The organism is Asanoa sp. NPDC049573 (assembly GCF_040676615.1).
GTDB lineage: Bacteria > Actinomycetota > Actinomycetes > Mycobacteriales > Micromonosporaceae > Asanoa.
Window position 1 is genome coordinate 115,344 of sequence record NZ_JBFAPI010000007.1, and the last position, 226,048, is coordinate 341,391.

Annotated in this window: 216 protein-coding genes and 3 pseudogenes (2 of these 219 only partly in view); 121 read left to right on the top strand and 98 right to left on the bottom strand. The window is 70.2% G+C overall.

The window, feature by feature from the left end:
* Together AB0J74_RS18035 and AB0J74_RS18040 are read right to left on the bottom strand one after the other, a co-directional pair.
* Nucleotides 1-126, bottom strand: the 5' end (the start) of a protein-coding gene (locus tag AB0J74_RS18035; protein WP_363449139.1) for a (2Fe-2S)-binding protein. The gene continues 375 nt to the left of window position 1, outside the view; 126 of the gene's 501 nt are visible here — the first part of the coding sequence; its start codon is at nt 124-126; the stop codon falls past the left edge of the window.
* 16 nt (nt 127-142) lie between these two features.
* Nucleotides 143-934, bottom strand: coding sequence for an FAD binding domain-containing protein (locus tag AB0J74_RS18040; RefSeq protein WP_363449141.1), 792 nt, complete (start codon nt 932-934; stop codon nt 143-145).
* 49 nt (nt 935-983) lie between these two features.
* Here AB0J74_RS18040 and AB0J74_RS18045 point away from each other — a divergent pair, with 49 nt between their 5' ends.
* The 7 genes from AB0J74_RS18045 (at nt 984) to AB0J74_RS18075 (ending at nt 5,799) form a co-directional block, all read left to right on the top strand.
* The gene (locus AB0J74_RS18045; protein WP_363449143.1) at nt 984-1,664 is read left to right on the top strand and encodes a GntR family transcriptional regulator; all 681 of its coding nucleotides are present in this window, start codon (nt 984-986) and stop codon (nt 1,662-1,664) included.
* A gap of 32 nt (nt 1,665-1,696) precedes the next feature.
* Entirely contained in the window at nt 1,697-1,972 is a 276-nt protein-coding gene (locus AB0J74_RS18050; protein ID WP_363449145.1) for a metalloregulator ArsR/SmtB family transcription factor, read from the top strand.
* A gap of 5 nt (nt 1,973-1,977) precedes the next feature.
* Entirely contained in the window at nt 1,978-2,367 is a 390-nt protein-coding gene (locus tag AB0J74_RS18055) for a VOC family protein (protein WP_363449147.1), read from the top strand.
* A 56-nt stretch (nt 2,368-2,423) separates the two neighbouring features.
* Complete coding sequence (locus tag AB0J74_RS18060; protein WP_363449149.1) at nt 2,424-4,004, top strand: Na+/H+ antiporter; 1,581 nt, start codon at nt 2,424-2,426, stop codon at nt 4,002-4,004.
* A 71-nt stretch (nt 4,005-4,075) separates the two neighbouring features.
* On the top strand, nt 4,076-4,468 hold the full coding sequence (locus AB0J74_RS18065) for a DUF427 domain-containing protein (RefSeq protein ID WP_363449151.1): 393 nt from the start codon (nt 4,076-4,078) through the stop codon (nt 4,466-4,468).
* A 75-nt stretch (nt 4,469-4,543) separates the two neighbouring features.
* Nucleotides 4,544-4,981 (top strand): hypothetical protein, encoded by a 438-nt coding sequence (locus tag AB0J74_RS18070; protein ID WP_363449153.1) that lies wholly within the window; start codon nt 4,544-4,546, stop codon nt 4,979-4,981.
* A 47-nt stretch (nt 4,982-5,028) separates the two neighbouring features.
* Nucleotides 5,029-5,799: a cytidylate kinase family protein gene (locus AB0J74_RS18075; RefSeq protein ID WP_363449155.1), complete on the top strand. Its 771-nt coding sequence runs from the start codon at nt 5,029-5,031 to the stop codon at nt 5,797-5,799.
* Here the strand turns inward: AB0J74_RS18075 and AB0J74_RS18080 are convergent.
* Nucleotides 5,747-6,601 (bottom strand): DUF1996 domain-containing protein, encoded by an 855-nt coding sequence (locus AB0J74_RS18080; protein ID WP_363449157.1) that lies wholly within the window; start codon nt 6,599-6,601, stop codon nt 5,747-5,749. The two genes, AB0J74_RS18075 and AB0J74_RS18080, sit on opposite strands and share 53 nt — an antisense overlap.
* A 313-nt stretch (nt 6,602-6,914) precedes the next feature.
* Here AB0J74_RS18080 and AB0J74_RS18085 point away from each other — a divergent pair, with 313 nt between their 5' ends.
* Entirely contained in the window at nt 6,915-9,146 is a 2,232-nt protein-coding gene (locus AB0J74_RS18085) for a discoidin domain-containing protein (RefSeq protein ID WP_363449159.1), read from the top strand.
* Nucleotides 9,147-9,155: 9 nt separating this feature from the next.
* Nucleotides 9,156-9,746, top strand: a complete 591-nt coding sequence (locus tag AB0J74_RS18090) for a hypothetical protein (protein WP_363449161.1) — start codon at nt 9,156-9,158, stop codon at nt 9,744-9,746.
* 294 nt (nt 9,747-10,040) lie between these two features.
* On the opposite strand, the gene AB0J74_RS18095 is transcribed toward AB0J74_RS18090, so the two are convergent.
* The gene (locus AB0J74_RS18095; RefSeq protein ID WP_363449163.1) at nt 10,041-10,826 is read right to left on the bottom strand and encodes a class I SAM-dependent methyltransferase; all 786 of its coding nucleotides are present in this window, start codon (nt 10,824-10,826) and stop codon (nt 10,041-10,043) included.
* A gap of 47 nt (nt 10,827-10,873) precedes the next feature.
* Between AB0J74_RS18095 and AB0J74_RS18100 the strand changes: the two genes are divergently transcribed.
* Nucleotides 10,874-11,482, top strand: coding sequence for a helix-turn-helix transcriptional regulator (locus AB0J74_RS18100; protein ID WP_363449165.1), 609 nt, complete (start codon nt 10,874-10,876; stop codon nt 11,480-11,482).
* A gap of 7 nt (nt 11,483-11,489) precedes the next feature.
* Here AB0J74_RS18100 and katG read toward each other — a convergent pair whose 3' ends face one another.
* Genes katG through AB0J74_RS18125 form a run of 5 tightly spaced genes read right to left on the bottom strand, consistent with a single transcriptional unit; the run spans nt 11,490 to nt 17,398 of the window.
* Nucleotides 11,490-13,727, bottom strand: coding sequence for a catalase/peroxidase HPI (gene katG / locus AB0J74_RS18105; protein ID WP_363449167.1), 2,238 nt, complete (start codon nt 13,725-13,727; stop codon nt 11,490-11,492).
* 23 nt (nt 13,728-13,750) lie between these two features.
* Entirely contained in the window at nt 13,751-14,179 is a 429-nt protein-coding gene (locus AB0J74_RS18110) for a Fur family transcriptional regulator (protein ID WP_363449169.1), read from the bottom strand.
* A gap of 54 nt (nt 14,180-14,233) precedes the next feature.
* The gene (locus tag AB0J74_RS18115) at nt 14,234-15,034 is read right to left on the bottom strand and encodes a hypothetical protein (RefSeq protein ID WP_363449171.1); all 801 of its coding nucleotides are present in this window, start codon (nt 15,032-15,034) and stop codon (nt 14,234-14,236) included.
* Nucleotides 15,031-16,689: a hypothetical protein gene (locus tag AB0J74_RS18120; protein ID WP_363449173.1), complete on the bottom strand. Its 1,659-nt coding sequence runs from the start codon at nt 16,687-16,689 to the stop codon at nt 15,031-15,033. Before AB0J74_RS18120 ends, AB0J74_RS18115 begins: the two co-directional genes overlap by 4 nt.
* A 10-nt stretch (nt 16,690-16,699) precedes the next feature.
* Nucleotides 16,700-17,398, bottom strand: coding sequence for a DUF899 family protein (locus AB0J74_RS18125; protein WP_363449175.1), 699 nt, complete (start codon nt 17,396-17,398; stop codon nt 16,700-16,702).
* Between the two features lie 80 nt (nt 17,399-17,478).
* On the opposite strand from AB0J74_RS18125, the gene AB0J74_RS18130 reads away from it, so the two are divergent.
* Together AB0J74_RS18130 and AB0J74_RS18135 are read left to right on the top strand one after the other, a co-directional pair.
* Entirely contained in the window at nt 17,479-18,378 is a 900-nt protein-coding gene (locus tag AB0J74_RS18130; protein ID WP_363449177.1) for an RNA polymerase subunit sigma-70, read from the top strand.
* Nucleotides 18,379-18,422: 44 nt separating this feature from the next.
* Nucleotides 18,423-19,664 carry a prolyl oligopeptidase family serine peptidase gene (locus AB0J74_RS18135; RefSeq protein WP_363449179.1) on the top strand — a complete coding sequence of 414 codons (1,242 nt, stop codon included), beginning with the start codon at nt 18,423-18,425 and terminating at the stop codon, nt 19,662-19,664.
* A gap of 42 nt (nt 19,665-19,706) precedes the next feature.
* On the opposite strand, the gene AB0J74_RS18140 is transcribed toward AB0J74_RS18135, so the two are convergent.
* Both AB0J74_RS18140 and AB0J74_RS18145 read right to left on the bottom strand, forming a co-directional pair.
* On the bottom strand, nt 19,707-21,152 hold the full coding sequence (locus AB0J74_RS18140) for an alkaline phosphatase PhoX (RefSeq protein ID WP_363449181.1): 1,446 nt from the start codon (nt 21,150-21,152) through the stop codon (nt 19,707-19,709).
* An 87-nt stretch (nt 21,153-21,239) separates the two neighbouring features.
* The gene (locus tag AB0J74_RS18145) at nt 21,240-22,442 is read right to left on the bottom strand and encodes a glycosyltransferase (protein WP_363449183.1); all 1,203 of its coding nucleotides are present in this window, start codon (nt 22,440-22,442) and stop codon (nt 21,240-21,242) included.
* 138 nt (nt 22,443-22,580) lie between these two features.
* Between AB0J74_RS18145 and AB0J74_RS18150 the strand changes: the two genes are divergently transcribed.
* Nucleotides 22,581-24,464 carry an ABC transporter ATP-binding protein gene (locus tag AB0J74_RS18150; RefSeq protein ID WP_363449185.1) on the top strand — a complete coding sequence of 628 codons (1,884 nt, stop codon included), beginning with the start codon at nt 22,581-22,583 and terminating at the stop codon, nt 24,462-24,464.
* 21 nt (nt 24,465-24,485) lie between these two features.
* On the opposite strand, the gene AB0J74_RS18155 is transcribed toward AB0J74_RS18150, so the two are convergent.
* Both AB0J74_RS18155 and AB0J74_RS18160 read right to left on the bottom strand, forming a co-directional pair.
* Complete coding sequence (locus tag AB0J74_RS18155) at nt 24,486-25,739, bottom strand: hypothetical protein (protein WP_363449187.1); 1,254 nt, start codon at nt 25,737-25,739, stop codon at nt 24,486-24,488.
* Nucleotides 25,736-26,215 carry a SigE family RNA polymerase sigma factor gene (locus tag AB0J74_RS18160; protein WP_363449189.1) on the bottom strand — a complete coding sequence of 160 codons (480 nt, stop codon included), beginning with the start codon at nt 26,213-26,215 and terminating at the stop codon, nt 25,736-25,738. The genes AB0J74_RS18155 and AB0J74_RS18160 overlap by 4 nt, the downstream gene beginning before the upstream one ends.
* A 134-nt stretch (nt 26,216-26,349) precedes the next feature.
* Between AB0J74_RS18160 and AB0J74_RS18165 the strand changes: the two genes are divergently transcribed.
* Nucleotides 26,350-27,567: an alcohol dehydrogenase catalytic domain-containing protein gene (locus tag AB0J74_RS18165; protein WP_363449191.1), complete on the top strand. Its 1,218-nt coding sequence runs from the start codon at nt 26,350-26,352 to the stop codon at nt 27,565-27,567.
* A gap of 4 nt (nt 27,568-27,571) precedes the next feature.
* On the opposite strand, the gene AB0J74_RS18170 is transcribed toward AB0J74_RS18165, so the two are convergent.
* Nucleotides 27,572-30,634, bottom strand: a complete 3,063-nt coding sequence (locus tag AB0J74_RS18170; RefSeq protein WP_363449193.1) for a BTAD domain-containing putative transcriptional regulator — start codon at nt 30,632-30,634, stop codon at nt 27,572-27,574.
* 100 nt (nt 30,635-30,734) lie between these two features.
* Between AB0J74_RS18170 and AB0J74_RS18175 the strand changes: the two genes are divergently transcribed.
* The 4 genes from AB0J74_RS18175 to AB0J74_RS18190 all read left to right on the top strand — a co-directional run bounded on the left by AB0J74_RS18175 (nt 30,735) and on the right by AB0J74_RS18190 (nt 35,973).
* On the top strand, nt 30,735-31,967 hold the full coding sequence (locus AB0J74_RS18175; RefSeq protein WP_363449195.1) for a histidine kinase: 1,233 nt from the start codon (nt 30,735-30,737) through the stop codon (nt 31,965-31,967).
* Nucleotides 31,964-32,638: a response regulator transcription factor gene (locus tag AB0J74_RS18180; protein ID WP_363449197.1), complete on the top strand. Its 675-nt coding sequence runs from the start codon at nt 31,964-31,966 to the stop codon at nt 32,636-32,638. The genes AB0J74_RS18175 and AB0J74_RS18180 overlap by 4 nt, the downstream gene beginning before the upstream one ends.
* 599 nt (nt 32,639-33,237) lie before the next feature.
* Nucleotides 33,238-35,613, top strand: coding sequence for a transglycosylase domain-containing protein (locus AB0J74_RS18185; RefSeq protein ID WP_363449199.1), 2,376 nt, complete (start codon nt 33,238-33,240; stop codon nt 35,611-35,613).
* Nucleotides 35,614-35,850: 237 nt separating this feature from the next.
* On the top strand, nt 35,851-35,973 hold the full coding sequence (locus AB0J74_RS18190; protein WP_363449201.1) for a hypothetical protein: 123 nt from the start codon (nt 35,851-35,853) through the stop codon (nt 35,971-35,973).
* Here AB0J74_RS18190 and AB0J74_RS18195 read toward each other — a convergent pair.
* The 3 genes from AB0J74_RS18195 to AB0J74_RS18205 all read right to left on the bottom strand — a co-directional run bounded on the left by AB0J74_RS18195 (nt 35,949) and on the right by AB0J74_RS18205 (nt 37,543).
* Nucleotides 35,949-36,266 carry a transcriptional regulator gene (locus tag AB0J74_RS18195; RefSeq protein WP_363449203.1) on the bottom strand — a complete coding sequence of 106 codons (318 nt, stop codon included), beginning with the start codon at nt 36,264-36,266 and terminating at the stop codon, nt 35,949-35,951. The two genes, AB0J74_RS18190 and AB0J74_RS18195, sit on opposite strands and share 25 nt — an antisense overlap.
* On the bottom strand, nt 36,266-36,703 hold the full coding sequence (locus tag AB0J74_RS18200) for a hypothetical protein (protein ID WP_363449205.1): 438 nt from the start codon (nt 36,701-36,703) through the stop codon (nt 36,266-36,268). Before AB0J74_RS18200 ends, AB0J74_RS18195 begins: the two co-directional genes overlap by 1 nt.
* Before the next feature lie 258 nt (nt 36,704-36,961).
* Nucleotides 36,962-37,543 carry a hypothetical protein gene (locus AB0J74_RS18205; protein WP_363449207.1) on the bottom strand — a complete coding sequence of 194 codons (582 nt, stop codon included), beginning with the start codon at nt 37,541-37,543 and terminating at the stop codon, nt 36,962-36,964.
* 32 nt (nt 37,544-37,575) lie between these two features.
* Between AB0J74_RS18205 and AB0J74_RS18210 the strand changes: the two genes are divergently transcribed.
* A complete protein-coding gene (locus tag AB0J74_RS18210; RefSeq protein WP_363449209.1) occupies nt 37,576-38,034 on the top strand; it encodes a hypothetical protein in 459 nt (152 codons plus the stop codon).
* Here AB0J74_RS18210 and AB0J74_RS18215 read toward each other — a convergent pair.
* The 5 genes from AB0J74_RS18215 to AB0J74_RS18235 all read right to left on the bottom strand — a co-directional run bounded on the left by AB0J74_RS18215 (nt 37,952) and on the right by AB0J74_RS18235 (nt 41,887).
* Nucleotides 37,952-38,212 (bottom strand): hypothetical protein, encoded by a 261-nt coding sequence (locus AB0J74_RS18215; protein WP_363449211.1) that lies wholly within the window; start codon nt 38,210-38,212, stop codon nt 37,952-37,954. The genes AB0J74_RS18210 and AB0J74_RS18215 overlap by 83 nt on opposite strands.
* A gap of 186 nt (nt 38,213-38,398) precedes the next feature.
* The gene (locus tag AB0J74_RS18220) at nt 38,399-38,977 is read right to left on the bottom strand and encodes a hypothetical protein (protein ID WP_363449213.1); all 579 of its coding nucleotides are present in this window, start codon (nt 38,975-38,977) and stop codon (nt 38,399-38,401) included.
* 113 nt (nt 38,978-39,090) lie between these two features.
* Entirely contained in the window at nt 39,091-40,008 is a 918-nt protein-coding gene (locus AB0J74_RS18225; RefSeq protein ID WP_363449215.1) for a M15 family metallopeptidase, read from the bottom strand.
* A 252-nt stretch (nt 40,009-40,260) separates the two neighbouring features.
* Nucleotides 40,261-40,749: a GNAT family N-acetyltransferase gene (locus AB0J74_RS18230; RefSeq protein WP_363449217.1), complete on the bottom strand. Its 489-nt coding sequence runs from the start codon at nt 40,747-40,749 to the stop codon at nt 40,261-40,263.
* A gap of 88 nt (nt 40,750-40,837) precedes the next feature.
* On the bottom strand, nt 40,838-41,887 hold the full coding sequence (locus tag AB0J74_RS18235; protein ID WP_363449219.1) for a hypothetical protein: 1,050 nt from the start codon (nt 41,885-41,887) through the stop codon (nt 40,838-40,840).
* Between the two features lie 46 nt (nt 41,888-41,933).
* Between AB0J74_RS18235 and AB0J74_RS18240 the strand changes: the two genes are divergently transcribed.
* From AB0J74_RS18240 to AB0J74_RS18250, 3 genes are all read left to right on the top strand, one after another.
* Nucleotides 41,934-42,563, top strand: a complete 630-nt coding sequence (locus tag AB0J74_RS18240; RefSeq protein WP_363449221.1) for a hypothetical protein — start codon at nt 41,934-41,936, stop codon at nt 42,561-42,563.
* A 379-nt stretch (nt 42,564-42,942) separates the two neighbouring features.
* Nucleotides 42,943-45,909: a BTAD domain-containing putative transcriptional regulator gene (locus AB0J74_RS18245; RefSeq protein ID WP_363449223.1), complete on the top strand. Its 2,967-nt coding sequence runs from the start codon at nt 42,943-42,945 to the stop codon at nt 45,907-45,909.
* A gap of 75 nt (nt 45,910-45,984) precedes the next feature.
* Entirely contained in the window at nt 45,985-47,061 is a 1,077-nt protein-coding gene (locus tag AB0J74_RS18250; RefSeq protein ID WP_363449225.1) for a glycoside hydrolase family 19 protein, read from the top strand.
* A gap of 30 nt (nt 47,062-47,091) precedes the next feature.
* Here AB0J74_RS18250 and AB0J74_RS18255 read toward each other — a convergent pair whose 3' ends face one another.
* Nucleotides 47,092-47,937 (bottom strand): MBL fold metallo-hydrolase, encoded by an 846-nt coding sequence (locus AB0J74_RS18255; RefSeq protein WP_363449227.1) that lies wholly within the window; start codon nt 47,935-47,937, stop codon nt 47,092-47,094.
* A gap of 225 nt (nt 47,938-48,162) precedes the next feature.
* Here AB0J74_RS18255 and AB0J74_RS18260 point away from each other — a divergent pair, with 225 nt between their 5' ends.
* From AB0J74_RS18260 to AB0J74_RS18290, 7 genes are all read left to right on the top strand, one after another.
* Complete coding sequence (locus AB0J74_RS18260) at nt 48,163-49,155, top strand: LacI family DNA-binding transcriptional regulator (protein ID WP_363449230.1); 993 nt, start codon at nt 48,163-48,165, stop codon at nt 49,153-49,155.
* Nucleotides 49,156-49,264: 109 nt separating this feature from the next.
* Nucleotides 49,265-50,221 (top strand): alpha/beta hydrolase, encoded by a 957-nt coding sequence (locus tag AB0J74_RS18265; protein WP_363449232.1) that lies wholly within the window; start codon nt 49,265-49,267, stop codon nt 50,219-50,221.
* 75 nt (nt 50,222-50,296) lie between these two features.
* Complete coding sequence (locus AB0J74_RS18270; RefSeq protein ID WP_363449234.1) at nt 50,297-51,652, top strand: ABC transporter substrate-binding protein; 1,356 nt, start codon at nt 50,297-50,299, stop codon at nt 51,650-51,652.
* On the top strand, nt 51,652-52,563 hold the full coding sequence (locus AB0J74_RS18275; RefSeq protein ID WP_363449236.1) for a sugar ABC transporter permease: 912 nt from the start codon (nt 51,652-51,654) through the stop codon (nt 52,561-52,563). Before AB0J74_RS18270 ends, AB0J74_RS18275 begins: the two co-directional genes overlap by 1 nt.
* On the top strand, nt 52,560-53,384 hold the full coding sequence (locus tag AB0J74_RS18280; protein WP_363449238.1) for a carbohydrate ABC transporter permease: 825 nt from the start codon (nt 52,560-52,562) through the stop codon (nt 53,382-53,384). The genes AB0J74_RS18275 and AB0J74_RS18280 overlap by 4 nt, the downstream gene beginning before the upstream one ends.
* 44 nt (nt 53,385-53,428) lie before the next feature.
* Nucleotides 53,429-54,277: an SGNH/GDSL hydrolase family protein gene (locus AB0J74_RS18285; protein WP_363449240.1), complete on the top strand. Its 849-nt coding sequence runs from the start codon at nt 53,429-53,431 to the stop codon at nt 54,275-54,277.
* Nucleotides 54,278-54,374: 97 nt separating this feature from the next.
* Nucleotides 54,375-55,649: an MFS transporter gene (locus AB0J74_RS18290; protein WP_363449242.1), complete on the top strand. Its 1,275-nt coding sequence runs from the start codon at nt 54,375-54,377 to the stop codon at nt 55,647-55,649.
* On the opposite strand, the gene AB0J74_RS18295 is transcribed toward AB0J74_RS18290, so the two are convergent.
* The gene (locus tag AB0J74_RS18295; RefSeq protein ID WP_363449244.1) at nt 55,577-56,308 is read right to left on the bottom strand and encodes a TetR/AcrR family transcriptional regulator; all 732 of its coding nucleotides are present in this window, start codon (nt 56,306-56,308) and stop codon (nt 55,577-55,579) included. The genes AB0J74_RS18290 and AB0J74_RS18295 overlap by 73 nt on opposite strands.
* A gap of 80 nt (nt 56,309-56,388) precedes the next feature.
* On the opposite strand from AB0J74_RS18295, the gene AB0J74_RS18300 reads away from it, so the two are divergent.
* The 5 genes from AB0J74_RS18300 to AB0J74_RS18320 are packed head-to-tail and all read left to right on the top strand — an operon-like array spanning nt 56,389 to nt 60,424.
* Nucleotides 56,389-57,348 (top strand): ATP-binding cassette domain-containing protein, encoded by a 960-nt coding sequence (locus AB0J74_RS18300; protein ID WP_363449246.1) that lies wholly within the window; start codon nt 56,389-56,391, stop codon nt 57,346-57,348.
* Complete coding sequence (locus AB0J74_RS18305; protein WP_363449248.1) at nt 57,342-58,196, top strand: ABC transporter permease; 855 nt, start codon at nt 57,342-57,344, stop codon at nt 58,194-58,196. The genes AB0J74_RS18300 and AB0J74_RS18305 overlap by 7 nt, the downstream gene beginning before the upstream one ends.
* A 23-nt stretch (nt 58,197-58,219) precedes the next feature.
* On the top strand, nt 58,220-58,510 hold the full coding sequence (locus AB0J74_RS18310) for a helix-turn-helix domain-containing protein (RefSeq protein WP_363449250.1): 291 nt from the start codon (nt 58,220-58,222) through the stop codon (nt 58,508-58,510).
* A 32-nt stretch (nt 58,511-58,542) separates the two neighbouring features.
* The gene (locus AB0J74_RS18315) at nt 58,543-59,772 is read left to right on the top strand and encodes a sensor domain-containing protein (protein ID WP_363449252.1); all 1,230 of its coding nucleotides are present in this window, start codon (nt 58,543-58,545) and stop codon (nt 59,770-59,772) included.
* A gap of 7 nt (nt 59,773-59,779) precedes the next feature.
* On the top strand, nt 59,780-60,424 hold the full coding sequence (locus AB0J74_RS18320) for a response regulator transcription factor (protein ID WP_363449254.1): 645 nt from the start codon (nt 59,780-59,782) through the stop codon (nt 60,422-60,424).
* Nucleotides 60,425-60,430: 6 nt separating this feature from the next.
* Here the strand turns inward: AB0J74_RS18320 and AB0J74_RS18325 are convergent, their stop codons facing one another.
* Nucleotides 60,431-60,958: a hypothetical protein gene (locus AB0J74_RS18325; RefSeq protein ID WP_363449256.1), complete on the bottom strand. Its 528-nt coding sequence runs from the start codon at nt 60,956-60,958 to the stop codon at nt 60,431-60,433.
* 55 nt (nt 60,959-61,013) lie between these two features.
* Nucleotides 61,014-61,220 (bottom strand): hypothetical protein, encoded by a 207-nt coding sequence (locus AB0J74_RS18330; protein WP_363449258.1) that lies wholly within the window; start codon nt 61,218-61,220, stop codon nt 61,014-61,016.
* A gap of 142 nt (nt 61,221-61,362) precedes the next feature.
* Here AB0J74_RS18330 and AB0J74_RS18335 point away from each other — a divergent pair, with 142 nt between their 5' ends.
* The 3 genes from AB0J74_RS18335 to AB0J74_RS18345 all read left to right on the top strand — a co-directional run bounded on the left by AB0J74_RS18335 (nt 61,363) and on the right by AB0J74_RS18345 (nt 63,906).
* Nucleotides 61,363-62,229 carry a LysR family transcriptional regulator gene (locus tag AB0J74_RS18335; RefSeq protein WP_363449260.1) on the top strand — a complete coding sequence of 289 codons (867 nt, stop codon included), beginning with the start codon at nt 61,363-61,365 and terminating at the stop codon, nt 62,227-62,229.
* Nucleotides 62,230-62,363: 134 nt separating this feature from the next.
* Complete coding sequence (locus AB0J74_RS18340; protein WP_363449262.1) at nt 62,364-62,834, top strand: SRPBCC domain-containing protein; 471 nt, start codon at nt 62,364-62,366, stop codon at nt 62,832-62,834.
* A 58-nt stretch (nt 62,835-62,892) separates the two neighbouring features.
* On the top strand, nt 62,893-63,906 hold the full coding sequence (locus AB0J74_RS18345) for a LacI family DNA-binding transcriptional regulator (protein ID WP_363449264.1): 1,014 nt from the start codon (nt 62,893-62,895) through the stop codon (nt 63,904-63,906).
* 58 nt (nt 63,907-63,964) lie between these two features.
* Here AB0J74_RS18345 and AB0J74_RS18350 read toward each other — a convergent pair whose 3' ends face one another.
* Nucleotides 63,965-65,803 (bottom strand): RICIN domain-containing protein, encoded by a 1,839-nt coding sequence (locus AB0J74_RS18350; RefSeq protein WP_363449266.1) that lies wholly within the window; start codon nt 65,801-65,803, stop codon nt 63,965-63,967.
* A 323-nt stretch (nt 65,804-66,126) separates the two neighbouring features.
* Here AB0J74_RS18350 and AB0J74_RS18355 point away from each other — a divergent pair, with 323 nt between their 5' ends.
* Genes AB0J74_RS18355 through AB0J74_RS18370 form a run of 4 tightly spaced genes read left to right on the top strand, consistent with a single transcriptional unit; the run spans nt 66,127 to nt 70,859 of the window.
* The gene (locus tag AB0J74_RS18355) at nt 66,127-67,305 is read left to right on the top strand and encodes an extracellular solute-binding protein (protein ID WP_363449634.1); all 1,179 of its coding nucleotides are present in this window, start codon (nt 66,127-66,129) and stop codon (nt 67,303-67,305) included.
* An 11-nt stretch (nt 67,306-67,316) separates the two neighbouring features.
* A complete protein-coding gene (locus tag AB0J74_RS18360; RefSeq protein ID WP_363449268.1) occupies nt 67,317-68,300 on the top strand; it encodes a sugar ABC transporter permease in 984 nt (327 codons plus the stop codon).
* A complete protein-coding gene (locus tag AB0J74_RS18365; RefSeq protein ID WP_363449270.1) occupies nt 68,297-69,121 on the top strand; it encodes a carbohydrate ABC transporter permease in 825 nt (274 codons plus the stop codon). The genes AB0J74_RS18360 and AB0J74_RS18365 overlap by 4 nt, the downstream gene beginning before the upstream one ends.
* A gap of 34 nt (nt 69,122-69,155) precedes the next feature.
* A complete protein-coding gene (locus AB0J74_RS18370; RefSeq protein WP_363449272.1) occupies nt 69,156-70,859 on the top strand; it encodes a glycogen debranching protein in 1,704 nt (567 codons plus the stop codon).
* 55 nt (nt 70,860-70,914) lie between these two features.
* On the opposite strand, the gene AB0J74_RS18375 is transcribed toward AB0J74_RS18370, so the two are convergent.
* From AB0J74_RS18375 to AB0J74_RS18405, 7 genes are all read right to left on the bottom strand, one after another.
* A complete protein-coding gene (locus AB0J74_RS18375; protein ID WP_363449274.1) occupies nt 70,915-72,249 on the bottom strand; it encodes an endo-1,4-beta-xylanase in 1,335 nt (444 codons plus the stop codon).
* Nucleotides 72,250-72,542: 293 nt separating this feature from the next.
* On the bottom strand, nt 72,543-74,300 hold the full coding sequence (locus AB0J74_RS18380) for an RICIN domain-containing protein (RefSeq protein ID WP_363449276.1): 1,758 nt from the start codon (nt 74,298-74,300) through the stop codon (nt 72,543-72,545).
* A gap of 62 nt (nt 74,301-74,362) precedes the next feature.
* Nucleotides 74,363-74,926: a hypothetical protein gene (locus AB0J74_RS18385; RefSeq protein ID WP_363449278.1), complete on the bottom strand. Its 564-nt coding sequence runs from the start codon at nt 74,924-74,926 to the stop codon at nt 74,363-74,365.
* A 46-nt stretch (nt 74,927-74,972) separates the two neighbouring features.
* On the bottom strand, nt 74,973-76,142 hold the full coding sequence (locus AB0J74_RS18390; RefSeq protein ID WP_363449280.1) for a mandelate racemase/muconate lactonizing enzyme family protein: 1,170 nt from the start codon (nt 76,140-76,142) through the stop codon (nt 74,973-74,975).
* Between the two features lies 1 nt (nt 76,143).
* Nucleotides 76,144-76,971, bottom strand: a complete 828-nt coding sequence (locus AB0J74_RS18395; RefSeq protein ID WP_363449282.1) for a carbohydrate ABC transporter permease — start codon at nt 76,969-76,971, stop codon at nt 76,144-76,146.
* The gene (locus tag AB0J74_RS18400; RefSeq protein WP_363449284.1) at nt 76,971-77,951 is read right to left on the bottom strand and encodes a sugar ABC transporter permease; all 981 of its coding nucleotides are present in this window, start codon (nt 77,949-77,951) and stop codon (nt 76,971-76,973) included. Before AB0J74_RS18400 ends, AB0J74_RS18395 begins: the two co-directional genes overlap by 1 nt.
* A gap of 4 nt (nt 77,952-77,955) precedes the next feature.
* A complete protein-coding gene (locus tag AB0J74_RS18405) occupies nt 77,956-79,176 on the bottom strand; it encodes an extracellular solute-binding protein (RefSeq protein WP_363449286.1) in 1,221 nt (406 codons plus the stop codon).
* 194 nt (nt 79,177-79,370) lie between these two features.
* Between AB0J74_RS18405 and AB0J74_RS18410 the strand changes: the two genes are divergently transcribed.
* From AB0J74_RS18410 to AB0J74_RS18435, 6 genes are all read left to right on the top strand, one after another.
* On the top strand, nt 79,371-80,138 hold the full coding sequence (locus AB0J74_RS18410) for a FadR/GntR family transcriptional regulator (protein ID WP_363449288.1): 768 nt from the start codon (nt 79,371-79,373) through the stop codon (nt 80,136-80,138).
* Nucleotides 80,139-80,448: 310 nt separating this feature from the next.
* Nucleotides 80,449-82,086, top strand: a complete 1,638-nt coding sequence (locus tag AB0J74_RS18415; protein ID WP_363449290.1) for a ricin-type beta-trefoil lectin domain protein — start codon at nt 80,449-80,451, stop codon at nt 82,084-82,086.
* Between the two features lie 47 nt (nt 82,087-82,133).
* Nucleotides 82,134-83,939, top strand: a complete 1,806-nt coding sequence (locus AB0J74_RS18420; protein WP_363449292.1) for a family 43 glycosylhydrolase — start codon at nt 82,134-82,136, stop codon at nt 83,937-83,939.
* Nucleotides 83,940-84,101: 162 nt separating this feature from the next.
* Nucleotides 84,102-85,520: a sigma-70 family RNA polymerase sigma factor gene (locus AB0J74_RS18425; RefSeq protein WP_363449294.1), complete on the top strand. Its 1,419-nt coding sequence runs from the start codon at nt 84,102-84,104 to the stop codon at nt 85,518-85,520.
* A 211-nt stretch (nt 85,521-85,731) separates the two neighbouring features.
* Nucleotides 85,732-87,774 carry a family 43 glycosylhydrolase gene (locus tag AB0J74_RS18430; RefSeq protein WP_363449296.1) on the top strand — a complete coding sequence of 681 codons (2,043 nt, stop codon included), beginning with the start codon at nt 85,732-85,734 and terminating at the stop codon, nt 87,772-87,774.
* A 20-nt stretch (nt 87,775-87,794) separates the two neighbouring features.
* Nucleotides 87,795-89,294, top strand: a complete 1,500-nt coding sequence (locus tag AB0J74_RS18435) for a non-reducing end alpha-L-arabinofuranosidase family hydrolase (RefSeq protein ID WP_363449298.1) — start codon at nt 87,795-87,797, stop codon at nt 89,292-89,294.
* A 451-nt stretch (nt 89,295-89,745) separates the two neighbouring features.
* On the opposite strand, the gene AB0J74_RS18440 is transcribed toward AB0J74_RS18435, so the two are convergent.
* From AB0J74_RS18440 to AB0J74_RS18455, 4 genes are all read right to left on the bottom strand, one after another.
* Nucleotides 89,746-92,856: a glycoside hydrolase N-terminal domain-containing protein gene (locus tag AB0J74_RS18440; protein WP_363449300.1), complete on the bottom strand. Its 3,111-nt coding sequence runs from the start codon at nt 92,854-92,856 to the stop codon at nt 89,746-89,748.
* 32 nt (nt 92,857-92,888) lie between these two features.
* Nucleotides 92,889-94,349, bottom strand: coding sequence for an arabinofuranosidase catalytic domain-containing protein (locus tag AB0J74_RS18445; protein WP_363449636.1), 1,461 nt, complete (start codon nt 94,347-94,349; stop codon nt 92,889-92,891).
* A 36-nt stretch (nt 94,350-94,385) separates the two neighbouring features.
* Nucleotides 94,386-96,710 carry a beta-L-arabinofuranosidase domain-containing protein gene (locus AB0J74_RS18450; RefSeq protein ID WP_363449302.1) on the bottom strand — a complete coding sequence of 775 codons (2,325 nt, stop codon included), beginning with the start codon at nt 96,708-96,710 and terminating at the stop codon, nt 94,386-94,388.
* A gap of 136 nt (nt 96,711-96,846) precedes the next feature.
* Nucleotides 96,847-97,857, bottom strand: a complete 1,011-nt coding sequence (locus tag AB0J74_RS18455) for a LacI family DNA-binding transcriptional regulator (protein WP_363449304.1) — start codon at nt 97,855-97,857, stop codon at nt 96,847-96,849.
* A 289-nt stretch (nt 97,858-98,146) separates the two neighbouring features.
* Here AB0J74_RS18455 and AB0J74_RS18460 point away from each other — a divergent pair, with 289 nt between their 5' ends.
* Genes AB0J74_RS18460 through AB0J74_RS18485 form a run of 6 tightly spaced genes read left to right on the top strand, consistent with a single transcriptional unit; the run spans nt 98,147 to nt 104,802 of the window.
* A complete protein-coding gene (locus AB0J74_RS18460; protein WP_363449306.1) occupies nt 98,147-99,457 on the top strand; it encodes an extracellular solute-binding protein in 1,311 nt (436 codons plus the stop codon).
* A gap of 6 nt (nt 99,458-99,463) precedes the next feature.
* A complete protein-coding gene (locus AB0J74_RS18465; RefSeq protein ID WP_363449308.1) occupies nt 99,464-100,372 on the top strand; it encodes a sugar ABC transporter permease in 909 nt (302 codons plus the stop codon).
* Nucleotides 100,372-101,220 carry a carbohydrate ABC transporter permease gene (locus tag AB0J74_RS18470; RefSeq protein WP_363449310.1) on the top strand — a complete coding sequence of 283 codons (849 nt, stop codon included), beginning with the start codon at nt 100,372-100,374 and terminating at the stop codon, nt 101,218-101,220. Before AB0J74_RS18465 ends, AB0J74_RS18470 begins: the two co-directional genes overlap by 1 nt.
* A gap of 44 nt (nt 101,221-101,264) precedes the next feature.
* The gene (locus AB0J74_RS18475) at nt 101,265-102,647 is read left to right on the top strand and encodes a cellulase family glycosylhydrolase (RefSeq protein WP_363449312.1); all 1,383 of its coding nucleotides are present in this window, start codon (nt 101,265-101,267) and stop codon (nt 102,645-102,647) included.
* A 44-nt stretch (nt 102,648-102,691) separates the two neighbouring features.
* Nucleotides 102,692-103,570: a hypothetical protein gene (locus AB0J74_RS18480; protein ID WP_363449314.1), complete on the top strand. Its 879-nt coding sequence runs from the start codon at nt 102,692-102,694 to the stop codon at nt 103,568-103,570.
* Entirely contained in the window at nt 103,513-104,802 is a 1,290-nt protein-coding gene (locus tag AB0J74_RS18485) for a hypothetical protein (RefSeq protein WP_363449316.1), read from the top strand. The genes AB0J74_RS18480 and AB0J74_RS18485 overlap by 58 nt, the downstream gene beginning before the upstream one ends.
* A 63-nt stretch (nt 104,803-104,865) precedes the next feature.
* On the opposite strand, the gene AB0J74_RS18490 is transcribed toward AB0J74_RS18485, so the two are convergent.
* Nucleotides 104,866-106,218, bottom strand: coding sequence for a sensor histidine kinase (locus AB0J74_RS18490; RefSeq protein WP_363449318.1), 1,353 nt, complete (start codon nt 106,216-106,218; stop codon nt 104,866-104,868).
* A 128-nt stretch (nt 106,219-106,346) separates the two neighbouring features.
* Here AB0J74_RS18490 and AB0J74_RS18495 point away from each other — a divergent pair, with 128 nt between their 5' ends.
* Genes AB0J74_RS18495 through AB0J74_RS18510 form a run of 4 tightly spaced genes read left to right on the top strand, consistent with a single transcriptional unit; the run spans nt 106,347 to nt 109,889 of the window.
* The gene (locus tag AB0J74_RS18495; RefSeq protein WP_363449320.1) at nt 106,347-106,916 is read left to right on the top strand and encodes a hypothetical protein; all 570 of its coding nucleotides are present in this window, start codon (nt 106,347-106,349) and stop codon (nt 106,914-106,916) included.
* Nucleotides 106,913-108,025 carry an HlyD family efflux transporter periplasmic adaptor subunit gene (locus tag AB0J74_RS18500; protein ID WP_363449323.1) on the top strand — a complete coding sequence of 371 codons (1,113 nt, stop codon included), beginning with the start codon at nt 106,913-106,915 and terminating at the stop codon, nt 108,023-108,025. Before AB0J74_RS18495 ends, AB0J74_RS18500 begins: the two co-directional genes overlap by 4 nt.
* Complete coding sequence (locus AB0J74_RS18505; RefSeq protein ID WP_363449325.1) at nt 108,022-108,708, top strand: ABC transporter ATP-binding protein; 687 nt, start codon at nt 108,022-108,024, stop codon at nt 108,706-108,708. The genes AB0J74_RS18500 and AB0J74_RS18505 overlap by 4 nt, the downstream gene beginning before the upstream one ends.
* Nucleotides 108,705-109,889: an ABC transporter permease gene (locus AB0J74_RS18510; protein WP_363449327.1), complete on the top strand. Its 1,185-nt coding sequence runs from the start codon at nt 108,705-108,707 to the stop codon at nt 109,887-109,889. The genes AB0J74_RS18505 and AB0J74_RS18510 overlap by 4 nt, the downstream gene beginning before the upstream one ends.
* 5 nt (nt 109,890-109,894) lie before the next feature.
* On the opposite strand, the gene AB0J74_RS18515 is transcribed toward AB0J74_RS18510, so the two are convergent.
* The 8 genes from AB0J74_RS18515 to AB0J74_RS18550 form a co-directional block, all read right to left on the bottom strand.
* Nucleotides 109,895-110,965, bottom strand: a complete 1,071-nt coding sequence (locus AB0J74_RS18515) for an ABC transporter permease (protein ID WP_363449329.1) — start codon at nt 110,963-110,965, stop codon at nt 109,895-109,897.
* Nucleotides 110,962-111,876 carry an ABC transporter ATP-binding protein gene (locus tag AB0J74_RS18520; protein ID WP_363449331.1) on the bottom strand — a complete coding sequence of 305 codons (915 nt, stop codon included), beginning with the start codon at nt 111,874-111,876 and terminating at the stop codon, nt 110,962-110,964. The genes AB0J74_RS18515 and AB0J74_RS18520 overlap by 4 nt, the downstream gene beginning before the upstream one ends.
* Nucleotides 111,873-112,292 (bottom strand): GntR family transcriptional regulator, encoded by a 420-nt coding sequence (locus tag AB0J74_RS18525; RefSeq protein ID WP_363449333.1) that lies wholly within the window; start codon nt 112,290-112,292, stop codon nt 111,873-111,875. The genes AB0J74_RS18520 and AB0J74_RS18525 overlap by 4 nt, the downstream gene beginning before the upstream one ends.
* Before the next feature lie 85 nt (nt 112,293-112,377).
* Nucleotides 112,378-112,998, bottom strand: coding sequence for a hypothetical protein (locus AB0J74_RS18530; protein WP_363449335.1), 621 nt, complete (start codon nt 112,996-112,998; stop codon nt 112,378-112,380).
* A complete protein-coding gene (locus AB0J74_RS18535; RefSeq protein WP_363449337.1) occupies nt 112,995-114,401 on the bottom strand; it encodes a hypothetical protein in 1,407 nt (468 codons plus the stop codon). Before AB0J74_RS18535 ends, AB0J74_RS18530 begins: the two co-directional genes overlap by 4 nt.
* A complete protein-coding gene (locus tag AB0J74_RS18540) occupies nt 114,398-115,144 on the bottom strand; it encodes an ABC transporter ATP-binding protein (RefSeq protein ID WP_363449339.1) in 747 nt (248 codons plus the stop codon). The genes AB0J74_RS18535 and AB0J74_RS18540 overlap by 4 nt, the downstream gene beginning before the upstream one ends.
* A complete protein-coding gene (locus tag AB0J74_RS18545; protein ID WP_363449341.1) occupies nt 115,141-115,842 on the bottom strand; it encodes a hypothetical protein in 702 nt (233 codons plus the stop codon). The genes AB0J74_RS18540 and AB0J74_RS18545 overlap by 4 nt, the downstream gene beginning before the upstream one ends.
* Nucleotides 115,826-116,440 carry a sigma-70 family RNA polymerase sigma factor gene (locus tag AB0J74_RS18550; protein ID WP_363449343.1) on the bottom strand — a complete coding sequence of 205 codons (615 nt, stop codon included), beginning with the start codon at nt 116,438-116,440 and terminating at the stop codon, nt 115,826-115,828. The genes AB0J74_RS18545 and AB0J74_RS18550 overlap by 17 nt, the downstream gene beginning before the upstream one ends.
* Before the next feature lie 201 nt (nt 116,441-116,641).
* Here AB0J74_RS18550 and AB0J74_RS18555 point away from each other — a divergent pair, with 201 nt between their 5' ends.
* Nucleotides 116,642-117,250 carry a dihydrofolate reductase family protein gene (locus AB0J74_RS18555; protein ID WP_363449345.1) on the top strand — a complete coding sequence of 203 codons (609 nt, stop codon included), beginning with the start codon at nt 116,642-116,644 and terminating at the stop codon, nt 117,248-117,250.
* A gap of 4 nt (nt 117,251-117,254) precedes the next feature.
* On the opposite strand, the gene AB0J74_RS18560 is transcribed toward AB0J74_RS18555, so the two are convergent.
* The gene (locus AB0J74_RS18560) at nt 117,255-118,415 is read right to left on the bottom strand and encodes a hypothetical protein (protein WP_363449347.1); all 1,161 of its coding nucleotides are present in this window, start codon (nt 118,413-118,415) and stop codon (nt 117,255-117,257) included.
* Nucleotides 118,416-118,749: 334 nt separating this feature from the next.
* On the opposite strand from AB0J74_RS18560, the gene AB0J74_RS18565 reads away from it, so the two are divergent.
* A complete protein-coding gene (locus AB0J74_RS18565; RefSeq protein ID WP_363449349.1) occupies nt 118,750-119,118 on the top strand; it encodes a hypothetical protein in 369 nt (122 codons plus the stop codon).
* A gap of 65 nt (nt 119,119-119,183) precedes the next feature.
* Here the strand turns inward: AB0J74_RS18565 and AB0J74_RS18570 are convergent, their stop codons facing one another.
* Complete coding sequence (locus tag AB0J74_RS18570) at nt 119,184-119,792, bottom strand: DUF1349 domain-containing protein (protein WP_363449351.1); 609 nt, start codon at nt 119,790-119,792, stop codon at nt 119,184-119,186.
* Nucleotides 119,793-119,839: 47 nt separating this feature from the next.
* Between AB0J74_RS18570 and AB0J74_RS18575 the strand changes: the two genes are divergently transcribed.
* Nucleotides 119,840-120,721 (top strand): LLM class flavin-dependent oxidoreductase, encoded by an 882-nt coding sequence (locus AB0J74_RS18575; RefSeq protein WP_363449353.1) that lies wholly within the window; start codon nt 119,840-119,842, stop codon nt 120,719-120,721.
* Here AB0J74_RS18575 and AB0J74_RS18580 read toward each other — a convergent pair.
* On the bottom strand, nt 120,718-120,867 hold the full coding sequence (locus AB0J74_RS18580; RefSeq protein WP_363449354.1) for a hypothetical protein: 150 nt from the start codon (nt 120,865-120,867) through the stop codon (nt 120,718-120,720). The genes AB0J74_RS18575 and AB0J74_RS18580 overlap by 4 nt on opposite strands.
* An 81-nt stretch (nt 120,868-120,948) precedes the next feature.
* On the opposite strand from AB0J74_RS18580, the gene AB0J74_RS18585 reads away from it, so the two are divergent.
* Nucleotides 120,949-121,140 carry a hypothetical protein gene (locus AB0J74_RS18585; protein WP_363449355.1) on the top strand — a complete coding sequence of 64 codons (192 nt, stop codon included), beginning with the start codon at nt 120,949-120,951 and terminating at the stop codon, nt 121,138-121,140.
* 10 nt (nt 121,141-121,150) lie between these two features.
* Here the strand turns inward: AB0J74_RS18585 and AB0J74_RS18590 are convergent, their stop codons facing one another.
* Complete coding sequence (locus AB0J74_RS18590; RefSeq protein ID WP_363449357.1) at nt 121,151-122,146, bottom strand: DUF808 domain-containing protein; 996 nt, start codon at nt 122,144-122,146, stop codon at nt 121,151-121,153.
* Nucleotides 122,147-122,249: 103 nt separating this feature from the next.
* On the opposite strand from AB0J74_RS18590, the gene AB0J74_RS18595 reads away from it, so the two are divergent.
* Complete coding sequence (locus tag AB0J74_RS18595; protein ID WP_363449359.1) at nt 122,250-123,455, top strand: MFS transporter; 1,206 nt, start codon at nt 122,250-122,252, stop codon at nt 123,453-123,455.
* Nucleotides 123,456-123,496: 41 nt separating this feature from the next.
* Here the strand turns inward: AB0J74_RS18595 and AB0J74_RS18600 are convergent, their stop codons facing one another.
* The gene (locus AB0J74_RS18600; protein ID WP_363449361.1) at nt 123,497-124,888 is read right to left on the bottom strand and encodes an MFS transporter; all 1,392 of its coding nucleotides are present in this window, start codon (nt 124,886-124,888) and stop codon (nt 123,497-123,499) included.
* 221 nt (nt 124,889-125,109) lie between these two features.
* Between AB0J74_RS18600 and AB0J74_RS18605 the strand changes: the two genes are divergently transcribed.
* From AB0J74_RS18605 to AB0J74_RS18625, 5 genes are all read left to right on the top strand, one after another.
* The gene (locus AB0J74_RS18605) at nt 125,110-126,930 is read left to right on the top strand and encodes a hypothetical protein (protein WP_363449363.1); all 1,821 of its coding nucleotides are present in this window, start codon (nt 125,110-125,112) and stop codon (nt 126,928-126,930) included.
* 115 nt (nt 126,931-127,045) lie between these two features.
* Nucleotides 127,046-130,930 carry a Pls/PosA family non-ribosomal peptide synthetase gene (locus tag AB0J74_RS18610; RefSeq protein ID WP_363449365.1) on the top strand — a complete coding sequence of 1,295 codons (3,885 nt, stop codon included), beginning with the start codon at nt 127,046-127,048 and terminating at the stop codon, nt 130,928-130,930.
* A gap of 11 nt (nt 130,931-130,941) precedes the next feature.
* Nucleotides 130,942-132,231 carry a M1 family metallopeptidase gene (locus AB0J74_RS18615; protein ID WP_363449367.1) on the top strand — a complete coding sequence of 430 codons (1,290 nt, stop codon included), beginning with the start codon at nt 130,942-130,944 and terminating at the stop codon, nt 132,229-132,231.
* Between the two features lie 22 nt (nt 132,232-132,253).
* Nucleotides 132,254-133,120, top strand: a complete 867-nt coding sequence (locus AB0J74_RS18620) for a PRC and DUF2382 domain-containing protein (protein WP_363449369.1) — start codon at nt 132,254-132,256, stop codon at nt 133,118-133,120.
* Between the two features lie 183 nt (nt 133,121-133,303).
* Nucleotides 133,304-134,506 (top strand): EAL domain-containing protein, encoded by a 1,203-nt coding sequence (locus tag AB0J74_RS18625; RefSeq protein ID WP_363449371.1) that lies wholly within the window; start codon nt 133,304-133,306, stop codon nt 134,504-134,506.
* Nucleotides 134,507-134,518: 12 nt separating this feature from the next.
* On the opposite strand, the gene AB0J74_RS18630 is transcribed toward AB0J74_RS18625, so the two are convergent.
* Nucleotides 134,519-135,754 (bottom strand): AI-2E family transporter, encoded by a 1,236-nt coding sequence (locus AB0J74_RS18630; protein WP_363449373.1) that lies wholly within the window; start codon nt 135,752-135,754, stop codon nt 134,519-134,521.
* A gap of 106 nt (nt 135,755-135,860) precedes the next feature.
* Entirely contained in the window at nt 135,861-136,145 is a 285-nt protein-coding gene (locus AB0J74_RS18635) for a GlsB/YeaQ/YmgE family stress response membrane protein (protein WP_363449375.1), read from the bottom strand.
* Between the two features lie 133 nt (nt 136,146-136,278).
* Here AB0J74_RS18635 and AB0J74_RS18640 point away from each other — a divergent pair, with 133 nt between their 5' ends.
* Nucleotides 136,279-137,007 carry a sulfite exporter TauE/SafE family protein gene (locus AB0J74_RS18640; RefSeq protein WP_363449377.1) on the top strand — a complete coding sequence of 243 codons (729 nt, stop codon included), beginning with the start codon at nt 136,279-136,281 and terminating at the stop codon, nt 137,005-137,007.
* 78 nt (nt 137,008-137,085) lie between these two features.
* Here AB0J74_RS18640 and AB0J74_RS18645 read toward each other — a convergent pair whose 3' ends face one another.
* From AB0J74_RS18645 to AB0J74_RS18655, 3 genes are read right to left on the bottom strand one after another with little or no spacing between them, the layout of a single operon-like run.
* Complete coding sequence (locus AB0J74_RS18645) at nt 137,086-137,409, bottom strand: plasmid stabilization protein (protein WP_363449379.1); 324 nt, start codon at nt 137,407-137,409, stop codon at nt 137,086-137,088.
* A 22-nt stretch (nt 137,410-137,431) separates the two neighbouring features.
* Nucleotides 137,432-138,049: an NAD(P)H-dependent oxidoreductase gene (locus tag AB0J74_RS18650; protein ID WP_363449381.1), complete on the bottom strand. Its 618-nt coding sequence runs from the start codon at nt 138,047-138,049 to the stop codon at nt 137,432-137,434.
* Nucleotides 138,046-138,522, bottom strand: a complete 477-nt coding sequence (locus AB0J74_RS18655) for a hemerythrin domain-containing protein (protein WP_363449383.1) — start codon at nt 138,520-138,522, stop codon at nt 138,046-138,048. Before AB0J74_RS18655 ends, AB0J74_RS18650 begins: the two co-directional genes overlap by 4 nt.
* 299 nt (nt 138,523-138,821) lie before the next feature.
* Here AB0J74_RS18655 and groL point away from each other — a divergent pair, with 299 nt between their 5' ends.
* From groL to AB0J74_RS18670, 3 genes are all read left to right on the top strand, one after another.
* The gene (gene groL, locus AB0J74_RS18660; protein WP_363449385.1) at nt 138,822-140,393 is read left to right on the top strand and encodes a chaperonin GroEL; all 1,572 of its coding nucleotides are present in this window, start codon (nt 138,822-138,824) and stop codon (nt 140,391-140,393) included.
* 100 nt (nt 140,394-140,493) lie between these two features.
* The gene (locus AB0J74_RS18665) at nt 140,494-140,622 is read left to right on the top strand and encodes a hypothetical protein (RefSeq protein WP_363449387.1); all 129 of its coding nucleotides are present in this window, start codon (nt 140,494-140,496) and stop codon (nt 140,620-140,622) included.
* A gap of 131 nt (nt 140,623-140,753) precedes the next feature.
* Nucleotides 140,754-141,101, top strand: coding sequence for a lipopolysaccharide assembly protein LapA domain-containing protein (locus AB0J74_RS18670; RefSeq protein ID WP_363449389.1), 348 nt, complete (start codon nt 140,754-140,756; stop codon nt 141,099-141,101).
* A 42-nt stretch (nt 141,102-141,143) separates the two neighbouring features.
* Here the strand turns inward: AB0J74_RS18670 and AB0J74_RS18675 are convergent, their stop codons facing one another.
* The 4 genes from AB0J74_RS18675 to AB0J74_RS18690 form a co-directional block, all read right to left on the bottom strand.
* Nucleotides 141,144-142,139 (bottom strand): NAD(P)-dependent alcohol dehydrogenase, encoded by a 996-nt coding sequence (locus AB0J74_RS18675; protein ID WP_363449391.1) that lies wholly within the window; start codon nt 142,137-142,139, stop codon nt 141,144-141,146.
* A 26-nt stretch (nt 142,140-142,165) separates the two neighbouring features.
* Complete coding sequence (locus AB0J74_RS18680; RefSeq protein WP_363449393.1) at nt 142,166-143,047, bottom strand: SDR family oxidoreductase; 882 nt, start codon at nt 143,045-143,047, stop codon at nt 142,166-142,168.
* A gap of 63 nt (nt 143,048-143,110) precedes the next feature.
* Complete coding sequence (locus AB0J74_RS18685; RefSeq protein WP_363449395.1) at nt 143,111-143,320, bottom strand: hypothetical protein; 210 nt, start codon at nt 143,318-143,320, stop codon at nt 143,111-143,113.
* 112 nt (nt 143,321-143,432) lie between these two features.
* Nucleotides 143,433-143,879 (bottom strand): Imm1 family immunity protein, encoded by a 447-nt coding sequence (locus AB0J74_RS18690; protein WP_363449397.1) that lies wholly within the window; start codon nt 143,877-143,879, stop codon nt 143,433-143,435.
* Between the two features lie 205 nt (nt 143,880-144,084).
* On the opposite strand from AB0J74_RS18690, the gene AB0J74_RS18695 reads away from it, so the two are divergent.
* The 3 genes from AB0J74_RS18695 to AB0J74_RS18705 are packed head-to-tail and all read left to right on the top strand — an operon-like array spanning nt 144,085 to nt 145,368.
* Nucleotides 144,085-144,615 carry a MarR family transcriptional regulator gene (locus tag AB0J74_RS18695; RefSeq protein ID WP_363449399.1) on the top strand — a complete coding sequence of 177 codons (531 nt, stop codon included), beginning with the start codon at nt 144,085-144,087 and terminating at the stop codon, nt 144,613-144,615.
* A gap of 50 nt (nt 144,616-144,665) precedes the next feature.
* Nucleotides 144,666-144,998 carry a hypothetical protein gene (locus tag AB0J74_RS18700; protein ID WP_363449401.1) on the top strand — a complete coding sequence of 111 codons (333 nt, stop codon included), beginning with the start codon at nt 144,666-144,668 and terminating at the stop codon, nt 144,996-144,998.
* 4 nt (nt 144,999-145,002) lie between these two features.
* Nucleotides 145,003-145,368, top strand: coding sequence for a hypothetical protein (locus tag AB0J74_RS18705; RefSeq protein WP_363449403.1), 366 nt, complete (start codon nt 145,003-145,005; stop codon nt 145,366-145,368).
* Here the strand turns inward: AB0J74_RS18705 and AB0J74_RS18710 are convergent.
* Entirely contained in the window at nt 145,347-147,224 is a 1,878-nt protein-coding gene (locus tag AB0J74_RS18710; RefSeq protein ID WP_363449405.1) for an alpha/beta hydrolase-fold protein, read from the bottom strand. The two genes, AB0J74_RS18705 and AB0J74_RS18710, sit on opposite strands and share 22 nt — an antisense overlap.
* A gap of 41 nt (nt 147,225-147,265) precedes the next feature.
* The gene (locus AB0J74_RS18715) at nt 147,266-148,567 is read right to left on the bottom strand and encodes a hypothetical protein (protein ID WP_363449407.1); all 1,302 of its coding nucleotides are present in this window, start codon (nt 148,565-148,567) and stop codon (nt 147,266-147,268) included.
* A gap of 231 nt (nt 148,568-148,798) precedes the next feature.
* Between AB0J74_RS18715 and AB0J74_RS18720 the strand changes: the two genes are divergently transcribed.
* Complete coding sequence (locus tag AB0J74_RS18720; protein WP_363449409.1) at nt 148,799-149,983, top strand: ROK family transcriptional regulator; 1,185 nt, start codon at nt 148,799-148,801, stop codon at nt 149,981-149,983.
* Between the two features lie 27 nt (nt 149,984-150,010).
* Here the strand turns inward: AB0J74_RS18720 and AB0J74_RS18725 are convergent, their stop codons facing one another.
* The 7 genes from AB0J74_RS18725 to AB0J74_RS18755 form a co-directional block, all read right to left on the bottom strand.
* Nucleotides 150,011-150,493 (bottom strand): SRPBCC family protein, encoded by a 483-nt coding sequence (locus AB0J74_RS18725; protein ID WP_363449411.1) that lies wholly within the window; start codon nt 150,491-150,493, stop codon nt 150,011-150,013.
* Nucleotides 150,490-150,813 carry a metalloregulator ArsR/SmtB family transcription factor gene (locus AB0J74_RS18730; RefSeq protein WP_363449413.1) on the bottom strand — a complete coding sequence of 108 codons (324 nt, stop codon included), beginning with the start codon at nt 150,811-150,813 and terminating at the stop codon, nt 150,490-150,492. Before AB0J74_RS18730 ends, AB0J74_RS18725 begins: the two co-directional genes overlap by 4 nt.
* 17 nt (nt 150,814-150,830) lie before the next feature.
* The gene (locus AB0J74_RS18735) at nt 150,831-151,463 is read right to left on the bottom strand and encodes a class I SAM-dependent methyltransferase (protein WP_363449415.1); all 633 of its coding nucleotides are present in this window, start codon (nt 151,461-151,463) and stop codon (nt 150,831-150,833) included.
* 19 nt (nt 151,464-151,482) lie between these two features.
* The gene (locus tag AB0J74_RS18740; RefSeq protein WP_363449417.1) at nt 151,483-152,952 is read right to left on the bottom strand and encodes a sensor domain-containing diguanylate cyclase; all 1,470 of its coding nucleotides are present in this window, start codon (nt 152,950-152,952) and stop codon (nt 151,483-151,485) included.
* Nucleotide 152,953: 1 nt separating this feature from the next.
* On the bottom strand, nt 152,954-154,171 hold the full coding sequence (locus tag AB0J74_RS18745) for an FIST N-terminal domain-containing protein (protein WP_363449419.1): 1,218 nt from the start codon (nt 154,169-154,171) through the stop codon (nt 152,954-152,956).
* Nucleotides 154,172-154,275: 104 nt separating this feature from the next.
* Entirely contained in the window at nt 154,276-154,992 is a 717-nt protein-coding gene (locus AB0J74_RS18750; RefSeq protein WP_363449421.1) for an alpha/beta fold hydrolase, read from the bottom strand.
* 202 nt (nt 154,993-155,194) lie between these two features.
* The gene (locus tag AB0J74_RS18755) at nt 155,195-155,710 is read right to left on the bottom strand and encodes a hypothetical protein (RefSeq protein ID WP_363449423.1); all 516 of its coding nucleotides are present in this window, start codon (nt 155,708-155,710) and stop codon (nt 155,195-155,197) included.
* A gap of 277 nt (nt 155,711-155,987) precedes the next feature.
* Between AB0J74_RS18755 and AB0J74_RS18760 the strand changes: the two genes are divergently transcribed.
* Nucleotides 155,988-156,689 (top strand): carbon-nitrogen hydrolase family protein, encoded by a 702-nt coding sequence (locus tag AB0J74_RS18760; protein ID WP_363449425.1) that lies wholly within the window; start codon nt 155,988-155,990, stop codon nt 156,687-156,689.
* A gap of 66 nt (nt 156,690-156,755) precedes the next feature.
* On the top strand, nt 156,756-157,172 hold the full coding sequence (locus AB0J74_RS18765; RefSeq protein ID WP_363449427.1) for a transposase family protein: 417 nt from the start codon (nt 156,756-156,758) through the stop codon (nt 157,170-157,172).
* A gap of 125 nt (nt 157,173-157,297) precedes the next feature.
* Here AB0J74_RS18765 and AB0J74_RS18770 read toward each other — a convergent pair.
* A pseudogene (locus tag AB0J74_RS18770) lies at nt 157,298-157,429 on the bottom strand (IS5/IS1182 family transposase); the annotation flags it as partial.
* A gap of 735 nt (nt 157,430-158,164) precedes the next feature.
* On the opposite strand from AB0J74_RS18770, the gene AB0J74_RS18775 reads away from it, so the two are divergent.
* Nucleotides 158,165-158,542, top strand: a complete 378-nt coding sequence (locus AB0J74_RS18775; protein WP_363449429.1) for a VOC family protein — start codon at nt 158,165-158,167, stop codon at nt 158,540-158,542.
* 436 nt (nt 158,543-158,978) lie between these two features.
* Here the strand turns inward: AB0J74_RS18775 and AB0J74_RS18780 are convergent, their stop codons facing one another.
* The gene (locus AB0J74_RS18780) at nt 158,979-159,560 is read right to left on the bottom strand and encodes a helix-turn-helix domain-containing protein (protein ID WP_363449431.1); all 582 of its coding nucleotides are present in this window, start codon (nt 159,558-159,560) and stop codon (nt 158,979-158,981) included.
* Between the two features lie 141 nt (nt 159,561-159,701).
* Nucleotides 159,702-160,544: a metallophosphoesterase family protein gene (locus AB0J74_RS18785; RefSeq protein WP_363449433.1), complete on the bottom strand. Its 843-nt coding sequence runs from the start codon at nt 160,542-160,544 to the stop codon at nt 159,702-159,704.
* A 120-nt stretch (nt 160,545-160,664) separates the two neighbouring features.
* Between AB0J74_RS18785 and AB0J74_RS18790 the strand changes: the two genes are divergently transcribed.
* Nucleotides 160,665-161,600 (top strand): DMT family transporter, encoded by a 936-nt coding sequence (locus AB0J74_RS18790; protein WP_363449435.1) that lies wholly within the window; start codon nt 160,665-160,667, stop codon nt 161,598-161,600.
* 8 nt (nt 161,601-161,608) lie between these two features.
* Here AB0J74_RS18790 and AB0J74_RS18795 read toward each other — a convergent pair whose 3' ends face one another.
* Entirely contained in the window at nt 161,609-162,631 is a 1,023-nt protein-coding gene (locus AB0J74_RS18795; RefSeq protein WP_363449437.1) for a serine hydrolase, read from the bottom strand.
* 77 nt (nt 162,632-162,708) lie between these two features.
* Between AB0J74_RS18795 and AB0J74_RS18800 the strand changes: the two genes are divergently transcribed.
* Nucleotides 162,709-163,020 carry a hypothetical protein gene (locus tag AB0J74_RS18800; RefSeq protein WP_363449646.1) on the top strand — a complete coding sequence of 104 codons (312 nt, stop codon included), beginning with the start codon at nt 162,709-162,711 and terminating at the stop codon, nt 163,018-163,020.
* Here AB0J74_RS18800 and AB0J74_RS18805 read toward each other — a convergent pair.
* Nucleotides 163,017-164,573, bottom strand: a complete 1,557-nt coding sequence (locus AB0J74_RS18805) for an FAD-dependent oxidoreductase (RefSeq protein WP_363449439.1) — start codon at nt 164,571-164,573, stop codon at nt 163,017-163,019. The two genes, AB0J74_RS18800 and AB0J74_RS18805, sit on opposite strands and share 4 nt — an antisense overlap.
* A gap of 132 nt (nt 164,574-164,705) precedes the next feature.
* Here AB0J74_RS18805 and AB0J74_RS18810 point away from each other — a divergent pair, with 132 nt between their 5' ends.
* Both AB0J74_RS18810 and AB0J74_RS18815 read left to right on the top strand, forming a co-directional pair.
* The gene (locus AB0J74_RS18810; RefSeq protein WP_363449442.1) at nt 164,706-165,887 is read left to right on the top strand and encodes a PP2C family protein-serine/threonine phosphatase; all 1,182 of its coding nucleotides are present in this window, start codon (nt 164,706-164,708) and stop codon (nt 165,885-165,887) included.
* A gap of 63 nt (nt 165,888-165,950) precedes the next feature.
* Nucleotides 165,951-166,154, top strand: coding sequence for a hypothetical protein (locus AB0J74_RS18815; RefSeq protein WP_363449444.1), 204 nt, complete (start codon nt 165,951-165,953; stop codon nt 166,152-166,154).
* A 73-nt stretch (nt 166,155-166,227) separates the two neighbouring features.
* Here AB0J74_RS18815 and AB0J74_RS18820 read toward each other — a convergent pair whose 3' ends face one another.
* From AB0J74_RS18820 to AB0J74_RS18830, 3 genes are all read right to left on the bottom strand, one after another.
* The gene (locus tag AB0J74_RS18820; RefSeq protein WP_363449446.1) at nt 166,228-166,761 is read right to left on the bottom strand and encodes an N-acetyltransferase; all 534 of its coding nucleotides are present in this window, start codon (nt 166,759-166,761) and stop codon (nt 166,228-166,230) included.
* A gap of 272 nt (nt 166,762-167,033) precedes the next feature.
* On the bottom strand, nt 167,034-168,677 hold the full coding sequence (locus AB0J74_RS18825) for a hypothetical protein (protein ID WP_363449448.1): 1,644 nt from the start codon (nt 168,675-168,677) through the stop codon (nt 167,034-167,036).
* A 65-nt stretch (nt 168,678-168,742) separates the two neighbouring features.
* Nucleotides 168,743-170,161 carry an amidohydrolase family protein gene (locus AB0J74_RS18830; RefSeq protein ID WP_363449450.1) on the bottom strand — a complete coding sequence of 473 codons (1,419 nt, stop codon included), beginning with the start codon at nt 170,159-170,161 and terminating at the stop codon, nt 168,743-168,745.
* A gap of 341 nt (nt 170,162-170,502) precedes the next feature.
* On the opposite strand from AB0J74_RS18830, the gene AB0J74_RS18835 reads away from it, so the two are divergent.
* Genes AB0J74_RS18835 through AB0J74_RS18850 form a run of 4 tightly spaced genes read left to right on the top strand, consistent with a single transcriptional unit; the run spans nt 170,503 to nt 174,540 of the window.
* The gene (locus AB0J74_RS18835) at nt 170,503-171,285 is read left to right on the top strand and encodes an ABC transporter ATP-binding protein (RefSeq protein WP_363449452.1); all 783 of its coding nucleotides are present in this window, start codon (nt 170,503-170,505) and stop codon (nt 171,283-171,285) included.
* The gene (locus tag AB0J74_RS18840) at nt 171,285-172,637 is read left to right on the top strand and encodes an ABC transporter permease (RefSeq protein ID WP_363449454.1); all 1,353 of its coding nucleotides are present in this window, start codon (nt 171,285-171,287) and stop codon (nt 172,635-172,637) included. Before AB0J74_RS18835 ends, AB0J74_RS18840 begins: the two co-directional genes overlap by 1 nt.
* Nucleotides 172,634-173,884, top strand: coding sequence for a sensor histidine kinase (locus AB0J74_RS18845; RefSeq protein WP_363449457.1), 1,251 nt, complete (start codon nt 172,634-172,636; stop codon nt 173,882-173,884). Before AB0J74_RS18840 ends, AB0J74_RS18845 begins: the two co-directional genes overlap by 4 nt.
* 14 nt (nt 173,885-173,898) lie before the next feature.
* Nucleotides 173,899-174,540, top strand: coding sequence for a response regulator transcription factor (locus tag AB0J74_RS18850; RefSeq protein ID WP_363449638.1), 642 nt, complete (start codon nt 173,899-173,901; stop codon nt 174,538-174,540).
* 41 nt (nt 174,541-174,581) lie between these two features.
* On the opposite strand, the gene AB0J74_RS18855 is transcribed toward AB0J74_RS18850, so the two are convergent.
* Nucleotides 174,582-175,487, bottom strand: a complete 906-nt coding sequence (locus tag AB0J74_RS18855) for a helix-turn-helix transcriptional regulator (RefSeq protein WP_363449459.1) — start codon at nt 175,485-175,487, stop codon at nt 174,582-174,584.
* 127 nt (nt 175,488-175,614) lie between these two features.
* Here AB0J74_RS18855 and AB0J74_RS18860 point away from each other — a divergent pair, with 127 nt between their 5' ends.
* The 3 genes from AB0J74_RS18860 to AB0J74_RS18870 all read left to right on the top strand — a co-directional run bounded on the left by AB0J74_RS18860 (nt 175,615) and on the right by AB0J74_RS18870 (nt 178,628).
* Entirely contained in the window at nt 175,615-176,652 is a 1,038-nt protein-coding gene (locus tag AB0J74_RS18860) for a zinc-dependent alcohol dehydrogenase family protein (protein ID WP_363449461.1), read from the top strand.
* Entirely contained in the window at nt 176,649-177,041 is a 393-nt protein-coding gene (locus AB0J74_RS18865; RefSeq protein WP_363449462.1) for a cupin domain-containing protein, read from the top strand. The genes AB0J74_RS18860 and AB0J74_RS18865 overlap by 4 nt, the downstream gene beginning before the upstream one ends.
* Before the next feature lie 75 nt (nt 177,042-177,116).
* A complete protein-coding gene (locus tag AB0J74_RS18870) occupies nt 177,117-178,628 on the top strand; it encodes an arabinofuranosidase catalytic domain-containing protein (RefSeq protein ID WP_363449464.1) in 1,512 nt (503 codons plus the stop codon).
* Between the two features lie 44 nt (nt 178,629-178,672).
* Here AB0J74_RS18870 and AB0J74_RS18875 read toward each other — a convergent pair.
* The 3 genes and pseudogenes from AB0J74_RS18875 to AB0J74_RS18885 form a co-directional block, all read right to left on the bottom strand.
* A pseudogene (locus AB0J74_RS18875) lies at nt 178,673-178,999 on the bottom strand (HPF/RaiA family ribosome-associated protein); the annotation flags it as partial.
* A gap of 26 nt (nt 179,000-179,025) precedes the next feature.
* Nucleotides 179,026-180,456, bottom strand: a complete 1,431-nt coding sequence (locus tag AB0J74_RS18880) for a DHA2 family efflux MFS transporter permease subunit (RefSeq protein ID WP_363449466.1) — start codon at nt 180,454-180,456, stop codon at nt 179,026-179,028.
* The gene (locus AB0J74_RS18885) at nt 180,453-180,800 is read right to left on the bottom strand and encodes a nuclear transport factor 2 family protein (RefSeq protein WP_363449468.1); all 348 of its coding nucleotides are present in this window, start codon (nt 180,798-180,800) and stop codon (nt 180,453-180,455) included. The genes AB0J74_RS18880 and AB0J74_RS18885 overlap by 4 nt, the downstream gene beginning before the upstream one ends.
* 122 nt (nt 180,801-180,922) lie before the next feature.
* Here AB0J74_RS18885 and AB0J74_RS18890 point away from each other — a divergent pair, with 122 nt between their 5' ends.
* The 7 genes from AB0J74_RS18890 (at nt 180,923) to AB0J74_RS18920 (ending at nt 188,781) form a co-directional block, all read left to right on the top strand.
* A complete protein-coding gene (locus AB0J74_RS18890) occupies nt 180,923-183,505 on the top strand; it encodes a LuxR C-terminal-related transcriptional regulator (RefSeq protein WP_363449470.1) in 2,583 nt (860 codons plus the stop codon).
* A 100-nt stretch (nt 183,506-183,605) separates the two neighbouring features.
* Nucleotides 183,606-184,244 carry an HD domain-containing protein gene (locus tag AB0J74_RS18895; RefSeq protein WP_363449472.1) on the top strand — a complete coding sequence of 213 codons (639 nt, stop codon included), beginning with the start codon at nt 183,606-183,608 and terminating at the stop codon, nt 184,242-184,244.
* A gap of 243 nt (nt 184,245-184,487) precedes the next feature.
* Complete coding sequence (locus AB0J74_RS18900; RefSeq protein WP_363449474.1) at nt 184,488-185,135, top strand: hypothetical protein; 648 nt, start codon at nt 184,488-184,490, stop codon at nt 185,133-185,135.
* Between the two features lie 119 nt (nt 185,136-185,254).
* Nucleotides 185,255-186,184 carry an ABC transporter ATP-binding protein gene (locus tag AB0J74_RS18905; protein ID WP_363449476.1) on the top strand — a complete coding sequence of 310 codons (930 nt, stop codon included), beginning with the start codon at nt 185,255-185,257 and terminating at the stop codon, nt 186,182-186,184.
* The gene (locus AB0J74_RS18910; protein ID WP_363449478.1) at nt 186,181-186,888 is read left to right on the top strand and encodes an ABC transporter permease; all 708 of its coding nucleotides are present in this window, start codon (nt 186,181-186,183) and stop codon (nt 186,886-186,888) included. Before AB0J74_RS18905 ends, AB0J74_RS18910 begins: the two co-directional genes overlap by 4 nt.
* A gap of 1 nt (nt 186,889) precedes the next feature.
* Nucleotides 186,890-188,152, top strand: a complete 1,263-nt coding sequence (locus AB0J74_RS18915; protein ID WP_363449480.1) for a sensor histidine kinase — start codon at nt 186,890-186,892, stop codon at nt 188,150-188,152.
* Nucleotides 188,149-188,781, top strand: coding sequence for a response regulator transcription factor (locus AB0J74_RS18920; RefSeq protein WP_363449482.1), 633 nt, complete (start codon nt 188,149-188,151; stop codon nt 188,779-188,781). The genes AB0J74_RS18915 and AB0J74_RS18920 overlap by 4 nt, the downstream gene beginning before the upstream one ends.
* Before the next feature lie 29 nt (nt 188,782-188,810).
* Here the strand turns inward: AB0J74_RS18920 and AB0J74_RS18925 are convergent, their stop codons facing one another.
* The 4 genes from AB0J74_RS18925 to AB0J74_RS18940 all read right to left on the bottom strand — a co-directional run bounded on the left by AB0J74_RS18925 (nt 188,811) and on the right by AB0J74_RS18940 (nt 190,939).
* Nucleotides 188,811-189,341, bottom strand: a complete 531-nt coding sequence (locus AB0J74_RS18925) for a hypothetical protein (RefSeq protein WP_363449484.1) — start codon at nt 189,339-189,341, stop codon at nt 188,811-188,813.
* Between the two features lie 38 nt (nt 189,342-189,379).
* Nucleotides 189,380-190,036 carry a maleylpyruvate isomerase N-terminal domain-containing protein gene (locus AB0J74_RS18930; RefSeq protein WP_363449486.1) on the bottom strand — a complete coding sequence of 219 codons (657 nt, stop codon included), beginning with the start codon at nt 190,034-190,036 and terminating at the stop codon, nt 189,380-189,382.
* Between the two features lie 103 nt (nt 190,037-190,139).
* Nucleotides 190,140-190,433: a hypothetical protein gene (locus tag AB0J74_RS18935; RefSeq protein WP_363449488.1), complete on the bottom strand. Its 294-nt coding sequence runs from the start codon at nt 190,431-190,433 to the stop codon at nt 190,140-190,142.
* Between the two features lie 65 nt (nt 190,434-190,498).
* The gene (locus tag AB0J74_RS18940; RefSeq protein ID WP_363449490.1) at nt 190,499-190,939 is read right to left on the bottom strand and encodes an Hsp20/alpha crystallin family protein; all 441 of its coding nucleotides are present in this window, start codon (nt 190,937-190,939) and stop codon (nt 190,499-190,501) included.
* Between the two features lie 133 nt (nt 190,940-191,072).
* On the opposite strand from AB0J74_RS18940, the gene AB0J74_RS18945 reads away from it, so the two are divergent.
* Nucleotides 191,073-191,678: a hypothetical protein gene (locus tag AB0J74_RS18945; RefSeq protein ID WP_363449492.1), complete on the top strand. Its 606-nt coding sequence runs from the start codon at nt 191,073-191,075 to the stop codon at nt 191,676-191,678.
* Between the two features lie 53 nt (nt 191,679-191,731).
* Here AB0J74_RS18945 and AB0J74_RS18950 read toward each other — a convergent pair whose 3' ends face one another.
* Nucleotides 191,732-192,949, bottom strand: a complete 1,218-nt coding sequence (locus AB0J74_RS18950; protein WP_363449494.1) for a nuclear transport factor 2 family protein — start codon at nt 192,947-192,949, stop codon at nt 191,732-191,734.
* Nucleotides 192,950-192,968: 19 nt separating this feature from the next.
* On the opposite strand from AB0J74_RS18950, the gene AB0J74_RS18955 reads away from it, so the two are divergent.
* The 11 genes from AB0J74_RS18955 to AB0J74_RS19005 all read left to right on the top strand — a co-directional run bounded on the left by AB0J74_RS18955 (nt 192,969) and on the right by AB0J74_RS19005 (nt 206,903).
* Nucleotides 192,969-193,883 carry a LysR family transcriptional regulator gene (locus AB0J74_RS18955; protein WP_363449496.1) on the top strand — a complete coding sequence of 305 codons (915 nt, stop codon included), beginning with the start codon at nt 192,969-192,971 and terminating at the stop codon, nt 193,881-193,883.
* A 58-nt stretch (nt 193,884-193,941) separates the two neighbouring features.
* A complete protein-coding gene (locus AB0J74_RS18960) occupies nt 193,942-194,406 on the top strand; it encodes a VOC family protein (RefSeq protein ID WP_363449498.1) in 465 nt (154 codons plus the stop codon).
* 122 nt (nt 194,407-194,528) lie between these two features.
* Nucleotides 194,529-196,124 (top strand): ABC transporter substrate-binding protein, encoded by a 1,596-nt coding sequence (locus AB0J74_RS18965; protein ID WP_363449500.1) that lies wholly within the window; start codon nt 194,529-194,531, stop codon nt 196,122-196,124.
* 12 nt (nt 196,125-196,136) lie between these two features.
* Nucleotides 196,137-197,099: an ABC transporter permease gene (locus tag AB0J74_RS18970; protein ID WP_363449503.1), complete on the top strand. Its 963-nt coding sequence runs from the start codon at nt 196,137-196,139 to the stop codon at nt 197,097-197,099.
* A gap of 3 nt (nt 197,100-197,102) precedes the next feature.
* Nucleotides 197,103-198,995, top strand: coding sequence for a dipeptide/oligopeptide/nickel ABC transporter permease/ATP-binding protein (locus AB0J74_RS18975; RefSeq protein ID WP_363449505.1), 1,893 nt, complete (start codon nt 197,103-197,105; stop codon nt 198,993-198,995).
* On the top strand, nt 198,988-199,983 hold the full coding sequence (locus tag AB0J74_RS18980) for an ABC transporter ATP-binding protein (RefSeq protein WP_363449507.1): 996 nt from the start codon (nt 198,988-198,990) through the stop codon (nt 199,981-199,983). Before AB0J74_RS18975 ends, AB0J74_RS18980 begins: the two co-directional genes overlap by 8 nt.
* Complete coding sequence (locus AB0J74_RS18985; RefSeq protein WP_363449509.1) at nt 199,980-203,321, top strand: serine hydrolase; 3,342 nt, start codon at nt 199,980-199,982, stop codon at nt 203,319-203,321. The genes AB0J74_RS18980 and AB0J74_RS18985 overlap by 4 nt, the downstream gene beginning before the upstream one ends.
* Nucleotides 203,311-204,153 carry a GNAT family N-acetyltransferase gene (locus AB0J74_RS18990; RefSeq protein ID WP_363449511.1) on the top strand — a complete coding sequence of 281 codons (843 nt, stop codon included), beginning with the start codon at nt 203,311-203,313 and terminating at the stop codon, nt 204,151-204,153. Before AB0J74_RS18985 ends, AB0J74_RS18990 begins: the two co-directional genes overlap by 11 nt.
* A complete protein-coding gene (locus tag AB0J74_RS18995; RefSeq protein ID WP_363449513.1) occupies nt 204,150-204,566 on the top strand; it encodes a hypothetical protein in 417 nt (138 codons plus the stop codon). Before AB0J74_RS18990 ends, AB0J74_RS18995 begins: the two co-directional genes overlap by 4 nt.
* Nucleotides 204,461-205,255 (top strand): o-succinylbenzoate synthase, encoded by a 795-nt coding sequence (menC, locus tag AB0J74_RS19000; RefSeq protein ID WP_363449640.1) that lies wholly within the window; start codon nt 204,461-204,463, stop codon nt 205,253-205,255. The genes AB0J74_RS18995 and menC overlap by 106 nt, the downstream gene beginning before the upstream one ends.
* 22 nt (nt 205,256-205,277) lie before the next feature.
* Nucleotides 205,278-206,903, top strand: coding sequence for a helix-turn-helix domain-containing protein (locus AB0J74_RS19005; protein ID WP_363449515.1), 1,626 nt, complete (start codon nt 205,278-205,280; stop codon nt 206,901-206,903).
* Here AB0J74_RS19005 and AB0J74_RS19010 read toward each other — a convergent pair.
* The 3 genes from AB0J74_RS19010 to AB0J74_RS19020 all read right to left on the bottom strand — a co-directional run bounded on the left by AB0J74_RS19010 (nt 206,802) and on the right by AB0J74_RS19020 (nt 208,990).
* Nucleotides 206,802-207,641 carry an SGNH/GDSL hydrolase family protein gene (locus AB0J74_RS19010; protein ID WP_363449517.1) on the bottom strand — a complete coding sequence of 280 codons (840 nt, stop codon included), beginning with the start codon at nt 207,639-207,641 and terminating at the stop codon, nt 206,802-206,804. The genes AB0J74_RS19005 and AB0J74_RS19010 overlap by 102 nt on opposite strands.
* Nucleotides 207,642-207,854: 213 nt before the next feature.
* On the bottom strand, nt 207,855-208,424 hold the full coding sequence (locus tag AB0J74_RS19015; RefSeq protein WP_363449519.1) for a hypothetical protein: 570 nt from the start codon (nt 208,422-208,424) through the stop codon (nt 207,855-207,857).
* Between the two features lie 80 nt (nt 208,425-208,504).
* Nucleotides 208,505-208,990: a hypothetical protein gene (locus AB0J74_RS19020; protein WP_363449521.1), complete on the bottom strand. Its 486-nt coding sequence runs from the start codon at nt 208,988-208,990 to the stop codon at nt 208,505-208,507.
* A gap of 317 nt (nt 208,991-209,307) precedes the next feature.
* Between AB0J74_RS19020 and AB0J74_RS19025 the strand changes: the two genes are divergently transcribed.
* From AB0J74_RS19025 to AB0J74_RS19050, 6 genes are all read left to right on the top strand, one after another.
* On the top strand, nt 209,308-209,853 hold the full coding sequence (locus tag AB0J74_RS19025; protein WP_363449523.1) for a Chromate resistance protein ChrB: 546 nt from the start codon (nt 209,308-209,310) through the stop codon (nt 209,851-209,853).
* On the top strand, nt 209,850-211,028 hold the full coding sequence (locus AB0J74_RS19030) for an MFS transporter (protein WP_363449525.1): 1,179 nt from the start codon (nt 209,850-209,852) through the stop codon (nt 211,026-211,028). The genes AB0J74_RS19025 and AB0J74_RS19030 overlap by 4 nt, the downstream gene beginning before the upstream one ends.
* A 117-nt stretch (nt 211,029-211,145) precedes the next feature.
* A complete protein-coding gene (locus AB0J74_RS19035) occupies nt 211,146-211,913 on the top strand; it encodes a hypothetical protein (protein ID WP_363449527.1) in 768 nt (255 codons plus the stop codon).
* A gap of 279 nt (nt 211,914-212,192) precedes the next feature.
* Entirely contained in the window at nt 212,193-212,489 is a 297-nt protein-coding gene (locus AB0J74_RS19040; protein WP_363449529.1) for an antibiotic biosynthesis monooxygenase, read from the top strand.
* Nucleotides 212,490-212,594: 105 nt separating this feature from the next.
* Nucleotides 212,595-213,467, top strand: a complete 873-nt coding sequence (locus AB0J74_RS19045; protein ID WP_363449531.1) for a phenylalanine--tRNA ligase beta subunit-related protein — start codon at nt 212,595-212,597, stop codon at nt 213,465-213,467.
* A 367-nt stretch (nt 213,468-213,834) separates the two neighbouring features.
* Nucleotides 213,835-214,740: a hypothetical protein gene (locus AB0J74_RS19050; RefSeq protein WP_363449533.1), complete on the top strand. Its 906-nt coding sequence runs from the start codon at nt 213,835-213,837 to the stop codon at nt 214,738-214,740.
* A 107-nt stretch (nt 214,741-214,847) separates the two neighbouring features.
* Here the strand turns inward: AB0J74_RS19050 and AB0J74_RS19055 are convergent, their stop codons facing one another.
* Nucleotides 214,848-215,495, bottom strand: coding sequence for a TetR/AcrR family transcriptional regulator (locus tag AB0J74_RS19055; RefSeq protein ID WP_363449535.1), 648 nt, complete (start codon nt 215,493-215,495; stop codon nt 214,848-214,850).
* 67 nt (nt 215,496-215,562) lie between these two features.
* On the opposite strand from AB0J74_RS19055, the gene AB0J74_RS19060 reads away from it, so the two are divergent.
* Nucleotides 215,563-215,910 (top strand): cytoplasmic protein, encoded by a 348-nt coding sequence (locus AB0J74_RS19060; RefSeq protein WP_363449537.1) that lies wholly within the window; start codon nt 215,563-215,565, stop codon nt 215,908-215,910.
* 9 nt (nt 215,911-215,919) lie between these two features.
* On the opposite strand, the gene AB0J74_RS19065 is transcribed toward AB0J74_RS19060, so the two are convergent.
* A complete protein-coding gene (locus AB0J74_RS19065) occupies nt 215,920-216,450 on the bottom strand; it encodes a DUF4142 domain-containing protein (RefSeq protein ID WP_363449539.1) in 531 nt (176 codons plus the stop codon).
* Nucleotides 216,451-216,941: 491 nt separating this feature from the next.
* On the opposite strand from AB0J74_RS19065, the gene AB0J74_RS19070 reads away from it, so the two are divergent.
* Complete coding sequence (locus AB0J74_RS19070; protein WP_363449541.1) at nt 216,942-218,279, top strand: FAD-binding oxidoreductase; 1,338 nt, start codon at nt 216,942-216,944, stop codon at nt 218,277-218,279.
* A 16-nt stretch (nt 218,280-218,295) separates the two neighbouring features.
* On the opposite strand, the gene AB0J74_RS19075 is transcribed toward AB0J74_RS19070, so the two are convergent.
* Together AB0J74_RS19075 and AB0J74_RS19080 are read right to left on the bottom strand one after the other, a co-directional pair.
* Nucleotides 218,296-218,877: a DNA-3-methyladenine glycosylase I gene (locus tag AB0J74_RS19075; protein WP_363449543.1), complete on the bottom strand. Its 582-nt coding sequence runs from the start codon at nt 218,875-218,877 to the stop codon at nt 218,296-218,298.
* Between the two features lie 87 nt (nt 218,878-218,964).
* Nucleotides 218,965-219,582 (bottom strand): LysE family translocator, encoded by a 618-nt coding sequence (locus tag AB0J74_RS19080; RefSeq protein ID WP_363449546.1) that lies wholly within the window; start codon nt 219,580-219,582, stop codon nt 218,965-218,967.
* Between the two features lie 127 nt (nt 219,583-219,709).
* Here AB0J74_RS19080 and AB0J74_RS19085 point away from each other — a divergent pair, with 127 nt between their 5' ends.
* Nucleotides 219,710-220,162 (top strand): Lrp/AsnC family transcriptional regulator, encoded by a 453-nt coding sequence (locus AB0J74_RS19085; protein WP_363449548.1) that lies wholly within the window; start codon nt 219,710-219,712, stop codon nt 220,160-220,162.
* Nucleotides 220,163-220,515: 353 nt separating this feature from the next.
* Nucleotides 220,516-221,110, top strand: a pseudogene (locus AB0J74_RS19090) (IS5 family transposase); the annotation flags it as partial.
* 201 nt (nt 221,111-221,311) lie between these two features.
* On the opposite strand, the gene AB0J74_RS19095 reads toward AB0J74_RS19090, so the two are convergent.
* On the bottom strand, nt 221,312-222,004 hold the full coding sequence (locus AB0J74_RS19095) for a hypothetical protein (protein ID WP_363449550.1): 693 nt from the start codon (nt 222,002-222,004) through the stop codon (nt 221,312-221,314).
* A gap of 178 nt (nt 222,005-222,182) precedes the next feature.
* On the opposite strand from AB0J74_RS19095, the gene AB0J74_RS19100 reads away from it, so the two are divergent.
* The gene (locus AB0J74_RS19100) at nt 222,183-223,343 is read left to right on the top strand and encodes a histidine kinase (RefSeq protein WP_363449552.1); all 1,161 of its coding nucleotides are present in this window, start codon (nt 222,183-222,185) and stop codon (nt 223,341-223,343) included.
* Nucleotides 223,340-223,999, top strand: a complete 660-nt coding sequence (locus AB0J74_RS19105; protein ID WP_363449554.1) for a response regulator transcription factor — start codon at nt 223,340-223,342, stop codon at nt 223,997-223,999. Before AB0J74_RS19100 ends, AB0J74_RS19105 begins: the two co-directional genes overlap by 4 nt.
* 76 nt (nt 224,000-224,075) lie before the next feature.
* On the opposite strand, the gene AB0J74_RS19110 is transcribed toward AB0J74_RS19105, so the two are convergent.
* The 3 genes from AB0J74_RS19110 to AB0J74_RS19120 form a co-directional block, all read right to left on the bottom strand.
* Nucleotides 224,076-224,357 (bottom strand): hypothetical protein, encoded by a 282-nt coding sequence (locus AB0J74_RS19110; protein WP_363449556.1) that lies wholly within the window; start codon nt 224,355-224,357, stop codon nt 224,076-224,078.
* A 277-nt stretch (nt 224,358-224,634) separates the two neighbouring features.
* On the bottom strand, nt 224,635-224,838 hold the full coding sequence (locus AB0J74_RS19115; protein WP_363449558.1) for a cold-shock protein: 204 nt from the start codon (nt 224,836-224,838) through the stop codon (nt 224,635-224,637).
* Between the two features lie 268 nt (nt 224,839-225,106).
* Nucleotides 225,107-225,631 (bottom strand): MarR family transcriptional regulator, encoded by a 525-nt coding sequence (locus AB0J74_RS19120; RefSeq protein WP_363449560.1) that lies wholly within the window; start codon nt 225,629-225,631, stop codon nt 225,107-225,109.
* 68 nt (nt 225,632-225,699) lie between these two features.
* On the opposite strand from AB0J74_RS19120, the gene AB0J74_RS19125 reads away from it, so the two are divergent.
* On the top strand, nt 225,700-226,048 hold the 5' portion of the coding sequence (locus tag AB0J74_RS19125; protein ID WP_363449562.1) for a VOC family protein. 59 nt of this gene lie beyond the right edge of the window; the window shows 349 of its 408 coding nt (coding positions 1-349); its start codon is at nt 225,700-225,702; the stop codon falls past the right edge of the window.

A 226,048-nucleotide genomic window follows, 5' to 3' on the forward strand; every position in this document is an offset into this window, starting at 1 on the left:
GCATCCACGCTTGGTGCCCGTGAGGCCGAGTTGCTCGCGAAGGGCGAGCAACAGGGTGGTCTCGGGCTTGGCCATGAACGCCTGCTCGACGCCGTTGACCTTGAGATTCACGATCCTGACGGGCATGGCGTTGGGTTCCCTATCAGTGGCCGAGCAGCGCGCGGCGGAGGTGGACGGGGAAGACGCGGGTGCGGTACCACGCGGAGGCATACGCGTCGTCGGCCGGCGCGATCTCGGCCAGGCCGGCCTGCGCGGCATCCCGGACGGTGGCCTCGGTCAACGGCCCGCCGATCAGGGCGGCCTCGACGGCGCGGGCCCGGACGATCGTGGGCGCGACCCCGCCGAGGGCGACGCGCGCGCCGGTGACCAGGCCGTCGGACTCGGTGATGGTGGCCGCGACGGTGACGATGGAGACGGAGTTGAAGCGGCGGCGGGCCGCTTTCAGATATTTGAAGGTGCCGGGTGCCGGGCGGTCGAAGGCGACGGCGGTGACCAACGCGGCTGGTCTTTCGGCCGTCACGAAATCTTCGACCGGCAGCTCGCGGGTGCCGGTCTCGTCGAACAGTGTGACCCGGGCGTCCAGCGCCACGAGGGCGACGGCGAGGTCGCCGTGTGGCTGGTGGGCGAACAGGTTGCCGCCGACGGTCGCCAGGTTGCGGACTGGGACCGAGGCGATCGAGCGTACGACCGGATTGAGGTCTTCGTCGTTCTCGATCTGGCCCAGGGTGGTGGCCGCACCGATCGTCACCGTCGAACCACCGAGGTGGACACCCGACAGGCCGGCGCGGCGGAGGCTGACCAGCGTGGTCGGCGGTGAGGCGTAGTCGTTGAGCCAGGGCATCAGGCTGGTGCCGCCACCCATGGCCGTGCCGCCCGCGGCGATCAGGCTGACGGCGGCGGGCACGTCGTCGGGGACGTGGACGTCGGTCAGCATGCGCGCCCCCTCTTTATCGATATCGATAATGAACGTATACGGTCTCCCTATGCCGGTCAACAAGACGAAGCCGACGCTGAGCGAGAGCATCCGGGACGGCCTGGTCGAGCTGATCGTGTCGGGGGAGCTCAGGGCCGGCGAGCGGCTGATCGAGACGAAGATCGCCGCGGACTTCGGGACGAGCCAGGCGCCGGTGCGCGAGGCGCTGCGCGAACTCGAGGGCCTGGGCCTGGTCGAGAGCCGGCCGCGGCGCGGGCGCCACGTGCTGCCGTTCGTCGAGCAGACGATCCGGGAGGCCTATGTGGTCCGGGCGGCGCTGGAGGAGACCGCGACCCGGCTGGCCATGCTGGGTGGCGGGCTGCCGCTCGGCGAGATGCGCGCCGACGTCGACGACATGTATCGCTGCGCGAGCGTCGACGACGTGCGGGCGATGGGCCTGGCCAGCACCCGGTTCCACCGGCGGGTGGTGGTGGCCGGCAACAACTTCCTGCTCGAACGCGCGTGGGAGGCGCTGCAGATCGAGGCCCGCACGGCGATCGCGCTGGTGGTGACCAGGCCCCGCCTGCGCGACGTGGCCGACGAGCACGCCGAACTGCTCCGGGCGCTCGAGTCCGGCGACGTCGAGGGCGCCTGCCTGCACACCCGGGCACACCAGTGGGCGTACGCGGACCTGCCGCACGACATGCACGGCGCCGCCCGCGCGGTCCGCTTCCCGGGCCAGGTCGCTTGACATGCAAGTGGCTGCTTGCATAACGTTGCGTCGTGGGTGACGTCTTCAAGGCCCTGGCCGATCCCACCCGCCGTGCGATTCTCGACGAGTTGACCGACCGCGACGGCCAGACCCTCTTCGAGATCTGCGCGCGCCTGGCGTCGAAGCATGGGCTCGCCTCGTCGCGGCAGGCGATCTCCCAGCACCTCGACGTGCTCGCGGGCGCGGGTCTGGTCGAGACCAGGCGCGAGGGCCGGTTCAAATACCACTTCATCGACACCGCACCGATCGAGCCGATCGTCGAGCGGTGGCTCACCCGGAAGGAGTGATCGGCATGCGGATCAACATGGCCAGCGTGCTCGTCGACGACCAGGAGAAGGCACTGCGGTTCTACACCGACGTGCTGGGCTTCAAGGGCAAGCACGACGTGCCACTCGGCGAGCACCGGTGGATCACCGTGGTCTCGCCCGAAGACCCGGACGGCACCGAACTCTTGCTCGAGCCCGACGAGCACCCGGCGGTCAAGCCGTTCAAGAGCGCGCTGGTCGCCGACGGCATCCCGTTCACGTCGTTCGCCGTCGGTGACGTCCACGCCGAGTTCGAGCGGCTGCGCGGGCTCGGCGTGCACTTCACCCAGGAACCCGCCGAGATGGGCCCGGTCACCACCGCCGTGCTCGACGACACCTGCGGCAACCTCATCCAGATCGCACAGATGAACGCTTGATCGATAACGGGTGGGGCGGCACCCGACAGGCGGCGGCGTCCGGCACCATGCAGCCTATGGAGGGACTGCTTCTCGTCGTCGTCCTGGGCGCGACCGTGCTGGTGGGCACCACGATCGGCCAGCACTACAGCGTCGCGCCGCCGGTCCTGCTCATCACGTTCGGCGGGCTGCTGGCGTTGATCCCGGCGCTGTCGAACGTACAACTGCCGTCCGATGTGGTGTTGTTGCTCTTCCTTCCGGCCATCCTCTACTGGGAGAGCCTCAACACCAGCCTCCGCGAGATCCGGTCCAACCTCCGCGTGATCATCCTGTCGGCGGTGGTGCTGGTCATCGTTACGATGGTCTCGGTCTCCTACACGCTGCAGGCCGCGGGCGTGGCGGCGTCGGCGGCCTGGATCCTCGGCGCGGTCCTGGCGCCCACCGACGCCGCCGCCGTGGCCGGCCTGGCCAAGCGGATGCCGCGCCGGACGCTCACCACGCTGCGCGCGGAGAGCCTGATCAACGACGGCACCGCGCTCGTGCTGTTCGCGGTGGCCGTCGGCGCTCTGGTCGACAACCATGTGCCGGGGCCGGCCGCGCTCGTCGGCGAACTCGTCTGGTCGTCGGCCGCCGCGGTTCTGGTCGGCCTGATCGTCGGCTACGCGGTGGTGCTGGTCCGCCGCTACCTCGACGACCCGCAGCGCGAGGGCGGCCTGAGCATCCTCACCCCGTTCGTCGCGTTCCTGGTCGCCGAGGTGATCCACACCAGCGGCGTGGTGGCGGTCGTGGTCTCCGGCCTGGTGCTGTCCTGGGCCGGCCCGCGGGTCATCCGGGCCCGGTCGCGGCTGGAGGCCTACTCGTTCTGGGACCTCGGCACGTTCATGCTCAACGGCAGCCTGTTCGTGCTGGTCGGAATGCAGATACCCAACGCCGTACGGGGCATCGAGAGCCGTTCGGTCGGCAGCGCCGTCGGGATCGCCTTCCTGACCGCGGCGGCCGTCATCCTCGTCCGGTTGGCCTGGTCACACGTGGCGGCGTTCGTCATCCGGACGGTCGACCGGCGCCCGGTGCAACGCACCCGGCGGGTCAACTGGAAGATCCGCACCGCCAGTGGCTGGGCCGGCTTCCGCGGCGCGGTCTCGCTGGCCGCCGCTCTGGCCGTGCCGGCGACCCTCGACGACGGATCCGCGTACGCGGACCGCGATCTGATCGTCTTCTGCACCTCGGTCGTCATCGTGGTCACCGTGCTGCTCCAGGGCCTGACGCTGCCGATGGTGGTCAGGTGGGCCGGCCTGACGGGTGACACGGCGCGGGAGGAGGAGACCCAGCGGGCCCGGCTGCGGGCGACGGAGACTGCCCTGTCGGCGCTGCCCGAGATCGCGGCCCGGTTCGGGGCCCCGGCCGAGGTGGTCGACCGGATCCGCGACGAATACCAGGGCCACCTGAACCAACTGCGCGCCGAGGGCACCGAACACGGCGTGCACGCGTGGCAGGACCAGGTCGATCGGCGGATACGCCTGGAGGTGCTCGACCGCAAGCGCCGGGCCGTGACCGCGATGCGCGACGACCGGGAGATCGACGACATCGTCCTGCGCGACCTCCAGGCGTCGATGGACATCGAAGAGGTGCGCCTGCTCGGGCCGGCGCCGACGGACTGACGGAATAATCGTGGGCCTGATGACTTGTAACGCTTTGGAGGTTTCTTCAGCTATCACGGAAGAAGGCGCTCATGGCGGACAAGCCGGTTCTTCAGCCCGGGCCCAAGCACCCCATCACCATCACCTCGAACCACAACCGCGTCGTGGTGACCGTGGGCGGCAAGGTCGTCGCGGACACCCGTAACGCGCTGACCCTGCAGGAAGCGTCCTACCCGCCGGTCCAGTACGTGCCCCTGAGCGACGTCGACACCGCGGCCCTGGAGCGCACCGACACGGAGAGCTACTGCCCCTACAAGGGCGACGCCAGCTACTACTCGATCCCGGTGGGCGGCGACAAGGCGGTCGACGCGGTGTGGGAATACCGCCAGCCGTACGCCCCGGTGGCAGAGATCAAGGAGCACGTCGCCTTCTACCCGGACCGGGTGGACAGCATCGACATCGAGGCCGACGGCGACCCGTACTGATCCATTGCGCAACCGGTCCGTGGGCCCCATCCTCGAACGGTGTTCGACTCCTTCCGGGCGGGCCTGCCGCTCGTCTTGACGCTCGTGCTGGCGGGCTGCCACCTGGGCGACCCGGCGGGTTCATCGGCGGGCGTCGTCTCGGTCGACGGGCGCGTCGCCGTGGTCGTCCCGCCCTGCGGTGACGAGTATGTGCAAGAGCTCAGCGTCGAGGAAGACGGCGTGGACGCCGGCGGGGCTCCGCGGCCGACGAGCCGCCAGCTGTGGCATGTCGTCGGCATGCCTCGCGACCGGAGGGGCCCGTTCGTGATCGGCGACGCGACCGGCTGGACGTCTGAGAGGGTGCCGCTGACCGAACCGTTGCCGGCCATTTTCGTCGTGTCCGTCACCACCACCCGACGCATCGCCGCCAGCGGCGTCTCCGCATCGGCCGTGGCCGGCCTGGCCGACGGCCAGGTCCTCATCGACAGCAACGTGTCGTCGCTGGCTGCCCTGTCGGAGCAATGGGAATGCTAGCCCTTATCCTGCGGCATCTTCGCCCATCGCGACGTGAAGGCGGCACCATGAACAATGGCACCCGCGCCGATCTGTTGGATCGGCTGGCCGACGAGGTCGGATCGGTTCGGATCGCGCACCCGATCCGGGTCGCCGTCGACGGTGCGCCGGCCGTCGGCAAGACCACGCTGGCCGACGAGCTCGCCGGCGTGCTGCGGGGGCGTGGCCGAGACGTCATCCGGGCGTCAATCGAGGAGTTCCTGCTACCGCGGTCGGTGCGCTATCGCCGGGGCGAAGACTCGGCCCAGGGCTGCTATCACGACAGCTTCGACTTCGCCGCGCTGCACCGGGTGCTGCTGGACCCGCTGGGACCCGGCGGAGACCGGAACTTCCAGACGGAGGTCTATGACCGGGACGCCGACACTCCGGTGTCGCCGCCGGTCACGACGGCGCCCGCCGACGCGGTGCTGCTCTTCGACGGTGTTTTCCTGCTGCGGCAGGAGCTGATCGACCGCTGGGACCTGAGCATCTTCGTGTCGGCGTCGTTCGAGACGACCCTGCACCGGGCCCGGCGCCGCGACCAGACCGCGTCGAAGGACGCCGCCGAGGTCGAGCGCCGCTACCGCAGCCGCTACATCCCGTCGCAACAGTTCTACTTCGACACGGTCCGGCCGGCCGACACCGCCGACATCGTCGTAGACAACGACGACCCCGGGCGGCCCGCATGGGAAATCCGTCGGTCGTTGGCCGGCGACCCTTGGCGGCCGCCGGCCAACGGTGTCGCGCCTACGGCTTCTTCGGGTCTACGCCGTAGCCGTTGCACTGGCGACCGCCATTGATGCAGTAGCGAACCAGGTAGTCCTGACGAGCGGGATCCCAGCCGTTCATGAAGTCGTAGTGGAACGTGTAGCTGCCGCCGGACGAGTAAGCGAGCCCGCCGGTGTCGCCGTTGCGCAACGGGTACGGCAGCTTGATCTCCAGCATCGGCAACGGCACCGGGTGGTCGGCCGGGCAGCTACCCTTCACCGGCCAGGCCATGTGCGACTTGTGGTCGGCGCTGTCGAGGTGCACGCCGTCCCAGCAGCTCGGAGCCGTGAGCCGCACCTGGAGACTGGAGCCGGCGGGACACGACGGCGGGATGTCGCTGCCGCGATAGCCCGTGCACTGCCAGTTGCCCTGGAAGTGGGCCACGTCGGGGGCGCGGGCGTCGCCCACCAGCAGCTTGAAGCCCGGTGGGAACGGCTTGACGGTGCGATAATCGGTCACATCCGACTTGTAGTAAATAGTCGGCTTGTCCGGCTGTAGCGGCACGCCACGTTGCAGCAGGGTCGGGAACCAGTAGCCCGAGGCGTCCAGGCTGTCTTCGCACGACGTCGTGCCTCCGACCAGCGCCTGCGGCGTCGAGGCGGCGTTGGTCGTGGGGTTGCCGACGAACGAGTGGTTGTGCGAGGCACCCGGCAGGCCGGGGAAGACGATCGGGTCGTCGCTGAGCGTGTGGTTGACCGTGCAGTTGGCGTGCATCTCGTGGTAGGGCGTGCGGGGCGGATCGTCGGCCGCCGCGGCCGGGCCCGAAACGGCGACGCCGCCCGCGAGTGCGAGCAGCACGCCGGCGATTCCGGACACGGTGGATCGCAGTTTCATGTCGGCTCCTTGGTCGGTCAGATCGAACGAGGACGATGGATGGTTGGCGAAGCTAGCAGCGGCGCGATCCGGCCGACAATCGTTTGCCATCTCGTTGCCAGTCCGCCCAGAGATCCAAAGTGGACGCGCTAGATCCATTTGGCAACATTGATGGCAAGCAATTGTGGCGTACGGCCGACCCGCCCTACTGTCCTTTCACTTGCCGGCCCCGATTCGAATTCGGGACCCGAATACGTGATGCCGCCATAGGTGCTGCGCCGTCCCCCTTCGCAGCGCGGCGCTGGCATGCACTCGATCCCCCGAAGGAGATGCGATGGAACCCTCATCCGACCGGACCGGCACGCATCGCCGACGGCGGCGGCGTCCGGTCGTCGTCGCGGCTGCGGCCGCCGCCGTCCTGGTGGCCTGGGCCCTGGTCGTCGTGATGCGCCCGGCGAGCGCGGCCGCGGCCTGTGGCACCACCAACGTCGCGCTCAACCAGCCGGCGACCGCTTCGTCGGTCGAGGCCAGCCGGCTCTCCCCGGACAAGGCGGTCGACGGCGACGGGAGCACCCGCTGGGCCAGCGCGCAAGGCGCCGATCCACAGTGGATCCGCATCGACCTGGGCGCCACCGTCGACCTCTGCCAGGTCGTCATCGCGTGGCAGAACTCCTACGCCAAGTCCTTCAGCCTGGAGGTCTCGGCCGACGGGCAGAGCGGCTGGCGATCGCTCTATTCGACCACCACCGGAACCGGAGGCACCCAGACGATCCCGCTCAGCGGCACCGGCCGGTTCATCCGGATGCTCGGCACCGTGCGGGCCACCAGTTACGGCTACTCCCTCTACGAGTTGGCCGTCTACGCCGGGCCGGGCGGCGGCGACCCGTCGCCGACCATCACCCCGACCGGCCCGGCCCTGCCCGGCGGTGGCGACCTCGGTAGCAACGTCATCGTGTTCGACCCGGGCCAGTCGTCGGCCACCATCCAGTCCAAACTGGACCAGGTCTTCGCGCAGCAGGAGAAGAACCAGTTCGGCACCGAGCGCTACCAGTTCCTGTTCAAGCCGGGGTCATACAGCGGCCTCAACGCGCAGCTCGGTTTCTACACCTCGATCAACGGCCTCGGCCAGAACCCGCAGGACGTGCAGATCCACGGCGACATCACCGTCGACGCGGGCTGGATGCAGGGCAACGCCACGCAGAACTTCTGGCGCTCGGCGGAGAACCTCTCGCTTTACCCGGTGTCCGGTGTGGACCGCTGGGCCGTGGCCCAGGCCGCACCGTTCCGCCGGATCGACGTGCACGGCGGCATGACCCTCGCTTCGCCCAACTGCGGCTGGGCGTCCGGCGGCTACATCGCCGACAGCCGGGTCAGCGGGCAGATCAGCCCGTGCTCCCAGCAACAGTGGTTCACCCGCGACAGCACGATCGGCAGCTGGAAGGGCGCCCTGTGGAACATGGTCTTCTCGGGCGTACGCGGCGCGCCGGCCCAGAGCTTCCCGAGCCCGGCGATCACCACGCTGGCCACCTCCCCGGTGACCCAGGAGAAGCCCTACCTCTATGCCGACGCCAGCGGCTACCGGGTGTTCGTGCCCGCGCTGCGGACCAACTCCAGCGGCGCCACCTGGACCAGTGGCAACACCGCCGGCAGTTCGCTGTCCATCAACCAGTTCTACGTCGCCAAGCCGGGCGTCAGCGCCGCCACGCTCAACCAGGCCGCCGCGCAGGGGCTGAACCTGTTGTTCACGCCCGGCGTCTACCACCTCAACCAGACCGTCGCCATCAACCGGGCCAACACCGTCGTACTCGGCCTCGGCTACGCCACCATCGTTGCCGACAACGGCGCCCTGCCCATGCGCGTCGGTGACGTCGATGGAGTCAAGATCGCGGGCCTGCTGTTCGACGCCGGCTCGACCAACTCACCGGCCCTGCTCCAGGTCGGCCCGGCCGGCGCCACCGGCAACCACGCCGGCGCACCGAACCTGATCTCCGACGTCTTCCTGCGGGTCGGCGGCGCCGGGGCCGCCAGGGTCACCAACGCCCTGATCGTCAACAACAACAACACCATCATCGACCACATCTGGTCGTGGCGCGCCGACCATGGCAGCGGCGCCGGCTGGACCTCCAACCCGGCCGACACCGGGCTCCTCGTCAACGGCCAGAACGTCACGGCGTACGGCCTGTTCGTCGAGCATTTCGAGAAGTACAACGTGGTCTGGAACGGCAACGGCGGCAAGACGATCTTCTTCCAGAACGAACTGCCCTACGACCCACCCAGCGCCGCCGCGTGGTCGCACGACGGCATCACCGGCTACGCCGCCTACAAGGTGGCCAACTCGGTCACCTCCCACGAGGCCTGGGGCCTGGGCAGCTACTGCGTCTTCACCGCCGACCCGAGCATCGCCGCCTACCACTCGTTCGAGGTCCCGGTGAACGCCAACGTGCGGTTCCACGACGTACTCACCGTGTCGCTCGGCAAGGGTTCGATCACCCACGTCATCAACGACACCGGCTCGGCCGCCCTGCCGAGCAACGTCACGCCGCACACCGTCGTCAACTATCCCTGACGACTCCCGATGCTGACGTGCCCCCGGCTCGTCCTGGCCGCGGCGGCAGCAGCCCTATTGTCCGGCGTGGCGGGTTGTGCGAAACAGCAGCCCGCCACGCCGGTCACGTTCGGCGGCACCGACCGGGCCTGGATCGAGATCACCATCGCGATGGACGAGCAGGTGCGTCCCCTGCTCGACCTGGTGCCGGCCCACTCCACGGACCCGACGCTGCGGGCGGCCGCCGAACAGGTGCGGTCCCTCGTCGACGCGGAGCTGCCCACGTTGCGCCGGCTGCACGACCAGGCCGGCCTGTCACCCGCCAACCCGCACACCGGCATGGAGATGCCGGGCCTGGTCACCGCGACGCAGTTGGCACACGCGGCCACCCTCTACGGCCGCGAGTTCGACGCGTTCACGGCCGCCGCGCTACGCGGTTTCCTGAAGCACGGCGCCGACCTCGCCCGCAGCGAGACCGAAAACGGCGCGGAAGCACAGACAAAGGCGCTGGCCGCAACCGCGACCCGGGTACGCGCGCGGGCCTTGTCCGCCTTGCCGCCCGGTGCCGCCCGCCAGCCGGCCGCCCGCTCGGCCTCGATGACCGCGTCGAGCACGCCGTAGCGGGACGCCACTGCGGCGAAGACCGCATCGCCCAAGCTGACCTGGTGGTGCCCGCCTGGCCCGCGTCGACCCCCGCGCGGCGGTGGTTGGTGACGCCTGTCGGGTCGCGGCCGACGCGCTGCCTGTGTCGCGTCTCGCCCGAACCGCGCAGCACCGCGCCGACCAGGATCGGCGCCCAGAGCAAGGTCGCGTCCGGGTCGAGCGCCGCACGGCGGCGCTCCGGGTCGCCGCCCACGCGCGGCCTTCGCGGGCTGCCGACGACCAGGCCGAGCGGCCGCAGCCGGGATCAGACAGCTAGCGGCGGGCCAGCCACACCGTACGGGTCGTGCGCACGCTGAGGTCGGTGCGGGTGGCCGTGCCTGTCGCGGCCTTTTCCAGCGCGGCCAGGTCGGCGGTGGCCAGCCGTCCCTCCAGGGCGTCGCGCATCCGCAGCAGGGACACCTCGGCATAGCGAGCGGTCGCCGGCGGCAGAGGCGGCCGCAGGTCGATGTCGAAGCGGCGTTCGTTGACCGCGCCGAAGCCGGCGGTGTTGATTCGGGTCGGCCAGTTCTCGTGCATGTGCAGGCCGGCCTCGTCCCGTCGGCGGGCCATCTCCGCGTGGCCGCGTCGCTCCAGGTCTTCGTCGGGTGTGCCGGCCAGGAACAGGGGAAACGAGTCCAGTTCCGCGATCACCAGCAGGCCGCCGGGGCGCAGGGTTCCGAACGCCGACGTCAGCGCCCGCGCCGGGTCGGCCATGTGGTGCATTGACGAAGCGGCCCAGATCACGTCGGTCGGGCCGAGGTCGGGCCACGGCTGGTCGAGGTCGGCCTCGACGGTGCGGATCCGGTCGCCCAGGCCGGCGGCGTCGGCCCTGGCGCGCAGGTGGGCGAGCATGTCGGGGGAGACGTCGACCGCGGTGACGGTCGAACCGGGTAGGTCGCGGGCCAGGGCGAGCGAACCGGTGCCGCTACCGGCGCCGAGGTCGACGACGCGGGGGTGGTCGCCGGCCTCGCGGCCGACCCATTGGGTCAGCTCGCGGTGGTAGTCGTGCAGGACCTCAGCGTCCAGGTCGAGCATCTCGATCATGTGGTCGTGTGCCATGCGTCGACGGTAGCGACCTCTTGCCGCAAAGGCATAACATCTTGCGTATGAAGCAAGAGAAGCAAGAGAAGCAAGAGGGAGACCTCGAGGCCAACGTCCGGTCGCGGATCCGGGCCCTGCGGCTCGCCCGCGGCTGGTCGCTCGACGAACTGGCCGCCAGTTGCCTGCTCAGCCCGTCGACGCTGAGCCGGATCGAGACCGGTCACCGGCGGATCGCCCTGGACCAACTGACGGCCATCGCCCGCGCGCTGGGCACCACGCTCGACCACCTGGTCGAGTCGGGCGCCGACGACGACGTGGTGATCCGGCCCCACCGCGACGCGGCCCGGGGCATCACGACCTGGCTGTTGTCGCGCGACCGGGGGCAGACCGTCGCGAAGATGCGGATCACCCGCAAGGTGCCGGAAGACCTGCGGGTGCACCCGGGGCGCGACTGGTTCACCGTGCTCTCCGGCACGATCATGCTGCGCCTGGGTGAGCGCACGATCCTGGTCGGCACCAACGAGGCCGCCGAGTTCTCCACGATGGTCCCGCACGCGTTCGGCGCCCACGGCGGGCCGGCCGAGGTCCTGTGCATCCTCGACCACGAGGGCGAGCGCAGCCATCTGGGCCCACACGCGACGGGCCCGGCCGAGCGGCCGGGCCCGTCAAACTAGACCGAACTCAGGCCAGGTCGAACCGGTCGAGTTCCATGACCTTCGTCCACGCCGCGACGAAAGCGGCCACGAAGCGGTCGCGCCCGTCCTGGCTGGCGTAGACCTCCGCGAGCGCCCGCAGTTGCGAGTTGGAACCGAAGATCAGGTCGACCGGGGTGGCGGTCCACTTGACCTCGTCGGTGGTGACGTCGCGGATCTCGTACACCTGCTCCTCGGTCTCCGATGCCTTCCACCGGGTGCCGGGTGCGAGCAGGTTGGTGAAGAAGTCGTTGGTCAGCACGCCCGGCCGATCGGTGAGCACACCGTGGCGCGCGCCACCGACGTTGGCGCCGAGCGAGCGCAGGCCGCCGACCAGGACGGTCATCTCGGGCGCGGTCAGGTCGAGCATGTAGGCGCGTTCGACCAGCAGCACCTCCGGCTGGGCCTTCTCGCCGGCGCGCAGGTAGTTGCGGAAGCCGTCGGCGCGCGGCTCGAGCACCGCGAACGACTCGACGTCGGTCTGCTCCGCGCTGGCGTCGGTGCGGCCCGGGCGGAACGGCACGGTCACCTCGACACCGGCGTCGCGCGCCGCCTTCTCGACCGCGGCCGAACCGGCCAGCACGATCAGGTCGGCGAGCGAGATCTTGGCGCCGCCCGCGTCGTTGAACTTGCGCCGGATGCCCTCGAGCGTGTCGAGGACCGTCGACAGCTGTGCCGGCTCGTTGACCTCCCAGCTGCGCTGCGGCTCGAGCCGGATGCGGGCCCCGTTGGCGCCGCCGCGCTTGTCGGTGGAGCGGAAGCTCGCCGCCGACGCCCAGGCCGTCGAGACCAACTGGGCGGTGGTCAGGCCCGACTCCAGGACCATGGCCTTGAGGGTGGCGACGTCGGCCTCGCCCACGAGTTCGTGGTCGACCGCCGGCACCGGGTCCTGCCACAACTGCGGCTCGGCGACCCACGGCCCAAGGTAGCGGCTGACCGGCCCCATGTCGCGGTGCAGCAGCTTGTACCAGGCCTTCGCGAAGGCGAGCGCGAACTCCTCCGGGTTTTCCAGGAAACGACGGGAGATCCGCTCGTACGCCGGGTCGACGCGCAGCGACAGGTCGGTGGTGAGCATCGTCGGCTTGTGCTTCTTCGCCGGGTCGTGCGCGTCCGGGATGATCGCCTCGGCGTCCTTGGCGACCCACTGCTTCGCGCCGCCGGGGCTGGTGGTCAGCTCCCACTCGTACGCGAAGAGGATCTCGAAGAAGCGGTTGCTCCACTGGGTCGGCTTGTCGGTCCAGGTGACGTCCAGGCCGCTGGTGATCGTGTCGGCGCCCTTGCCGCTGGCGTAGCTGCTCAGCCAGCCCAACCCCTGCGCCTCCAGCGGGGCGCCCTCGGGCTCGGCACCCACGTGGTCGTCGGCGGGACCGGCGCCGTGGGTCTTGCCGAACGTGTGACCGCCGGCGATCAGCGCGACGGTCTCCTCGTCGTTCATCGCCATCCGGCCGAAGGTCTCGCGGATGAAGTGCGCCGCCGCGAGCGGGTCGGCGCTGCCGCGGGGACCCTCCGGGTTGACGTAGATCAGGCCCATCTCGGTCGCGCCGACATTGGGCGCCATCTCGGTGTCGGAGACGTAGCGCTCACCGAGCCAGGTGTCCTCCTGGCCCCAGAAGATCTCCTCCGGCTCCCAGACGTCTTCGCGGCCGAAGCCGAAGCCGAAGGTCTTGAAGCCCATCGACTCCAGTGCGACGTTGCCGGCGAGCACGAGCAGGTCGGCCCAGGAGATCTGCTGGCCGTACTTCTGCTTGACCGGCCACAGCAGCCGGCGGGCCTTGTCGAGGTTGGCGTTGTCGGGCCAGCTGTTGAGCGGTGCGAACCGCTGGCCACCGTCGCCCGCGCCGCCGCGGCCGTCGTGGGTGCGGTAGGTGCCGGCGGCGTGCCAGCTCATCCGGATCATCAGGCCGCCGTAGTGGCCGAAGTCGGCCGGCCACCAGTCCTGGGAGGTGGTGAGCACGTCGACGATGTCCTGCTTGAGGGCCGCGAGGTCGAGCTTCGCGAACTCCTTGGCGTAGCTGAAGTCTTCGCCGAGCGGGTTGCCCTTGGCCGGCTGGGCGTGCAGCACCGACAGGTCGAGCTGGTTGGGCCACCAGTCCCGGTTGGTGCGCGGACGACCGCCGGTCTTCGGGGTCGGCGAGTCGATCGCCGGGTTCTCGCTCTCGCTGCCGTGCGCGGTGGCCGAGTCGTGCGCGACCGGGCAGCCGGCCGTCTGGTCCTGGGTGTCGCTCATGTGCTTCCTTCCGAACTGGCCGATCACTGGGGGAAACGGGCGGTCGCGCAGGCGGGGCAGGAACCCCAGAGCACGACCTCCGCCTCGTCGATCACGAAGCCGTGATCGCCCGAGGCGGTGAGACAGGGTGCATGGCCGACGACACAGTCGACGTCGGCGATGGCGCCGCAGGAGCGGCACACCACGTGGTGATGGTTGTCGGCCACCCGGGCCTCGTAGCGGGCGGTCGCACCGGCCGGCTGGATCCGCCGCACCAGGCCGGTGTTCGTCAGCGCCCGCAGCACGTCGTATACCGTCTGCCGGGAGACCTCGGGATGACCGGCGCGCACCAGCGCCAACACGGTCTCGGCGTCGACGTGTCGGTGGTCGTTCAGGACGGCGAGCACCGCCAGCCGAGGCCGGGTCACCCGCAACGAGACCGACCGCAGCCGCGTCTGGGAGTCCACCGTCACGCTGATAGACCTTAGGCCACTTTTCTGGAACAGCTCAAGTTTGGATCGCGCTCGTTAGTTCGATGGCGCCCGCACGACGGCCGAGTGGGCCGCGAGCCATGGCCCGGTGACGCTGTGTGGATCGGCCGCGACCTCGGCCGGCGTGCCGCGGGCGACGACGCGGCCGCCGTCGGGGCCACCGCCCGGGCCCATGTCGAGCACGTGGTCGGCCGCCGCGAGCACGTCCAGGTCGTGGTCGATCACGATGATGGTCGCCCCGTCGGACAGGAGCCGGTCGAAGACGCCGACGAGGGTGCGGATGTCGACCGGATGCAGCCCCGTCGAAGGCTCGTCGAGTACATAAAGGACGTCGCGTTGACTGCTGCGCAACCGGGCCGCGATGCGCAACCGCTGCGACTCGCCGCCCGACAGTGAGGGCGTCGGCTCGCCCAGCTTCAGATAACCGAGGCCGACGTCGACCATCGGCCGCAGCGGGCGGACGATCGTCGGCACGGCCGCATACCGCTCCACCGCCTCGCGCACGGTCAACCCCAGCACGTCGGCGATCGTGAGCCCGTCCACGCGTACCGCCAGCGTCTCGTCGTTGAACCTGGCACCGTGGCAGGTCGGGCACTCGACGTTGATGTCGGGCAGGTATTGCACGTCGAGGTCGATCGAGCCGATCCCGCGGCAGGTCGGGCACTGCCCTTCCTTGGTGTTGAACGAGAAGTGGCCGGCCGGGCGGCCCGACGCGGCACCGAAGTAGTTGCGGATGGCGTCGAACGCGCCGGAGTAGGTGCTCGGCGTCGACCGAGCGTTCAGGCCGATCGGTGTCGCGTCGATCTCCACGACCTGGCGGATCGAGCCCAGCGTCAACGCGTGACGTGCTCGGGCAACGGGTCGCCGGCCAACCGCGCGCGGGCGGCCGGGATCAGGCTGTCGAGCACGAGCGCGGTCTTGCCGGCGCCGGACGGGCCGGCCAGCGCGGTCAACCGGTTGACCGGGAACCCGACGGTCACGTTGCGCAGGTTGTAGAGCCGCCGCACGGCGATCGTGGCGCGCTCGCGGGGAAGTGGCCGGGGCGGGCGGGAGACCGCCGGCCCGCCGCTCAGGAACGGACCGATGATCGACTTGCGGTTTTTCTGGATCTGGTCGGGCGTGCCCTCGGCGACGATCGTGCCGCCCAGCCGGCCCGCGCCCGGACCGAGTTCGATCACCCAATCGGCCGTGCGGATCAGGTCGAGATCGTGCTCGACGATGACCACGGTGTTGCCGTTGCCGGTCAACGCGGCAATCGTCTTGCGCAACCCCTCGACGTTGCTCGGGTGCAGGCCGACCGACGGCTCGTCGAGCACGTAGAGCATACCGGCGGTGTTCGCGCGTACGGTCGAGGTCAGTTCGATCCGCTGCCGTTCGCCGGTCGACAAGGTGGCGCCGGCCCGGTCGAGGCCCAGATAGCCCAGGCCGAGGTCGATCAGCGGCCCGATCGCGCCGGTCAACTCGCCGACCAGCCCGGTCGTCAGCCGGCTCAGCTCCGGCGGCATCAGCGGCGGCAGGTCGTTGGCGAACGCGACCAGGTGGTCGAGGTCGAGCGCGCTGATCTCCGCCAGATTGCGGCCGTTGAGACTGGAGGTCAACGCCTCCGGGCGCAACCGGGTGCCGTGGCAGACGGGGCAGGTGTGCGAGACGAGATATCTGCTGTTCTCCGACTTCTGGGCCGCGGTCACCGCGTTGTCGTAGGTGACGTTGAGCTGGACCTGCCGCCCGTTGCGCCCCGACACCACCACCAACTGCTTGACCGGTTTCCCGTGCAGCACGAAGTCTTTTTCCTTGCGGGTCAGCTTCCGGTAGGGCACGTCGAGCCGCACACCGAGTTCGCCGGCGGCGAACATGCTCACCCGGCGCCCGCCCACGTTCCACGGCAGCACGGCGCCGTCGGCGATCGTCTTGTCGGGGTCCGGGACCAGCGCGTCGGTGTCGACGTCGAACCGGGTGCCGATGCCGTTGCAGCCCGGGCAGGCCCCGATCGAGTTGAACGCGAACGACTCCGCGCTCGGCGGCGCGAACCGCACGCCGTCCACCGGGCACTGGATCTCCATCGCCTGCGTGGCGATCGACGGCGGCACGGCGTGGCCGTTGGGGCAGCGGTGGGTGCCGAGCCGCGACATGATCAGCCGCAACACGTTGAGCACCTCGCTCATCGTGCCGACCGTGCTGCGCGGCCCGGGTACCGGCGGCCGTTGCCGCAACGCGAGCGCCGGCGGCAGGTGGTCGATCCGGTCCACGTCCGGCCGCTCGGCCTGGGTCAGCCGGCGCCGGCTGTAGGTGCTCAGGCCCTCCAGGAACCGGTGCAGGCCCTCGGCGTAGAGGGTGCCCATGGCCAGCGAGGTCTTGCCCGAGCCGGACACACCGGCGATCACGACGGTACGCCAGAGCGGGACGTCGACGTTCAGGTCGCGCAGGGTGTTGTGCCGTACGCCCCGGGCCTGGATGGCCCGGGGCAGTGTGTCCGGCGGCGGGGCGATCCTCATACCTACCGGTCTAGCCGCAATCGGCGCCGACCTCAGCCGAACCCGGCATTAGGCGGGTCCACTGCGGGATCGGCCGCCCGTCCCGCACGAACCAACTCTGGGTCGGATCCTGCGGCCACCCCGCCGGCGAGTCCTCCCACTGCTCCTGCCTCCCGTAGACGGTCAGGTCCAGCAGCCGCAGGGCCGGCATCATCACCTCACAGCCGCGGCCGTCGGTCTCGTAGGTCTGGAAGATCCGGTCACCGACCCGCAGGTAGGTGGTGATCCACCCGTCCGAGATGCCGGGCACGTCGATGCCGTCGACGGAGTACCAGGGCGTCGGATAACCCATGAAATCGCGGTACGGCGCGAACTCGTCATAGGGGCCCTGGCACCAGACGGCGAACGTGACGCCGCGCGCCTCGAGATAGGTCGGATCCTGGAAGTTCCACACCGTCGCCGTGCAGCCCCGGCACTGCTCGGCGAAGCTCTTCCCGCGGTGCCACATGTGCTTGCAGACCAGCAGTTGGTCGCGCCCCTCGAAGATGTCGTGCAGGGCCGTGGGCCCGTTCGCGCCGACGAGCGTGACGGTCGGGTCCACCTCGACCATCGGCAGCCGGCGGCGAGCGGCGGCGATCGCGTCGCCCTCGCGGGTGTGTGCCTTCTCCCGGGTCAGCAGCGCGGCCCGCGCGCGCAGCCAGGTGCCACGGTCGACAACCTGCGGTGTCATGGTTCCTCCTCGACGGTCAAGCGGTTCGTTGCCGGTACCGACGAGGCAACCCGTCAGCTGTCATCGGTAGCCTGTCGCCCGTGAGCGCACCCGGCTGGCTCGCGGCGGCCTTCGACGACCACCGGCGGGAGTTGCACGCGCACTGCTACCGGCTCGCCGGCAACGTCGCCGACGCCGACGAGTTGACCCAGGAGACCTTCCTGCGGGCGTGGCGGGCCCGCGACCGCTTCGAGGGGCGGGCCTCGGTGCGCACCTGGCTCTACCGCATCGCCACCAACGCCTTCCTCGACACCCGCAAGGCGGCCGAGCGGCGCACGGCACCGGCCAGCGACATCCTCGAGTGGAGCACGGCGATCGGCCCCTACCCCGACGTCGCCGCGGATGTCGAAGGCGCCGAGATCGTCGAACTCGCGCTGATCGCGGCCCTGATGTACCTGCCACCCCGGCAGCGCGCCGCGTTCGTGCTGCGCGACGTCAGCGGCTGGACACCAGGCGAGGTCGCCGCCGTCCTCGGCGTGGCTGTCCCGGCCGCCAACAGCCTGGTCCAGCGGGCCCGCCGGACCGTCCGCGGCCACGCGCCCGCCGATCCACAGGACTGGCGCCGCCCGGTGCTGACCGCCGGCGACGAGGAGATCCTGCGCCGATACCGGGAGGCGTCCGGCGCCGAGTCGATCCGCATCCTGCTCGCCGACGACGTGCGGATCACCATGCCGCCCGACCCGCCGGTCGTCGGCGCCGACGCGGTGGCGGCGTTCCTGGCCCGGCCGCTGGACTGGCGCACGGTCCCGGTCCGGGCCAACGGCCGGCCGGCGCTGGTCAACTACCTCCGCGCGGAGGGCAGCGCGCGCTACGAAGGCCTGGTGGTCGACGTGCTGCGGATCGTCGACGGCCGGATCGCGGAGATCAACGCGTTCGTCGGCGCGGCACACGTCGCGGCGTTCGGCCTGCCCGCCCGGCTCGACCCGGCGCCGCACCTGTGATAGACCGACTTCGAAGCGATAAGCGTCGAAGTGAGGGGAATCGCATGGCAACGCCGATCAGCCGTCGCACGATCCTGACCGCCGGAGCGGGTGCCGTGGCCGGGCTGTCGCTGCCGGGCGTCGCACAGGCCGGCTCGTCGACCCGGGTCCGGTTCACCCTCGACGCGACCGTGCTCGACGGCGGTGAGCAGGTCACCTCGGTCACCCTCGACACCAGCCGCCTTGGCCGGATCGACCCGGCCAGCCTGACCACGGGCACCTTCAGCGTGCACGCGAAGGCCACCAGCCCGATCCCGATCGCGCCGGGCGACCAGATCTTCAGCGAATACGACCTCGACCGACCGGTGACCGCTGCCCGGCTCGACCGCCACGGCGACATCGTGCTCGACCTGAGCTTCGCCGAGGGCCAGGTCGGCGGCGGCACCCTCGGCTACATCCTGAGCAGGGGCCGCAACGTCCAGCTCGACCTGGTTTACACGATCACCCAGAACACACCCGTCGTCGTACGCGGCCGGGGCCCGCTCGTGATCGACAGCTTCGTGCAGGGCCGGCTGGTCAACCCCGAGGTCGACCGGTTCAGCTACCACACGTCCGGCTCGGGCATGAAATACCGGCTGTTCTCGCCCACCGACCGGCGCGGCCAGCGGCCGCTGATCGTCTGGCTGCACGGCGGGGGAGAGGGTGCCTCGTTGCCCGACAACTACTACGACAACGAGACCACGCTGCGGGCCAACCGCGGCGCGCTCGGCTTCGCCACCGACGAAGCACAACGGATCTTCCGCGGGGCGTACGTCGTGGCGCCGCAGAGCACGTCGTTCTGGCTCGAAGACGGCCCGCGCTTCGCACCGCTGATCATGGAGATCGTCGACGACCTCGCCCGCCGGCACCACATCGACCGCGACCGGATCTACGTCGCCGGTTGCAGCAACGGCGGCTACATGAGCCTGAAGATGACCACGACCTACCCCCGCACCTTCGCCGCGTCCGTGCCGATCTGCGGCGTCGTCGAGTCGCTCGACCCGGGCGGCCCGGTGATGATCACCGACGCCGAACTGGCCGCGATCGGCACCCCGACCTGGCTGGTCGCCTCGCGCGACGACGACACCGTGCCGCCGGAGGCGAACACGGTGCACGCGCACGAGCTGATCCCGGGCTCGATCCTGTCGCTCTACGACCACGTCATTTGGAACGGTCACCAGTTCCCGGGCCACTGGTCGTGGATCTACGTCGCCCGCAACGACCCGAGCGACCACGGCACCCACATCTGGCAGTGGATGGCCCGGTGACGGCGATAGGGGCCGGTCGCCCGACCCCCACCGCTCGCGCCGTCAGCCGAGGTACTTCTCCCACGGGCCGGTGATGGCCAGGGTCAGCCCCGGGTCCTGCATGTTGACGAAGAGCACCTTGCCGTCGGCCGTGAAGGTCGGGCCGCAGAACTCGGAGTCGTTGAGCTGGTTGCGGGCGATCGCGTAGGTCGGGCCGCCCGGGAACGAACTGAGCACGTGCGACGCGCCCGCGCCGTCCTCGGCGAGCACCAGGCTGCCCCACGGCGTGACCGTCACGTTGTCGGGCCCGTCGAAGGTCAGGTCGGTGTATTTGGCCGCCGACCCGTCCTCCGCCGTGGGCTGGTGCGGGAAGTAGGTAACCAACTGGATGGTCTGGTCGCGGTAGTTGTAGAACCAGACCATGCCGTCGTGCGGGGTGGCGTCGGCCGGCAGCTCACCCTCGTCCCAGGCGTAGGAGTTGACGACGTACACGCCCTCGTCGGTGCCCCACACGCCCTCGAACTTCTTGCCGCGGGTCACCTGGCCGTCGGCGAACTGCTCGCGCACCGCCTTCGACTGCGCGTCGCGCTCGGGCACCTCGACCCAGCGCACCGGGAACGGGCGGCCGAGCTGGGCGGAGGTCAGATAGGCCACGTCCGGCAGCACCGAACCGTCGTCCATGACGATCGCCATCGCCGCCAGCACGCCGGCGTTCGGCGCGAGGCCGGTGAACACGCCCGGGCCGAGCTTCACGCCGCGCGGCGCGGTCCACCGGTAGAACAGGCCGTTGGGGCCGCCGGCGTCCTCGGAGAGGTAGACGCTGGTGCGGTCCTTGCCGATCGCCACCGCCTCGTGGGCGTAACGGCCCAGGCACTTGATCGGTCGCGGGTCGGCCTTGCCGTCGGCCGTCACCTCGAAGACGTAGCCGTGGTCCTTCTGGAAGACGCCGGACCGGTCGCCCTCCTCCCACTGGTCGCCGGCGCGGTCGTCGGTCTCCTCGCAGGTCAGCCACGACCCCCACGGCGTCGGACCGCCGGCGCAGTTGGAGACGGTGCCGGAGATGCCGACGAACTCGCCCAGGTTGCGGCCCGCGCGGTCGGTCGTGATCACCGTGCAGCCGCCGGCGTCGACCGCGCTGGGGTCGTACACGGTGCCCTTGACATGCGGTACGCCGTGCTCGGCGCCCGGGTCGATCTCGTGGTTCTGGATGATGGTGTAACGGCCGTGGCCGGCGTCGAACACGGCCATGCCGTCGTGGTCCGACGGGGTGCGACCCTGGCCGTGGTCGAGCTTGGTCACGCCGGTCCGGGTGACGATCGCGTAGCTGAAGCCCGTGGGCAGCGCCAGAATGCCGTTGGGGTCGTCGACGAGCGGCGGGAACGGCGTGTTGCCCGCGGCCGGGCGGGGCCGGCCCGGGTTGGCCTGGGCCAGCGAGGGAACGGCACCGGCGACAGCCAGGCCGACCCCGGCAGCGCCGGCGCCGAGCAGGGCGCGACGAGATGTGGGCACGAGGTTCGCTCCTAGTTCGGATGACAGCAGTCGCCCGAGCCAACCCTGCCGTCCCGACATCCAGGTGATGCTTCAGCGACGCCGGCATTAACTCTCGTGGCCGTGCCCCTCGACCAGCAGCCGCGCGGTCACGGTGGCGCCGTCGGTGCGGATCGTCGGTGCCACCGCGGCCGCCCGGGTGCGGGTGTCGGCGGTCAGGGCGCGCTCCAGCGCCGCCGACAGCGACTCCGTCGTCGGTGTCGCACCGTCGTGCGCGACGCCGATGCCCAGTTCCGCCACCCGAGCCGCGAAATAGGGCTGGTCGGCCATCTGCGGCACCACCACCTGCGGCACGCCGGCCGCGGCGGCCGCCGTCGTGGTGCCGGCGCCGCCATGGTGGACGGCCACCGCCACCCGCCGGAACAGCGCCTGCTGGTTGACCTCGTCGACGGCGAAACAGCCGTCCCACTCCTCGATCGGTGCCAGACCGGCCCAACCGCCACCGAAAACGGCCCGCCGCCCCTGCGCACGGATCGCGTCGACGGCGATCCGTGCGATGTCGGCCGGCGCCCGCATGCTGCCGAAGCCCACGTACACCGGTGGCGTGCCCTGGTCGAGGAACGCCTCCAGCGCCGCCGGCAGCGGGCGCTCGTCGGGCAGGGTCCACGCACCGGGCTGGGTGAGGCCCGGGTCCGCCGGCGCCAGGACCGGGTCCGCCGCCACCCATGGGTGATCGGTGAAGACCTGGTCGCGGGCGTTGTCGACCGGCGGCAACCCGAGCGACGCCCGGTTGGCGTTGAGCGCCTCGCCGAACACCTCGTTGTAGTTCCGGATGCTGATCGCGTCGAGTTCTCCCGGGTCGGTCACGTCCGCGGGCAGGGGCTTGCCGGGCGCCGGCATCGGCCGGCGCTGCGGCGACGGCAGGAAGACCGGGCAGTAGGCCGCGTAGACGTAACGGGCCCCGAGCTTCTCGGCCACCGACTGCACGCTGGCCGCGACCGGGAACAGACCCGTCGCCACCACCGTGTCGCACCCCTGCGCCACCGCCGGCAGTTTGGCGAACTGGTCGGCCATCAACTCGGCCGCCATCCTCGGCACATCCGCCACCGACGGCGCCGTCTTCGCGTGCAGCAGGTCCCGCACCGATGCGCCGAGCGGCGTCAACTCCAGATCGAACCGCGCGAACCGCTCGGCCCAATCCGGCGGTGCGGACACTCGCACCTCCGCGCCGGATTCGCGCAGCCGCACCGCGAGCGCGACGAGCGGTTCGACGTCACCGCGGCCACCGTATGTCGACAGCAACACCCGCATGTCGTACCCCCATTTCCGCAGGTCCTGGCTTCGGCCGCCGATTCTCCGGCACGACCCGGGCCTTGCCGCAAGCCCCCCGATGCCGTATAGCTTGTAAATGGAGGGCGGTGCGCTTCCGTTCCTAAGAGACTCGTTCTCGTGTTCGGTCTCTTCGAAAACCCGGTCGACCCCTTCCCGACCACCTCCGACAACCGTGTTCCGCCGGCCACCGTCGGTCGTTTCCTGCTGAGCGAGTTCCGGCCGCTGCGGCCGGTCGTCCTCGCCGCCGTGACCACCACGGTGGTGTGCGCCGCGATCGAGGTGTGGCTCATCGGTTACGCCGGCCGCCTGGTCGACACCCTCGCCGCGGGCACACCGGACACCTTCTGGGCCGACCACGGCACCGAACTACTCATCGTCGCCGCGTTCCTGCTGCTGGTCCGGCCGTTGATCAGCTTCGTCAGCGAGGCGCTCGACGACATCGCGTTCCGGGGCAACGCGCGCCCGCTGGCCCGCTGGCGGGCACACCGGCACGTGTCCCGGCAGTCGGTCGGCTGGTTCCGCGACGACCTGGCCGGCCGCATCGCCACCTGGGTCCGCGATGGCGGCGAGGCCGCCAGCACGGCCGCCTACTGCGTGATCCACACGCTCGTGTTCGTGGTCGCCTACATCGCCGGTTCGGTGTGGGTGATGTCGTCGATCGACCTGCGCCTGCTGCTCCCACTGAGTGCCTGGATCCTGGCCTACGCGCTGCTGATGTGGTGGGCCGTCCCGCGCTACCGCCGGGCGTCCGAGCGCCTGCAGGACGCCGAGTCGGCGCTGACCGGCCTGCTGGTCGACTCCTACGCCAACGTCGACACGCTCGCCCTGCTCGGTGGTCAGCGCAGCCGCACCGCCCACGACCGTCAGGTGTTCGCCCGGGCCCGGCGCGCGCATCTCGACCTGCAGCGGGTCGAGGTGACCATCAACAGCACCATGATGACGCTCGGCAGCGCGCTGCTGGTCGGGCTCGTCGGCTACGGCATCGCGCTCTGGCGCACAGATGCCGCGCCGTTGGGCCTGGTCGCCGCCGCGCTGGCGCTCAGCTTCCGGATCACCTCGATGGCCGAATGGCTGCTCGACGCCGTCTCGGCGCTGTTCGGTTCGGTCGGCGCCCTGCGCCGGGCTTTGCGGACCGTCGCGCAGCCGCTGGCGGTGGCCGACAAACCCGAGGCGACCGACCTCCGCGTACGCGGCGGCGCGATCAGTTTCGCGGCCGTCAGCCACCACTACGGCCGTGGCGCCGGTGGGCTCGACCGCCTGACCCTCGACATAGCCGCCGGCGAACGCGTCGGCATCGTCGGCCGCTCGGGCGCCGGGAAGTCCACACTGGTCGGTCTGCTGCTGCGTTTCCACGACGCGGAATCCGGCACGATCACGATCGACGGCACCGACATCACCGACGTGACACAGGAAAGCCTGCGCGACCAGATCGCCATGGTCGCCCAGGAGGCCACCCTGCTGCACCGTTCGGTCCGGGAGAACATCGCTGGCCCCGGCGGCCCTGGCGGCTCCGGCGGTCCTAGCGGCCCTGGCGGCGACGATCCGCGGCTCGCGGCCGCGGTGCGGCGGGCCTCGGCCGACGGTTTCGTCGCCGCATTGCGCGACGGTGACGGCCGCACCGGCCTGGACGCCCACGTCGGCGAGCGTGGCGTGCGCCTGTCCGGCGGCCAGCGACAACGGATCGCGCTGGCCCGGGCCTTCTATCGCGACGCGCCGATCCTCGTGCTCGACGAGGCGACCTCCGCACTCGACTCCGAGGCCGAGGCCGCCATCCACGACACCCTGGGCGAGGTGATGGCGGGCCGCACGGTGATCGCGATCGCGCACCGCCTCTCCACGATCGCCCACCTCGACCGGATCGTGGTCCTCGACGCCGGCCGGATCGTCGAGCAGGGCACCCACGCGGAGCTGCTCGCCCAGGACGGCCTCTACGCCGACCTGTGGTCACGCCAGTCCGGCGGCTTCCTGGCCACGGCGCCGGCGCGTCACGTGATCGGCTGACGTCACAGCGCCCCGGCCCGCTCAGTCGCCCCAGCGGTCGACCACGTCACGCGGCGGTGGGCCGTCGTCGACGGGGCCGGTGGCGAGCACCGTGCCGGCGTCGTCGAGGGCCTCGACCTGTGCCCGCCGCCCATCGGCCTCCGACAGAACCGCCGGATCGACCTTGAGCAGGCCGAAGCCTTCGCTCAGCGAACCGTCCATGATGGTGCGTCCGGCAAGGCGGATCCGGGCTGCCGTCGCGTTCGCGGGGCCGATCACGGCCACCGTGCCGTCGACGTCGCGCGCCGCCGTCACCGGCGTGCCGGCGAACGGATCGCTCATCGTGTGGAACAGGTTGGTGGACACGCCGCCTTCGAGATCCCGGCCCAGGCACACCCACCAGCCGCCGCCCACCGCGGGCGCGGCCAGCGCCACCGTGGCCGGGCCGCCGAACACCGCCCGCGGCGGCGCGGTCAAGCGGTCGCCCATGGTCTCGTCCAACGACCGGTCGGCCTGCTTCCCGAGGTCCTGGTCGACCGAACCACGGCTGTCGCCGCTCGCCAACGCGACCTCCCTCCGCTGAGCCTGCGCGACCGTCTCCGGGTCTGAGCGGAACTGTTCGCCGCCTCGGGCCGGGCCCTCAAACCTGACCTCGCCGCCGCACGTCACCCGCCACCATTCGCCCGGCTGCCGCGCCACGCGCACCAGATAGGAGTCGGTCCGCGCCGGTCGCCAATCGGTCGCCTCGGGCAGTGCGGCCGTGTCGATCTCGCATCCGTCGGGGGCGATGCCCACCTGCAGGCCGTTGATGGCGCCGTGGACGAACGGATGCTCGAACGGACCACCGACTGCCGCCCAGCCGGCCAACAGGTCGTCGATCGTGCCATCGCGCGGGCCCGCGAAGAGCCGCAACTCCTCCGCGGTCGAGACCACCGCGATCCGCTGGTCGGCGACCTCGTCGGCCAACAGGATCCGCGGAGCGCGCCCGGTCGCGGCGCGCAACTTCGCCATGAAAGCCTCGTCGGTGGTCAGGCTGCCGCGCGGCGGCGACTCCAGCAACTGGCGTATCCAGTCGGCCCGCGAGACGGGTGGCGGCGGTTCCACCCGGTCGGCGGTCGAGGTCACCCCACCGGCGGCGATCACCGCGCCCAGGGCGGCCACCACGCCGGCGGCGGTCCAACCCCACCGGCGGGTGCGGGTCTTGCGGGACAACAGACGGGCCAACGGGTCCGGCGCCGGGCGGACGTGCTCGACCGCCGCGGCCATCGCCGCACGCACCTCGGATTCCAGCGTCACGGTGTCATCGACCTTTCCTCGAGCACCACGCGAAGGCGGGCCAGCCCGCGCGACGCCTGGCTTTTGACGGTGCCGATCGAGCAGTTGAGGGCGGCGGCGGTGTCGGCCTCGGACAGGTCGTCCCAGTAGCGCAGCACCACGACCGCCCGGGTCCGCGGCGGCAGCGCCCGCAGCGCGTCGACGATGGCGTGCCGCTGCTCGACCTGGTGTGCGCGGTCGCGAACCCCGCGCTCGGGCAGCACGGCGTGCAGGATCTCCCGCGCGCCGTAGCGCCGCCACACGCTCACGTGCAGGTTGACCATGGACCGGCGGATGTAGGGCAACGGGTCCTCGATCGCCGACCACCGGCCCATCGCCTTCAGCAGGGCCGTCTGCAGCAGGTCCTCCGCCGGGTGCGTCGACCCGGTCAGCAGGTACGCCGAACGCAGCAACTCGGAATAGCGCAGCCGGACGAAGTCTGCGAACTCTGTGGTCATCCCGCCCCCTCTCACCAGATCCGACGCAGCCGTCGGCGCAAAGGTTGATGCGAATCCGGATCGCCGTTTGCACCGCCCCGACGCGGGTAGGCGGGGCGCTGGTGCGTTGGGCAACCAGATGGGGGAATGTTCTGATGAAAGCGGTGGTCTTTCACGGTCTGGGCGACATCCGGCTCGACACGGTCCCGGAACCGGTGATCGAGGAGCCGGCCGACGCCATCGTCCGGATCACCACCGCGGCGATCTGCGGCACCGACCTGCACTTCGTCCGGGGCACCGTGCCCGGCATGAAGCCTGGCAAGATTCTGGGGCACGAGGGCGTCGGCGTGGTCGAAGAGGTCGGCTCCCAGGTCCACAACCTGACCCCGGGCGACCGGGTGGTCATCTCCGCGGTGCTCGGCTGCGGGTCGTGCTCGTTCTGCCGCGACGGCCACTTCGCCCAGTGCGACAACATCAACCCCTACGGCGCCCGCTCCGGCACCGGCTCACCGGGCTCGCCGGAGCAGCAGGGACCATTCAACGGGCTGCAGGCCGAGTACGCCCGGGTGCCCAGTGCGCACACCAACCTGTTCCGGCTGCCGGACTCGGTCTCCGACGCGCAGGCGATCCCGCTGGCCGACATCTATCCCACCGGCTATTTCGGCGCGGTGATCGCCGACGTCTCCGACGGCAAGGTGGCGACGGTCTGGGGCTGCGGGCCGGTGGGCCAGTTCGCGATCCGCTCCGCGTTCGAGCGCGGCGCCTCCCGGGTGATCGCCGTCGACGGGCACGCCGACCGGCTCGACTACGCTCAGGCCGCCGGTGCCGAGGTGATCAACTTCAACGAGGTCGACCCGGTCGCGGCGATCATGGACCTGACGCTCGGGATCGGGGCCGACTGCGCGATCGACGCCGTCGGTGTCGACTCGGAAAGCGCGAAGTCCGGCCCGGCCAGCGACCAGACCCGCGAACTCGACCAGGTCCACCGCGATGAACTGCACACGATCGCGCCCGAGACCAACGAGCAGGACGGGCAGTGGAAGCCCGGCGACGCGCCGAGCCAGGCCCAGTCGTGGGCGATCGAGAGCCTGGCCAAGATGGGCAGCCTCGGCATCGTCGGCGTCTACCCGATGAGCGACCGGTTCTTCCCGATCGGCACGGTGCTCGGCCGCAACCTCACCGTCAAGGCCGGCAACGGCAACCACCCGCGCTACATCCCGAAGCTGCTGTCCATGGTGGAGTCCGGTGTGGTCAATCCCGAAGAGGTGCTCACGCAACAGGAACCGCTTGACGACGCGCTCGCCGCCTACCGCGAGTTCGACCTGCGCAGCCCCGGCTGGCTCAAGGTGGCCCTGGAGCCACAGCCCGCGTAGCGGTTCAACGGGCGAGCGTGACCTCGACCAGCCGCTGCCAGGCCGTTTCCGCGCCTTCCCGGGTCGCCTCGGCGAATGCCGTCTCGCCGAGGTGGCTTCGTGCCGCCCGCTCGATCCGGGCCGCCTGCGGGTTGGACCGATCCGGCAGCCCCAGCACCGCCGCGCTCGCCGCGAGCACCCGCGCCGCCTGCGCGTACTCCTCGGTTCGCAGGGCCAGGTCCGCGACACCGACGAGGACGGCCGCGATCAGCGGCGCGTGCCCGGCCTCGGCCGCCGCCGCACAGGCGGCCGACCGCTCGGCCCGTGCCTCGTCGAGATCCTCGGCCAGGTAGCCGAGCAGGTCGTGCGTGACGGCCCGGACGTTGGGCCGACCCGCCTCCTCGCCGAGCATCGACGTCGCCAGGGCGATTTGCCGGCGCGCCTCAGCGGGATCGCCGCCCCAGTGGGCAAGATCGGCCTTCGAGAACGCCAACTCGGCCAGCGCGTCCGGCCAGGTGACCCGCTCCACGCCGCGTTCCGCCTCGGCGATCGCGGCCGCGCCGGCTTCCTCGTCGCCGAGCAGCCAGTACAACCGCGCCTGGCGCGAGCGCATCCGGATGACGTCTTCGACGGCACCGATCGGCGTGACCACCTCGATGGCCTCTTCGTAGTGCCGGCAGGCGGTCGCGAACTCACCGCGGGTGGCGATCCGGTCGGCCAGTTCGGTCAGCGCGAACGAGATCCCGAACCGTTCGCCGATCGCGCGGAACTCCGCCAGTGCCGTTTCGAGATAGCCGTCGGCCTCCCGGCCGCCGTCGCCGAGCATGACCCGCATCTTGCCGAGCTGCAGCCGGGCGAGCGCGCGTACGAACGGATCCGGGTCCTGCAGCAGTTCTTCCCACGCGGGCAGGAACGCGTCGGGCGCCTCCAGCATGCGTTCCAGCGGCACCACGAAACCCAGCAGCGGGTGGGATTTCTCGGCGCGCAGGCTCGACCGGTAGGCCTTGTGGATCCACTCGGCCACGTGGTGCTCGTCGGACCGGCCGGAGCTCGCGAAATGCACGACGAGGGCGTACACGACGGCTCGGATGTCCTCGCTGACCTCACCGGGCGTCTCGGTGGCGGCGACGATCAGCTCCAGGCCTTCCGTCTTGCGCCCGCTGAGCCACCAGTACCAGCCGGCGGCCGCCGCGAGGCGCATCGCGCCGGTGGCCTCGCCGGCCGCCAGCGCACCCCGCATCGCGGCATTGATGTCGTCGTGCCCGGCGTCGAGCACGGCCAGCCAGTCCAGTTGCTCCGCGCGGCGCAGATGCGGGTCCGCGGTTTCGGCCAGCTCGGTGAAATAGGCGAGATGCGCCCGCCGGGTCGGGTCGGACTCGCCGGCCTCCGCGAGCCGCTCGGCCGCGTACTCCTTGATGGTGCCGAGCATCCGGTAGCGGTCGCCGTCGGTGACCAGCAGCGATTTCTCGGCCAACGAGGTGAGCAGCTCGAGCACGTCGAGCCCGTCGCCCGCGCACACCCGTTCAGCGGCTTCCAGGCTGGCCCCGGCGGCGAAGACGGAGAGCCGGCGCAGCACCAGCCGCTCGGGATCGGTGAGCAGGTCCCAGCTCCAGTCGACGACCGCGCGCAGGGTCCGGTGGCGGGGGAGCGCGGTGCGGCTGCCGCCGGTGAGCAGCCGGAACCGGTCGTCGAGCCGGTGGGCGAGCTGCTCGAGCGACATGGTGCGGAGCCGGGCCGCGGCCAGTTCGATCGCCAGGGGCATGCCGTCGAGCGCCCGGCAGACCCGCATCAGCGTCGGTGCGTCGAGCACGAGATCCTTGCGTACGGCGGCGGCCCGGTCCCGCAACAGCTCGACCGCGGTGCCCGACGGCAGTGGCTCGACCAGCCAGAGCGCCTCGCCGGTGATGCCGAGCGGTTCCCGGCTCGTGGCCAGGATCCGCAGCCGGCGGCACTCGCCGAGCAGCCGGTGGGCCAGCGCCGCCGCCGCCTCGATCACGTGCTCGCAGTTGTCGAGGACCAGCAGCATGTCGCGGTCGCGGAGGGCGGCGACGAGCCGGTCGGCGGGGTCCGCGTTGGTCGCGTCGCCGAGCAGGGTGTCGCGCAGGCCGAGGCCGGCGAGCGTGGTCTGTGCCACGTCTCCGTCGGCGCCGATGGCCGCGAGCTCCACCAGCCAGGCGCCGTCGGGCAGGTCACCGAGCAGCGTGCGCGCGGTCTCGGTGGCCAGCCTGGTCTTCCCGGAACCGCCCGGCCCGATCAGCGTGGTGAGCCGGTGGTCGGCGACCAGTTCGCGGACCGCGGCGATGTCGGCGTCCTTGCCGACGTAGCTGGTCAGCTCGGCCCGCAGGTTGGTCCTGCGGATCTGCTCGCGGGGCGCGAGTTCGCCGCGCAGCAGCGCGACGTGCAGGGCCGACAACTCCGGGGACGGGTCGACGCCGAGCGCGTCGGCCAGGGCTTCCCTGATGCGCTCGTAGGCCAGCAGCGCCTCGCTGCCCCGGCCGGCCGCCGCCAGGGCGCGCATCAGCGCGGCCGCGAGCCGTTCGCGCATCGGATGGGCGGCCACCAGGTCGCTCAGTTCCGTGACGAGCGCCACACCGTTGCCGGCGTCGACCTCCGCCTCGAACCGGTCCTCCAGGGCGGTCAGCCGGAGCCCTTCGAGCCGGACGACCGCTGCGGCGAACGCCCCACTGTCGTCGAGATCGACGCCCTGCATGGCCGCACCGCGCCAGAGGCCCAACGCCTCGCGAAGCAGCGCCGGGTTCCCGGCCTCGCGGGCCCGGCCGACGAGGCGTTCGAACCGCACCGCGTCGACGGACTCGGGCTCCACCGCCAGCCGATAGCCGCCGGGCTGGGCCTCGACCGCTCCGGGCGGCAGCGCCTTGCGTAGCCGGGAGACAAGGCGCTGCAACGCATTGCCGGCGTCGGCGGGTGGCCGCTCGCCCCAGATCCAGTCGACGAGCGTCGCGTTCGGGACCGTGCGACCGGCTTCGAGCGCGAGGGCGGCCAGCAGCCCGCGCAGCCGCGCGCCCGGCACGTCGGCCACACGGTCGTCCGTGCGGACCTCGAACGGCCCGAGAATGGCGATCTGCACCCATAGATCCTGCCATGGCTGGCCATTCGGGCCCCTGGCGCGTCGCGCCCTCCCCCGGCCGGGGGATTCGGTCGCAGGATTCCTCCGCATAATCGGGCGGGTGGGCAGGCTACGCGGCGTCGTCGGCGGCGGGAGCGTGATCGGTCGTACCCTCGCCTGGCAGTCGATTCTGATCGCGGTCGTCTGCATGGCGGTCGACGGCGCGAGCGCGGCGATGCACGGCCTGCCGCTGCACACCCCCGTCGGTGCGCTGCTGGCCGTTCTGGTGGTGCTGGTCGACGCGGCCCTGGCGCTGCCGGTCCGGCTGTCCGGCTGGGTGGCAGCGACGCACGCGGTGGCCGTGGTCGTCATCGCCGTTGTGGTGCGTGTCACGGTCAACCTGCACGGCACCGGCGGCCGCGCGGTGTCGGTCGGCGAGAGCCACGTCGGCGCCCTGATCGCCGGATACCGGGTCGGTGCCTGGCTGCGCCGCTGGCCCTCGCTGCTGTCCCTGGGTGTGCTGGTCGCCGGCATGGCCGTCAGCCGCTGCTTCAGCCCCGACGCCGACGTGCTGTCGATCGTCATGGTGGCGGCCACCAACGCGGTGCTGCCTTGGCTGGTCGGCCGCTACACGACGGGCCGGCGGGCCTACATCGACGAGTTGTCGCACCGCCGGGAGAACGAGCAGCGGGACGCCGACGCCGCGGTCGCGGCGGCCGTCACCCGGGAACGCAGCGCCATCGCCCGCGACCTGCACGACGTGATCTCCCACCACGTCAGCGCGATCGGCATGCACGCCGGCGCGGCCCGCCTCGGGCTGACCGCGCGCGGCGCCGGTGACCCGGTCACGGGCTCGCTGTCGGCCGTCGAGGCGGCCAGCCGGGCCGCGATGGTCGACCTGCGCAAGCTGCTGGACGTGCTGCACGGCAACTCCGACAGCGCGAACCAGCCGGGGCTGGCGAACCTCGACGAACTGGTCACCGGCGTACGCCCGACCGGTCCCGCGGTGCGGTTGACCGTGCACGGTGGGTCACGACCGCTGCCCGGTTCGCTGGACGTCGCGCTCTACCGGGTCGCGCAGGAGATGCTCACCAACGCGCTGCGGCACGGCGACGGCAGCACCGTCGACCTGGAGATCCGCTACCGTGACGACGCGGTCACGCTGGCCGCCCGCAACGGCATCGGGCGGCGCGCGCCGGTCGTGGCGCTGACCGGCGACGGACGCGGGCTGGCCGGCATCCGCACTCGGGCGGCGATGTTCGACGGCAGCGTCAACTACGGGCCGGACGACTCCCGCACGCGGTGGGAGACAAGTGTCACGGTGTCGACCCGCGCACTGGAAGAGGCCTCGTGACGCTGCGCATCCTGCTCGCCGACGACCACGCGATGTTCCGCTCCGGGTTGCGGGCCGTCCTGGAAACCCAGCCGGACCTGGAATGCGTCGCCGAGGTCGAGGACGGGCGGGCCGCGGTCGCCGAGACCGCCCGGCTGCTTCCCGACCTGGCCATCCTCGACGTGCGGATGCCCAAGCAGGACGGCCTCGCGGCCGCGGAGACGATCCTGGCCCAGCCGGGCAACACCACCCGCGTGCTCATGCTGACCACCTATGACAGCGACGAGTACGTGTATCGCGCGCTGAGCGCCGGCGTCAGCGGTTTCCTGCTCAAGAGCCTGCCGCCGGAGGAGATGGTCAGCGCGATCCGGGTCGCCGCCCGTGGCGACGCGGTGGTGGACCCGTCGGTCACCCGCCGGCTGGCCGCCCGGTTCGCCGCGGCCCTGGCGCCGGCGGCCCGCAACCCTGATGTAGCACCGGGTATCGACCGGTTGACGGCGCGTGAACGGGAGGTGCTGCTGCTGGTTGCCGCCGGACACACCAACGCCGAGATCGGGGCCAGGCTCTTCGTCGGCGACGAGACCGTGAAGACGCATGTGTCTCGGATCTTGGCTAAACTCGGCCTTCGCGACCGGGTGCACGCCGCACTGTATGCGTACCGATACGGATTGGCCCGCCCGGACGGCGACTGACCGGCGGTGTCCCCCGTGCGGGGGAGGCGTCATCCCCGCCCGGGGTGACGAGATCGGCTGGCACGCTTCCTAGCGTCGAGGCCGATCCCCGTTCCGCCCCGACCCAGAGGGAACTTTCCATAATGGACAGAAACACCGCCCCGGACGACGAGCATCGGCGTTCTGGTCAGGATTCCGGCCGGCGTGGCACTGGGGCAGCGGCGTCGAGCGGCCGCGCTTCGGTGGGCAGCGCGCGAGTGCCGTCTTCGCCGGGCTCCGCGCCCGTCGGCCGTTCGCCGGCGGGCTCGGCGCCGGTTGGCCGTCCCCCGGCGGGCTCGGCGTCCGTCGGTCGCCCGCCGGCGGGCTCGGCGTCCGTGGGTCGTCCCCCGGTGGGCTCGGCGTCGGTGGGGCCGGCTGCTGGTTCGGCTTCCGTCGGGTCCGCGTCCGTGGGCTCGGCCTCGCCGGGGTCCGCCTCTGTGGGCTCCGCGTCCGTCGGTTCGGCACCGATTGGCTCCGCTTCGGTGGGCTCGGCGTCCGTCGGGTCGCCTGCTGGTTCGGGTGCGGTCGGGTCGGCTGCCGCTTCGGGTGCTGTCGGGTCGGCTCGGGTCGGGCGGGCCACGGTGCCGGCACCTGGTGCGGGCGGCGGTGCCGCCGGTCATGCCCCGGTCGGGCGGGCGGTGGTCTCGCCGGTCTCGCCGGGCGGGCCCAACGGCCCGGGAGGCCCAGGTGGCCCGACCGGTCCGCGGGGGCGGGGCGGCAAGGGTGGCAACGGCGACGACCCGAGGGCGCTGGCCAAGGCCAAGCGGCGCAAGCGGATCAACTGGATCGTCATTCCGATCGCGGTCTTCGTCCTGCTCGCCGGCCTCGGCGTGGTCACGTTCACCTGGTACTCGACGAAGGTGCCGACGCCGGAGAGCATCATCCCGCCCTCGGCCACCACCATCCTGGCCAAGGACAACTCGGTCATCGCCAAGCTCGGCTCGGCCAACCGAGAGCTCGTCGCGGCCAACAAGATCCCCGACTTCCTGCAGAAAGAGGTCGCCTCGGCGGAAGACCGCGGGTTCTTCTCCCGCGACGGCGGCGTCGACTATGCCGGCATCGTGCGCGCGGCGCTCAACAACGCGACCGGCGGCGACAAGCAGGGCGCCTCGACGATCACGCAGCAATACGCCCGCAAGGCCTACGACGGCCAGCAGGCCTACGGCAACCTGACCGCCGACAGTTACGGCCGGAAGGTCAAGGAAGCGGTGCTGGCCTCGAAGCTGGCCAAGGAGTTCGACGCGACGACGATCATGTCGCGCTACCTCAACATCATCTACTTCGGTCGCGGCGCGTGGGGCATCCAGGCGGCGGCGCGGGCCTACTTCGGTAAAGACGTCGACAAGCTCAACGTGGCCGAGGGCGCCGTGCTCGCCGGTGTGATCAAGCAGCCCGACCCGGACGCGGTCACCGGTCACAAGGGCTTCGACCCGGCCATCAACCTCAAGGACGCCACCGACCGGTGGAACTACGTGCTCGACGGGATGGTGGAGCAGGGCTGGCTCACGCCGGCGGACCGGCCGACGGCCTACCCGGCGTTCAAGAAGCCCGACGACAAGGCCTGCACCATCGACTGTGGCATCAACACCCCGCAGGGCAACGTCGTCAACTACGTCAAGGAGGAGATGGCTGACATGAAGCTCTGCGACTTGACGAAGAACCCGGCCTCCGGCAAGCAGAGCTGCTCCGAGGCGCTGCAGAACGGCGGCTACCGGATCAAGACCACCATCGACCCGAAGATGCAGGCGGCCGCGGTGGCGGTGGCACAGCGCGCGAAGAAGGGCTCGGTCATCAACGGCCAGCCGGCCAACCTGCAGGCCGCGGTCGTCGCGATCGAGCCGAAGACGGGGCGCGTGCTGGCCTACTACGGCGGTGACAACGGCACCGGCACCGACTATGCCGGCAAGAACGTGGACGCCGCGGGAAACATCACCGGTGGCCACCCGCCGGGCTCGACCTTCAAGGTCTACACACTTGCCGCCGGCCTGAACGCCGGTGTCTCGCTGGACTCGCACTGGAAGGGCAAGCCCTTCACCATCGAAGGCACCGAGATCCACGTGCAGAACGCCGGCCGTGACCCTGGCAACAACGTCTCGTTGCGAACCGCGACGCTGCAGTCCTACAACGTGCCGTTCTACTACATGACCATGAAGATCGGCACCGACAAGGTCATCGACATGGCACACCGGGCCGGCATCTCCACGATGTGGGCCACCGACCATCAGGAAGCGGTCAACCTCGCGTCAAAACCCGCGTCGGAGCTCACCCCTTCGCCGTTCTTCAGCGGCATCACCGGCTACGGCCAGTACCCGATCACGGTGATCGACCACGCCAACGGGGTGGCGACGATGGCCGACCGGGGCATCTACAACAAGGCACACTTCGTGACCTCGGTCTCGCAGAACCAGCAGGGTCAGTGGGTGACCGTCGGCGGCGAGAAGCTCGACCCGAGGCAGACCATCAGCCAGGAGGTCGCCGACAACGTCGGCCTGGTGCTGCGCGACTATCCGGAGGTGGCGCACCACGTGCTCGCCGACGGCCGGCCGGCGGCCGAGAAGACCGGCACCTGGGAGCTCAACTCCAAGAGCTCCGACAACGGCGACGCGTGGATGGTCGGCTACACCCCGCAGCTGGCCACCGCGGTCTGGGTCGGCAACAAGGGCGACGCGAAGGCGCTGCTGACGAAGGACGGCACCAAGATCAGCGGTTCCGGCCTGCCGGGCGAGATCTTCGAGCGGTTCATGAACAAGGCCCTGGACGGCAAACCGAAGGAACCGTTCCCCTCGGGCGTCCAGAAGATCGGCGATCCGAACGCCGGCAACGGCGAGACCCCGCCCCCGCCGCCGCCGGTCATCCCCGGCCAGCAGCCCACCTGCACCGACCCCAACGACCTGCTGTGCGTGCTCCAGGGCCAGAACCAGGGCCAGAACCAAGGTCACGGCCAGGGCCACAACTAGCGCGACCGTTCCAGCCTCCTCCGCCGGCACCGACGTCGTCGGCGAGGGCACTCGCCCTACCGACGGAGGAGGCTCGTGATGGGCATGATCGTGCTTGACGCGGCCGGAAGAGCCGATGGGCGACGGCGGCGAGGCGTCGTAGGCCTGGATGGCGTCGGACGACGACCTCCGCCGGTCGATGGACGCGTCCTTCGCTGTTCGGCGGGGAGCGCGCCGAGCTGACCCAGAAAAACCACTGTGGACGCGCACCTGCTGGCGATGACCGAACACCAGGTCACCGACCAGTTGCGCGACGAGGGCGAGACGGTGCACGTCCGCGGCGAAGACGGGGTGAATCAGACGTCCGGGTCGGCGGGATAGGGCGCTCGGGCGGCCGCGGCGATCCGCTCCAGCGCGGCGGCATGGGCCGCGAAGGCGGTGCGGCCGCGCGGGGTGAGGCGGGCAAGGGTTCGCCGCGCACCCCCGCCGGGCCGCTTGCGGATCTCGACGTAGCCTTCGGCCGCGAGCGCCGACAACTGCTTCGAGAGGGCAGAGTCGCTCGTGCCGACCGCGTCGCGGATGAAACCGAACTCGCTCCAGCTCGCCGGGGCCAACAGGGCGACGACCGTCAATCGCGCGGGTACGTGCAGGAACTCGTCGAAGTCGCCGTCCATCAGTGGCGCCGGGCCGCCGCGCTCCACCGGGGCCGGCTGGCCACCAGCACGCAGAGCACGGCCCCGATGGCGGCCGAGACCAGGTGCGGTGTCGGAACCCCGGCCGCCTGGCCGGCCGACGCGAGCCCCTGCAGCCCGGCGGCGAGGGCGATGCCGCCCGCGACACCGAGGAGCAGTTCGCGGGAATCGGGCGTGCGCCGCACCGGTGCCCGTCGCCCGTGCACCAGCACCAGCACCGCCGCCAGCGCGGCCACCGGGAAGAGCATCGCGCCGCTCCACGGATTGGGCATGTCGAAAGAGGCGAACGAGAGCAGCACGATCAACGCCACGATGCCGAGATAGAACGGCCCTGAGTTGTGCCGCGCCTCTTCCGCCCGGGACTGCTCGTGTCGCATGCGGATGTCGTCGAGCGCCGCTCGCGCGTCGTCCGGAGTCACCTGCCACCCCTCTCGTTTTCCTGACGGGAAAGTACCCAGTTCTTTCCCGTCAGGCAAGTTGGTGGGTCGCAGCCGCCCGCTCAACCGTCGTCGCCTGAAGGCCCGTGGCGCGGCGATCAGCGGCGGCGGATGTGTCGCCACCGGACACGCTCTCGGTCAGCAAGTGGCAACGGATCGCGCGTATGACAGCTCGACGGCAGGACCCGGGTGGAACATCTGACTACGAGGAACCGATCGACACGGCGGGACCGACCTGAATTAGTAATACGTCGGCTGCCGCTCTTCCGGGTCCGCATGCACGACGTCGAGGTTCCTGTCTGCGACGAGGCGGTCGACAACCTCACGGTCGGCTCCGATGCCGGCCCAATGAGGGTCGACGTCGCTGGCGAAACACCACGCATGATCTGCTGGCCAGACGAATGCCGGCGCTGAGTGGACCTCGGAGTCGAACAGGTCGCTCCAACCCATCAAGTCGCCCAGGGTGCCGGTGAGCAGGACGTATCGCCGGTGCGGAAGGTCCAGCATGGGTCCGCCAGCCAGTGCAGGATTCCGGAACGTCGCGCCGCCCTCCCACACGCAGACATAACAGTCGCGTGTGGAGGAGCTGTAGTCGGCGAGGGCCTCCAACGCTGTTCGGGCCATGTCGATCTCGGTGGTTCGGCGAGCTGGCAGCCGCACGTCCGACTCGCGCATATCCTGACGGACCGGATCGGGCAGGTAGCGAAGACGTGCGTACGCGGCGAACGAGGCCGGCCCGAACGTGATCAACCGCGTCGGGCCGACATCGGTCGCGTACAGCCACACCGCGGCAGAGAGCTCGTCAGTGGGCTGCAATGGCATCGCTGAATGATAGATCGCTAGGACACCAAGCAGTGCGGACTGCCCGGCCGAAGCGCTGCTGCTCGACCCCCGCGGCGCAGGCGTTCCTGCCCGACTGGGAAGACCACCTGGTCGCCGCGTTGCGGTTGATGGTCGGCCCGGACGTCGACAACCCGCGGCTGACCGACCTGCTCGGCGAGTTGTCGGTGAAGAGCGACCTGTTCCGGCGGCTCTGGTCGCGGCACGACGCCAAGCCGCACCCGGGTGGCGGCATGCACCGCATGCGCCACCCGATCGTCGGCGATCTGGGCCTGCACTACGAGAAGTTCTCCGTCGCGGGCGCCGACGGGCAGTTGCTCGTCGTCTACCGCGCCACGGCGGGCCCGCCGAGCGCCGACGCGCTGGCGCGGCTCGGCACGCTGCCGGAGGCTAGGCCTCGCGAAGCATCAGCATGGTCTCCGGACGTACGCCGTCGTGCTTCATCGCCGCCTCCGCTTCGTTACTCCGCATGAACTCCTGAAACGCGGCGAAGTCGGAGATCTCGGCGACCAGCCCGACCCGGTTGGAGCCGGCGGGGTCGGTGAACGTGCGGATCTTGATGCCCAGCTTCCCGAACGCCTCGCTCCGCTTGGGCGAAGCGAGCCAAGCGTCGACGTCGTCAACCTCGTGGGTGATCAGATACGTGGCCATTGCCAACCCCTCTTCGGACAGCCGCTCTTTGACCGTTTGATAGTGACTTGTCCGATGACGACCCGGGGGCCGACACGCTCGGGCGATGGTTTGGCTGCGGGAGCACCCCGCACAGATCCGCGACGCCGTCCGCGCCTTGGACGGCACGGCCGACGCCACGGTTCTGATGGCGTCGCTACACCCGGTCTAGGTCCAGGCGATCGAGCTGACCTCGTCGTCGAGCCAGCTCGGGAACGAGGTGCGGGAGAAGAAGAACCCGTTGTCGTTGAACGGACCGGTGGCGCCGATGTGCAGGAAATGCATGCCGGCACAGTTGGCGAAGGCCCGGAACGACTCGATGTCGTCGTTCCATCCGGACGGCAGGCTGGTCATGGTGAACTCGACCGGGCTGAGGAAGTCGTCACAGGCGTGCGTGCCGGTGATGGTCAGCGTGCTGCCGCCGAAGTCCTCGCCGGTGTATTCGACGCTGATCACGATGTTGCTCAGTGCGGCGGCCGAGGGCGCCTTCGACGGCAGGTCGTTGAGTTTCTTCGCGAGCTTCTCGTCGTTGAGGGCCGCCTTCGGGTCGGCGGGAGCGTCGGTGACCCGCCCACCGGTCGCGTTCGAGATAGCCGTGCGGAACGACGAGTAGCAGACCATCGACGCGGCCGCCCCGGCGCTGACGACGCAATGCCGGCTGGCGGGTGCCGCGTGCGCGGCGGTCGCCGGCACCAGCAGGAGCGCCAGGAATCCGGTGCCGACCCCGAGTCGTTGCTTGATGCGCATCCGATCCTCCTCAGTGGTGAGTTGCCAGTGGGGAGCGGGCGGGCCGCCGACAAATACACCGGACGATCGGACGTCAGCCGTTCGTGGCGAGCCGGCCGCGCATCTCGAGGTGATCAGCCGCCGTTGGCGGAGAAGTGCATGTAGTCCTTCAACGACTGGTAGTCGCCACCCCACTGCCAGCCGATCGAGGCGAAGGCCCGCACGACCGGGCCCTTCGGCTTCACGATCCCGGGCCACGCCTTGCCCCGGTCGAGATAGGCGGTGGCGAGCTCGGGCAACACCACCTTGCCTTTCTTGTACGGGTTCTGGAATGGGTTGACGTCGACCGCGAGTCCGTACGCGTGCTGCGACCAGCTCGTCTGGCCGCGCACCGGGCGGCAGGCGAACGCCTCGGTGGTGTTCCCGTCCCCGGTCGGCGGCGCGTTCAGCTCGGCCGCGCTCGAGATGTGCATCCGCTCGATCGGGAAGTTGGCGGCGAAGAGCTGGCGGAACACCGAGATCAGGCCGTCGGCCGCCCGCTTGTTGACGAGCAGTTCGCCGGTGTGGGCGGCGCCGTCGAAGCCGCGGAAGCCGACCGTGACATAGCGCAGGTCGGCCGCCGAGACCGGGCAGGACTTGGTCCAGCTCGACCGGGCGAGCACGCTGGCCGGCACGGCTTTGGACGTCGCGTGGAAGCGGCCGTCGGGTGGTGGCGGCAGGTCGTCGACCGTGATGATCGACCGGTCGCGCAGTTCCGGTGGTGTCGGCCGGGCTGCGGCGGAGCCGTCCGGTCCGACCGGCAGGAGCCGCTTTCCCAACCACGCCGGCGCCGGGGTGGCTGTCGGGGCCGAGGGGGTGGGCGAGGCGACCCGCGCGGTGGGTGAGACGGTCGGTGCGACGGTCGCGGAGGGCGACGGGACGGCCGACGGTGTCGCTGCCGGCTTTAACGCCGCTCGCCCGGCCGGGACGCGCGAGCAGGCGCCCAGGGCGAGACCGATGCAGGCGACCAAGATCAGCAGGACCGTGGCCCGGGTGCGCTTCCTCGACTCCATCCACCGACCTCCACGCAACGCGCACCGCGGACGGTCGCGGAACGCTCCCGACACTCTAGGTCGACCGGGCCAGCCGGCCATTGGTCGCTGTCAGTAACCAGTTTCGGCTGTCTGGCACCGGCCTTCTCGGGCGGGCAATGGCGCCCGATTTGCGCCTTATCCGTCGCCAATGGGCGTTATTCGCTGGCCGGGATAGCGGAGGTGACTTTCCTCTCGGGAGCCGATGGCGTGGGGCTCGGGCACCGGTGATCGTCACCGTCGGTCGGGGAGGACCACCTCGTAGAGGTAGGCGGGCCCGGTCCTGCGGAAGCCGGCGCGTTCGAGGGTCTTCTGGGAAGCGACGTTGTCCTCGGTGGTGTCGGCGACAACCCGCGACAGGCCGTGCTCGGCCGCCAGGTCGAGCAGGGCGACGAGCGCCTCGGCCGCGTAGCCGTTGCCGCGGGCCGACGGAGAAAGGCCGTAGCCGATCTCGACACACCCGTCGACGGGCTGGCCCTTGAACCCGATCCCACCGATGGCCTGCCCGTCGGCGCTCCGGGTGATCCGGTAGTGCCCGAACGGCCGCTGCTCACCGTTGGCCGCGCTGTTCCGGAGAAAGGCCGTGACGCCGCCGACGTCACCGTCGAACGGATAGTCGTCGGCCCAGACATCCCCGGCCGCGGCGCTCCGTGCGACGATCCGTTCACCCTCGGCGGTGTCGATGGCATGCAGGGACAGTCGCGGAGTACGAAGAACATTCACGGCCAACAGCGAAGCACACCGCACAACCCGATTACGCGCTGCCGGTGGGCCCTCCGCCGCCGTGGCGGAGGGCCCATCGGTCATGTGGTCAGTTGCCGAAGACCTGGGCCAGTTTGTTGGCCATGGCCATGTGGCCGGGCTCGTTCGGGTGTGGGCTGCCGCCGAGGCCGATCTTCTGGATCTGGTCGGAGTTCAGCGCCGGTGGGGTGGCATACCAGACCTTCTCGTCGTCGGGCAGGCCCCACCAGATGGCGTTGTTCATGTCCTGGGTCCACCGGCCGACGGTCTGCTGCCAGCCGGGGTCGTCGAGCAGTGGTCTCTCCGACGGCGGGATCCGGCCGGGCAGCATGTCCTGCAACGCCTTCGAGACCTTCAACCGGTAGGTCTCACCGAACCGTCCGAAGTCGAGCTTGGCCGGGCTGATGTCGTAGTAGAGCATCCAGACGACCTTGTCGGCGCCGGCGCCGAGCATCTGCTCCACGATGTCGTTGACCCGTTGGGAGATCGCATCGTAGAGCGCCGGGCCGTTGTAGCGGGGGATGTCGATCCTCTTGTGGAAGTATTCGTGCTCGGTGGAGTCGCCGGAGAGCTTGAGGTGGCACGAGCCGCCGTTGATGACGTTGGATTTCGCGGTGTAGTTGCCGTTGACGTCGAACCAGTTCATCACCGCTTGCAGCGGGGTGTCGTTGCGGATGAAGTACTCGTTGGCGAACTGCTTGTAGTAGTCGACCGTGCCGCACTCGGCCAGCGCCGTCAGCAGCGCGACCCAGTTGGTGTCGTTGATCCCACCCGTGCTGACGAAGTACGCCTTCTTCTTCTCGCTCTTGGCCTGCTTGATGGCCCGTTCGGCGAGACTCGACGGCGAGGAGTTGCGCTCCCACTTGTTGTAGCAGGCGTCGGGCGTGTTCCAACCCGCGCCGAGGATCTCCGAGGTGGTGTAGCCGGTGCGGGCGAAGTTGTAGTACTCGACCACGTTGCGGTTGAGGGCGGTGGCGTACTTGCCGGCGTAGCTGAACATCATGTCGTTGCCCGGTAGCTTGTGGACGTTGTCCTGCGAGGTGTTGCCCACGCACTGGCCGGGCGGGTAGTGGTAGGCGGTCTGCAGGTGGGCCGAGGTCACGGAGTCACCGGTTGCCACCAGGACCACCGGGTTCTCGGTGGCGTGCGGCGGGCAGAACCGGTCCTTGCGGGCATCGACGATCTCCTGGTCGTTGCCGGCGTCCGAGCAGGGCTTCGGGTCGGCCGGGGGAGGACCGTCCGGCGGGTCATCCGGGTCGGTGGGCGGGTCATCCGGATCGGTCGGCGGGTCTGTCGGCGACTCGCTCGGGCTGGCCGACTCGCTCGGGCTGGCCGATTCGCTCGGGGTGGCCGATTCGCTGGGGCTGGCGGACTCGCTGGGGCTGGCCGATTCGCTCGGGCTGGCCGATTCGCTGGGGCTGGCCGATTCGCTCGGGCTGGCCGATTCGCTGGGGCTGGCGGACTCGCTGGGGCTGGCCGATTCGCTGGGGCTGGCCGATTCGCTCGGGCTCGCGGACTCACTTGGGCTGGCCGATTCGCTGGGGCTGGCCGATTCGCTCGGGCTCGCGGAGCCGCTGGGGCTCGCGGACTCGCTCGGGCTGGCCGAGCCGCTGGGACACGGGTCGGCACTCTCGCTCGGGCTCGGACTCCCGCTCGGGCTCGGACTCCCGCTCGGGCTGTCGGTCGGCTCGGGATCCGCCGTGGCGGTCGCGCCGATCGCGGACTGTGCGCGTGCGTTCGCGGCTGGGGACGCCGTACCCGGATCGCATTCTTCGTCTCCTTGCGCGGCGCGATAGTCGGCCGCCAACTCCTGCATCACGTCGCCGGGCAGCGGCCTGCTGTCCGAGATGCACGGGTCGAACTCCCACCGGGTCTTGACGCCCCGGTATTCGATGTCGCGCACGCAGGTGGTCGGGTCGTCGCCCGGCTGGGCCGCCACCGCCCGGATTCGCACCGGCGAGCCGGGCATGACCTGGACACCGACCATCACCAGTACGGCGAGCGCGACCACTGCGGCCACGCCTCCGGCTACGCGTCGTCCGCTGTCACGGAACGCGGATCTCATCAGCTCGCGTCTCCCTCCGAATGACCGAACAGCCTTCACGGCTCGCACGCCAAGCTAGAGAGGGGTAATAATTCATCGATGAATCCGCGATGAAACGATGGGATTTTGTCGTGCGGATACAAGCGCTCGGACCGGTGCGGATCTGGGACGGCGAGCACTGGGCGCCGGTCGCCGCCCCGCACCTGCGCATCATGCTGGCCGTGCTGTTGGCCGAGTCCGGGCGGCCGGTGCCCAGAGACCGCCTGGTCCACGAGATCTGGGGTGAGCGGCCGACCCGCACCGCGACCAGTGCGGTCAACGGCTACGTCATGCGGTTGCGGCGGCTGCTGGCCGCCGGTGACGCCGGCGTGGTCGTGAGCCGGGCCACCGGCTACGAGCTGGTCACCGCCGACGACGCGGTCGACATCACGATCTTCGAGCATGCCGTACGCACGGGGAAGCGCTACGCCGCCGAACGCCGGTTGGCCGACGCGGCCCGGGAGCTGTCGGCCGGCCTGGCGCTGTGGCGAGGCGGCGCGCTCGCCGACGTGCCGTCGACGCTGACGGTGTCCGCCGAGGCGGCCCGGCTGGAACAGCTACGCCTGGCGGCTCTCGAGGAGCGCTGCGGCGTACTCCTGGAAATGGGTCAACACGCCGAGATCGTCGAGGAGTTGGCGGCGCTGGCGCGCGACCACCCACTGCGGGAGCGGCTGTCCCGCCACCTGATGATCGCGCTCTACCGATGTGGCCGCCGGGCGGAGGCGCTCGAGGCCTACCGGCGCGTCCGCGACGTGCTCGTGACCGAGACCGGCATCGAGCCGGGGCCCGAGCTGCGCGGCCTGGAGCGCGCCGTGCTCACCGACGACCGCACGCTCGCCGCGCCCGCGGTGGGGCCGGTGACGCCCGCCCAATTGCCCGCCGCGGTGGTCGACTTCACCGGGCGTCACGACGTGCTCGCGACCATCGACGGGCTCGCGTCCCAGCGGCCGCGGCCGCCGGTCGTCATCGCCGGCCTGGCCGGTGTGGGCAAGACGGCGCTGGCCGTCCACTGGGCACACTCGGCGATCGGCGAGTTCCCCGACGGCCAGCTCTATCTCGACCTGCGCGGCGCGTCGGCGCGGCCGCCGCTCGCGCCGATGGAGGCGCTCGCGCATTTCCTGCACGCGCTCGGCGTGCCCGACGAAGAGATCCCGACCGAGCTCGACGAGGCCGTCGGTCTCTACCGCAGCGTGACCGCGGTCCGGCGGATCCTGGTGGTGCTCGACAACGCCGGCGGGTCCGACCAGGTGCGGCCGCTGCTGCCCGGCGGCCCCGGTTGCATGGTCGTGGTGACCAGTCGTGACCAGCTACGCGGGTTGACGGCACGCGAAGGTGCGGTGGCGCTCTCGCTGGGCGTGCTCGGGCCGCCGGAGGCGGCCGACCTGTTGCGCCGGCTGCTGCCTGACGCCGCCGTCCCGGACACGGCCGAGCTGGCCCGGCTGTGCGGCTATCTCCCGCTGGCCATCCGGATCGCCGCCGCCAACCTCGACGCCGAGCTGATCCCGATCGCCCACTACAACCAGCGGCTCGCCGGCGGCGACCGGCTGGCGGTGCTGGGTGTTCCCGGCGACACCACGGCCGCGACCGTCACCGCGTTCGACCTTTCCTACGAGGCGCATCCGCCGGCCGCGCGCCGGCTCTTCCGGCTGCTCGGCATCGCACCCGGCGAGGTCGTCACGCCGCCGGCGGCCGCCGCCCTGGCGGGCATCGCGGTGGCCGAGGCCGAGCCGCTGCTGACGGCCCTGGCCCGGGCACATCTGCTCGACCAGGTGGCGCATGGCCGGTATCGCTGGCACGAACTCGTGCGTCTCTACGCCCGCCGCCGCTGTCTGGCCGAAGACGCCGACCGGCAGGCCGCGCTCGACCGGCTCTATGCCTACTACCTGTCCACCATGGACCATGCGGCGGGCCTGCTCTACCCGCACGTCGTCCGCCTTCCGCTGCCGGCGACCGTCGACGCCGCCCACCGGGTCGAGTTCGGCGGCGCCACCGAGGCGACGGGTTGGGTCGACGCCGAACGAAACAACATGATCGCTGCGATCATGGCGGCCGGGCCGGCGCACCGGGAGGCGGCGTGGCGGCTCGCCGACCACCTGCGCTGGCATCTCGACTTCACCGCACCGTCGGCGGAATGGCTGCCGGTCACCGAGGCCGCGCTCGCACACGCCCGCGCCGACGGCCACCTGCTCGGCCAGGCCGCCGCACACCTCAGCCGGGCGACCGTCCTGCTGGCCCGGTGCCGGTACGCCGAGGCCCTCGACGACTTCCACCGGGCGCTCGACTTCGCCCGGGAGGCCGGCTGGGCCGAAGGGGAGACCAGCGCGCTGAGCAATCTCGCGCACGTCTCGTTCGAGACGGGCCAACTCGACCTGGCCGCCCATTTCAGCCTGGAGGCGCTCGACATCGACACCCGGATCGGGCGTCGGGCGGGTCAACTGGCGCGGCTGGCCAACCTGGGCAACATCCGGCTTCAGCAGGGGCGGTTGAGCGAGGCCATCTCCTACAGCCAGCGGGTCATCGAATTGGAGAGCACGCTCGGCGAATGGCATGGGCAGGGCACCGCGCACGGGTGCCTGGGCGAGGCCCACCTGCTGCTCGGCGAGAACGAGGTCGCGCTGGGCTACCTCTCCGCGGCGCTGGCGCTGCACCGGAAGGCCCACGCGCGCAGCAACGAGGCCGACATCCTGCGTCTGCTGGCGACCGCGCACGGCGCGAAGGGCAGCATCGGTGACGCGCGCTCGCTGGCGAACGAGGCGCTGCGGATCGCCCGGGAGGTCGGCGACCGGTGGGTCGAGGCGCAGGCCCTGCTCGCCCAGGCCGAGATCGACCTGCACGCCGGCGACGCCGACCTGGCGGTCACCCACCTGTGGCAGGTGCTGGTCCTGGCTCGCGGTGACGGCGCCCGCCACGCCGAGGCGCAGGCGTTGATCGGGTTGGCGCGGGCACATCGGGATCTTGGGTCGGTGCAGGCACGGGAGTACGCGGAGCAGGCGCTCGGCATCTGCCGAGAGTTCGGCTACCTCCTCATGGAGAAGCGGGCGTCGGCGTTGCTCGGCTAATAGTAAAGGTTGTGAACAGAAGGTGCTACAGTCACGTGCATCGATCCTCTGAACCCTCCAGAAGGGAGTGGTCGTATGTCGAGACTGCGTGCCCTGTTCATGGCTCTCGCCCTGGTCGTCGCCGGCGGAGTGGTCGCCGTCATCCCGGCGACCGCCGCGTCGGCCGCGGCCTGCGCGACGCCGTGGCAGGCCTCGACCGTCTACTGGGGAGGCAACCAGGCCTCCCGCAACGGCCGCAACTATCAAGCGAAGTGGTGGACGCAGGGCGAGGCGCCACCCGGGACGACGGGCGTCTGGCAGGACCTGGGCGCCTGCGACGGCGGCGGTGGCGGTGGCGGCGGAAGCTGTAGTTACCCGAACTGGGTCGCCGGCACCTGGTATGTGACGGGCGCGATCGTCCGCTACACCAACGGCCTGTACTACATCGCCGAGCACGAGAACCCGGGCTACGACCCGGTCATCAGCACCTGGTACTGGGAGCCCTACGCCTGTGGTGGCGGTGGCGGCAACCCGACCGACCCACCCCCGACCGGCGGCTTCGTCGTCAGCGAGGCGCAGTTCAACCAGATGTTCCCGGGCCGGAACTCCTTCTACACCTACTCCGGCCTGGTAGCCGCCCTCAGCGCCTACCCCGCGTTCGCCAAGAGCGGCAGCACGACCGTCCAGCGCCAGGAGGCGGCCGCCTTCCTCGCCAACGTGCACCACGAGACCGGCGGACTCGTCTACATCGTCGAGCAGAACACGGCGAACTATCCGCACTACTGCGACCCGAGCCAGCCCTACGGCTGCCCCGCCGGCCAGGCCGCCTACTACGGCCGCGGGCCGATCCAGCTGAGCTGGAACTTCAACTACAACGCGGCCGGCAACGCGCTCGGCCTGCCCCTGCTGACAAACCCCTGGCTGGTGCAGACCGACGCGGCGGTCGCCTGGAAGACCGGCATCTGGTACTGGATGACCCAGACCGGCCCCGGCACGATGACCCCACACAACGCGATGGTCAACGGCGCCGGCTTCGGTGAGACCATCCGCAGCATCAACGGCTCGATCGAGTGCAACGGCGGCAACCCCGCCCAGGTGCAGAGCCGCGTCACCCGCTACCAGCAGTTCGTCGGCATCCTCGGCGTGCCGGCCGGAAACAACCTCTCCTGCTGAGCACCTCGCCCAGGGCTCGGGCGCGGCACGTCAGTTCTTCGCGGCTTTCGCGCCGTGCCAGACGACGTTGCGGTTGACCCGGTCCGGATAGCGCTTGACCATCGTGTCGAACACCCCCCGCGCGTCACGACTGTCGGCCACCGCGGCTTTCCAGGTGAGCAGATAGTCACGGGTGGCGGCGATGGCCTCCGGGCTGTCGCCGTCATCCTCCCGCTTGTGCCCCGCAATCACCGTCCTGGCAGACAGCTCCTCGATCGTCGTCAGCGCCTGGAGCCAGCTCGCGAGGCCGTCACTGCCGGCCTCGGCCAGGTAGAGGTGCACGTGCTCGCTGTAGACCGCGTCGCCGGCGGTGACCAGCCTGATCGATGGCGCGTGCAGCGCCGTGGTGTGGTCGGTGTCGGTGTGGCCGAGCTCGATCGGCTCGAGCCGCTCACCCTCGAGCTCGATGGCGGGCTCGGTCAGGACCTCGGCCACGACCGGCTCGTCGGTGATCTGGTTCGGGAACCGCTGACGCCAGAAGCCGTCCAGCCAGCGCGGCCCCGTCTGGCTCCGCATCATGTCGACCACGCCGGCGGTGGCGACGAGGCGGGCGTCGGGGAACCGGTCGAGCACCTCCGTCGCGCCGAAGAAGTGGTCACCATGGCCGTGCGTGGCGTAGATCGTCGTGAGGTTCTTACCCGTGGCCGCGACCCAGTCGGCCAGCGCCCGGCCTTCATCCATTGTGGTCAGTGCGTCGACGAGGACGGCGTCCCGCGTCCCCTGGATCAGGGTCGCGCTGCTCGGCGACCAGTTCTCACCGGACTCCCCGGGCGCCAGGTCCGAGGAGACCACCGGCTTCTCCGGCGCGACATAGGTGGCGTAGGCGAGATCGCTCATGATCGTGCTCCTTCGAGTTCAGGTCGATTTAGGAAGTTTTCCGCCTTTCTGCGAATTAACCCTCATCAAACGCGTGGTGGCGGCGAGCGCTCGCGCTGGCCGGCCGGGTGGCACTATGTGGTTCCGTTCGCTGTTGGGCTACCGGCCGCACGTCGATAGAGTGCTTCTGATAAAGCCCTTCGAAGCTCGAAGCGGCGAAGTCGGGACGCTGAAGCGAGGCAGAACGTGGCGGCGGATTATCGGGTCACCATCTACGAGGTCGCCGACCGCGCCAAGGTGAGCATCTCGACGGTGTCCAACGTCATGAACAAGCCCGACCGGGTCAGCCCCGCCACCCGTCAGCGGGTGCTGGCGGCCGCCGACGAGCTGGGGTTCGTGCCGAAGGTGCAAGCGGTCAGCCTCGCTCGGCGGGCGACCGGGCGGGTGGGCGTGATGGCCCCGTTCACCTCCTACGGTTCCTACCTGCGGCGGCTGTCCGGACTGCTGACCGCGGCGGCCGACCTGGAGATCGACGTGGTCGTCTTCGATCACGAGTCGGCTGCTCTGGCATCGTCGCCGGTGCTGGCCAGCATGCCCATCCACGGCCGGCTCGACGGGCTGATCGTGATGGGGCTGCGGATCGAGGACGCCATCGCGGACCGGCTCCGGGAGCGCAGCCTGCCGACGGTGGCGGTCGATGCCGACAGCGCGTTGTTCAGCCGGGTCGTCATCGACGACGCCGAGGGCGGCCGGCTGGCCGCCGCACACCTGCTGGATCGTGGGCACCGCCGCGTCGGCTATCTCGTCGAGCGGCAGGTCTCCGACTACGAGTCGCAGGCGATCAGGCGGTTGTCGGGATTCAAGGAGGTCATCGAAGGAGCGGGCGGTGAGGTGGTCGTCGCGACCAGCGGCAACTCCGTCGACGATGCCCGCCGGGCGGCCGCGCCGCTGCTCGACCGCTCCGACCGGCCGACCGCCATCATGGCCCACCACGACGCACTCGCCGTCGGTGTTCTCCTGGCCGCCCGCGACCGGGGGTTGCGCGTGCCCGCCGACGTCGCCGTGATGGGCTTCGACGATGGGGAGGCGGCCACGGCGGCCGACCTGACGACGGTGCGCCAGCCGTTCGAGGAATCCGGGAGCACCGCGCTCAGCGTGCTGCTCGGCCATATCGACGGCTCGGATCTGCGCTCGACAACGGTGCTCGACGTTCGCCTGGTCGAGCGTTCCACCACCTGAAACGTCCCGTGAGCTGCGGGCGCAGTCAATAAAAGTGCTTTAATGGAAACACTTGACACACCCTGCCGCGATGAGGTTTCGTGCTTGTAACGCGAGCGCGGGAGGTGTGATGGAGCTGGATCAGGCAGTGCGGACGTTCCTGTCCACCAAGCCGGACTCCGGCGACCCGCACGCCCCGATCGCGCAGCGGCGCTCGACCATCCACGCCGGGACCGACACGCTGTTCGAGATGTTCGGCCGGCCGGTCGCGGCGGCGCACGGCGAGCACGACGTCGAGCTGACCGTGGCCGGTGGCGGCCGGATCCGGCTGCGGGTCTACCGCCCGAGCGACGAGGTCGGCCTGCCGATCCACGTCTTCCTGCACGGCGGCGGCTTCTGGCTCGGTTCCATCGACGAAGAGGTCAACCAGGCGATGTGCCGGCGTCGCTGCACCGATGCCGGCTGCGTGGTGGTCGCGGTGGACTACCGGCTGGCACCGGAGCACCGCTTTCCGATCCCTGTCGAAGACTGCTACGCGGGGCTTCGTTGGGCCGTCGAGCATGCCACCGAGATCGGCGGTGATCCGGCGAACGTGTCGCTCGGCGGGGTGTCCGCGGGCGCGACTCTGGCCGCCGCGGTCGCGTTGCTGGTCCGCGAGCGCGGGTCCACGCCACTGCGCCTGCAACTGCTCGAAGTCCCGCCGCTGGACCTGACCCTCGACGGCATGCGCGCGTCCGGCGTCGGCGACGACTTCGGCATCACGGTCGACGAGATGGCGCTGTGCCGGGACCTCTACCTCTCGCCGCACGACGATGCCCGGACCCCGCTCGCGTCACCCCTGCACGCGGACGACCTCGCGGGCCTGCCGACCACCAAGATCATGACTGCTCAGTTCGACCCACTGCGCCACGACGGTGAACGCTACGCCGAGCGGCTGCGGGCGGCCGGTGTTCCGGTCTCCTACAGCTGCTACCTCGGTGCCGTGCACGGCTCGCTCGCTCTTACCGGCACCTGGCCGACCGCACGCGCCTGGCAGGACGACCTCCTGCAGACCTTGCGCGACGCCCATTTCCCATCGCACGCCTGAACGCACCCATCCCACCATCCCTCAACCGGCGGTGACCCCTCGCCGCCGGATGCTCCGCGATCCTGGAGGCCTGACATGGCTCACGGACCCACCCTCCGGCCGCTACTGGCCGGGCTCACCCTTGCCGCACTTGCCGCCACCGCCGCCTGCAGCGCACCCGGCGGCGACTCCGACACGACCGGCGCCACCGCCAGCGCGGCCCCCGCGGCCGCCGCGACCTGCGGCACCGCGCCGGTCACCCTGAAGGGCTACTTCGAGACCGGCTTCCCGCTGCCGAAGAACCTCGCCGACGAGTTCTCCAAGCAGTTCCCGAACGTCAAATGGGACATCCGCGAAGACCAGTTCGCGGTGATCACTCAGAACGCTCCGCGGGTCCTGGCGGACGACCCGCCGGACCTGATGCGCCTCCCGCAGGTGTCCGAGCTGGTCAAGGATGGCCTGTTGAAGAACCTGGACGGCTATGCGCAGGCCACCGGCTGGGACAAATGGCCGGCCTCGCAGCTCGAGCAGATGCGGGTCGGCGCGAGCGGCCAGCGCGGTGACGGCCCGCTCTACGCCATGGGTTTGAACTTCAGCATGACCGGCCTGTTCTACAACAAGAAGCTCGCCGCGCAGATCGGCATGACGCAGCCGCCGGAGACGCTGGCCGACCTCGACGCCGTGCTGCAGAAGGCGAAGGACGCCGGCATCACCCCGATCGACCAGTTCAACGGCGGCGCCACCGGCGGCCTGGCGTTCCCGCTGCAGAATCTGATGACGGCGTACGGCGAGCCTGGCCCGATCAACGACTGGATCTTCCAGAAGCCGGGGGCCGCCATCGACACTCCGAGCAATCTGCAGGCCGTGCAGCACCTGGAAAAGTGGATCAAGGCGGGCTACTTCGCCGCCGACATCAACTCGCAGGACTACGCGGCGATGATGAGCCAGTTCATCGGTGGCAAGGCGCTGTTCATGTTCAACGGCGACTGGGAGTCCGGCAATCTCGACAAGCAGATGGCCGGAAACGCCGGGTTCCTACTGATGCCGCCCGCGCAGGCCGGCGGCAAGCGGGCCGCGATGTCGGCGCCGCTGACCTACGGCATCAGCAGCAAGGCCAAGAACGCCGACTGCGCCGCCTTCTTCCTGAACTGGGTGGCCACCAACCAGCAGGCCCGCGACATCGCGGTGAAGGTCGGCGGATCGCACCCGATGGGGCCGGCCGACGCCTACATGCCGCCGGTCCAGGAGGGCACCGTCACGGCGAGCACCCTGGCCGCCGGCGCCACCATCGGCAAGGACAACGGCGCCATGGACTTCATCGCCAACGCCACCGGCGCCATCTACGCCAAGAGCTGGACGCCCCAGCTGCAGAAGCTCGCGGCCGGCCAGCAGACGCCGGACGCCTTGCTCAAGTCGGTGCAGAAGGACTACGAGACCCAGGTCAAGAACTAATGTCGGCACCGACAACAGGGCGGCGTGCGCGGCGCGCACGCCGCCCTCGGGCCGTCTGGCTCGGCTGGCTCTTCGCGGCGCCGGCCATCGCCATGTACGCGACGTTCGTCCTTCGCCCGCTCCTGCTGACCGTGCAGTACTCGCTGTACGACTGGAACGGCATCGGCGCGTCGACCTGGGTGGGGCTGGACAACTACCGCCGGCTGTTCACCGACTCGGAACTGTTCGCCACGATCGTGCACGCCTTCGAGCTGATCGTGTTCTTCAGTGGAATCCCCGTCCTGCTGGGCCTGTTCGCGGCGGCGACCATCCGGAGCATCGCGGCGAGCCGGCTGGCGGTGATGGCCCGCACGGTGTTGTTCCTGCCTCAGGTCATCCCGCTGGTCGCCGCCGGCATCATGTGGAGCTGGTTGCTCTCCACGACCGGCCTGGCCAACGAACTGCTGTCGGCCGTCGGGCTCGACAACCTCACCCGCGCCTGGCTCGGCGACTTCGACACCGCGCTGCCCGCGGTCGGCGTGATCGGCGCCTGGGTTCTGGTGGGCCTGTGCACGCTGCTGTTGCTCGCCGGGATGAGCAAGATCGACCCAGCGCTGTACGAGGCCGCGCGGCTGGACGGCGCGGGCCCGGTGCGCGAGTTCTTCTCGATCACCATCCCCAGCCTGCGCCAGGAGATCGGGGTATGCGTCACGGTGACCGTGATCGCCGCTCTGGCCAGCTTCGACATCATCTACGTCGCCACACAGGGCGGGCCGGGCAACACCACCATGGTCCCGGGCCTGGAGATCTACTACCTGGCCTTCTCCGAGCGCGAGGTCGGGATGGCATCGGCGCTCGCCGTCACCCTGGTCGTGCTCGTCCTCGCGGTCGTGCTTCCCATTCAGCGCCTCACCAGGGACGGGTCCCGATGATCGCCACGCGTCGCGAGACATGGATTGGGCGGGTCCTGCTCGTCCTGCTGATGGCGATCACCATCGTGCCGTTCATCAGCCTCTTCGTCACCGCCCTGCACCCGTCGGGCACCTATCCGTCGGGTCTCTCCTGGCCGGAGAGCCCACAGTGGGGCAACTTCGTCGACGCGTTCCGCGCCGCCAACATGGGCAAGCTGCTGCTGTCCAGCGGCCTGATCGTGCTCGGCGTCGTCCCGGCCTCGCTGCTGTTCGGCACCATGGCCGGCTTCGCCTTCGGCCACCTGCGGATGCCCGGCCACCGGATCGGTTTCCTGGTCTTCGTGCTGGGCCTGACCCTGCCGTTCGAGGGGATCATCACGCCGCTCTACTACCAGATTCGCGACATGGGCCTGCTCAACACCCGCTGGGCGATCATCCTGCCGCTCATCGGTCTGTTCATGCCCTTCTCGGTGATCTGGATGCGAGCGCACTTCGTCACCATGCCCGACGACCTGTCCGAGGCCGCGCGTATCGACGGTGCCGGCACCTGGCAGCTCTTCTGGCGGGTGCACGTGCCGCTGGCCATGCCCGCCCTCTCGTCGCTGGCGATCCTGCTCTTCCTCTGGACCTGGAACCAGTTCCTGCTGGCCATCGTTCTCGTCGACGACCCCGCGAAGCGGACCATGGCCGGGGCGCTCGGCGCGTTCCAGGGCCAGTGGGGCACGGACATCCCGCTGCTGTGCGCCGGGGCGCTGCTGATCCTCGTACCCACGCTGACCGTCTTCCTCATCTTCCAGCGCCGCTTCGTCGCGGCGCTGCTGCAAGGTTCGATCAAGGGCTGAGACATGAACGCACCAAACCGGATCACCGGCGAGCGGTGACCCGAGTGATCACCGCGCGCCGCTACACGGACGGCGAACGCCGTCATTTCCTGCGCTACACCCGCACCCATTCGTGGCCGATGTTGCAGCGCTTCCCGGTCGATGACGACCTGCACGCCGAGCTGCTCGCCCAGATGCTGGCCAGCACGCCGGCGACCATCCGCGCACTGCTGTGTTCGCTGCGGGACGAGGCCCGCGCCGCGGCCGCGCAGATGCTGGCCGACGAGCACTACCGCGAGGCCGTCGCGGCCCTGCCGTTCCGGCCGGAGGACCGGATCGCCGCTGTCGGCGACTCGATCACCGCGGACCGCCTCGGCTGGTTCGAGCTCCTCGCGGCCTCGATCGACCTGGCCGGCGCGCCGAAGGCGACCCTGATCAATCTGGGGATCAGCGGCAACACGACGGCCGACGTGCTCGAGCGCTTCGACCTGTTGGAAGCGGTGCGGCCCACCCGGGTGCTGCTGATGCTCGGCACCAACGACGCCCGCGCGCATGGCCGGACCGGCCGCTACCGGATGGCCACGACGCGGGAAACCGGACGCAACGTGCGCGCGCTGGTCGACCTCATCACCCGCGACCTCGACGCGGTCGTCACGATCATCACGCCGCCGGCCGTCAACCAGCAGCGCATCGATGCCTTCTTCAGCGACGCGCCGCTGCACTGGCAGGCCGCAGCGGTGGCCGAAGTTGCCGGCGTCGTCCACCAGGCGGCACCGGACGCTCTCGACCTGCACGACGCCATTCCCGCATACGGCGCCGACGACCTCCTGGAATCGGACGGCGTCCATCCGACACCAGCAGGTCAGCGGCTCATCCTGACCCACATCGTCGATCATCTCCGCACCGTCGGGTGATCCCCGAGGCAATTGACGGGTTGCGATCAAGCGCCGATTGTCGCAAGCTACCACCGTAGACAGTTACGGTGGTAGCAGCGCGGACAGGGGAGGCGCTATGAGTCCTGAGTCGACATCGGTGCGGCCGGAGCGTCGGGCGGTGGTGGGCCTCGTGGCGTTGGCCCTGGCCGCCTTCTCGTTCGTGACGACGGAGATCCTGCCGATCGGGTTGCTCCCCCTGCTGGCGCGGGCGATGGGCCGGTCGGAGTCGGTGATCGGCCTGCTGGTCACCGGCTACGCCGTGATCGTGCTCGTGGCGTCGGTTCCGCTCGCGCGGCGTACCCAGCGGATGCCTCGGCGCCAGGTGCTGGTCGGCACGCTGGTCGTCTTCGTCGTGGCCACGCTGCTGTCCGCCATGGCGACCAGCTTCCTGATGTTGTTGGCGGCGCGGCTGGTGACCGCGTTGGCGCAGTCGTTGTTCTGGTCGGTGGTGGCCTCGACCGCCGCCGGCTTGTTCCCACCCGCGATGCGGGGCCGCGCGATCGCGCGCTTCGCGATAGGTAGCGCACTGGCGCCGGTGCTGGGTGTCCCGTTCGTCGTCTGGTTGGGCCAGGCGACCAGTTGGCGGGTCCCGTTCCTGGTGATGGCGGGCGCGGGGACAGTGGCCGGCCTGGCCGTGCTGGCCACATTGCCGCGCGATCGGGCCCGGACCGCCGCCGCCTCCGTCGGCCTCGCCCCCGACCGGGGCGCCTACCTGACTCTGCTGATCGTGACCGGTCTGGCGGTCACCGGTGTGATGGGAACGTTCACCTACATCACCCCGTTCCTCACGGAGGTCGGCGGGTTCGCGCCGGCCACGCTCGGGCCGTTGTTGCTCGTCTCGGGCGTCGCGGGGATCGTCGGCACCTGGTCGATCGGCGCGCTCCTCGATCGCAGCCCACGCCACGCGCTGGTAGCGCCCCTGCTCGTAGCCACCGCCGCACTGGCTGGTCTCACCGTCTTCGGCGCGACGCCGTGGGGCGCCATCGCCGGGCTCGCCGCCCTCGGCCTGGGTTTCAACGCGTTCGCTCCGGCCGTGCAGAGCCGCACCCTGCACGTCGCGCCAGGAGATGTCGACGTCGCATCCGCCGGCAGCAGCGCGGTCTTCAACGCGGGCATCGCGGCCGGGTCCCTGGTGGGCGGGTTCGTGCTGAGTGGGCCCGGGCCCGGCGCGGTGCCCGTGCTCGGTCTGGTGGCCGCCGCGGCGGCACTGGCCTTCGCCGGCCACGACCTTCGGAGATCCGCGGCCGGGCCGCGCGTCGGCACGGCGAACGACCGCTGTCAGGGCCGGGTGTCGCGGCCGGTCCGTGCGGCGATGCCAGCGATCAGGCAGTCGAGCCCGAACTCGAACTGATCGTCGGGGTCTTCGTCGTCATGATCCTGGGTGATCAGTTGAGCGAGCGACGGAAAGCGGCCGGTCGCCATCATGTCGCGCATGTAGGGCGCGACCGTCTCCTGCCATGCCGGCCCGCCGGCACCGGCCTGGTCGCGGGGCTCGCTGTCGGCCAGCTCGGCGGCGACCACACCGATGACGAACGAGGTCACGGTGCCGAGCAGGCGCGAGGCCTCGGGCAGCTCCAGCCCGGCGCCCCGGACGGCGGAAAGCGACGAGTCGAGGTAGGCCAGGGCGTTGGGTCCGATCGGCGGCCGGGTGATCGCCAACGTGGTGAACCACGGGTGCTCGAGCATGACGAGGCGGGTGCGTCGGGCGATCGCGCGCACGTTCTCCGCCCACCGCGAGCTGGCGGCTTCGGGCGGCACCATCGCCGCGTAGACCTCGTCGACCATGAGATCCGCCAGTTCGTCCTTGTCCTGGACATGGCGGTACAGCGACATGGTGCCGGCGTCGAGCTCAGCCGCGAGGCGGCGCATGGATATCGCGGCGAACCCGTGCGCGTCGGCCAGCGCGATCGCCGCCCGCACGATGCGGTCTCGGCTCAGCGCTGTCCTGTCTCGCCGGGTGGGCGCCGGGCGGGTCCAGACCAGACCGGCCTGCCGGGGCGGTGGGGGCACCAGGACCTCCTGCGAAAGAGTGCTTGCGTACATCGTACGCCTTGGGTACGTTGTACGCGACGCGGTGATGGGAGCGCTCGATGATCGATGTCGCGGTTGACGTGCGTGGCCTGTGCAAGCAGTTTGGGCCGGTCCGAGCGCTCGACGAGGTCGACATGCGGGTGCCGGCGGGCAGCGTCGGCGCCGTCCTCGGTCCGAACGGTGCCGGCAAGACCACGCTGGTCAAAATCCTGACCACCGTGCTGAAGGCCGATTCGGGCACCGCCCGCGTCGCCGGGCATGACGTCGCGCGTGCCGCGGAGCAGGTGCGTTACCGCATCGGTGTCGCGGGCCAGCAGGTCGCGCTCGACGGTCTCCTGACGGGCCGCGAGAACCTGGTGATGATCGGGCGTCTGCATCACCTGCCGGCCGCCCTGGCTCGCCGCCGAGCCGACGACCTGCTGGAGCGATTCCGCCTAACCCGGGTCGGCGACCGGCTGACCAGGACCTACTCGGGCGGCACCCGGCGGCGCCTGGATCTCGCCGCCGGCCTGCTCGTCGCGCCGATGGTGCTGTTCCTCGACGAACCGACCACGGGACTGGACCCGGGCAGCCGCAACGCCCTCTGGGACGTCATCGCGGCGCTGGTTTCCAACGGCACCGCCATCCTGCTGACCACCCAATACATGGCCGAGGCGGAGCGGCTCGCGGATCGGATCACCGTCATCGACGGAGCCAGGGTCATCGCCGAGGGGACGCCGGCGGAACTGAAGGACAGCCACGGCGGCACGCGGCTGACGGTCGTGGTGCGCGACGCCGGCGAGGTCGCGGAAGCCCGCCGGATCCTCCGGCGCGTCGGTGCCGGCGACGCCCGGCTCAGCGGCGATCCCCGGCGGATCACCGCCGCGGCCGGCGGATCCCCGACCGGTCTGCTGGCGCTGGCCGCCCGCGAGCTGGAATCGGCCGGAGTGGCACTGGAGGAGATCGCTCTGCGGAGCCCGACGCTCGACGAGGTCTTTCTCGCGCTCACCGCCCGCGACAGGACGGTGCCGCCGTGCTGACGGCTACTCCACTGTCGACGGACTACCTCCGGCCGAGCCCGCCGGACGGGCGCCTGGATCGCATGGGCTGGGCGGTTCGCGACAGCGCGACGGTCGCCGGGCGCGAGTTGCTCCACATTCGACGGTTGCCGGAGAAGCTGCTCGACGTCGTCATCCAACCCGTCATCCTGGTGCTGTTGTTCTCCTACGTGTTCGGCAGCGCGATCGTGTTGCCGGGTGGGGGAGACTATCGGGAGTTTCTCATGCCCGGCATTTTCGTGCAGAGCGTCTTCTTCGTCGGCGCCGGCACGGCGGCGGCCGTGTCGCTGGACATGACCGAGGGCGTCATCGAGCGGTTCCGTGCGCTGCCGATGGCTCGGTCGGCACTGGTCGCCGGACGTACCTTGGCCGACCTGCTCGGCGTCGCGCTCAGCTTGGCGATCATGGCAGGTTGTGGGCTGGCCGTGGGTTGGCGGACCCATCGCGGGCCGGCCGCCGCGATCGCCGCGTTCGGGTTGCTGCTGCTGGTCGGGTACGCGACCAGCTGGCTGGCAACCTGGGTCGGGCTGCTGGCTCGAACCCCCGAGGCGGCGACCGCGGTGAGCATGGGTGTGGTGATTCCGCTGACCTTCGTCGCGAACACCTTCGTGCCGACCGCCGGGATGCCGACCTGGCTGCGCACCGTCGCGGACTGGAACCCGATCAGCGCGGCGGTCGAGGCCTGTCGATACCTGTTCGGCGACCCCGTCGTGCGGGCCGACGGCGCCGCTGCCGGGTGGCCGCTGAGCCACCCGGTCGCCGCGACCCTGTGCTGGACGACATTGTTGATCGCCGTCGCGGCACCGATGGCCGTGCGGCGCTACCGCTGAGCCGCGAAATGGGGGATTCAACCGTGACAGTGCCCAGACCTGAGCAGGCACGGACGGCAGCCGAGTTCATCGACATGCTCCGAGCGCTCAAGGAGTGGTCGGGGCTGTCCTACCGGGACCTCGAACGGCAGGCCCGCAGCGCCGGCGACCGCCTGCCGCCGAGCACCGTGGCCACCATGCTCAGCCGCACGTCGCTACCGCGGCTGAACCTGCTTGGCGCGTTCGTGAAGGCCTGCGGCGGCAACCGCGACGAGGTGGTCAGCTGGATCGAGGCACGCCGCAAGCTCGCCCAGCGCAACACCGCGGGGTGTTAGCCACGGTCGCGGGCGCGGCGGAATCGGCCCGCGTGCGTGCGTGGAAGGAACTGGCCTACGTGTTGACCACGGCGCCCTTGGCGGCACTCGGCCTCGCCTGGGTCCTGGCCGGCGCGGTGGCATGCGCGGCGCTGGCGGTCACCGCCCTGGGTGTTCCCGTGCTGGCGACGATGGTGCCCGCCACGCGCGGACTGGCCACGGTCCGCCTGGCTCTGGCCCGTGGCCTACTCGGTGAGGTCGTCCCCCCGCCACCGGCGTTCCGGCCGGGCGTGGGACTGTTCGCCCGGTTGCGGTCGGGACTGCGGGACGGCGCCGGCTGGCGGGCCGTCCTGTTCCAGATCGTTGCCCTGCCGTTGGCGCTTTTCGAGCTCTCGGTGGTGGCCTTCACGTGGGCCTGGGGCTTCGTGGCGTTGACCGCACCCGTTCAGCGCGCGCTGGACCTCAACCAGAGCACGGTCGGCGGCCGGCACGGGCTGGTGGTCGCTGGAGTCATGGTCGACTCGTGGGCGGGTGCCGCGCTGCTCGCGGTGGGCGGAGCGGTGCTGTTGGCGGTGGCACCGTGGGCCCTGCGCGTGGTGTTGGTGGTCGATCGTCTCCTGGTGCGTGGCCTGCTCGGCCGCGACGACCGTAGCGCTCGCATCGCCGCGCTGGAGCGCAGCCGGGCCGCCGCGGTCGAGGACGCGTCGGCGACGCTGCGCCGGATCGAACGCGATCTGCACGACGGGGTCCAGGCCCGGCTCGTCGCGTTGACAATGAATCTGGCCATGCTGGGTGACCTGATTGGCGCCGGACCGGGCCGGACCCGCGAACTCCTGGAGTCTGCCCGGGCGACGGCGCGCGACGCCATCCGGGATCTGCGCGAGGTCATCCACGACATCCATCCGCCGATCCTCGACAGCGGCCTCGATGCCGCCGTCGCCACTTTGGCGGCCCGCAGCCCGGTGCCGGTCACCTGCGATGTCCGGATCGGCGGGCGACCCGCCCCGGCGATCGAGACGATCGCGTACTTCTGCGTGGCCGAGCTGCTGACCAACGTCGCCAAGCACAGCGACGCCACCGCCGCCACCGTGGCGATATCGGATGTCGACGACGTGTTGCGCCTCGTGGTCTCCGACGACGGGCGGGGTGGGGTCGACGAGGGCGGTGGCAGCGGGTTGCGCGGCCTGGCGAACCGGGTCGCTACTGTGGACGGCGCGTTGACCGTCACCAGCCCACCGGGAGGCCCCACGATGGTGAGTGTCGCCCTGCCGGTGCGGCCGTGAGGCACAGATGCGGGTCCTGATCGCCGAAGACCTCGCCATCCTGCGTGACGGCTTGGCGCAGCTGCTGACGATGCGGGGGCACGAGGTCACCGTCGTGGGCGACGTCGCCGCCGTGCCGGCCCGCGTCGACGCCTGGGCTCCCGATGTCGCCGTGCTCGATATCCGGATGCCACCGACCCACACCGACGAAGGGCTCCGGGCGGCGGTGGCTCTTCGCCACGCCCACCCCGCCCTCGGTGTCCTGTTGTTCTCGCAGTACGTCGAGCGGCGTTTCGTCAGCGATCTGCTCTCCGGCGGAGCGGCCGGGATCGGGTACCTGCTCAAGGAACGGGTCGGCGACGTCGACGAGTTCGTCGACGCCATGGCGCGGGTCGCGGCCGGCGGGACGGCTCTGGATCCGGAGGTGGTCAACCAGCTCTTCGGGTCCAGCCGGCGGGACGACGACCTTTCGCGCCTCACGCGGCGGGAACGTGAGGTGCTCTCCCTCATGGCCGAGGGCCGCTCCAACGCGGCCATCGCGAGAACCTTCGTGGTGACCGAGCGCGCGGTCGAGAAGCACGTGGCCAACATCTTCAGCAAGCTGGGCCTACCGGCGTCCGGGTCCGACCACCGGCGCGTGCTCGCCGTGCTGCGCTACCTCGAGGGCCGCTGACCGGCGTCACAGCTGCCGGGTCCACGCCACGAACAGCAGCACCATGGCCAGGACGGCGAGCGCGACGGTCGGGAACAGCCAGCGCGGCGCGCGGACGCCGTCCAGCGACGCGGTGAGCCGCTGGTGCAGCGCGGCGATGCCGGCGAGCGCCGCCAGGCCCGCCAATGCCTCGGGCGTGCCGATCAGGAAGTGGGCGAGCCACGCGCCGGCGCGGCTCGGCCCACCCCACGAATGGTCGTACGGGCCGCGGTCGACGAACCCGTAGAGGACGCCGCGGAGCACCCAGAGCACCTGAACACCCAGCGGCACCACGGCGATGAGGCCGAGGACGAAGCTCGCCACCGCGTGCCCGAGCACCAGGACCGTTCGCGGCCGGCGCGGTGGCACGGGCGGACGGCCGAGCCACCGCACGCGAAGGGCGCGCCACCAGGCGAGTGCCGCGCCCTGGCGGCCGAGGAGGACGGCGACCAACGCCGCGACGGACAGGGGAAGCAGGACGGCGCAGTAAACCAGGCTGCGGGCTGCGATGGTCATCAATCGAGTCACATGTCCATGCTTCTTGCCCGCCGCGGACCGGGCGATGGTGCTGTCACGGAGACTTCGGGTTCGGAAAACCGAACAGCCGGGCGACCAGGCGGGCGATCGCCGGCATCACGACGTTGACCATCACGATGACGAGGGTGCCGCTGACCACCAGCGTCTGTGCGTAGCGCGGGGCCTGGGCGAGCGACCTGCCACCGACGTGAATGACCACCGTGACGACCACGTATGCGGCGATCCATGCGACGACGGTCATGGCCACCCGTCGAGCGAGGTTCAACGTTGTCCTGGGGCGCTCCATATTGGTCATGCGTCGACCGTACGAGAGCCCTTTCTATATGTCGAAGACCGATTTACGATCCCACTTATAAGCGATCGTTATGGGATGAGGTGGTGAGGTGGAGCTGCGGCAGCTCGCCTACTTCCTCGCCGTGGTCGACGAGGGCGGCTTCACTCGCGGCGCCCAACGTTTGCGGGTCGCGCAGCCCGCCGTCAGCCAGCAGATCCGCCGGCTCGAGCGGGAGTTGGGCGAGGCGGTGTTTCACCGGGGGACCCGTAGCGTCGCGTTGACCGCCGCCGGACATGCGCTGCTGCCGCACGCCCGGGCCACCCTGGCGGCCGCCGCGCACGCGAAGGAGGCGGTCGCCGCACTCAGCGAGCTGCTGACCGGCACGCTGACCGTCGGACTGGTGCAGGCGCAGCCAGACGCACGGATCGCCATGCTGCTCGGCGACTTCCACCGGTCATATCCACACGTGCGGATCGCCGCGCTGGAGGATCAACCGGGCGCGCTGCTCGCCGGGGTCACGGCAGCCGAGCTGGACGTCGCCTTCGTCGGCCTGGCGGAGTCGCCCCCACCGGGGGTGGCGGTGCGGCTCATCGCGGCCGAGCCGTTGGTCGTGGCGGTGGCGCTCGACCACCCGCTGGCCGGTCGCACGTCGCTGGCGCTGGCCGACCTCGCGGCACACGGGCTCGCCTCACTCGTCCCCGGCAGCGGCCTGCGCACCGTGCTCGAGCGCGAGTGCGCGCTCGCGGGGTTCCAACCCAGAATCGTCGCCGAGACCACCGACCTCAGATTGCTGGCAGCGCTGGTCTCCCGCGGGGTGGGCGCGGCGGTGCTGCCGGCCAGCGTCGCCGGCCACGACACGTTGGCGACTATTGCGATCGTGCCGCCGATCGAGCGGCGCATCGCGATGCTGTGGAACGCCGATGCGCCCGCGTCGCCCGCGGGCCGTGCGTTCCTCGCACTGGCGCGCGGCACGTGATATCAACTCGGGGTGTTCGGATTCGTTCGGTTTCGTTCGGATCCGTCTCCGGCCGGGCGAGCGATGCCATGCTGGTGCAACGTGAGGTAGACCGCTCGCGACCCACGAACACGCTCCCGAAAGGAACTCACGGCGTGACCGACAGCCCCACCTTCACACAGGAATACACGATCGTGCGCGACTACGACGCGCCGCCGGCGTTGCTATTCGCGGCATGGACCGAGCCCGAGCAGTTCGCCGAATGGTTCGGGCCGCGGGCCCTGAAGACGCCGGTCGAACTGGTCTCCATGGACGTCCGCCCGGGTGGCGCCTGGACGGCCAGCATCGTGACGCCCGACGGCGCCGCGCACCCGCTCGACGGCACCTACCGCGAGGTGCGGTCCCCGGAGCGGCTGGTCCTGACCACCGGCGATCCTGACAACACCGAGGGTGCGATCGCGTCCGTCGTGACCATCGACTTCGACGAGGCCGCGGGCGGCACGACGATGCGCTTCCACCAGGCGGGCGTCAACACCGACGAGGCGCATGCCGAGGGTGCCAAAGCCGGCTGGATCGAGTTCTTCGACCGCCTGGAAGAACATCTGAAGCGGGTTCAGTCCCGCTGATTCGTCCGGCCTCTCACCCGAGGTACGCTGCCTAGAATCGATTCGATCAGGGAGCCGGATGAACATCGGGGAGATCGCCCGGCGCGCGGGGGTATCGCGGAGCACGGTGTCCTACGTGCTGAGCGGCAAGAAGGCGGTTTCCGAGCCGACCCGCCAACGGATCCAGGCGGTCATCGACGAGCTCGACTATCGGCCCAACGCCACCGCGCGAGCGCTCCGGGAGGGCCGGACGCACACCCTGGGTCTGGTGATCCCGCCCGCCGCCCAGCGGCTGACCGACATGCAACTGGGCTTCGTCGCGAGCGTGGTCGAGGCCGCCGCGCGGGTTGACCTCGATGTGCTGTTGTCGCCCTCCGGCGGCGACCACGACCGGTCCTTCGAGCGGATCGTCACCAGCCGCCGGGTCGACGGGGTGATCCTGATGGAGATCCGGCTGGAGGACGATCGGGTGAGTCGGCTGCGGCAGACCGGGCTGCCGTTCGTCACGATCGGCCGCACGGCCGAGCCGGGCGGCATGTCCTGGGTCGACGTCGACTACGCCGGGCTGATCTCCAGGTGCGTCGGGCACCTAGCCGACCTGGGCCATCGGCAGATCGCGTTGGTCAACCGGTCCGCCGAGCTGGTCGCGTCGGGCTACGGTCCCGGGCACCGCGCACAGGCCGGGTTCGCCGCCGCGGTGTCCGAGCGTGGCCTGACCGGCGTCGAGGTCTGCTGCGGCGACGACGCGTCAGCCGGCGAGGCCTGCGTGGAAGAGCTCCTCGCGGCGCATCCGCAGGTCACCGCCATCGCCACCATCAACGAGGCGGCGCTGCCCGGCATCCAGCGCGCCTTGGACGCGGCGGGTCTGGCGGTTCCGCGCGACTTCTCGGTCGCCGGGGTGGCCGCTCGGCACTGGGCCGAAGACTTCCGGCCGGCATTGACCGCCGCAGACCTGCCGATGCTGGAGATGGGCGCCGACGCGGTGTCGTTGCTGATGGAATGCATCGCGACACCGCAGACGCCGCCACGGCACCGCTTGTACAGCCCGCCGATCTCCCTACGGTCCAGCACCGGGCCGGTTCGGGCGCGCTGACGGCAACGGGCCTGCCCGGTGGGGGTCGTACGACCTCCACCGGGCGGGACCCGATCGGCTAACGGCCCCAGAGGCGCCAGGTCTGGTTCAGCGGGCTGCCCTGGCCGATCGGGTTGCAGGTCCACTGGTGGACCGGGGCCCGTGCGGCGGTGGACACCGTGCTGACGTCGACGCACTTGCCGCTGTGTCGGGCGACGAGTTGATAGTCGTGGCTGTCGTTGCCCGAGTAGGTCACCTTGCGCAGGGTGAACTGCTGGTTGGTGGCACCGGCGAGGCACGGCCATTGGTGGACGGCGGCACCGTCGGCGGTCGACACTCCCGCGACGTCGAGGCACTTGCCGCTTTGCTGGTTGACGACGGTGTAGGTGTCGGCGAGGCCGGTGACCGGCCGGAAGTTCCACAGTTGCTGGTCGCCGCCCTCGCACCAGAACTGTTGCTGCACGTTGCCGTCCGCGGTGCGCAGGTCCGTGTTGTCCAGGCACTGCTGGGAGTGCTGGGCGACGGCGACGGATTGGAAGCTCGTATCCGACGGCGGCAGGAGCGTGACCGTGAAGGCGTCGTTGACGGTGTTGTGCGGCAGGTTGACGGTGGCGCCGTTGTTGGCGAGTGTCACCACGCTGTTCTGGATGGTGATCGGGCCCTGAACGGCGCTGCCAGCGTTGTCCGGGATGCGCTGCACGCGGACGCGGACCTGGTTGTTCTGCACGATGCCGCTGGTCGTGTCGAGGCGTTGCAGGTTGACGGCGATGTTGCCGGTCGTTCGCCCGCCCCCGACCAGGACCCTGGCCGACCCGGAGGTCTTCGTCGCGAAGGCGTCGTAGGAGGTGCTCGCAGTGACCGCGACGATCTGGCCGGCCTGCGAACCGTAGAACCGGTAGGCCCACCACTCGCCCTTCGGCACTGTCTGGCCCGCGCCGTTGCGCACCAGGAGGTTGCCCAGGAAGTCGTGCAGGTTGTTGCCGCCGGCCCAGTTGGCGCGTAGCCCATCGGCCCCGGCCCGCTCCAGCCGGGCGATGTACCAGGCGCCGTCGGCGGGGTTCTGCTCATCCGAAGCCCCGTACTCGTTGATCTGGTATGGCCGGGGGTGCGGGATGCCGCGCGGGTCCAGGGTGGCGTTGGCGGCGGCCACGTTGGCGACCGGGTCGCCGGGCAACGAGTGCCAGCTGACGATGTCCGGCACGACGTTGTTCGCCCGGACGTAGTCGAGGTACTGGTTCCAGAAGGCGTGCGTCGTGGACGGCACGCACGCGCAGCTCGGGCCGACGATCAGCTGGCCCGGAAACGCCGCGCGGATACGCTGGTAGCTGCGTCGCCAGAGCTCGAGATACTGCGACTGCGGGCGGTTCCAGAAGAGCGTGATGTTCGGCTCGTTCCAGATGTCCCACTGCACGGTGATGCCGGCGGCTCGGACGTCGTTGATGACGCGGGTCAGGAAGTTGTCGTAGTCGGTCCAGTCACCGTTGTCACCGGGGAACCGGGAGATCGGGTAGCCGTCGGCGCCCCAGAGATCGTGGGGGAGCAGGATGAACTGCCCGCCCAGCGCGATCGTCCGACGGGCCTGCGCCACGGTGGCGTTCCACCGGCGCTGATAGCCACCGTTGACCCAGCCGCCCGGTGAGCCGAGCTGCGCGCCGCCGGCGCGCATGTACCGGAACTTCACGTCCCGGTAGAAATGGTCAGCCGGTCCCGAGGCGTCCTCGGTCATGCCGTAGATCCAGCCCGACGCCCGGTAGCTCGCCGCGCCGGCGGCGCCGGCGAAGTTGACGCTGATCGACTCGTCGGCCGCCCGCGCGGGCGAGGGTGCGGCGCCGATCGCGGCACCGGTCACCAGCAGCCCGACGGCGATCCGGGCGACCATCCGTGCGCGGCCGCGCGTGGTCCTGAACAGGGGTATCACTGGCGACTCCTTCGGGGACGGGGAAGGTGCAAGCGAACCGATTCGCCGGGCAGCGTAGGGTCGTTCGCTCAAGGCTGTCAATGTTTGCCGTGCCCGTGGCGCGGACGCTGCCGTTTGCTGCCGCTAAGTGCCCGGAATGGATTCTTGACCGACGTCCCGCTGCGTCCTATCTTCATGCGAACCGATTCGCCGAATCGGTTCGCTCTCCACCCTGGTCGGACCCACTACTGGAAGATCGACTCAAGAGTGAGGCACCAGTGAAGACATCCACCCTTCGGCGGCGGACCGCCAGTGCCGCTGCGATCGCGATCGCCGTCGCCGCCATGTTGACCGCCTGTTCGTCCAACGAGGAGAAGCCCGGCGACAGCGGCGGCACGTACGCCATCTGGGACCCGTATCCCCAGTTCGCCGACGACTCCGACTGGGTCAAGCTGCTCAAGGAGTGCGGCACGGCCGCCGGCGTCACCGTCGAGCGCACCGGTTACGACACCACCGACCTGACCAACAAGGCCCTCCTGGCGGCGCAACAGGACAACTCTCCCGACGTCCTGATCGTCGACAACCCGGTGATCTCCACCCTCGCCGAGGCCGGCGTTCTGACCACGACCGAGGACACCAAGCTGGATACCTCGTCGATGGAGGCCAACCTGCTCGGTGCCGGCCAGGCCGGCGGAAAGACCTTCGGAGTCCCGATCGGCGCCAACACCCTGGCGCTCTACTACAACAAGGACCTACTCGCCAAAGCGGGCGTCGACGTCGCCACGGTCAAGGACTGGCCTTCGCTGACCGCCGCCCTGGCCAAGGTCAAGGCAGGCGGCAAGAAGGGCATCACGTTCTCCGCGATCGGCACCGAGGAAGGCAGCTTCCAGTTCCTGCCGTGGTTCTGGGGCTCGGGAGCGCAACTGACCGCGCTGGACTCGCCCCAGGCGGTGGCTGCGCTGACGCTGTGGAACGACTGGCTCAAACAGGGCTACGCGCCCAACTCGGTCATCAACAACACCCAGACGACGAGTTGGCAGGAGTTCGCCAGCGGCGACTACGCCTTCAGCGAGAACGGCACCTGGCAACTGGCCAACGCGGAGAAGCTCGGCTTCGAATACGGCATCATCCCGATCCCGGGTGTCTCGGGCGGCACAGCGCCGGCGCCCACCGGCGGCGAGTTCGTCTCGATCCCCGTCCAGAGCGACACCGGCCGGTATGCCACCTCGGAGAAACTGGTCGCGTGCCTGACCAGTGGCGACAAGCTGCTCGCCACCGACACGACGCTGTCCTACATCGCACCGGTCGCCGCGGTGCAGGCCAAGCAGGTCGAGGCCAACCCCGCGCTGAAGGTGTGGGTCGACGCGGTCAAGGCGGCCAAGGGCCGCACCGGCGACAACCTCGGCACCAAGTATCCGAAGATCTCTGAGCCGCTGTGGACCGCGGTACAGGCGGCCCTCAGCGGATCGAAGACGCCGCAGGCGGCGTTGGCCGCCGCGCAGACCGCGGCGGGCGCGAAGTAGCGCGACGCCCGATGGACAACGCAACCACGTCCTTGCGACAGGTGGCGCGTGACGCCGGTGGCGAGGCGACCAACCTCCCACCGGCATCGCGGACGTCGGCCAGGCGCCGTACTCGCCGCGGCACGCGGTGGGCCGGTTGGGCCTTCCTGGCCCCGGTCGCCGTCTACCTCCTGGCGTTCTACGCCTACCCGCTCTACCGCAACATCGAGTTGAGCCTGCGCGAATACACGGTCCGCTCCTTCGTGCAGGGCGGCGCGCCGTTCGCCGGACTGGGCAACTACGAGAAGATCCTGACCCATCCGACCTTCGGGCCGGCGCTTCTGCACACCGTCGTCTTCACCGCCGCGTCGCTGGCGTTCCAGTTCACCATCGGCATGGCCCTGGCGCTGTTCTTCCACCAGAATTTCACCCTGTCGCGAACCCTGCGGGCGTTGTTCCTCATACCCTGGCTGCTGCCGCTGATCGTCTCCGCGTCGACCTGGTCGTGGATGCTCAACAGCGACGCCGGCATCGTCAACGCCGCGCTCGGCGCCTTCGGCGTCGACCCGGTCAACTGGCTCACCTCGCCGCGGTGGTCGCTGGCCTCGGTGGTCATCGCCAACATCTGGATCGGCATCCCGTTCAACCTGGTCGTCCTCTACAGCGGCCTGCAGTCGATCCCCGTCGAGATCTACGAGGCGGCCGCCCTGGACGGCGCCACGGGATGGCAGCGGTTCCGGCGGGTCACCCTTCCCCTGCTGCGACCCGTCTCCGCCATCACCTTGCTGCTCGGCCTGATCTACACCCTGAAGGTCTTCGACATCATCTGGATCATGACGAAGGGTGGTCCGACCGACTCCTCGACCACGCTGGCGACCTGGTCCTATCGGCTGGGGTTCGGCAACCTGCTGCCGGCGTTCGGCCCCGGAGCGGCCGTCGGCAACCTCCTGATCGTCATGGCGCTGGTCGCCGGCCTGATCTACATTCGCGTCCAGCGGAGGCAGCAGCTGTCATGACCGCCCTATCGCGTCACCGCCGGTGGAAGACCGCCGCGGGCGTGGCCCTGACCGCGCTGATGCTCTTCCCCGTCTATTGGATGATCAACGTCTCGTTCACCCGTGACCGGGACATGCGGGCCGACCCGCCGCGGCTCTTTCCGGTCGGCGGCACCCTCGACGGCTATCGCGCCGTGCTGCACGACCAACTGCCCTATCTGGGGGTCAGCCTGCTGGTCGGTCTGGGCACCGTCGCCCTCACCCTGACGCTGGCCGCGCCTGCCGGCTACGCGCTGGCCAAGCTGCGGCCCCCCGGCGGCGGCGCGCTCAGTTTCGTGTTGCTGATCGCGCAGATGATCCCCGGAATCATCATGGCGATGGGCTTCTACGCCATCTACTTGAACCTGGGCGTGCTCAACTCCCTGCCCGGCCTCATCCTGGCCGACTCCACCTTGGCCGTCCCGTTCGGTGTGCTCATCTTCACGGCCTTCATGTCGGGGATCCCATCCGAGCTCACCCAAGCGGCCGTCATCGACGGTGCGGGCGCGTTGCGCACGTTCTGGTCCGTCGTGCTGCCGGTCAGCCGCAACGCACTGGTCACCGTGTCCCTGTTCGCGTTCCTCTGGTCATGGTCGGACTTCGTGTTCGCGTCCACTCTGGATGGAGGCGGTGGCAACCAGCCGATCACTCTCGGGATCTACCACTACATCGGCAACAACAACCAGCAGTGGAACGCCATCATGGCCACCGCGGTGGTCGCGTCGATCCCCGCCACGATCCTGCTCATCCTGGCCCAGCGTTACGTCGCCGCCGGGGTGACAGCGGGCGCCGTCAAAGACTGAACCAACCGAGCACCACGAAAGGCAGCTGCCACCCATGACCGTCGCCCCATCCGGTCCGGCGTTCTCCATACAGGACATCCCGTTCAGCTATCGGGGATCCTGGCTCAACATCTCCCCGGTGCTGGCCCAGAACACCTACGACGACGACCTGCACCTGGTCTCCCATCAGACCGGCCTGCATCCGATCCTCCGGTTCACGCCGACCGCCGCCGCGACCATCCACGCCACCGCCACGCTGCTGACGTGGAGCGCCGGCGGTGGGCGGGTCGAGCTGGTATACGACGGTCCCGACGCCGTCCGGTTGCGTGGCGTGCGGCTCGGCATGCGGATCTCGGCCACCAGCCGGTCCCTCACCCCGTTCAGCGGCAGCTACCTCTACCGCGATCCCGTCGACGGCTCGCACGTGTTGACCTCCTACGAAACCGGACGCCGCTACCGGCTCACCGTGCTCTCCGGCGACGTCGCGGTGGCAGGCGACCAAGCGCTCGCCGCCGCGGATCGGTCGCTGGCCCTCCCGGACGACCGGCCATGGGAAATCGTCATCGAGGAGTACGCCACCGCCCGGCCCCCCTACGCCGGCCGTGCCACCTTCGAGCAACTGTGCGGGGCCAACGCCGCCGAGTTCGACGCCTTCGTCGACACCGTCGCACCCTGGCGCAGCGCGCGGACGCCGGCGGCCGAGCTGGCCGCCTACGTGCTCTGGTCGGCCATCGTCGACCCAGCGGGCTTCGTCGCCCGGCCGGCCGTGCTGATGTCGAAACACTGGATGAACAAGGTCTGGAGCTGGGACCACTGTTTCAACGCCATCGCCTTGGCGCCCGGCCAACCGGAGTTGGCCTGGCACCAGTTCCAGCTGCCGTTCGACCACCAGGACGAGGCCGGGGCATTGCCCGACTCGGTCACCCACTCCGAGGTGCTCTACAACTATGTCAAGCCGCCGATCCACGGTTGGGCGCTGCAACACCTGCGCCGGCGGCTGGCCCGACCGGTCGAGCCGGCGCAGCTCGTCGAGACCTATCGGCGGCTCGTGCGCTGGACCGAGTTCTGGTTGGACAGCCGCCGGGTGCCCGGCCACGACCTCGCGCACTACCAGCATGGCAACGACAGCGGCTGGGACAACGCCACCACCTTCGACGACGACCGGGTCATCGAGACCGCGGACCTCGCCGCGTTCCTGGTCATGCAGCTGCGTAGCCTGGCCGACCTCGCGGTCGAGATCGGCGAGTCACCGCGGCGATGGACGGCGACCGCCGACCGTATCTTCGCCGCGATGCTCGAACAGCTGTGGAACGGCGAGCGGTTCGAGGCCCGCAGCGCCCTGACCGGCCGGCGGCGGGCGAGCACGAGCCTGCTGGACCTGATGCCCGTCGTGCTCGGCGGTGATCTGCCCGCCGACGTCGAAAATGCGCTGACCCGCGGGATCGAGACGCACCTGACCCCACACGGCCTGGCGACGGAGCCGCTCGGCTCCGCTCACTACGCCGCTGACGGCTACTGGCGCGGCCCGATCTGGGCGCCGTCCACCGTGTTGATCGAGGATGGACTGCGACGGGCGGGCAACGTCGCGCTCGCTGACGAGATCAGTCGCCGGTTCCGTGCCCTGTGCGAGAAGTCCGGGTTCGCGGAGAACTTCGACGCCGAGACCGGGGTCGGCCTGCGCGACCGTGCCTACACCTGGACGGCGAGCGCGTATCTGATCCTCGCCGGCGCACACGAACAGCGGGTGGCGCGGGGCTGAGCGCGAGCGGTCGGCTGGTGGACGGGTCCCGTCCACCAGCCTGGTCGCCCGCCGGTCAGGCCGGGCTGCAGCCGGCCACGATGCCGGTCCCGGTGCCGGTGGCCTGGAAACCGAACTCGGTCCATTGCCCCGCGGCGACCGCGCCGTTGTAGTCCACATTGGTCCAGCTGACGGTGCCGGAGGTGCCGCTGCGGTTGGCGTTCCACGAGCCCGTCACGGACGCGCCGGAGGGCAACGCCGTCGTGACGCGCCAGCCGTTGAGCGCCGCGGACCCGGCGGTTATCCGGACCGTGGCGACGAAACCTCCGTTCCACTGATTCAGCGAAACGTCCGCGGTGCACCCGCCGCCGGAGGGCGGCGGCGTCGTCGACGGCGGAGGCGTGCCGGTGCCGGGCCCGGCGTTCAGCGCGCCCAGCACCGCGTCGTACGCCGCCTTCTTGTTGCCGTTGCCGTCGAACAGCAGCGGGTTCTGGCCGGTGCGCCACGAGTCGCTGTCGCGGATGCCCCAGACGGTGATGCCGTTGCAGCGGGATACGGCCATGCAGGCGCGGGTGACGGCGGCGTAGGCGTTGGCCTGGTTGGATCCGGAGATGTCCAGCTCGGTGATCTGCACGTCGACGCCGAGGTCGGCGAAGCGTTGCAGGTTGGCCTGGTAGTCGCTGGGCGCCGAGTTGGTCAGGTGGGACTGGAACCCGACGCAGTCGATGGGCACGCCGCGGGCCTTGAAGTCGCGGACCATGTTGTAGATGCCGGTTGACTTCGCGTTGATGCCGTCGGTGTTGTAGTCGTTGTAGCAGAGCTTGGCGTTCGGGTCGGCGGCGCGGGCGAGCCGGAACGCGACCTCGATCCAGTCGTTGCCGGTGCGTTGCAGGTTGGAGTCGCGTCGGCCGCCGCTGCCGCCGTCGGCGAACGCCTCGTTGACCACGTCCCAGGTGTGGATCTTGCCCCGGTAGTAGGTGGCGACCTGGGTGACGTGGTTGTTCATCGCGTTGCGCAGGGCGGTGCCGGAGAGGTTCTGCGCCCAACCCGGTTGCTGGGCGTGCCAGAGCAGGGTGTGGCCGCGCACGAGCATGCCGTGGGACCGGGCGTGGTTGACGATCCGGTCGGCGTTGCCGTAGCTGAAGCGGCCCTGCTGCGGTTCGGTCGCGTCCCACTTCATCTCGTTCTCGGGCGTGACGCTGTTGAACTCGCGGTTGAGGATCGTCACGTAGGTGTTGTCGTTGAGCTTGCCGGCGCTGATGGCGGCGCCGAAGTAGCGGCCTTTCTCCGCCGCTGAGGCGCCGAGGGTGGTGCCCGCGCTGGCCGCGGAGCCGCCACCGATGACCAGGCCTGCGGCAAGGGTTGCCGTGGCGAGCAGCGCGAGCAGGGAACCGGTTCGTTTCCGGGACATGCCATTCTCCGTTTTCCGTCGAGAGGCGGTGACGAATGGCTCCGCGCGAGGGGGTGAGTCGGCGCGCCGGGTCCGAAGGCCTGATATCGGGGTGACGACATCGGCCTCGTGCCCTGCCCGGCGCTGCCTACGGCCGATGGTGTCATGACGGTTTCGACGCGGGCAATCCCCGCGCACGCCGACCATCGACCGGCCGGCGTCATAACAGAAAGCGCTGTTTTTCCTTGACCCCACGGACCTGAACGGACGGCCCGGGCGGCCTGACGGACCGCCCGAGCCGGTTCCCGTGTCGGTCAGCTGCGCGTGCTCCACTGCTGGTTGGTGCCGCCGTGACACGACCAGAGGTGGATCTTCGTGCCGTTGGCGGTGCCGTTGCCGCTGGCATCTAGGCAGAGCCCGGAAAGTGCGCTGGTGACGGTGCCGTTGGTGGTGAGGTTCCACTGCTGGTTGGTCTGGCCGTTGCAGTCCCAGATGATCGCCGCCGTGCCGTTGACGGTTCCCTGGTTGGCGGCGTCCAGGCACTTGTTGCCATACACGGTCAGCTGCTTGGCCGCGGTGTAGGTCCACCGCTGGTTGGCCCCGCCGTTGCAGTCCCACAGCTGAGCCTGCGTGCCGTTGGCGGTGGCCGCGCCCGGCAGGTCGACACAGCGTCCGGACGCACCGCCCACGAGCATGACGTTCTGGGTGTTGCCCGAGCCTTGTGGCCCGGCGGCGGCCATCACGGCCTGGGCGCCCGACGGCCAGTTGCCGTTGGTGACGGTGACGTTGCCGGAGACCACATTGCCGCGGTCGCCGTTGGTGACGTTGGTGCTGGCGTTGGTGGACCAGTTGTTGGTCAGGGTGAAGTTGCCCATGTTCTCCGCGAAGAAGTAGTTCGCGGTGGCCCAGGTCCCCGTCGCGGAAAGCACGTTGGTCCGCGCGGTGTAGTAGCGCGATCCCTCGTCGAAGTAGATCCCGAAGTAGCCGTTCGTCCGCAAACAGTAGTTGTCACTGATCAATGCGCCGGGGTTGGCTGACAGCGTGTAGATGCAACCGCCGTCGTTCATCTGCTGCATGACGTCGTGCACGTAGTTGCCGACGACCCGGTTGTTGGCGGCTGTCGTCGCGGTCGGGTAGCGGGGTTGGTAGTTGTAGAGGCCCCGGTCGGCGTAGTGGTTGCTGCCGCCCGCGTCGTTGGAGCCCCAGCCGTAGCCGACGGACATGCCGGTGTACGGCATGTTGAAGACCTCGTTGTGCGAGACGGTGGCGGCGTTGACGTAGGTCGCGAGGACCGAGACGATGCCCCGATAGTCGATTCCCAGGTCGTGCAGCCGGTTGTTGCTGATGGTGATGTCCCGGTTGGTCATCCGCTGGTCGCTGGGATGGTGCGCGTCGGCGCGTACGCCGCCCACGACGATGCCGCCCGCGGCGTTGCGAGCGATCTCCGAGCGGGTGACGGTGATGTTGCTGGTGCCAAGGCCGACCCCGCTGGTGTGGGCGTTGGGGTCGTTGCCGATGCCGATCGCGGTCTGCCCGAGGTTGACGAACTGCGAGTCGCTGAAGGTGATGTTGTTGGCCGCCGAGACCTGCACCGCGGCCGGCATCTGCTGCCAGTTGGGGCGGGTGGCCTCGAACTGCGGGCAACCGTTGTGGCACGAGCTGAAGCTTGGCCAGCTCCAGTTTCCGGTGATGTAGGCGCCGGTCTGCTGGTCGGCGTAGCCCTGGCTACTGCTGGCACCGAGCCAGCTGGTGCCGGTGAACGCGATCCCGCCGAAGGCGATGTGGTGCGCGGGCGCGTCGTAGCTGCCGCCGACGCTGACCAGGGACTGCAGGACCGGCAGCTCGACGGCGACATTGTTCATGCTCTGGCCGGAGAGCGGGATGTACGACAACGCGCCGGTTCCCGGGTCGAGATACCACTCTCCCGGCGCGTCCAGGAACTCGTACGCGTTGGCGAGATAGAGCGGGCCGGCGCGGTGCGGGCTGGTGAAGGTGTCGTACCCGAAGTTGTTGTTGCTCCAGCCCGGCTGCTGCATCGTGATGAGGTTGCCGCTGATGCTCGACACCGACACGTAGCGGTCTGTGAAGGAGTTGACGCTCTCCAGCTGGACCCGGGTCTTGTTGGCCAGGTTGTTCAGGTAGCCGAGCCCGCTGTTGGTGAAGCTGAGCCCCGTGCTCGATGCCGTGAAATCGGCTCGGTTGACCTGCTGCGGGCCCGGGTGGCCAGGGCGCCGTTGACGTAGAGCTGCCGGCTGTCGAGCCCGGCGCCGACGTTGGCCCGCCAGATGTTCTTCCCGGCGTCGGCGAGCGTCCAGCCGGTGACCGCTCGCGCGCCGCTGATCACCGGTTGCGCGGACGGTGCGGCCTGCCACCGCACGGTGTATCCGTTGGCACCTGAATCGGCCGCCGTGAAGCGCAGCGGTGCGCTCAGCCGGTAGACGCCGCCGGCCAGTTGCACCACGATGTCGCCGGTCATCGACGCGACCAGGGAGCGCACCCTCGTCTGCGCGGCGGACAGCGAGCACGGTTGCGAGGCGGAGCAGGTCGTGTCGCCGCCCGACGGCGCGACGTACAGCGTCGTGGTCGCGGCCAGGGCGGGAGCGGCCGGGGCGAGCAGGACGGCCGCGGCGACCGTCAGGCCGGTGGCCGCCACGGCCGACGCCAGCCGTCGAACGGGGGTGGGTGAGGATCCGAACATGGGACCTCCTGTGACATGGGGGGACGGGTGGAGCGAACGACGGCCTTCATCGGCCCACCTCGTCGTCGGACCGTGCGGGTGCCAGCAGCCGCTGCCCGGCACGCTCCGGGCGAACGTTCGGCCCGTCGCCGTCGATGACGGCCGGGTGCGGGGCCGACCTGGCGATGGCCGCCTCGTCGATCACGATGCCGAGGCCGGGTGAGTCGCCGAGGACGAACGCGCCGTCTTCGACGGACAGGTCGAGGGACACTCCCACCGGCGGGTGCAGATCCTGCAGTTCGCTGGCGATGTGGTTCGGCACGGATGTCGCCGCGTGCAGCAGGCCTAGGGGAGTGGTGCCGATCGGGCTGACCGGAAGGTCGTGGGCGTGCGCCAGCGCGGAGACCCGCAGGAAGTGCGTGACACCCCAGACGGCGGCGGTCTGGACGATGTCGACCGCTCCGGCAGCGACCAACGGGCGGAACTGTTCCAGGCCGGTGAGGTTCTCGCCGGTGGCGACCGAGGCGTCGACGCCGCGGCTGACGGCGGCGAGGCCGCTGGCGTCCCAGCGCCGCACCGGTTCCTCCACCCAGGTGAGGTCGATGGTGCGTTCGATCTCGCGGATGTGCCGCACGGCCTGTTTGCGGGTCCAGCACTCGTTGGCGTCGAGCATGAGGCTGGGGCGCAGCCCGTGTGCGGCGTCGGTGAGGACCTCGCGCACCAGCACGAGGCGCCGCAGGTCCCGCTCGACGTCGAGGCCGCCCTTGAGCTTGGCGGCCCGCAATCCGCGCTTGGCATAGGTGGCGTACAGCGAGACGAGTTCTTCGTCGGTCAGGCCGATGTCCAGACCGGAGGCGTACGCCGGGACGGTGCGGTCCCGGCCGCCGAGCATGCGCCAGAGCGGTTCGCCGGCCGCGCGGGCCTTGATGTCCCACAGCGCGGTGTCGAGGGCGCCGATGGTGCCGAAGACGGGTCCGGCATGACCGGCCTTGAAGGTCTGCCGGAGCATCCGGTCGTAGAGTGCCGTGACGCCGCGTGGGTCCTCACCCTCGATCGCCGCGAAGATGGACTCGATGTGGGAGTGGGGACCCAGCCCGACGCCGGTGATCCCTTCGTCGGTGTCGACCATGATGACCGGCACTGGGACGACGCCGTCGGCGTAGATGCCGTTGGCGTCACCGACGGGTCGATCCCACTCGTGGACCGTCGTCAGCGTGCGATACCCGGTGATGCGCATATCAGCCTTTCGTGGCGCCGGCGGTGACACCGTCGGCGATCTGGCGCTGGAGGAACAGGTAGAGCAGTAGGACGGGCGCCGCCGCGATCAGCACCCCGGCCGCGAAGGTGGGGATGTTGGCCGAGTACTGGCCGCGCAGGGCGGTGACACCGACCATCAGGGTGCGATGCTCGGCCGACGGCATCAGCAGCAGGGCGATGAGCACGTCGTTCCAGCAGAACAGGGCATTGAGGATGCCCACCGACAGCAGGGCGGGAGCGCCGATCGGGAGCATGATCCGCCGGTAGACGCCGTACAGGCTGTTGCCGTCGATCCGGGCCGCGTCGATGATCTCGGGTGCGACCGTCCGGTAGTAGCTGGTCATCAGGAAGACCGTGAACGGGAGGAACTGGGCGACGTAGGCCAGGACGAGCCCCGGGTAGGTGTCGATGAGACCGGTGTCCGCCATCACCCGGGCCAGCGGGACCATGATCACCTGAAAGGGGATGAACAGTGCCGCGAGGCAGGCCAGGAACAGCGCCGACGAGCCGCGGAACCTGATCTGGCTCAGCGCGAAGCCGGCCATGGAGCCCAGCAGCAGGAGCAGGACGACCGCCGCGGTGACCACCACGACGGAGTTCAGGAAGTACCGGCCCATGCCGACGCTGGTCCAGGCACTGGTGATGTTGTCAAGGCGCGGGGCTCCGGCGACCGAGAACCGGTCCAGCACGTACTCCCGCCGCGTCTTCATCGCCACGTTGGCGGTGAACAGCAACGGATAGATCGTCGCGACGGCGAGTAGGGCCATCGGCAGGGCGGCCAGCCATCGACCTCCGCGGTTGCCCGACATCAGGACTCCTTCACAGCGCGGCGGAGCAGGCTGAGTTGCAGCAGGCCGACGACCAACATGATCACGAAGAGCACCGTGGAGGCCGCCGACGCCAGGGCCGGCCGGTTCATCTGTCCCTGCTGGATCCAGATGTAGTACTCGGGGAGGTAGGTCGACCCCTCCGGTCCGCCGCTGGTCATGACGTAGAGCAGTCCGAACATCGACGTCAACATCCCGATCATCGTGGTGACGAAGACGAACTGGATGGTCCGCGACAGGCCCGGGATGATCACGTGCCAGATGGTCTGCGGCAGCGAGGCGCCGTCGACCCGGGCCGCGTCCAGCAGCGCACCGTCCAACGTGGCGAATCCGGCTAGGAACACCACCAACGCCATTCCGAAGGTCGCCCAGACATGCACACCGACAACGGCGAACATCGCCACGTCCGGGTCGCCGAGCCAGTCCACCGGCCCGAGCCCGACCGATCCCAGGACGGCGTTGACGGGTCCGTCGAAGGCGAGCAGGAGATTGAAGATCGCGCCGACGATGACCGGCGACAGCACGGCCGGGAAGAAATACACACTGCGGAAGAACCGGTGGCCGGGCACCCGCAGGTGGATGAACGTCGCGAGCAGCCCGGGGATCGCCACGGCGATCGGGAGCAGCAGCACCAGTAGCCCGACGTTGCGCAGAGCGGTCTGGAACAGCGGGTCATGGAAGAGGTCGGCGTAGTTGTCGAGCCCGACCGACGTCCCGTCACGCGCGCCGTCGCCCGTGAAGGAGAAGTTGACGCCGAGCGACAGCGGCCAGAGCCGAAGGAGGACGATGATCAAGATCGCCGGTGCGACCAGGACGTACGGGGCCAACCGCTCGCCCCGCGACCCCGCGCGGGTCCGTCGTGACCGGCCGGCGGCACCGCGCGGTTGGCGCTGCGCCGGCGGGCCGTCGGCCCGCCGGGCCGGAGCCTGGCGGACCGACGGTTGCGAGATGCCGTTCGACATGAACTCAGGCCGGCTTGTCGGATGCGGCCAACTGCTCGAGGGCCTTGTCGACGGTGACGGAACCACTGAGCAACTGCTGCGAGAGCCGTCCCATCAGGTCGATGGTCTGCGACGAGAGTGCGACGTGCAGGGCCGGCTTGCCGGTCTTGAGGTCGGAGACGATCGTGGCCACCGCCGCACCGGCCTTGGACACGTCGATCGTGGTGTCCGAGGCGATCGCGCCGGCATCGGCGTAGAACGCGGCCAGGGCGTCGGTCGAGGTCAGCGAGCGTACGAGGTCGGCGGCGAGCTTCGGGTCCTTCGTCCACTTGGCGACCCCGTAGCCGATGCCACCGTCGTAGGGAAGGCTGGGCGTGGCGCCGGTGGTGACGACGGGTGCGATCATGACGCCGACGTTCTCCGGCTTCAGGAACTCGTTGAAGTCCTTCCAGTGGCCGATGTCGGACATGAGGCCGATCATGTGAGCGGCCTTGCTGGCCTCGAACGTTCCGAATGCGTCGTTGAACATCGCGGTCGAGTTCGCCCCGTCGGTGTTCAGGCCGGCGTCGTTGACCTCTTTCCACAGCTGGAAGAGTCGTTTGACGTTGGGTGACTTCCAGTCGCGCTTGCCGGCGATCCAGTCGTCGTACTCCTGGGGTGTCAAGATCCCGGAGCCGAGCCCGGACATGAAGAACTGGATGCCGATGCCCTCCTTGTTGCCCTGCGCGAAGCATTTCGCGCCGACCTTGGCGATGGCGGCGCAGTTGGCGAGGAAGTCGGTCCAGGTCTTGGGCGGGTTGTCGGGGTCGAGCCCGGCCTTCTTGTAGAGCGCCTTGTTGTAGTAGATCGGGTGTCCCTGCAGGGTCACCGGCGCCGCGTAGGTCTTGCCGCCCTTGGTGAAGGCGTCCCAGCCGGCCAGCCGCTGCTTGTCCGCGGTGACGAAGTCGTCGATGGCCACGAGCGAGTCGACGCGGTCGCGGATCTGCCCGCCGCCGTTGAAGAGCATGACGTCGGGACCCTTGCCGGACTGGATCGCCGCGCCCAGCAGTGTGTAGTACTGGTCGAACGGCTGCGCCACGAACTCGACGGTGGTGTCGGGGTGTTTCTTCGCGAAGTCGGCCTTCGCCTTCTGCACGTAGGTCGCGGCGGTGGCGTCGCCCGACTTCCAGTCCCAGACCACGAGCTTGGTGCTGGCCGAGCCCTTGTCTTCCGATTTCGGTCCGGAGGCGCTCCCGCATCCGGACATCGCCAGCACGCCTATCAGGACCGCAGACCAAAGTGCTCGCTGCTTCATCGCTGCTCACTCTCCAACGGGTGCGGGGGAGGGTTCATCGCCTCAAAGTGCCGAGAACGTAACTCGTATGACGTTAGACGTCAACACAGTGCCGTATACTCTCCGGGATCGGGCCACGAGCCCGCTACGGGCGGCCGGAGGGAAAGATGACGGCATCAGGGCACCTGAGCGCGGCGGCTGTGGCCCCTCCGGCCTGGGCGCGACGGTCCACCAACCTCGCGAAGGCGATCACCGCGGAGCTGGTGCAACGGATCGTCCGTGGAGTTCATCAACCGGGCACGCCGCTGCCGCCCGAGCCCGCGCTCTGCGAGACGTTCGCGGTGAGCCGGACAGTCGTCCGCGAAGCGGTGAAGATCCTTCAGGAGAAGGGGCTGGTGCAGGTCCGTCAGGGCACCGGCACCATCGTCACCGCCCCCTCGGAGTGGGACATGCTGGACGAGCTCGTGCTCGGCGCCACGATCGCCGAGGACGAGAGCCTGGCGATCCTCGACGACGTGGTGGCCACCCGCCGCGTTCTGGAGGCCGACATGGCCAACGTCACCGCTCGCCAGGTGGACGAGGAGACGCTGGATCTACTTCGCGCCCAGGTCGACCGCATGGACGAGCTCGTGGGCGACCATGTGACCTACGAGGAACACGACCGCGCGTTCCACGACACGATCATGCGAGCGTCCGCCAATCGCGTGGCCCGTGCCGTCGTGCGCTCCCTGCAGAGCCAGGTCATCCGGACCGCTGCCTACCTCGGGCGCACCGAACGTGCCCTGTGCATCGCATCCAACGCGGGCCACCGGCGGATCTACGAACGCATCGCGGCGCATGACCCGGCGGGTGCGGCAGACGCGATGTTCACCCACATCACGGACGCCTGGCTGGTGCGACGCAGTGGGCCGGAGCCATCGCGTCTGCAGCGGTAGCACGCTTTCCCGGCCCGTTGAGAACGCTCACATCCCGCGACCTTGATGCTGCCACATCTGTTCTCATGAACGCAATCCATTGTGGCTTCGAGGCGTCCGTGTAACGGCCTTCCGGTGCGCCGACCTTCGAGCCAGCCACCGCATAACAGAAAGCTTGTGCCGACTTTTACCGGTGATGGACGGCCGTCGAGAAACTTGCCGGACTCCTCTTGAAACCTTTGAAACCCTGTGGCAATAATCGTCGCACCTCAATGTGAGCGTTCACATCTATGGCCGGCGAAGATCATTGGCCAGCGAAGGAGTCACTCGGATGAGGCACGCATCGTGGTTGACCCGCGTGGCCGTGGTCGCGGCAAGCGCGTTGGTGGTGGTCGCCGGCGTCCTGTCCGGCGCGCCCGGCGCGCGGGCGCTCCAGAACGGTGTCGCCCGCGTCCCGCCGATGGGCTGGAACAGCTGGAACACGTTCGGTTGCAACATCAACGAGACGCTGATCCGGCAGATGGCCGACGCGCTGGTCAGCAGCGGCATGCGCGACCTCGGATACCAGTACGTGGTGGTCGACGACTGCTGGTTCAACCCGAACCGCGACTCGGCCGGGAACCTCCAGGGCGATCCGACCCGGTTCCCGAGTGGGATGCGCGCGCTCGGCGACTACCTGCACGCCAGGAACCTGAAGTTCGGGCTCTACCAGGTGCCGGTCGACCGCACCTGCGCACAGTACTTCGGCGGCTACCCCGGTGCGACCGGCAGCCAGGGGCACGAGGCGCAGGACGCGCGCCAGTTCGCGGCCTGGGGGGTCGACTACCTGAAATACGACTGGTGCTCGCCCAACGGGACCATCAACGACCAGGTGGCGACGTTCGCCCGGATGCGCGACGCGCTCGCCGCGACCGGACGGCCGATCGTCTACAGCATCAACCCCAACAGCATCCACGCCAAGACGGGTCCGTTGCGCGACTGGAGCGATGTCGCGAACCTGTGGCGCACCACCGAGGACATCACCAACGCGTGGGACACCGGGCAGACCAACGGCTACCCGATGGGCATCCAGAACATCGTCAACGTCACCGTTCCCCTGGCGGGATACGTTCGACCCGGCGGTTTCAACGATCCCGACATGCTCGAGGTCGGCCGCGGAGGCATGTCGGACACCGAGATGCGCAGTCATTTCGCCTTGTGGGCCATGCTGGCGGCGCCGCTGATCGCGGGCAACGACGTGCGCTCGATGAACTCGGCCACGCAGGCCATCCTCAAGAACCAGAACCTGATCGCCATCAACCAGGATTCACTGGCGCTCCAGGCCACCCAGGTCTCCGGCGACAGCACCCGCCGCGTGTTGGCCAAACGGCTCGCCAACGGCGACGTGGCCGTGGCGCTGTTCAACCAGAGCGGTTCGACCAGCACCATCTCCACCACCGCGGCGGCCATCGGCAAGACCGGCTCGTCGTTCACCCTGCGGGATGCCTGGACCAACGCGACCAGCAGCACCGCCGGAACGATCAGCGCCACGGTGCCGGCACACGGCACTGTGGTCTACCGGGTCGCCGGCGGCGGCAGCACCCCACCGCCGACCGCCGGCACGCTGGTCAGCGCGGCCTCCGGAAAGTGTCTCGACCTACCGCAGAGCAACGCGACCAACGGCACCCAGCCGGTCATCTGGGACTGCAACGGCGGCTCCAACCAACGCTGGACGGTCAGCGGCCAGACCCTCCAGGCGCTCGGCAAGTGCCTCGACGCCCCACTGGGCGCCACCGCCGGCGCGAAGGCGCAGATCTGGGACTGCAACGGCGGGGCGAACCAGCGCTGGTCCTTCGGCTCCGACGGAACCGTCCGCGGCGAAGCATCGGGGTTGTGCCTCGATGTCGACCGCAACCTCACCGCCAACGGCACCGCCGTTCTGCTCTGGACCTGCGCGGCGACGCCGAACCAACGTTGGACGCGAGGTTAGCTCCCATGACGAACTGCCGACCTGCACCGAAAGTCCGGAGGACCGCCATGCGGATGCGCTGGCTCGCGGTGCCCTTGGCGCTGCTGTGCGTGCTGACGGCGGCACCGACGATCGCCCACGCCGACAATCCCATCGTCCAGACCATCTACACCGCCGACCCGGCGCCGCTCGTCTACAACGGACGGGTCTATCTCTACACAGGACATGACGAGGACGGGTCGACCTACTTCACCATGAAGCAATGGCGGGTCTACTCCTCGTCTGACATGGTCAACTGGACCGACCACGGTTCGCCGCTCAGCCTGGCCAACTTCGCCTGGGCCGACGCCAACGCCTGGGCCGGCCAGGTCGTCGCCCGCAACGGCCGGTTCTACTGGTATGTGCCGGTGCGCAACAGGTCGACCGGCGCGATGGCCATCGGTGTCGCCGTCGGCGACAGCCCGACCGGCCCGTTCTCCGACGCACTCGGGCGCCCGCTGGTCGAGAACGGCGAGATCGACCCGACCGTCTTCGTCGACGACAACGGGCAGGCCTACCTCTACTGGGGCAATCCCCGGCTCTGGTACGTGCGACTCAACGCCGACATGACCTCGTTCTCCGGGTCGCCCACCCAGATTCCCCTGACCACCGCTGGGTTCGGCACCCGCACCGGCGACCCTAACCGGCCCACCCTCTACGAGGAGGGACCCTGGGTCTACAAGCGCGGCGGCCTCTACTACAACGTGTTCGCCGCCAAGTGCTGCTCGGAGTTCATCGGATATTCCACCGCACCCGGGCCGACCGGGCCGTGGACCTATCGCGGGACGGTGATGCCGACCCAGGGCAGCAGCTTCACCAACCACCCGGGAGTCATCGACTTCAACGGAGCTTCCTACTTCTTCTACCACAACGGTGCGCTGCCCGGCGGCGGCGGCTACACCAGGTCGGTCGCCGTGGAACGGTTCTCCTACAACAGTGACGGCACCATCCCGACGATCACCATGACCACGGCCGGGGCGCCACAGGTCACCACGCTCAGCCCGTACGTCCGTCAGGAAGCGGAGACGATCGCGTGGGAGTCCGGTGTGGAGACCGAGGCCTCAAGCGAAGGTGGCATGAACGTCGGCTGGATCGAGAACGGCGACTGGATCAAGGTCAAGGGCGTCGCCTTCGGCGCCGGTGCCTCCTCGTTCACCGCCCGCGTCGCCTCCGCCACCAGCGGCGGGCGGATCGAGGTGCGCCTCGACGCCAGCAACGGTCCACTCGCCGGCACCTGCACCGTCCCCGGCACCGGCGGCTGGCAGGCCTGGACCACGGTCTCCTGCGGCGTCAGCGGCGCCACCGGAACCCATGACCTCTACCTGCGCTTCGCCGGCGGGAGCGGGACGCTCTTCAACGTCAACTGGTGGCAGTTCACCGGCGGGAACGGCAATGGCAACCTGCTCACCAACGGCACGATGGAAAGTGGCACCACCGGTTGGACGACATTCGGCTCCGGCTCGTTGTCGGAGAGCACCGCCGTCGCACACGGCGGCGCCCGGTCACTGTCGATCACCGGACGCACGGCGTCATGGAACGGCCCCGCCCAGGACCTCACGGCCAAGCTCGGCAACGGCAGAACCTATGCGACGACGGCCTGGGTGCGCAGCCAGAGCGGCAACCCGTCGGCCAAGGCGACGCTCGCGCTGACGGCCGGCGGGACCACGAGCTACATCTCGCTGACGCCGGCCGCATCGGTCGGCACCGGCGGTTGGACCTTGCTGTCGGGGACGGCGACCGTTTCCTGGACGGGCACCTTATCCGCGGCCACCCTTTACATCGAGACGAGCGCGGGCACCGACGGCCTCTACGTCGACGACGTCGCGATCCAGTAGGACGCCGAACAGCTGGATCGCGAGGGCCGGCTTCCGCGCCGCAGGGGCGCGGAAGCCGGCAGCCGACTATCGACCGCGGGCTTGACGGCGACCGGCGACCTCGTTCACAGTCGACGCCCGAGTCGACTTCCCAAGCGCGAGGTGGAGATGCGGGCCTCCGGCGTGGACGTGACGGATCTGGTCGTAGCTGCCCGAGATGGTGACCGGCACGCGCTCGACGAGCTGGTCATCCGGTTCCTGCCGCTGGTCTACACCGTGGTCGGCCGGGCGCTGCGCGGGGATCCGGACATCGACGACGTCGTGCAGGACACGATGCTGCGGGCCGTGCGTGACCTGCCGGCGCTGCGCGACGCGGGCAGCTTCCGCGCCTGGCTGATGGCGATCACCGTGCGCCAGGTCGGGACCCACCTTCATCGCCGGCGGACGGCGGACCAGCGGAGCACGCCCCTCGGCGAGGGTGCCGACCTCGCGGACGAGGACGCCGCGGTGGAAGACCTGACGATGCTCCACATGGCGCTGTCCGACCAGCGCCGGCAGGTCGCCCGGGCCAGCCGCTGGCTGGACCCGGCCGACCGGATGCTCATGTCTCTCTGGTGGGCCGAGCACGCCGGACACCTGACCCGGGCCGAGCTCGCCGACGCCGCCGGTCTGACCGCCGCGCACGCCGGAGTCCGGGTCCAGCGGGCGCGGCAGCAGCTCGAGGTCAGTCGGTCGGTGGTCGCCGCGCTGGAGGCGCGACCAGGATGCGCGCGGCTCGGCGCCGCCGCGTCCGGGTGGGACGGCGTGCCCAGCCCGCTGTGGCGCAAACGGTTGAGCCGTCACGTGCGGTCGTGTGGGGTGTGCGGTCATGCCACCGCCGGGTTGGTCCCGACCGATCGGCTGCTCGCGGCCACGCTGCTCCCTGTGCCGGCGGTGGTGACGATGGGGATGCTCGGGAAGATCAAGGCAACGGCGCCGGCCGGCAGCGGTGCGCTGCCGGGCAAGGGGCTGCTGGCCAAGGTCGTAGGCGCGGTCGGCACGCGTCCGGTCCTGGCGCTGCTGGCCGGCGGCGTGGTCGTCGCGGGCGTGGTCGCCGCGGTGCCGCAATCGCCGGAGTCCAGCCCGCCCCCGGCGACGGCGGCGCCGTCGCCGAGCCCGGCGGGTCTGCGGCTGGGACGAGTCTCGTTGGAAGCGGCTGACGAGCCCGGCCGGTACGTGGCGATGGCAGCCGACCTCGGCGTGCTGACGCGAGTGGACGCGCACACCTCGACCGGCACCCGGCAGCGGGCGACATTCGACGTCACGCTCGGGCTGGCGAAGCCCGGCTGCTTCACGCTGCGGACCCGGGACGGGCGGTACGTGCGCCACATGTCCTGGCGACTGCGAGTGAGTCAACCCGAACGCAGCCCACTGTTTCGTGGCGACGCCACGTTCTGTCCCCGCCCAGGGCCGCTGCCTGGTTCGATCGCCCTCGAGTCGGCCAACTACCCCGGCTGGTTTGTGCGGCACCGTGACGACGAGGTGTGGGTCGACCAGGTCGACGGTCGCACGGCGTTGGGCGCCGACGGTTCCTTCCTGGTCCGCCCGGCCCTGGCCCCCTGAGCGGCACGGACCACGCGGCCGGCGGGTGGATAACAGAAAGCCGCTCGGCCGGTTTCGCGGAATGCGTCGAACGACTCTTGTAGAAAGTGTTACCGATACGAGTCGAAAATGGTCGCGGCTCAATTCTCGGGAACGCCCTTGAAACTATCGGAAATAGTCTGGCAACATCGTCGTACCTCGATGTGAACGCTCACATGGAGAAGAGGAGACGATGACAAGACGCGTTCTGGCGGCAGCTGCCGCGACGATGCTGATCGCTGGCGCGCTGATCGGGCTGGGCCCGGCCACCGCGACGGCGGCGACCGTGGACACGAGCGGCTGGTATGTGCTGGTCAATCGCAACAGCGGCAAGGCGTTGGACGTCTACAACCTGGCGACCAACGACGGCGCCCGGATCACCCAGTGGGCCCGTAACGACGGCGCACAGCAGCAATGGCAGTTCGTCGACTCCGGCGACGGCTACTACCGGCTCAGGTCGCGGCTTTCCGGGAAAGTGCTCGACGTATACAACCGGTCCACCGCCGATGGCGGGGCGATCGTCCAGTGGGCCGACAACAACGGCACCAACCAGCAGTTCCGGCTCGCGGATTCGGCGGGCGGATTCGTGCGGCTGGTCAACCGCAACAGCGGCAAGGTCGTCGAGGTGCAGGGCGCCGCGACCACCGACGGGGCCAACATCGTGCAATACACCGACTGGGGCGGCAACAACCAGCAATGGCAGCTTGTCCCCGTCGGCTCGACCGGCGGCGGCGGCGGAACCTACGGCAACCCCGTGGTCTGGCAGGATTTCGCCGACGGCGACATCATCCGGGTCGGCGACGCCTACTACTACTCGGCGTCGACCATGCACTACTCGCCCGGCGCGCCGATCCTGCGCTCCTACGACCTGGTCAACTGGGAGTACGCCGGCCATTCGGTGCCCAGCCTCGACTTCGGCTCGAGTGCCTACGACCTCAACGGCGGCCGGGCATACGTGAAGGGGATCTGGGCGTCCACGCTGAACTACCGGCGCAGCAACGGAACCTACTACTGGATCGGCTGCGTCGAGTTCAACCGCACCTACGTCTACACCGCCACCACGGTCGACGGCACGTGGCAGAAGCGCGCACAGATCAACAACTGCTACTACGACGCCGGCCTGCTGGTCGACGACAACGACACCATGTACGTCGCGTACGGAAACACGAACATCAGCGTCGCCCAGCTCTCGGCCGACGGTCTGAGCCAGGTTCGCAGCCAGCAGGTGTTCAGCACTCCGTCGAGCGTGGGCACACTCGAGGGTGCCCGGTTCTACAAGCGCAACGGCAGCTACTACATCTGGCTGACCCGCCCGGCCAACGGACAGTACGTGCTCAAGTCGAGCAGCCCGTTCGGCCCGTACGAGATGCGTCAGGTGCTCCTGAACATGCCCGGCCCGATCGCCGGTGGCGGTGTCCCACACCAGGGCGGCCTGGTGCAGACCCAGAACGGCGACTGGTACTACATGGCATTCGTCGACGCCTACCCGGGCGGCCGCGTGCCAGCGCTGGCCCCGATCACCTGGAGCGCCGACGGCTGGCCGAGTGTGCAGACCGTCAACGGCGGCTGGGGCAGCAGCTATGCCAAGCCCAACATCCCGGCGTCCGGGCGCACCGTGCAGTCGATGATCGGTCCCGACACGTTCGGCACGGCGGCACTTGGCCACCGGTGGGAGTGGAACCACAACCCCGACAACTCCCGATGGTCCGCCGGCAACGGGCTGCGCCTGCAGACGGCGACCGTCACCAACGACCTCTACGCGGCCCGTAACACCCTCACACACCGAATCCAGGGACCGTCGTCCACCGCGACCATCGAACTGGACTACTCCACGATGGCCAACGGCGACCGCGCGGGCCTCGCCATGCTGCGCGACTCGTCGGCGTGGATCGGCGTTCGGCGCGACAACGGCGTCAGCCGCGTGTCGATGACCAACGGCCTCACCATGAACAGCAGTTGGAACACCACCGGCACGGGTACCGAGCAGGCCGGTGCCACGGTCACCGGCGGCCGGATCTGGCTGCGGGTCAACGCCGACATCCGCCCGGGATCCGGCCGCCAGGCCCGGTTCTCCTACAGCACCGACGGCACCACCTTCACCGGCCTCGGGCCCGCGTTCACGCTCAACAACGCCTGGCAGTTCTTCATGGGGTACCGGTTCGCGATGTTCAACTACGCCACCCAGGCACTCGGCGGCTCGGTCACGGTCCGCCGCTTCGACCTCACCACCCCCTGAACGTGAACGGAGGAATCGACATGACAAGCCAATCGAGACGGCGACGTTGGTGGTTGCCGCGGGTCGTTGCCGGTGGCTTGGCGGCCCTGTTGGTCGGCGCTGCCGCCGCGACGGTGTTGGCCAGTCCCGCCGCCGCGGCGACGGTCGACACCAGTGCGTGGTACGTGCTGCTCAACCGCAACAGCGGCAAGGCCCTTGACGTCTACAACCTGGCCACCAACGACGGCGCGCGGATCGTGCAGTGGGCCCGCAACAACGGCAACCAGCAGCAGTGGCAGTTCGTCGACTCGGGCGGTGGCTACTACCGGCTGCGGTCCCGGCTGTCCGGCAAGGTCCTCGACGTCTACAACTTCTCGACCGCCAACAGTGCCAACATCGTGCAATGGACGGACTTGAACGGGACCAACCAGCAGTTCCGGCTGGCCGACTCCAGCGACGGCTACATCCGCCTGATCAACCGCAACAGCAACAAGGTGATGGAGGTCCAAGGGGCCTCGACCGCAGACGGCGGAAGCATCGTGCAGTACGACGACTGGAACGGCAACAACCAGCAGTGGCAGCTCGTCCGCGTCGACGGCGGCGGCAACCCGACCACACCGCCGCCGTCCGGCTCGTGCTCCCTTCCCTCAAGCTACAGATGGACGTCGACCGGGTCGTTGGCCAACCCGAGGTCCGGGTGGGTCTCACTCAAGGACTTCACGCACGTGCCCTACAACGGCCGGCACCTGGTCTACGCGACCAACCACAACACCGGCAGCACGTGGGGGTCGATGAACTTCAGCCTCTTCACGAACTGGTCCGACATGGGCTCGGCCACCCAGAACGCGATGCCCTTCGCCGCGGTGGCGCCCACCCTGTTCTACTTCGCGCCGAAGAACATCTGGGTGCTGGCCTACCAGTGGGGTGGCACGGCCTTCTCCTACCGCACGTCGAGCGACCCGAGCAACGTCAACAGCTGGTCGTCGCAGCAGGTGCTCTTCTCCGGCAGCATCTCCGGCTCCGGCACCGGCCCCATCGACCAGACGCTGATCGGTGACAGCACGAACATGTACCTGTTCTTCGCCGGCGACAACGGAAAGATCTACCGGGCCAGCATGCCCATCGGCAACTTCCCCGGCAGCTTCGGCTCGACGTCGACGACCATCATGAGCGACTCGACGAACAACCTGTTCGAGGCGGTGCAGGTCTACAAGCTCCAGGGCGAGACCCGCTACCTCATGATCGTGGAAGCCATCGGTTCACAGGGCCGCTACTTCCGCTCGTTCACCGCCACCAGCCTGGGCGGCTCGTGGACTCCGCAGGCCGCGACCGAGAGCAACCCGTTCGCCGGCAAGGCCAACAGCGGCGCGAGCTGGACCAACGACATCAGCCACGGCGATCTCGTACGCAGCAACGCCGACCAGACGATGACCGTCGACCCCTGCAACCTGCAACTGCTCTACCAGGGCCGGTCACCAAGCTCCGGCGGCGACTACGGCCTGTTGCCCTACCGACCGGGCGTCCTGACACTGCAGCGCTGAGGGCATCGTCCGCTGACAACAAAGAGCTCGCCGGAGCTGGTCGATTCACACCCGACCAGCCCGGCGAGCTCTTCGTTCGGGGCAGCGGGGCCGGTGTCCGTGCAGCATGTCCGCGCCCATCTGGCCCGGTTGCTGACTGCGCACCGCGGCGTCGATCAGCACACGCCGCCGCGCTAAACAACCCGTGCCACGGCTGGTCGGCGTCCAGAACCGTTCGATCCATTAGGGAATCACCGCGGTCGACCTTGACGTGACCAGCCCCGCGCCGGTCGCCGCGTCCGCCGGTGATCCTCGACAACGGCGACGGGCCATCGTCAACGTCGTCTCCGACGAAGCGCGGTACGCCCTCGGTCCGCATGCCGGGTTCACAGACGCGTCCCGAAGGCCGATCGGGGCGAGGTCGCGACGACCACTCCCGGCCGACGACGGCTCCTACCTACACCCTGAGCGGTTAGCTGAACACGACGGTCCACTGCAGGTTGACGCTGCCGTCCCATGACCACTGCTTCAGGGTTGATCCCGCGGCGACGCTTCCGCCGCTGTCGAGGGCCAGGCCGGTCGACCTGTTCGTGATCCGGTAGCGGCCGCCACCGAGGTGGTCGATCTGCCACTGCTGGTTGTTGCCGCCGTTCCAGGCGGCCTGCCGCGCCGGTGAGCCGTTCGCGGTCGCGCCCCAGCCGTCGGCGACCATGCCGTTGGTGCGGTTGACGATGCGGTAGTAGCCGCTGCCGGTCTCGACGAGCTGCCACTGCAGGTTGGTGCTGCCGTTCCAGGTCCACTGCTTGAGGTTCGCGCCCGAGGCGACGTTGCCACCGCTGTCGATCACCAGGCCGTTGGCCACGCTGGTCAGCCGCACATACCGCGACGGGGCGAACGTCACCCGCAGCGACGCGATCGCGTCGTTGTTGCCGGTGGCGCGCAGGTCGGCGTTGTCGGCGGTGAACACCCAGCTGGTGCCGCTGAAGTTGTCGTTGGCGAAGCCGACGATCTGGTATCCCGAGGTCACCCGCAGCGACGAGGCGCTGCGCAGCCCGATGCCGGCCGACTGCAACTGCGCCGCGGTGTAGTTGCCGACCGCGAGCGCCACGCCGGTGCCGCCGTAGTTCACGTCGGGGTAGATGACGGCCGTTCCGGAGACAGGGGGCTGTGTCGCGGTGATGCGGTAGCCCCGACCGGCCAGCACGGGCAGCGTGACGACCTCGGCTTCCGGCTTGCCGACGGAAACGCTGTCGCCGCTGGTGGTGTCGACGACCTGGTAGGAACCGGCGAAGAGCCGGCTGCGGATGTTGACGGTGCCGGCGCGGTCGGCCCGCAGCTGGATCTCGCCGGCCTGGCCGGAGCTCCACGCGACGTCCACGGTGTAGCCGCCCCGCCCGCGCAGTCCCTGCACCCGGCCGGCCGGCCAGGCGGCGGGCAGCGCCGGCAACACGTGCAGCTCGCCGGCGTGGCTGTGCAGCAGCATCTCCGCGATGCCGGACGTGGCGCCGAAGTTGCCGTCGATCTGGAAGGGCGGGTGCAGGTCGAACATGTTGGGCGCGAGCCGGGCGGGCGTGGCGAGCAGGCGGATGAGGTCGTACGCCCGGCTGCCCTCCTCCATCCGCGCCCAGTAGTTGATCTTCCAGGCCAGCGACCAGCCGGTGCCGTCGTCTCCGCGCAGTTCGAGGGTCCGGCGCGCGGCGTTGAAGAGGGTCGCGTTGCCGCGCTTGGTGATCTGGTTGCTGGGATGAAGCCCGTAGAGGTGGGACACGTGCCGGTGGTTGGTCTCGGGCTCGACCCAGTCGTAGAGCCACTCCATGATGTTGCCGCGTGAGCCGACCCGCATCGGGGGCAGCCGGTCGCGGGTGGCGAGCACCCGGGTCCGGAAGTCGGCGTCCACCCCGAGCACCTGACTGGCCTGGGCACAGCCGTTGAACAGGTCGCGGAGGATCTGGTTGTCCATCGTCGGTCCCGCGCACACGCTCACCCCTGAGTGGTGCGCGAGCTCCGGCGAGTTCGACGGGTTGGTCACCAGGTAGCCCAGGGTCGGTTCGGGCACGAGCGTGTCGAGGAAGAACTGGGCGGCACCCTTGAGGGCCGGGTACTGCTGCCGCAGGAAGTCCAGGTCGCCGGTGAAACGGTAGTGGTCCCAGATGAGCGTGGCCAACCATGCGCCGCCGGTCTGCCACATGCCCCACAGCGCGCCGTCGACAACGGAGCTGCCCCGCCACCCGTCGGTGTTGTGGTGGGTCACCCAGCCGCCGGCGCCGTACTGGAGCTGGGCGGTCCGGGCGCCGGTCACCGTCAGGTCGTTGATCATTCTGAAGACCGGCTCGTAGCACTCGGCGAGGTTCGTGGTGTCGGCCGGCCAGTAGTTCATGGGCAGGTTGGCGTTGAGCGTGTACTTCGAGTCCCAGGAAGGCGCCAGCGAGTCGTTCCAGATGCCCTGCAGGTTGGCCGGCTGACTGCCGGGTCGCGATGAGGAGATCAACAGATAGCGGCCGAACTGGAACAGCAGTGCCGAGAACTGCGGGTCGGCGACGGTCGCGTGCTGCGAGATCCGCACGTCGGTCGGTTGGTCCGCCGCGGCCGTGCGGCCCAGGTCCAGTGTGGTGCGGCCGAACAGCGCCTGGTAGTCGGCCACGTGCCGGCTGCGCAGCTCGTCGAAGATTCTGGCCTGGGCGGAGTCGAGGTGCCGGCGTGCGATGGACTGGTAGTCGCCGTTCGCGTTGGCGTAGCTGACGTAGCTGGTGCCGATGGAGATCAGCAGCGTGACGCTGTCTGCGTTGCGGACCTGCAAGGTGCCGCCGGAGCTGCTGACGCTGCCGCCGGAGGTCACCGCCCGGGCCAACGACAGGAACCGGACTCGGCCGGTGACGCCCTCCATGTCGCCGGAGACACCGTCCATCGCGACCGTCGCGCCGTCCGGGCTGGACAGGGTCGTGCGTTGAGGGCTGTCGAAACGGGCCGAGAAGGTGATGGAGCCACTGCGGTCGGCGGTCAGCCGCACCACGATCACCTGGTCCGGCGCGCTGGCGAACACGTCGCGTTGGTACCTGACTCCGTTTTGCAGGTACGACACGGAACAGGTCGCCGTGGTGAGGTCCAGCTGCCGGTAGTACTCGGAGACGCCGGTGCCGCTCGGGAACGTGAGCCGAAGATTGCCGACCGTCTGGTAGGCGAGCTGGCCCGCCGGTCGGCCCAGCATGGCCTGGTCGACCAGCGTCTGGGCCTGGCTCCACTGGTTGGCGAAGACCAGGCGCCGGATCTCCGACAGCGCTGCCGCGCCCTGTGCGTTGCTGGAGTCGTAAGGCCCCCCGGCCCAGACGGTGTCCTCGTTGAGCTGCAACCGTTCGACGTCGACGTTGCCGAACACCATCGCGCCGAGGCGTCCGTTGCCGACGGGCAGCGCGCGCAACCAGTCCGTGCCGGCGCTCTCGTCGTACCAGAGCGCCAGGTCGCCGGCGGCCCGCACCGCGGCCGGCGCCGCTGACGCGGGTCGGGGAAGGGCCAGCCAGGGCAGCAGCGCCGCGCCCGCTCCGGTCGCGCCCAGCTGGAGCACCTGGCGTCGGGTCAGGTCAGACATGTGGACTCCAAAGGAAAGCCGAGGGCGTGGTGTCAGCGGTAGCCGGCAGCGACGACGTTCGCCTGCACGGCGTTCTCGGTGGCGTCGGACGGATAGCCGGTCACGATGGCCCCTTCGTAGAAGGTGCCGGCGCTGAGATTGGCGCCTCCGTTGGGCTTGCAACAGTCTCCGCCGCTGCCCAGAATGATCGCGCCCTGCTTCTTCATCGGGCTGTATCCGCCCGGCAGAGCCCCGTCCCACAGCGTGTACAGGTTTCCGGACTGGGCGTTGCTGCCCTTGATGGCGAAGCGCGAGGTGCCGTTGTTCTTCAGCGTCGCGCTGACGAACTTGCTCGGGAATGCGCGCTGGTTGGGGTTCCAGCTCTGGCTGCCGCCGGGATACAGCCCCCACTCCAGGTCGGCCTGGACCCACGGGCCGGTGCCGGAGCAGCCGCCGAACCAGCACTGGGTGCTGAAGTTGATGGCATCCATCGCACCGGCTGCGTCAGCCGATCGCGTCGTCTCGCTGTTGCCGTAGTCGAAACAGCAGCCGTTGTTGACGTGGGTGCCGCTGGTCACCATGTACATGCCTTCGGGGGCGCTTCCGGTCGGCACGCCGGTCAGGTGGCCGTCGCGCCAGTAGCTGTTGCCCGGGTTGATATAGAGCGAGTAGGCCTTGGTGCCGGCGACCGAGAGGGACTCGGTGGTCGCGACCGCCGGGCGGCTCTGTGGCGAGCCGGGAACGACGCTCGAGCCCTGATACCACAGGTCGTTGCCCCGCCCGGACTGGTCGAAGACGACGGTGACCACGCACGTGGTGCCGGCGCAGAAGGAGTCCTGGGACGACGCGTTGGCGGCGCCGCCCGCACGGAGCACACCGATGTTGCGGGTCGTGCTGTCCGAGGAGCGGCGGACCTGGTAGAGGGAACCGTTGTAGGTGCCGTAGAGCGCGCGGGTGGTGCTGTGGGCGGCGACGCAGGGTGTCCCGCCGGACGCGTAGATGTCGCAGGGTCCGGCACCGGACGGGGTCGTCGGCGTGCTCCACTGCTGGTTGCTCTGGCCGTGGCAGCTCCAGAGGATGATTCGCGTGCCGTTCGCTGTTCCGGCGCCGTTGACGTCCAGACACCGGCCGGACTGCACTCCGGTGATCGTGCCGTTCGTGTTCACGTTCCACTGCTGGTTGGCCTGGCCGTTGCAGTCCCAGATGATCACCGAGGTGCCGTCGGCGGTGCCTTGCTGGTAGGCGTCGAGGCACTTGTTGCCGTACACCATCAGCTGTTTGCCGGTGGTGTAGGTCCAGGTCTGGTTGGCCGCGCCGGTGCAGTCCCACAGCTGTGCCTGGGTGCCGTTGCTGGTGCTCGCGCCGGCTACGTCCAGGCACCGTCCGGATTGGACGCCGATGATCGGCGCGCTCTGGCCGGGCTGGATGGGGGCCGCGACGGCGGTGCCGGGAACGAGGAGCAGAAGGAGGGCGGCGCCCAGCAGGGGCAGTCGCTTGCGGTGTACGAGGACCATTGCGGTCACCTCAATGTCTTTGGCGATCGGTGCTGGTTACGCGCTGGTGACCAGTCGCCAGCGGTTGTCGGTGGTGCCGTTGTCCGCGTCCTGCACGGCCTGAGCGCCCCAGGCCGTCGAGCCGTTGAGGATGCCGAGGAGCTTGCCGCTGTTGACGTTGCGGATCCGGTAGGTGCCGTCGCTGTTGCTCAGCAACTGCCAGCGGTGGTCGGCGGTGCCGTTGTCAGCCCATTGCAGTACGCGGGCGTTGTCGGAGGTGGACATGTTCTCCACGCCGAGGACCTTGCCGCTGTTCAGGTTGCGGATGCGGACGGCGTCGCCGTCGGTCACGATGACCCAGCTGTGGTCGGCTGTCCCGGTGTCGCCCCACTGCACGGCGAGCCCGCCGTCGGCGGTCGACATGTCCTGGATGCCGAGGACCAGGCCGGTGCCGGCGTTGACCAGACGGACACTGCTGGTGCCGCCGGTGTTCCAGTAGACGGCATAGTTGTAACCCTGCGCGTCGTGGAACGGACCGAGGCTTACGGTGGATCCGTTCGCGGTGGCGGTGAACGCCAGAGCGGTGGTGCTGGTTCGGGTGATCGAGGGGACGGTCAGTGCCGGGGGCGCGGACAGCGTCGCGTTGCCGTAGTTGCCGCAGAGCACGACCGGGCCGTACGTGATGGCGGCGATGGTGCTGTTGTCGTTCGTGGGTTGCATCGTGACCCGCATCGGCAGGCGCACGGTCACGGTGTCGCCGGCGGCCCAGGTCCGGGTGACGGTGGCGTAGCTGCCCGCTGTCGTGCTGACGTTCTGGGTCACGCCGTTCACGCTGATGGTGGCGCCGCTGGTCCAGGCCGGGATGCGCACCCGGATGCTCCACGAGCCGCTCATCGACCCGGCCAGGGTGAGCGTGGCGGTGTCGCCGGCTGGGTAGGTGGTGCTCTGGGTCACCGTGATGCCGCGCTGCGACCAGGTCAGCACCGACGGCACGAACAGGTTCACGGTCAGGGTGGTGCCGCTGTAGAAGTAGATGGAGTCCGTCAGCGCGGTGTTCGTCTCGATCCCGGTGCCCTGGCAGCACCAGAACGAGTTGTAGTCCGTGCTCCACGTGCCGCCACCCCAGGCCGGTCCGACGCCGCGCCGCCCGCCGGGTCGCAGGGGAGTGAAGTAGGTGATGTGGCCGTGGCTGTCGGCGGGATTCTGGGCGCCGACCAGGTGGTTGAGCAGCGCCCGCTCGTAGAAGTCGAAGTAGCCGGCCCGGTTCGGGTCCAGCAACCACAGTTCTCGGGTCAGCTTGAGCATGTTGTAGGTGTTGCAGTGCTCGCAGGTGTCGTTGGTGAGATAGCCCGCGATCGCGTTCGGCGCCCGGAAATGCTCGGCCTGGCTGTTGCCGCCGATCGCGTACGTGTGCGCTCCGACCGTGAAGTTCCACGCGTTGCCGGCGATGTCGCGGTAGCGGGTCACGCCGGTCGCCTTGTATTCGCGCGCCGCGCCCACCCACTTCGGCACCTGGGTGTTGGCGTGCAACCCGGCGAGCTGGTCCTGGTTGGCGGCCAGCGGATTGAACACGGCGGCGTGGTCGAACCGCTGTGCGGCGGTCAGCCAGCGTCCGTCGCCGGTCTGCTGGTAGATGTCGGTCAGCACCTCGTTCATGCCGCCGAACTCGGTGCCGAGCATCGCCTGCATCTGGCTCGAGCTCAGCCGGGCGGTGCGGGTGTCCACCCAGCCGGCCAGCGCGAGCAGCACCGACCGGGCCTGGGCGTTGCCGGTGTAGCGCCAGACGTCCAGGAGGCCGGCCAGCGTCTTGTGCACGCAGTAGTAGGGCACGTTGCCGTTCGAGAGCGTGCGCGCCTCGAGCGCGGTGAAGTCGGACTCCGGGAAGCCCGACAGGTAGCCGGTCGAGAAACCGGCCGCGCCGTTGTTGGCCTGGCACCTGGCCAGCTCGGCGACCGTGTAGGCGGCCTTGTCGCGGCAGGTGGTGTCGCCGAGCACGGCGTACGCCTGCGCCCATGCGGTGAGGAAGTGGCCCTGCACGTGGGTGCGGAACGGGAACGTCGGCGCGTCCCAGCCGCCGTTGGCCGCGGCGCCGTTGGTGGGCAGGCGATGGTTGGCGCGGAAGTTGTAGAGCAGCCGGTCGACGTCGACGAAGCGCAGATAGTTGAGCGTCCGGTTCTGGTTGTCGAGCAGGCGCCCGCTGGTCAGCCGGACCTGGCCGAGGTCGAACGGGTAGGCGGAGACACCGATGTCCGAGCGGGCCGGCGGCACGGGGGCGGCTGCCGCCCGCTGTGGGCCGGTCAGGGCGGCGCCGGTCGCGGAGAGCACCGCTGTCGCGGCGGTGGCCTGGAGCAGGCCGCGGCGGGTGAAGGGCACAGCTGGCACGGAAACCTCCGTGTTAGCGCTCACATTGAATGACGCCGATGTTGCCAGATGGTTTCGGCGAGATTCAAGGGGTGCGCACGGAGACCATTTGCCTCGGGCTCCTGTAACAGAAAATCGTGACCGTCTTTCCGGCCCGTCAACCGGCGGGCGGTGCCGTGCTGTCCCGCACGATCAGCGAGGTGGCGAGTTCGACCCTGGTCGCCTCGCCGGCCTCGCCGCCGCGTTCCTGGACGAGATTGACAGCCATCCGCGCCATGTCGACGAGCCGCTGTCGCACGCTCGTCAGGGATGGCGTCACCCAGTCGCAGGCGGCCAGGTCGTCGAAGCCGACGATGCTGACGTCGTCGGGAATTCGCACGCCCCGCGACTGCAACGCTTTGTAGGCGCCGAACGCCTGCAGGTCTGTGCCCGCGAAGATAGCGGTCGGCGGCTCCGGCAGGTCGAGCAGTTCCAGCGCCGCGGCATACCCGCTGGGCGGGAAGTGGTCGCCGAAGCGCAGCAGGTCGGGGTCGGGCGTGATGCCCCCGCGCTCCAGGGCGGTGCGATAGCCGCCGAGTCGCGCCTGGGTGCACAGCAGGGTGGGGATGCCGGCGATCATCGCGATCCGCCGGTGGCCGAGATTCACCAGGTGCTCGGTGGCGGCCAGGCCGCCGGCCCAGTTGGTCGAGCCGATGGACGGAATGTTCGGGTCCGGGTCGCCGATCGGGTCGATGAACACGAGGGGGACGCCCAGCGCGTCGAGCCGCTCGCGATCGGCGGGCTCGAGGTCCGACACCGCGAGTAGCACGCCGTCGGAGTGGCGGCCGGCGAGGTTGTCGAGCCACCGCTGGGTGTCGATCTGTGCACCGTGTACCGCCGAAACCACCAGTCCGATGCCCGCCTCCCGGCAGGCGTCTTCGGCGCCGCGGATGATCTCAACCGACCACGGGGTGGCCAGCTCCTTGATGACCAGGTCGACCAGACCCGCTCGGGGCTGCTTTCCGCTCGGCCGGCGCTGGTAGTTGTGCTCGCGCAGGGCCGACTGCACGCGCTCGCGCGTCTCGGGCGCGACCTCCGATCGGCCGTTGAGCACCTTGGACACCGTCGGCGGCGAGACGCCGGCGGCCCGGGCGATGTCGGCGATCTTCACACGGTCTGGCGTGCTCACGCGGGTGCTCCTATGCGGAAAGTTCGACAGCAAGGCCGATAGTTTCGCACATCCCCGGTGCCGTTCGAGCGCCCGAGTCAAGTGTTGACAACTCCGTAACGCGGTTGTGCCTCAGATCTTGACCCGCCGATGAGGACGGTCTTAGCATCCATCCAGAAAGATTCAGAAACTTTCAGCGAACGTTCATCGCGAACACGGGCACCGCAGTCCGGTCGCCCGCCCATCCCGATCGAGCAATCCCGCCACTAGCCGGGTGGAACCTCCGCTGTGCGGATGGAAGGGGTTTGTCATGATTCGCCCATCACGTCGCCGACTAGGTCTGGCAACGATCCTCGCCGCATCGTTGGCGGCTGCCGGGTGCGGTACCGCCGGACCAGGCTCGGGCGGGAGCGGTTCGGAATCCGCGACCGCCTGGATCCTGACCGGCACCAACGGTGCTCCGTTCCAGGCATCCTTCGACGCCTGGAACAAGGCGCACCCGGACGAGCAGATCAAGGTGCAGGCCTTCGAGAACGACGCGTACAAGCAGAAGATCCGCACCGCCGTCGGCGCCGGCCAGGCGCCGACGCTCATCTACGGCTGGGCCGGCGGCGTCCTGAAGTCATATGTGGACGCGCAGGCCGTCGACGACCTGACCACGACGGTCGAGCCTGGGGTGACCGCCCGGTTCCTGCCGTCGGTGACCGACGTCGGTCGCATCGGCGGAAAGCTCTACGCGGTTCCGAACAACGGCGTCAAGCCGGCGCTCATCTACTACAACAAGGACCTGTTCCAGAAGATCGGTGCACAGCCACCGACCACCTGGGACGAGCTGATGGCCCTGGTGCCCCGGTTCACCGCCGCCGGCATCGCCCCGATCACGGTCAGCGGCCAGGACAAATGGCCCCTGCTGATGTGGGAGGAATATCTGGTCGACCGCATCGGTGGGCCGGACGTGATGAAGCGGATCCTCGCCAACGAGCCGAACGCGTGGTCCGACCCCGCCGTCATCCGCGCCAACACCATGATCCAGCAGTTGGTCGACGCCGGCGGCTTCGTCAACGGCTTCTCGTCGATCTCCACCAAGAGCGGAGCCGACGTCGCCCTGCTCTACACCGGCAAGGCGGCGATGAGTCTCAACCTGCCCAGCGCCTACCAGACCATCCAGGCGGGCGACCCGGCCTTCGTATCCGGGGGCAAGCTCGGCTATGCGCCCTTCCCCACGGTCACCGACGGCAAGGGCGACCCGAAGGACGTTGTCGGCAACCCCAGCAACTACTGGTCCATCTCGGCCAAGGCGACGGCGGCCGAGAAGAAGGTGGCATTGGACTACCTGAAGGACGGCCTCGCCACCGACGCCTACTCCGACGGGCTGCTCAAGGTCGGGCTGGTGCCGCCGGCCGGCGGGATCGAGGGCAAGCTCGCCGCGTCCGCCGACTCCGCGTATCTCGACGTGATCTATCAGTCCGCCCAGCAGGCACCCAGCTTCCAGCTCTCGTGGGACCAGGCGCTGTCACCGACACAGGGAGACGCCGTGCTGACCAACCTCCAGCAGGTGTTTCTCAAGCAGATCACGCCCGAGCAGTTTTCCGCCAACATGAACAAGACGCTCGGGTCGTGATCGTCGGTGACACGCAACCCGACCGGTGCGGCGGCGGCAAGCCGTCGTCGCACCGGCCCGAACAGCCTGCTCGCCCTGCCGGCGCTCGGATTCTTCGTCGTCTTCGCCCTGGTTCCGCTGGTCGGGGTCGGCGTGCTGAGCCTGACCAGCTGGGACGGGCTCGGCGAGCCGCGGTGGACCGGCCTCGCCAACTGGACCCGGATCCTGCACGACCCGGTCACCGGGCAGGCCGCGGTGCTGAGCTTGAAGATCATCGTGCTGTCCTGGCTCATCCAGACACCGTTGAGCCTGCTGCTCGGCACCTTCATCGCCGGCCGGCAGCGCTACCGCGCCGTCCTGGCCGTGCTGTATTTCCTTCCGCTGCTGTTCTCGTCCGCGGCGGTGGCGATCGCGTTCAAGGCGATCCTCGACCCGAACTTCGGCATGGGCCGCGCGGTCGGGTGGTCATTTCTCTCGCGTGACTGGCTGGGCGAGCCCCACCTGGTGCTCGGCGCCGTCATCTTCGTGATCGCCTGGCAGTTCGTGCCCTTCCACACCCTGCTCTACCAGGCGGGCGTGCGGCAGATCCCGGCGTCACTCTACGAGGCATCCATGATGGATGGTGCGACCCGGACACAGCAGTTCTTCCGGATCACCCTCCCGCAGCTGCGATACACCATCGTGACCTCCTCGACCCTCATGGCGGTCGGCTCGCTCACCTACTTCGACGTGGTGTTCGTCCTGACCGGCGGCGGGCCCGGGTATGCCACCCGGCTGCTGCCGCTGGACATGTATCTGACCGGTTTCTCCGCCAACGACATGGGCGGCGCGAGCGTTCTCGCCGCGATCCTCGTGGTCGCCGGGTTGCTGCTGGCGCTCGGCTTCACCCGGCTCTCCGGGTTCAGCCGGATGCAGAGCCAGCAGGAGGGACTGTGATGACCGACGTGCACACCCGCCCGGCGTCGGTACGGCATGGGGCCAACGTGCCGGCGGCGGTCAGCGGTTTCGTCTGGCTGGCGATCGTCATGGTGCCGATCTACTTCATCGTCATCACCAGCCTGCGCGGGCAGGCCGGCTTCTTCACCGCCAATCCGCTCGCGCCGCCCGACCATCCGACCCTCGACAACTACGCCGAAGTGCTCCAGCACGACTTCGTGCGTTACCTCGCCAACAGCGTCGTGGTCACGGTGGCAGCGGTCGCGTTGACGCTCGCGCTGTCACTGACGGCGGCCAACGTCATCGTGCGTGGGTCGGGTTGGTTCGTCCGGATGACCTTCTCGGTGTTCCTGCTCGGCCTCGCGATCCCGCTGCACGCGACGATCATCCCGCTCTATTACATGATCACCCGGCTGCGGCTCTACGACAGCCTGCTGGGCCTCGTGCTGCCCTCGGTCGCCTTCGCCATCCCGGTGACCGTGCTGATTCTCGTGAACTTCCTGCGTGACGTGCCTCGGGAACTGTTCGAGTCGATGCGGGTGGACGGGGCCTCGGAGTGGCAGATCCTGGTGCGGCTGGTCCTTCCGCTGGCCCGACCGGCGCTGGTGACCGTCGCCATCTACGACGGGCTCAACGTCTGGAACGGCTTTCTGTTCCCGCTCATCCTGACCCAGAGCGAGCAACAGCGGGTCCTGCCGCTGTCGTTGTGGGCCTTCCAGGGTGAGTTCACGGTGGTCGTGCCGGGTGTGATGGCCGCTGTCGTGCTTTCCACCCTCCCGATCGTCGCCCTCTACGCGGTGGGCCGCCGTTACCTCGTGAGCGGGCTGACCGCGGGTTTCGGCAAATGACGGCGGCCGGCCAGCACGCAATCCCCGTACCCGGAAGGGAATCGATGACCACCGACGACATCGCGCTGCATGTCTCCGGACAGCACCTGGTGACTGGCAACGGCCGACAGGTGCGGCTGCGCGGAGTCGGCCTGGGCGGCTGGCTCAGCATGGAGAACTTCATCACGGGCTACCCGTCGACGGAGGAGTTGCACCGTCGGGCCCTGCGCGGCGCGCTGGGCGACGACGTCTACGAGGCGTTCTTCGAGCGCTTTCACGAGGCGTTCTTCGCCGACGACGACGCCGCCTACCTGTCCTCGTTGGGCCACAACTGCGTCCGGGTCGCGGTCCACTACCGCCTTTTCGAAGACGACGACCGTCCCCGAGAGCTGAAGGAAGAGGGTTTCCGGCTGCTGGACCGGGCCATCGAGACGTGCGCCCGCCATGGCATCTACACCATCATCGACCTGCACGCGGCGGCCGGGTATCAGAACCAGCGTTGGCACAGCGACAACCCGACGCACGCCTCGCTGTTCTGGACCCACCGCGACTTCCAGGACCGGACCGTCCACCTCTGGGAAGGGCTGGCCGACCGGTATCGCGCGAACCCGTGGGTGGCGGGATACAACCTGCTCAACGAGCCGGCCGACCCGAGCGGCCAGTTGATCGCGCCGTTCTACGCGCGACTACACGCCGCGATTCGGGCCGTCGACCCCGACACCGTGCTGTTCCTCGACGGCAATCGGCACGCGACGGAGTTCGACATGTTCGGCGAGCCCTGGCCCAACACGGTCTACAGCGTGCACGACTATTCCCTGGCCGGGTTCCCGGACGCCGGTGACTACCCGGGCATCTCGCGTGGCCGCTACGTCGACCGCGGGGCTGTCGAGGCGAAGTTCCTGGAACGCACGCGCTACATGCGCGAGACCGGCACGCCCATCTGGGTCGGCGAGTTCGGTCCCGTCTACACCGGCGACCCGGACCGGGACCGGGTCCGCCTCCAACTTCTGCGCGACCAACTGGCGATCTACGACGAGTACGGCGCCGGTTGGAGCCTGTGGACCTACAAGGACATCGGTCTCCAGGGCCTGGTGTACGCGAATCCCGTGTCGCCGTACCTGAAGCGGATCGCGCCGGTGCTCGCCAAGAAGGCGCGTCTCGGCGTGGACGCGTGGGGTTCAGTCGACACCGGCGTGCGGCACCTGCTCGAACCGATCGAACGCACCTTCGACGAGGAGTTTCCCGACTTCGACCCGCTGCCGTTCGGCCGGCAGCAGTGGATCGCCGTGTTGGTGCGTCACATCATGCTCGCCGAACCCATGGTCGAGGACTTCGGCAGATCCCTCGCCGGGATCGGGATCGAGGAGGCGTACGAGCTCGCCGACTCGTTCCGGTTCGACCAATGCCTGACGCGCGAGCGGCTGGCCAGCACAGTGCGGGTCCGCTGAGCGGACCCACGACGCATCACCCATCGAGAAAGGTTGAGAATTACATGGACCTCAACTCGGTCGAGGGCAACGGCCTCTCCCGTCGCGTCGTCATCCAGCGGTCACTGGCCGCCGGACTGGCGACCGGCCTGGGTGCGACGTTCGCCGGAAAGGCCGCGTTCGCCGCGGCACCGGACCTCAGCGCTCGCATCGACGTCTCCAAGCGCCAGGACCCGATCCAGAAGTACGTCTACGGCGCGTTCATCGAGCACATCGGCACCCTCGTATACGACGGGCTGTGGTCGGAACTGCTCGGCGACCGCAAGTTCTTCTACCCGATCGACCAGCAGACCGACTCGACCAGGAAATGGCGCCCGGTCGGCACCGCGGCGGCGGTGACGATGGACCGGCACGCACCCTACGTCGGCGAGCAGTCGCCGATGGTCGCGCTCACCCGCTCCGAACGGCGCGGCTTCGCACAGTCCGGTCTCAGCCTGGCCGCGAAGGAGTACGTCGGCCGGATCGTCATCGCCGGCGACCCCGGTGCGCAGGTGTCGGTGACGCTCTCCTGGGGAGACGCGCCGGGGCAGCAGCAGAGCATCACCGTGCACGTACGCAAGGACTGGGCGACCGTTCCGCTCACGTTCGCCTGCCGCGCGGCAACCACCAACGGCCGGCTCGAGATCTCGGGGATCGGAACGGGACGGTTCCGGGTCGGGGCCGTGTCCCTGATGCCCGGCGACAACGTGAAGGGCTTCCGGAAGGACACCGTCGAACTGCTCCGCGAGGTCAACGGCGGCTTCTGGCGGTTCCCGGGCGGCAACTTCGTCTCGGGTATCACGACTGGCGGAACGCGATCGGCGACCCTGACAAGCGACCGACCATCATGGACCCCGACCGCAATCAACCGCAGTCGAACGACGTCGGCACCGACGAGTTCCTGACGATGTGTTCGTTGCTCGGTACCGAGCCCTACCCGTGCGTCAACACCGGCTTCGGTTCGGCCCGGGAGGCCGCGCAGATGGTCGAGTATGTCAACGGTGCGGCCGACACGCCGATGGGCAGGCTGCGGGCCGAGAACGGGCACCCGAAGCCGTACAACGTCAAGTACTGGGCCGTCGGCAACGAGATGTTCGGCTACTGGCAGCTGGGCTACATGACCCCGGCCCACTACATGATCAAGCACAATCTCTTCGCCGAGGCGATGAAGAAGGTCGACCCCACGATCAAGCTCGTCGCGGTCGGCGCGTTCCCCGCCAGCATGACCATCCACCGGCTGCCCTACTACATCGACCCGGCCACTCGGAAGATCGTGCAGCCGACGCCCGTCAACGTGGCATACGGATCCGACACCGACTGGAACTACCGCCTGCTCAAGGCCAGCGCGGGCAACGTCGACGTCATCTCCGAGCACTGCTACGGCACCACCCAGCGGTTCGACCTCGACCAGGGCAAATACGTGGACGTCAGCCCGCCCGAGTCGGTGGTGGACTCGTGCCGCCGGGGCGCGAACTACATCCGCGCCGTCCGCGACGACTGGGAGCTCTACCAGAAGGACTTCCCGGAGCTGCAACGCGACCAGATCAAGGTGAGCATCGACGAGTGGGGATTCCAGAAGGCGAGCGGACTCAAGCAGGTCCTCGGCCTGGGCATGATGCTGCACGAGATGTTCCGCGGCAGCAACGTCATCACGATGGCGGCCTACACGATGGGCACCTCGTGGCTGTCCTACAACCGCACCTCCGCCACCTACAGCGGCGCCGGGCTGTTGTTCAAGCTCTACCGTCAACAGTTCGGTGTCACGCCGGTCGAACTCACCGGCAACTCGCCACAGCCGGCGCCCACCTGGCCCGTCGGCGGCGACCAACCTAAGATCAACGCGGGCAGCCCCACCTACCCACTGGACGTGATGGCCGCACTGACCGCCGACGGCGACACCCTGACGGTGGCGACGATCAACGCGACGGCAGACGCACAGCGCCTCGACATCGGCATCGACGGATTCACGCCCCGACCGACCGGGCAGATCTGGCGGCTGACCGGGACCAGCCTGGACGCGACCAACCGGGTCGGCCAGGCACCCCAGATCACCGTGACCGAAGAGACGTTCAACACGGGCGACAGCCTCACGGTCGCGCCGTACAGCGTCGAGATCCGCGCCTTCTCCCGGCACTGATTCCCGTCGCCGTGCCGGGCGTCCGTCCGCGGGCGCCCGGCACGGCGGAGCCGGCCCGGAAGCTCATGGCCCCGCGTCGACCGGAAGTGTCACGCCCAGCCTGAAGCCGCGGCCGGGCGCCTGGCCCGTTTCCAGGGTTCCACCGAGCATGGCTACTCGTTCGGCGATGCCGCGCAGGCCGTTGCCGCTTCCGTCCGCGCCCTCAGCGAGGCCCTGGCCGTCGTCTGTCACGTGCACCCGGAGGAACACGGGATCGAACTCGAGTCGAACCCGCGCGCCGGCGCCTGGGCCCGCGTGCTTGAGGGTGTTGGTGAGGGCTTCCTGCACGATCCGGTACGCGGAGAGGTCGACAGCCGCTGGCACGACATCGGGTACCCCCTCGATTTGAAGGTCGATCCGCATCCCCGCCAACCGCAGTTGGTCGACGAGGTCCGGTATCGCACCGATCCCCGGCAGCGGAGCGAGCCGGGTGTCTTCGGCCGTGCCGGTGCGCTCGGCGGTGAGCAGGCGCCGCATCTCGGACAACGACGACCGGCCGACCTCGATCACGTGTTGCAGGGCGGTGGCCGTGCGCTCGGGGTGCCGGTCGAGCGCGGCGGCGGCGCCCTGCGCCTGCACGACCATGACCGACATGCCGTGTGCGACGACGTCGTGCAGTTCCCGTGTGATCCGGGTCCGTTCGGCGGCGACCGCGAGTGCCGCCCGTTGGCGTTCCTGCCGGGCCAGGTCCGCGGTGCGCTGTTCGGCGGCGACAAGGTGGGCGCGACGGGCGCGGATGCCGTCGCCGACCGCGTATGCCGCGACCAGCAGCAGCCATACCTCGAGGACGTCCTGGCCCGTTTCGATCAACGCGTCGACGGGGATCGCCGCCCAACCGACAACTTCGGTCCTGTCCGGCTGCTGCTCCTGTTTGTCCCGCGCCTCGACGTCCCGCACCTGCACGACATTCTGCCGGTTCTCTTTCGCAGCCGCGGCTGCTTTCTGGTCGTGCCTGATGTCGAGCCGGCTGCCCAGCATGGCGAGGTAGGTGAGGATCATGGTCAACGCCAGCGCGCCGAGCACGAAGCGGCGCCGGCGGCTCATGGCTGCCACCGTGTACATGACCAGCGGCAGAGCCAGGTCGAGGAGCTGGAACTTGGGCTGCAGGCGAAGACAGCCGGCGGTGCCGGCCGCGGTGAGGACGAGAGCCACGACCGCGTTCTGCCGCCTGATCGCCACGCCGACGATCGCCAGCGCGGCGCACACCCACCAGCCGGACTCGAGCGGGACGCCCGCGCGCTCGAGGAAGCCGGTGGGGTCGCCCGGCTTACGCGGCGAGGCGAGCGCTGTCACGAAACCCGGTCCCAGGGTCACGGCCAACAGCGCCAACGCGACGGCGGCGTCGGTCACCAGCTGGCGTGACACGAACCTGGACACGGTCTCATCCTAGAAACGGCGGCCGCCGCTGCCGTCAGACCCAGGTACTAGATCGGTGGCACCACTGGGGCCGGAAGCTGGAACCTCGGTCGGACGAGTACGCCCGCGCCGGCGACCACGCTGTCGGCATGACGCGAACGAAGTCCCTCGTGCTCATCCCGCTGCTGCTCGCCGCCGCACTCGGCGGCTGCCACCTCGGCGCCGCGTCCGGCGCGGCCGCCCCGTCAGCCTCACCGTCGGTAAGCCGTCAGGCGCTGCTCGCCCTCGGCCAGGAATGGGTCCAGTGCATGCGCGACAAAGGCTTGACGCGGATGCCGGACGCACAGCTCACCGAGGACGGCTACCTGACCTTCCCGCCTCAGGGCGGCTACAACTGGAAGGAGGAGGGCGCCAAACATCCCGACATCATCGAGGCCTGCAAGTCGATCGAGGACAGGTATCCGCCAAACGCCTTCCGTCCAAAGGAAAAGCTCTCCGCCGACGACCTGCGCAAGCTGGGGGAGTACGCCGAGTGCATGCGCACGCACGGTATTCCGGCGTGGCCGGACCCGAAATCCGACGGTTCCTTCGACCTGAGCGGCACCACCTTGGCCAACGGCATCCCCAAGGATGTGATGGACAAGGCGACCGAAGCGTGCCGCAGCATCTGGAGCGGCAGGGTCGCCATCCGCGACGGCTCCGGCGGAGGGAAGAAATGAGCCGGCGGCGCCGCGCCGGGGCGGTCCTCGCGATCGCGGTGGCCGCGCCGCTGGCCGCCGGTGTGGTCTACGCGGCCCGGTCCGAGCCGACATCCGCCACCACGCCCACGGCCGGCATTCCCACCGGCACCGCCACGGTGACCCGGGGAACCCTGACCCAGAGCATCCAGATCAACGGCACGCTCGCCTACACCGGGACGTACGCGGTGAGCTATCAAGGTTTTCCCGGTGTGCTCACCGCCGTGCCGCAACCGGGCGCGACGATCGGCCGCGGCGGCATCCTCTACCGGGTCTCGGACGCGCCGGTACGGCTGCTGCTCGGCCCGGTGCCGGCCTACCGGGACTTCGGTGCCGGCATGACCGACGGGCCGGACGTGCGCCAGCTCGAGGTGAACCTGGTCGCCATGGGCTTCGACCCGGACCATCGGATGACGGTGGATCGGCATTTCAGCGCGGCCACCGCCGCGGCGATCAGGCGCTGGGAAGGATCCTGGGGCCGCAAGTCGTACGAACGCACCGGGCGACTCACCCAGGCGCAGATCGCCTTCCTGCCCACGCCAGTGCGGATCACCGCGCTGCAGGTCCAGGTCGGCGCCGCGATGGCGCCGGGCACGCCGGTACTCACCGGAACCTCGACCAACCGGGCGGTCGTCGCCGAACTCGACCTCGACGCCCGCGGCAAGGTCCGGGTCGGAGACCAGGTCAGGGTCGAACTGCCGGACAGCGACCCGATACCCGGCCGGGTGACCGCGATCGGCCAGCAGGCGACGCCCGCGGCCGGTGGTCCGGAGTTCAACGGCCCTTCGCAGCCGCAACAGTCCAACCCCGACACCGCGACCGTTCCGGTCACCATCACCATTCGCCTGCCCCGCGGGTTCACCCTGGAGGAGGCGCCGGTGACGGTCGACGTCACCACCAGCACCGAGCAGGACGTGCTGCTCCTGCCGATCGCCGCGCTGCTCGCGCGGCCGGGTGGCGGCTACCAGGTGCGCGTGGCCGGTGCGGGTCCCGTGGAGGTCGAGCCGGGCCGCTTCGACGAGACCAGCGGCCAGGTGGAGATCGCTCACGGCCTCACCGAGGGCCAGTCCGTGGAGGTGCCGGCCTCATGACCGCGGTTCTCGAACTCGTCGACGTGTGGAAGGTCTACCCCGGCCCGCCGCCGGTCGAGTCGCTGCGCGGCGTCACGTTCACCGTCAGCAGCGGTGAACTGGTCGCCGTCCTCGGCCCGTCCGGGTCCGGCAAGACCACGTTGCTGAACCTCGCCGCCGGGCTGGACCGTCCGTCCGGTGGTTCCGTCCGGATCGCCGGCAGCCCGGTCGAGAAGCTCCGCGACAAGCAGCTCTCCGGCGTACGCGCACACCGGCTGGGCGTGGTCTTCCAACAGTTCGTCCTGCTGGAGCGGCTCAGCGCCATGGAGAACGTGGCGACCGGGCTGATCTACCGGGGCGTGCCGGGTGGCCAGCGGCGTGCGGCGGCCCGGGCCGCTCTCGAACGGGTCGGCCTGGCGAACCGCGCCGAGTTTCCGGCGGCGCATCTGTCCGGTGGCGAGCGGCAGCGGGTGGCGATCGCCCGGGCGTTGGTGGGCCGGCCCGCCGTGGTCCTGGCGGACGAGCCGACCGGCAATCTCGACTCGGTGGCCGGCGACGGCGTGGTGGGCCTGCTGCGCGAGCTCAACGCCGACGGGGTCACCATCGTGGTGATCACGCATGACGAGCGGATCGCCGCGGCCATGAGCCGCCGCGTCGAGCTGCGCGACGGTCTGGTGGTCGTGGACACCGGGAGCGCGTCGTGAGGTCGCGGCTGCGGGTGGGAGACCTGCTGCCGGTCAGCACGGTGGGCCTGCGGTCACGACCCGGCCGGGCCGTGCTGTCCGTCCTGGGTGTGGCCATCGGCATCGCCGCCATGGTCGCCGTGCTCGGGGTGACCCAGTCCAGCCAGGCCGACGTGCTCGCCGAGATCGACCGTGTCGGCACCAACCTGCTCACCGTCGCTACCGGCAAGACCACCGGGGGCGACGAGGCCGAGCTGCCGCCCACCGCCGGGCCGGGGGTGGCGCGTACCGACGGTGTGCTCGCCGCCGCCGCGACCGCGACCTTGCCGGTACGCGTCTACCGCACCGACCGGATCCCGAGCGGGCGCACCGGCGGGCTGTCCGTGCGGGTCGCCGACCCGACCCTGCTGACGACCCTCGACGGCCGGCTGGTGGCGGGCCGCTTCCTGGACTCGGCGGTGAGCCGCTACCCGGCTGTGGTGCTCGGCAACTACGCCGCGCGGGTGCTCGGCATCCCCGACGTGGACGGCCACCCACAGGTCTACCTGGGGGATCGCTGGTTCACCGTGATCGGGGTGATGGCGCCGGTCGAGCTGGCCCCGGAGCTCGACACCGCGGCCTTCGTCGGCGCCGCCGTGGCGGCGACCGAGTTCGGCTACGAAGGGAGCCCGACGAGAATATTCGTGCGCGCCCAGACCGACCGGACCGACGAGGTGGCCGGCCTGCTCGCCCGTGCGGCGAACCCGGCGCACCCGGAGGAGGTCGCGGTGAGCCGACCGTCCGAGGCGCTCACCGCCCGCCTCGCGGTCACCGACGGCACCACCGTCCTCATGCTCGGCCTCGGCGCCGTGGCCCTGCTGGTCGGCGGCATCGGCATCGCCAACGTGCTGGTCATCTCCGTGCTGGAACGGCGGGGCGAAATCGGCCTGCGCCGCGCCCTCGGCGCCACCCGTGGCCACGTCGGTGCCCAGTTCCTGGTGGAGTCGCTGCTGTTGGGCGCGGCCGGGGGCGTCGCGGGCATCATGCTGGGCACGGCGGTCACCTTCGCCATGGCGGCCACCCGCGGATGGCAGACCCTGGTGCCGGCGTACGCCGTGGGTGCGGGGGTCGTCGCGGCCCTGCTGATCGGCGGGTGTGCCGGCCTGTATCCGGCCCTTCGTGCGGCCCGCCTGTCGCCGACCGACGCCCTGCGAACACTGTGACCGGCTCAGCCCGCGCTGAGGTTGGTGCGGCGGATGATCAGCCAGAGCGCGCCGACCGCCGCGACGGCCAGTGCGAGGTAGCCGGCGCCGACGATCAGGTGGAACTCCGGGATCCGGCTGCCCGGTTGATACTCGATGTACTGCTGGAGATGGTGGTCGGCGAAGCAGGACAACGTCGTGCCGGTGCCGTTGTCCGGTGGGCAGAGGCGTTCGAGTTCGGCGCCGGTGAGCGGGTGCCGGGACGCGTCGTAGAGGTTGGACGGCTGGTCGCCGGCGCCGTAGTTGATCAGACCCCCGCTGACGACCAGGGCGTTGTGGTCCAGCACCCCGTCGCCTTGCGCGCCCAGTTGCCGGTAGAAGGACAGCGGCTTCAGCAGTGTCGGGTAGCGGTACTGGACGAGCAACATCAGGCCGATGAAGCCGGCGGCGACGGCGAACACGGCCGGAAGGGTGCGTTTGATGGCGGCGCCGAGCGCTACGCCGGCCACGAACCAGCAGATGCTGATCACGAGGGGGAGCATGGCGGTGTTGATGAACTGTTCGTGCTGGAACAGGCTTCCGATCGAGACCCTGGCCAACGAGCGTTCCATGTGGTCGCTGGTCACGGCGACGGCCGCGGTCACGATCGTCACGAACAGGCCGAGCAGGCTCAGCTTGGCCCAGAGCCAGCGTGCGGGGGAGACGTCCTGGCTCCAGGCCAGCAGCAGCGTTCGCTGATCGTGCTCGCGGGACAGCAGCGGGACGCCGATGAACACCCCGACCAGCATCGGCATGAACTGCACCAGCCGCGACAGGTAGGAGTAGCTGCGGATCAGGAAGGAGGTCCCGGCGAGTCGATTGCTCTGTGGAGACTGTTCGGGGCACAGCGTGTGGTGGCACTGGCGATACAGGTCCGTGAACTCGGCGGACAGGTAGGCCATCCAGCACACCAGCACGGTGGCCAGGACGAGCGTGCCGATCAGGGCCCAGCGGTGCTGGCGCCAGGTCAACCAGATCAGGCCGCGGAAGCCGCCGCTCGGCGCTTCGCCGCCGTCGGCGCGGTCGGTGGCCGGCCGGGGTCGGGTGATCGCCGTCATGCTGCTGCCTCCAGGTCCCGGTGTGTGTTGGCCGCAGCCTTGAGGTAGATCAGGATCAGCTCGTCCAGGGCGATGGGTTGGGTGCTCCAGCCGGGAGCGACGACCGCCGGCGCGGCCGGACCGGAGGGCCGCCGGACGACGAAGGTGGACTGCCGCTCGGTGTGCTGGGCCCGGACGACCGCGCCCGGGCCCGGTGGCAGGTCCGCCCGGGGTCCGGCGAGCCGCAGGTGGCTTTCCAGCAACTCCTCGACATCGCCGGTCAGCACGGGCCGGCCCGCGTCGAGCAACAGCAGGTGGTCACCGACCCCGCTGAGTTCGGCCACGATGTGGGTGGAGAGCATCACCGTCATCCCGGTGTCGGCGGCCTCGGCCATCAACTCGCCGGTGACCTCGGTGCGGGCCACCGGGTCGAGGTTGGCGAGCGGCTCGTCCAGCAGGAGCAGGTCCGGCCGGGAGCCCAGGGCGACCGCGAGCGCGACCTGGGCCCGCTGCCCCCCGGACAGCTTGCCGCAGCGGCGATCCAGCGGAATGTCGAAGCGGGCCAGCCAGGACAGCGCGCGTCGCTGGTCCCACAACCGATTCGTCGACCGGCCGAAGCGCAGCATGTCGGTGACGCTGAAGTCGCGGTAGAGCGGCTTGTCCTGGGCCAGGATCGCGACCCGGTTTCCTACCTCGGCCGGGCCGCCGCCACCCTTCACCACAGGTCTGCCGTTGAGCAGCAGGGAGCCGGAGGTGGCCGGCAGCAGGCCGCTGATGATGCTCATCAGCGTCGACTTGCCCGCGCCGTTGGCGCCGACCAGCGCGATGACCCGATTGGCGGGCAGCCGGAAGTCGCAGTCCCGCAGCGCCCACAGGTCGCCGTAACGCTTGCTCAGCGCCTGTGCCTCGACGGCGGGCGTCGTTTCGCTCATGCCGCCCCTCCCGCCTCGCGGGGCGTCGCGCTCCGTCGCGTCGAGTTCTCGACGATCACCGAGGTGAGCAGGGCCTGCACGTCTTCGTCCTCGAGACCCGCTTCGCGGGCCTGGTCGAGCCAGCGCCCGAGGCTGGTGCGCAACCGGGCCATGACGTGCGGATCGGTGTGGCCGAGGGTGCCGCTGACGAACGTGCCCATGCCCTGCCGCGCCTCCACCAGGCCCGACAGCTCGAGCTCGCGGTAGGCCTTGAGCACGGTGGTCGGGTTGACCCTGCAGGCGGTCACCACGCTGCGCACGGTGGGCAGTTGGTCGCCGGGCCGCAGCGTTCCCAGCCGCAGCCCTTCGCGAACCTGTCGCACCAGTTGGGCGTACGCCGGGACGCTGCTCGTCCGTTCGACATGAAAGTTGATCACTGCGCGAGCCCTCTCCAGCCAGTGGATTGTGCTGGTTAAGTAGAACACTCGCTAACAGGTACTGCAAGATCTGCGCGCGCTCGGGTCAGGCTCGGGTCGCTGTGTCGCGCGAGCCGCGCACCATGACGAGCACGGCCCCGGCGACGAAGACCAGACCCGCACACCATGCGGCTTCGACGTCGGACGAGGGGCGGGCCGGCCACAGCCATGGCGTCGTCAGGGCGGGCCCGTGCCACTGCGTGTAGAGCGCGTATATGCTGGCGACGAGATAGGCGGTCGGGCCGGTCCAGGCCAGCGCGCCACCGAACGCGACCGCGCACAGCAGGCCGATGCCGGTCGACCCGGCGGTGTTGCGCAGGGCGCCGAGCGTGCCGCCGGCCAGCGGGGTGCCGGCGGTGAAGGCAGCCAGCGCACCGGCGGCGATCGCGGTCAGGGCCAGCGCGCTGCCGAGCCGCAGGAACGGCAGCCACCGGCCGGTCGCACGTTCGGGGTCGCCGAACGGACTCGCGGTCGTGGCGGCGATGACGACGGCGCAGCCGGTCTCGACGAACAGCGGCAACTGGAGCGCGCCGTAGGCGTCCCAGCTTCGGTGCAGGGCGATCCGCAACACGGCGGCGCACGCCAGCAGCACCACCACGGCCAGTGGTACGCGCCGGCTGGCCAGATGCAGGGTCACCAGCCGCACCCGGCCGGACAGGGCGGTCACGGCAGCCGTGCCAGGGTGAGCTGGCCGGCCCGCAGTGCCGGGAGGTGCGCGACGAGCCAGGCCCGCCGGGTGGCGGCCGGCAGCGCCGCGAACCGTCGCGCCGCCTCGGCGACGGGGCTTCCCGGCGGCAGGGTCGAGGTGTGGGCCAGCGCCTCCGTGACCGCCTGCTGCGCGTCGCCGGCACCGCGGCCGCCGCCGGTGAGGTTTTGGACAAGGTCGCGCGCCATGCCCGCGCGCAGTATCGCGGCGAGCTCCTCGGTGCTCATCTGGTGCGCCTCCTGGGTCGGCAGCACCACGTTGAACACGGGCGGTGTGCCGCTGACCGCCGCGCCGGCCCGACCGATCCGCACTTCGTTCTTCGATCCCGGCTCGTAGGCCGCGGCGACCTGGTTGACCCGCACCGGGGCACCGGGCAGGCCGGCCACCTCGGCCAGCACCGGCGCGAACCCGTCCACCATCGCCGGCAGGTAGCGGCGGTAGGCGGGGTGCACGCAGACGGGGATGGCGCTCTGGCTGCACACCGGCGTATACGCGGCCGGGCGGTCGTAGGCGCCGTTGTGCAGGACCGGGATGGCGATCATGCCGTGCTCGTCGAGGTGGCCGGTGCCGGCCAACGCGACGCCGGCGCCGGCGCCGAGGAGACCGGCGACGGTGACCGCGGTCGCCGACCGGCGCAGCCACGAACCGCCGGCGCCCGCGGGCAGTCCGAGCAGGCCCAGCTGTGCCGCGGTGAGCCCGGAGAGGAAGAGGATCTGGGCGATCGCGAGATCGGGCAGATAGCGGTAGAACGTCGCGATGCCCTCGTCGGCGCCCAGCGACCAGGGATTGGCCACCACGGGTGAGACCTGCCAGAACGAACCGTAGCCCTGGATGAAGTTCGCGCTGATCTCCAACCCGAGAAAGGCGCCGATGGCGATCACCGGAGGCGTGAACCGGCTCGGACGCAGTGCGCCGGCGGTGAACCCGAGCGCCGAGAACGCCGGAAGGCTGGCCGCGCCCACCCCGGCCGGCCACCACAACGGCCCGCCCCACGCGCCCTCCCCGGCGGTCACCGCATACAGCACACCGACACAGCCGAGATAGGCGACGATCGCCCAGCACGTGGTCGCCGCCCACGAGCCGGTCTGCCGGGCCCACCGCGAGCGGGCGCTGCCGGCCACCAGTTCGACGCTGCCGTGCCGGCCCTCCCGCGAGCCCGACCAGGCGGCGGCGCCCACCACCAGAGGCACGAAGACCGCCAGCGAAGAGGTCTGCATCGCCGTGGCTCGGAGATTCCACATCGGTGGGTACGCCATGCCCGGGCGGAAGGTCACGAACCAGAACAGCAGGGCCGCCAAGGGGAGCAGCCACAGCATCACGTTGTTACGCAACTCCAGCCGCAGCAGCCGGGCCGCCGCGGTCACGACCGCACCTGCGCCAGCACCGCGCTGTATCCGCGCTCCAGCGGGGCGTCGCCCGCCGCTGACGTTCCGGCGCCCCGGGCCGTCAGCTCGTCCGGTGTGCCGTCGAAGGCGATCTTGCCCTGGTCCATCAGGGCCACGCGGGTGCACGCGGCTCCGACGTCTTCGACCAGGTGGGTGCTGACCACGACGGTGCTGCGCGCACCGAGGTCACGCAGGAGCGCGCGGAACGCCACCCGCTGCTCGGGATCCAGGCCGGCCGTCGGCTCGTCCAGCAGCAGCAGGTCCGGTTCGTTCACGATCGCCTGTGCGATGCCGACGCGGCGCAGCATCCCGCCGGAGAGGGTGCGCAGCTTCGCCTTCGCCTTGTCGCCCAACCCCACGCGCTCGACCGCGGCGGCCACCGCCTGCGGCACCCGCGCGGCCGGCACCTCCTTGAGCAGCGCGAAGTACTCGACGAACTCCACGACGGTGAACCGCGGGTAGAAACCCAGGTTCTGCGGCACGTACCCGAGTCTGCGTCTGATCCGCCGGCGCGGCCCGTAGGCGGCCGGATCCAGGCCGAGCAGCCGGATCCGACCCGATGACGGAGGAACAACGGTGGCCATCATCCGCAACAGCGAGGTCTTGCCCGCGCCGTTGGGGCCCAACAGCCCGAAGACCCCTGTGCCGATCTCCAGACTCACGCCGGCGACCGCCTGGGTGCGGCCGAACCGCCGGGTCAACTCGCTGGTCTCGACGTTCATGAGGATCCTCTCGAAATCCGGGTCGCATGGCCGACGATCAGCGCGCAGCACCCCGCGAACGCCAGGTAGGGAAGTCGAAGCGTGGTGTCGGTGACGGCGGCGGTGAGCCGCCCGGCGGCGATCTGTCCGGACAGGACAGTGATCACCCAGCCGGCCAGCCCCGCGGCCACGCCGACGTTGGCCGACCGGGCGACGGTCGCGGCGGCCAACGCCAGCGCGCACACCGCGGTCATCGGGACCAGCCAGCCGACCGTGACCGCTGTCGCGGTACCCGACGCGGCCGAGGCAGCCAACCCGAGCGCCGCGTTCAGCCCGAACACCGCCAGCGCCCGCACCAGCAGCACCATCCGGTCGCTGACCGCCACGCTGCGGGACAGCTCCCAGGCCGGGTCGACCCCGGGCCCGTAGGCGTAGGCGATGCCCGCAGCGGCGATCCCGGGGGCGCACAGGGCCACGAACGGGGTCCCGGTCGCCCGGGTGGCCAGCAGCCCGGCCGCCAGCACCACCGCGGTCGCGATCACCCATCCGAGCAGCAGCGACGGAGTGGTCACCAACGCCCGCGCCAGACCGGGCGAGCGCAGCAACCGCCGTGCGGCTCGTTCCACCGGCCCCGGCCGGCGGCGCCACACCTGTGCGGCCACGCCGACCCAGACCCGATGCAGGTCGACGTCGTGCGGCACGTCATCGACTCCGCTCATCGCCCACCTCCCCGGCAGCCGGCGCCCGGTTCCCCAGGGCGGCCCGCAGCAGCCGGCGAACGTGGTAAGCGCGACTCTTCACCGTCCCCGTCGGGACGCCCATCAGCTCGGCCACCTCGGCCACCGTCCTGTCCTCGACATACATCAGCCGCCAGGTCTCGCGCTGCGCGCTGCCGGCCGCACCCAACGCCTCGACGGCATCGGCGAGCTCGGCCCGGAACAGCGCCGCTTCGGCCGGATCGGCCAGCCGCTGGTCATCGGCTGTGGCCAGGGCCGACAGCAGGCGCTCCGGGTTGCCCCGCCGGCGCAGCCACAACGCGGCCTGGCGGCGCGCGATGCCCCACAACCACGCTCCGGCGCCTTCGAGCCGGTAGCCCGCGGCACCGCGCCACACGGCGAGGAACGTCTCCTGCAAGACGTCTTCGACGTCGGCGGCCGGCAGCACGGCGCGCAGCCGGGCAGCCAGCCACGGCGCGTGCCGCGTGAACAGCTCCCGCAGGGCGGTGTCGTCTCCACCGGCCACGGCAGCGATCAACTGGTCGTTGTCCATCGCATCTCTGTTGCGTTCCGGCGCCGATCGGTTCACCGCCGCGCCCACCTATTTTGTGCGCCGGATCATTCCCGCTGGTGGAGGCACTGTACGGGCCCGAGCGGCATGGCCGGCGGGGTCGCCGCGTCGTCTCGCCCGGGGGGTTTATGCCGGGAACTCCACAGATCCGGACGTCGGCACCGCCGGATCTTGTGCTCGTTATGACTGGAGTACCAGAGTCGACCGCGCCGCTACGAAGAGGAGACAGCCATGGGCAAGGTGATCTGCGACATCACGATGTCGATCGACGGCTACTCGGCGGGCCTCGACCAGACCGAGGAACGCCCGTTCGGCGACGACGGTGGCGACGGCACGGGCGACAAGCTGCACGCCTGGATGTTCGACACGCCCGAGGAGAACCGGGCCGAGGTCGACCAGTTCGCCGCGGCCAGGGCGTTCATCATGGGCCGCAACATGTTCGGCCCGGTCCGCGGTGCGTGGGACCGGCAGTGGAACGGCTGGTGGGGGCCAAATCCGCCCTTTCACGCCCCGGTCTTCGTGCTCACCCACCACGCGCGCGACCCGCAGCCGATGGACGGCGGCACCACGTACTCGTTCGTCACCGACGGGGTCGGGCCGGCACTGGCGCAGGCGCGCACGGCCGCGGTCGACGGCGATGTGTTGATCGCCGGCGGCGCGACGACCATCAACCAGTACCTGGCCGCCGGCCTGGTCGACGAACTGCGGCTGCACGTCGTGCCGCTCACCCTCGGCGCCGGCACCCGCCTGTTCGACGGCGTCCCGGCGCTGAAGCTCGAGCAGGTCGGCTCGCGCGCGGCCAGCCTGGTCACCCACCTGACCTACCGCGTGGTGCCCTGACGGGTCAGGCGACCGCGGTGCGCTCGTGGGGCGCCGCGGCGAACAGGGGCGGCAACGGATCGGCTGCCTGGATGGCCTCCGCCAGCCTGGTCAGTTGCGGGCAGCGCGGGCCGGCCGCGTGCAGCCACCGGTCGGCCTCGGCGCGATTGCCGAGGTAGCACTCGGCGATGGCGCGCAGGACGAACGCGACGCCGCACAGGTCCGGCTGGTCGCCGTCGGGCCGGATGTCGAGCAGCAGCGACCGCGCCTGCTCCGGCCGGTGGTTGAGCAGGTGCGCCAGGCTCATGGCGACGCGCGCGGACAACTGGCCCGGCTGCAGCCGGATCGCGAGTTCGGCCAGTTCCACGATCTCGAGCACCTCGTGGTGCGGGACCGGTGCGTCGTTCACCGCGGCGTCGTACAGGTACCACGAGCCGAACTGGATGGTGAGCACCTCCGCGATCGCGGCCGCGACCGCGGGATCGGTGCCGTCCGCGCGGGTCAGCGCCGCGAGCCGCTCGGCAGCGGCGATCAGATCCGCCGCGGACTCGATGTTCAGGCGCCGCTGGAAGGCGGCGAGTAGGCGCCACGGGTCGTCGCCGTCACCAACTGGATCGTGGCTGATCGCCCGCAACGTCCTGCGTACCTCCTCCTGGAAGTAGGCGGCCCGCAGGGCGGCAACGGTGGCGGTCGGCGTGCGCAACCACCGAAGCAGGTTGCGACCGTCACTGCGGGGCGATGACCCGGGAACGAGGTTGGCCACCCCGAGCAGCGCCGCCATCCCCGCCGCGCCGAGCAATGCGAGGCGGGCCAACGCCGAACTCGTCAACTCTGTCGCGGCGAACAGCACCAGCGCGCCGCACAGGTTGGCCAACGGGCCGCCGAGGTAGAACAGCACCATCCGCAGCTTCAACGACGGCGCCGACAGCGGCAGCCGGACCACCACTTCGTTCCGCCAGCCGGTGAAGGGTGCGATCCGGACCGCGACGACCGGCAGACGCAGCAGCTTCGCCGCGACGAGGTGCCCGCACTCGTGCAGCACGAGGTGCACCCACAACGAACCGCAGGTCAGCCCGACGGCGGCGACCGCACCCCACAGGGACTCGGTCACGAAGAGCGCGAAGGTCACCGCCTCCAACACCAGGAGAAGGGCGGCGGTGACCAGACGTCGGCGAGGCAGGATCACCGGGAGATGGTACGGCCACGGCGACCGACGGCCCAGCCGCCGCTGAGAGGGCTCCGGCAACGTCGGGCCACTAGACTCCGCGCGTGCAGCATTGCCGACCCTCCTTCACAAAACGCACAGCGATCGGGCGCTACTGCTGGGCTTGGCCGTGGCCGGCTGCGACTCCAAGGCGGAATCCTCCGCCGATGCCACGCCGTCGAGCCCTGACACCGCCGCTACCGCGACCGCCTCTAGCTCTGCTTTCCCCCCAAGTCCCCGTGACGCCGGACGTTCCGCATCTTCCTCCCCCACCGTGGTCAAGTCACGCGAGGCGGAGGCGGCACAGGAGCCCAAAGTGGCGCAGAAGCTAAAAACGCCACAGAAGACGGAGGCGCCGAGCGGGGGCGGCACCAAGTACACCGAGTGTGCCGACGGCGACTGCGAAGTGTCCTTCTCCGGATCCGCTAAGTTCTCGCTCGCCACGTGGACGGTATCGGCCTATGTGGAGGATGGCGGTGTCAGTGTGCGACTGACCGACGCCAATGGCAGGGGCCGCGGTGGCGGCTTCATGGCAGGGCCAGGGTGCACTGTGGCGGTACACGCCGACGGCGGCGGGCGAGTCGGATGCGACCAACCCGGAGCCAACCCCGAACCGGGAGGGTACGTCGTACACCTGCTGGAACTGGACGGGGACACCGCGGTCGTCCGAGCGATCCTGGGCTGATTGGCTTCGTGCCTTTGAGCCGACTTGTCCACCCACGGTCACCGGCCGCGGCCGGCTCTGGCAGCCTAGGCGCCGTTACGCAGATCGGCGAGCCGTTCCGGTCGAAAGCGGATCTCGTCGAAGGTCACCTCGCACCCCTCGCCGGTCGGTGACTGGCCTTCGAAGCCGATCCGGTCGCCCGACGTGTCGTCGGCGAGGGCGAACACCCGGATCAGCTGCCAGGCGTCGCCGTCGAGCGAAGCGTGGTAGGCGTAGACGCGATCGACGCGTGAGATCCGCAGCCACACCGGCCCGGGCGGCACCACGAAGGCGTTGGCGTCGTCGGCGACACCGCGGCACACCACGGAGACGATCATCGGCTCGCCCGCCGGCGAGAGCTCGAAGCACAACTTGCCCCAGTGCCGCTCGTCGGCCCAGAGCAGGAGCACCCCGGCGTCGAACGTGGCGGCGAAACCGACGGTGACCCGGGCGCTGAGCTGGAAGTCGCCCTCCGGCGCCGCACCGAGCAACGTGGCCGCGTTCAACGTCGTGGCGCCGCCCACCGCGGGGTCGACGAAGATGTCCGTGTGCGGTTGCGCCGACACGGTCACGGTCGCCTCGTCGACCTGCCAGACCCGCGCGGCCGAGGGCACGAGCGGAAACGGCACACCGGGAACCCGCAGCTGGTCGGCCATGGCACAAGACCGTACTGCAACGATCGCGGCGGAGATACGGTTGACGGGTGCCCGATCATGGCCGCGATCTGACGTTCGGCACCTTCCTGGTCCCGAACGCGAGCGTGCCCCTCCTCGACGCCGCGCGCGACATCGAAGGGCGCGGCCTGGACTGGATCGGCATTCAGGACCACCCCTACCAGCGCCGGTTCGTCGACACGTTCGTGCTGATGAGCGCGATCGCGGCGGCGACGACGCGGGTGGGCGTCTTCCCCGACGTCGCCAACCTGCCGCTGCGCCCGCCGGCCATGCTGGCCAAGGCCGCGGCCAGCATCGACGTGCTCAGCGGCGGTCGCTTCGAACTCGGGCTCGGCGCCGGCGCGTTCTGGGACGCGATCGAGGGCTACGGCGGACCGCGCCGCACACCGGGCGTGGCGCTCGATGCGCTCGCGGAGGCGATCACCGTCATCCGGCTCATCTGGAGCGGTGAGCGCAACCTGCGCTTCGACGGGCGGCACTACCGGCTCGCCGGCGTGCACTCCGGGCCTACACCGGTGCACGACATCGGCATCTGGCTCGGCGTTTACGGCCCCCGCGCGCTCGTGCTCGCCGGCCGGGTCGCCGACGGCTGGGTACCCTCCCTCCGCGACGGGACCGGCCAGCTCGCTGCCGCCGCGGCGCGGCTCGACGACGCCGCGGCCGCCGCCGGCCGGAGCCCCGCCGATATCCGCCGGGTGCTCAACGTCAACGGCCGGATCACCGACGGCACGCGGGAAGGCCTCTTGCGCGGGCCGGCCGACCAGTGGGTCGACGAGCTGACCGACCTCGCTGTCGGTTTCGGGTTCGACACCTTCCTCTTCTCGGCCGAGGGCCCTGACCAGTTGCCGCGCTTCGCGGAAGAGGTGGTGCCCGCCGTCCGCGCTCAGGTCGCCGCCGAACGCGCCGGCTAGGCCGACAGGGCCGGCAGCCCGGTCAGGTTGAACGGGACGGTCGTCGAGCTGACGTGGAAGGCGTCCACGGTCTGGCCGTCGATGGTGAACTTCCCGAGCCCGTGCAGGTTGGTCTTGGCCAGGACGATCGCGCCGACCTGCTTCATTCGCGCAACCGCGGTGGCGTCGGCGTCCGGGACCGCGATTCGCCGGGGGACGGTTGCCCGGTCGCGGGCTTCGCACGCGACATGCCCGGCGCCGATGCCGACCTCGCCGCCACCTACGCCGGGGGAGTCGAGGTCTTCGCGGACAAGTTGGGCGGCACGGTGGCCGCGAGCACGGCCGTGGGCGCCTTGATCCTGGCGCGGGCAACCGCCGGCACCGAACTCAGCGACCGCATCCTGGCCGAGGCCTTCGCCGCGTTGGTCGGCGATCGCTGAGCCGCTGCCGCTATTGCCGGACGTCGGTCTCGTCGGTCTCGTCGGTCTCGTTGACTCGTTCGGCGCTCTCGCCCGTGCGGTCGGGCGTGCCGCGGTGGAAAGCCGCGCTCATGACGGCCACGATCGCCGCGCCGAGGAGCAGGCCGACCACGGCGCTGGCCGCGGTGTTGACGAGCCAGCCCACCGGGCCACCCAGAGCACCCGTGCCGTCGTGGGCCGCCTCCTCCAGGTGGTGCACGAACGCGTACGGCTGATGCAGACCGAGCTCGTCCGCACCGACCAGCAGGATGTGTCCGCCGACCCACAGCATCGCGGCGGTGCCCACCACCGTCAGCACCGCCAGGACCCGGGGCATCGCCCGCACCAGGCCGCGGCCGAAGCCGGCGAGCCGCTGGCCGGGAAGCTCGGCCAGGCGCAAGCCGGCGTCGTCCATCTTCACGATCAGGCCCACCGCTCCGTAGACCAGCACGGTCATGGCCAGGGCGACGATCACGAGAATCGCCAGCCGGGACGCGAACGCCTCGTCGGCGACCTCGTTCAGCGAGATCAGAATGATCTCCGCCGACAGGATCAGGTCGGTCCGGATCGCGCCGGACACCAACGTCTTCTCGTCGGGTTGCCGGTCCTCGCCGGCCCCGTGGGCGTCACGATGGGCGAGCTTGGCCCAGACCTTCTCGGCGCCCTCGTAACACAGGTATGCGCCGCCGAGCATGAGCAGCGGGGTCAGGAGCCAGGGCAGGAACTGGCTGAATAGGAGGATCACCGGCAGGATGATCAGGAACTTGTTGCGCAGCGAGCCGAGCGCGATGCGCTTGACGATCGGCAGCTCGCGCTCCGCAGCCAGGCCACGCACATACTGCGGTGTGACGGCCGCGTCGTCGATGACGACCCCGGCGGCCTTCGAGCCAGCCTTCGCCGCCGCGCTGCCCACGTCGTCGATCGACGCGGCCGCCGCGCGGGCCAGGACGGCAACGTCATCCAGCAGTGCCGCGAGTCCACCGCTCACCAAAGCTCCTTCGCCGTCGATACGTCAGTGTGCATCACCCGTGACGACGATCACACCGCTGCGAGCCGGTTCGGTCCAGGCCTGAGAGGGTAGCGACCACGTCGTGACCGAGGTTCGTGTCCGCCCCCCGACCAAGACGGCGAAGACGATTCCCGCGGTGGCGTCGATCGTCACCGCTGCCTTCCTGGGTAGCGTCATCGTCACCCCGCTCTACTCGCTCTACCAGGAGAAGTTCGGCTTCTCGGAGATCACCCTCACGCTCGTCTACGCGGTGTACGCGGTCGGCAACGTCACGGCACTGCTGCTGTTCGGCCGGATCTCCGACAACGTCGGCCGCAAACGGGTCGCCCTTCCCGCGCTGGGGCTGGCCGGCGGCAGCGCGTTGCTGTTCCTGTTCGCGCAGAGCACGGCGTGGTTGTACGCCGGTCGGCTGACGATCGGCCTCGCGGTCGGCATCCTCTCCGGCACCGGCACGGCCTGGTTGGCCGAGCAGTTCGGCCCGCAACGGCGGACTCGGGCGACGGTGACCGCCGCCACGGCCAACCTGACCGGCATCGCCGTCGGACCGCTGCTGGGCGGGTTGCTGGGGCAGTACGCGCCCGCACCGCTCGTCCTGCCGTTCCTGGTCTACCTGGTGCTGCTGGCCGGTGCGGCCGCCGCGGTCGCGCGGATCCCCGACGAAAGGCAACGCAGCGGGCACGGGACCGGCCGGCTCCTGGTGCGGCCGCGCATCGGCGTGCCCCGGGACCGGCTGCGCTCCTTCGTCACCCCGGCCGTCACCGGCTTCGTCACCTTCGCGCTTGGCGGCCTCTACTTCGCGTTGATCCCCACCATCGTGCTGCGTGACCTGCACCTGGCGAACATCGCGGTGAGCGGGCTGGTCGTGTTCGAACTCGGTGCGGTCGCCGCCGTCTGCATCTCGCTCGGCGGTCGGTTGCGGCCGGCCTCGGCCATGGTCGGCGGCCTGGTCGCGCTGCTGCCCGCCGTCGCGCTGGTGGTCGCCGCTCAGGCGGCGAGATCGCTGGCCCTCCTGCTGCTCGGCGCGGCGGTCGGCGGGATCGCCATGGCCCTCGGTTACCGCGGCAGCCTGGAGGTGGTCAACCGGCTCGCGCCCGGCGACCGGCGTGCGGAGGTCACGTCCCTCTACTTCGTCTCGTGTTTCGTCGGGAACTCGGTTCCGGTCATCGGGATCGGCGTGCTGTCCACGGTGGCGAGCCCGCTGACCGCCACCGTCGCCTTCGCCGCCATGGTGGGCGCACTGTCGGTCGCGGCCCTGCTCTGGCATCGCCGCGACCCCGCACCGGGTTGACCGCTCGGACGGCTGCGTGATCACGGGCGCGCCGCCGCGGCTCAGGTCCGGTGCTCCGGCGTCGGTGCGGAGCCTGAAGGCATGATGCGCAGCGTGGTGAGCACCGCGATGCCGCTGAGGCCGGCTCCGATCAGCTGGGTCGTGCTGTAGTCGGCTCCCGCGCCGATCATCGTCAGGTAGACGGCGACCGCGATCGCGCCGCCGACGTGACTGGTCGACTCGAACAGCGCGGAGGCGATGCCGCGGTCCTCGGGCGCCGCGTCGCCGATGCACTCGCGGGTGAGTCCAACGTAGATGGGCCCGGCGCTCAGACCCCAGACGATCAGCGAAATCACCAGCAGGGGCAACGAGACCCGGGAGCTGAACGCCACCAGGGTCAGGGCGATCGCGCACAGCAGCAGCGCGACGGCGACGACCCGGGCCGCACCGTGCCGGCGGACGAGCCGTCCGGCCGGTGCCGCGCTGATGAGGGCACCGAGCAGCACCGGAGCCAGCACGACGCCGGCCTGTGCCGCGGACAGCCGGTAGACGTCCTGCAACTGAAGGCTGCCGACAACCACGACAGCGGCGTACGCGGCGGAGTGGGCGCCGAAGGCGACGCAACTGGCCACCAACCGCGGCGACCGCAGCACGGTGGGCTTGATCAGCGGGTTGGTCACCCGTCGCTCCAGCCACGCCAGGGCCGCCAACATCAGCAGACCGGCGACGACGGGCGACATCGTCGCGGGCCCCGGCCCGTGCTCGCCGATGAGGCTGGCACCGTAGATGACGGCGAGGAGGCCACCGGTGACCAGCACGGCGCCGGCGACGTCCAGCCGTTCGCGCCGGAAGTGGGTCGGGCCGTCGGCGGGAAGCAACAACAGCGCCGTGGCCGAGGCCAGTGCGGCGACCGGTACGACGATGAGGAACAGCCAGCGCCAACCGAGGTACGAGGTGATCAGGCCGCCGCACACCGCGCCGGCGATGCCGGCGGTGTTCGCCGCCGCCGCCACCACCGCGAAGACCCGGCTGCGCCAGGGCTCGTCGGGATAGAGCGTGGCCGCGGACGCCAGGGCGGCCGGGATGGCGAACGCGGCGCCGATGCCTTGCAGTACCCGGCCGGCGAGCAGCGGCAACAGTGCCGGCGCCACGCCGGACAGCAGCAGCCCGCCCGCGGTCAGCGCGAGGCTCGCGACGATCAGCCGGCGCCGTCCCCACACGTCGCAGACGCGGCCGCCGAGGACGAGGAAACCCCCGATGCTCAAGGAGTAGAGGGTGACCACCCATTGCAGCTGGCCGGCCGAGATGTCGAACTCGGCGCCGATGGCCGGTAGGGCCGTGGCGACGGCCAGACTGTCGAACAGCACCAGGAACATCGCGCCGGCGAGGACCAGAGCAACTGTCCAGCCGTGCGCCGACCGCCGTACCGGATGGGTGCTCGCTCGCTGATCCAACTGGCTCCGGTCCATCGGGGCGCTCAACCTCCATCCAGGATGGTGCGCCGCCTGGGTCAGCACCGACGACCCGTTACCCAACATCGATCGATGTATTCCCTGAGGCATCCGGGTCGAAAACCTGACCCGCGTCCTACCCACCACGACAGCCGTTTGCCTCGTCGAGGCGGTACCGACCACCGGCGGATCCGCCACCCGCCCGAACAAGGAGAGCGACCGGCATGCTGGAACGGGACGTCACGCGTCGGACAATGCTCGGGCTGGGTCTCGCGGCAGCCGTCGGCGGCCTGAGCGGGCCGCCCGCAGCCGGCGGCGGTCGCGAGCGCGAGCGCCTCGGTCGCATCCCGGTCAGCATGTCGATGCACACCCACTCGTCGTTCAGCGAAGGCGGCAGCTATGCCGACGGCGGCGGTGGGGCCAGCATGCTGTCGCAGCTCGAACAGGCCAGGCGGGCCGGGACCGAGGTGATCTGGTGGACCGATCACGACTGGCGGATGGAGGCGTTCGGCTACTACGACACCATCCGGTTCGACGGCACCGACGAGGGCCAGCAACTGGCCTGGTTCCCGCAGAACGAGGGACCGGTCACCGGTGCGCGGCACGCCTTCGTCGACGAGCCGCACAGCCCCGGGGAAACCGGTAAAGCGCTGCGGGTCAGCGCGACCGGCGCCAGCGCGACCGAATGGGGCGGCGCCTGGCTGTGGGGGGATGGCGGCAACAGCTTCTACACCACCAACCTGACCGACACGACGCTCGCGCTGGACGTGCTCGCCGAGCGGACCGGTCCGGACGCCGAACTCGTGTTCCAGATCGAGACCTCCTACCGGCCCGCGACCGCTGGCCGCCCCGCCGGCGTCTATGTGCTCGAGTACCGGGTCGGCAGCCGGGCATCCCGTGCCGTCGAACGGCAGTTGACCGGTGTCGTCACCGTGCGGGCGACCGGAAGCTGGCAGACGCTGAGGATCCGCCCGCTGGACGACATCGCGCGGTTCTGGCCTGACCTGGTGGCAGAGGACTCGGCGCTGGCCCGGCTGCGCTTCGGCGTGCGGGCCCGCAACGGCGCCACCGGCCAGGGTGTGTTCGACCGCCTGCGGATCAAACGAACCCGGGACCAACTCCATTGGGCGGTACGGCAGCAGCGTGCCCTGATGAAGCGGCTCGGTAGGCGGTATCCGGAGATCACCCAGTTGCTGGGCGCGGAGGTGTCGATGGTGCGGCACATGAACGTCTTCATGGAGCACTTCGAGCTGTTCCCGTATCCGGACGGGGGCAAGGCGCCGAAGCTGGACGACAGCGTGGCGGCGGCGCGGGAGATGGTGCGCTGGTATCACGAGCGCGGTGCGCTGGTCCAGTACAACCACCCGCCGCTCGACGCCGCCGAGCTGGTCGCCAGCCGGGCGCTGGGCTGCGACCTGATGGAAGCGGTCGATTCGCGCGGGGACGTGGCCGTCGCGAACAAACGGTTCGACCTGTTCGATGTCGCCGCCCGCAACGCGATCTTCCTGACCGCGACCAGCCAGAACGACGACCACGCAGGGCGCGACTGGGCCCGGAAGTTCTTCCTGCACACCTCGGTCTGGTCGAAGTCCCGCGCGGCCGCGGACCTCATCGCCGGGCTGGCGGCCGGCCAGGTGTTCCTGAACCATCAGCGGCTGTGGCCGACCGGCTCGCTCGACTTGACCGTCGACGGACGCACCGCGATGGGCCAGGTCATCAGGACCGACGCGGCGAACGTGCCGATCGAGATCGTCGCGGGCAACCTGCCCGACGGCGCGGCCGTCGATGTCGTGGTGGGTGTCTGCGACCGCTCGGGGGCGACCACCCGCAGCATCGAGCGGCACTCCTTCCCCGCGAAGGCGTTCGCCGGCGACATCCTGCCGTTCCGGCTCGATCGGGGCGGCGGCCGCTACCTGCGGGTCGAGGTGTTCGCCGCGGACGGCCTACCACTGGGCTTCAGCAATCCGTTGTGGCTGCTGCCGGAGACCGACGAGATCGAGGTGCCGAAGGCGCGCCGGTTCGGTGGCGGACGGACCACCTTGTGATGCCAACCACCGGATCGGCTTCGTTGGGTCAACGGCGGTTCACCTTTCGTTAAGCTGAACGGTCGGTGGCCGCGACGTCCGCGCGTGCAGCCCGTATTCGTGTGGAGGGTGGAGCATGCGCGCGTCGCTGGCGGGTGTCGATCTGATCGAGGCGCCGCCGAGCGGGCCGCGCGCCGCCTATCCCGCCCAGGCCGCTCCGCCGGCCCGCACGTTGCTGGACATCCTCGGCGAAACCGCGCGCCGGCACCCGCACGCGCCCGCCGTCGACGACGGGGTCACCCTGCTGAGCTACCGCGCTCTCGAGGCCGAGATCGACGAGCTCCGGGAACGGATCGTGGCGCTGGGCGTCGGGGTGGGCGACCGCGTCGGAATCCGGGTTCCGTCCGGCACCGTCGACCTCTACGTCTCGATCCTGGCCGTGCTGGCCGCCGGCGCCGCGTACGTGCCGGTGGACGCCGATGACCCGGACGAGCGGGCCGAGTTGGTCTTCGCCGAGGCGGACGTGTGTGCGGTGCTCGGGCCGAGCCGGACGCCGGCACCACGCCGGGCGGCCGGCGGCCAGGCACGCCGGCCCGGTCCCGACGACGACGCCTGGATCATCTTCACGTCCGGCTCGACCGGCCGGCCGAAGGGCGTCGCGGTGACCCACCGCGCCGCGGCCGCGTTCGTCGACGCCGAGGCGACGCTCTTCCTGCCCGACGAGCCGATAGGCCCGGGGGATCGGGTGCTCGCCGGGCTCTCCGTCGCGTTCGACGCGTCCTGCGAGGAGATGTGGCTGGCGTGGCGGCACGGCGCCTGCCTTGTCGCCGCGCCGCGCTCGCTGGTGCGGACCGGGATGGATCTCGGACCGTGGCTCGTCGAGCAGCGGATCACCGTCGTGTCCACGGTCCCGACGCTGGCGGCCCTGTGGCCGGCCGACGCCCTTGACGATGTGCGCCTGCTCATCTTCGGCGGGGAGGCATGTCCGCCCGAGCTCGCCGAGCGGCTGGCCGTCGAGGGCCGGGAGGTGTGGAACACCTACGGGCCGACCGAGGCCACGGTCGTCGCCTGCGCCGCGCAGCTGACCGGCGAGGGTCCGGTGCGGATCGGGTTGCCGCTGGACGGCTGGGAGCTCGCCGTCGTCGACGCCCGCGGCGACCTGGTCGGCATGGGTGAGGTCGGCGAGCTGGTCATCGGCGGCGTCGGGCTGGCCCGCTATCTCGACGCGGCCAAGGACGCGGAGAAGTTCGCGCCCTTGCCGGCGCTGGGCTGGGCACGCGCGTACCGCAGCGGTGATCTGGTCCGGGCCGAGCCCGCGGGGCTGCTGTTCGTCGGCCGGTCCGACGAACAGGTCAAGCTGGGTGGGCGCCGGATCGAGCTGGGTGAGGTCGACGCGGCGTTGCAGGCGCTGCCGGGTGTGGCCGCGGCGGCGGCCGCGGTGCGCACGACCAGACACGGAAACCACCTTCTGGTGGGGTACGTCGTGCCGGCGTCAACGACCGGCTTCGACAAGGCGGCGGCCGTGGAGCGGCTGCGCGCCGCGTTGCCGGCCGCGCTCGTGCCCCTCGTCGCCGTCGTCGACGGCCTGCCCACCCGCACGTCGGGCAAGGTGGACCGGGCCGCGTTGCCGTGGCCGCTGCCGGAACTGGAGGCGGCCGAGGCGGTCCACCGGCTGCGGGGCACCGAGGTGTGGCTGGCTGAGTGCTGGGGCGAGATCCTCGGCGTCGCGCCGGGCGCGCCGGATGCCGACTTCTTCGCCTCCGGCGGCTCCAGCCTGGGTGCCGCCCAGCTGCTCACATTGCTGCGCGGCCGCTACCCGGCCGCGTCGGTCAGCGACGTCTACCAGCACCCGACCCTGCGCACGCTGGCGCGCCGGCTCGATGAGTTCGGAGCGGCCGAGGCGGCCGCCCGCACCGTCCGCCCGACGCCGCGGCGCACCGGTCTCGTCCAGCTCGCCCTGATGTTCCCGCTGTTCGGCATCGTCGGGCTCCGCTGGGTGGTGACCCTGGCCGCGATCAACAACGTGCTCGCCTGGTTCGGCTCCTACCCGTGGGCACCGACCGTCTCCTGGTGGTGGGTCCTGTGCGGCTGGCTGCTCGTCATCAGCCCGCCGGGCCGGATCGCGATCGCGGCCGGCGGCGCCCGGCTGCTGCTTCGCGGCCTGCGGCCGGGCAGCTACCCGCGCGGCGGCGGAGTCCACATGCGACTGTGGGCGGCCGAACGGCTGGCGGCCTCCAGCGGCGCGACCAGCCTGGCCGGGGTGTGGCTGACCTACTACGCGCGTGCCCTCGGCGCGAGGATCGGCGCGGGCGTCGACCTCCACTCGCTGCCGCCGGTGACCGGCATGCTCCGGCTCGGGCCGGGCGCCGCGGTCGAGCCGGAGGTCGACCTGTCGGGGCACTGGGTCGACGGTGACGTCGTGCACGTCGGGCGGATCCGGATCGGCGCCGGGGCCACGGTCGGTGCGCGCAGCACGCTGATGCCCGGCGCACGGATCGGCAAACGGGCCGAGGTCGCACCCGGGTCGTGCGTGGTCGGTCCGGTGCCGGCGGCGCAACGGTGGGCCGGCGTCCCGGCGAGCCGGTCCGGCCGGGCCGCCCGCCGCTGGCCGCAGCGCCGTCCCGGTCGCGCGGCCGGCTGGACCATGGCGTACGGGCTGACCTCGCTCGTGCTCGGCTTTCTCCCCGCGATCGCGGCGCTACCGGGCCTGCTCGTGCTCGGCCGGTTCCTGGGCGACGCGACAACGCTCCCGACGGCCACGGGCCGCGCGTTGATCGGCGTGCCGCTCGCCACCGTGGCCGTGCTGACGGCGTACGCGCTGCTGATCCTGTTGCTCGTGCGCGCCCTCAGCGTCGGCCTGCGGGCCGGCCATCACCCCGTGCACGGGCGGGTCGCATGGCAGGCGTGGGCGACCGAGCGCCTCATGAGCCTGGCCCGGGTCGGCCTGTTCCCGATCTACGCGAGCCTGTTCACGCCGGTCTGGCTGCGCGCTCTCGGTATGCGGGTCGGCCGCCGGGTCGAGGCGTCCACCGTCCTCGCGGTGCCCGCGATGACCACCGTCGGCGACGGCGCGTTCCTCGCCGACGACACCATGGTCGCCAGCTACGAACTGGGTGGCGGTTGGCTGCGCATCGGCGCCGCCCGCGTCGGCAAGGGTGCGTTCCTCGGCAACTCGGGAATGACCGCGCCCGGCCGCGCCGTGCCCAACCGTGGGCTGGTCGGCGTGCTGTCCGCCACGCCGAAGCGGGCCAAGGCCGGCAGTTCCTACCTCGGCATGCCGCCGATGCGCGTGCCCCGTGCGGTCGAACGAGGCGACCAGAGCCGGACCTTCGACCCGCCGGCCCGGCTGATGGTGGCGCGTGCCGCAGTCGAGCTGTGCCGGGTCGTGCCGGTCATGTTCTCGCTGGCGCTCGCCGTCGCCACCCTGGCGGCGTTCGAGGCGGTGGCCGCCGCGCAGGGCTACGCCGCCGCCCTCGCCGCCGGCGGTGTGCTGCTGCTCGCCGCCGGTGTGGTCGCCTGCGTGGTCGCGGTCCTGACGAAGTGGGTGCTGGTCGGAGCGTTCCGGGTCCGTGAGCGCCCACTGTGGAGCAGTTTCGTATGGCGAAACGAGCTGGCCGACACCTTCGTCGAGGTCCTGGCCGTGCCGTGGCTCGCCGGCGCGGTCGGCGGCACCCCGCTGATGAGCCTGTGGCTGCGCGGCCTGGGCGCGCGGGTCGGGCGCGGCGTGTGGTGCGAGACCTACTGGCTGCCCGAGAGTGACCTGATCCGCCTCGGCGACGGCGCCACCGTCAACCGTGGCTGCGTCGTGCAGACCCATCTGTTCCATGATCGGATCATGCGGATGGACCAGGTGACGCTCGCTGAAGGCGCCACGCTCGGGCCGCACGGCATCGTGCTGCCCGGCGCCACCGTGGGTGCGCACACCACGGTCGGGCCGGCGTCACTGGTCATGCGCGGGGAGACGGTGCCAGGCGCGGGTCGGTGGCTGGGCAACCCGATCGCGGCGTGGCCGGCGGCCTGAGGACGCGGCCCGTGAACGATCCGTACCTGCCCAGGAGCGGCAATGCCGGCTACCGGACGACCCATTACGACCTCGACCTGCACTACCGGACCGGTGCCGGCCGCCTCGCCGGCCGGGCGACGATCTCCGCCACGGCGGACCGTGTCCTCGCCGAGTTCAGCCTGGACCTGGGCATGTTCCGGGTCGACCAGGTCCTGGTCGACGGCGCGGCGGCCCGCTACAGCCATCGCGCCGGGAAGCTGCGGATCCGGCCGGCCACGCCGCTGCCCGCCGGTGCGCCGTTCACCGTCACGGTGCGATACGCCGGCGCGCCGCGACCGATCCCGAGCCGGTGGGGGGACCTCGGCTGGGAACGGCTCGACGACGGCGCGCTCGTCGCGAGCCAACCGACCGGAGCGCCGTCGTGGTTCCCGTGCAACGACCACCCGGCCGACAAGGCTTCCTACCGGATCGCGGTGACCGCCAAGTCGCGCTACACCGTCATCGCCAACGGCACGCTCGCCTCGCGCGAGGCCGCTGCCAACACCACCACCTGGGTGTACGAGCAGCCCGCGCCGATGCCGAGCTACCTGGCCACCGTCCAGATCGGACACTACCGGCTGGTCGACCTGGCCGCCGGTCCGATACCGCAGCGGGCGGCCCTCCCGCCCCGGCTGCACACCCAGGTGCGCAACGACTTCGGCCGGCAGCCGGAGATGATGACGGCGTTCGAGCGCCTCTTCGGCCCGTACCCGTTCAGTGAATACGCGGTCGTCGTGGTCGACGAGACGCTCGAGGTGCCGGTCGAGGCGCACGGGTTGTCCATCTTCGGCGCCAACCACGTCGACGGGCGGCGCGGATTCGAGCGCCTCGTCGCCCACGAGCTGGCGCACCAGTGGTTCGGCAACAGCCTGACCGTGGCGCAGTGGCGCCACATCTGGCTCAACGAGGGGTTCGCGAAGTACGCGGAGTGGCTGTGGTCCGAGTCCTCCGGCGGCGAGCCGGCCGCGGCGCACGCCGCCCGGTCGCGGATGGTGCTGGCCGCGCAGCCCCAGGACCTGCGGGTGGCCGATCCGGGCGTGCGGCGCATGTTCGACGACCGGGTCTACCAGCGCGGTGCGCTCACGTTGCATGCCCTGCGGGTGCTCATCGGTGACGCGGCGTTCTTCGCGCTGCTGCGGGAGTGGACGGCGGTCAACCGGCACGGCACGGTGACCACCGAGGCGTTCACCGCGCTGGCGCAGCGCCATGCCGCGCGCTCGCTCGACGGGCTGTTCGCCGCGTGGCTCTATGGACCTGCCCTGCCGGCGCTGCCCTCCTGACGGTGGGCTCCATCCTCATTGTGTGCTGACCGGCGGGAAATCTCAGGGCGATTTCGGCAAAAGGTGGGTTTTCCCTGCTCGGGGGTATCGGGCGTCTGGAGAGGGGTGCGAAATGATCAACAGTCAGGACATCGCCACGCTCGCCGGTCACGAGGTGTACGGGAGCAACGGCGACAAGATCGGCACCGTCGGGCACGTCTTCGGAGACCCTTCGGGCGCGCCAGCGTGGGCGAGCGTCAAAACGGGCATGTTCGGGGCCAAGGAGTCCATGGTTCCGCTTGCCGACGCCGACATGCGCAAGGGGCGGCTCGTCGTGCCGTTCAACAAGTCTCAGGTGAAGGATGCGCCCAGAGTCGACGGTTCGAGCGACGAGCCACTCGTGGCCAGCGATTTCGACCAGCTTTACGACTACTACGGTCCGCGGCGCGGCGAAAGTGTCCAAAGTACGCAGACGACGACGGGCGCCTCCGGGTACACCGCCGCCGACGTGATCGAGGAACATGGCACGGCCGATGACGTCCTGACCCGCTCGGAGGAGCGGCTCATGGTCGGCACCGAGCGCGAACGGATCGGCGTGGCCCACCTGCGCAAGTACGTGGTGATGGAAGAGCAGAGCACGACCGTGCCGATCTCCCACGACGAGGTCCGCCTCGTGCGGGAGCCGATCACCGACCCGAACTGGGCGACGACGCACGGCGGGGCCGATCTCACCGATATCGAGGTGGAACTGTTCGCCGAGCGGCCGGTCCTCAACAAGGAGAGCGTTCCGGTCGAGGTGGTCCGGATGGTCAAGGAGACCGTTACGGAGCAGCAGACCGTCCGCGGTGAGGTCCGTAAGGAGCACATCGAGGCGACCCTGCCGAACGAGGAGAAGCGGGACCTCGACTGACCCGCGGCCGGCCCTTGGGGGTGCGGCTGGACCCACGTGACCCGCGCGGCCCCAGCCGCATCCCTAACACACAGCGACCACAGGTTCCGGCGCGGATCTTCACCATCCGGGAGGGCCGCGCACTATCGTTGATGCGTGGCAAATGTGTCACCAGGCAGTGGTAACGACCGCGACGCGGAGTTTGTGGCGATCCTTCGCGCTCGGGCATTCGAAAGCGTGTTCCAGCCGATCGTGCATTTCGACAGCGGCGCGACGGTCGGTTTCGAGGCGCTGGTCCGTGGCCCCGCCGGGTCGTCGTTCGGTGACGCCAACGCGCTGCTGCGCCAGGCCTACCGCAGCGGCCACGTGGTCGAGTTCGACTGGGCCGCCCGCGCCGCTTCCTGCCGGGCCGCCATGGCCGCCGAACTGGCCGAAGACCAGCTGTTGTTCCTCAACATCGAACCGTTGGCGCTGGGCTCCGACTGCCCGCCCGACCTGTGGCCCGACATCGAGAAGGCGTTCGACCGCTACCAGGTGGTGCTCGAGGTCACCGAGCGGTCGCTGGACCGCGATCCGCGGTCGTTGTTGGAGGGCATCGACCGCCAGCGACCCGACGTCGCCGGGCTCGCCATCGACGACCTCGGCGCGAACCGGGCGGCGCTGTCGATGCTGCCGATCCTCGCGGCGGACGTGATCAAACTCGACCAGTCGATCATTCAGGGCGGCCCTACGCCGGCCTTCATGCAGGTCATGGACATCGCGTACGAGGAAGCGGAGCGCACCGGCGCGACGATCCTGGCCGAGGGCGTGGAGACGCCGTCCGACGCGGCGTTCGCCCGCTCCGCGGGTGCGACCCTCGGGCAGGGCCACTATCTGGGCCCGCCGGCACCGCTGCCGACCGGCGGTCGGGCGGCCACGGCGTCGCCGCTGCACATCGGCTCGGCACCCATCGCCGATCTCGCGACGCCGTTCGACGCGCTCGACGAGCGGTCGCTCAACCGTGCGAACGTCGCCTTCCTCACCGCGCTGAGCCGGCACCTCACCGACAAGGCGGCGGAGCTGACCGCCCCGGCGCTGTCGCTTCTGCTGCTCCCGGATCCGCTGCTGCTGACGGAGTCGGAGCGGACGCGACTGTCCCATCTCGCGCAGCGGGGGGTCGTCACGGCTGCGCTCGGGCCGGATCTTCCGTATCCGCCCGCGGCCGGCGTCCGTGGAGCCCGCGCCCACGACAAGGCGCTGGACGGCCACTGGGCCACGCTCATGCTCAGCCCGGGCACCGGTTCGGCGCTGGTCGCGCGCGCGGTGCCGGGCGCTGTCGACGAGTTCGTATTCGGAGTGACCCACGACCGCCGCCGCGTGGTCGCGGCAGCCCGATCGTTGCTGCGCCGGGTGGGTACCGGAAGCTGAGGTGTCGTGCTTTCAGCGCTGCAGGACGCTATCGGTCGGCGAGGTGCCGGGTGTCGTGTCGTCGGGGGTTCGCTCTGCGGCCGGGTGGTTGAGAAGGTAGCGGATCGCGGTGTTGGTCACGGCGAGGATGGGGATGGCGACGAGGCCGCCGACGATCCCGGCCACGACGATCCCGCTGGTGATGGCGAGCAACACGGCGAGTGGGTGCAGCGAGACCGCACGTCCCATGATCATTGGTTGGAGCACGTTGCCTTCGAGTTGCTGCACGCCGATGACGATGGCCAGGACGATCAGGGCGGTCACCGGTCCGTTGGCGACGAGCGCGACGAGGACGGCGACGGCACCGGACCCGGTGGCGCCGACGACCGGGATGAACGCGCTGAGGAACACCAGGGCGGCCAGGGGGAGCGCGAGCGGGACACGCAGGACCAGCAGGCCCACGCCGATGCCGACGGCGTCGACGAACGCGACGAAAACGGTTGCCCGCACGTATGACACGAGGCTGTGCCAGGCGTAGTGGCCGGCGCGGGCGGTCGGCAGGCGAGCCGGGCGGGGGAGGAGCCGGCAGACGAAGTGCCAGATCTGGCCTCCGTCCCGGAGGAAGAAGAAGAGGGTGAACAGGACCAGCAGGAAGCCGGTCACGAGCCCGCCGACCGTCGCGGCCGTGCTCAGAGCGCCGGTGGCCAGCGCGCCCTGGTTCTCGGACACCTTCCGCTGAAGACCGTCCACGACCTCGGTCAACTGGCCCTCGGAGATGGCCAGCGGGCCCTGCGCCAGCCACGCCTCCACGGTGGTGATCCCGTCACGAACCTGTGTGGACAGCTGGTCGACCTGGGAGACGAACGTCCACACGATGAAACCGAGGCCACCGAACACCGCCAGCAGTCCGCCCACGAGGATCGCAGCGGCGGCGACGGAGCGGTTCATGCCTCGGGCGCGCAGGGAGGCGGCGGCCGGCTCCAGCAACGCGGCCAGCAGCACGGCGATGGCAACAGGGATGACGACGACACTGACGATGCCGATGAGCTTGACCAGCAGGTACGCCGCGGCGATGAGCAGGATTCCACGCCACGCCCAGGAGGCGGCGATCCGCACACCGCGCGGAACGTCGTCGTCAACCGTGGGTGGCCGCCGGACGATGACCGGCAGCGCCGGGCGGTCGGCCGCGGGCGGACAGGGTGCGAACGGCGGCGGCGCGGCCAGGCGGGCGGCGGTCAGCCGGGCCCGTGCGGCGGCCACCCAGCTCACCGGGTGACCCCTCCGGCAGCGGCGGCGCGGTCATCGATGGTCACCGGGGCTCCTCGGCCGAAGAAGACGGTGCCCCGGCCGTGGCCGGGGCACCGTCGGAACTCGATCAGCGGGTGACGCTGCGCCGGCCACGGCCGGCAAAGCCCACGGTCAGCGCGACGCCGACCGCCGCCAGCGCGATCTGCAGGAGCAGTTCGCGCCAGTCGATCCAGCCCTCCGTGTCGGCGAAGCCGCCGGCCCGCGCGATCGCGGAACCGATCAACGCGGCGACGACACCGATGACCAGCGTCAGCCACAGCGGGATGTTCTGGCGGCCGGGCACGACCAGGCGGCCCAGCGCACCAATGATCAAACCGACAATCAGCGCGGTGATGATTCCACCTGGCGTCATGGTCGTTCCTCTCGTCGGGGGTTGGTCACTGAGTGACGGCGCTAAATGCCCGAGGGCGGGCGTGCCCAAACCACCATGGCCCGAACGTTAGGGCGCGTTTGGGCGCGCCGGCGTCGACGTGCCAGGTTGAGTTGTGATCGACGCCTTGCCTACGCTGCTGCTGGCCTCGTTGGCAGCCTTCGGCCTCGCGGTGCTCTCGGCTGTCGCCGGGTTCGGCGGCGGGGTGCTGCTGCTGCCGGTGTTCGCCGCCCTGTTCGGGCTCCGGGTGGCGGTGCCGATGCTGACGCTGACGCAGTTGTCCAGCAACGGTTCGCGGGTCTGGCTCAACCGGGGCGAACTGCGGGGGTCGTTGATCGGCTGGTTCGCGCTGGGTGCCGTCCCGTGCGCGGTTGCCGGTGGGCTGTTGCTCGCGCATGCGCCGCTCGCGCCGTTGCAGCGCCTGCTCGGCGCGTTCCTGATCGGTGTCGTCTGCTGGCGGCGATGGCAGCGCCGGCCGCGGCGGCCATCGGATCCGGCGTTCGCCGCCGTGGGTGCCGTCTCCGGGCTGGGCTCGGCGTTGCTGGGTTCGGTGGGTCCGTTGACCGCGCCGTTCTTCCTCGCGGTCGGGTTGACCCGGGCCGCTTATGTCGGCACCGAGGCGGCGAGCGCGTTGGTCATGCACGTGACCAAGATCGGCGTGTACGGGGCCGGCGCCCTGCTCACCCGCCAGGTCCTGCTCTACGGCATCGCGTTGACCCCGGCGACGGTGCTCGGCGCGTGGGTCGGCAGGACGGTCGTCGGCCGCATCAGTGACCGCGTGTTCGTCCTGCTGGTGGAGGTCGGTCTGGTCGCTGCGGGCGTGTTGTTCCTCGTCGGCCTCTGAGAGCCCGGTCACGCTCTTCTTGCGGGGGAGCGGCGACCGGGTCCCAGGGCCCGTGCCGCCGCTGCCCGCCGCTCGTGATCAACGCGATAGAGCCTTCTCCAGCTGGGCCTTGGTCATGCTGGAGCGGCCCTTGATGTTGCGTTTCTTGGCTTCGTTGTAGAGCTGTTCCTTCGTGCGGCCCTGCGCGCCGGTGTGGGAGCGCTTGCCGCCGCGGTGCCCCGAGGAGACGTCCCGGATCGACGAGCGGCTCGCGGTGCGGGCTTCGCCGGAGCGGGCGCGTTCCTTGTTGACGGTTCGGGCGGCGATCTCTTCGGCGCGGTCCGTGGACTCGCCCCGCTTCTCGGCGCTGGCCTTGATGTGTTTGTACTGGCGTTCCCTCTTCGGGCTCGATCCTGCGGGCATGGTGTCCTCCTGTCGGTCGCGGTTATGACGGTGGGTACGGTTCGCCGGCCAGTAGGCGGGCGAGGTGGGCGACGTTGGCGGCGAGGGTGGCGGTCGCCGCGCCGGTGGTGTCGGGTTTCGGGCTGACGTCCTTGTAGTCGGTCTTGCCCATCGCTTCGCCGACCCAGTAGGTGCCGGCGGTCGCGGGGATGGTGAAGCCGACGTCGTTGAGGGCCTGGAACACCTCGGCGCAGACGTGGTGGGCGCCGTCCTCGTTGCCGACGACGGCGACGGCGGCGACCTTGCCGAAGGTCAGCAGGCGGCCTTCGTCGTCCTTCTCGGCGAGTTCGGCGTCGAGGCGTTCGAGGACCATCTTGGCCACGCTGGAGGGTTGGCCCATCCAGATCGGGGTGGCGATGACCAGGATCTGCGCCGCCATGATCCGGGCGCGGATGGCCGGCCAGCCGTCACCGTCGCCTTCGTCGGTGGTGACGCCGAACCTGACGTCGCGGTCAGCGACCCGGATGACCTCGCCGTCGACGTCGTGCTTGGCCAGGGCGGTCAGGACCTGCTGGCCGAGCAGCTCGCTGCTGGACTCCTCGGCTGAGCTCTTGAGCGAGCAGCCCAGTACGAGGGCGTGGAGCCGCTGGGGTTGGTTCATTTCGCGGCGGACGTCAGCTTGAGCGGGTCGCTGGGCGCGTCGGCCTTGGCCGCGGCCATCCGCTCGCCGAGCTCGACGAGGCGGTTGCGGCCGAGCGCCTTGCGTACCTCGGGGAACCAGTCCTTCTCTTCCTCTTCGACGTGGTGGCGCACGTTCTCGATCAGGACGGTCACCTTGGCGTCGAAGGTCTCGTCGCCGGGGTCGGCGGTGCGGAGCTCGGAGAGCAGCCATGCGACCACGTGGTGCTCTTCGACGGACTCCAGCACGTGGTCGGTGGTGTCGGGGGCGCCGGCGCGGGCGGCCGGGTAGAAGATCGTCTCTTCGATGTACGCGTGTGTCACGAGCTCTTTGATGATCTTGTCAACGAGCGCTCGTTTCGCGGCTGGTTCCGCCGTCTCGTGCGTCTTCTCGAACTCCTTGAACAGTGCGTTGACCGTCTTGTGATCATCTTTCAGCAGCACGATGCCGTCCACGGTGTCCCTTCCATCAGCTCGTTTTGACCGAAGATGTGCCGGTGGCAGCGGATTCCCCGCAACCGGCCGCCCCAAACGGCTCGGGGTTGCCGATGGCGGGCCCGCTTGACTGCCCTCGGCGCGCCGGGCCGTCCTTGCGCTTCGGCGGAATGGGTGCTCCACTGTCGTTAGCACTCGCCAGGCGCGAGTGCCAACCGAATGGGATGGGACCCCCGGGAGGGGGACCGCGGCAGCGGTCATCGCAGGTCGGCCCGAGCAGGGTGCTGCACGTGGGCACGACGATGGTGAGGATCGCGCAGATGGCCAAGTTGATCGCGTTCGGGGAAGAGGCCCGTCGCGGCCTGGAGCGGGGTATGAACGTCCTCGCTGACACGGTGAAGGTGACGCTGGGCCCCCGGGGCCGCAATGTCGTGCTCGACCGTGGCTACGGCGCCCCCACCATCACCAACGACGGTGTGAGCATCGCCAAGGAGATCGCGCTCGACGACCCCTACGAGAAGTTGGGTGCCGAACTCGTCAAAGAGGTGGCGAAGAAGACCGACGAGGTGGCCGGGGACGGCACGACGACCGCGACCGTGCTGGCACAGGCACTCGTGCGGGAAGGCCTGCGCAACGTCGCGGCCGGTGCGAATCCGATCGCGCTCAGGCGAGGCATCGAGCAGGCCGTCACCGCGGTGACAGAGGCGCTCGGCCATCAGGCAGCCGAGGTACAGACCCGGGAACAGATCGCCGCCACCGCGACCATCTCCGCGGGCGACGCGGCGGTGGGCGAATTGATCGCCGAGGCGATGGACAAGGTCGGCAAGGACGGCGTCATCACCGTCGAGGAGAGCAACACCTTCGGCCTCGAACTCGAACTCACCGACGGCATGCGCCTCGAGCACGGCTACCTCTCGCCCTACTTCGCCACTGACCTGGAACGGATGGAGACCGTCCTCGACGATCCCTATCTGCTCATCGTCGACAGCAAGATCGCCCGCCTGCAGGACCTCCTGCCGATCCTGGAAAAGGTCATGCAAAGCGGCAAGCCGCTGGTGATCGTCGCCGAGAACGTCGAGGGCGAGGCGCTGGCGACACTGCTGGTCAACAAGATCCAGGGCAACTTCACGTCGGTCGCGATCAAGGCGCCCGGCTTCGGCGACCGGCGCAAGGCCATGCTGGCCGACCTCGCCGTCCTGACCGGCGGCCAGGTCGTCAGCGAGACGGTCGGGCTCACCCTGGAGAAGGCCGGGCTGGAGATCCTCGGCCGGGCCCGCAAGGTCATCGCCAGCAGAGACGGGACCACCGTCGTGGACGGCGGCGGCGACGCCGAGCAGATCAACGGCCGGGTCGCTCAGCTGCGCGGCGAGATCGAGAAGAGTGACTCCGACTACGACCGCGAGAAGCTGCAGGAGCGGCTGGCCAAGCTGGGCGGCGGCATCGCGGTGATCAAGGTCGGTGCGGCCACCGAGGTCGAACTCAAGGAACGCAAACACCGGATCGAAGACGCGGTACGCAACGCCAAAGCGGCCATCGAGGAAGGCCTGCTGCCCGGCGGCGGCGTGGCGCTGGCCAACGCCGCGGACACCGCGTTCGAGAAGCTCGACCTGACCGGCGACGAAGCCACCGGTGCCAACATCGTGAGGGTCGCCTTGACCGCGCCGCTGCGCCAGATCGCTGTCAACGCCGGCCTCGAAGGCGGCGTCGTCGTCGCGAAGGTCAACTCACTCCCGGCCGGGCATGGTCTCAACGCCGCGACCGGCGAATACGGCGACATGATCAGTGCCGGGATCGTCGAACCGGCCAAGGTCACCCGGTCGGCGCTGCAGAACGCGGCCTCGATCGCGGCCCTGTTTCTCACCACCGAGGTCCTCGTCGCCGACCGGAACTGACCGAAAGGCCCGACGGCCGCGACGCGCTCGAACACGACCGGCGAACCGGCCGCACCGATCGGTGCGGCCGGCCGAGACCGACGACCCGAGGAGGGCACACATGGCCAGGAAGCCCGTTGCCAAGGAAAGCCAGAAGAAGCAGGCCAGCACCCTGAAGGAGAAGCGGGCCGCGAAAAAGGCGAAGACGGCGGCCAAGTCGGCATCGGTCATTCCACCGACCGGACGCTGACCGGCGGCACCCGCACCCGGGCTGGATAAATCTCCCATTTGGACCGAACGGGTGTACGATTGAGCTACTCCGGACACGACGACATCCCAAACCGTGAGGTGCCTGCCACACCGGCTACCCCAGGGGATGTCATGTCCAACGACGTGCGCGACACGCAGAACGCCTCCGACGACCAGACCAAGGCGCCGTCGCTGGCGGCTCGCCCGCCCGCGAAGCCCGACAGGGGCCGGACCCCGCGCACCCGCACCGGCACCGCCTGGTTCGGCATCTGCGCCGCCGCGCTGCTGTCGATCGTGCTGATCATCTTCATGCTGCAGAACACCCGCGGTGTGCGGGTCCACTTCCTGTGGATGGACGGCAGCCTGCCGTTGGCCTTGGCGCTGCTGATCGCCGCGGTCGGTGCCGCCATCCTGACCATGGTGGTGGGCGCCGCCCGGATCACCCAGCTCCGGCTGCTTGCCCGCCGCCAGCGCCGCTGACCGCTGCGCCATCCTGGGCGTCCAGGATGGCGCCGTGGCTGCTCAGATCGTGATGGCGACCTTGCCGCGGGCCTTTCCGGCCTCGAGATAATGCATGGCCTCGGGGACGCGGGACAGCGAGAAGGTCTTGTCGAGGGTGGGCGTCAGTGTGCCGGCCTCGATCAGTTCGGTGAGCCGTTCGAGATCACTGCCGCGCTCCTTCGCCGCGAACATCACCAGCCGCTGGCGTACGAACGGCGACGTGGCCGCGGCCCGCAGCTGGCGGCCGAAGCCGCCGGTCCACTTGCCGCCCTCCTCGCCGCCGATGATCACGGCGGTGCCCGCGGGCGTCAGTGCCCGGCGCAGGCGTGCCAGCGTCGGGTTGCCACCGGTGTCGAGGATCAGGTCGTAGCGCGCCGGACCTTCGGCGAAATCCTGCCGGTTGTAGTCGATGACGTGGTCCGCGCCGAGCGACCGCACCAGGTCCACCTTCGTGGCGCGACAAGTGCCGGTGACCTCGGCGCCGAGGCTCTTCGCCAGCTGCACCGCGTAGGTGCCGACGCCGCCTGACGCCCCGGTTATCAGCACGTGCTGCCCGGCCTGGACCCGGCCGACGTCGGTGAGCGCCTGGAGCGCCACGATGGCCGAGATCGGCACGACCGCCGCTTGCGCGAAGGAGAGATTGGCCGGCTTGCGGGCCAGCTTGTCCTCCCGGGCCGCGGCGAACGTCGCGAACGAGCCGCGCCCGATCCCGTAGACCTCGTCGCCGACGGCGAACCTGGTCACCGCCCGGCCGACGGCGACCACGATGCCGGCCACGTCGATCCCGGGCACCTGGTTCTTCGGCTTGCGCAGCCCGAAGCCGATCACGCGCAGCAGATAGGGCCGGCCTTCCATCATGTGCCAGGTGCCCCGGTCCAGACCCGCGCCGTGTACGCGGAGCAATACCTCGTTGGCGGCGATCGTGGGCGTCGGGGCCTCGGCGAACCGCAGGAGGTCGGCCTGGCCATATCCGTCCTGCAGGATCGAGTGGTTCGGGATGGTCGCGGTGCTGGACATGGCGGGCCTCTCGGGCCGAAGGGGGGTCAGGACGGTTGCGGCGCGGCGGGCAGGGCGACCAGATCGGAGCTGATCTGCCACAGTCGGGCAGCGACGGCCCGGTCGTAGCTGTTCTCGGCGGATCGCCTCGGTTTGCCGTTGTCGAAGTAGCTGCCGGTCACCCGCTCGAGCTCCGGGGCGGAGGCCACCCAGATCGACGTGGCCGCGCCGCTGGCCGGCGTCTTCATGAACGGCCGCAGAAGCGGCACCAACAGCCGTTGGACGGCACCGGGATCTTCGGCGCCGAACGAGGTGTTGACCACGCCGGGATGCACCGCGTTGGCCGTCACCGACAGGTCGGGCGACCTGCGGGCCAACTCGTAGGTGAAGAGCAGGTTGGCCAGCTTCGACTTGCTGTAGGCCCGTGCGCCGGAGTAGTCGCGTACGCCCTGCAGGTCGTCGAAGTCGATCCGCCCGTTGGCGTGCGCCTGCGAGGAGACCGTGACCACCCGAGCCGGCGCGCTCTCCCGCAGCCGGTCGAGCAGCAGGTTGGTGAGCAGAAACGGGGCGAGGTGGTTCAGGGCGAAGGTGCGCTCGAGCCCGTCGGTCGTGGTCTGCCGGGTGTTCCAGTAGCCGCCGACGTTGTTGACGAGCACGTTCAGCCGTGGCAGGCGCTGACGGACGTCGTCGGCGAGCTGGCGCACCTGCGCCAGCGACGAGAGGTCCGCCACGAACACGCCCACCCGTCGAGGGCCGGCCGCGCGGATCTCGTCGGCCGCGGCCTCGGTGCGCCGAAGATCCCGGCCGACGATCCAGACGCGCGCACCCGAGCGGGCCAGGCCGATCGCGGTCGCCTTGCCGATGCCGCCACTGCCGCCGGTCACCAGCACCACGCGGCGTGCCATCGGGCCGACCGGGAGCTCTCCCATGCTTGATCCCTAGACGAACGCTCGGTCGCGGTCGGTCCACTGTGGACACGCTCTCGCCCGTCGTCAGTTCGACGCGGACTGTTCGGGTCGCGAGGGCACTATCGAAATGCGGACACCGCTGTCGGTCTGCGTGATGCGGAACCGTTCACCGCTGCTGCGGTCGGGCAGCATGGCGTCGTAGAGCTCTCCGTTGGTCACGTCGACCGTGCCGCCGACGCGTCCGAGGAGAACGACCAGCACGGCCCGGAGGTTGGTGTCGCTGAGATAGTCCATGAGACGTTCCTTCGCTGAGCGGACACTGGCGGCCCCGCCGGAGCGCGAAGTCACGTGAAACAGAATTACCGCCAGCGTACGCCCGTTCGGAGCCGCGCCGTCGAGTCGATCATCAAGTGCGCCAGGTCAGGCCGAGATGGGGCCGCCCGCTGGCGTGGAACTCGCTCAACGCCGCCCGCGCCGTCTCGAGGTCGACGACATCCTGTGCGGCGTAACGGTTGGTGTGGCCGTCATTGACGATGTCCACCAGATCGGGTGCCATCGGCCCGCCGGAGCTTGGCGACTGCAGGATTATCCGGTCCTCGTGGTCGAACGACCCGAGGTACACGTGGTAGTGACCGCCGCCGCCATCGACGCTGATGTACGCGCCGGTGCCGTGGATGAATGTCATCGTTGTGCGCGAGCGCTGGTCCAGCGCCTCCAGCGCTTCCACGACGTCGTCGAGGGTCGGCGACTGAACGACGACGAGTTGGTGCCTGCCCGCCTCGTACACGTGGTATTCCATTTGCGGCAGAGTGAGGGATTCGCCTGATGGATCCGGCTGGTAGTCGTCGTCCACGCATGGACCAGCGTCGAAAGCCCGAACGGTGTCACGCCGACCCGCTACTGCAGGAAGTCGAGCGCCCGGCTGTTCCTCGAACAGGCAGCGCCCCAGCAGAATCTTGTCTAGATATCCGCTGGTCAGAGGCCTGCCGATCTTCCATGCAGTGTGCAATGATTGCAGTATGGACGCGGATGGTGCGGACTCGCCGCCGGGTGACGGTGTGCAGGTCGAGGTCGTGGATGCCCTGATGATCGTCAGCCGGGCCATGGTCGCCGTGGCCGCACGGTCGCTCGCCGGGCACGGCACCGACATCACGCTGCCGCAGTTTCGCGCGTTGATGGTGCTCGCGACGCGCGGGCCGCAGCGAGCCGCCGACATCGCCGCCGAGCTGGGGGTCAACGCCTCGACCGGCACACGCATGGCCGACCGGCTCGTCGCCAAGGGTCTGATCCGGCGCAGCCGGGCCACCACCGACCGTCGGGCGATCCGGCTGGCCCTCACGCCGGCCGGCACCGCCCTCGTCCAAGAGGTGACGGATCGTCGACGAGCCGAGCTCGCCGCGATCGTGGCCGCGGTGCCGCACGATGACTACCCGATGCTGATCCGCGCCCTGCGCACATTGGCCACGGCCGGTGGAGAGTCGTCCGACCCTTGGTGGTTGGGCTGGGCCGGACACCGACCTGCCGCACAGGCTTCGCACCAGCCAGAACCGGCCCTGTCGACCGGTGAACAAGATGGGAGGCTGGCATGACACAGAACATCCGCTCCGGCCCTCTCGACCGTCTTTGGCCGGGTTGGCTGGTGGTCGACCGCCTCGGCGTTGCTGTCGGCCGCATCCGACGCCTCCACCGCCCGGACCCGCTGGCCGTTGCCGACGACGGCCGACGCATCGGCCAGGCCAGCGACATCGTGGCGATGCTTCCCGGCTGGAGCGTGCACACCCTGCCCGAGGTTTCGCCGGCGGCAGCGGCCCGGCTCGTACGTGAGGGCTACCTCGAGATCGTCGTTCGTGGACGCGGGCCGGTGCGGCAGCGCTACGCGGCGCTGACCGACATCACAGAGGTTGAAGACGAAGTGGTCCGCCTCGCTTTCTGCGTCGACGAGTTGCCCTGCCAGACATCGCACAGAAGGTGATGGCATGCGTCTGACGATCAAGGTCGATGAGGACGGTCTGCTCCACTGGACGCTCCTGCGTTCGGTGGAGCAGCCGGAGCCCATCGCCTATGGCACACGCGGCTACCGCCAGCAGCAGGACTGTTACCGGGCTGCCGAAAGTCTGCTCCGGGCCCCGGCCGACCTGATGCGTCCCGTCCGGCAGCGGGACGGCCGATGGCGTTGGGCCGTCCTGGACACCGACGGAGCACCGCTGGCCGTGTCACCGGCAACCTTCGACAACCCGGCCACCTGCGGGTACGCGCTGCACGACGTACGCGTGGCGATGGGCCGACGACGGGATCTCGCCGGCCCACCCATTCCTGTCGGCTACCGAACTCGCAGCCGCTGATGGACCGCCGCGGCGGGAGCGTAGGTCGGGTCGCCGGAGTAGGCGATGTGGACGGGATACAACCCCGCTGACAGTCCGGTGGTCGGCAGGTCGACGACGGCCGAGCCCTCTGCCAGCGGAACCACCCGGGTGGTGCCGCCGAAGGTGACGGCGACCTCACCGGTCGGCTCCGGATCCTTCCTGTGCCCGGATTGAGCCCGCACGTCGACGCGCAGTTCGAACGTGCCGCCATGGACGACCGACGCCGGTGTGGCTTTCGCCTTCACCACGACCGCCGCCGTGCCCGGGGGAGTCAGGGTGACCTGGGCCGAGGCTGACTTGGTGGGGTCGACCACCGAGGTCGCCACGACCTTGAGCGACGACGCGGTCTCGGCGGCGGCCACCGAGAGCACACCGTCCGCGGAGATGGTCGTGCCGGCCGAGGTCGCACCCTCCACCGACCAGGTCACCGCCGGGCTCACGCCTTCGTTGGTCGTCACCCGGGCGCTGAACTTCCTGACCCAGTTCCAGCCCGTCGTCAGGTTCTCGGTCGCCGGCGTCACCGACACCGAATCGACCCCCGACCACAGGTGGTCCCGGGCGAAGATGGTGAAGAGCTGGCCCGCGGTCATGGCGTCGTGGGCGCCGGGGACCTGGGTCGTCGCGGCGGGGATACCCCGGGCCCGGAAGTTGTCCGCGATGGCGTTCTGGGCGTTGAGGTTGCCCTCGAAGACACCGTTGCCCAGGAACACGAAGAGGTCGTCACCGACCGCGCCGGCGATGTTGTCGTAGTCCTGCGGCGTCAGGGACGGGTTGCCGGAGAAGTGTCCATAGAACCCGAACGTGGTCGGGTAGCTCTTGATGACGACGCCGCCGGTCATCCCGCCGTACGAGAACCCGGCGTAGGCCCGCCCGGAGCGCTCGGTCGAGACGTTGTAGTTGGCCTCGACGAGCGGCAGGATCGTCTGGACCAGGTTGTTGGCGGCGTTGGTCTGGTTGTAGGAGGCGAAGCCGAGGCTGGTGCCGGTGAAGTGATTGCCCATGGTGACAACCACGGTGGGCTCGATCTCGCCCTTGGCCGTCATGTTGTCCAGGATGTTCGGGACGTTCGCCGGAACCATGAAGTCGGTCTCGTCACCGAAGATGCCGTGTGCGAGATACACGACCTTGTAGGGCTCGGCGCGGTTGGCATCATAGTTGGCCGGAAGATAGATGCCGAGGTAGTGACCGCTGTCGCCGAGGATCGTCGTGTAGGGCACGTACTGGACGGTGCCCCGCCGCGACGGGTCCGCTATCGGCAGCTCGTACTCCGCCCGCTGCTTCAGCACCGGGTCGTTCTGCTTCTCGGCGTACGGCACGTAGACGGCGTCGAGCACGTCGTTGTTCCTGACGCGGAACGACGACCCGCCCGGAGGTCGTGGCTTCGTCGAGGCGGGATCCCAGATGCGCTTGTTCTCCCAGCCCTGGGTCGGGTCCCAGACCCGGTACCAGTAGCTCAGCCCTCCGGCGTGCAGCGGGACGGAGACCGACCAGTAGCCGTTCGCGTCCTTGGTCATGTCCCTGAGGAACTCGGTACCTCCGGCGTGGTACCGGCCCGGCTGCCACGCTTCCGGCTGATACCGGGTGGTTCCGGTGCTCATGTCGAGCAGAGTCAGGTCCCCGCCGAGGCGGACCTGTGTGGCGGCGGGATTGTGGTAGACGAAAGTGACCGTGTATCCGGTCGGTGAGTCGTTATCCGCTGTGACGGTCGCGCCTTCCACGATCGCGGCGCTGCCTGTGGCGGCGGCTGGCGCGGCGAGGACGGTCGCGCCGAGCGCCACGAGCGCGAGCACCGAGATCGCACGCGTGAACCCGCGTCTTCCGATCGTCTTCCTCATCTGGGCATACTCCTCTGCGGTCTTCATCGTCAGGTCGTGCGTCATTGGGCGAGAAGCCACTGCAGGATGGTCTTGTCCTGGTACGTGGGTGCGGCCGCCAGGTGCCGGTCCGGCTCGTAGAACGCGGAGTCGGCGTACTCGGTGTACTTGACCATCGCGTTCGCCTGTGCCGGGGTTTTGCCAAGCGCCACATAGGCGTTCCAGATGCGGTTGTACGACGCCTGCCCGGTGGTGACCACGTTGAGGAGGTGGTCGTGGGTGCCGTGGGTGATCCAGACCGGCGTGCCGGACGCGGCGATGGCGGTGGCCTGTGCCGCGCTGGCGGCGAAGCCGCCGGTGATCAGGGCGCCGTCGAACAGACCGGGATAGGTGGCTAGTGCCGCCCATGCGAGCGTGGAGCCGTACGAGACCGTGGACGCGTAAATCCGGTCCTGGTCAACCGAGAACTCCCGCGCGAAGGCGTTCAACAGCTCGACCATGACGTCGGCCTGAGCGGCAGCGGTCCCGACCCGCTGATTCTGCGGAGCCAGGACGATGACGTCCTCGTTGGTGCCTGTCCACTTCTCCTGCTGCCACGCGGTCGCCGGGATGTCCGCCGCTACCTGGACCCCCTCGTTCGAGCCGTTGAATCCCATGCCCTGCCCCGGCAGGATGACGACGACGGGGTAGGTCTTGGTCGCGTCGTAGCCCTCTGGCAGGTGGTAGGCGTAGGGGATCATCGTGCCTGACGCCGTGACGAATCGCTTGTAGACGAAGTCGTCGGCCAGGAGGTTGATCGCGGGCTCGGTGGGCCCATGCGCCTCGTCGGACGCCGCGGCCAGCAGAGGACCGCGGCCGTTTCCTTTGCCGGGCTGGGCGTAGACGTCTTCGTTCTGCACGACCCGCGTCTGCAGCTCGGCGTTGACCTTTACGTAGTTGCCCGTCGCCATGATGGTGTTGCCGCCGGGATCCGTGGCGTCGAGCTCGATGATGACGAAGTTGCCCGGATCAGACTGCTTGTCCGCGTTCAGGGTGGGCGCCTCGTTGGTGTAGACCGTGACGATCCTGCGATCGGCTCTTTTCGTCGGGTCGGCAAGGTCTTCGACGGGGTTGAAGCGGAAGTTGTAGAGGCTGTCCGAGACCGTGTAGGTGTCGCGGTCGAGGGTCCGCGCGTTCACCTCTGACGAGTATTCGACCGCGACGGCCGTGACCTTTTGCCCGAAGGCCAGGATCTGCGTGATCGGGATGACGTTCTGGACTCCGCCCGGGCCATGGCCGGGCGGCTCCGCGCTGGCGGTGCCAGGGGCGATCAAGATCGCGCCGAAAAGGACGGTGACCGCGGCCAAGGATGTTCGCTTCGACACTGGTTTTCCCTCCGATCGGTGCGCACCGCTTACCGCAGGCGCCCTGGAACGGACGCTACGCAACGCCTTCGAAACAATCAATAGACGAAAATATTCGAGCTGCGTGATGTCTTTACGACCAACCTGTCATATGTAGGGGTCTCTGCGGGCGACTGTCGACGCCGGGCGAGCGCGCGGAGGCGGACGCATCACCGATAGACCGTTATGACGAAACAGCTATAAATTACGGCTATGCCTGCGACCCCCGACGCTGCCCTCGACGGCGTTCTGACCGGCACCGAGCGAGCCGTCCTCCGGGCTCTGGCCGACGGTCGGCAACGTACCGTCGCCGAGCTTTGCGCCGCGTTGTCGGCGGCGCGCAGCAGCGTCGTGCACGCGTTGAACCGCCTTCGAACCGCAGGCGTCGTGGTGGAGCATCCCTCGAGCCGCTCGGTGCGCGGGCGACCAGCGCGCGGCTGGTCCGTTGCGAGCTCGCCCGGCCTGCTCGCCGTGGTCCTGGCCGCGGCCCACGGCTCCCTCGCCGGCGTGGTGCGACCCGACGGCGAGGTCCTGGCGGCGGTGCACGGCGTCGCGGGCCTCACCGGAGCAGCGGGGGCGCTGGAGTTGCTCGACCGTGCTCTCGCCGACGCCGGGGTGACCCAGCAGCAGGTGGAACTCGCCGTCCTCGGGCTGCCCGGCCCGTCGATGTTCGCCCGAACGCCCGCCGGCGACTCGCTCGGTGGGTCACACCTGCGCCGGTTTCGGCATTGGGATGGTCGACCCGCCGCGGACGTCATCGGCGAATTTCTCGACCGCCCCGTCTTCTGCGAGAACGATGCCAATCTGGCGGCGCTCGGCGAGGCCGTGTACGGCGACGTAGCAGGCCTGCACACCGTGCTGCATGTGTCGCTCACCCACGGGACCGGGGCTGGTCTGGTCATCGGGGGCAGGCTCCACCGTGGCGGCTCGCGGCTGGCGGGAGAGGTCGGTCACCTCCACGTCGACGACGGCGGGCAGCTGTGCGAGTGCGGTGCCCGCGGCTGCTTCTGGCAGACCACCAGCATTCCGGCGTTGCTCGGCGAACTGGCCGCGGCACACGGACGGACCTTCACGGTCAGCGATCTCGACGCGGCGGCCGCCTCGGGAGAGCTCGAAATCATGCGGGCGCTCCGCGGATTCGGCCGCTCCCTCGGGCGCCGCATCGCCGACTTCGTCGTGTTCCTCGACCCTCAGGCGATCGTCGTGGACTCCACCCTGGGAGCCGCCTCCGACGTGATCGCGGACGGCATCCGGGAGGCGGTGGACCAGTACACCCCGCCGATGATGGCTGCCTCGGTCAAGATCTCGTCAGGGTCGCTGGGCGCATCGGCACACCTGAAGGGAGCCGCGGCCCTGGTCCGCACGGAGCACCTCCTCGACGCATCCCGGCGAGGGTAGCGTCGTGTCCACAGTGATCGGTGCGGTTCAGCTCCTATCGGCAAGGAGGGCGGCATACCGGGCCAGGTAGAGCGGCCATCCCTGGTCGTGGCCGACGCCGTCGCTGACGGACTCCCAGCCGGGGCCGTGCCGGTCGATGTGCCGGTGCTCGAGTTCTACCCGGGTGCGGTTCGGGGTTTCGGCGATGAACTGGACCTCGACCTCGCTGGTGTTGTCCGGGTCGGTCTCGACCTGCCAGGTTGGGCCGATGTCCCAGCTGAAGACCACGCGCGCCGGTGGTTCGAACGCCAGGACGCGCGCCCAGCGACACTCGCTGCCGTCGACGCCGCGGTCGTAGATGTGGCCGCCGACCTTCGGTTCGAACACGGTCTCCGCGATCTCCACGCCGAGCAGGTTGTGTTCCCGTGGTTTGAAGTCGCCGAACCGTGCGGTGAACACGTCGAAGGCACGCTCGATCGGGGCCTCGACGACGACCTGCCGGCGGACGATCGCGGGTGCTGCCTGCGTCATGAGCTCTCCTCGGTTGGTTGGTCGGTGACGTCCTGGTAGGCCGCGAGGGCGCGATTCCAAAACGTGTCGAGCTGGTCGCGCAGGGCGGCCACGCCCGCGGGATTGAGTCGATAGACCCGCCGGGTGCCGGCCGCGCGGTCGGTGACCAGTCCGGCGTCCTTGAGCACCTTCAGGTGCTGGGACACGGCCGGGCGGCTGATCGGTAGCTCCGCCGCGATCTCTCCGACGGCCCGTGGCCGGTCGGCCAGGCAGGCGAGGATGGCGCGCCGGGTCGGGTCGCCCAGTGCGTCCCAGCCGTCACCGACTTGGTAAGTCTCCACGAACGGTAAGCTACAGCTTACGCTCCTCGGTAGTCAAGAAGCACCCAGTTGAACGGCTGCACCCCGCCGCCGGGCGTGTGGTGCTCGTTCCTGACCGCGTCCACCAGGCGAAGGTCCGTGAACTCGGCGGCCAGTTCATCGATGGCGTAGCGGGCGGTGGGTAGGCCGGAACACCGGGTCGGGCCGTCCTCGGCGAAGGCGCCGACCACGACGTGGCCTGCTGGGGCGAGCGCGCGCCGCAGGACCTGCCGGTAGCGGTCGCGGTCGGCGGGGTCGGTGAGGAAGTGGAAGACCGCCCGGTCGTGCCACAGCTGGAATCGGCGGTTTGGTTGCCAGGTGAGCAGGTCGCAGACGATCCAGTCGACCCGGTCCGCGTCCGTGCCCAGCCGCTCGCGGCTGACCGCCAGGGCGTCCCCGGCGACATCCAGCGCGGTCACATCGCGATACCCGGCCCGCAGCAGCTGGTCGACGAGCACGCTCGCCCCCGCGCCGACGTCGATGATGGCGGCGTCGGCGGCCAGGCCGGCTTCGGCGACGAACGCGAGTGACTGGTCTGCTGTGGGCTCGTACCAGCTCAGCGCGGAGACCGACCGGCGTGCGTACAGGTTCTCCCAGTGCGTGCGAACATCTCCCACACCCCAGCGTCGCATGCCGTACGGCCGTCCTCGTTCAATCGCCCCGGACGGTTTCGCGGTAGAGGGCGTACCCGCCGGTGCCGCGGTGTTTGGCCTCGTACATGGCCAGGTCGGCGCGGGCCAGGAGTTCGGTGGGTTCATGCCCGTCGGTCCCACTGAGCGCGACGCCGACGCTGGCGCCGACCCGCAGCCAACGCTGGGCCACGCGCATCGGTTCGGCCAGCGCGGTCACGATGCCCCGTGCCACGGTGGCGGCGTCCCGCGGACCGTCGACCCGGGTGAGCAGCACCGCGAACTCGTCGCCACCGAAGCGCGACGCCGTGTCGCCTGCGCGCAGCTGCGCGGTGATCCGGCCCGCCGTCAGGGTGAGCAGCTGGTCGCCCGCGGCGTGCCCGAGCGAGTCGTTGATGTCCTTGAACCGGTCCAAATCCAGGAACAGCACCGCCAGCTTCCGGCCGTCCGCGTCCGCGATCGCCAGCTGTTGCGACAACTGCTCGAGGAACAGGCCGCGGCTGGCCAGGCCGGTCAGCGGGTCGTGGTGCGCCTGGCGCATGCGCACCAGCGTGTTGGCGTCGGTCAGGGCCAGGCTGACGTTCTCCGCGAAGGCGCTCAGGGTCTGTTCGTCGGCGGGTGTGTACCTGCGGTTCGTGTCGCAGGACGCCACGACCAGGGCGCCGGTCAGTACGCCGCTGTCGTGCACGGGGGCGGCCATCGAGGCGTGCACCGTGCGGGGGCCGAGCCGTTTCAGCATCCGGGACTGGAGCTCCTGGCCGTGCCGCACGGCCGCGCGGTCGGTGACCATCGCCTCACCCGCCGGCGACGAGGCGGTGAGGTCGACCACGGGGCGCTCAGCCGGGTCGATGGGCCGCGTGCCGGCCGCGGCCGCCAACCGGGCCTGGCCCGAGTCCGGCTCGTCGCGTACCCACAGCAGCCCGATCTCGTCGCCGAGCAGATCGCGGGCACCGGCGGTGATGGTGTCGAGGATGTGCTGGAGGTCCTCGCGGTGGGAGATCGCGCGCTGGATCGCGGACAGATGCTCGAGCAGCCGCTGCCGCTCCTGCAACGACTCGCGCATGGCGTGCTCGGCGACCAGCGTCCGCAGCATCGTCAGGGTCAGCTCCAGCACCCGGGCCATGCCGCGGACCAGGTTCTGCTCCTCGACCTGAAACGGCGCGCCCCAGCGGGCCAGCACGAGGTGGCCTGGGTGGCTTCCGGCCCAGGACGCGGTCACCGCGGGACAGCCGCCCAGCCCGGGAACGTCCAATTCGGAGTGCTGCTGCCGGGTCATCGCGACGATCGCCTCCTGCGGGACGGCGCCGGGCGGAAACCCGATCGACGCCACGACCTCCCCGTCGATGACCGCGGCGGCGACCTCCGCTTCCAGCGCCTGCGCGGAGCGCTCGACCGCGTTCTGGACAGCGGACGCCTCGTCGGTGGAGGAGGACACCACGGCCAGCAGTTCCACCAGCTGCTGGATGTAGAGCGACTCGGCGGTTCCGGCCATGTCAGCTCAGGGCCAGCACGGCGAGCGTCTGGTTGTGGAACCCGTCGATACCGTGATTGCGGGCGATCTCGCCGTACGTGTAGAAGCCCGCGAACGGCATCGTGCCGGCCCACCGCTCCAAGCGGTCGCATTCGCGCCGGATCCCGTCGTCGCCCAGCACCGCGCGCAGCGCGGCACAGCTGAACGTGAGCATGCCGATCGGCTCGTTCCCGTCGAGCCGATCCAGCGTGTCCCGGCACACCGCATCCACCGCGTCCAAAATGGACTCCTCGTCGCCGGTCATCACCCACGTCAGGCCGCCCGGGTCGATCGCACCGCCGCCGCCGATGGACCGGCCCTCGAGGTCGACCTCGGTGGAGAGGTTGCGCGCCTCGACGCCGCTGCGCCGTTGCACGCCGAGGGGCCGCGGCAGCACGAAAGCGGTGAACGCCGACGGGTCCGTGTACGCCTCCGGTGGCGCGTTCAGCCGTTCCAGGTAGACATCGAGCGCCGGCCGGTCGTCGAGAGTCAGCACGCGCCCGTCGGCAGCGCGGGTCACGATCATCGGCTGACCGACCGTGTGGTACCCATGGCCGACCCCCACCGCGATCGGCGCCTCGGACGCGATGGCCACGCCGATCACCGCGTCGGTGAGCACGCGCCCGTCCTTGAAGAGGTATGCCCCGCTCATCCGCCAGCCGTCAGCAGCGGCCCCACCGAACAGCGGGGTGCCCGCGCCCAGCGCGCGATAACTGCCGCGCACGATGCTCTCCTGATCGCGGACCAGGCCGTCGGTGAGCAGCATCAGCACCCGGTGCGGCTGCGCGACGTCCCGCATGCAGCCCGCGACCTCGTAACCCGCGCCGCCCTGGCGGCCGGAGACGTGCTCGGCCGCGCAGACGGCGATATCCAGCCCCGCGCCGCCGAGCGCGGCCACCGTGACCGTGCCATCGGCGGGCCCGCCGGCGCCGATCTCACCGTGCGTGGTGCACCCGATGACGGGCACCCCTGGCGCGGCCTGCGCGACACCGGCCAGCACCGCGGCGGTGTCATGGGTGATGGCCGCGAACACGACCAAGAGCTTCGGGTCGGGTCCGGTCCGCGCCTCGCTCACGGCCTCGATCGCCGCCGCGCCGGAATCGGTCAGAGTACTCCGGCCGACGCCCAACCAGCGCCGGTTGTGAACCTCTTCGTCCAAGACTCGCACCTCACACCCTATTTGCGGGGCTTCGGTCGGCATTGGTTCCCGGTTAATACCGTACTACCAGGCATTTCGTCGCCAGTCCGGCCGAACCGTTCGGCGCCGCAGGCGGGGGCTGGACCTACCGCGGCGGCGAGCGCGCTCTACGACGGGGTCGGCGCCGGCGGATGGGACCCCGACGCGGCCGGAGCCGGGCGCTCGGCCAGCAGCAGCGCGGCGACGGCCTCTGGGGCTTCGTGCATCGCGTCGTGGCCGGTCGGCAGGTCGTGGACCTGCCAGCCCGGGTCGGCGTCAAGCCTGGCCCGGAGGTCGGCGAAGGGTGTGCGGTCCCATCCGGAGCAGTAGACGAACTCTCGGCGCGGGACCCGTTCGTGTGCGCCGGTGAGCCGGATCGTTTGCAGGAACGAGGCGAGGGGATGGGGACGGCGGCGGGGATCGCCGCCGCCCGGCGGCTGGACGGTGTAGCCGGTGGCCGCCGCGCCGGCGGCGAACAGTTCCCGGAAATGCTGGTTCGTCGACGACCAGCACGACTCGCCATCGCGCGGTACGTAGGCGTCGAGATGCACCAGTCGCGAGACCCGGCCGCCAGCGCGATCCGCGGCGGCCGCGATCACCATCCCGGCGTAGCTGTGGCCGACCAGCGTCACGCCGGTGATGTGGGCGCGGTCGAGCAGCCGCAATACGTCGCCGGCGTGCGTGTCGAGGTTGGCGCTCGCGATCGTCGCGTCGTCCTCGTCGGGCCGTAAACCGGTCAGGGTCAGGGCGTGAGCGGTGTGACCGGCACGCTCCAGTAGCGGAACTACAGCCTCAAACGACCAAGAGCCTTTCCAAGCGCCGGGCACAAGTACGAAAGTCGCCATGTGTCTCTCCTTCTCCCTCAGGCCGCCGCCTCGGTGACGGTTTGTTCGGTGGGGCGCTTCGCGTGACCGGAACCCGCCGCCTGGAGAAAGTGTCGCTAGGTCGAGTTGTGGCTTGCTACCGATAGATTGCCAAGGGATGCCCGTCTCCCGCCAACGCCAGGGCGGACGGACCGACGACGACCCTGTCGCCGGTCCGCGCCGGTCATATGGTCGGGGAGCCGTGCAGTTCCCAGGTCTGGGTGCCCTTGCCATCTCCGACGATGTCGTAGTAGACGACGCCGTCGGCGGACCACCCGCCCGTCAACGGCGAGCTGAACTCATCGGTGGAGGCGATCCAGTAGTAGTCGTAATCGTCGTTGATCTCATAGCCCATGCTTTCCGCGGAGGACTCGATCACGTCGTCGTTGTGCTCCAAGCGCACGTTCAGCGTGGCGTCGTAGACGATGTCGGCCGTTCCGGTCTTGTTCTCCATCGAGATGTCGGCGTACGCGCGCAACCCGCTGGTGCCGATCCGCTGCACGCACAGGTTGATGGTGACGGTCTTCTGCACCGTAGAGTTCGCCCGCTTGAAGTTCTTGGTGTTGGGATAGCACTGGAGGGCCGCCAACGTCGAGGCGTCCGGAGCCGTCCGGGCGGTCGCCCCCGCAGGCATCACGAAGCCGCCGGCACCGAGCGCTACCGCGGTCACCGAGGTGACAACCCAGTTTCGCAGTCTCATTCGTCCCACCTTCCGGTCGTGGCCTGACCGGCAATCCGACCCGGTCAGCGCCTAGATCGATCGAATAGGACACCCGTGATGGTGACAAGAGAGATCGATGTTCGGCATTGACCGGATTCGTTCGGGCAGTTGACCGCCCGGCGCCGGACGCGGGCGCGACCCTGCCCGGGCTCCACTCTGGTCGGACGACTATGAATCACAATGAATGGCCTCGCCACCGCAGGCTGGGGACAACCAGCCGCCAGGGCTGGTGGCCGGAGATTGACCAGGAGCTCGATTGAGACAGACACTGCGTATCGCCGTCGCCCAACCACGTTGCGCGGCGTACGACGTTCCGGCCAACGCCCTTGCCCACGCGGAAGCGATCCGGGCTGCCCACGCGCGGGTGGTGGTGTTCCCGGAGTTGTCGTTGACGGGGTACGAACTCGACGCGGCGCTGGTCGACCCCGGCGACCCGAGCCTGGCTCCGATCGTTGCCGCCTGTGCCGCGACCGGCGCCATCGCGCTGGTCGGCGCGCCGGTGCCGGGCCCGCATATCGGCATCCTCGCCGTCGACGCGCAGGGTGCGCGGGTTGCGTACGGGAAGGTGCATCTGTACGGCGACGAGACCGACAGGTTCAAGCCGGGGCGGCCGACCGTGCTAGAGGTCGACGGCTGGCGGCTGGGGTTGGCGATCTGCCGTGACACCGGCGTGCCTGACCACGCCGCGGCAACCGCGGCGCTGGGGATCCACGCGTACGTGGCTGGCGTCGTGCACGCCGAACGTGACGCACGGGTGCATGGCTTGCGCGCCCAGCGGGTCGCGGCCGAACACCGGGTATGGGTCGCGACCGCCGCATTCGCCGGCCCGACCGGGGGCGGATTCGATCGGACGTCGGGTCGCTCGGGCATCTGGGACCCACGCGGAGCAGTTCTCGCCGAGGCCGGCGAAAAGCCAGACGATCTGGCGTCCGCGGTTTTCGTCGGTCAGGAGCACTGAGCCTTTTTCAACCTGATCTTGCAGCTCGGAGCGCATGAAGGCGGGCTAAACCCGGAAGCCTCGCCTGTGCTGTCCTACCCGTCCACGATCTCGTTGTCCAGCCGGACGCTGAACCACCTCGCAGGCCGCATCCGCGGCCACCGTAAGCAGCAACGGTCCCGATGGCGCCGTCTCGACCCGGGACGGCAGGCCCTGCCCGCCCTGGCCCACCTTCGCAACGGTGACACCCTGGCTCGCCTTGCCGCCGGGTTCGAGGTCGGCGTCGCCACCGCCTGGCGCTATGTGCAGGAAGCGATCGACCTGCTCCGTGCGGCCGCCGACGATATGGCCACCGCCATGCAGCGGATCCGCCGGTTGGCGTACACGATTTTGGACGGCACTTTGATCCTCGCCAAGCTGCGCTGCCGCCCACGCCGCGCCACCGCGATCGTGCTTGCCATCCTCGTCCTGCATCACGTCGAAGCCAACCGCTACGCAGGATGAGATGAAGGCTCACTGATCAGCGTGCCGTTCAGGATCACCTACGCCAGTGCGGCCGGCCATAATCCGCTTGAGGCTGTGGACCGCCACGGCGACCAGGTCGAGGCGTACCCGCACCTACCCGCCACGGTCGAGATTCCGACGCCGAAGCCGGCCGCGAGCCGGGCCAGGGTGTCGCCGTTGCGCCGGTGGGCCAAGACCAGCAGCGCCCGCCGGCAAGCCGACAGCCTGCGCCATCGCGAGATCACCGTCCGGCGTTCTGTGATCATGCTGGTCAGGTGGTCAGGCTACGGGGTAAACAGCGGAGTGCTGGCAGCATAGGTAAGCGACGGAGCTTCTGGACAGGGCAGTCGTTTGGTCCATTGCAGTCCGACCAGGAGCTTCATCCTATATGGAGCACCGACGCGCCGCGGCGCCAGCCGGCAGTTCGTGCTGGGGGCGCAGCCGCAGCCAGCATCTGTTGTCTACGCAAGGTCATACAGTGGCAGCAGATGAATTACCGGCTCCTCGTACGGATGCACCGCACGAACCGCGTCGACGACTCCGCGCGCTTGATCGACGTCGCATGTAGATTCCAGCTTAGTCTCCGATCCGTGCATGACTGCGCCGATCTGGCCGAGGTAAGGCGAAGATCCGGGTAGAGGCCTCCATCGACCGTCCACTCGCGACAAGCTCACACAGTGATCGTAGGCACCGATCGCGCCGGCTCCGGCGGCATGCAGAGCTGCCAGCACAGCTTCAACATGGTTGTGGGGAACCAAGACCTCGACCTTTAGCCGTTCCACGTGCGCAAGCCTAGCGGGGTTGTCACCTGGCGCGCCAACCACGATGCGAACAATCCATGGGGCTGTCCAGCCGCTGCGCGGCGAGCAGAAACGGCTCGGCAGCTCGCCGTGGGTCTCGATCCGTCGCCTCCTTGTGACCTCGCGGGCGCGGAAGTCGCGTAGCCAGCCTGAGCACCTCACGTCATTCAGACAGCCTTTGTCTTACAGCTTGTGGATGTGCAGTTATGTTGGGTGCTGGTCGACCACCGTGGCGGAGGGAACGGCATGGGCATCCGGATAAACGGCATCGTCATCGACGTCAACGACCTCGACCTACTCGCCGAGTTTTGGTGCGGCATGCTCGAAGTCGAAGTCACGCGCCGGGAGAGCCACTGGATCAGCCTCGGCCCCCACCTCGCCCTACAGTTGGTTCCCGAGCGGAAGACCAGCAAGAATCGGATCCATTTCGATCTGGTTGCTGACGACTTCGCCGCAGCGGTCGCCCGCGCCCGCGAACTTGGCGCGACCCCGGTCGACGAGATGCAGGAGGACCTCTGGCAAGTCTGGCAGGACCCGGAGGGCAACGAGTTCTGCCTCTGCGTGTCGTGACTGCAACGGCCAGGCTTCAGTTGAGGCGCAGGTCGGGACTGATGCCATCGCGCCCTGAGGGGTGCCCAACGAGACGGTGACCCCGCGCTGTCAGTCACTCCGCCCTCCGCCAAGCTTGGCACGCCGAGCTTGGACCAGATCGCCCAGGCGGGCCCAGCTGCGCCTGACCGAGGCAGCATGGCTAAGCAACGCGACTCTCGGGCTGGGCTGTCGTTTCAATCCACTGCTGTCTTACCGGGAGCCCCGTCCTACATGGAGCACCGGCACGTCGCCGTTGACCTGGGCGTCTACAACCCGGGACCACGATGAAAATGGCTCACTGCGCGTCTTGCTCGAGCACCTGGGTGTGCGTGGCAAGGTCACGATCGCCACCGTGCCTGGCAAGGATGGACGTGGGTGGCGGCCCACCGACCGGCACGAGCCCGGCCACCGTCGGTTATCGAGGCTGCGGCGCCTGGGCGAACACGCCGTCGGCGACGAGTTCGAGCCCGGCGATGATCCGATTCCGACCCAGGCCGAGCACCTTGCTCTGCTGATGGAACACCTCGGGGGCCAACGGGGCCAGCAGGGTGTCGACCAGGGCGGCGCGTTCACGCTGGAGGCCGGCGGCGTCGAGCAGTGAACCGACATGGGCACGCCAGAATCCGTACGCGCCTGTCGAGAACCGTTTGGCGCCCGTTTCGGCGGCCAGCGCCAGGTGACCATGCCGGTCGAGGAGGTCGACCATGGCGCCGTAGAAAGCTCGCATACGGGCCGCCGGGGAGGCGCCCGGGCCCAACGGCGGCGCCGCCGTCATCAGTTGCTCCTGCAGTCTGCGCTCGTGCTCGTCGAGGAGAGCGACGGCGATGGCCTCCCGGGTCGGGTAACGGCGATAGAGCGTGCCCTTGCCGACCCCGGCCGCCTTGGCGATCCCCTCCATGGTGACCTCGGTGGGGTCCAACCGCGCGAACAGTTCATCGGCAGCGTCCAGGATGCGCATCCGGTTGCGCGCCGCATCTGCTCGCTCACGCGCGACCACGACGCCAGCCTAACGCCCCGGCCCGGGCCCGCAGGCCACGGGCCACGTGCCGGATCTCATCGGCCAATGTGCCCGCGCCAGGAAGGCTTGGTCGACCTGCCAACCAACCTCGGCGGGCGCCACCGTCCGGCCTGGTGTGGGTCAGTCGGAGAAGACCAGCGCCTCGGCGTGTTCGATCAGCTCGTCGGGAGTCGGAGCGACGCGGAGTAGCTGGCTGATCCGATCCCGTGCCGGGTCGTCGCTGTCGGCGAGCGCGGCCAGGTGGGCATCCAGGTCGTAGGCGGTGATGAACAGCTGTAGGGGATCCGCCGCGCCGGAGCCGATCCGTGCCCAGCGCGCTCCGGGCTCGCCGGCGTGGTAGGGGAGACCCACGCTGCCCGGGTTGATGTGGCGGGTCAGCCGGCCGACGCCTGCCAGAGCCCGGTCGAACTGCAGGTGGGTGTGGCCGGTGACGAGAATGTCGGCCTCAACGCCGTCCACCGCGGCCGCGATTCTGGCCAACGGCGTGCGTGGGGTCAGCGCCTCGATGTCGGCCCGCGGCGAACCGTGGCAAATCCGTATGCGTCCGACGCCGGCTACGTCCACGTCGACCTGGAACACCGCATCGCGGAGGAAGTCGACGTCGGCGGTGCTGTGCCGGTCCCGCATCCAGGTGTCCCGGTCGGTTTCCGGTTGCCGCAGGCCGTCGGTCAGCTCGACCACGGCCCGGTCGGCATTGCCGCGCACCAGCATGGTGGGAATGCGGCGCTGTAGGTCCCGCAGCATCATCACCGTCTCCGTCGGAAACGTTCCCCAGGTCGTGTCGCCCGCGAGCACGACCAGGTCGACCGACGAGCGGTCGATCTCGTCGAGCACCGCCCGCAACGCGTGGACGTTGGCGTGCACGTCCGACAGCAGCGCCACCGAGGTGGCGGTGGCCCGCGGAATTCGCGCCTCCCGGAGGGTGGCTCTGGTGCCTGCGACCCGGGCGAATGCGTCCGTCATGGTTCTCCTCGTCGATCTGAGGCGGGTGATCGGCGTCACAAGGCCAGCGGTGGAATAACTGGACGTCACGTCCGCTTAAGTCTGATGTTAACCGGACCCAGCGTCCAGATGGGGGCAGAGATGGAAGCCATCTTCCTTTTGACGGCCGTCGCGGTTGGGGGGCTTCTGGCCGTCCAAGCGTCGGTCAATCTTCAGCTGACAAAGGCGATCGGCACGCCGTACGGCGCATCCACCGTCCAGCTCGCTGTCGCGGCACTGCTCCTGCTGGCCGTGGCTGGTGCCGCTGGCCAGCTCGGCGCGCTGGCCGATCTTTCCGGGGTCGCACCCTGGAAGCTGCTCGGCGGCATCGCCAGCCCGGTCTACATCACCAGTGCCATCCTGCTGTTCCCGCGGCTCGGCGCGTTGGCATCTGTCGGTCTGTTCGTCACCGGCCAGGTGCTCGCATCGTTGGCCTTGGACTTCGGCGGACTGCTCGGCGTGCCGCACAAACCCGTCACGGCCGGCGTGGTGATCGGCGCGCTTGCCGTGCTGACCGGTATCACGGCGGTCATCCGCGGCCAGGGCGCGACGGGCAACGCGACCGCCTCGAGCCGCTCGCCGGTCCAAGCCGGTTGGATCGCGCTGGGCCTCGTCGCTGGGGCGGTGCTGCCCATCCAGGGTGCCGTCAACGCGGCACTGCGCCGGGAGGTCGAGCAGCCGTTCACCGTTGCACTCGTCAGCTTCACGGTGGCGACCGCGACCATCGCCGTCGTCCTGCTGGCGCTGCTCGCCCTCAAGCGCACCCCTAAGCCCCAGCTGCGGCCCCTACGCGGCATGCCCTGGTGGGGGTGGCTCGGCGGAGCGGCCGCGGCAAGCTACGTCACGGCCACGTTCCTGCTCATCCCCGTCATCGGTGCGGCGACCACAGTCGCGTTGACCGTGACCGGGCAGCAGGTCGCGTCCGCCGCGATCGACCAGTTCGGCCTCTTCCGCCTGCCGAGCCGGCGGCTGACGCCGGCCCGCCTCGGCGGTCTGGCCGTTCTCCTGATCGGCTCGGTGCTCGTGCAGCTGAGCTGATTCTCGGGTCAGCCGCCGTTGCTGGGCCGCTGCCTTCGTCCTCGGTGGACGGTCCCGGCAACGGTGGTGACGCCGTCGACGGCCGCCAGGAATCTCGGGCCCATGGCGGCGCGGGCCTGCAGGGTCGGGTGGGTCGCTCCGAAGTTGTCGGCGTCGGCCTGGCCGTCGGCGAACAGGACGTAGGTGAGCACCGGGGAGCCGCCCGGGTTGAAGATGATGCCGGCTTCATGCCGTGCGTCGGCGAACCAGCCGGCCTTGGTGGCGATCCGGGCACGCTCGTCCGATGACATCGTGCGTCGGATGCCGTCGGTGAAAGCGATCGGCGAACGCAGCACGCTGAGCAGATAACTGGTGGAGGCGGGGGAGAGCAGCGTGCCGCCAACCAGGGCCTGCAGCATGCGGTGCGTTTCCCGTGCGGTGCTGGTGCCGAGGAAGAAGCGGTTGGGGTTCGCGACGGGCTCTACCTGGGTCTTCGGGAATCCCTTGGCGACGAGGATCTGGTTGAGCTCCGCGGCCGGGCAGACGAGGCCACAGAGGCGCACGGCGGTGTCGTCAGAGACGGTGAGCAACGCGGCCAGCACGTGGCCTATGGTGACGGAGCTGGGATAGGCGCTGTCCAAGCTGAAGATTCCGTCGCCGCCGGGCACGACGATCGCCGCGGTGACCTCGAGGCGTTGGTCGAGCGTGAGAAGGCCCCGGTCGACCTTGTCGAGGACAGCGGTGGCGACCGCAATCTTGTTGACGCTGTAGGCCTCGACGACCGTGTCGGCGTTCTCCGCGACCGCGACCTGCGCCACGCCGCTCCCGCCGGCAACCGTGACATACGCGTACCAGTTGCCGCCGGCCTTGGCCCGCTCCGACCGGTATGCCACCGCCACCTTGTCACGAGGCGACCCAACCGGCTGGTCGGGGTCGTCGGGGGCGCCGCCGCGTGGGGCCGCCCCGGCCGGCTCGGTCATTCCCAGGACCGCTCCCGCCGTGACGGCACCCCCGATGCCCAATGCGGCCCTGCGACTCACGGTGCTCGTCAACCTCGTCACCTTCCATCGAGCGGTGGCCCGCCGGCGGTGCCATGCGTGCCGCCGAGAACCAAAGTGTTCGTAGGACGATGCCGGTGCCGGCGGGTGCGAACAAGCCATCCGGACGAGCCCGAACGATCCCGGACGGCCGCATCCACGCCTTCCACAGCCGCCGTATCTCCGCATCAGCAATCGATGCAAGGGAAACCTACGACCTGGCCCCTGACCAAGCCCGGCGAGCCGGTCGACAAGGCGATCCTGAAAGCGCCCAGATCCCAGGTGGCGCCAACATCAGCATCGTGGCCCACCTCGACGCCGACGAGAACCCGCAGATCACGCCGTTCGTGAACGACGTCTCGAAGATCGACGCGGGCCAGGCACGCCTGATCGGCGCTGCCTAGGCTGACGGGCCGACCTTCGGGCGGCGACTTACTCGCCGGGCGAGGAGCCCGTTCGGGCGGACCGACAGGACCGGAGCCGGGCGCGCCGCGTGCCGGGCGAGGATCGCGTTCGCAGCGAGCAGGCCCGACGAGGCGGCGCGTTCCATCAGGGCGCACGGGAAGGGCATGCGAACCCAGTCTCCGGCGAGGTAGAGGCCGGCCGGGCCCGTCTGGACGGAGGGGCGGGTGGCGTCGCTTCCCAGGTCGAACGCGGGCGCGTCGTGCCCGACCCGGTGGTCGCTGTCGACGACCGAGAGGCGGCGCATTTCCGGCCAGATCGCGGTGAGTTCCGTGCGCATGCGATCGGCCAGGGTCGCGGCGTCGACGCGGGTCGGTGCCGCGTACGCGTGAAGTTCCAGCACGCTTCCGCCGGTGCGGGCCGCCCAGCGCGCCGATTCCTGTTCGGCCCGGTGGTAGAGCGTGACGGAGTCGAGTGTGGCTTCGCCGGAGACGCTGGTGAACGGGGCGCGGTCGGGTGCCACGTCGCCGTCCAGCCAAATCCGGGCGACCGCGTACGGTGCGGCGGTGCGCAGTGCGGCGACCCGCTCGGCGAACTGGGGACTGGTGCGCACGACGTCCGGTGACGCGGCGACGATCTCGCGCGCCGCCGCGGGGTCGACCGCCAGCACGACGTGCTCGGCCGCGATCCGCGAGCCGCCCGCGAGACAGACCTTCCAACCCGGCTCGAGGTGGTCGACCGGTGAATCCGTGCGCACGTCGGCGCCCAACGCGGTCAGGCGTGCCGCCAGTGGTGACCAGATCGCGCTTTCGTAGTCGTGGTCGGGAGCGTCCATATCCAGACCTTCGGGGTTGCGAAGGAAATAGAAGTGGAACTGCATGATCATCTCTGCTGCCGACATCTCGGCCTGATGGTTGAAGAAGGAATGGGCGAAGACGTCGAACAGCATCGCGCGAGCCCGTTCGGGCAAGCCGAGGTTGTCGAGGAACGTCGCCGCCGACATCGTGTCGAAACTGCGGTAGGTCTCCTCCCGGGCGAACGCGAGCAGGGGAAGAGCGGCTCTGCTGTCCATGTGACGCAGTTCGCGCCACCGCAGGCTCGGCGATCGGACGAGAAGGGACAAAAGGTTGACCGGCGGCATACCGAACAGGTCCGTGAAATCTTCTTCGGGCCACTGGCGTGAAACGACGGGATAGCGGCCGAGCGGTCGCAGGAATGCCAGGTCCGGGTCGACCTGCCGCAGGACGTTTCGCCAGTTGTAATACTGGCGGAAGAATCCGTGGAAACCATGCTCGACCACCTGCGCCGAGCCATCGCGAAGGCGTTTCGGCCACGTGGTGAGCCGGCCGCCCAGCCGGTGTCCGCGTTCGAGCAGGGTCACCGCCATGCCGCGTTCGGCCAGCGTCAGCGCGGCGGTGACACCGGCGATCCCACCACCGATGACGACCGCTGTCGCGCGTCGGTCGACGGAATATGCCAGGTTCGCGTGGGCGGCATCGAACCGATGGGGAGCATTTCCGGTGATCCGGCGTAGTAACGTCGACCGCTTTGCCATGCCGCTGACTCCCGGTGGCTAGTCCCGTGAATCGAGACTGCCACGCCACCGCCGAGCGTGCAGTGGCGGCGCGCGGTGGCCCTGCCGGCCGCGGCCTGCGGAGTGGGGTTGGTCGGCGGCTAGGGTGGTGGCGTGGCGCGGGCCGACGAAGCGGTGCGCCGGCTGTTGACGCAGGCCCCGCTGACCGGGCCCGACGACCTGCCGGCGGTGGTTGCCGGGGTCGCGCCGTTGGTCGACGCCCGCGACATCACCATCTTCCTGGCCGACTACGCGCAGGTCAGCCTGGTGCCGCTGAGCGAGCCGGGCCGTCCGATCGAGCCAGCGGCGATCGACTCCACCCTCGCCGGCCGCGCGTTCACCACGCTGGAAGCGCAGCGCGGACCGGGCCGACTCTGGGTACCGCTACTCGACGGTTGCGAACGCCTCGGTGTGGTCCAGTTCGAGAGCGACACCGAACTGGACGAGGGCCCGGCCCACGAGGTGACCGCGTGCGTGGCACAGCTGCTGAAGAACCGCCGGGCCTACGGTGACAAAATCGAACGGTTGCGCCGCCGAGAGCCGATGCAGGTGGCAGCCGAGATCGTCTGGGGCCTCCTGCCGTCGCTGACCTTCGCCGCGAATGACCTCGTGGTCACCGCCGTGCTCGAACCCTGCTACGACGTCGGCGGCGACGTGTTCGACTACGCGCTCAACGGCGACGTGCTCAGCATCGGCCTCTTCGACACCTGTGGCCACGGGATCAAGGCGAGCGCGCTCGCGTCGCTGGCCGTAGGCGCCTACCGGAACGCCCGTCGAACGGGACTCGACCTGGCCGCGACGGCCATCAGCGTCGACCGGTGGTTCAGCTCCGAACACCGCGGGTTGTTCACCACCGCGGTGCTGATCGAGCTCGACCGGCGTGACGGCAGGCTCCGCACCATCAACGCCGGCCATCCCGGCGTCCAGCTCGTGCGCGACGGCAAAGCGATCAAAGAGCTGCCCGGCCCGACCACGCTGCCGCTGGGTCTGGGATACCTCTCCGACGAACCGCCGCGGGTGCACGAAGAGACGTTGCATCCGGGCGACCGCCTGCTGCTCTACACCGACGGGGTCACCGAAGCGGTCAACAGCGCAGGCGAGCGGTTCGGACTGGAGCGCTTGCTCGATCTCGTGCAGCGGGCACTGAACGACGAGCTACCGACTCCGGAAACCATGCGGCGACTCGTACAGGCCGTCCTCGACCACCACGGTGAGGCACTCCAGGACGACGCGACCGCCGTGCTGCTCGAATGGCGCCCAGCCCACGATCCATGGGCCAAGCCGCGACCCGCGTAGGGCTCGACCACCCGCCTGGTTCTTGCTGTCGGGATCCACGGACCGTGGTCTAGCGTCGGTCTGGTGCAGGTATTCGTCAGCAGCCCGGACCGAGATGGCAAGGTCTGGCGGGTCGAGGTGGACAGCCGCCGGGTCCGCGCATTCCGCGTGATCGGTGGCGTGATGGTTGAGCCGCCTGTTCCGGCGGTCGTCGATGTCGGTTCGCTCACCGCCTGGCTCCTCGATCGTGGCCTGACCGAAGGCGACCTGATGCGCGTCGACCCCTGAATTTCGCGATCAAGACATCGCGACCGTCGACCGACCGATGGGGGGCTTGGCCGTTGGGCCGCCGAGGAGGGGTTCAGAGCCGGTCGAACGGTCCGGCGTACTGGAAACGGCCGGCCAGACCGTCGTACTGGCTGAGGGTTCGGACCTGGAAGTTCTCACCCCATGCGGAGACCGGCGCGGCTATCCCAACCGACTGCGCGGGAAGGAAGCCGAACCGGCGGTAGTAGGAAGGGTTGCCGAGCAACCCGACCAGGGGCTCGCCGAGCGCGTCAGCCGCGCCGAGAACAGCGTGCATCAGGGCGCTACCTACGCCGGCTCGCTGGCGGCGCGGGAGAACACTCAGCGGCCCTAGACCCAGGGCCGGCCGGGCGTCGACATAAGCCCGCGTCGCGACAACGTGGCCGACGACCCGGTCGTCCTCGATCGCGACCAACGACAATTCCGGGATCCAACCGGCATCGTCGCGCAGCCACGAAACGAGCGTCGCCTCGCCTGGATCACCACCTGGCTCCACCGGCGGTGCGCTGTGCGCGACCCCGCGGAACGCGGCCGCCGTGATCGCGTGGATCGCGTCAATATCGTCAGAGTGTTCACGTCGAACTATCACCACCGAACCATCGGGCCTTCTCTCCCCGTCGTCAATGGATTTGCCGGACCGGCGCGAACCCCCGGGCGGCCATGGGCGTCGCGCAGCGGTGAAGTAGTCGGGTCTGACGATTCGCGACCACAGCGGTTCCGATCGCGCTCAACCCCTCGGGGCCGCCGGCGGCCCGATGGCCTATCCCGACGACGGAAAATGGCGGTTCGACATCTACCTGTGGCCCAACTACGACCTACGGCGTTGAGGCGCGGTTACCCAGGCGCCACGCACCGGATGTTCTACTGTGGAGGAGGTATCCGCAGGAGGCGGGCGGCCCAGGCCAATGCGACCTGCAGCCGGCGGCGGCGTTGGTCGAACAGGGGCCGGTTGGCGGTGCGCGCGGGTGTGAGCCGAGGTTGCAGGCCGGCGATCAGCGCGGCATGACCCACCGCTGACGGCCCCTGGCCCGATTCCGGAGCCGGCCCGCCCTCCGCATGGCAGGCGACGAGCCACAGGTGACGGTCGAGCCAGGGGTCGCCGATCGCCGCCGAAGCCCAGTCGGCCAGGACCAGGCGGCCGTCGTGGTGCCAGAGGTTCGCCGCGCACACGTCGCGGTGGATCAGGCTGTCGCCTTCCGTATGCGCGTCGGCTGCGGCGGCCGCGAGTAGGTCCAGGTGGGTGGTCAACCAGTCCTCAGAGCACACGTCCATGCTGAGCAACCGCGTCGGATCGGCGGCGATCAGCGTCCACGGGTTGCCCGTCGATCCCACGCGCGGCACACCGGGCGGTGCCGATAGTTCGTGCACCTGGTGAAGTAGCCGCCCGGTGGCCTCGACGAGACGCGGGGTCCATTCGCGGACCCAACCGCCGGGTTCGAGGGCCTCCAGCACGAGCATCGGCTCCGGCTCACGAGAAGCGGCCAGCAGCCTTGGGAGGTACGGACGGTCGCCCAACGCTTCGTACACCGCAAGCTCCACCGCCACGCCCTCGCCGGTCTTCACGAAGACCGAACCTCCGGCAGCGCGGTCCGCGACGTGGCGGGCGGCCCGGCTGAAACCGTCCGCCACCGGACGCAGCCGGGTCACCTCATCCCCGAGCAGGTGACCGACCAGCTTCGCCAAGCGTCGATCACCCGCCGGCGGTTGGCCGCGCAGCCGGGAGAGCAGCAGGTTCACGACCGGCTCGTTGGCGCGCCGCACCGCGAGCCGGCTGTCCGGATCGGGCCGGCCGAGCGACTCCGTGATCAGGCGCCACATCAGCGCACGAACAAGGAGTTGGTCGACGTCGTCCTCGCCGGAAAGCTCGTCGAGGATGTCTGGCGGCGCACCCGACCACGCGAGCAGGTCAACCGCCGCGATTGCCAGCGCGTAGCCGGCCGGGCGCCAGCTCGGCGAGAAGTCGATCACCGCGGGCGGCTGCCCCGCCGCGAACAACACGTTGCCGGCCAGGTCGCCGTGGATGAGTTGGTTGGGCAGGCGCACCGGGCGGATGGCCGACCGCAACCCCGACACCAGGTCGGCCAGTTCCGGTGCCACCTCGACGGCAGCGCCGTCCCACACGGCCCGTTCGGCGACCGCCCACCGGTTGCGGCCGCGCCCGAGCCAGCCCGGCGCCGGGAGACCCACGAGTGCACTGTGGAAAGACCTGCCGGCCGCCACCAGTTCCGGCCACCGCGCGAGCGGGTCGGGCTCGCCGGACACCGCGGTCCACGCCGCCCAACCGTCGACAACCCAGTCGCCGTCACGCGCACGCACCGGACGCGGCACCCGGAAGCCTGGCCCGTGCAGGTCGACATAGGTGTCGGCCAGCCAGGACCCGACCACCCGGTGCTGGCCCGGCTTGAGGACCAGGCCGCCGGCCTGCCAACACGACCCCGTCCGCAACAGCGGACCGGACGGCACACCGAAAGCAGCGCGTACGCGTGCCGGCACATCGTCAGTCACCGCGTCACTCAACGCCGGCGCCGAGCCGGCGTCAACCGAAATCCCGACGGGCCCGCTCGTGGTGATCAGCGTGATCGGCCCATGCACGGACAGCCCACCGTGGCGGGGGCATCGGCGGGGACCTCCCTCGCCGCGGCCTCGACCTCTGACAGCATGCGCTTCCGCTCCTTGGGGGAGATATATCGGCCCCGTACCACCACCGCCCGGATCCGCTGGGTGTTGCGGATGTCGTCGAGCGGGTTGGCGTCCAGCAGCACCAGGTTGGCCAGGTTGCCGCGGCGGATCGTTCCCTCGTGGTGATGCCGGCCGAGGAACCGGGCCGGCTCGAGGGTCGCCGCTTGCAGTGCCTGCATGGGCGTCAGACCCGCCCGCACGAGCAGCACCAGCTCGTCGTGCAGGGCGAAACCCGGAAAGCAGCCCGGCGTGGCGCTGTCGGTGCCGGCCAGCATCGGCACCCCGGCCCGGCGCATCTCGTCGACCAGCCGCAGCTGGCGGTCGAAGAGCTCCCGGTGTTGGGCGACCTCGGTCGGACCGCGGCCGGCCGCGAACAACTCGTCCAGCGCCCACCACCACTCCTCGGCTGTGGAGGCCGGCAGGTATTTCAGCCGCTCGTCGGTCCGCGACACCTCGTCGGGCATGGCGATTGCCCGCATCGCGATGAGGGTCGGTACCACCCTGGACTTGTTGGCGACGAATTCACCGAAGACCGCGGCCGCCTTGGCGGGGTCGTAGCTGCGCGCCGCCAGCCAGTTCAACGGATGCATCTGGTTGAACCAGCTGTTGTAGTCGCCGGGCTCGATCCGGACCTCGGCGATCGCCCGGCGTATCTCCGCTTCCCGGCTGGAGGTCGAGTACCAGGTTCCCCACATGTGCTCGAGGCTGCGCTGCCCGGCCTTACTCGCCGCGGTGATCGGCACGTTGTCGGGGCAGTGTCCAACAAACGGGACCTGCTGGCGTCGAGCCTCGTCGACGACGGCGAAGTAGGCCGCGGGCGACAGTCGCGAGTAGACCTTGACGAAGTCCGCACCGTCCCGCACCACCCGGCGGACCGCCGCTCGCGCCTCGGCTTCGTTGGTCACCTCGATGTATGAGACGGCGTTCAGGCCGGCCCAGAGACCCGGAGCGCCGTCGATCAACGGGCTCGCGATGATCGAGCGTGGGCCCAGCAGGCTGCCGGCCTCGACCCGATCACGCCACTGGTGGAGATGGTCGGCTCCCGACATCTCACGCACCGTTGTGATCCCGTTCGCGAGGTACAGCGGTGGGACGATCGCCTCGTACACATCACTGTGGACGTGCATATCGCACAGACCCGGGATCAGGAACTTTCCCGTGCTGTCGACGACGGTCGCGCCATGCGGGACCGTTGTGTCGCGCCGCGCACCCATTTCGATGATGCGATCGCTCTCGACGACAACGGTCTGGTCCGGCCTTGACGGCCCACCGGTGGTGTCGATCACCGTGACCCCGACGAACGCGATCACGCTCCGTCTCGTCGCGTCCGCTGGCGTCGATCGCGTCAGTCCTATCACCGCGCCGGCGCCCGCGACCAACCCGGCCCGGAAGACATTCCTACGAGAGATGCTGTGCGGCACTGACTCCTCCTCTGGGTAGCTGCGGCGCCGCTCCATCGAGCAACCGGCTGCCGGCCTTGGTCATGCCGGTCATGCTCGTCGCGATCGGGCGCGACGTCGCCGGGCCTAGGCGGTCCGAACGTGGTGGGGTTAGGCCCACCACGCGGACGCAGCCTGCGCCCGTCGACCGCGTCAGGAGGGTTCCATAACGTCGGTGGTGACTCATGTCGTTCGAGTTCAGGAGGCGCTTGATGACCCGTCTACCACCACCGTGGCCGCCGACCAGGAACGCGCTCGAGGTGCACGCGCTGACCCGCACCTACGGCGAGGGCGCCGGCGCGGTGGCCGCGCTGGCGGGCGTCGACCTGGCCTTTCCGCGCGGCACGTTCACCGCCGTGATGGGTCCGTCGGGTTCGGGCAAGTCGACGCTCCTGACCCTCGCCGCCGCGCTCGAGCCGCCCACGTCGGGCCGGGTGCTGATCGACGGTGAGGACGTCACTGACTGGGACGAGGACGCCCGCACCCGGTTACGCCGGGAGCGGGTCGGGTTCGTCTTCCAGTCGTTCCAGCTGATGCCGTATCTGACAGCGGCCCAGAACGTCGAGTTGCCGGTGCGCCTCGCCGGCCGGCGTCCCAACCGCGCTCGCGTCGCCGACCTGCTGGAGCACGTCGGCCTCGCCGATCGGGCCGGCAACCTGCCGGCCGCGCTGTCAGGCGGCCAGCAGCAGCGGGTGGCGATCGCCCGGGCGCTGGTCACCGATCCGGCCGTGATCCTGGCCGACGAGCCGACGGGCGCACTCGACTCACGCACGGCCGGTTCGGTGCTCGCGCTCTTGCGGGCGTGTGTGGACTCGCTCGGCCAGACGGTCGTGATGGTCACCCACGACCCGGTCGCGGCCGGGTTCGCCGACACGGTGGTGTTCCTGGTCGACGGGCGCATGGCCGGCCGGATGGACCGACCCACCGCCGAGGCCGTGGCCGGCCAGATGGCCCGCCTCGACGAACTGGCGCCGTATGAGGGGGTGACGGTCTGATGGGCGGCTACACGGCGATGCTGGCGCTGCACTCGCTGCGGCACCGCCGGACCGCGTTCACGGCCACCTTCATGGCCGTGCTGCTCGGCACCGCGGTGATCGGCTCGTTCGCGACCCTGGTCGAGACGGCCACCGGCCCGATCTCCTCCGCCGACGCCGAGACGCTGGCGATCATGGGTGCGGTGGTCGGCGGATGGGGTGCGCTGATCGTGCTGTTCTCGGTGGCGTCGACGGTGGGCATCACCGTGACCCAGCGCGACGCCGAGATCGGGCTGCTGCGCACGATCGGCGCCACCGCCCGGCAGGCCCGACGGCTCGTGCGCGCCGAGACGCTCGCGGTGTGCCTGGCCGCCTCGATCGCCGGCGCGCTGGTTGCTTCCGTCACCGGACGCGCTCTGCTCGCGGCGGTCGGGTCGGCGGGTCTGATCGACCAGGCCGACTACGGTGGCGGAATGGTGTCGTTAGCGATCACAGTGGGCGGTGTGCTGCTCGTGTGCCTCGCCGCAGCCGGGGTCGCCGGCCGGCGCGCCACCCACGGCCCGGCGTCGGTCGCGCCCGGCGAGGACCGCGCTGGCGCCGGCCGGATGCGCTGGTGGCGGGTGGCCGCCGCGGTCGCCCTGATCGCCTACGGCGGGTCGCTGGCGATCGTCACCGTCACCGTGACGAAGAACGCCGAGGACCCGTACGACGCGATGCTGACCTCGGGTTCCAACTCGATCCTGGTCGGCGTCGGCCTCGCCCTGCTGGCGCCGGTCCTGCTGCGCTGGGGATCGCTGTCGCTGCGTCCGGTGCTCGGGCGGCGCCGGGCCGAGGCACACCTCGCGCGCTACAACACGTCGCGACGGGCGCACCTGCTGGCCGGCGTGCTCGGCCCGGTGATCGTGCTCACGTCGTCGGCGGTCGGCACACTGATGGCCGTCGGCACGGACGGGCGCACGCTGCCGGGCAGGGCGGCGGAAGATAGCGACACGATCACGCTCCTCAACAACGTCGTCGTCAGCATGCTCAGCCTGTTCGCCGCGATCATGGTGATCAACGCCTACGCCGCGGCGATCGCACACCGGCGTGCCGAGCTGCGCCGCCTGCGGCTGCTCGGGGCCACGCCCACCCAGGTCGAGCGATCCATCGTGGCCGAGGCGGCCGTTGTCGCCGCCGTCGGCGTGGCGCTGGGGCTGGTCGCGTCGCTGGCCACGATCGTCCCGTTCGGACTCGCCCGCGGCGAGGGGGTCGTGCCCGACGGGCAGCTCTGGCTGCCGCCTCTGCTGGTGGCCGGCGTCGTCTGCCTCACGCTCGGAGCGGCCCGCGGCGCGGTGCGCCGGACCGCCCGGCCCGAGCTGGCGCGGGCCGCGTGACGTCGGCAGCCGGCCGCCCGGTGGGGCTCCTCGCGCCGATCGGCAGTGTCCGGCCGGGGCCGGTCGACACGCGCGCGGTGGTCGACCGGCTCAGGCTGACGCTCCTGTCGGCCGGGTACGCGCTGGCCGCGGCGCCCGCGCTGGCCCTGGCGATCGTGCTCGTCCTGTCGGTGCCGCTCGGGCTGATCAGCGTCGGCTTTCCCCTCGCCCTCGCCGCCGTGCCGGCAGCCGCCGCACTCGTCGGTGCGCACCGGCGAGTCAGCGGTGCCCTGCTCGACGACGAAATCAAGACGACCTACGCCGACACGTCCGATCGCGGGCTGCTCGGGCGGCCCGTGGCCTGGCTGCGCGACCCCGCCCGCTGGCGCGACGTCGCCCTGGTGTGGTTCTCCGGTACGGGCGGACTCGCCATGTCGTTCCTGCCCCCGGTGTTGCTGGCCGCCCCCGTTCCGTACCTCGTCTGGATGCTCGTCGACCCCCACTGGCTCGGAGCCCTGCTGCTCGGCGCCAGCGGACTCGGCCTGCTCGTGTGGTGGACCATCACACCGCCGTTGGTGCGCGCCCGGGCGGTCATCGAGCGGGCCATCCTCGGCGGGTCGCGCCTGGCCGCGCTCCGGCGCCGGGTCGAGCAGGTCACCGAGTCGCGCAGCGAGACACTCGACCTGTCGGCAGCCGAGATCCGCCGCATCGAACGCGACCTGCACGATGGCGCGCAAGCCCGGATGGCGGCAGTCGGTATGACCGTCGGGCTGGCCGGCAAGCTCGTCAGGACCAATCCTGAGGCCGCCGAAACACTCCTCGACGAAGCCCGCCAGACCACCCTTGACGCGCTCGACGACCTGCGCTCGGTCGTGCGCAGCATCCACCCACCCGTGCTCGCCGACCGCGGCCTGGCCGGCGCGATCGAGGCGCTCGCCCTGCCCATCCCGCTGCCCGTCACCGTGTCGGTGACCGTCACCGAGCGGCTACCCGACCCCGTCGAGTCGGCCGCCTACTTCGCCGTCGCCGAATGCCTTGCCAACACCGTCAAGCACTCCGAAGCCACTCGCGCCTACGTGCGCGGCTCCTACGACGGCACTCGTCTGCGGCTCGCCGTCGGCGACGACGGCCGCGGCGGCGCCGACCCGACGGGCTCCGGCCTGGCGGGCGTGGCGTCGCGGCTGGCCGCGTTCGACGGCACGCTCACCATCGACAGCCCACCCGGCGGCCCCACCGTCGTGACGCTAGAGGTGCCATGCCCGAGATAGCCGAGTCCGGCGCGCTGCGGGCGATCGTGGCAGAAGACCAGGCACTCCTGCGAGTCGGCCTGACCCGCATTCTCGAGGCCGGCGGCATCGTCGTCATCGACGCCGTCGAGGACGCGGCCGCCCTGGCGACCGCGCTCACGCGCGACGACGTCGACGTGGCGATCGTCGACGTACGCCTGCCTCCCACGCACGCCACCGAAGGCCTCGAGGCGGCGATCGCGGCCCGCGCGGCCCGGCCCGGGCTCCCCGTCCTCGTGCTCAGTCAGTGGGTCGAACCGATCTACGCCCGCGACCTGCTCGCCTCCGGAGAGGGCGCCGTCGGGTACCTGCTCAAGGACCGCGTCGCCGACATCGACGCATTCGTCGCAGCCGTCCGCCAGGTGGCCGGCGGCGGCACCGTCCTCGATCCCGAAGTCGTCGCCGCCCTCGTCACCCGCCGCGTCCACCCGCTCGACCGCCTCACCCCGCGCGAGCGCGAGGTGCTCACCCTGATGGCCGAGGGCCGCTCCAACGCCGCGATCGCCGACCGCCTCGTGGTCACCGAGAAGTCCGTCGGCAAGCACATCAACAACATCCTCACGAAACTCGACCTCCCGCCCACCCCCGACGACAACCGCCGCGTCCTCGCCGTCCTCGCCTGGCTCAACGCCAGCTGACCGCTGCGACTCGGGATCAGCTGTCGCACTGCCAACAGCGGTCAGGCGGTTGGGTCGGGTGTGGCAGCCTCGTCCGCGCCCGGGCGGCGGCTGGTCAGCGAAGCCGACCAGGAGGCCAGCAGCCGCAGCGCGTCTTGCGACGGTGAACCGGGTCCGGCCGCGTAGATGGTGAGAGTGAGGCCGGGTTCGGCGGCCATTTCGAGGCCTTCGAAAGCGAGGGTGAGGTCGCCGACGATGTGGTGGCGGAACCTCTTGACACCGGTGCCGTGCTGGCGGACGTTGTGGGCTCCCCACCGGGTGCGGAACTCGGTGCTCCGGGTGGACAGCTCACCGACGAGGTCGTGCAGGTCCTTGTTTATGGGGTCGCGGCCGGCTTCGGTGCGCAGGATGGCGACGGTGATGTCGGCGGCCGAGTTCCAGTCGGCATAGAACCGCAGCGCGTTGTCGTCGAGGAACGTGAAGCGGGCGAGGTTGGGCGGCAGGGTCGGATCGGCGTACACCTGGTCGTAGAAGGCGCGCGCGAGGTGGTTGGTGGCGAGCAGGTCCATGCGGCCGTTGCGGACGAACGCGGGGCCCTCGGTGATGGCGTCCAACGTCCACTGCAGGCTGCGGTGCGGGATCCATTTCTTGCTCCCGCGCCTTCGGGGCCGGACGAGGGCGCTGGTCCCGTCCGCGGCGCGGGCGAGGTCGAACAGGTGCGCCCGCTCGGCGTCGTCGAGCCGCAGGGCGCGGGCGATGGCGTCGAGCACGCTCGCCGAGACGCCGGACAGGGCGCCGCGCTCGACTTTCGAGTAGTACTCGATGCTCACGCCGGCCAGTGCGGCGACCTCGGTGCGGCGCAGCCCGGGGACGCGGCGCCTGCCGCCGGCGGGCAGGCCGGCCTGCTCGGGAGTGATCTTGGCGCGCCGCGAGACGAGGAACTCGCGGACCTCGGTGCGGTTGTCCACGCGTCGACGGTACGTCGACCCGCAGGTCGGTGGGGTGTCCTGCCGGTACACCCTTCACCAGCAACTCCCTAAGCGCGTCATGAGGCGGTTGGCTTGGTGTCGATGTCTGATCGAAGGAGAGAGCCTCATGCGTGGCGCAGTCCTACACGCCCCCGGTGACATACGCGTCGAGGAGCGCGAGGATCCGCGGATCGGCGCACCCACCGACGCGATCATTCGCCTGTCGGCGACCTGCGTCTGCGGGTCTGACCTGTGGCCGTACCGCGGAATCGACAAGGTCGCCGAGCCGGCGCCGATGGGCCACGAGTACGTCGGCATCGTCGAAGAGGTCGGCAGCGCTGTTCGGAATGTGCGGAAGGGTCAGTTCGTGGTGGGCTCGTTCTTCGCCTCGGACAACACCTGCGATATCTGCCGGGCCGGCTACCAGAGCTCGTGTGTCCGGCGGGTGGGTGTCGGCGCGAACGGGGCGCAGGCCGAGTACCTGCGCGTTCCCTTGGCCGACGGCACCCTGGTCGCCACGCCCGACGTCCCGCCGGCGGACCTGATTCCCAGCTACCTGGCGGCGTCGGACGTCCTGGGCACCGGTTGGTTCGGTGCCGTCGCCGCGGAGGTCGGCCCGGGCAAGACCGTCGCGGTCGTCGGTGACGGCGCCGTCGGGCTGCTCGCGGTGCTCGCGGCGAGGCACCTCGGCGCCGAACGCGTCATCGCGATGAGTCGCCACGAGCCGCGCCAGAACCTGGCGCGAGAGTTCGGCGCCACCGACATCGTCACCGAGCGGGCCGACGACGGCGTGGCCCGGATCAAGGAGCTCACCGGTGGACTCGGCGCCGATTCGGTCATCGAGGCGGTCGGCACCCAGGAGTCGATGATGCAGGCGATCCGCGCGACCCGCCCCGGCGGGCACGTCGGCTACGTCGGCGTCGCCCACGACGTGCGGCTCCCTGGCGACGAGCTGTTCTTCTCCCATGTGCACCTGCACGGCGGTCCGGCGCCCGTGCGCCGCTTCCTCCCGGAGCTGATCGAGCTGATCGGCAGCCGGCGTATCGATCCGGGCAAGGTGTTCGACCTCAGCCTCCCGCTCGACCAGGCGGCGGAGGCCTACCGTGCGATGGACGAACGTCGCGCGATCAAGGTCCTGTTGCAACCAGAGGAGAGCGATAAATGATCACCCGCAGTGGTACGCGGCCCGCCGGCAAGGGGCCCGCGGAGAACTTCACCGGTGACGTGCGTGTGCAGCCGTTGTTCGATCCTGAGGACACCGCGCCCTACAGCGGCGCATACGTGACCTTCCAGCCCGGTGCCCGCTCCGCGTGGCACATCCACCCCGCCGGGCAACGCCTCCTTGTCACCGAGGGCGTCGGTCGCACCCAGCAGTGGGACGGGCCGGTGGAGGAGATCCGGGCCGGTGACGTCGTCTGGTGCCCGCCCGGCGTCAAACACTGGCACGGTGCCGCGCCGGCCTCAGCGATGACGCACGTCGCGCTCACCGGCGCTCGTGACGGCCAGGTTGTCGAATGGCTGGAGAAGGTGTCCGAAGAGCAGTACAGCGGCTAGACCCGCCGTGTGCTCCGGCCGTGACGGGCGCGGGGGAGTAGCCCGAAGGCATAGACTGACGCTAATATGAAACGTATGACGTATGTCGTTAGTCACGATCGGGCACGGCTGGACTCGAGCTACGCGAACCGAAGGCTGAGGCGCATCCTGGCCGCCGGGGTTCCGTTGCTGCTCGCTCTCGGTGCCGCCGGCTACGTGCTCTCGGACGCGACGCCGGCCCGGGCCGCCGCCACGGGCCCGTGTGACATCTACGCCTCGGGCGGCACTTCGTGTGTGGCTGCGCACAGCACCACGCGGGCGCTGTACGGCGCGTACAACGGCCCGCTCTATCAGGTCCGGCGTTCGTCGGACAACACCACCCGCGACATCGGTGTGCAGAGCGCGGGTGGCTACGCCAACGCCGCCACGCAGGACTCGTTCTGCGCGAACACGAGCTGCGTCATCACGGTCATCTATGATCAGTCCGGCCGGAACAACCGGCTCACCCAGGCGCCGCCCGGGTATTGGCCCGGGCCGGGTCCCGGCGGGGTCGACAACCTCGCCGACGCGAAGGCGGCACCGGTCACCATCGGTGGCCAGCAGGCCTACGGCGTCTACATCGCTCCCGGCACCGGCTACCGCAACAACAACACCAACGGTGTCGCGACCGGGGACCAGCCCGAGGGCATCTACGCCGTCGTCGACGGCACGCACTACAACCAGTGGTGCTGCTTCGACTACGGCAACGCGCAGACGGACGGCCAGGCCGACGCCCCCGCCATCATGGAGACCGTCTACTTCGGCGCCGACAAGCAGTGGGGCTACGGGGCCGGGGCCGGCCCATGGATAATGGCCGACCTGGAGTGGGGACTGTTCTCCGGCGTGAACGCGGGATACAACAACATCCCTTCCATCAACCAGCGCTTCGTGACCGCCATGGTCAAGGGTGAGCCGAACCACTGGGCGATCCGGGGCGGCAGCGCCCAGTCGGGGGGCCTGAGCACCTACTTCGACGGACGGCGCCCCAACGGCTACCACCCGATGAAGAAGGAAGGTGCCATCCTGCTCGGCATCGGCGGCGACAACAGCGTCTCCGGTCGCGGCACCTTCTTCGAGGGCGTGTTGACCTCCGGCTACCCGGCCGAAGCCACCGAGAACGCCGTGCAGGCCAACATCACCGCCGCCGGATACGCCCCGGCCGGCGGCGGCAACCCGCAGCAGAACGTCCAGATCGTCGGCGGGCAGTCCGGGCGCTGCGTCGACGTCCCCAACGGCAGCACCACCAGCGGCACCCAGGTGCAACTGTGGGACTGCCTCGGCAACACCGCCCAACGCTGGACCTACACCGCCGGCCGACAGCTTCAGATCTACGGCAACAAGTGCCTCGACGCCAGCGGCGCCGGCACCAGCAACGGCACCCCGGCGATCATCTGGGACTGCCACGGCGGCACCAACCAGCAGTGGAACGTCAACGCCAACGGCACCATCACCGGCGTGCAGTCCGGCCTCTGCCTGGATGCGAACGGCGCCGCGACCACCAACGGCACCAAACTCATCCTCTGGTCCTGCAACGGCCAGCAGAACCAGCGGTGGACGCTGCGTAGCTGATCACGCAGCGTCCACGGCCGGTCGTGCGCTCGCCGACCCGGTCACCTCGGGTCGCGGCGGCTCTTGGCATCGGCGAGGCGGCGGCGCAGGTCGTCGCGCACGTCCATGACGGCGGCGTGCAGGTCGTCCTCCGTCGACGTCGTGACGATCTTGTCCAGGCTGTGGGTCCAGCACTCCAGGGTGACCTTCTGGCCGGGGGCCTGACGGTCCTTGACCGAGATCTCCAGCTCGGTCGCGTCGGCGTCGAACGACGCGAGGCGGGCGTCCAGTGGGCCGAACTGCTCGGCGATCCAGGCCCGGTCACCCTGGGTGAAGCCAGCGCCCACACGCAGGCACTGCTCGACCGTGGCCGGGTTAGCGACGCCACTCATCTGACCTCCTCGAGTCCAACAGACGATCAATGATCGTGTACCCCGGGCCGCGCCGCGGCAAAACGTCCACCGGGTGACGCTCGGCGGGTCAACGGTTGGATCAGCAGGGCCAGCGCGATCTCCAAGACCACCAGGGCGATCAGCCCGGCCTGGAACCCGCCGGTGTAGTCGGCGGCGCGGTAGAAGACGATCCCGATCAGAGCCACTCCGAGCGCGTTGCCGGTCTGGTTCACGGTGGACAGGATGCCCGCGGCCGCGCCGGTGTGCTGGGGGGCCACCTTGGCCAGGACCGCGGTGGTCAGCGGCGCGAGCGCCATGCCCATCCCCACCCCGTCGACGGCCAGGCCCGGGAGCAGCCAGCCGATGCCGTGGCCGGCGGCGACCGCCATCGCGGCCAGGCCGGCGACCATGACGAGCGCCCCGATGGCGACCACCTGCGGGCCGAGGCGGGCGGCCAGCCGGTGCGCGATGATCGAGGTGAGCAGGTAACCCGCGCCGATGGCCATGAAGACCGCACCGGACTCCAGCGCCGACAGGCCCCGACCGAACTGTAGATAGAGCGCGAGGATCAAGAAGAACGACGCCTGGCCCATCCAGAACACCTGCACCGCGACCAGCCCGATGGAGAAGTCTCGCTGACGGAACAGGTCGAGGTCGACCAGCGGATGCCGCCGGCGCTTCTGGTGCACCGTGAACGCGGCGAACAGCGCCGCGGATCCGGCCAGGCTCAGCCAGGTCCACGACGGCCAGCCGAGCTCCTGCCCCTGGATCAGCGGCAGGACAAGTGCCACCAGGGCCGCGGTGACCAGGACCACGCCGGGCACGTCGAGCTTGCTGGCCGCCTGCCGGGACTCGGGCAGCGCACCCAGCCTGACCAGCGCGGCGACACCGATGGGCAGGTTGATCAGGAAGCACATCCGCCAATCCAGCCCGAACAGGTCGGCCTTGATCAACAGGCCACCGATCACCTGGCCGAACACCGCGCCGAGGCCGAGGGTCAGGCCGTACTGTGCGAACGCCTTGGCTTGGGCGGCCGGTGGCACCGCGGTCCGCAGGATGGCGAGGATCTGCGGCATCAGCAACGCCGCGGCCGCGCCCTGGAGGACCCGCGCCCCGACCAGGAACCCGGCGGAAGGCGCCAGCCCGCACAGCACCGACGCGGCGGTGAACAGGGCCAGGCCGGCGCCGAAGACGCGCCGCCGGCCGTAGCGGTCGCCGAGCCGCCCGCCGGTGATCAGGCCGGCGGCCAGGGCCAGCCCGAAGCCGGCGACCACCCATTGCAGGGCGGCCGGTCCGGCCCGCAGGTCACGCTGCAGGTCCGCCAGGGCGACGTTGACGATGAAGAAGTCGAGGGCGGTCATGAAACTGGCGGTGAGCAGCACCGGCAGCACCCCGCGCGGCGCCCTGTCGGGTCGCGCCGCCGCCGTGGTGGCCGGGGTGGCGAGCGCGGTGGTCATGCCGGAACCTTGTCCAGGAAGCCGTGCACCCGGGCGATGCGGTCGTCGGCGATCACGGCGACGTCGAACCCGACGACGACCGCCTCGCCGTCACGCGGCCCGAGCTCCCAGGTGAACCGGACGAGGTCGTGGTGCGCGTCGACCGGACCGACCAACCGGAACTCCAGGCCCGGGAATTGCGTCTGCACGGTCTGGATCAAACCGTCGATCTGGTCGCGGCCGGCCACGGCGGCAAGCGGGTCGGTGTACGCGGCGTCGGGGGCGAACACGTCCTCGACGAGCGCGCGGCGCGCGGCGGCGTCGGTGGCGTTCCAGGCGGTGATGTAGTTCTCGACGAGCTGCATGGCGGGTCTTCCTTCCCGGTGGTCTCGATGACGATCTAGACGTTATGGAGATCGGGGACCCACGGAATCGGTAGCGCTTAGGTAGTCCGGCGGTGCGGGTACCGGTATGTAGATTCGGCATCATGTTGTACGGCCGGACCCGCGAGCAGAACCACATCCAGCAGCTGGTGGCGGCGGCAGGCGGCGCGGTGGTGCTGCGGGGTGGGCCGGGCATCGGCAAGACCGCGCTACTCGACTGGGCGGCCGGGCTGCCGGCGGCGCGGGTGCTGCGTGGCAGCGGTGTGGAGTTCGAAGCCGAGCTGCCCTTCGCCGGGCTCAGCCAGCTGCTGCGCCCCGTGCTCGACCGCCTGGACCGGTTGCCGGGGCCGCAGCGTGCCGCGGTGAGCGGCGCGTTCGGTCTGGCCCGGGGCGAGGCCGCCGACCGGTTGCTGGTGGGTTTCGGGGTGCTGTCGTTGCTCGCCGAGGCCGCGGCCGACGGACCGTTGCTGTGCCTGGTCGACGACGCGCACTGGCTCGACGCGGTGTCCGCGGACGCGCTGCTGTTCGCGGCCCGGCGACTCAGTGGCGAGGGTGTCGTGCTGGTCTTCGCCGCCCGCGACGGCGGCTTCGCCGCGCCGGGCCTGCCGGAGCTGAGGCTGGACGGGCTCGGCGCGGTGGACGCGGTCCGGCTGCTCGATCCCGACCTCGATCCGGTGCTGCGCTATCGCGTGTTGGCGGAGGCACAGGGGAACCCGCTGGCGCTGCGGGAGCTGCCGCGAGTGGTCGACGACGCGACGGCGGTGGCCATGCCACTCACCGAACGGCTGCAGGCGGCGTTCTACGGGCAGGTGCAGCGGCTCCCGGAGAGCACGCGGTCGGCGCTGCTGGTGGCGGCGGCCGAGGACACCGGCGATCTGGCGGTGGTGCTGCGGGCGGCGGCCCGGTTCGGTGCCGGGCCGGACGACTTGCGTCCGGCCGAGGAGGCCGGGTTGGTCGACGTCGCCGGCGGGGTGCTGCGGTTCCGGCATCCCCTGGTCCGGGCGGCGGTCTACCACGGCTCCGCCTACGCGGTGCGGCTGGCCGCGCACCGGGCGCTGGCCGGCGAGCTGACCGCACCGGAGGCGGCCGACCGTCGGGCATGGCATCGGGCCGCGGCCGCCGCCGGACCCGACGACGAGGTGGCGGCCGCGTTGGAGGACACCGCACGGCAGGCCCGTGAACGCAACGGATACGGCGCGGCCGCGGCCGCATACGAGCGGGCCGCGCAGCTCAGCGCCGACCCGGCGGCGACCGCCCGGCGGCTGTTGCTGGCGGCCGAGAACGGCACGCACGCGGGCACGCTGGCCACGGCCGTGCGGCTGGCTGAACGCGCCGCCTCCCTTGTGGACGACCCTGGTTTCCTCGCCGGTGTCGGCTGGGTCGAAGCGCAGGCGTGGTTCTGGCAGGGCAACTTCCAGACCGCGTACGAGCTGTTGACCGCGGCGGCGAACCTGGCGCCCGAACGATCCGGGCAGATGCTCATGCAGGCCGCGCATCCGGCCTGGTACCTCGGCGAGCCGCAGCTCGGCGAGTGCCTGGACCGGTTGGCGACGCTCGACGACCCGACCGCCCGCTTCCTGGTGGCGGCCGCCCGTGGCCGGGCACCGTCGCTGGCGTCGGTGATCGACCGCTCGGCGGCGCCACGAGACCTGGTGGAACTGTGCGGGCTCGGTTTCGTCGCCGGGCAGGACGCGGAGGCCTACGAGGCGACCGCGGCGCTGGTCGTGCGGTGTCGGGCGGAAGGCCTCGTCGGGCTGTTGCCGACGCTGTTGTTCTTCCTGGCGGAGGCGGAATTCTTCGCCGGGCGGCACCGCGACGCCGTGGTCAGCACGGCCGAGGGCCTCGACGTCGCCCGGGACAGCGGCCAGCCATTGTGGATCAGTCAGCTCTGCGGGATGCGGGCTGTCCTGGCCGCCCTCGAAGGCGACGAGCCGGCCTGCCGGGCAGCGGTCGACGAAGCCACGGCGTCGGCCGCGCCGGGCTCCTACCCGGCCGGGCACGCATGGGCGCAGTGGGCGCTGGCGTTGCTGGACCTCGGCCAGGGCCGGGTGGAAGCCGCGACGCCACGACTGCTGTCCCTCCAGGACAACCCGTACGCCCATCACGTCGCCGCGCACCGCTGCATCCCCGATCTCGTCGAGGCGGCCGTCCGGTCGGGCGTCCCGGAACAGGCCGCCGGCGCGCTCCAGCGGCTGGAGGCATACGCGGAACGTACCGCCCAGCCGTGGGCACAGGCGCTGGTCCACCGGTGCCGGGCGCTGCTCGGTGGCGACGAGCCGGAGTACCAACTGTCACTGGAGTTGCCGGCGCGCCCGTTCGAGCAGGCCCGCACGGAACTGCTCTACGGTGAGTGGCTGCGCCGGGCCCGCCGCAGGGCCGAAGCAAGGCCGGTGCTGCGGCGTGCGCTCGACGCCTTCGATCGGCTGGGCGCGGATCCATGGGCCAACCGCGCCCGAACCGAGCTGGCCGCCACCGGCCTGCACCCGCCGCGACCCGCCGAGCCAGCCGCCGCCCGGCTGACACCGCAGGAGCTCCAGATCGCCCGGCTCGCGGCGCAGGGGCTGTCCAACAAGGACATCGCGGGTCAGCTGTTCCTGAGCCCGAAGACGGTCGCCTACCACCTATACAAGGCCTATCCCAAGCTGGGTGTCGCGGCCCGTGGCGAGCTCGCGCGGATATCCCTCTGACCGGTTTCGTGGTAACTGCCCCTAATAACGGCCTAATCTGGGTTGTATCGGGCTGGACCCGCGGTCGACGGCGCAGCGATGATCGAAAAGAGGTTCGAACATGGCCCAACGCATCGCTGGGATCGAGATCCCGCAGACCCGTCTCGTCGACGAGGCGACCGCGTTGGTCGAGGCAGCGGCCACACCACTGCTCTTCCACCACTCCCGCCGGGTCTACCTCTTCGGCATGCTCCAGGGCGAGCGCCGCGGCCTGCGGCCGGACCCGGAACTGCTCTATGTCGGTGCGATGTTCCACGACCTGGGTCTGACCGACCGCTACCGCACCACCGACCAGCGCTTCGAGGTGGACGGCGCTAACACGGCCCGCGACTTCCTGTCCGGCCACGGCCTCGACCAGGACGCCACCCGCCGGGTCTGGACCGCGATCGCCCTGCACACCACCCCAGGCATCCCGCAGTTCATGGAGCCCGAGGTCGCGCTCGTCACCGCCGGCGTCGAGACCGACGTGCTCGGGATCGGCTACGCGGACCTCGACCCGGCCGCGATCGCCGCCGTCACCGAGGCGCACCCGCGGCCGGACTTCAAGCGGCAGATCCTCGCGGCCTTCACCAACGGTTTCCAGGACCGGCCGGACACCACGTTCGGCACGGTCAACGCCGACGTGCTCGCCCGCTTCGTCCCCGGCTTCCGGCGGACCGACTTCGTCGAGGTCATCGAGGGAAACGCCTGGCCGGAGTAGTCGCCCGCGGGTCGAAGCCCGGCCTCCAACCTCAGGACCGGTCAGGCAAACCCTTGCGGTAGCCGGATGTCCGCGGGCTACCCGTTCTCGCGCTCGGACGATCGAAAATCCATGTTGGACAGTTACCGATGGTTTCTTGAAGCGTAGCGTCGCCGCAACGGTTGCAGGCGCCGGCGCTGGACGGCGGGTCGGGCCAGCTGCTTAGCTGGCGGTCCGATCCGAACATCGAGGAGCGCAGCGCGGATGACCCTCCTGCCCGCATACCGGCGGGTGCACCTGCGGATCCTCGCCCGGGCCGCGGTCGCCGACACCGCCCACCTCGCACTCGCGCTCGCCCGGGCGCTGGCCCACCACGGCCCGGTCGACGTCTACCAGCACGGCCCCTACCACAAGGAGCCGGAGTTGCTGGAGTTCACCGCGGTGCTGGAGCCGACCGGCCGGGCCGACGAGTGCGTCGCCGCGTTGCGCGCCTCGGCCACCGGCTGGCACGACGACGAGGTCGGAACGGTGTGGGCACGGCCCCCCTCCCGCGCCGAGCTGCTGGATCCGGCCGTGGAGTGGCTGGCCCTCTACTCCGCGCAGGCGGCAACCCTGCCGCGATACGGCACCGGCGAGATCGTACGGATCCTCGCCAGCCCGCTGGCCCGCGGCGAGGACCTGGTCGACCACGACGCGGAGGTGCTCAGCGCCGCGGCGCCCACGGTCGGGAGCGAGCCGTGGAGCTACGCCGTGATGCCACTGTCCTGGGACACCGTCATCTACTTCCCCGAGCCCGACCTGGCTCCCACCGGGCGTCAGGTGCCGCCCCAGGGCGACCCCATCCCGGTCCTCGGCGTCCAGCCCGACGCCACCGTCACCGACCACCCCACCCTCGTCGTCCCGTATCGCTGACGCCCGAGATCAGCATCTGAAACCACGGTCGTATCAACCGATCGGTTGACCGGCGCGATCGACCGATGCGCCGTCCAACGGTCGATCCGCCGCGGACGGCCGGCGACCAAGCTCTAGGCATGGAAAATGTCATCGAAGTGCAGGGCCTCCGCAAGCGGTACGGCGCGGTGGAGGCGCTACGAGACGCCTCGTTCACCGTCGATCGCGGTGAGATCTTCGGCATCGTCGGACCGAACGGCGCAGGCAAGACCACGACCGTCGAGTGCATCGCCGGCTTGCGGCGCCCCGACGGCGGCACCGTGCGGGTGCTCGGCCTCGACCCCGGGCGCGACCGGGGCCCGGTGCGCAACCGCCTGGGTATCCAGCTCCAGTCCAGTGATGTGCCGGAAAGGCTGCGGGTACGCGAGGTGCTCGCGCTCTACGCGTCGTTCTACGACCGGCCGGCCGACGTGTCGACCCTCCTCACCCAGTGGGGCCTGACCGAGAAAGCCGGCGTGCAGACCCGCAAACTGTCGGGTGGCCAGCGCCAGCGGCTCTCGATCGCCCTCGCGCTGGTGGGCGCACCGGAGATCGTCGTGCTGGACGAATTGACGACCGGCCTCGATCCGCAGGCCCGCCGGGAGGCGTGGGCGTTGGTGGAGCAGTTGCGCGCGGGCGGCGTCACCGTCGTTCTCGTCACCCACTTCATGGAGGAGGCCGAGCGGCTCTGCGACCGGGTCGCGGTCGTGGACGCCGGCCGGGTCACCGCGGTGGACACTCCCGCCGGCCTGATCGCCAGGTCCGGCGCCGTGCAGCGGGTCCGCTTCCGTCCCATCCGCGAGCTTCCCCTCGAGGAACTGCGCAACCTCGACGAGGTCAGCCAGATCCAGCGCACCGGCGGCCAGCTCACCGTCGAGGGCCACGGCGACCTCGTGCGGGCCGTCACGGGGCTGCTCGCCCGCCGGCGGATCCTCGTCTCCGATCTACGCGTCGAGCAGGCCAGTCTGGAAGACGCCTACCTCGCTCTGACCGGCACCACCAACCCTTGTGCCCAGGAGGCCGCGGCATGAACACCAACGTCCTCGTGTCCGAGCTGAAGATCTTCTACCGCGAGCCGGTGACCCTGCCGCTGGCCTTCGCGCTTCCGGTCGTGGTTCTCGTGATCTTCGGCGTGCTCCCGTCCGACGGCCCGAAGACCGCCGAGCTGCCCACCCTGGCCGTGACGCTCGTGCTCGCCATGCTCGGCTTCCTTCTCCTGCCCGGTGCACTGGCCACCTACCGGGAGAAGGGCGTGCTGCGCCGGATGGCCACCACGCCGGTCGCGCCTCGGGCGTTGTTGCAGGCGCAGCTCGCGGTGTACGGAGCCGCCGCCCTGGTCGGCGTGGTGGTGGTCGTGGTGTTCGGCGCGGTCCTGCTCAAGATGCCGGTTCCCGTAGGCGAGACCTGGACAGCCGCGATGGTCGTACTCGGCACGGCGGCGATCTTCTCGCTCGGCCTCCTGCCCGCGGCACTCGCGACCAGCGCCAAGGCAGCGACCGGGGTCGGCTTCGCGCTCTACATGCCGTCGGCGTTCTTCGCCGGCGTCTATGTGCCGAGCGCGCAACTGCCCGGCTTCGCGCGGTCGATCGGGCAGTACACGCCGCTGGGTGCCTTCCGCGACGCGCTCACCTCCGCGTGGTCGGGCAACACCCCGGACCCTTCGGTGCTGGCTATCATGGTCGCCTGGACCGTCGTGTGCGGACTCGTCGCCGCCCGGACCTTCAGGTGGGAGTGACATGACGGTCGCTGGCGAGGGCTCGGACCGCCGGTTCGACCGGGTGACCCACCTGATCCCATACCCGACATTGGCCGTCGCCGCCGCCATCGTGGTGCTCGAGGGCGACCGCGGCGCTGTCTCCCTCGGCCTGGTCGTGGCCACCGTCGTGTGGTTCGCACTGCCCGAGCTGACCGCTGAGGGCCGGGCGTGGAGCTTCGCGCGTCCGCCGGGCACGTGGGGGATCGTCCACTTCGCCGGCTTCCTCACCCTGTACGCCGCTCTGGTGGCCGTCAACGGATGGTTCGGCATCTGCGCTATCGCGGGCTATGTCTACGCGGTCCTGCTCCGTCCATTGTGGCTCGCCGGGATAGCGCTCGCCGCCACCGCCGTCGTCACCGCGACCTCGTGGCGCGGCGGGCTGCCGGAGGGTCTGCCCAACGGCAGCTCCGCAGACGCCGTCGCGTTCGGTGCCGCGGTCGGGTTCAACGTCCTGACGGCGGGTGCCTTCTCGTACTTCGGCTACGCGCAGGAGCAGCAGAGCCGAAAGCGTCAGCGGATGGTCACCGAGCTCGCCGAGGCCAACCGGAAGCTGTCGGCCGCATTGGCCGAGAACGCGGGGCTGCACGCCCAGCTCGTCGGGGCGGCCCGCGAGGCCGGTGTCCTCGACGAGCGCGCCCGGATGGCCCGCGAGCTGCATGACACCCTCGCACAGGGACTGATCGGCATCGTCACCCAACTCGAGGCCGCTGGTTCTGGGGAGCTCGAGCGGCACGTGGACGCCGCGCTGGCCTTGGCCCGCGACAGCCTGACCGCCACCCGCAGGTCCATGCACGCGATGCGCCCGGCCGAGCTGGAGGGCGCACGGTTGCCTGACGCGCTGGCCTCGCTCGCCGGAGCATGGTCGTCGGCCAGCGCGGTCCCGGCCGGGCTGACCACCACCGGCGCGGTGCGCGACCTGCACCCCGAGGTGGAGCTGGCGTTGCTGCGGGCGGCGCAGGAGGCGCTGGCGAACGTGTCGAAGCACGCCCGGGCCGGCAAGGTCGGCATCACGTTGTCCTACATGGACGATGTGGTGACGCTTGACGTGCGCGACGACGGCGTCGGCTTCGAGCCGGGTGCGGGCCTGCGCGACGGCGCGTTCGGGCTGGTCGCCATGCGCCAGCGCGTCGAGCGGTTGGGTGGTCGGGTGGAGATCGAGGCAGAACCGGGCGGCGGCGTGGCCGTCGCGGTCAGCGTTCCGGCGGCGACGCAGGCCGCTGGCGATGAGGAGGAGACGGCATGATCCGGTTGCTCATCGTCGACGACCATCCAGTCGTCCGCGACGGCCTGCGCGGGATGTTCGCGGGTTCAGCGGAGTTCGAGGTGGTCGGCGAGGCCGCGGACGGGGTGGCCGCCGTCGCCCTCGCCGAGGAGCTGACCCCGGACGTCGTGCTCATGGACCTGCGCATGCCGGCTGGCGACGGGGTGAGTGCCATCGCCGAGCTGCGCCGCCGCGGCGTGCCGTCTCGGGTCCTGGTCCTGACCACGTACGACACCGACGCGGAGGTGCTGCCGGCCATCGAGGCCGGCGCGACGGGCTTCCTGCTCAAAGACGCGGGGCGTGAGGAGCTGTTCCGCGGCGTACGGGCGGCGGAGCGCGGTGAGGCCGTGCTGTCGCCGGCGGTGGCCACGAAGCTGATCGGCCAGATGCGCTCTGACCGGGTGGTGCCCGGTGACCTCAGTGAGCGCGAACTCGAGGTGTTGGCGTTGGTGGCCAAGGGTACGACCAACCGGGAGGCGGCCCGGCAGCTGTTCATCAGCGAGGCCACCGTCAAGACCCATCTGCTGCACATCTACGCCAAGCTCGGTGTCACCGACCGCGCTTCCGCGGTCGCGGAAGCCTTCACCCGCGGCCTGCTGACCGCACGTTAGCTCAGGCTGCACCCCAGGAAATCGCGCTCTCATCCGATAGCGTCGAGGACGGCCTTACAGGTCGGGCCGTCCACGGCGTCGGCCGGGATGAGCCGATCCGCCCCGATCAGCAGGTCGACCATGGCGCGGCTCTGGTCGGAGTGTTCGTCCAACTCCCACAGCCCCATGCCCTGCCAGATGATCTGCAGATCCTGACTGGCGGACCGGTCGAGGTCACGAATCTCGTACCAGATGCGGTTCATGCAGCAGGTCGCATCGCGCTCGGTGAACAACCCGAGCCGCCAGGAACGGGCGACGAGGCCGCAGACGGTGTCCCAGAAATGTGGGGCGGGCCGTTCTCCCAGTTCCCGTCCGGTCTGTTCGGCCAGGCGTGCTACCGCCTCGTCGACCTGCGCCGGCGAGGCTGTGCTCAGCGCGGCGAGGTCGATGGCGGCGGGCCAGTGACCGCCGAAGGCCACCAGACACCGGGCGATCTCCGGCCAACTCTCATGATCGGGCAGGTCGACGTGCCCAGACGTCGCCAGCGCGTGCACCACCTGCACGGTGCCGACCGTCGTCACAGGACACAGTTTTCCAGGGTCAGGCCCGCCCTGCACGCTCATCCGAGGACGAGCGGAACCACCGCCGCCAGCTTGCCCAGTTCGGCGTTCTCCGCGGCGGTCGGAGCGCGTCGTCCGGTTCCGATCAGCAGCGTGTCCTTGTCGGACAACGACGCTGGAAACGCTGTTCCGGCGATCTGCTCCAGCATCGCGCGCGACCAGGCAAGGCTCTCGGGGTGCGGTGGCGCCGCCGCCGGCAGGTGCGCGATCAGATCGAGATGGTGCAGGGTCCACTCCAGAACGTACGCGTCGAGGTAGTCGCCCGCGGTGAGCACTTGACCGCGTGTGCCGACCCGCTGCCGTGGGTCGGCGAGTTCGGCTGCCCGCCCGGCGGCGGAACCGACGTCGTCGAGGTGGAACGTGAGCAACCGTGGTTCCTGGTAGGCGGCGGCCAACCGGACGGTCAGCGCATCGAGCGGGTCGTCGCGCGTTGGCGGCGTCGCGGCGACCTCCCAGTAGGTGACGGCGTTCCGCGTCGGCGGCCCTTCGGCCGGCGTCACGAGGGTGATCAGGACATCCTGTGCGTCGATGATGAGATGGCAGACCAGGTCCCGCACGAGCCACCCGGCGCAGCCGGACGGCTGCGTGAAGTCTTCGTCCGCGAGGTTGGCGACCACCGCGCGCAGCGCGGTCCACGAGCGTGCGAACAGGTCCACCGCCGGAAGGTATCAGCGGCACCGGTCGCGGGTCAGCGCCTCGAGACGGCGGCGGGGCCACAGCGCGCGGGCTGTGGCCCCGCCATCTCGACCGGGACGGTTGTCATGAGGCCATGTCGGCCGGCGGGGACCGTTGTCTCCGTCCGGCCGGAGCGGGGTGATAGGACTCCGGTGGCACCTCCTTCTCGGTGGTCGGATGGGTGGTCGGTCGCGGTGCCGGGTTGTCCGCGGGCCGGGGCCCGGCCGGCGGCGGGGGTGCGGGCGGCTCGTCCCAGGAGGCGGCGACGAGCGCGTCGAACTCGGCCCGCAGAAGTTCCTCGTCGTGACAGACGATGTCGAGGAACGTGGCGTCGATCGTGCTGGCCGGCGCGGGTGCGCCGCTTGTCGGGTTGGTCATCGCCAGTCACCTCCCGCCGCCGGTCGCGCGGGGGCGAACCGCCCCCGATGCGGACCGCTGTGTCGTCAGGCGTTGATCGCCTTGTGCCCGTTGCCCGCCGTGACGGCGACCTTGCGGGGTTTGGCCTGTTCGGCCACCGGGATCTTCAACAGCAGGACGCCGTTGTCGTAGCTCGCTTCGATCCGGTCGGTGTCGAGGGCCTCGCCGAGGAACAGCTGTCGGGAGAAGACGCCGAGCGGTCGTTCGGCCACTTGGACCTGCGCGTCGCCGTCGAGGTTGAGCGGGCGGCGCTCGGCCTTCACCGTCAGGATGTTGCGCTCGACGTCGATATCGATCGCGTCCGGCGCGACCCCGGGTAGGTCGAAGGCGACGACGAGTTGGTCACCGCTGCGGTATGCGTCAAGCGGCATGGCGGCCGGCCGCGACCAGGTGCCGGGCTGCGCGGCGCCCAGGAGCCGCTGGGCGAGCTGGTCCATCTCACGGAACGGGTCGGTGCGCATCAACATCGATATCACCCCTTTCGCTGAAGAACGGCGGTGTCAATGCGCGTACCCATGTTGTAACATGTCGTCGGAATGATGACAAGCAACTCTGTCAACTCAGCGATGACGAAATGTGGGGTCTGACGTGCCGGGGCCGATGGACAGCCGTGATCCGGTGGCGGCGCTGCAGCGGGCGATGGCCGACGCCGTCGCGCAGACCGAGGGCGTCCCCGTCGCCCAGCTCCTGACGGCCCTGGTGGTTCTCCGGCGCATCCGCTCCCAGCTCGACGGGTGGGAGCGGCAGCTCATCGCCGGCGCACGCGAGGCCGGCGCGAGCTGGGCGCAACTTGCCCCGGCCCTCGGCGTCGCCAGCCGCCAGGCGGCCGAGCGCCGCTACCTGCGCCTCTCGCCGGACAGCGTCGACAGTCGCACCACCCGCGACGAACGGGTGCGGGCGGTCCGCGACCAGCGGGCCGCCGACCGCGCCGTCGACGACTGGGCCCGCACCGAAGGCGCCGACCTGCGCCAGCTCGCCGGCCTCGTGACGGCCCTCGATGACCTCGGCCCGGCCGCGCAGGACAGCCTCGACCGGCTGCACCACGCGATAGGCGGTGCCGACGCCGCGGCGTTGGTCCCGCTGCTCGCGGCGGCCGGCCGCCACCTGCCCGTCGACCACGCCTTGGCCGGCCGCGTCGCCGGCGTCGCCGCACACGCCGACGAGATCCGCCGGTCCACACACCGGCAGCGGACCGCCGACAACTGAACGGCCCCTGCCCGGAACCGGCGGGAGAGATCGACGCGAGCTCGGCCCGTCCTTCAGGCGCGGCGGTGGTAAGCCTTGTTGGCGATGCGCCAATTGCCGTCGACGCGGACGAGTAGGAATACGTCGGTGAAGGCGTCCGCGCCGTGGCGGAGCGTCATTGAGGCGGTCGCAACGGTGCCGTGGACGTCGATGGTGTCGATGCGGCGCAAGCGTGTCGATTCGTCGGGGGCTGGGCGCCCGGGGAACAGGGCGCAGTACTCGTCCAGACGCCACGACACGAATACGCCGTCCCGGATTCCCTCGATGTGGGCCGTGGGCATGAACGCCTCGCGGAAGTGGGCGGGGTCTCCGGTGGCGTGCCCGCGCATGTAGGCGCGTAGCGGTTCGAGGATGGCGTCACCAACGGCGGGGACGGTGGCGGCAACGGCGATGTCGGCGTCACGGCCGGCGGGGCTGTCGGCCAGGTCCGCTGCGCTACGCAGCGGGGTGTTCGACGCGGCGGCCAGCAGCGCCATGTCTTTGGCCAGGGCGCCGACCGTGAACTCGGCCCCGGCAGCGGTCGGCTGGCCGGTCAGGAAGGCCCGCTTGCGAACGACGAGGCCGCCGAGTTGACCGAGTTCGAGGACGTCCAGCACCTGGGCACGTGACAGGCCCAGGGCGTCGGCTTGCCGCAGTGGGTCCCGCAGCGCGAGGACGGCGCCCGCGAGAGCGCTGTTGGCGACCAGCTTGAGCGCGGCGGCGGTGGCGACGTCGTCGACGCGGCGCACGGTGCCCAGTGCTTCCAGCACCGGCCGGGCTCGATCGAACGCGTCCTGGTCGGCGGCGGCGAGGATCTGCAGGGCGCCGGCGTCGACAGCCGGTACGGAGCCGAGCACGGGTGCGTGGACGTAGGACGGGCCCAGCCGCCGGGCCAACCGCGCCGCGTCCTGCGGCGCGATCGTGCTGGTGTTCAGCACGATCGTGTCCGTTCGCAGCGATCCGTGGATCCGTTCGACGACGTGGTGGCACGCCTCGCCGTCGAACAGCGCCAAGACGACGATGTCGACCGTAGCCACGGCTTCGTCCGGGTCGCCGGTCGTCTTGACTCTGCCCCCCGGGTGACCGGACCGGGTCCAACCGACGACGTCCCAGTCGTGGTCGGCCAGTCGTGTCGCTATCGCGGAGCCCATGCGGCCCAGCCCGAGGACGGCGATGGATTGCGGTGCAGCCATGGATCTCACTGTGGAGGCGCCAGAGCGATGCCACAAGCGCAGCTTGCGCAGCCCAGCCATGCGGGATACGCATACTGACATGGAGTTGACCGCGTGGCGGACGTTTGTGACGGCGTGCCAGCTCGGCTCGCTGTCGGCGGCGGCCGCCGAACTCGGTTACACACAGTCGGCCGTCTCCCGGCAGATTGCGGGGCTGGAGCGCCGGCTCGGAACGCCGCTCGTCGAACGGCACGTGCGCGGCGTACGTCCGACGCCGGCCGGCGAGGTCTTCCGGAACCACGCCCTGGTCGCACTGAAGGAAATCGACCGCGCTGTGTGCGCCGTCCGGGACGTTCGTGACGGGGCCCAGCGCCGACCGCTGGCCGTCGGCGCGACCCCGTCTCTGGCGGCCGGGATCGTGCCCGCGGCGATCCGCCGCCTCCTGGACAGGACGGGCCCGCTGGGGTGGAGCCTGTCACCCGGGCTGAGCGCACAACTGCACGACCGCGTGACCGCTGGCGATCTTGACGTCGCGGTCGTCACCGACGCTCCGCCGGGCTTACCGCATGACCCGCGTATCGAACGACGGGTTCTGGGGATCGACGAGATGGTCGTCGTGCTGCCCGTCGGCCATCCGGCGGCCGGCCGCGGTCCGGTGCACATCTCGGCCCTGGCCGACCAGACCTGGGTCGAGGACAACGACGGCTCGGCAACTCTGCTGCGCCAGCACGCCGCTCGCGCGGGAGTCACCACGCGTATCGACCTCACCGCGGCCGATCTGCCCGGCAAGGTCGCGCTGGTCGCGACCGGCCATGCCATCGCGCTGATACCCGGGGTGTTGACGTGCGCGCTGCGAACGGACGTGACCACGGTGACGCTCGTCGATCCTCCGACCCGCGGCATCTACACGATCACACCACGTCACGACACCCACCCAGCCGCGACGGCGCTGTTCGACCAGCTCGTGGCGGCCTTCGACGCAGACCAAACCAAACCCGCCGCGTCACTCGGCTGACCTGAATCGTCGGCCAGGCTGGGCAGATATCGCTGCGGACATCCGGCATGCTGTCGGCATGACTGAGGAACCGGAAGGTCTCGCCGCCCGGTCCGGCGGCACGGTGTCCACTTCACCACCAGTGATCTCGGTGATGGTGATCGTTCCAGCCGCGGACGTCGCCATCGCCTGGTACAAGTCCGCGCTCGGCGCGAAGGAGCTGTGGAACCTCGGGGGCGTGGCCGGCCTCGAGGTCAACGGCGCTGCCTTCTTCGTCCACGAGGTCAACCCGGAGAACCCCGCGGAGACCAGTCCCGACCAGGCTGGGACCACGAGCGTGCGCATCGAGGTGTTCGTCGACGACCCCGACGACGTCATCGAGCGCGCGGTCGCCGCCGGCGCGACCGCTGGATCGGCGGTCCAGGATCATCGCGTGCCCTGGGGGACCCACCGCCAAGGTGGCTTCACGGACCCGTTCGGTCACAGGTGGTCCGTAGGCGACCGGTCACCGCTGAACCGGCTGGGCAACGGAGTTGTCCAGTAATACGGATTCTCCGGGTCGGAGTTGTCCTCTCGTACGAACACGGCCGGTGGACGGCCACCCTAGGGTGGCCGCATACCGGAACTCGGTGACGTCCATCACTGGCCGTGTCAGCGGAGGCATCCATGAGATCTGTCCGGACCATCGCCGCGGTCAGTGGTCTCGCACTCGCCCTGGGCGCGTGCGGGAGTGACCCCGGCAGCGGCGGGTCGGCCGGCGGGCAGCAGTTCGCCGACGGCAAGACGTTCACCATGGCGCTCGGCGCCGATCCCGGCTCGCTCGACCCGCACTTCACGTCCCTGTCGGTCGCCGCGCTCGTCGACCGGTTCATGTACGACTCGTTGGTCAACAGCGACCCGGGTGGAAACCAGGTCGCGGGCCTGGCGCAGACGTGGCAGGGCACGACGACGTCCGCGACGTACGTCCTGCGCAAGGGCGTCACCTGCGCCAATGGCAGCCCGCTGACCGCGAGCGTGGTGGCCGACAACATCAACTTTGTCGGCGATCCGAAGAACGGGTCATCCCGGATCGGGGTGTGGGTGCCGCCGGGCGCGACCGCCAAGGCCGACGACGCGACCGGAACCGTCACGGTCACCTCCCCGGCACCGGCGTCGTTCCTCGTCCGTACCGTCGGCGGGCTGCCGATCGTGTGCGACAAGGGCATGAAGGACCGCGGCATCCTCAAACAAGGCGGCGACGGCACGGGGATGTTCACGCTGACCGAGGTTGTCGCGAACGACCACTACACGTTCACCCGGCGCAAGGACTACGCGTGGGGCCCTGGCGACTTCAAAGCGGATCAGCGCGGCCTGCCCGACACCGTGGTCCTCAAGGTGGTCGCGAACGAGTCGACCGCGGCCAACCTGCTGCTGTCCAAACAGGCGAACGCGGCACAGATCGTCGGGCCCGACCGTCAGCGGTTGCAGGCCGTCAAGCTGTTCGAGCGCCAGGTGGAGGCGCCGCTCGGCGAGCTCTGGTTCAACCACAAGAGCGGGCTGCCCGGTTCTGACGAGCAGGTACGCAAGGCGCTGGTCCAGGCGCTCGACCTGGGTGAGCTCGGCAACGTCGTCAGCAGCGGCAACGGCAAACCGGCGACCGGCCTGGTCGCGCCGGGCATCGGTCCGTGCAAGCAGAACACGGTCGAGGGCAACCTGCCGGCGCACGACCTGGACGCGGCGAAGGCCGCGCTGGACACCGCCGGCTGGACGGTCGGAGCCGGTGGGGTGCGCACGAAGGACGGCCGCAAGCTCACCGTCGCGATCGCCTACCCGACCAGCCTCGGTTCGGGCATGCAGGCGGGCGTGGAGCTGGCGCAGAAGGCATGGAAGGGCCTCGGCGCGGAGGTCACGGCCAAACCCGTGACCGACGCCGAGGTCGGCACCGCCATCGTCGGCGGGCAGCTTCCCTGGGACGCGACCATCCTGCCGCTCGGCCAGCCGCTGCCCAGCGGACTGGTGCCCTACCTGTCCGGGCCGTCCGCGCCACAGGGCGTCAACTTCTCCGGCATCGACAACCCCGACTACGTCGCGGCGGTCACAGAAGCGTCGGCGATCGCCGGCACCGACGGCTGCGAGAAGTGGGCCGCCGCGGAGAAGGCCATCTTCGAGCACCTCGACCTGGTGCCGTTCGTCAACTCGACGGTGCCGACGTTCGGCCAGGGCGCGCAGTTCGAGTTCGGTGACGGCGCGCTGGTGCCGCAGTCGATCCGCATGCTCGCCTGAGGCGTGACCGGCGTGCGGGCACTGGCGGAAAGCGCGTGGCTACGGTTTGCCGCGCGCCGGCTGCTCCGTCTGCTCTTCTCGATCTGGGTGCTGCTGACGGCGGCGTTCCTGATGATCCATCTGATTCCGGGAGACCCGGTGCGGGCGGCGCTCGGCGTCACCGCGTCGGCCGACCTGGTGAACGCGCGCCGGGAGCAGCTCGGCCTGAACGACCCGCTCTGGTCCCAGTACGGCCACTATCTGAGGGACCTGTTCGCCGCCAGGTTCGGCACCTCGACCATCTCCGGCCTGCCGGTCGCGCAGGTCATCGCGGATCGCTACCCGGCGACGCTGGAGCTCGCGGTGTACGCGTTCCTGGTCGCCGTCGCCCTGTCCGTGCCGCTGGGCCTGACCATGGCGGTGCTGACGCGGTCCGGCCGGCGCCGGCGGTTGGAGCTGGGTTTCACCTCGACCAGCGTCTTCCTCGGCACGGTGCCGGAGTTCCTGGTCGCGGCCACCCTCGTGTACGTGTTCGGAGTGCGCCTCGGGCTGGCCCCGATCGCCGGCCGGGCCGGGCCGGGCTCGTACGTGCTGCCGGTCCTGGCTCTGGCGATCGGACCCGCCGCGGTGCTCGCCCGGATCACCCGGGTGGAGACGCTCGCGGTGCTGGAGGCCGACTTCATCCGGACCGCCCGCGCCAAACGGCTCCCGGACCGGCGGCTCTACCTGCGGCACGCCCTGCCCAACTCGCTGACCGCCACGGTCACCGTCGCGGGGCTGCTGCTCGGCGGCCTGGTCGCGGCGACCGTCCTGGTGGAGAACGTGTTCGCGTGGCCGGGCCTGGGCAGCACCATCGTCTCGTCGATCCTGGCCAAGGACTATCCGGTGGTGCAGGCCATCGTGCTGGTCTACGGCCTGGGCGTGCTGCTGGTCAACCTGGTCGTCGACGTGGCGCTGGCCCTGCTCGATCCCCGCTCGACGATCCGGGAGGCCTGAACCGTGCCGGACCGGCTGCGTACCCCGCTCGGCCTGAGCGCGGCGGCCCTGCTCACCCTCGTGCTGGCGACGGTCCTGCTGGCGCCGGTGCTGTGGGGGGACCGGGCCGACGCCGTGGATACCGCGAACATCCTGCGGGGTCCGTCGTCGGCGCACTGGGCCGGCACCGACGGGCTGGGCCGGGACATCTTCTTCCGGGTGCTGGTGGCCAGCCGGCTCTCCGTGCTGCTGGCGCTGCTGTCCACCGGACTCGGCGTGCTCACCGGGCTGCTGCTCGGCGCCGCGCCGCTGCTGGTCGGCGCGCGCCTCGGCAAGCTGGTGACCGCCGCGGTGAACATCGCGGTCGCGTTCCCCGGGCTGCTGCTCGCGCTCAGCTTCGCGGTGGTCTTCGGCGTGGGCGCCACGGGCGCCGTCCTCGCGATCGGCTTCGCCATCGCGCCCGCATTCGCCAGGCTGACCCGCACCCTGGTCGCATCGATCGCCGAGCGCGACTACATCGCGGCGGCCCGGATCGCCGGGGTCGGCAGGTTCCGGATCCTCGTCCGGCACGTCCTGCCGAACATCGGCGAGCCGCTGGTGGTCAACGCGACCGTGGCGGCCGGCGGCTCGCTGCTCGCCTTCGCCGGCCTTTCCTACCTCGGCCTCGGCGTGCAGGCGCCCTCCTACGACTGGGGCCGGCTGCTCGGCGAAGGACTCGCCAGCCTCTACGTGCACCCCCTCGCGACCCTCGCCCCGGGCGCCGCCGTCGTGCTGGCCGGGCTGGCGTTCAACCTGACCGGCGAGGCCATCGTGCGGGGGATCGGGCAGACCACGCCGCTGTTCGCCGCGGCCCGCCGCCGGCCGGAACCCCGGCCGGCCGCGCCGATACCCTCCGCCGAGGACGTGGTGCTGGCCGTGGAGGGGCTACGCGTCAGCTTCCCGGCCGCGGGTGGCCGCCACGTGACACCGGTGCGAGGGCTGAGCTTCACCGTCCGCCGTGGAGAGGCGGTCGGCGTGGTGGGCGAGTCCGGCTCCGGCAAGACCCTCACCGCCCTGGCGATCGCCCAGCTGATCGAGGCGCCCGGGCAGGTGCATGCGGAGCGGCTGGAGTTCGCCGGGCAGGATCTGCGGCAGGGCCCGACCCGGGCGCAGCGGCGCGTGCTCGGCACCTCCTTGGCGATGGTCTTCCAGGACCCGATGACCTCGTTCAACCCGATCCAGCGCATCGGCCGGCAGCTCGCCGAAGTGGCCGAGCAGCACCAGGGCATGTCCCGCCGCCGGGCGTGGGAACGGGCGGTGGACCGACTGCGGGCGGTGCGGCTGCCCGCGCCGGAGCGGCGGGCCCACCAGTTCCCCCACGAGTTCTCCGGCGGCATGCGCCAGCGGGCGATGATCGGCATGGGCCTGATGGGCACGCCGGTGCTGATCGTCGCCGACGAGCCGACCACCGCGCTCGACGTGACCGTGCAGCGGCAGGTGTTGGCGCTGCTGGAGGACATCCGGGCCACCACCGCCGCGGCCCTGATGCTGATCAGCCACGACATCACGGTGGTCGGTCAGGTCTGCCGGCGAGTGCTGGTCATGTACGCGGGACGCGTCGTGGAGGACGTTGCCACCGCCGACCTGGCCACGAAGGCGCGGCACCCGTACACCCGCGCGCTGCTCGCCGCGGTGCCCCACCTGCGCACCGACCGGGACCTGCCGCTGACCGTCATTCCGGGCCGGCCGGCCGACCCCGCCGACGCGCCAGCCGGATGCGCGTTCGCGCCGCGCTGCCCGTACGCCGACGACCTGTGCCGGCGGGAGGACCCTCCGCTGGAGGAGGATCTCGCCGGCGGCCGAGTGGCCTGCTGGCACGCCGACCTGACCGCGGCGCCGCCGGCCGAACCGGCCCGGGCCGGTGAACCCGTTGAATGAGCTGAGCTTCCGCGACGTCTCGGTCCGGTTCGGCGGCCGCCGGCGCGGTGTCACCGCGGTCGATCGTGTCGACCTCACCGTCCCCGCCGGCACGGTGGTCGGCCTGGTCGGCGAGTCCGGCTCCGGCAAGTCGACTCTGGCCCGCGCCGCGGTCGGGCTGGCCCCCCTCGCGGGAGGCGCGGTCCTGCTCGACGGGCGGCCGCTGCCGCGCACGCCCGGCCGCGACGAGGGACGCCGGGTGCAGATGGTGTTCCAGGACCCGTACTCCTCACTCGACCCGCGGATGACGGTCGGCGCGTCCATCGCCGAGGCGGCGCCGCGCGGCGACAGCGCCACGGCCCGCCGGGCCGAGGTGTCCCGGCTGCTCGACCTGGTCGAGCTGACCCCCGAGCGGGCCGGCCAGTATCCGGCGCAGCTGTCCGGCGGGCAGCGACAGCGGGTCGCGCTGGCCCGCGCGCTGGCCGCCCGCCCCGACGTGATCATCGCCGACGAGATCACCTCGGCCTTGGACGTCTCCATCCAGGGCACCGTGCTGAACCTGGTGCGCGATCTCCAGCGCCGGCTGAGCCTGTCGATGCTGTTCATCTCGCACAACCTGGCGGTCGTCCGCTACGTCAGCGACCTGCTCGCCGTCATGTACCTCGGCCGGATCGTCGAGTGCGGGCCGGTCGACGACGTCCTGGGCGACCCGCAGCACCCGTACACCCGGCAACTGCTGGCCTCGGCGCCGCAACCCGGCGGCATCCCCGCCGCATTGACCGGTGCGGAGGCCGCGTTGGACACCGCCGAGCCGGCGGACCCGCACCACCCGCCGGCCGGCTGCCGCTTCCACCCGCGCTGTCCGGTCGGCCCGCTGGTCCTGGAGGGCCGGGATGCCTGCCGCGACACCGAACCGGACGGTGCCGGCCGCCGCCACGAGGCCGCCTGCCACTACGCCGTCCGCTCGTCCGCACCGACCGCCCCGCACAACACGAGGAGCACGCCGTGACCCGACGCCAGCGCATTGACGACCTGCTCGCCCTCGCGGTGCCGGAAGAGCCGGCGATCGCACCGGACGGAACCCGCGCGGTGTACGTGCTGCGCACCGCCGACGCAGACGCCGACCGCACCGTGCGCAACCTCTGGCGGGTCGGCACCCGCGACGGCGAACCGGAGCAGCTCACCCGCGGCGGCGCCGACTCGGCACCGGCGTGGTCGCCGGACGGCACGCGGATCGCCTTCCTGCGGGCCGCCGACGGGGCAGCACAACTGTGGCTGCTGCCGGCCGGTGGCGGGGAGCCTGAGCAGCTCACCACGCTGCCGTTGGGCGCCGGCCGTCCGGTTTGGAGCCCTGACGGCGCGGCCATCGCGTTCGCCGCCCCGGTCGACCTGAACGCCGCCGGCGGCGAGGACGACCAGGCGCGGACCAGGCGCGCCGCTGCGCCGATCGTCACGGACCGGCTGGACTACCTGGCCGACGGCGCCGGCTACCTGCGCACGGTGCGCAACCACGTGCACGTCCTGGACCTGGCCACCAAGGTGGTCCGCCGGGTCACCGACGGTGACTGGCATGCGGGCGACCCGGCGTGGTCACCGGACGGGACGCAGCTCGCGTACTCGGCGGCCACCGACCCGGACGCCGACCGTACGCTGCGCTGCCCGGTCTATGTGCGCTCCGCCGACGACCCGGCCGCACCGCCTCGCCTGGCCGGCCTGGCCGACGGCGTCGCCGGCCCGGTGACCTGGACCGCCGACGGCACGGCGTTGCTGGTGGTCGGACATCCGCAGCGGCCGACCGGGCACGCCCACCTGCTGCGCGTGCCGCTCGACGGCGGGCCGGTCAGCAGCCTGTCGGCCCCGCTGGACCGCAACGTGATGCCGGGCGGGCCCGGCTACCCGGGCGCGCTGCCGTCGCTGGTCGATAGTGGACGGTCGGTGCTGTTCTGCGTCCGCGATCGCGGCGACACCCACCTTTACACCGTGCCGGTCGAGGGCGGGGAGCCGACGCCGGTGCTGGCCGGCGCCGGGCGCACCGTCGCCGGGCTGTCGGTCGCCGGGGACACGGCGGTCACGCTGCTTCTCACACCCACCTCGCTCGGTGAGCTCGTCACCGTCGACCTCGCCGGGGGCGGCGAGTCCGTGCGCACCGCGCACGGCACCGACGTCGACCTCTTCCACCGCGAGGAGCGCGAGTTCACCATCTCGGACGGCACGGTGGTGCACGGGTGGGTGGTCCGCGACCCGGAGACAACCGGCGCCGGCCCGCTGCTGCTCGACGTGCACGGTGGGCCGCACAACGCGTGGAACGCCGCCGCCGACGACGTCCACCTCTACCACCAGGAACTGGCGGCGCGGGGGTGGACGGTGCTGTTGGTCAACCCGCGCGGCAGCGACGGGTACGGCGAACGGTTCTACACCGCCGCGCTCGGCGGTTGGGGTGTGTCCGACGCCAAGGACCTCCTCGAGCCTGTCGACGCGCTGGTCGCCGAAGGTCTCGCCGACCCCGCCCGGCTCGCCGTCACCGGATACAGCTACGGCGGGTTCATGACCTGCTACCTGACGGGGATCGACGACCGGTTCGCGGCCGCGGTGGCCGGCGGGGTGATCAGCGACCTGACCAGCGGCGCGGGCAGCTCAGACGCCGGGCACTTCATCGGCGCGTTCGAGCTCGACGGTGGCTCGTTCCAGGAGATGTCGCCGATCACCCGGGTCGACCAGGTGCGCACCCCGACGCTGATCCTGCACGGTGCCGATGACGTGCGGTGCCCGGTCGGGCAGGCGCAGCAGTGGCACACCGCGCTGCGCGAGCGTGACGTGCCGACCCGGCTGGTGCTCTACCCGGACGCCGCACACCTGTTCATCCTGCAGGGCAAGCCGTCGCACCGGATCGACTTCAACAGCCGGATCGTCGACTGGGTCGAGCAGTACGCCGGTGACGCGAGCGGGCCGCGCCGCCCAACCCTGGACGCCGCGCACTGGCAGCGCCGGCTGGCCGCCCTCGCCGAGCGACACCACGTGCCCGGCGCCACGCTCGGCATCCTGCGCCTGCGTCCCGGCCGTGACGACGAACTGGTCGAGGCGGCGTACGGCGTCGTCAACAAGGACACCGGCGTGACCACCACCACCGACTCCGTGTTCCAGATCGGTTCGATCTCCAAGGTGTGGACCGCCACCGTGGTGATGCAACTCGTCGACGAGGGACGGCTCGACCTCGACGCGCCGATCGTCGACGTCCTACCGGAGTTCCGGCTCGCCGATCCGGACGTCACCAAGCAGGTCACCATGCGGCACCTGCTCACACACACCAGCGGCATCGACGGCGACGTGTTCACCGACACCGGCCGCGGCGACGACTGCCTCGAGAAATACGTGGCGGTCCTGGCCGGCCAGACCCAGAACCACCCGCTCGGCGCCACCTGGTCGTACTGCAACGCCGGTCTCTCGGTGGCCGGCCGGGTGATCGAGAAGCTCACCGGCGGCACCTGGGACGCCGCGGTCCGGGAACGACTGTTCGGCCCGCTGGGGTTGCGCCACACCGGCACCCTGCCGGAGGAGGCGCTGGCGCACCGGACCGCGATCGGCCACGTCGGCGAGGACCTCGACAACCTGAAGGTCGCGCCCGTGTGGGGGCTGCAGCGCTCGGCCGGCCCGGCCGGACTGATCAACTCCACCGCGGCCGAGGTGCTCGCGTTCGCCCGCCTGCACCTGCGCGGGGGAGTGGGCCCGGACGGCACCCGCTTGCTCAGCGAGGCGAGCACCGCGGCGATGGCCGCGAAGCACGCCGACCTGCCCGACGTCTACTCCCTCGGTGACTCCTGGGGTCTCGGCTGGATCCGGTTCGGCTGGGACGGGCACCGGCTCATCGGCCACGACGGCAACACGATCGGCCAGTCGGCCTTCCTGAAGCTGCTGCCGGAGCAGGGCCTGGCCGTCACCCTGCTCACCAACGGTGGCAACGCCCGCGACCTCTACGACGAGCTGTTCCGGGAGATCTTCGCGGAGGTGGCCGGCGTGGCGATGCCGCACCCGATCGCGCCGGGCGCCGAGCCGGTGCACGTCGACTTCCAGCGGCACCTGGGCACCTACGAGCGGGCCAGCGTGCACATCGAGGTGCTGGAGCGCGACGGCGGGCCGGTCCTGCGTACCACCATCACGGGGCCGATCGCCGAACTGGTGCCCGAGCCGACCCAGGAATACCCGATGGTCCCGCTCGACGAGAACCTGTTCCTGGTCAAGGAGCCGTCCGCGCAGAACTGGGCGCCGGTGACGTTCTACGCGCTGGCGACCGGCGAGCGGTACCTGCACTTCGGGGCGCGGGCCACGCCGCGGGTCCTCGATGGACAGTGACGCGGCCACCGCGCAGGCCCTCGCCGCGGCCCACGCCGCCGGGGTGACCGTACGGGAGATCACCGACGCCGCCGAGATACAGGCGATGTACCGGTTGTTCGACCGCATCTGGCGTCCAGAGCCAGACAACCAGCCGGTCACGGCCGCGCTGATACGGGCGCTCAGCAAGGCCGACAACTACGTCGCCGGCGCCTACGACGGCGCCGAACTGGTCGGCGCGTGCGTCGCGTTCTTCGGGCCGCCGGCGCAGGCCACCATGCACAGCCACATCACCGGGGTGGCCCCGTCCGGTGGGCGGCGGGCGGTCGGCTTCGCGCTCAAGACACACCAGCGCGGCTGGGCCCTGCGTCGGGGCCTGAAAACCATCTCGTGGACGTACGACCCGCTGGTCAGCCGCAACGCCTACTTCAACCTCGTGAAGCTGGCCGCGACGCCCGACGAGTACCTGACCAACTTCTACGGCGGTATGAACGACGGGCGCAACGGCGCCGGCGACAGCGACCGGCTGCTGGTCAGGTGGGACCTGACCGCGCCCGGGGTGGACGCGGCGTGCGCGGGCCGCCCGGCAACCCCCGAGCCGTGCGACGCGGCGGTGGTCGGGCTCCACCGGACGGCCGACGGCCGGCCCACCATGGGCGACCTCGACGGGCGCACGGTCCTGGTCGCCGTGCCACCCGACATCGAGACGCTCCGCCGGACCGAGCCCGGCGTCGCGCACGCCTGGCGGGTCGCGGTCCGCGAGACGCTCGGCACGCTGATGGCCGGCGGGTGGCGGATCGTCCACTTCGACCGGACCGGCTGGTACGTGCTCACCAAGGCGGGAGAGTCATGAAACTCAACGGCGTCGAGCTGCGGCACGTCCGGATGCCCCTCGTGGCACCGTTCCGGACCTCCTTCGGGACGAGCACGTCCCGCGACGTGCTGCTGCTGCGCGCGGTCACCGCCGAGGCCGACGGGTGGGGGGAGTGCGTGGCAATGGCCGACCCGCTGTACTCCTCGGAATACATCGGTGCGGCCACCGACGTGCTCACCCGGTTTCTCGTCCCGGCGCTCGGTGCGGTGGAACACCTGGACGCGAACGCGGTCGGGCCGGCCCTGTCCCGCTACAAGGACACCGGATGGCCAAGGCCGCGCTGGAGATGGCGGTCCTGGACGCCGAGCTGCGCGCCGCCGGCCGGCCGCTGGCCCGGGAGCTGGGCGCGGTCCGTGACCGCGTGCCGTGTGGGGTGTCCGTCGGCATCATGAGCTCGATCGGCGAGCTGCTCGACGCGGTGGCCGGATACGTCGCCGCCGGATACGTGCGGGTCAAGCTGAAGATCGAGCCGGGGTGGGACGTCGAACCGGTCCGGGCGGTCCGCGAGCGGTTCGGTGACGGGCTGTTGCTGCAGGTCGACGCGAACACCGCGTACACCCTGGCGGACGCGCGCCACCTGGCCCGGCTCGACCCGTTCGACCTGCTGCTGATCGAGCAACCGCTGGACGAGGAGGATCTGCTCGGCCACGCCGCGCTGGCCAAACTGATCCGCACTCCCATCTGCCTCGACGAGTCGATCACTTCGGCGCGCGTCGCCGTCGCGGCGATCACCCTCGGCGCCTGCGAAATCGTCAACGTCAAAGCCGGCCGCGTCGGCGGCTACCTGGAGGCACGCCGCATCCACGATGCCTGCGCGGCACACGGCGTGCCGGTCTGGTGCGGCGGGATGCTGGAGACCGGCCTCGGCCGGGCCGCGAACGTGGCGCTCGCCGCACTGCCCGGCTTCACCCTGCCCGGCGACACATCGGCCTCCGACCGCTTCTACCGCACCGACCTCACCGCGCCGTTCGTCCTGGAGGACGGTCACCTGCCCGTGCCGACCGGACCCGGGCTCGGCGTCGAGCCCCGCCCCGACGTATTCGCCGAGATCACCACCGAAACGGCCTGGATACCGGTCTAGTCCAGCTCCTAGGCTCACTGCTGTGCGACCGAACGCCAGCCTCGGGCGCGTCCTCGACGACCTGGGCGCCACCCTCCTCGAACTGGTCCACGGAGACCCGGACCAGACGGTCGCCCTCGGCGGCGTGGTCATCCACGACCCGCTGGACGAGCCCGCACTGCCCCAGCACGCGCTCGTCCTCGGGGTGGGCGTCGGCGACGCCGCCTCGACCGCCCGGTTGCTCCGCACGCTCGGCCAGCAGGAGGCCGCCGGACTGGTCGTACGCTCGCCGGTGCCGACCGGCGACGATCTGGCCACCGCCGCGGCCGAGTCCGGGGTGGCGCTGCTCGGGCTGACCCGGGGCGCCTCGTGGGCGCAACTCGCCGCGCTGCTGCGCGCACTGCTCGCCGAAGGCGACGTGGGCGACGCCGAGCCGCAGACCCTGGGCGGTGTCCCGGCCGGTGACCTGTTCGCGGTCGCCAACGCGATCGCGGCGCTCCTCGACGCGCCGGTCACCATCGAAGATCGCAGCTCGCGGGTCCTGGCCTACTCGGGACGGCAGGACGAAGCCGATCCGTCCCGCATCGAGACCATCCTCGGCCGGCAGGTGCCCGCACGCTACGCGCGCCAGCTCACCGACCGCGGCGTGTTCGGCGACCTCTACCGCAGCGACCAACCGGTGTTCGTCGAACCCAGCGGCGACGACTTCCTCGTGCCCCGGGTCGCCGTCGCGGTCCGCGCCGGCGACGAGTTCCTCGGCTCGATCTGGGCGGCCGTCCGGCAGCCGCTCAACCTCGACCGTATGCAGGCCTTCCGAGACGCGGCCCGCGTCGTCGCACTGCACATGCTGCGGATCCGGGCCGGCGCCGACGTCCACCGACGGCTGCGCGCCGACCTGCTCAGCACCGCCTTGGAGGGCGGGCCGCCGGCCCGTGACGCACTGACCCGGCTCGGGCTCGCCGACCGCCCCGTCGCCGTGCTCGGGCTCGCGCTGCTCGGCTCCGAAGGCTCGGCGAGCGCCGACGCCACGCTCGCCACCGAACGGCAACGGCTGGCCGACGCCCTGGCCATGCACGTCGGCGCGGTGCACCCGAGGTCAGCGACGGCGCTGGTCGGTGACATCGTCTACGGGCTCGTCCCAATCAACCGGGGCCGCGCGGACGTCGAGCACAGCGCCGTGCGCATCGCCACCGACTTCCTCGACCGGGTCGGCGACCGCATCCCCGCCGTGGCCGGAATCGGCCCGGTAGCACAGGACGTGGCCGGGCTGGCCGCGGCGCGGGCCGAAGCAGACCGGGCCCTGCGCGTCCTGCGGACCGGCAACGGCGCCGGGCGCCGGGTCGCCCGGCTGGCCGACGTGCACGTGGAAGCTCTGCTGCTCGACCTCGCCGACGTGGTGTCGGCGCGCGGCGACCAGCCCAGCGGCCCGGTCGCCAACCTGCTCGTCTACGACGCCCGCCACCACACCAACCTGGTCGACACGCTACGGGCCTGGCTCGACGCCTTCGGCGACGCGGTCGCCGCCGCCGCGGCGATGTACGTCCACCCGAACACCTTCCGATACCGCCTACGGCGAGTGGCCGAGGTCGGGCCCATCGACCTGCGCGACCCGGACGCCCGGTTCGCCGCGATGCTCGAGTTGCGCCTCTCGTCCCGGCGCACCGACTGACGCTCCCAGTTGGTCGGCGATCGTTTCCGCCCACATCCGGTAGCCGTTGCTCGCCGGGTGGAAGCCGTCTTCGGTAAAGGCGTCGTCGGAGAACGCCAAACCGCTCAGCGAGATGTGTGACACGTTGTCCATCGTGGACGCCAGCCGGCGTAGGACGTCGTTCATCGCGCGCCCGCGTAGGCCCAGGACGGTCCGCATGGGTCGGGGGAGACCCGGCATGTGTTCGAACGGCGGGATCCCGGCCAGCACAACCGGCACGGGGCCGACCCGACGCCGGATGGCGTCGACCAGCGCCGCGGTGTCGCGTCGGAAGTCGCGGATCAGCCGATAGCTCTTCAGGTCGTTGACCCCGGCAACAGCGATGATCACGTCCGAGTGGTCGACGAGTCGCGGCACGAGATCCCGGGTCACGTCGCGAGTCTTCGCACCGCTGCGGGCAACCACGTGCCACGAGGTCATCCGGCCGGTGCGGCGGGCCACTTCGGCGCCGAGAAAGCCGCCAAGGGCTTCCTCGTGGGTGGCCGCCCCCACCCCGGCGGCGGCCGAGTCACCCAGCACAGTCAGGCGCAGTGCCGGTTCGCTGCCCGGACACACGCCCGCAGTGGGGCCCTGGGCTGCCGGCAGCCGCGGCATCCGCCGCCGCACCTGCCTGCCCTGCGCGATCAGAACCGGAAGAACAACAACATTGGCGGGCTGCGCCAGCCGGATCAAGGCGTCGAGCACGTGCGCACGTCTCATGCCTGCGCTCCCTCCGGGCCAGGGCAGGCTCGTCTCGATAGGCACATCACCGGCGATCGAACAAAGTGTCCTCCTCGGTCGCCGGTTAGTCGAGACGCGCGTCGCGGGAAGGTTCGGCGCGGACCGGGCCCTGTTCGGTGCGCGGTCCGTCTGTGCGGATGTCGCGGCCGACAGCGTCAAGGCGCCGGCGGCCGCGACAGCCTACGATTCTGGCTACGCGGGGCCGAATCGGTAGGTCTCCCATTCACCCGGACTCGCGGACCGGGCCCGCAGCATGTACCTGTAGTTTCCGCTGAAGTTCATCTCGGTCGAGACGTAGAGGTTCGGGTAGCCCTTGAAGGTATCCATCCAAGGTGAGCTGGTCCCGTACAGCGTGAACTTCTCCCATGCCCCCGCCGTCGTCGCACGGGCCCGCAGCATGTACTTGAAGCTGCCGGGGTAGTTCATCTCGGTCGTGACATAGCGGTTGTTGGCCAGGGACTTGAGGGTGAACACGTTGTTGGCCGAGTCGATGCACTGCTGGAACTTCTCCCACGCGCCCACACCGCTGGAGCGGGCCCGAAGCATGCCGGGGTAGGTGGGATCTCCCAGCTCCGCCGAGACCGCGAGCCCGGTGTAGCCGTTGATGAGATAGACGTTCACGCAGCCCACCGAGGCCGAGGCCGGCTGGGCCACCCCGACCAGGCCCGCGCAGAGGGCGACGAGCACAACGGCGAAGGTGCCCAGACGCTTGGAAAGTCGAGTGCCCCGCCGGTGATGAACCGTCTTGCTTCTTCCGGTCACGTTGGTTCTCCCCAGTTCTAGGAGCGAGAGGACGATGCCCTCCCGCGTTCGGAAATGCCTTTCGCGCGCCGGGTGGTAGGTCAGGTCCGGGCGTAATAGACGCCGCTGCAGTACTCCGTGGTGCCGCGCACGAGACAAACCTTGAGCGCCACCGACGTGTTCTCCGCGATGTCACCGGTCTTCCAGCCGTCGCAGTAACCGGCGCCCATCCCGCGCGTGGAGGCGATCCGATCCGTCTGCTGGAAGCCGCTCGACGAACCGATGTCCATCCGGATCTCGGTGCCGAGTCCGTCCTTCTCCATGTCGCAGGTCTTCAGGGCGTCACCGGGTGCCCCGTTGGCCGGGTCGGCCTGGAACCAGAAGGTCCCCACCCAAGCGCCGTTCCCGCTGTAGATCTCGAACTCCCGGCTGTATGACTCTGAGTAGCCGCTGCCGTGGAAGGTGGTGCTGACCGTGATGCTGTAGTCCGATGGCAGCGCCGCCGCGGCCGGCGCCTGACCGACGACGACACCGAGCGTCGTCGCCGCCAGCGTCGCGAGCGCGAGCCGGAAGGATGGAAATTTCACGTCGTCTCCTTTACTGAGGCCGAAGCCGTTGTCGATCCCGTGCTCCGCGGCGCTTTGGCACATCGCTGTTTTCTGATGGCGCAGGGATCGGCGCGCGAGCCCCACCCGCCTGGACGGCCTAGCGATGGGGCTCGATCATGGGACCGCAACAGGGCGGCACCGCACCAGGACATTGAGGACGACGTTCAACCGGACGTTCGAGTCGAGCGGCCCGGCGGGCCAGGGCGTAGCTGGGCGATGTAGACGTCGATGACGTTGGAGCGTTCCTACGGTGGCCACACCGCCGGCCAAATGTAACGAGTGCTACATTGCCCTGCGTGACGGATCCGGTTCGTTGGGTGGTGCTGGTGCTCAAGATTCCGGCGGAGCCGTCCCGGCATCGGGTGGCGGTGTGGCGGGAGTTGCGGCGCATCGGTGCGCTGTCGCTGGGCCAGGGCGTGTGGGCGGTCCCGGACGTGCCGGTCTTCGCCGACGGCACGGCACGCCCGATCGCGCTGACCGAGCAGGCCGGTGGTCAGGCTCTTACCCTGCACGCGGGCGGGGGCGGCCCGCAGGATGCGGCCCGGTTGCAGGACATGTTCACCGCGGCGCGCTCCGCGGACTGGGCCGAATTCCTGGCCGGCTGCGGCAAGTTCGAGCAGGAGATCGCCATCGCCAAGTTCACCCTCGCCGAGCTCGAGGAAGAGGAGCAGGCCCTGGAGCGGTTGCGACGCTGGCACCGCGATCTGACCGCCCGTGATGTGTTCGGCGCCCCGGAAGCGCCGCAGGCCGCCCGCCGGTTGAGGGAGTGCGCCGCCGTTTGCGAGGACTACGCCGAACGGGTCATCGCCATGCTGCACGAAGCCGCTGGGGCCGACCAATGACCGGCCCCGCGCCCGGCCGGCGGATGTGGCCGCTGTACGCGGCCGGGTTCACGACCGCGTTCGGGGCACACGCGATCGCGGCGAACCTGGGCGGGTTCTCCGACGACGCGGTCACCTCGCTGCTGGTGCTGGGCGGCCTGTTGGCTCTCTACGACGGCGCGGAGGTGCTGCTCAAGCCGGTGTTCGGCAGCCTCGCTGACCGGGTAGGCGCCAAGCCGGTCCTGCTCGGCGGCCTGGTCGCGTTCGCAGTCGCTTCCGCGACGTATGCGATCGCCGACAGTCCCGGCTGGCTCTGGGCTGCCCGGCTCGGGCAGGGCGCCGCCGCCTCGGCGTTCTCCCCGGCCGCGTCGGCGCTGGTCGCCCGGCTCAACCCGGTCGCGAAACACGGCCGGGCGTTCGGCTCGTACGGGTTCTACAAGTCGATCGGCTACACGTTCGGGCCGCTGCTGGGTGGCGTGCTGGTCTGGGCGGGCGGCCTGCGCCTGCTGTTCATCGTGCTCACCGTCATCGCCGCCGTGGTCGCAGGGTGGGCGGCGCGGGCTGTCCCGGTCGTCCCACCGCTGCCGAAGAAGCGGCAGACCGTTCTCGACCTGGCCCGCCGGCTGAACGCCCCGGCCTTCCTCGGCCCGACCGCGGCCCTGGCCGCCGCGACGGCGGCGCTGTCGGTCGGCGTGGGCTTCCTGCCCGTGGTGGGCCGGGCGGCCGGGCTGGGCACGATCGCCACCGGCGCGGCGGTGTCGGTGCTGGCGCTGTGCGCGGCCTTCGTGCAGCCGCGAGCCGGCCGGGCGCTGGACGACGGGCGACTGTCCAGCCGTACCGGTCTGGTAGCCGGCCTCGCGGTGACCGCGGCCGGCCTGGCCGCCGCGATGCTGCCCGGCCTGGCCGGGGTACTGGCCGGGGCCACGCTGATCGGCGTCGGCACCGGACTGATCACACCGCTCGGGTTCGCCGCGATCGCCGCCAGCACCCTGGCCGAACGCCTCGGTCAAACCATGGGCGCCGCCGAGTTGGGCCGCGAGCTCGGCGACGCCGGCGGCCCCCTACTGGTCGCCGGCGTCGCCACGCTCGCCACCCTGAACTGGGGCTTCGCCACCCTGGCCGTCCTGATCGGGGCCGGCGCCACACTGGCCGCCACCCGCGGCCGGACAGCGCCCGCGACCGAGACCCGCCCCTGATCTGACCCCGCGCTCGGCTACAACCTGTGTCGCGTCGAGGGGCGGCACCGACATCGGTCTCGGCACGCCGGGTCGGCATCGTAGGTTCTTCGCATCGTTGGTTGGGAGACGGCAGGAATGTTTGACGTCGCATTGCGCGACGAGGTCGAGGGTTACCTCATCGGTCTCGCGGAGCTGGACGAGCGCATCACCGCGGCCGCGGTGGTGGGATCTCGGGCTCACACCGAAGGCGACCGGTGGTCAGACACCGATCTCACGTTCGCGGTCGCGGACGCGACCGAGCCTGTCGCGATACTCGACGAGTGGGCAGCGAAGCTGCGAGCGGAGTTCGACGGTACGACGCTGTTCGACCTCACCGCGGGCCCGATCACCTACCGGGTGTTCCTGCTGCCCGGCGCCTTGCAGGTGGATCTCTCCGTGACGCCGACGAGCCAGTTCGCGGCGCGCGGTGACACCTTCCGTCTGTTGTTCGGGGCAGCGAACGATCCCGTGGTCGCGAGTCCGCGCAACAGCACGGACACGTATGGGCACGCTGTTCACCACGCCGTTCGTGCACGCGTGTGCATCGAGCGCGGGCGTGCCATTCAAGCGGAGTACTGGATCAGCAGCCTCCGCAACGAGACGCTCGCACTGGCGAGCAGGCGGGCGGGTGTTCAAGACTGGCACGCACGCGGCGCGCACCTGTTACCCACGGAGACCCGCGAACGGTTCGCCGACGCACTGGTGCGTTCACTTGACCCGGCCGAGCTCAGTCGAGCGCTGAAGATAGCGATCGGGCTCCTACTTGATCAGAGCGACCAAGCTCCCGCGCTCGCCGCCCGTGTCAGGAACCACCTGCGGGGGATCAGCGAACCCGAGGCTCCGCCACCGGCATTCGAGCCATAGGAGCGACCGGCTGGTCACGGACCCGGGCGAGTAAAGATCGCGCCCGCTGGGTCGTCACGTTGCCCCGGTTACTGTGCGCAGTCTGTCGCCGTCAACCGATCGTGACATCAACCGATCGATTGACGGCGCCGATCAACCGATGTGCTGCCCGCTTGGCGGATCCATCGTGGATCACTCGGGACCAGGCTTGAGACGGACGAGATCCCCACACGCCGCGCCCGTGTCACATCGCTTCGAAGGGCAAATCGAATGACCACACTCGATCCGAGCGACCGCTACATGACGCTGATCAACACCTTCACCGTCGATCCGGCTCGCGCCGAGGATCTGCTCGAGACGCTCTCCCGCGCGACCGAGCAGACGATGCGGCACCTGCCTGGGTTCGTGTCAGCCAACCTGCACGTCAGCGACGACCGCCGGCACGTCGCGAACTACGCCCAATGGGTCAGCGCCGCGGACTTCAAGGCGATCTTCGATGATCCGGCAGTGGCCGCGCACATGCGCGAGGCTGCCGAGATCGCCGAGAGCTTCGCACCGATCATCTACGAGCTGCGCGAAAGTCACGAGAGGCGCTGATCACCGGTGCTGACCGCTGCCGGACACTCTGCGTCGTTTGGTCCATGAGATCGGGCCAGCTTTGGTCCTTGATGGCGGTCCATCCCGACCCGCAACATCGCTGAGGTGAGCACAGACCGAAATGCCGACTCCGGCTGGCAGAGCACATCCGGGCACGACGCCGCGGTCGCATCGCTGGGCACTGCTGAAACCGCCACAGGTCGTTCCTTCGGGCACGAGAGCAGCATCTGGGCCCAGTTCCCGCACCTGCAGGCCCTGGTCGTGACGGCTGAGCTGGCGGTGCACCCGACGACCGAGCTGACCTCGGATCTGACGGTGGCGCCGCTGACCGGGCGACCCGGCGAGTCCGATCAGAAGGACCCGTTGCAGGAGTGGATCGCGGCACAGATGTCCCATGCCCCGGTCATGGGCGGGTCGACGTTGGAGTCGTCGTTGCCTTCCGTCGCGGCCTGGCGCGCGGCGTTCTCGCGGTTGGGGCTGCGCCCCACGCAGTACCGTTGCGCGGCCGAATCGCTGCTTCGGCGGCTGCGCACGCGCGGTGATCTGCCACGAATCCACCCGCTCGTCGATATCTGCAACGCCGTCTCGGTCCGCTTCGCTGTTCCCGTCGCCGCCTTGGACCTCGACGCGGTGACCGGTGCGCTGTGGGTCGGACCCGCCACCGGGAACGAGGTCTACACCGATTTCGACGGCAGCGTTCAGCACCCGCAGCCGGGTGAGGTCGTCTACCGCGACTCCGCCGGCCTGGCGCACTCCCGACGCTGGTGCTGGCGGCAGTCAGCGGTGTCCGCTGTGTCGGCGAGCACGTGCCGGGTGCTCATCGTCGCCGAAGCCCTTCACGACGGCGCCGGGGCCGAGCTCACCCAATTGCAGGATGAACTCCTCGACGGCCTGAGCCTGCTCGGGCGAGCTGGTCGCCCGGCCATCTTGACCGCCTCGACGCCGACGATCCGTCTGGACGAGATCGTCGGTCAGTGACGCCGATGGCAGCAGCGGTCCTGTACACCCGGCCCGCTGGCTGCAGGGCGGCGGCGTCGAACCGATCGAGGAGCGCATCTGGTACGCGGTCGAGCGCTCGCTGCCAGCGAGCCACCTCTCGTCAAGCCAGGCGGACGGTCGTGGAGTGCACCCGGCTCGCTCTGAAGTTGGGTGGCACATGCCGACCCGAGTGTTGCCATAGGACAGAGCTCACCGGAGCCTTCCCGCGACGCGCCAAGCGTCGGAGACGCAGTGTCGCGCCACTCTCGACAAGGTAAGTCTATCTAGATAGAGTTCCGGCGCGGACGCGGCGAGTGCGGAACGGGTTCGAGTTGCGTGGGTGCTCCGCATGATCTGGGAGGCTGACGTGAAACGCAGGGTTGGGTTCACGATCGCCGGCGTCGCCGCGGGTGCGGGGATGGTCTGGCTGAGCTGGCACCCGGGATCGGCCAACCCGGCCGTCCCAATGGGTCGGGTCACGATGATCGTGCTCGTGCTCGTGCTTGCCGTGCTGCCGTGGGTGGCACGCCCGGTGTTCGGGCCGGTCGCCGACAACCGGGCCGCTCGCGTCGTGCGTACCGCCGGGTATGTCGCGGTGTATGGCTTCGTGCTGGTTATGGCCGACCTCTCGCGCTTCGCGGGAAGCCGTTTCGACCATTTCCAGGCCTTCGACCAGCGCAACTGGGAAGCGGACATGCGCAGCGGGGCCGTCGTCAGCGCGGTGATCATCGTGTTGACGATCGGTGGGTACGCGGCCGCGATCCTGATCGCCACCGCGCGTCGCACCCGGGTCGCACCCGGGCAGCTGGCCGCCGGCGCCGGCTTCGGGGCAGGCGCCGCCGCGATCACCTACGCGCTCATGCCGCTGGGCAATCGACCGCACCTCGCGAACGGATGGCTCGCGGCCGGATACACCATCGTCCTGCTCGCGGTGTTGCCGGCCGGATTCTGGTTCGCGGGAAGGCTGGGCGGCAACCTCGGCGGGCTCTACGCGGGTGGCGCCGCCGCATTGGTGCTCAGCGTGCTGACCATCGGCACCATGCTGATGTTCCCTGGCCAGGTCGATCTGATCTGGGCCAACCCTGACCCCACCGTCGCACACGGCACCCCCTTCGAGGTGCGGATGAGCGTCGGCGACACGGCCATCAAATACCAGCTCGGCCTCTTCGTGCTGCCGCTGGTCGGGGGCGTGGTCGGTGCGCTGGGCTGGTCACTGACCATGCACCGCACGTCCACTCCGGCGCTGGCCCCAGCGGGCGAACCGGTCCGCTGACGCTCGGGCTGCCGGTTTAGCCAGGCTCGCGGAGGGCCTTTCATTTCACCCGTACACCCATGACGACCACGCATCGTCGGATGCGAGCGCGGTCGCGAGTTTCTTCGTCAGCGCCGTCGACTTTGGTCGGCACGGCGTCGGCGGGCGCGCGGTTGAACGGCTCCGCCGTTGCTGACGGCGGCGTCGAGGAGTGCGCGAGCCGTGCCTTTGACGGTGTCGGTGGCCTGCTCGGGGGAGTAGCCGGCGATGTCGACGAGCCAGATGAGTGCTTCGATGCCCGTCGCTGAGCGGATGGCGACGGCCAGCCGGCCGATGTCGACGTGCGGGTGGCTGTCGCGCAACGGTGCGAGGGCTTCGGTGATCCAGCCGATGGCGCGTCCTTGGCGCAGCACCGGTTGGTCGCCGGCCGGGTCCAGTGACAGTCGCAGGGCGGCCCGTAGCTGGGGTTCCCAGGTGAAGTTGTATCGGGCGAACGCGGTCATGAGCAGGTCGAGGCGGGCGGTCGCGTCGTCGCTGGGTGCATCGGGTGGCATCAGGCTGTCGGGCGAGATGGTGGGCTGGGCGGCGAGCAGCAGGCTGCGCTGGTTGGGGAAGTATCGGTAGGCGGTGGTGCGGGAGATCCCGGCCCGTTGGGCGGCGTCCTCGACCTGCGGGGTCAGGCCGGTGGCGAGCAGTTCGCGAGCGGCGGTGACCAGCGCGAGCCGGGTGCGTGATTTCTGCGCTGTTCGCCCGGTCGACTCATACGGCATCACCATCCCATCATGGTACGGTAATCCCACATGGTACTTGAGTCCCACGAGTCCGTGCCGGGAGGAGCCCGCGATGGACCCTTACGACCCGACCATCACCGACCCCGCGTTCTACAAAGTGATCTTCGAGAACGAGCGCGTACGGATCCTCGAGTACCGCGACGAACCCGGCGACGTCACGCACACCCATCGGCATCCGGACAGCGTGATGGTTACGCTCAGCGCCTTTCGTCGCAAGGTCAGCGCCGGCGGCCGCAGCGTCGAGGTCGATCTGCGCGCAGGGGAGGCCCGCTGGCTCGGTGCGCAGGAACATGCTGGCGAAAACATCGGCGGTACGGCGACGCACAGCATCTTCATCGAGTTGAAGGAACCGCCTCCGACCACCGCGAAAACCGTCGGTACCCCACTCGGCCCCAGCTAGCGGCGCCGGTCAGCCGTTGCCAATCTGGCTGGTCGCCTGATTGAGCAGGGCATGGTGCTCCTCGAGGACGGGAGCGGCCGCGGTGGCGTCCTGCTTGGCCGCGGCGTCCGAGCCGTGCGCGATCTCTTGCTGGCCGTTTGCCATCGCTGCCTTGTGGGCCGCCTGCTGGACCGGAATCCAGACGCGGTCGTATTGCCTGGCCGGCACCTTGTCCAGCCGCTCGGTCGCCTGCCGCGCGGCGTCCGCCGGGGCCAGCGGCACCCCTAGCGACGATGCGGTCTGCTGAAGGGACTGGTCCAGCCGGGTGTGGTCGGTGGCGAACCGGGCGCCGAGGTCCTTGACCTGCTGGCTGCGCCCCTTCTGCTGAGCCTGTTGGCCGGTGGCGATTTCCAGCAGATTCGATTGGTGCGCGGCCTGCAGGTAGGCGATGTCCTGCGCGGACGGCGCGGCGGCGGGCGCGTCCGCGGCCCCGGCGACGGCTGGGCCGGCGGCGAGCGCGGCTACGAGTGCGGCGGCTACCCCGAGCGTTCGCATTGCCATGGCGGTGGTCCCCCCTCACTGGTCGCCTGCCCGCTTACCCGGGCTTTTTTGCCCTAACCACGCGGGTTCGAAGGATGATTCGCGAAGCGACCGGGCCCGAGGTCGACGTCGTCGAGGTGTTGCTGACCCGACACGCCCGCGTCGAGGAGCTGTTCCGGCCGGCCACAGTGGACGACCACGAGGCCGAGCGGGACGCGCGAGGATCTGGTCCGCCTGCTCGCATGCACGAAACGGCCGAGGAGGAGGTGATCCACTCCGGTCTACCGACCCATGCGTCGTGCACCTGCTGCGCAAGGCACGCAACCGCATCGGTTCGCCACGAGCGAGGTCCGATTGACGTGGTGGGCGCGGTCAGACGGTGCAACTGTGGAGGACAGATCGGGCTCTGGCCTCGGGGTATTCGCGACAGCAACAGGACTTATGCCATGACCCTCAGGGACTCATCCTTTCCACCGGTATCGCCAGCGGACGCCGCGCGGCTGACTGCTGCGGTGGCCGGCGCGGTTCTCCTGCCGGACGACGCGGGATACGACGCCGAACGCGCCGTATTCAACCTCAACCACGAACTGGTGCCCGCGGTGATCGTGGTGCCGGAGAGCGCCGCCGATGTGCAGTCCGCCGTCGTCTTCGCGGCGGAGCAGCACCGGCCCGTGCTGGTGAAGACCACCGGGCACCAGATCGTCGGCACGGCGCACGGCGCCGTGGTGATCGCGACGCATCGGATGAACGACGTGACCATCGACGCCGCGGGCCGCACGGCCCGCGTCGGCGCCGGAGCGATCTGGGCCGAGGTCGTCAAGGAGGCGACCAAGGTCGGGCTGGCTCCGCTGAACGGATCGAACCCCACGGTCGGAGTGACCGGTTACACCCTGGGCGGCGGTTTGAGCCCGACCCTCGGCCGTTCGCACGGCTACGCCGCCGACCATGTGCGCTCGCTGGACGTGGTGACCGCGGACGGCCAACTGCGGCACGTCGACGCGACGTCCGAGCCGGACCTGTTCTGGGCGATGCGCGGCAACAAGGGCAACTTCGGCGTGGTCACCGCGCTGGAGTTCGACCTGTTCCCGGTTCCCCGCCTCTACGGCGGCGGCATCTACTACCCGGGCGAGCGGATGGCCGACGTGCTGCGAGCGTGGACCGACTGGCTCCCGAGCACCCCGGAGACCATGGTCTCGTCCTTCGCCGTGCTGCGGCTGCCGCCATATCCCGAACTGCCCGAAGTGCTAAGCGGGTCGTTCGCGGTGGCGGTGCGGATCGCCTACAACGGCACGGCCGAAGACGGTGAGCGACTGGTGGCCCCGCTGCGGGCCGTCGCTCCGGCGCTCATCGACACCGTCGCGGACATGCCCTACGCCAACGTCGCGTCGATCCACAACGAGCCGACCGACCCGTTGCCCTATTACGAACGGAGCATCACGCTGCGGGAGTTCCCCGTGGAAGCGCAGGACACGCTGGTCGAGCTGGTGGGCCCGGGCTCGGAAACAGCACTGGCCATGGCGGAACTGCGTGCGCTGGGCGGGGCGTGGGACCGGGAGCCGGCGGTGCCGAACTCGGTGGCGACCAGGGGCCTGCCGTACGTCTTGCTGGGCGTCGCGGTCGGTCCGATCGAGCAGGAGCGGCAGCTCAAGGGGACGGTCGCCGAGGTGCTCGACGGCATGAAGCCTTGGCAGGGCGACCGACGCGTGGTGAACAACCTCGCGCCCGAGGAGGCGGCCGACTCCGCGGCGATCTACGGCCCGGAACGCTACGCGCGCCTGGCGTCCATCAAGAAGCGGTACGACCCGACCAACATGTTCCGGATCAACCACAACGTGGTGCCCGCTGCCTGAGGGATGGCCGGCCGCGTCAGCGGTAGTCAGTCGCCCTGAAGCATCCGTGCACGTGGTCGTTGACGATTCCGACGTTCTGCATGAACGCGTAGACGCTGGTGGGTCCGACGTAGCGGTAACCCTGAGACTTCAGCTGTTTCGCGAACGCTTCCGCACGGGCGGTGGACTTGGGTACGGCGGCCGCCGAGCGCGGCGCCCGTGAGCGTGTGCTCTGGTAGGCCTCGGCGAGCGTGGCCAGCCGGGGGCTCGCGGCCAGCATCGCTCGCGCGTTGTCGATAGTGGCTTCGATCTTGGCGCGGTTTCGGATGATGGACGGGTCTCGCACGAGACGATCGACGTCCGGCTCGCCCATCGCGGCCACCTTGGCAACGTTGAACTCGCGGAATGCTTTGCGGAAGGCGTCCCGCTTGTCGAAGACGATCGACCAACTCAGCCCCACCTCGAACACGCCCAGAGTGAGCGCCTCGAACATCGCCGAGTCGTCGGAGGTTCGCGTACCCCAGATCTCGTCGTGGTATCGACCGAACGCCGTTTCGCCGGTGCCTGCCCAGGCACACCGCGGCTGCCCGTCCAAACCGATGATCACGTCGCCGCTCATCGATCCTCCGCCATCGCAGTCGAGTCAGCTCAAAGTCTTCCAGCCCGGCGAGCCTTCTGACGCGGCTTTGGGGCCGTGCCGTGAGGCCTAGCGGACGACCTGCTCCGCCAGCAGGAGCACTCCGATGGTCACCATCGCCGTGCCGGACACGCGGGTCACCACCCGCGCCGCCGCCGGCCGCGTCCGCAGCACCCTTCGCGCGCCGGCGCCGACTCCGGTGTAGACCACCGCGCAGCTTGCCACGTGGACCAGACCCAGCACCGCGATCTGCGCCGCGACCGGCCAAGCCGCATCGCGACGGGTGAACTGCGGCAGCAAGGCCAGAAACAGCAGGAGCACCTTCGGGTTCAGCCCACTGATCCCCAGCCCCTTGGCTGCTTGGCGCACCCACGAGCCGGGCACCTGTTCCCGGCTGGCCTGCACGGTTGCCGGACGGGCGAGCATTGCCACGCCCAGCCACCCGAGGTACACCGCGCCGGTCAGGGTCAGGACGGTCAGCACCAGCGGCGAACGGGCGACCAGGGCCGCCACGCCGGCCGCCACCACCACGGTGGCCAGCAGATGCCCGGCCAGCAGCCCGCCCACCGCGGGCAGCACCGTACGGTGCCGCAAGCCGGCCGTGATCGCGTACGCCCAGTCCGCTCCCGGGGTGATCACCAGCAGGAACGAGACCACCCAGAACGCGGCAACGGTACCGACCGCCATGACCAGTCCTTCCCTCGCAGCGCAGCCGACCGGCGGTGGCTGCCTCTACGGAAGGCTAGGTGGATAGCCGTCAAAGGTGTTTCCAAAATGTCGCGCCTAGGACGGCATTTGGGGAAGAATCTTCCACGTGGACGACGTAGACCGCAGAATCCTTGCCGAACTGCAGAAGGATGGCCGCGTTTCGGTCACCGACCTCGCCGAACGCGTCCGGCTCAGCCTGTCGCCCTGCCACCGGCGTCTGCGCGCCTTGGAACAGTCGGGCGCGATCAGCGGCTACCGCGCCCACCTCAACGCGCACACACTCGGACTGACCTTCAACGCCCTGGTCTTCGTCACCATGCGCGCCGCCGAACGCGACACGATCGAGGCCTTCGAGGACGCCGTCGCCGGCATCCCCCAGGTCCTGCAAGCCGAACGCCTCTTCGGCGACCCCGACTACCTCCTTCGCGTCATCGCGGGCGACCTACCCGCGTTCCAGAAGCTCTACGACGAGCAACTCACCGCCCTGCCCGGCGTGCAACGCCTCAGCTCCACCCTCGTCATGAAGACCGTGGTCGACGACCGACCGCTACCCCTTTGACTTCGCGAGCGACTCGCACTCACCAGGGGGCCGGGCGGTTTCGAAGTGCCCGAAGCCGGTGGTGCACGGCGATGAGAACCGCGCTGGTCAGTCATTCCTCAACATCGGGCACTTCTGGCAGGGGCAGCCGCCAGCGTCGTTCGCCGCACCGGCGGTGCTCGCTCGGCATGGGGCGTGCAGCGGGTGTCTCTGCGGCAGGCTTCGCGGCCTTCCTACCGCGACGGCCGCGATGACCATAGCGGCGATCGGGCCCCGCCAGCGACGCCGCAAACGCTAGCTCAACGCCGCACTTAGAGGTCCTAACGCAATGGGGTATCCAGTGGGAGTTCCTGCCCCAACAACTGGGATTCGGTTCGGGCATGATGTGCTGGCGGCGGCTCGCGCAATGGAACGAGGCTGACGTGTGGCGCCGCTTGCACGAAGTGCTTTTGGCCGAGTTGCACCAGGCCGGACGGTTGGACTGGTCCCGTGCGGTCATCGACTCCTCACACGTGCGAGCCGCCAGACGCGGCCCAAAAGCGGTCCGAGCCCGGTCGACCGCGCCCGGCCGGGCTCGAAGCACAACCTGCTGACCGACGGGCGCGGTGTCCCCCTCGCGGTCACCCTGTACGGCGGCAACCGCAACGCGGTGATCCAGGTGCTCCCGCTGCTGGACGCGGTCCCGGCCGTGCGCGGCCGGGCCAAGACGGCCACGCCAGCGGCCGGACCAGCTGTTCGCTGACCGCGGCGACGACCAGGCTGGTGTGGGCCAAGGGCATCCGGCCCCGCATAGCCCGCCGCGGCCAAGATCATGGCACCGGGCTCGGGGCGATCCGGTGGGTCGTGGAACGGACCCTCGCCTGGTACCACGGGATGAAACGGCTACGAATCCGCTGGGAACGCCGCGATGACATCCACGAAGCATTCCTCGCCCTCGCCACCTGCATCATCACGTACCGACACGTCCGACAACTCTGTGAGGACCTCTTAGAGCCGGACGAGGCGACCGTCGACCTGCGGGCCGTGCTCAGCGCGTCGTACCGGACGCTGGATCCCAACTCTGGGCGTATGTTCCGGCTCCTGAGTCTCGCCCCCGGCCCAGACATCACCGCGGACGCCGCCGGGAGCCTGGCCGGAATGGCGCTCCAACACGCCCGGCGCGTTCGCGGGTCAAGCGTGTGCCGGGATCGGTACGTCTCCGTGGCGGCTGCCGCTCCACTGGCTGTCGGTCATCCGCACGATCCGCAGTCCGAGGTATCCGAAAACCGCGGTCAGCATCGTCATGCTGACCACATCGACGGCGGGGGGAGGGTCGGGCAGCAGCTCGTGGATCACGACAAGGGTGGTGACTACGGCCGGCCCCCACCAGCCGATGACTCCGGCACGCCAGGCGGCCCAAGACATCGCGAGTACTGCGAGGGCGAAACAGAGGATGAGCGGGAACGCCACCGCGTTGATGACGGGGGAGGCGTTGACCCGTTCGACGTACGCCGCCATCTGTGCCGGGTCGCCGCCGGCCAGCGGCAGGGTGAAGAGGGTGTACATCGCGATCGCCGCGTGGCCGAACCCGCCGAGCATCGCCGCTACGGCTGCCAGGTTCGCCAGGACGGCCCCTCGGTCGCGGGCCTGGTGCAGGATCCCGGCGACGGCCGGCGCCATCAGGATTCCCGAGATGAGCAGCAGGACCGCGGATGCCGCGAGGCTTCGCGCGTGTTGAGAAGCGGCGGCGTACGTGGCCTCGCCCGTGTCGCCGTCGCCTGGATCGAGCAGGGCCTGCACCACTAGCAGGGCCGGGAACAGGATCAGGGCGGCGCCCATGGCGTGCCGGCGTAGCCGCTGCGCGGTGGATGTGGTGGTCGACATCGGTGCTCCTTGCGACACGGTGACGGTGCTGCGGTCGGCGTGAACTGTCCCGCCGTGGCGGTCGTCGTGTCGTCGGCACCGAGTCTTGATCCGCGTCCGTCGCAAGGACGAGGTGACCGGCGTACAGATCGGTCGGTTGGCTGACTCGTCCGGGCGTGCCTCGCCGTACCGTGAGCTCATGCAACGGTGGACGCCGCGCCGCGGCGACATGGTGGCAGCCGCAGTGTTCACCGTCGGGACGCAGGCTGAGGTGTGGGCCGGCGCGGTGGCGGGTTCGCCCAGGCCGCTGCTGGCGGCCACGTGTCTGGTCGGCACCGTCGCGACGGCCTGGCACCGGATCGCTCCCATGGCCGTGTTGGTTATTGTGCTGACCGCGCTCGCCGTGGCACCGGGCGCTCTCGGCGCCGATGCGAACGCCGGATTCGCTTGGTTCGTCGCCGCGCTGGCCGTCATCGTGTCCGCCGCGTACCACGCGCGGCGTCCGGTCGTGGCGTTGGCGGTGACGCTCGGGCTGCTCACCGGGACCGTGGTGCTGGAAACGGGCCCCGTGATCGCTGACATCGCGTACGCATGCCTGCTCGGCACCGGGGGGTGGCTCGCCGGCCGTACGATCGCGAGCCGAACCCTGCGGGCTGAGCTGTCCGAGCAGCGCGCCGCGCTAGCCGAGCAGGAGGCGCAATGGCGTGCTGGCGCCGCAGTGATCGACGAGCGGCTGCGGATCGCCCGCGAGTTGCATGACGTGATCGGGCACAGCATCAGCGTCATGACGCTGCACGTCGGTGGCGTGCGCCGCCTGCTGGGGCCGGAGCACTCGGAGCAACGCGCCGCGCTGGAGGCCGTCGAGCGGACCGGGCGGGAGACATTGGCCGAGGTGCAGCGCCTGCTCGGTGTGCTCCGCGGGTTCCAGCTCGACGATTCGGTCCCAGCACCCGGATTGGCCGGTGCCGCGGATCTTCTCGAACCGGCCCGCGCAGCGGGAATTTGTGCGCAGCTCACCGTCTCCGGCGACGTCCGGCCGTTGCCGGCGGGCCTGGACCTGGCCGCCTACCGGATCGTCCAGGAGGCGGTCACCAACGTGTTGCGGCACGCCGCCGCGAGCCGAATCGACTGCAGCATCGAGTACGGCCCAGCGGCGCTCGAGTTACTTGTCGTAGACGACGGCACCACCCGTGGCGGGACCGGACGGGACGGGCACGGGCACATCGGAATGCGCGAGCGAGCGGCTCTTTACGGCGGCACCATCAACCTCGGCCCGCGGGCCGGCGGCGGATACGCGGTGCATGTGGTGCTTCCGATTTCGCAGCCCGTGATGGCCCGCGCCGACCAAGGGCCGCCGTGATACGCGTTCTCGTTGCCGACGACCAGGCCATGGTCCGCGCCGGGTTCCGGCTGATCCTGGCGGCCGAACCTGACATCATCGTCGTGGGCGAGGCCGCCGACGGCGTGGCGGCAGTAGCGGCCGCACGTCGGCTCCGCCCGGACGTCACTCTTATGGATATACGGATGCCGCGGCTCGACGGGATCGCCGCGACCCGCCAGCTGATTTCCGACGACCCCGTCGCCACCCGGATCGTCGTGTTGACCACTTTCGACGTCGACGCCCATGTGTACGACGCCCTCCGCGCCGGGGCCAGCGCGTTCCTGCTCAAGACCGCCCCGCCCGAGGATCTGGTACAGGCGATCCGGGTCGTGGCGGCCGGGGCCGGTCTGCTCGACCCGGCCGTCACCCGTCGGGTGATCGAGGAGTTCGCCCGCAGCCCGGCACCGGGACCAGCGCCTCCGGAAGTCGCCGCACTGACCGAACGGGAACTCGAGGTGCTCCACCAGGTCGCACGTGGACTCTCCAACGCCGAGATCGCCGCAACACTGGTCGTCAGCGAAGCGACGGTGAAGACGCACGTGGCCCGCACGCTCGCCAAACTGGGGCTCCGCGACCGGGTACAGGTCGTGGTCTACGCCTACGAGCACGGCCTTGTCCGACCCGGAGCCGACTGAGTCGCAGCGTGCGTCGGTCCGGCTCTCGTCTGTTCCTGACTCGCCTCGCGGCGATGCGGCGGCGGCCGAGACACCGTCAGAACGGTGCCGGGCCGCGACCTGTCAACGACACCAACACCTGAGTGGCGAGTAGTTTGCGCATGCCGGTGACGGCGACGGTACCCAGCCGATCGTACGGGAGTTCCAGTTGAAGTCCCTCGCCTGCGTTGCGAAGTTCCGTCGTGATCTCGTCCGGGCGGAAGGTGCCGCCCCAGCCGTTGAGTCCTCCGCGCTGGTTGGTACTGAGGGAGGCCATGCCAGATATGGATGCGCCGTCGACCAGGATCAGCCGCGCAGGGCCCGAATAGGTCGTCGTCATAGTCGTGTCCTTCAGGGGTGTCGCGCCGTGTACCCGCGGTTCCGGCCGTCTGACCGTCACCGGGAAGACGATGCATCGAGTCAGTCCATGGTGTGCTTGCCTAAATCGCGACCGTACATGCTCGACCGTCAAGCGCGGGAGCAGTGCTGGCGCCGGCTCCACGCCGGGATCGCTGGCCTTCGCCAAAGACGATCTTCAGCATGCCGTGGCGGGCTGATGAAACGCCGAACGGCGGCCCAACCGAACCAGTCGGGCCGCCGTGCGCGCAGAGCGTGGATCAGAGCGGCCGGATGTTCTCCGCCTGCGGGCCCTTCTGGCCCTGGGTGATGTCGAACTCCACCTTCTGGTTCTCGTCGAGGCTGCGGAAGCCGCTCGCCGAGATCGCGGAGAAGTGGGCGAAGACGTCAGCGCCGCCCTCGTCCGGGCTGATGAAGCCGAAGCCCTTGTCGGCGTTGAACCACTTCACGGTACCTGTAGTCATGTCTGCTCCTTCGCAGGCTGTTGGAGACCGCATTGTGCGGACCCTTACGCCGCCGCGTTGATCACCCGCGTCGAAACGACACGAAAAACGAAAAGCGCCTGGATGGTCTCGAATACCCCATCAGGCGCCGGAAAACGTCTACGGAAATCAAAACTGCAACTGGAAGAACGTAGCACATCCTCAGCCGTAGGTCCCGCGGCAGTGAGCGGATCGTCTGTACGCCCGCCGCGTGGACGGCCTGGCTCGGGGCCGGGTTGCCCGAGCCGCGCTAGCTCTGGTCGCTGGTCGTCACCGCGTTGTTGACCGGGCAGTTGCCTTCGCTTCGGCCGCACGCGGCGAAGTCGCAGAGGCGACACAGCCAAGGCTGTGGACGGTCGTGACTGTCGGCGGAGCGTTCTTCGACTCGGGCGCGGGTGACTGTGGTCAGCATCGTGTCCAGTGCTGCCGCAAGGTTGTCGAGCTCGTCCGAGGTCAATGCGGACAGTGCGCTGGTCAGTGTCTTCTCGCGTGCTTGACGTATCCGCAGCGCCAGGCGACGGCCACGCGGGGTCAACACGACGGACACGGCCCGTCCGTCCTGCGCTCCGACCCGCTCGATGAGGCCTTCGGCTCCGAGGCGGTCGACAAGGCGGACTGTGCCCGAGTGGGAGAGGCCGAGCACGGAACTCAACTGGGTGACCGATCCGCCGTCGAGGAACTCGTGCAGGGCGGCGAGGGCGGCGGGTGCCGAGGCCCCGAGCGCCGCGACCGCTTCGATGGCGGCGCTCATCCGGTCGGCGACGACGAGGCTCAACGCGCCAAGGGCGTTGGCTACGTGCTGGTGGCTTGACTGAGTTCTCGACACCGGTCTAGGTTATATGCATGAGTCATACACAGTCCAGGCCCGCGTGCGGCGAGTCGACGGCGACGCTGTCGATGGTGAACATCGACAGCGCCGACCCGGCCAGGCTGGCGCGGTTCTACGCGGCCGCGCTCGGCTGGGAGGTCACCTACAGCGACGAGAGCTACGGGATGGTCGAAGGCAACGGCATCAAGATCGGCTTCGGCAAGATCGAGGGATTCCGGCCCGCGCAGTGGCCCGATGAGGCAGGCGTCAAACGCTTCCACCTCGATCTGCAGGTGGACGACCTCGACGAGGCGACCGAGAGCCTCTGCGCGATTGGAGCCAGCGAGCCCGACTTCCAACCCGGAGCTGGGCGCTGGCGGGTGC

Excerpts from the sequence above, each read along its gene's own strand:
- AB0J74_RS18345 (WP_363449264.1), top strand. The coding sequence starts at position 62,893 with ATGAACATCGGGGAGATCGCCCGGCGCGCGGGGGTATCGCGGAGCACG.
- AB0J74_RS19030 (WP_363449525.1), top strand. The coding sequence starts at position 209,850 with ATGACCGGCCCCGCGCCCGGCCGGCGGATGTGGCCGCTGTACGCGGCC.
- AB0J74_RS18645 (WP_363449379.1), bottom strand. The coding sequence starts at position 137,409 with ATGCCCGCAGGATCGAGCCCGAAGAGGGAACGCCAGTACAAACACATC.
- AB0J74_RS18965 (WP_363449500.1), top strand. The coding sequence starts at position 194,529 with ATGAGATCTGTCCGGACCATCGCCGCGGTCAGTGGTCTCGCACTCGCC.
- AB0J74_RS18120 (WP_363449173.1), bottom strand. The coding sequence starts at position 16,689 with ATGAGGATCGCCCCGCCGCCGGACACACTGCCCCGGGCCATCCAGGCC.
- AB0J74_RS18835 (WP_363449452.1), top strand. The coding sequence starts at position 170,503 with ATGACCCGTCTACCACCACCGTGGCCGCCGACCAGGAACGCGCTCGAG.
- AB0J74_RS18430 (WP_363449296.1), top strand. The coding sequence starts at position 85,732 with ATGACAAGACGCGTTCTGGCGGCAGCTGCCGCGACGATGCTGATCGCT.
- AB0J74_RS19010 (WP_363449517.1), bottom strand. The coding sequence starts at position 207,641 with ATGAGACGTGCGCACGTGCTCGACGCCTTGATCCGGCTGGCGCAGCCC.
- AB0J74_RS18800 (WP_363449646.1), top strand. The coding sequence starts at position 162,709 with ATGCCGGTGCCGGCGGGTGCGAACAAGCCATCCGGACGAGCCCGAACG.
- AB0J74_RS18270 (WP_363449234.1), top strand. The coding sequence starts at position 50,297 with ATGGCTCACGGACCCACCCTCCGGCCGCTACTGGCCGGGCTCACCCTT.
- AB0J74_RS19075 (WP_363449543.1), bottom strand. The coding sequence starts at position 218,877 with ATGAGCGGCGACGTGATCATCGGTTTGGACGGGCAGCCGCGGTGTGCC.
- AB0J74_RS18045 (WP_363449143.1), top strand. The coding sequence starts at position 984 with ATGCCGGTCAACAAGACGAAGCCGACGCTGAGCGAGAGCATCCGGGAC.
- AB0J74_RS18470 (WP_363449310.1), top strand. The coding sequence starts at position 100,372 with ATGACCGACGTGCACACCCGCCCGGCGTCGGTACGGCATGGGGCCAAC.
- AB0J74_RS18160 (WP_363449189.1), bottom strand. The coding sequence starts at position 26,215 with ATGACCACAGAGTTCGCAGACTTCGTCCGGCTGCGCTATTCCGAGTTG.
- AB0J74_RS18935 (WP_363449488.1), bottom strand. The coding sequence starts at position 190,433 with ATGACCAACCCGACAAGCGGCGCACCCGCGCCGGCCAGCACGATCGAC.
- AB0J74_RS18325 (WP_363449256.1), bottom strand. The coding sequence starts at position 60,958 with ATGACCATCGCAGCCCGCAGCCTGGTTTACTGCGCCGTCCTGCTTCCC.
- AB0J74_RS19080 (WP_363449546.1), bottom strand. The coding sequence starts at position 219,582 with ATGGCGGTCGGTACCGTTGCCGCGTTCTGGGTGGTCTCGTTCCTGCTG.
- AB0J74_RS18395 (WP_363449282.1), bottom strand. The coding sequence starts at position 76,971 with ATGTCGGGCAACCGCGGAGGTCGATGGCTGGCCGCCCTGCCGATGGCC.
- AB0J74_RS18945 (WP_363449492.1), top strand. The coding sequence starts at position 191,073 with ATGGACAGCCGTGATCCGGTGGCGGCGCTGCAGCGGGCGATGGCCGAC.
- AB0J74_RS19035 (WP_363449527.1), top strand. The coding sequence starts at position 211,146 with ATGTTTGACGTCGCATTGCGCGACGAGGTCGAGGGTTACCTCATCGGT.
- AB0J74_RS18840 (WP_363449454.1), top strand. The coding sequence starts at position 171,285 with ATGGGCGGCTACACGGCGATGCTGGCGCTGCACTCGCTGCGGCACCGC.
- AB0J74_RS18790 (WP_363449435.1), top strand. The coding sequence starts at position 160,665 with ATGGAAGCCATCTTCCTTTTGACGGCCGTCGCGGTTGGGGGGCTTCTG.
- AB0J74_RS18755 (WP_363449423.1), bottom strand. The coding sequence starts at position 155,710 with ATGAGACTGCGAAACTGGGTTGTCACCTCGGTGACCGCGGTAGCGCTC.
- AB0J74_RS18095 (WP_363449163.1), bottom strand. The coding sequence starts at position 10,826 with ATGGCACACGACCACATGATCGAGATGCTCGACCTGGACGCTGAGGTC.
- AB0J74_RS18360 (WP_363449268.1), top strand. The coding sequence starts at position 67,317 with ATGGACAACGCAACCACGTCCTTGCGACAGGTGGCGCGTGACGCCGGT.
- AB0J74_RS18505 (WP_363449325.1), top strand. The coding sequence starts at position 108,022 with ATGACCGCGGTTCTCGAACTCGTCGACGTGTGGAAGGTCTACCCCGGC.
- AB0J74_RS19115 (WP_363449558.1), bottom strand. The coding sequence starts at position 224,838 with ATGACTACAGGTACCGTGAAGTGGTTCAACGCCGACAAGGGCTTCGGC.
- AB0J74_RS18145 (WP_363449183.1), bottom strand. The coding sequence starts at position 22,442 with ATGCGGGTGTTGCTGTCGACATACGGTGGCCGCGGTGACGTCGAACCG.
- AB0J74_RS18570 (WP_363449351.1), bottom strand. The coding sequence starts at position 119,792 with ATGGCCGACCAGCTGCGGGTTCCCGGTGTGCCGTTTCCGCTCGTGCCC.
- AB0J74_RS18910 (WP_363449478.1), top strand. The coding sequence starts at position 186,181 with ATGAACACCAACGTCCTCGTGTCCGAGCTGAAGATCTTCTACCGCGAG.
- AB0J74_RS18085 (WP_363449159.1), top strand. The coding sequence starts at position 6,915 with ATGGAACCCTCATCCGACCGGACCGGCACGCATCGCCGACGGCGGCGG.
- AB0J74_RS18545 (WP_363449341.1), bottom strand. The coding sequence starts at position 115,842 with ATGAGCGGAGTCGATGACGTGCCGCACGACGTCGACCTGCATCGGGTC.
- katG (WP_363449167.1), bottom strand. The coding sequence starts at position 13,727 with ATGAGCGACACCCAGGACCAGACGGCCGGCTGCCCGGTCGCGCACGAC.
- AB0J74_RS18725 (WP_363449411.1), bottom strand. The coding sequence starts at position 150,493 with ATGACGCAGGCAGCACCCGCGATCGTCCGCCGGCAGGTCGTCGTCGAG.
- AB0J74_RS18375 (WP_363449274.1), bottom strand. The coding sequence starts at position 72,249 with ATGTCCCGGAAACGAACCGGTTCCCTGCTCGCGCTGCTCGCCACGGCA.
- AB0J74_RS18610 (WP_363449365.1), top strand. The coding sequence starts at position 127,046 with ATGCGCGCGTCGCTGGCGGGTGTCGATCTGATCGAGGCGCCGCCGAGC.
- AB0J74_RS18080 (WP_363449157.1), bottom strand. The coding sequence starts at position 6,601 with ATGAAACTGCGATCCACCGTGTCCGGAATCGCCGGCGTGCTGCTCGCA.
- AB0J74_RS18300 (WP_363449246.1), top strand. The coding sequence starts at position 56,389 with ATGATCGATGTCGCGGTTGACGTGCGTGGCCTGTGCAAGCAGTTTGGG.
- AB0J74_RS18785 (WP_363449433.1), bottom strand. The coding sequence starts at position 160,544 with ATGACGGACGCATTCGCCCGGGTCGCAGGCACCAGAGCCACCCTCCGG.
- AB0J74_RS18410 (WP_363449288.1), top strand. The coding sequence starts at position 79,371 with ATGACGGCATCAGGGCACCTGAGCGCGGCGGCTGTGGCCCCTCCGGCC.
- AB0J74_RS18320 (WP_363449254.1), top strand. The coding sequence starts at position 59,780 with ATGCGGGTCCTGATCGCCGAAGACCTCGCCATCCTGCGTGACGGCTTG.
- AB0J74_RS18890 (WP_363449470.1), top strand. The coding sequence starts at position 180,923 with ATGTTGTACGGCCGGACCCGCGAGCAGAACCACATCCAGCAGCTGGTG.
- AB0J74_RS19065 (WP_363449539.1), bottom strand. The coding sequence starts at position 216,450 with ATGGCAATGCGAACGCTCGGGGTAGCCGCCGCACTCGTAGCCGCGCTC.
- AB0J74_RS18205 (WP_363449207.1), bottom strand. The coding sequence starts at position 37,543 with ATGCCATTGCAGCCCACTGACGAGCTCTCTGCCGCGGTGTGGCTGTAC.
- AB0J74_RS18990 (WP_363449511.1), top strand. The coding sequence starts at position 203,311 with ATGGACAGTGACGCGGCCACCGCGCAGGCCCTCGCCGCGGCCCACGCC.
- AB0J74_RS18940 (WP_363449490.1), bottom strand. The coding sequence starts at position 190,939 with ATGTTGATGCGCACCGACCCGTTCCGTGAGATGGACCAGCTCGCCCAG.
- AB0J74_RS18275 (WP_363449236.1), top strand. The coding sequence starts at position 51,652 with ATGTCGGCACCGACAACAGGGCGGCGTGCGCGGCGCGCACGCCGCCCT.
- menC (WP_363449640.1), top strand. The coding sequence starts at position 204,461 with ATGGCGGTCCTGGACGCCGAGCTGCGCGCCGCCGGCCGGCCGCTGGCC.
- AB0J74_RS18685 (WP_363449395.1), bottom strand. The coding sequence starts at position 143,320 with ATGGACTATCTCAGCGACACCAACCTCCGGGCCGTGCTGGTCGTTCTC.
- AB0J74_RS18950 (WP_363449494.1), bottom strand. The coding sequence starts at position 192,949 with ATGGCTGGGCTGCGCAAGCTGCGCTTGTGGCATCGCTCTGGCGCCTCC.
- AB0J74_RS19095 (WP_363449550.1), bottom strand. The coding sequence starts at position 222,004 with ATGTCGACCACCACATCCACCGCGCAGCGGCTACGCCGGCACGCCATG.
- AB0J74_RS18220 (WP_363449213.1), bottom strand. The coding sequence starts at position 38,977 with ATGCGCATCAAGCAACGACTCGGGGTCGGCACCGGATTCCTGGCGCTC.
- AB0J74_RS18405 (WP_363449286.1), bottom strand. The coding sequence starts at position 79,176 with ATGTCCGGATGCGGGAGCGCCTCCGGACCGAAATCGGAAGACAAGGGC.
- AB0J74_RS18125 (WP_363449175.1), bottom strand. The coding sequence starts at position 17,398 with ATGACACCGCAGGTTGTCGACCGTGGCACCTGGCTGCGCGCGCGGGCC.
- AB0J74_RS18900 (WP_363449474.1), top strand. The coding sequence starts at position 184,488 with ATGACCCTCCTGCCCGCATACCGGCGGGTGCACCTGCGGATCCTCGCC.
- AB0J74_RS18060 (WP_363449149.1), top strand. The coding sequence starts at position 2,424 with ATGGAGGGACTGCTTCTCGTCGTCGTCCTGGGCGCGACCGTGCTGGTG.
- AB0J74_RS18670 (WP_363449389.1), top strand. The coding sequence starts at position 140,754 with ATGTCCAACGACGTGCGCGACACGCAGAACGCCTCCGACGACCAGACC.
- AB0J74_RS18520 (WP_363449331.1), bottom strand. The coding sequence starts at position 111,876 with ATGAGCGAAACGACGCCCGCCGTCGAGGCACAGGCGCTGAGCAAGCGT.
- AB0J74_RS18415 (WP_363449290.1), top strand. The coding sequence starts at position 80,449 with ATGAGGCACGCATCGTGGTTGACCCGCGTGGCCGTGGTCGCGGCAAGC.
- AB0J74_RS18745 (WP_363449419.1), bottom strand. The coding sequence starts at position 154,171 with ATGCCGACCGAAGCCCCGCAAATAGGGTGTGAGGTGCGAGTCTTGGAC.
- AB0J74_RS18650 (WP_363449381.1), bottom strand. The coding sequence starts at position 138,049 with ATGAACCAACCCCAGCGGCTCCACGCCCTCGTACTGGGCTGCTCGCTC.
- AB0J74_RS18215 (WP_363449211.1), bottom strand. The coding sequence starts at position 38,212 with ATGGCCACGTATCTGATCACCCACGAGGTTGACGACGTCGACGCTTGG.
- AB0J74_RS18255 (WP_363449227.1), bottom strand. The coding sequence starts at position 47,937 with ATGAGCGATCTCGCCTACGCCACCTATGTCGCGCCGGAGAAGCCGGTG.
- AB0J74_RS18435 (WP_363449298.1), top strand. The coding sequence starts at position 87,795 with ATGACAAGCCAATCGAGACGGCGACGTTGGTGGTTGCCGCGGGTCGTT.
- AB0J74_RS18920 (WP_363449482.1), top strand. The coding sequence starts at position 188,149 with ATGATCCGGTTGCTCATCGTCGACGACCATCCAGTCGTCCGCGACGGC.
- AB0J74_RS18040 (WP_363449141.1), bottom strand. The coding sequence starts at position 934 with ATGCTGACCGACGTCCACGTCCCCGACGACGTGCCCGCCGCCGTCAGC.
- AB0J74_RS18250 (WP_363449225.1), top strand. The coding sequence starts at position 45,985 with ATGTCGAGACTGCGTGCCCTGTTCATGGCTCTCGCCCTGGTCGTCGCC.
- AB0J74_RS18915 (WP_363449480.1), top strand. The coding sequence starts at position 186,890 with ATGACGGTCGCTGGCGAGGGCTCGGACCGCCGGTTCGACCGGGTGACC.
- AB0J74_RS18740 (WP_363449417.1), bottom strand. The coding sequence starts at position 152,952 with ATGGCCGGAACCGCCGAGTCGCTCTACATCCAGCAGCTGGTGGAACTG.
- AB0J74_RS18090 (WP_363449161.1), top strand. The coding sequence starts at position 9,156 with ATGCTGACGTGCCCCCGGCTCGTCCTGGCCGCGGCGGCAGCAGCCCTA.
- AB0J74_RS19040 (WP_363449529.1), top strand. The coding sequence starts at position 212,193 with ATGACGCTGATCAACACCTTCACCGTCGATCCGGCTCGCGCCGAGGAT.
- AB0J74_RS18440 (WP_363449300.1), bottom strand. The coding sequence starts at position 92,856 with ATGTCTGACCTGACCCGACGCCAGGTGCTCCAGCTGGGCGCGACCGGA.
- AB0J74_RS18905 (WP_363449476.1), top strand. The coding sequence starts at position 185,255 with ATGGAAAATGTCATCGAAGTGCAGGGCCTCCGCAAGCGGTACGGCGCG.
- AB0J74_RS18805 (WP_363449439.1), bottom strand. The coding sequence starts at position 164,573 with ATGGCAAAGCGGTCGACGTTACTACGCCGGATCACCGGAAATGCTCCC.
- AB0J74_RS18165 (WP_363449191.1), top strand. The coding sequence starts at position 26,350 with ATGAAAGCGGTGGTCTTTCACGGTCTGGGCGACATCCGGCTCGACACG.
- AB0J74_RS18445 (WP_363449636.1), bottom strand. The coding sequence starts at position 94,349 with ATGGTCCTCGTACACCGCAAGCGACTGCCCCTGCTGGGCGCCGCCCTC.
- AB0J74_RS18500 (WP_363449323.1), top strand. The coding sequence starts at position 106,913 with ATGAGCCGGCGGCGCCGCGCCGGGGCGGTCCTCGCGATCGCGGTGGCC.
- groL (WP_363449385.1), top strand. The coding sequence starts at position 138,822 with ATGGCCAAGTTGATCGCGTTCGGGGAAGAGGCCCGTCGCGGCCTGGAG.
- AB0J74_RS18735 (WP_363449415.1), bottom strand. The coding sequence starts at position 151,463 with ATGCGACGCTGGGGTGTGGGAGATGTTCGCACGCACTGGGAGAACCTG.
- AB0J74_RS18225 (WP_363449215.1), bottom strand. The coding sequence starts at position 40,008 with ATGGAGTCGAGGAAGCGCACCCGGGCCACGGTCCTGCTGATCTTGGTC.
- AB0J74_RS18515 (WP_363449329.1), bottom strand. The coding sequence starts at position 110,965 with ATGACGGCGATCACCCGACCCCGGCCGGCCACCGACCGCGCCGACGGC.
- AB0J74_RS18055 (WP_363449147.1), top strand. The coding sequence starts at position 1,978 with ATGCGGATCAACATGGCCAGCGTGCTCGTCGACGACCAGGAGAAGGCA.
- AB0J74_RS18865 (WP_363449462.1), top strand. The coding sequence starts at position 176,649 with ATGATCACCCGCAGTGGTACGCGGCCCGCCGGCAAGGGGCCCGCGGAG.
- AB0J74_RS18370 (WP_363449272.1), top strand. The coding sequence starts at position 69,156 with ATGACCGTCGCCCCATCCGGTCCGGCGTTCTCCATACAGGACATCCCG.
- AB0J74_RS18720 (WP_363449409.1), top strand. The coding sequence starts at position 148,799 with ATGCCTGCGACCCCCGACGCTGCCCTCGACGGCGTTCTGACCGGCACC.
- AB0J74_RS19100 (WP_363449552.1), top strand. The coding sequence starts at position 222,183 with ATGCAACGGTGGACGCCGCGCCGCGGCGACATGGTGGCAGCCGCAGTG.
- AB0J74_RS19055 (WP_363449535.1), bottom strand. The coding sequence starts at position 215,495 with ATGGTGATGCCGTATGAGTCGACCGGGCGAACAGCGCAGAAATCACGC.
- AB0J74_RS18485 (WP_363449316.1), top strand. The coding sequence starts at position 103,513 with ATGGACCCCGACCGCAATCAACCGCAGTCGAACGACGTCGGCACCGAC.
- AB0J74_RS18365 (WP_363449270.1), top strand. The coding sequence starts at position 68,297 with ATGACCGCCCTATCGCGTCACCGCCGGTGGAAGACCGCCGCGGGCGTG.
- AB0J74_RS18355 (WP_363449634.1), top strand. The coding sequence starts at position 66,127 with ATGTTGACCGCCTGTTCGTCCAACGAGGAGAAGCCCGGCGACAGCGGC.
- AB0J74_RS19060 (WP_363449537.1), top strand. The coding sequence starts at position 215,563 with ATGGACCCTTACGACCCGACCATCACCGACCCCGCGTTCTACAAAGTG.
- AB0J74_RS18495 (WP_363449320.1), top strand. The coding sequence starts at position 106,347 with ATGACGCGAACGAAGTCCCTCGTGCTCATCCCGCTGCTGCTCGCCGCC.
- AB0J74_RS18750 (WP_363449421.1), bottom strand. The coding sequence starts at position 154,992 with ATGGCGACTTTCGTACTTGTGCCCGGCGCTTGGAAAGGCTCTTGGTCG.
- AB0J74_RS18420 (WP_363449292.1), top strand. The coding sequence starts at position 82,134 with ATGCGGATGCGCTGGCTCGCGGTGCCCTTGGCGCTGCTGTGCGTGCTG.
- AB0J74_RS18860 (WP_363449461.1), top strand. The coding sequence starts at position 175,615 with ATGCGTGGCGCAGTCCTACACGCCCCCGGTGACATACGCGTCGAGGAG.
- AB0J74_RS18705 (WP_363449403.1), top strand. The coding sequence starts at position 145,003 with ATGCGTCTGACGATCAAGGTCGATGAGGACGGTCTGCTCCACTGGACG.
- AB0J74_RS18195 (WP_363449203.1), bottom strand. The coding sequence starts at position 36,266 with ATGGACGGCGACTTCGACGAGTTCCTGCACGTACCCGCGCGATTGACG.
- AB0J74_RS18290 (WP_363449242.1), top strand. The coding sequence starts at position 54,375 with ATGAGTCCTGAGTCGACATCGGTGCGGCCGGAGCGTCGGGCGGTGGTG.
- AB0J74_RS18475 (WP_363449312.1), top strand. The coding sequence starts at position 101,265 with ATGACCACCGACGACATCGCGCTGCATGTCTCCGGACAGCACCTGGTG.
- AB0J74_RS18480 (WP_363449314.1), top strand. The coding sequence starts at position 102,692 with ATGGACCTCAACTCGGTCGAGGGCAACGGCCTCTCCCGTCGCGTCGTC.
- AB0J74_RS18710 (WP_363449405.1), bottom strand. The coding sequence starts at position 147,224 with ATGAGGAAGACGATCGGAAGACGCGGGTTCACGCGTGCGATCTCGGTG.
- AB0J74_RS18065 (WP_363449151.1), top strand. The coding sequence starts at position 4,076 with ATGGCGGACAAGCCGGTTCTTCAGCCCGGGCCCAAGCACCCCATCACC.
- AB0J74_RS18100 (WP_363449165.1), top strand. The coding sequence starts at position 10,874 with ATGAAGCAAGAGAAGCAAGAGAAGCAAGAGGGAGACCTCGAGGCCAAC.
- AB0J74_RS18885 (WP_363449468.1), bottom strand. The coding sequence starts at position 180,800 with ATGCAGCTCGTCGAGAACTACATCACCGCCTGGAACGCCACCGACGCC.
- AB0J74_RS18265 (WP_363449232.1), top strand. The coding sequence starts at position 49,265 with ATGGAGCTGGATCAGGCAGTGCGGACGTTCCTGTCCACCAAGCCGGAC.
- AB0J74_RS18385 (WP_363449278.1), bottom strand. The coding sequence starts at position 74,926 with ATGTTCGGATCCTCACCCACCCCCGTTCGACGGCTGGCGTCGGCCGTG.
- AB0J74_RS18330 (WP_363449258.1), bottom strand. The coding sequence starts at position 61,220 with ATGACCGTCGTCGCATGGATCGCCGCATACGTGGTCGTCACGGTGGTC.
- AB0J74_RS18895 (WP_363449472.1), top strand. The coding sequence starts at position 183,606 with ATGGCCCAACGCATCGCTGGGATCGAGATCCCGCAGACCCGTCTCGTC.
- AB0J74_RS18585 (WP_363449355.1), top strand. The coding sequence starts at position 120,949 with ATGCCCGGCGCCGATGCCGACCTCGCCGCCACCTACGCCGGGGGAGTC.
- AB0J74_RS18580 (WP_363449354.1), bottom strand. The coding sequence starts at position 120,867 with ATGAAGCAGGTCGGCGCGATCGTCCTGGCCAAGACCAACCTGCACGGG.
- AB0J74_RS18995 (WP_363449513.1), top strand. The coding sequence starts at position 204,150 with ATGAAACTCAACGGCGTCGAGCTGCGGCACGTCCGGATGCCCCTCGTG.
- AB0J74_RS18555 (WP_363449345.1), top strand. The coding sequence starts at position 116,642 with ATGGGCAAGGTGATCTGCGACATCACGATGTCGATCGACGGCTACTCG.
- AB0J74_RS18955 (WP_363449496.1), top strand. The coding sequence starts at position 192,969 with ATGGAGTTGACCGCGTGGCGGACGTTTGTGACGGCGTGCCAGCTCGGC.
- AB0J74_RS18675 (WP_363449391.1), bottom strand. The coding sequence starts at position 142,139 with ATGTCCAGCACCGCGACCATCCCGAACCACTCGATCCTGCAGGACGGA.
- AB0J74_RS18870 (WP_363449464.1), top strand. The coding sequence starts at position 177,117 with ATGACGTATGTCGTTAGTCACGATCGGGCACGGCTGGACTCGAGCTAC.
- AB0J74_RS18075 (WP_363449155.1), top strand. The coding sequence starts at position 5,029 with ATGAACAATGGCACCCGCGCCGATCTGTTGGATCGGCTGGCCGACGAG.
- AB0J74_RS18680 (WP_363449393.1), bottom strand. The coding sequence starts at position 143,047 with ATGGGAGAGCTCCCGGTCGGCCCGATGGCACGCCGCGTGGTGCTGGTG.
- AB0J74_RS18960 (WP_363449498.1), top strand. The coding sequence starts at position 193,942 with ATGACTGAGGAACCGGAAGGTCTCGCCGCCCGGTCCGGCGGCACGGTG.
- AB0J74_RS18605 (WP_363449363.1), top strand. The coding sequence starts at position 125,110 with ATGCTGGAACGGGACGTCACGCGTCGGACAATGCTCGGGCTGGGTCTC.
- AB0J74_RS18880 (WP_363449466.1), bottom strand. The coding sequence starts at position 180,456 with ATGACCACCGCGCTCGCCACCCCGGCCACCACGGCGGCGGCGCGACCC.
- AB0J74_RS18400 (WP_363449284.1), bottom strand. The coding sequence starts at position 77,951 with ATGTCGAACGGCATCTCGCAACCGTCGGTCCGCCAGGCTCCGGCCCGG.
- AB0J74_RS18635 (WP_363449375.1), bottom strand. The coding sequence starts at position 136,145 with ATGACGCCAGGTGGAATCATCACCGCGCTGATTGTCGGTTTGATCATT.
- AB0J74_RS18665 (WP_363449387.1), top strand. The coding sequence starts at position 140,494 with ATGGCCAGGAAGCCCGTTGCCAAGGAAAGCCAGAAGAAGCAGGCCAGC.
- AB0J74_RS18135 (WP_363449179.1), top strand. The coding sequence starts at position 18,423 with ATGGCAACGCCGATCAGCCGTCGCACGATCCTGACCGCCGGAGCGGGT.
- AB0J74_RS18280 (WP_363449238.1), top strand. The coding sequence starts at position 52,560 with ATGATCGCCACGCGTCGCGAGACATGGATTGGGCGGGTCCTGCTCGTC.
- AB0J74_RS18540 (WP_363449339.1), bottom strand. The coding sequence starts at position 115,144 with ATGAACGTCGAGACCAGCGAGTTGACCCGGCGGTTCGGCCGCACCCAG.
- AB0J74_RS18390 (WP_363449280.1), bottom strand. The coding sequence starts at position 76,142 with ATGCGCATCACCGGGTATCGCACGCTGACGACGGTCCACGAGTGGGAT.
- AB0J74_RS19110 (WP_363449556.1), bottom strand. The coding sequence starts at position 224,357 with ATGACGACGACCTATTCGGGCCCTGCGCGGCTGATCCTGGTCGACGGC.
- AB0J74_RS18460 (WP_363449306.1), top strand. The coding sequence starts at position 98,147 with ATGATTCGCCCATCACGTCGCCGACTAGGTCTGGCAACGATCCTCGCC.